This window comes from Kosakonia oryzendophytica (assembly GCF_027886705.1).
Lineage (GTDB): Bacteria > Pseudomonadota > Gammaproteobacteria > Enterobacterales > Enterobacteriaceae > Kosakonia > Kosakonia oryzendophytica.
The window spans coordinates 1550197-1780882 of sequence record NZ_CP115659.1 but is presented as its reverse complement, the minus strand read 5'-3'; the positions used below and the strand labels follow the sequence as shown (position 1 = coordinate 1780882).

200 protein-coding genes, 1 tRNA gene, 3 pseudogenes and 1 riboswitch (2 of these 205 running past the window's edge) are annotated in these 230686 nt (G+C 54.5%); of the genes and pseudogenes, 73 read left to right on the top strand and 131 right to left on the bottom strand.

Annotation, left to right across the window (positions count from 1 at the left end):
- The 8 genes from wcaE to O9K67_RS08530 form a co-directional block, all read right to left on the bottom strand.
- Nucleotides 1-171 carry the beginning of a colanic acid biosynthesis glycosyltransferase WcaE gene (wcaE, locus tag O9K67_RS08565; protein WP_061494066.1) on the bottom strand. 576 nt of this gene lie to the left of the window's left edge, so the window shows 171 of its 747 coding nt (coding positions 1-171); its start codon is at nucleotides 169-171; its stop codon lies beyond the left edge, outside the window.
- Nucleotides 172-184: 13 nt separating this feature from the next.
- Nucleotides 185-1405: a colanic acid polymerase WcaD gene (gene wcaD / locus O9K67_RS08560; protein WP_061494065.1), complete on the bottom strand. Its 1221-nt coding sequence runs from the start codon at nucleotides 1403-1405 to the stop codon at nucleotides 185-187.
- Nucleotides 1380-2597, bottom strand: a complete 1218-nt coding sequence (wcaC, locus tag O9K67_RS08555; protein WP_061494064.1) for a colanic acid biosynthesis glycosyltransferase WcaC — start codon at nucleotides 2595-2597, stop codon at nucleotides 1380-1382. Before wcaC ends, wcaD begins: the two co-directional genes overlap by 26 nt.
- A complete protein-coding gene (gene wcaB, locus O9K67_RS08550) occupies nucleotides 2594-3085 on the bottom strand; it encodes a colanic acid biosynthesis acetyltransferase WcaB (RefSeq protein ID WP_061494063.1) in 492 nt (163 codons plus the stop codon). Before wcaB ends, wcaC begins: the two co-directional genes overlap by 4 nt.
- Complete coding sequence (gene wcaA, locus O9K67_RS08545) at nucleotides 3085-3930, bottom strand: colanic acid biosynthesis glycosyltransferase WcaA (protein WP_061494062.1); 846 nt, start codon at nucleotides 3928-3930, stop codon at nucleotides 3085-3087. The genes wcaB and wcaA overlap by 1 nt, the downstream gene beginning before the upstream one ends.
- A gap of 108 nt (nucleotides 3931-4038) precedes the next feature.
- The gene (gene wzc / locus O9K67_RS08540; RefSeq protein ID WP_061494061.1) at nucleotides 4039-6207 is read right to left on the bottom strand and encodes a tyrosine-protein kinase Wzc; all 2169 of its coding nucleotides are present in this window, start codon (nucleotides 6205-6207) and stop codon (nucleotides 4039-4041) included.
- Between the two features lie 2 nt (nucleotides 6208-6209).
- Nucleotides 6210-6653, bottom strand: coding sequence for a low molecular weight protein-tyrosine-phosphatase Wzb (gene wzb, locus O9K67_RS08535; protein WP_061494060.1), 444 nt, complete (start codon nucleotides 6651-6653; stop codon nucleotides 6210-6212).
- Between the two features lie 6 nt (nucleotides 6654-6659).
- Nucleotides 6660-7799, bottom strand: coding sequence for a polysaccharide export protein (locus O9K67_RS08530; protein ID WP_061494059.1), 1140 nt, complete (start codon nucleotides 7797-7799; stop codon nucleotides 6660-6662).
- 692 nt (nucleotides 7800-8491) lie between these two features.
- Between O9K67_RS08530 and O9K67_RS08525 the strand changes: the two genes are divergently transcribed.
- Nucleotides 8492-10075 carry a TerC family protein gene (locus O9K67_RS08525; protein WP_061494058.1) on the top strand — a complete coding sequence of 528 codons (1584 nt, stop codon included), beginning with the start codon at nucleotides 8492-8494 and terminating at the stop codon, nucleotides 10073-10075.
- Nucleotides 10076-10099: 24 nt separating this feature from the next.
- Here O9K67_RS08525 and O9K67_RS08520 read toward each other — a convergent pair whose 3' ends face one another.
- Entirely contained in the window at nucleotides 10100-10855 is a 756-nt protein-coding gene (locus O9K67_RS08520; protein WP_061494057.1) for a DeoR/GlpR family DNA-binding transcription regulator, read from the bottom strand.
- 83 nt (nucleotides 10856-10938) lie between these two features.
- Between O9K67_RS08520 and O9K67_RS08515 the strand changes: the two genes are divergently transcribed.
- Nucleotides 10939-11523 carry an NUDIX domain-containing protein gene (locus O9K67_RS08515; protein ID WP_061494056.1) on the top strand — a complete coding sequence of 195 codons (585 nt, stop codon included), beginning with the start codon at nucleotides 10939-10941 and terminating at the stop codon, nucleotides 11521-11523.
- Between the two features lie 66 nt (nucleotides 11524-11589).
- Here the strand turns inward: O9K67_RS08515 and asmA are convergent, their stop codons facing one another.
- The 3 genes from asmA to udk form a co-directional block, all read right to left on the bottom strand.
- Nucleotides 11590-13443, bottom strand: coding sequence for an outer membrane assembly protein AsmA (asmA, locus tag O9K67_RS08510; protein WP_061494055.1), 1854 nt, complete (start codon nucleotides 13441-13443; stop codon nucleotides 11590-11592).
- Nucleotides 13444-13468: 25 nt separating this feature from the next.
- Entirely contained in the window at nucleotides 13469-14050 is a 582-nt protein-coding gene (gene dcd, locus O9K67_RS08505) for a dCTP deaminase (protein ID WP_061494054.1), read from the bottom strand.
- Between the two features lie 85 nt (nucleotides 14051-14135).
- On the bottom strand, nucleotides 14136-14777 hold the full coding sequence (gene udk / locus O9K67_RS08500; protein ID WP_061494053.1) for a uridine kinase: 642 nt from the start codon (nucleotides 14775-14777) through the stop codon (nucleotides 14136-14138).
- Nucleotides 14778-15132: 355 nt separating this feature from the next.
- Between udk and O9K67_RS08495 the strand changes: the two genes are divergently transcribed.
- Nucleotides 15133-18462 (top strand): diguanylate cyclase, encoded by a 3330-nt coding sequence (locus O9K67_RS08495; protein WP_061494052.1) that lies wholly within the window; start codon nucleotides 15133-15135, stop codon nucleotides 18460-18462.
- Between the two features lie 69 nt (nucleotides 18463-18531).
- Here O9K67_RS08495 and alkA read toward each other — a convergent pair whose 3' ends face one another.
- The gene (gene alkA, locus O9K67_RS08490; RefSeq protein ID WP_061494051.1) at nucleotides 18532-19380 is read right to left on the bottom strand and encodes a DNA-3-methyladenine glycosylase 2; all 849 of its coding nucleotides are present in this window, start codon (nucleotides 19378-19380) and stop codon (nucleotides 18532-18534) included.
- A 134-nt stretch (nucleotides 19381-19514) separates the two neighbouring features.
- Between alkA and yegD the strand changes: the two genes are divergently transcribed.
- The 10 genes from yegD (at nucleotide 19515) to yegS (ending at nucleotide 35818) form a co-directional block, all read left to right on the top strand.
- On the top strand, nucleotides 19515-20867 hold the full coding sequence (gene yegD, locus O9K67_RS08485; protein WP_061494050.1) for a molecular chaperone: 1353 nt from the start codon (nucleotides 19515-19517) through the stop codon (nucleotides 20865-20867).
- Between the two features lie 181 nt (nucleotides 20868-21048).
- Nucleotides 21049-22296 carry an MdtA/MuxA family multidrug efflux RND transporter periplasmic adaptor subunit gene (locus O9K67_RS08480; RefSeq protein WP_061494049.1) on the top strand — a complete coding sequence of 416 codons (1248 nt, stop codon included), beginning with the start codon at nucleotides 21049-21051 and terminating at the stop codon, nucleotides 22294-22296.
- Nucleotides 22296-25418 carry an MdtB/MuxB family multidrug efflux RND transporter permease subunit gene (locus O9K67_RS08475; RefSeq protein ID WP_061494048.1) on the top strand — a complete coding sequence of 1041 codons (3123 nt, stop codon included), beginning with the start codon at nucleotides 22296-22298 and terminating at the stop codon, nucleotides 25416-25418. Before O9K67_RS08480 ends, O9K67_RS08475 begins: the two co-directional genes overlap by 1 nt.
- Nucleotides 25419-28496, top strand: coding sequence for a multidrug efflux RND transporter permease subunit MdtC (mdtC, locus tag O9K67_RS08470; protein WP_061494047.1), 3078 nt, complete (start codon nucleotides 25419-25421; stop codon nucleotides 28494-28496). It abuts the gene before it with no gap.
- The gene (gene mdtD, locus O9K67_RS08465; protein ID WP_061494046.1) at nucleotides 28493-29908 is read left to right on the top strand and encodes an MFS transporter; all 1416 of its coding nucleotides are present in this window, start codon (nucleotides 28493-28495) and stop codon (nucleotides 29906-29908) included. The genes mdtC and mdtD overlap by 4 nt, the downstream gene beginning before the upstream one ends.
- Nucleotides 29905-31413: an envelope stress sensor histidine kinase BaeS gene (baeS, locus tag O9K67_RS08460; RefSeq protein WP_061494045.1), complete on the top strand. Its 1509-nt coding sequence runs from the start codon at nucleotides 29905-29907 to the stop codon at nucleotides 31411-31413. The genes mdtD and baeS overlap by 4 nt, the downstream gene beginning before the upstream one ends.
- Nucleotides 31410-32132 (top strand): envelope stress response regulator BaeR, encoded by a 723-nt coding sequence (gene baeR / locus O9K67_RS08455; protein WP_061494044.1) that lies wholly within the window; start codon nucleotides 31410-31412, stop codon nucleotides 32130-32132. The genes baeS and baeR overlap by 4 nt, the downstream gene beginning before the upstream one ends.
- 301 nt (nucleotides 32133-32433) lie before the next feature.
- Complete coding sequence (locus O9K67_RS08450) at nucleotides 32434-33174, top strand: hypothetical protein (protein ID WP_061494043.1); 741 nt, start codon at nucleotides 32434-32436, stop codon at nucleotides 33172-33174.
- A 118-nt stretch (nucleotides 33175-33292) separates the two neighbouring features.
- A complete protein-coding gene (trhP, locus tag O9K67_RS08445; protein ID WP_061494042.1) occupies nucleotides 33293-34651 on the top strand; it encodes a prephenate-dependent tRNA uridine(34) hydroxylase TrhP in 1359 nt (452 codons plus the stop codon).
- Between the two features lie 267 nt (nucleotides 34652-34918).
- Nucleotides 34919-35818 carry a lipid kinase YegS gene (gene yegS, locus O9K67_RS08440; RefSeq protein WP_061494041.1) on the top strand — a complete coding sequence of 300 codons (900 nt, stop codon included), beginning with the start codon at nucleotides 34919-34921 and terminating at the stop codon, nucleotides 35816-35818.
- 52 nt (nucleotides 35819-35870) lie between these two features.
- On the opposite strand, the gene O9K67_RS08435 is transcribed toward yegS, so the two are convergent.
- The 4 genes from O9K67_RS08435 to thiM all read right to left on the bottom strand — a co-directional run bounded on the left by O9K67_RS08435 (nucleotide 35871) and on the right by thiM (nucleotide 40050).
- Nucleotides 35871-37025: a mandelate racemase family protein gene (locus O9K67_RS08435; protein WP_061494040.1), complete on the bottom strand. Its 1155-nt coding sequence runs from the start codon at nucleotides 37023-37025 to the stop codon at nucleotides 35871-35873.
- A 235-nt stretch (nucleotides 37026-37260) separates the two neighbouring features.
- Nucleotides 37261-38313 (bottom strand): class I fructose-bisphosphate aldolase, encoded by a 1053-nt coding sequence (gene fbaB / locus O9K67_RS08430; RefSeq protein WP_061494039.1) that lies wholly within the window; start codon nucleotides 38311-38313, stop codon nucleotides 37261-37263.
- A 151-nt stretch (nucleotides 38314-38464) separates the two neighbouring features.
- Entirely contained in the window at nucleotides 38465-39265 is an 801-nt protein-coding gene (gene thiD, locus O9K67_RS08425; RefSeq protein WP_061494038.1) for a bifunctional hydroxymethylpyrimidine kinase/phosphomethylpyrimidine kinase, read from the bottom strand.
- A complete protein-coding gene (gene thiM, locus O9K67_RS08420; RefSeq protein WP_061494037.1) occupies nucleotides 39262-40050 on the bottom strand; it encodes a hydroxyethylthiazole kinase in 789 nt (262 codons plus the stop codon). Before thiM ends, thiD begins: the two co-directional genes overlap by 4 nt.
- Before the next feature lie 34 nt (nucleotides 40051-40084).
- A riboswitch (TPP riboswitch) is annotated at nucleotides 40085-40181 on the bottom strand.
- A 338-nt stretch (nucleotides 40182-40519) separates the two neighbouring features.
- On the opposite strand from thiM, the gene O9K67_RS08415 reads away from it, so the two are divergent.
- The 3 genes from O9K67_RS08415 (at nucleotide 40520) to O9K67_RS08405 (ending at nucleotide 42504) form a co-directional block, all read left to right on the top strand.
- Entirely contained in the window at nucleotides 40520-41533 is a 1014-nt protein-coding gene (locus O9K67_RS08415) for a zinc-binding alcohol dehydrogenase family protein (RefSeq protein ID WP_061494036.1), read from the top strand.
- A 199-nt stretch (nucleotides 41534-41732) separates the two neighbouring features.
- Nucleotides 41733-42062, top strand: a complete 330-nt coding sequence (locus O9K67_RS08410) for an RcnB family protein (RefSeq protein WP_061494035.1) — start codon at nucleotides 41733-41735, stop codon at nucleotides 42060-42062.
- Nucleotides 42063-42075: 13 nt separating this feature from the next.
- Nucleotides 42076-42504, top strand: a complete 429-nt coding sequence (locus O9K67_RS08405) for a GNAT family N-acetyltransferase (RefSeq protein WP_061494034.1) — start codon at nucleotides 42076-42078, stop codon at nucleotides 42502-42504.
- Nucleotides 42505-42584: 80 nt separating this feature from the next.
- Here O9K67_RS08405 and apbC read toward each other — a convergent pair whose 3' ends face one another.
- Nucleotides 42585-43694 (bottom strand): iron-sulfur cluster carrier protein ApbC, encoded by a 1110-nt coding sequence (gene apbC, locus O9K67_RS08400; RefSeq protein ID WP_061494033.1) that lies wholly within the window; start codon nucleotides 43692-43694, stop codon nucleotides 42585-42587.
- Nucleotides 43695-43858: 164 nt separating this feature from the next.
- Between apbC and metG the strand changes: the two genes are divergently transcribed.
- Both metG and O9K67_RS08390 read left to right on the top strand, forming a co-directional pair.
- Nucleotides 43859-45889 (top strand): methionine--tRNA ligase, encoded by a 2031-nt coding sequence (metG, locus tag O9K67_RS08395; protein ID WP_061499854.1) that lies wholly within the window; start codon nucleotides 43859-43861, stop codon nucleotides 45887-45889.
- A gap of 70 nt (nucleotides 45890-45959) precedes the next feature.
- A complete protein-coding gene (locus O9K67_RS08390; protein ID WP_061494032.1) occupies nucleotides 45960-46415 on the top strand; it encodes a YehR family lipoprotein in 456 nt (151 codons plus the stop codon).
- Between the two features lie 92 nt (nucleotides 46416-46507).
- Here the strand turns inward: O9K67_RS08390 and O9K67_RS08385 are convergent, their stop codons facing one another.
- From O9K67_RS08385 to O9K67_RS08375, 3 genes are read right to left on the bottom strand one after another with little or no spacing between them, the layout of a single operon-like run.
- Complete coding sequence (locus O9K67_RS08385) at nucleotides 46508-46978, bottom strand: YehS family protein (protein WP_061494031.1); 471 nt, start codon at nucleotides 46976-46978, stop codon at nucleotides 46508-46510.
- A 53-nt stretch (nucleotides 46979-47031) separates the two neighbouring features.
- Nucleotides 47032-47751 carry a two-component system response regulator BtsR gene (gene btsR / locus O9K67_RS08380; protein ID WP_061494030.1) on the bottom strand — a complete coding sequence of 240 codons (720 nt, stop codon included), beginning with the start codon at nucleotides 47749-47751 and terminating at the stop codon, nucleotides 47032-47034.
- A complete protein-coding gene (locus O9K67_RS08375; protein ID WP_061494029.1) occupies nucleotides 47745-49433 on the bottom strand; it encodes a sensor histidine kinase in 1689 nt (562 codons plus the stop codon). Before O9K67_RS08375 ends, btsR begins: the two co-directional genes overlap by 7 nt.
- 210 nt (nucleotides 49434-49643) lie before the next feature.
- Here O9K67_RS08375 and mlrA point away from each other — a divergent pair, with 210 nt between their 5' ends.
- Both mlrA and O9K67_RS08365 read left to right on the top strand, forming a co-directional pair.
- Entirely contained in the window at nucleotides 49644-50366 is a 723-nt protein-coding gene (mlrA, locus tag O9K67_RS08370) for an HTH-type transcriptional regulator MlrA (protein ID WP_061494028.1), read from the top strand.
- Between the two features lie 58 nt (nucleotides 50367-50424).
- Complete coding sequence (locus O9K67_RS08365; protein ID WP_071889924.1) at nucleotides 50425-50538, top strand: protein YohO; 114 nt, start codon at nucleotides 50425-50427, stop codon at nucleotides 50536-50538.
- Here the strand turns inward: O9K67_RS08365 and O9K67_RS08360 are convergent.
- From O9K67_RS08360 to bglX, 5 genes are all read right to left on the bottom strand, one after another.
- On the bottom strand, nucleotides 50513-51250 hold the full coding sequence (locus O9K67_RS08360; protein ID WP_061494027.1) for an ABC transporter permease: 738 nt from the start codon (nucleotides 51248-51250) through the stop codon (nucleotides 50513-50515). The genes O9K67_RS08365 and O9K67_RS08360 overlap by 26 nt on opposite strands.
- Nucleotides 51234-52181 (bottom strand): ABC transporter ATP-binding protein, encoded by a 948-nt coding sequence (locus O9K67_RS08355; protein ID WP_061494026.1) that lies wholly within the window; start codon nucleotides 52179-52181, stop codon nucleotides 51234-51236. Before O9K67_RS08355 ends, O9K67_RS08360 begins: the two co-directional genes overlap by 17 nt.
- A complete protein-coding gene (locus tag O9K67_RS08350) occupies nucleotides 52178-53329 on the bottom strand; it encodes an ABC transporter permease (RefSeq protein ID WP_061494025.1) in 1152 nt (383 codons plus the stop codon). The genes O9K67_RS08355 and O9K67_RS08350 overlap by 4 nt, the downstream gene beginning before the upstream one ends.
- Nucleotides 53330-53337: 8 nt before the next feature.
- A complete protein-coding gene (osmF, locus tag O9K67_RS08345) occupies nucleotides 53338-54255 on the bottom strand; it encodes a glycine betaine ABC transporter substrate-binding protein OsmF (RefSeq protein ID WP_061494024.1) in 918 nt (305 codons plus the stop codon).
- A 148-nt stretch (nucleotides 54256-54403) separates the two neighbouring features.
- Nucleotides 54404-56701 carry a beta-glucosidase BglX gene (gene bglX / locus O9K67_RS08340; protein WP_061494023.1) on the bottom strand — a complete coding sequence of 766 codons (2298 nt, stop codon included), beginning with the start codon at nucleotides 56699-56701 and terminating at the stop codon, nucleotides 54404-54406.
- A 188-nt stretch (nucleotides 56702-56889) separates the two neighbouring features.
- Between bglX and dld the strand changes: the two genes are divergently transcribed.
- A complete protein-coding gene (gene dld / locus O9K67_RS08335; RefSeq protein ID WP_061494022.1) occupies nucleotides 56890-58617 on the top strand; it encodes a D-lactate dehydrogenase in 1728 nt (575 codons plus the stop codon).
- Nucleotides 58618-58723: 106 nt separating this feature from the next.
- Nucleotides 58724-59278: a GNAT family N-acetyltransferase gene (locus O9K67_RS08330; protein WP_061494021.1), complete on the top strand. Its 555-nt coding sequence runs from the start codon at nucleotides 58724-58726 to the stop codon at nucleotides 59276-59278.
- Here the strand turns inward: O9K67_RS08330 and pbpG are convergent, their stop codons facing one another.
- Entirely contained in the window at nucleotides 59279-60226 is a 948-nt protein-coding gene (pbpG, locus tag O9K67_RS08325) for a D-alanyl-D-alanine endopeptidase (RefSeq protein ID WP_061494020.1), read from the bottom strand.
- 182 nt (nucleotides 60227-60408) lie between these two features.
- Entirely contained in the window at nucleotides 60409-60996 is a 588-nt protein-coding gene (locus tag O9K67_RS08320) for a Yip1 family protein (RefSeq protein ID WP_061494019.1), read from the bottom strand.
- 172 nt (nucleotides 60997-61168) lie between these two features.
- Here O9K67_RS08320 and O9K67_RS08315 point away from each other — a divergent pair, with 172 nt between their 5' ends.
- Entirely contained in the window at nucleotides 61169-61756 is a 588-nt protein-coding gene (locus O9K67_RS08315; protein WP_061494018.1) for a DedA family protein, read from the top strand.
- Here O9K67_RS08315 and O9K67_RS08310 read toward each other — a convergent pair.
- Nucleotides 61753-62526, bottom strand: a complete 774-nt coding sequence (locus tag O9K67_RS08310; protein ID WP_061494017.1) for an SDR family oxidoreductase — start codon at nucleotides 62524-62526, stop codon at nucleotides 61753-61755. The genes O9K67_RS08315 and O9K67_RS08310 overlap by 4 nt on opposite strands.
- 107 nt (nucleotides 62527-62633) lie before the next feature.
- Between O9K67_RS08310 and O9K67_RS24815 the strand changes: the two genes are divergently transcribed.
- On the top strand, nucleotides 62634-62720 hold the full coding sequence (locus tag O9K67_RS24815; RefSeq protein ID WP_088238073.1) for a small membrane protein YohP: 87 nt from the start codon (nucleotides 62634-62636) through the stop codon (nucleotides 62718-62720).
- 41 nt (nucleotides 62721-62761) lie between these two features.
- Here the strand turns inward: O9K67_RS24815 and O9K67_RS08305 are convergent, their stop codons facing one another.
- Nucleotides 62762-63715, bottom strand: a complete 954-nt coding sequence (locus O9K67_RS08305; RefSeq protein ID WP_061494016.1) for an MBL fold metallo-hydrolase — start codon at nucleotides 63713-63715, stop codon at nucleotides 62762-62764.
- A gap of 73 nt (nucleotides 63716-63788) precedes the next feature.
- On the opposite strand from O9K67_RS08305, the gene O9K67_RS08300 reads away from it, so the two are divergent.
- Nucleotides 63789-64703: a LysR family transcriptional regulator gene (locus tag O9K67_RS08300; RefSeq protein ID WP_061494015.1), complete on the top strand. Its 915-nt coding sequence runs from the start codon at nucleotides 63789-63791 to the stop codon at nucleotides 64701-64703.
- A 38-nt stretch (nucleotides 64704-64741) separates the two neighbouring features.
- Here the strand turns inward: O9K67_RS08300 and O9K67_RS08295 are convergent, their stop codons facing one another.
- The 6 genes from O9K67_RS08295 to dusC all read right to left on the bottom strand — a co-directional run bounded on the left by O9K67_RS08295 (nucleotide 64742) and on the right by dusC (nucleotide 72572).
- The gene (locus O9K67_RS08295; RefSeq protein ID WP_061494014.1) at nucleotides 64742-66133 is read right to left on the bottom strand and encodes a glycoside hydrolase family 1 protein; all 1392 of its coding nucleotides are present in this window, start codon (nucleotides 66131-66133) and stop codon (nucleotides 64742-64744) included.
- A gap of 15 nt (nucleotides 66134-66148) precedes the next feature.
- Complete coding sequence (gene bglF, locus O9K67_RS08290) at nucleotides 66149-68008, bottom strand: PTS beta-glucoside transporter subunit IIABC (RefSeq protein WP_061494013.1); 1860 nt, start codon at nucleotides 68006-68008, stop codon at nucleotides 66149-66151.
- 144 nt (nucleotides 68009-68152) lie between these two features.
- Nucleotides 68153-68986, bottom strand: a complete 834-nt coding sequence (gene bglG, locus O9K67_RS08285; RefSeq protein ID WP_061494012.1) for a transcriptional antiterminator BglG — start codon at nucleotides 68984-68986, stop codon at nucleotides 68153-68155.
- 158 nt (nucleotides 68987-69144) lie between these two features.
- Nucleotides 69145-70017, bottom strand: coding sequence for a 5'/3'-nucleotidase SurE (surE, locus tag O9K67_RS08280; protein WP_061494011.1), 873 nt, complete (start codon nucleotides 70015-70017; stop codon nucleotides 69145-69147).
- 16 nt (nucleotides 70018-70033) lie between these two features.
- Nucleotides 70034-71356: an OprD family outer membrane porin gene (locus tag O9K67_RS08275; RefSeq protein WP_061494010.1), complete on the bottom strand. Its 1323-nt coding sequence runs from the start codon at nucleotides 71354-71356 to the stop codon at nucleotides 70034-70036.
- A gap of 259 nt (nucleotides 71357-71615) precedes the next feature.
- A complete protein-coding gene (gene dusC / locus O9K67_RS08270; protein WP_061494009.1) occupies nucleotides 71616-72572 on the bottom strand; it encodes a tRNA dihydrouridine(16) synthase DusC in 957 nt (318 codons plus the stop codon).
- Nucleotides 72573-72800: 228 nt separating this feature from the next.
- Here dusC and O9K67_RS08265 point away from each other — a divergent pair, with 228 nt between their 5' ends.
- From O9K67_RS08265 to sanA, 4 genes are all read left to right on the top strand, one after another.
- A complete protein-coding gene (locus O9K67_RS08265; RefSeq protein WP_061494008.1) occupies nucleotides 72801-73199 on the top strand; it encodes a CidA/LrgA family protein in 399 nt (132 codons plus the stop codon).
- Entirely contained in the window at nucleotides 73196-73891 is a 696-nt protein-coding gene (locus tag O9K67_RS08260; RefSeq protein WP_061494007.1) for a CidB/LrgB family autolysis modulator, read from the top strand. The genes O9K67_RS08265 and O9K67_RS08260 overlap by 4 nt, the downstream gene beginning before the upstream one ends.
- A gap of 129 nt (nucleotides 73892-74020) precedes the next feature.
- Nucleotides 74021-74905, top strand: a complete 885-nt coding sequence (gene cdd, locus O9K67_RS08255) for a cytidine deaminase (protein WP_061494006.1) — start codon at nucleotides 74021-74023, stop codon at nucleotides 74903-74905.
- A gap of 125 nt (nucleotides 74906-75030) precedes the next feature.
- Nucleotides 75031-75750: an outer membrane permeability protein SanA gene (sanA, locus tag O9K67_RS08250; RefSeq protein ID WP_061494005.1), complete on the top strand. Its 720-nt coding sequence runs from the start codon at nucleotides 75031-75033 to the stop codon at nucleotides 75748-75750.
- Nucleotides 75751-75757: 7 nt separating this feature from the next.
- On the opposite strand, the gene O9K67_RS08245 is transcribed toward sanA, so the two are convergent.
- The 9 genes and pseudogenes from O9K67_RS08245 to O9K67_RS08205 all read right to left on the bottom strand — a co-directional run bounded on the left by O9K67_RS08245 (nucleotide 75758) and on the right by O9K67_RS08205 (nucleotide 84996).
- Nucleotides 75758-76183: a hypothetical protein gene (locus tag O9K67_RS08245; protein WP_061494004.1), complete on the bottom strand. Its 426-nt coding sequence runs from the start codon at nucleotides 76181-76183 to the stop codon at nucleotides 75758-75760.
- A gap of 211 nt (nucleotides 76184-76394) precedes the next feature.
- Entirely contained in the window at nucleotides 76395-76622 is a 228-nt protein-coding gene (locus tag O9K67_RS08240; RefSeq protein ID WP_061494003.1) for a hypothetical protein, read from the bottom strand.
- Nucleotides 76623-76790: 168 nt separating this feature from the next.
- Nucleotides 76791-77799 (bottom strand): annotated as a pseudogene (gene mglC / locus O9K67_RS08235) (galactose/methyl galactoside ABC transporter permease MglC).
- 15 nt (nucleotides 77800-77814) lie between these two features.
- Entirely contained in the window at nucleotides 77815-79335 is a 1521-nt protein-coding gene (gene mglA, locus O9K67_RS08230; RefSeq protein WP_061494001.1) for a galactose/methyl galactoside ABC transporter ATP-binding protein MglA, read from the bottom strand.
- 86 nt (nucleotides 79336-79421) lie between these two features.
- Complete coding sequence (gene mglB / locus O9K67_RS08225; protein ID WP_061494000.1) at nucleotides 79422-80420, bottom strand: galactose/glucose ABC transporter substrate-binding protein MglB; 999 nt, start codon at nucleotides 80418-80420, stop codon at nucleotides 79422-79424.
- 293 nt (nucleotides 80421-80713) lie between these two features.
- Complete coding sequence (gene galS, locus O9K67_RS08220; RefSeq protein WP_061493999.1) at nucleotides 80714-81739, bottom strand: HTH-type transcriptional regulator GalS; 1026 nt, start codon at nucleotides 81737-81739, stop codon at nucleotides 80714-80716.
- A 155-nt stretch (nucleotides 81740-81894) separates the two neighbouring features.
- Nucleotides 81895-83055 (bottom strand): DUF418 domain-containing protein YeiB, encoded by a 1161-nt coding sequence (yeiB, locus tag O9K67_RS08215; RefSeq protein WP_061493998.1) that lies wholly within the window; start codon nucleotides 83053-83055, stop codon nucleotides 81895-81897.
- Nucleotides 83056-83074: 19 nt separating this feature from the next.
- A complete protein-coding gene (gene folE / locus O9K67_RS08210) occupies nucleotides 83075-83743 on the bottom strand; it encodes a GTP cyclohydrolase I FolE (protein WP_061493997.1) in 669 nt (222 codons plus the stop codon).
- Between the two features lie 104 nt (nucleotides 83744-83847).
- Entirely contained in the window at nucleotides 83848-84996 is a 1149-nt protein-coding gene (locus O9K67_RS08205) for a YbfB/YjiJ family MFS transporter (RefSeq protein ID WP_061493996.1), read from the bottom strand.
- Nucleotides 84997-85142: 146 nt separating this feature from the next.
- Between O9K67_RS08205 and fghA the strand changes: the two genes are divergently transcribed.
- Nucleotides 85143-85979 carry an S-formylglutathione hydrolase gene (gene fghA / locus O9K67_RS08200; protein WP_061493995.1) on the top strand — a complete coding sequence of 279 codons (837 nt, stop codon included), beginning with the start codon at nucleotides 85143-85145 and terminating at the stop codon, nucleotides 85977-85979.
- A gap of 38 nt (nucleotides 85980-86017) precedes the next feature.
- Here the strand turns inward: fghA and cirA are convergent, their stop codons facing one another.
- From cirA to yieE, 7 genes are all read right to left on the bottom strand, one after another.
- Nucleotides 86018-88000 (bottom strand): catecholate siderophore receptor CirA, encoded by a 1983-nt coding sequence (gene cirA, locus O9K67_RS08195; protein ID WP_061493994.1) that lies wholly within the window; start codon nucleotides 87998-88000, stop codon nucleotides 86018-86020.
- A 270-nt stretch (nucleotides 88001-88270) separates the two neighbouring features.
- Nucleotides 88271-89740, bottom strand: coding sequence for an amino acid permease (locus tag O9K67_RS08190; protein ID WP_061493993.1), 1470 nt, complete (start codon nucleotides 89738-89740; stop codon nucleotides 88271-88273).
- A gap of 181 nt (nucleotides 89741-89921) precedes the next feature.
- Nucleotides 89922-90659 carry an amino acid ABC transporter ATP-binding protein gene (locus O9K67_RS08185; protein ID WP_061493992.1) on the bottom strand — a complete coding sequence of 246 codons (738 nt, stop codon included), beginning with the start codon at nucleotides 90657-90659 and terminating at the stop codon, nucleotides 89922-89924.
- Nucleotides 90640-91296: an amino acid ABC transporter permease gene (locus tag O9K67_RS08180; RefSeq protein WP_061493991.1), complete on the bottom strand. Its 657-nt coding sequence runs from the start codon at nucleotides 91294-91296 to the stop codon at nucleotides 90640-90642. The genes O9K67_RS08185 and O9K67_RS08180 overlap by 20 nt, the downstream gene beginning before the upstream one ends.
- A complete protein-coding gene (locus tag O9K67_RS08175) occupies nucleotides 91296-91961 on the bottom strand; it encodes an amino acid ABC transporter permease (protein WP_061493990.1) in 666 nt (221 codons plus the stop codon). The genes O9K67_RS08180 and O9K67_RS08175 overlap by 1 nt, the downstream gene beginning before the upstream one ends.
- 4 nt (nucleotides 91962-91965) lie before the next feature.
- Nucleotides 91966-92751, bottom strand: coding sequence for a transporter substrate-binding domain-containing protein (locus tag O9K67_RS08170; RefSeq protein WP_061499851.1), 786 nt, complete (start codon nucleotides 92749-92751; stop codon nucleotides 91966-91968).
- A gap of 176 nt (nucleotides 92752-92927) precedes the next feature.
- On the bottom strand, nucleotides 92928-93794 hold the full coding sequence (gene yieE, locus O9K67_RS08165; RefSeq protein ID WP_061493989.1) for a DNA-binding transcriptional regulator YeiE: 867 nt from the start codon (nucleotides 93792-93794) through the stop codon (nucleotides 92928-92930).
- A 103-nt stretch (nucleotides 93795-93897) separates the two neighbouring features.
- On the opposite strand from yieE, the gene O9K67_RS08160 reads away from it, so the two are divergent.
- Nucleotides 93898-94947 (top strand): YeiH family putative sulfate export transporter, encoded by a 1050-nt coding sequence (locus tag O9K67_RS08160; RefSeq protein WP_061493988.1) that lies wholly within the window; start codon nucleotides 93898-93900, stop codon nucleotides 94945-94947.
- A gap of 70 nt (nucleotides 94948-95017) precedes the next feature.
- On the top strand, nucleotides 95018-95875 hold the full coding sequence (nfo, locus tag O9K67_RS08155; protein ID WP_061493987.1) for a deoxyribonuclease IV: 858 nt from the start codon (nucleotides 95018-95020) through the stop codon (nucleotides 95873-95875).
- Nucleotides 95876-95925: 50 nt separating this feature from the next.
- On the opposite strand, the gene fruA is transcribed toward nfo, so the two are convergent.
- From fruA to fruB, 3 genes are read right to left on the bottom strand one after another with little or no spacing between them, the layout of a single operon-like run.
- The gene (gene fruA / locus O9K67_RS08150) at nucleotides 95926-97617 is read right to left on the bottom strand and encodes a PTS fructose transporter subunit IIBC (protein WP_061493986.1); all 1692 of its coding nucleotides are present in this window, start codon (nucleotides 97615-97617) and stop codon (nucleotides 95926-95928) included.
- A 16-nt stretch (nucleotides 97618-97633) separates the two neighbouring features.
- Complete coding sequence (gene fruK / locus O9K67_RS08145; RefSeq protein ID WP_061493985.1) at nucleotides 97634-98572, bottom strand: 1-phosphofructokinase; 939 nt, start codon at nucleotides 98570-98572, stop codon at nucleotides 97634-97636.
- Nucleotides 98573-99703 (bottom strand): fused PTS fructose transporter subunit IIA/HPr protein, encoded by a 1131-nt coding sequence (gene fruB, locus O9K67_RS08140; RefSeq protein ID WP_061493984.1) that lies wholly within the window; start codon nucleotides 99701-99703, stop codon nucleotides 98573-98575.
- A 366-nt stretch (nucleotides 99704-100069) separates the two neighbouring features.
- Here fruB and setB point away from each other — a divergent pair, with 366 nt between their 5' ends.
- Nucleotides 100070-101251 (top strand): sugar efflux transporter SetB, encoded by a 1182-nt coding sequence (setB, locus tag O9K67_RS08135; RefSeq protein WP_061499849.1) that lies wholly within the window; start codon nucleotides 100070-100072, stop codon nucleotides 101249-101251.
- Here the strand turns inward: setB and O9K67_RS08130 are convergent.
- Nucleotides 101248-101502, bottom strand: a complete 255-nt coding sequence (locus tag O9K67_RS08130) for a YkgJ family cysteine cluster protein (protein ID WP_061493983.1) — start codon at nucleotides 101500-101502, stop codon at nucleotides 101248-101250. The genes setB and O9K67_RS08130 overlap by 4 nt on opposite strands.
- A 165-nt stretch (nucleotides 101503-101667) precedes the next feature.
- Here O9K67_RS08130 and yeiP point away from each other — a divergent pair, with 165 nt between their 5' ends.
- The gene (yeiP, locus tag O9K67_RS08125) at nucleotides 101668-102240 is read left to right on the top strand and encodes an elongation factor P-like protein YeiP (RefSeq protein ID WP_061493982.1); all 573 of its coding nucleotides are present in this window, start codon (nucleotides 101668-101670) and stop codon (nucleotides 102238-102240) included.
- Nucleotides 102241-102320: 80 nt separating this feature from the next.
- Here yeiP and uxuA read toward each other — a convergent pair whose 3' ends face one another.
- Complete coding sequence (uxuA, locus tag O9K67_RS08120) at nucleotides 102321-103511, bottom strand: mannonate dehydratase (RefSeq protein WP_061493981.1); 1191 nt, start codon at nucleotides 103509-103511, stop codon at nucleotides 102321-102323.
- Between the two features lie 204 nt (nucleotides 103512-103715).
- Between uxuA and O9K67_RS08115 the strand changes: the two genes are divergently transcribed.
- The 9 genes from O9K67_RS08115 to yejF all read left to right on the top strand — a co-directional run bounded on the left by O9K67_RS08115 (nucleotide 103716) and on the right by yejF (nucleotide 115365).
- Nucleotides 103716-105182, top strand: coding sequence for a mannitol dehydrogenase family protein (locus O9K67_RS08115; RefSeq protein WP_061493980.1), 1467 nt, complete (start codon nucleotides 103716-103718; stop codon nucleotides 105180-105182).
- A gap of 117 nt (nucleotides 105183-105299) precedes the next feature.
- Nucleotides 105300-106277 (top strand): CobW family GTP-binding protein, encoded by a 978-nt coding sequence (locus O9K67_RS08110; protein ID WP_061493979.1) that lies wholly within the window; start codon nucleotides 105300-105302, stop codon nucleotides 106275-106277.
- Between the two features lie 43 nt (nucleotides 106278-106320).
- Complete coding sequence (locus O9K67_RS08105) at nucleotides 106321-107022, top strand: phosphatase PAP2 family protein (RefSeq protein WP_061493978.1); 702 nt, start codon at nucleotides 106321-106323, stop codon at nucleotides 107020-107022.
- Nucleotides 107023-107446: 424 nt separating this feature from the next.
- Entirely contained in the window at nucleotides 107447-108010 is a 564-nt protein-coding gene (gene mepS, locus O9K67_RS08100; protein ID WP_061493977.1) for a bifunctional murein DD-endopeptidase/murein LD-carboxypeptidase, read from the top strand.
- A 165-nt stretch (nucleotides 108011-108175) separates the two neighbouring features.
- Nucleotides 108176-109735, top strand: a complete 1560-nt coding sequence (locus O9K67_RS08095) for a cyclic di-GMP phosphodiesterase (protein WP_061493976.1) — start codon at nucleotides 108176-108178, stop codon at nucleotides 109733-109735.
- Between the two features lie 95 nt (nucleotides 109736-109830).
- On the top strand, nucleotides 109831-111639 hold the full coding sequence (locus tag O9K67_RS08090) for an extracellular solute-binding protein (RefSeq protein WP_061493975.1): 1809 nt from the start codon (nucleotides 109831-109833) through the stop codon (nucleotides 111637-111639).
- Nucleotides 111640-111648: 9 nt separating this feature from the next.
- A complete protein-coding gene (locus O9K67_RS08085; protein WP_061493974.1) occupies nucleotides 111649-112749 on the top strand; it encodes a microcin C ABC transporter permease YejB in 1101 nt (366 codons plus the stop codon).
- Nucleotides 112749-113774, top strand: coding sequence for an ABC transporter permease (locus tag O9K67_RS08080; protein WP_061493973.1), 1026 nt, complete (start codon nucleotides 112749-112751; stop codon nucleotides 113772-113774). Before O9K67_RS08085 ends, O9K67_RS08080 begins: the two co-directional genes overlap by 1 nt.
- Before the next feature lies 1 nt (nucleotide 113775).
- The gene (yejF, locus tag O9K67_RS08075) at nucleotides 113776-115365 is read left to right on the top strand and encodes a microcin C ABC transporter ATP-binding protein YejF (protein WP_061493972.1); all 1590 of its coding nucleotides are present in this window, start codon (nucleotides 113776-113778) and stop codon (nucleotides 115363-115365) included.
- Nucleotides 115366-115368: 3 nt separating this feature from the next.
- Here yejF and O9K67_RS08070 read toward each other — a convergent pair whose 3' ends face one another.
- From O9K67_RS08070 to rsuA, 3 genes are all read right to left on the bottom strand, one after another.
- Nucleotides 115369-115713 (bottom strand): YejG family protein, encoded by a 345-nt coding sequence (locus O9K67_RS08070; protein ID WP_061493971.1) that lies wholly within the window; start codon nucleotides 115711-115713, stop codon nucleotides 115369-115371.
- A 335-nt stretch (nucleotides 115714-116048) separates the two neighbouring features.
- Complete coding sequence (locus tag O9K67_RS08065; protein ID WP_061493970.1) at nucleotides 116049-117242, bottom strand: Bcr/CflA family multidrug efflux MFS transporter; 1194 nt, start codon at nucleotides 117240-117242, stop codon at nucleotides 116049-116051.
- A gap of 15 nt (nucleotides 117243-117257) precedes the next feature.
- The gene (gene rsuA, locus O9K67_RS08060) at nucleotides 117258-117965 is read right to left on the bottom strand and encodes a 16S rRNA pseudouridine(516) synthase RsuA (RefSeq protein WP_061493969.1); all 708 of its coding nucleotides are present in this window, start codon (nucleotides 117963-117965) and stop codon (nucleotides 117258-117260) included.
- A gap of 149 nt (nucleotides 117966-118114) precedes the next feature.
- Between rsuA and O9K67_RS08055 the strand changes: the two genes are divergently transcribed.
- Together O9K67_RS08055 and rplY are read left to right on the top strand one after the other, a co-directional pair.
- Entirely contained in the window at nucleotides 118115-119875 is a 1761-nt protein-coding gene (locus tag O9K67_RS08055) for a DEAD/DEAH box helicase (RefSeq protein WP_061499846.1), read from the top strand.
- A 125-nt stretch (nucleotides 119876-120000) separates the two neighbouring features.
- Nucleotides 120001-120285: a 50S ribosomal protein L25 gene (gene rplY, locus O9K67_RS08050; RefSeq protein ID WP_061493968.1), complete on the top strand. Its 285-nt coding sequence runs from the start codon at nucleotides 120001-120003 to the stop codon at nucleotides 120283-120285.
- Between the two features lie 91 nt (nucleotides 120286-120376).
- Here rplY and yejK read toward each other — a convergent pair whose 3' ends face one another.
- On the bottom strand, nucleotides 120377-121384 hold the full coding sequence (gene yejK / locus O9K67_RS08045; protein ID WP_061493967.1) for a nucleoid-associated protein YejK: 1008 nt from the start codon (nucleotides 121382-121384) through the stop codon (nucleotides 120377-120379).
- Between the two features lie 136 nt (nucleotides 121385-121520).
- Between yejK and O9K67_RS08040 the strand changes: the two genes are divergently transcribed.
- The 3 genes from O9K67_RS08040 (at nucleotide 121521) to O9K67_RS08030 (ending at nucleotide 123680) form a co-directional block, all read left to right on the top strand.
- Nucleotides 121521-121748 (top strand): YejL family protein, encoded by a 228-nt coding sequence (locus O9K67_RS08040; RefSeq protein ID WP_061493966.1) that lies wholly within the window; start codon nucleotides 121521-121523, stop codon nucleotides 121746-121748.
- A gap of 18 nt (nucleotides 121749-121766) precedes the next feature.
- Nucleotides 121767-123527: an LPS biosynthesis-modulating metalloenzyme YejM gene (gene yejM, locus O9K67_RS08035; protein ID WP_061493965.1), complete on the top strand. Its 1761-nt coding sequence runs from the start codon at nucleotides 121767-121769 to the stop codon at nucleotides 123525-123527.
- Nucleotides 123528-123603: 76 nt separating this feature from the next.
- Nucleotides 123604-123680: transfer RNA gene (locus O9K67_RS08030), tRNA-Pro, on the top strand.
- Nucleotides 123681-123887: 207 nt separating this feature from the next.
- Here O9K67_RS08030 and cybB read toward each other — a convergent pair.
- Complete coding sequence (cybB, locus tag O9K67_RS08025) at nucleotides 123888-124424, bottom strand: cytochrome b561 (protein ID WP_061493964.1); 537 nt, start codon at nucleotides 124422-124424, stop codon at nucleotides 123888-123890.
- A 31-nt stretch (nucleotides 124425-124455) separates the two neighbouring features.
- Complete coding sequence (locus O9K67_RS08020; RefSeq protein WP_061493963.1) at nucleotides 124456-125145, bottom strand: VIT1/CCC1 transporter family protein; 690 nt, start codon at nucleotides 125143-125145, stop codon at nucleotides 124456-124458.
- Nucleotides 125146-125316: 171 nt separating this feature from the next.
- Here O9K67_RS08020 and O9K67_RS08015 point away from each other — a divergent pair, with 171 nt between their 5' ends.
- Nucleotides 125317-126228 carry a cation diffusion facilitator family transporter gene (locus O9K67_RS08015; RefSeq protein ID WP_061493962.1) on the top strand — a complete coding sequence of 304 codons (912 nt, stop codon included), beginning with the start codon at nucleotides 125317-125319 and terminating at the stop codon, nucleotides 126226-126228.
- 87 nt (nucleotides 126229-126315) lie between these two features.
- Here O9K67_RS08015 and mqo read toward each other — a convergent pair whose 3' ends face one another.
- Nucleotides 126316-127971: a malate dehydrogenase (quinone) gene (gene mqo, locus O9K67_RS08010; protein ID WP_061493961.1), complete on the bottom strand. Its 1656-nt coding sequence runs from the start codon at nucleotides 127969-127971 to the stop codon at nucleotides 126316-126318.
- A gap of 272 nt (nucleotides 127972-128243) precedes the next feature.
- Between mqo and O9K67_RS08005 the strand changes: the two are divergent.
- Nucleotides 128244-128723: pseudogene (locus tag O9K67_RS08005) on the top strand (SulP family inorganic anion transporter); the annotation flags it as partial.
- Between the two features lie 39 nt (nucleotides 128724-128762).
- Here the strand turns inward: O9K67_RS08005 and mgtE are convergent.
- The 6 genes from mgtE to O9K67_RS07975 form a co-directional block, all read right to left on the bottom strand.
- On the bottom strand, nucleotides 128763-130199 hold the full coding sequence (mgtE, locus tag O9K67_RS08000; RefSeq protein WP_061493959.1) for a magnesium transporter: 1437 nt from the start codon (nucleotides 130197-130199) through the stop codon (nucleotides 128763-128765).
- Between the two features lie 145 nt (nucleotides 130200-130344).
- Nucleotides 130345-131988 (bottom strand): multidrug ABC transporter permease/ATP-binding protein, encoded by a 1644-nt coding sequence (locus O9K67_RS07995; RefSeq protein ID WP_061493958.1) that lies wholly within the window; start codon nucleotides 131986-131988, stop codon nucleotides 130345-130347.
- A gap of 73 nt (nucleotides 131989-132061) precedes the next feature.
- Nucleotides 132062-132712, bottom strand: a complete 651-nt coding sequence (alkB, locus tag O9K67_RS07990) for a DNA oxidative demethylase AlkB (protein ID WP_061493957.1) — start codon at nucleotides 132710-132712, stop codon at nucleotides 132062-132064.
- Complete coding sequence (gene ada, locus O9K67_RS07985; RefSeq protein ID WP_061493956.1) at nucleotides 132712-133773, bottom strand: bifunctional DNA-binding transcriptional regulator/O6-methylguanine-DNA methyltransferase Ada; 1062 nt, start codon at nucleotides 133771-133773, stop codon at nucleotides 132712-132714. The genes alkB and ada overlap by 1 nt, the downstream gene beginning before the upstream one ends.
- 72 nt (nucleotides 133774-133845) lie before the next feature.
- Nucleotides 133846-134883 carry an FAD:protein FMN transferase ApbE gene (gene apbE, locus O9K67_RS07980; RefSeq protein WP_061493955.1) on the bottom strand — a complete coding sequence of 346 codons (1038 nt, stop codon included), beginning with the start codon at nucleotides 134881-134883 and terminating at the stop codon, nucleotides 133846-133848.
- 109 nt (nucleotides 134884-134992) lie between these two features.
- Nucleotides 134993-136132 (bottom strand): porin OmpC, encoded by a 1140-nt coding sequence (locus O9K67_RS07975; protein ID WP_061493954.1) that lies wholly within the window; start codon nucleotides 136130-136132, stop codon nucleotides 134993-134995.
- 844 nt (nucleotides 136133-136976) lie between these two features.
- On the opposite strand from O9K67_RS07975, the gene rcsD reads away from it, so the two are divergent.
- A complete protein-coding gene (gene rcsD / locus O9K67_RS07970) occupies nucleotides 136977-139646 on the top strand; it encodes a phosphotransferase RcsD (RefSeq protein ID WP_082794146.1) in 2670 nt (889 codons plus the stop codon).
- 16 nt (nucleotides 139647-139662) lie between these two features.
- Nucleotides 139663-140313: a response regulator transcription factor RcsB gene (rcsB, locus tag O9K67_RS07965; protein WP_017458563.1), complete on the top strand. Its 651-nt coding sequence runs from the start codon at nucleotides 139663-139665 to the stop codon at nucleotides 140311-140313.
- A 42-nt stretch (nucleotides 140314-140355) separates the two neighbouring features.
- Here the strand turns inward: rcsB and rcsC are convergent, their stop codons facing one another.
- Together rcsC and gyrA are read right to left on the bottom strand one after the other, a co-directional pair.
- Nucleotides 140356-143202 carry a two-component system sensor histidine kinase RcsC gene (gene rcsC, locus O9K67_RS07960; RefSeq protein ID WP_061493952.1) on the bottom strand — a complete coding sequence of 949 codons (2847 nt, stop codon included), beginning with the start codon at nucleotides 143200-143202 and terminating at the stop codon, nucleotides 140356-140358.
- 114 nt (nucleotides 143203-143316) lie between these two features.
- Nucleotides 143317-145953 carry a DNA topoisomerase (ATP-hydrolyzing) subunit A gene (gyrA, locus tag O9K67_RS07955; protein ID WP_061493951.1) on the bottom strand — a complete coding sequence of 879 codons (2637 nt, stop codon included), beginning with the start codon at nucleotides 145951-145953 and terminating at the stop codon, nucleotides 143317-143319.
- Nucleotides 145954-146111: 158 nt separating this feature from the next.
- Between gyrA and ubiG the strand changes: the two genes are divergently transcribed.
- The 4 genes from ubiG (at nucleotide 146112) to yfaE (ending at nucleotide 150909) form a co-directional block, all read left to right on the top strand.
- Nucleotides 146112-146840: a bifunctional 2-polyprenyl-6-hydroxyphenol methylase/3-demethylubiquinol 3-O-methyltransferase UbiG gene (gene ubiG / locus O9K67_RS07950; protein ID WP_061493950.1), complete on the top strand. Its 729-nt coding sequence runs from the start codon at nucleotides 146112-146114 to the stop codon at nucleotides 146838-146840.
- Between the two features lie 342 nt (nucleotides 146841-147182).
- Nucleotides 147183-149468 carry a class 1a ribonucleoside-diphosphate reductase subunit alpha gene (gene nrdA, locus O9K67_RS07945; RefSeq protein WP_061493949.1) on the top strand — a complete coding sequence of 762 codons (2286 nt, stop codon included), beginning with the start codon at nucleotides 147183-147185 and terminating at the stop codon, nucleotides 149466-149468.
- 53 nt (nucleotides 149469-149521) lie between these two features.
- Nucleotides 149522-150652 (top strand): class Ia ribonucleoside-diphosphate reductase subunit beta, encoded by a 1131-nt coding sequence (gene nrdB, locus O9K67_RS07940; RefSeq protein ID WP_061493948.1) that lies wholly within the window; start codon nucleotides 149522-149524, stop codon nucleotides 150650-150652.
- Between the two features lie 2 nt (nucleotides 150653-150654).
- Nucleotides 150655-150909: a class I ribonucleotide reductase maintenance protein YfaE gene (gene yfaE, locus O9K67_RS07935; RefSeq protein ID WP_061499845.1), complete on the top strand. Its 255-nt coding sequence runs from the start codon at nucleotides 150655-150657 to the stop codon at nucleotides 150907-150909.
- A 57-nt stretch (nucleotides 150910-150966) separates the two neighbouring features.
- Here yfaE and glpQ read toward each other — a convergent pair whose 3' ends face one another.
- A complete protein-coding gene (glpQ, locus tag O9K67_RS07930) occupies nucleotides 150967-152034 on the bottom strand; it encodes a glycerophosphodiester phosphodiesterase (RefSeq protein ID WP_061493947.1) in 1068 nt (355 codons plus the stop codon).
- A 71-nt stretch (nucleotides 152035-152105) separates the two neighbouring features.
- A pseudogene (locus tag O9K67_RS07925) lies at nucleotides 152106-152603 on the bottom strand (MFS transporter); the annotation flags it as partial.
- A gap of 275 nt (nucleotides 152604-152878) precedes the next feature.
- Here O9K67_RS07925 and glpA point away from each other — a divergent pair.
- From glpA to glpC, 3 genes are read left to right on the top strand one after another with little or no spacing between them, the layout of a single operon-like run.
- Entirely contained in the window at nucleotides 152879-154501 is a 1623-nt protein-coding gene (gene glpA, locus O9K67_RS07920; protein WP_061493946.1) for an anaerobic glycerol-3-phosphate dehydrogenase subunit A, read from the top strand.
- Nucleotides 154491-155747 (top strand): glycerol-3-phosphate dehydrogenase subunit GlpB, encoded by a 1257-nt coding sequence (glpB, locus tag O9K67_RS07915; RefSeq protein WP_061493945.1) that lies wholly within the window; start codon nucleotides 154491-154493, stop codon nucleotides 155745-155747. Before glpA ends, glpB begins: the two co-directional genes overlap by 11 nt.
- A complete protein-coding gene (glpC, locus tag O9K67_RS07910) occupies nucleotides 155744-156934 on the top strand; it encodes an anaerobic glycerol-3-phosphate dehydrogenase subunit GlpC (RefSeq protein WP_061493944.1) in 1191 nt (396 codons plus the stop codon). Before glpB ends, glpC begins: the two co-directional genes overlap by 4 nt.
- Before the next feature lie 37 nt (nucleotides 156935-156971).
- Here glpC and O9K67_RS07905 read toward each other — a convergent pair whose 3' ends face one another.
- Nucleotides 156972-158171, bottom strand: a complete 1200-nt coding sequence (locus O9K67_RS07905; RefSeq protein ID WP_061493943.1) for a nicotinamide mononucleotide deamidase-related protein YfaY — start codon at nucleotides 158169-158171, stop codon at nucleotides 156972-156974.
- Nucleotides 158172-158264: 93 nt separating this feature from the next.
- A complete protein-coding gene (locus O9K67_RS07900; RefSeq protein ID WP_061499843.1) occupies nucleotides 158265-158807 on the bottom strand; it encodes a YfaZ family outer membrane protein in 543 nt (180 codons plus the stop codon).
- Between the two features lie 173 nt (nucleotides 158808-158980).
- On the opposite strand from O9K67_RS07900, the gene nudI reads away from it, so the two are divergent.
- On the top strand, nucleotides 158981-159406 hold the full coding sequence (gene nudI / locus O9K67_RS07895; protein WP_061493942.1) for a nucleoside triphosphatase NudI: 426 nt from the start codon (nucleotides 158981-158983) through the stop codon (nucleotides 159404-159406).
- 49 nt (nucleotides 159407-159455) lie between these two features.
- On the opposite strand, the gene menE is transcribed toward nudI, so the two are convergent.
- From menE to O9K67_RS07855, 8 genes are all read right to left on the bottom strand, one after another.
- Nucleotides 159456-160823: an o-succinylbenzoate--CoA ligase gene (gene menE / locus O9K67_RS07890; protein ID WP_061493941.1), complete on the bottom strand. Its 1368-nt coding sequence runs from the start codon at nucleotides 160821-160823 to the stop codon at nucleotides 159456-159458.
- Entirely contained in the window at nucleotides 160820-161785 is a 966-nt protein-coding gene (gene menC, locus O9K67_RS07885; protein ID WP_061493940.1) for an o-succinylbenzoate synthase, read from the bottom strand. The genes menE and menC overlap by 4 nt, the downstream gene beginning before the upstream one ends.
- On the bottom strand, nucleotides 161785-162642 hold the full coding sequence (menB, locus tag O9K67_RS07880; RefSeq protein WP_061493939.1) for a 1,4-dihydroxy-2-naphthoyl-CoA synthase: 858 nt from the start codon (nucleotides 162640-162642) through the stop codon (nucleotides 161785-161787). The genes menC and menB overlap by 1 nt, the downstream gene beginning before the upstream one ends.
- Complete coding sequence (menH, locus tag O9K67_RS07875) at nucleotides 162639-163415, bottom strand: 2-succinyl-6-hydroxy-2,4-cyclohexadiene-1-carboxylate synthase (RefSeq protein WP_061493938.1); 777 nt, start codon at nucleotides 163413-163415, stop codon at nucleotides 162639-162641. Before menH ends, menB begins: the two co-directional genes overlap by 4 nt.
- The gene (menD, locus tag O9K67_RS07870; protein ID WP_061493937.1) at nucleotides 163412-165082 is read right to left on the bottom strand and encodes a 2-succinyl-5-enolpyruvyl-6-hydroxy-3-cyclohexene-1-carboxylic-acid synthase; all 1671 of its coding nucleotides are present in this window, start codon (nucleotides 165080-165082) and stop codon (nucleotides 163412-163414) included. Before menD ends, menH begins: the two co-directional genes overlap by 4 nt.
- 86 nt (nucleotides 165083-165168) lie before the next feature.
- Nucleotides 165169-166449, bottom strand: a complete 1281-nt coding sequence (gene menF, locus O9K67_RS07865) for an isochorismate synthase MenF (RefSeq protein WP_061493936.1) — start codon at nucleotides 166447-166449, stop codon at nucleotides 165169-165171.
- Nucleotides 166450-166536: 87 nt separating this feature from the next.
- Entirely contained in the window at nucleotides 166537-166842 is a 306-nt protein-coding gene (gene elaB, locus O9K67_RS07860) for a stress response protein ElaB (protein ID WP_061493935.1), read from the bottom strand.
- A gap of 57 nt (nucleotides 166843-166899) precedes the next feature.
- A complete protein-coding gene (locus O9K67_RS07855) occupies nucleotides 166900-167361 on the bottom strand; it encodes a GNAT family N-acetyltransferase (protein WP_061493934.1) in 462 nt (153 codons plus the stop codon).
- Between the two features lie 72 nt (nucleotides 167362-167433).
- On the opposite strand from O9K67_RS07855, the gene rbn reads away from it, so the two are divergent.
- Both rbn and O9K67_RS07845 read left to right on the top strand, forming a co-directional pair.
- On the top strand, nucleotides 167434-168351 hold the full coding sequence (rbn, locus tag O9K67_RS07850; RefSeq protein WP_061493933.1) for a ribonuclease BN: 918 nt from the start codon (nucleotides 167434-167436) through the stop codon (nucleotides 168349-168351).
- 77 nt (nucleotides 168352-168428) lie between these two features.
- The gene (locus O9K67_RS07845) at nucleotides 168429-169454 is read left to right on the top strand and encodes a chemotaxis protein (RefSeq protein ID WP_061493932.1); all 1026 of its coding nucleotides are present in this window, start codon (nucleotides 168429-168431) and stop codon (nucleotides 169452-169454) included.
- Nucleotides 169455-169529: 75 nt separating this feature from the next.
- On the opposite strand, the gene nuoN is transcribed toward O9K67_RS07845, so the two are convergent.
- The 14 genes from nuoN to lrhA all read right to left on the bottom strand — a co-directional run bounded on the left by nuoN (nucleotide 169530) and on the right by lrhA (nucleotide 186129).
- Nucleotides 169530-170987 (bottom strand): NADH-quinone oxidoreductase subunit NuoN, encoded by a 1458-nt coding sequence (nuoN, locus tag O9K67_RS07840; protein ID WP_061493931.1) that lies wholly within the window; start codon nucleotides 170985-170987, stop codon nucleotides 169530-169532.
- Between the two features lie 6 nt (nucleotides 170988-170993).
- Complete coding sequence (gene nuoM / locus O9K67_RS07835) at nucleotides 170994-172523, bottom strand: NADH-quinone oxidoreductase subunit M (protein WP_061493930.1); 1530 nt, start codon at nucleotides 172521-172523, stop codon at nucleotides 170994-170996.
- Nucleotides 172524-172651: 128 nt separating this feature from the next.
- Nucleotides 172652-174493, bottom strand: a complete 1842-nt coding sequence (gene nuoL, locus O9K67_RS07830) for an NADH-quinone oxidoreductase subunit L (RefSeq protein WP_061493929.1) — start codon at nucleotides 174491-174493, stop codon at nucleotides 172652-172654.
- Complete coding sequence (gene nuoK / locus O9K67_RS07825; RefSeq protein ID WP_002463445.1) at nucleotides 174490-174792, bottom strand: NADH-quinone oxidoreductase subunit NuoK; 303 nt, start codon at nucleotides 174790-174792, stop codon at nucleotides 174490-174492. The genes nuoL and nuoK overlap by 4 nt, the downstream gene beginning before the upstream one ends.
- A complete protein-coding gene (gene nuoJ, locus O9K67_RS07820; RefSeq protein ID WP_061493928.1) occupies nucleotides 174789-175343 on the bottom strand; it encodes an NADH-quinone oxidoreductase subunit J in 555 nt (184 codons plus the stop codon). The genes nuoK and nuoJ overlap by 4 nt, the downstream gene beginning before the upstream one ends.
- A gap of 10 nt (nucleotides 175344-175353) precedes the next feature.
- Nucleotides 175354-175896 (bottom strand): NADH-quinone oxidoreductase subunit NuoI, encoded by a 543-nt coding sequence (gene nuoI / locus O9K67_RS07815; protein ID WP_061493927.1) that lies wholly within the window; start codon nucleotides 175894-175896, stop codon nucleotides 175354-175356.
- Nucleotides 175897-175910: 14 nt separating this feature from the next.
- Nucleotides 175911-176888 (bottom strand): NADH-quinone oxidoreductase subunit NuoH, encoded by a 978-nt coding sequence (gene nuoH, locus O9K67_RS07810; RefSeq protein ID WP_061493926.1) that lies wholly within the window; start codon nucleotides 176886-176888, stop codon nucleotides 175911-175913.
- Nucleotides 176885-179611, bottom strand: coding sequence for an NADH-quinone oxidoreductase subunit NuoG (nuoG, locus tag O9K67_RS07805; protein WP_061493925.1), 2727 nt, complete (start codon nucleotides 179609-179611; stop codon nucleotides 176885-176887). Before nuoG ends, nuoH begins: the two co-directional genes overlap by 4 nt.
- A 91-nt stretch (nucleotides 179612-179702) precedes the next feature.
- Nucleotides 179703-181040: an NADH-quinone oxidoreductase subunit NuoF gene (gene nuoF, locus O9K67_RS07800; RefSeq protein ID WP_061493924.1), complete on the bottom strand. Its 1338-nt coding sequence runs from the start codon at nucleotides 181038-181040 to the stop codon at nucleotides 179703-179705.
- Nucleotides 181037-181537: an NADH-quinone oxidoreductase subunit NuoE gene (nuoE, locus tag O9K67_RS07795; RefSeq protein ID WP_039058775.1), complete on the bottom strand. Its 501-nt coding sequence runs from the start codon at nucleotides 181535-181537 to the stop codon at nucleotides 181037-181039. Before nuoE ends, nuoF begins: the two co-directional genes overlap by 4 nt.
- Before the next feature lie 2 nt (nucleotides 181538-181539).
- A complete protein-coding gene (gene nuoC, locus O9K67_RS07790) occupies nucleotides 181540-183342 on the bottom strand; it encodes an NADH-quinone oxidoreductase subunit C/D (RefSeq protein WP_088238123.1) in 1803 nt (600 codons plus the stop codon).
- A gap of 89 nt (nucleotides 183343-183431) precedes the next feature.
- Nucleotides 183432-184106, bottom strand: coding sequence for an NADH-quinone oxidoreductase subunit NuoB (nuoB, locus tag O9K67_RS07785; protein ID WP_007371088.1), 675 nt, complete (start codon nucleotides 184104-184106; stop codon nucleotides 183432-183434).
- Nucleotides 184107-184121: 15 nt separating this feature from the next.
- Nucleotides 184122-184565 carry an NADH-quinone oxidoreductase subunit NuoA gene (nuoA, locus tag O9K67_RS07780; RefSeq protein WP_061493923.1) on the bottom strand — a complete coding sequence of 148 codons (444 nt, stop codon included), beginning with the start codon at nucleotides 184563-184565 and terminating at the stop codon, nucleotides 184122-184124.
- 625 nt (nucleotides 184566-185190) lie between these two features.
- The gene (lrhA, locus tag O9K67_RS07775) at nucleotides 185191-186129 is read right to left on the bottom strand and encodes a transcriptional regulator LrhA (RefSeq protein ID WP_061493922.1); all 939 of its coding nucleotides are present in this window, start codon (nucleotides 186127-186129) and stop codon (nucleotides 185191-185193) included.
- Between the two features lie 949 nt (nucleotides 186130-187078).
- Between lrhA and alaA the strand changes: the two genes are divergently transcribed.
- Both alaA and yfbR read left to right on the top strand, forming a co-directional pair.
- Nucleotides 187079-188293, top strand: a complete 1215-nt coding sequence (gene alaA / locus O9K67_RS07770; protein ID WP_061493921.1) for an alanine transaminase AlaA — start codon at nucleotides 187079-187081, stop codon at nucleotides 188291-188293.
- Between the two features lie 80 nt (nucleotides 188294-188373).
- Complete coding sequence (yfbR, locus tag O9K67_RS07765) at nucleotides 188374-188973, top strand: 5'-deoxynucleotidase (protein ID WP_061493920.1); 600 nt, start codon at nucleotides 188374-188376, stop codon at nucleotides 188971-188973.
- 32 nt (nucleotides 188974-189005) lie between these two features.
- Here yfbR and O9K67_RS07760 read toward each other — a convergent pair whose 3' ends face one another.
- From O9K67_RS07760 to yfbV, 4 genes are all read right to left on the bottom strand, one after another.
- Nucleotides 189006-190838, bottom strand: coding sequence for an SLC13 family permease (locus tag O9K67_RS07760; protein WP_061493919.1), 1833 nt, complete (start codon nucleotides 190836-190838; stop codon nucleotides 189006-189008).
- Nucleotides 190839-190914: 76 nt separating this feature from the next.
- On the bottom strand, nucleotides 190915-191604 hold the full coding sequence (locus O9K67_RS07755; protein WP_271044665.1) for a sugar phosphatase: 690 nt from the start codon (nucleotides 191602-191604) through the stop codon (nucleotides 190915-190917).
- Nucleotides 191585-192079: a YfbU family protein gene (locus O9K67_RS07750; protein ID WP_061493917.1), complete on the bottom strand. Its 495-nt coding sequence runs from the start codon at nucleotides 192077-192079 to the stop codon at nucleotides 191585-191587. The genes O9K67_RS07755 and O9K67_RS07750 overlap by 20 nt, the downstream gene beginning before the upstream one ends.
- 167 nt (nucleotides 192080-192246) lie before the next feature.
- The gene (gene yfbV / locus O9K67_RS07745) at nucleotides 192247-192702 is read right to left on the bottom strand and encodes a terminus macrodomain insulation protein YfbV (protein ID WP_061493916.1); all 456 of its coding nucleotides are present in this window, start codon (nucleotides 192700-192702) and stop codon (nucleotides 192247-192249) included.
- 335 nt (nucleotides 192703-193037) lie between these two features.
- Here yfbV and ackA point away from each other — a divergent pair, with 335 nt between their 5' ends.
- Both ackA and pta read left to right on the top strand, forming a co-directional pair.
- Complete coding sequence (gene ackA / locus O9K67_RS07740) at nucleotides 193038-194240, top strand: acetate kinase (protein WP_061493915.1); 1203 nt, start codon at nucleotides 193038-193040, stop codon at nucleotides 194238-194240.
- 78 nt (nucleotides 194241-194318) lie between these two features.
- Nucleotides 194319-196457 (top strand): phosphate acetyltransferase, encoded by a 2139-nt coding sequence (gene pta, locus O9K67_RS07735; RefSeq protein WP_061493914.1) that lies wholly within the window; start codon nucleotides 194319-194321, stop codon nucleotides 196455-196457.
- A 47-nt stretch (nucleotides 196458-196504) separates the two neighbouring features.
- Here pta and O9K67_RS07730 read toward each other — a convergent pair whose 3' ends face one another.
- The 5 genes from O9K67_RS07730 to O9K67_RS07710 all read right to left on the bottom strand — a co-directional run bounded on the left by O9K67_RS07730 (nucleotide 196505) and on the right by O9K67_RS07710 (nucleotide 200517).
- The gene (locus O9K67_RS07730; protein ID WP_061493913.1) at nucleotides 196505-197458 is read right to left on the bottom strand and encodes a transketolase family protein; all 954 of its coding nucleotides are present in this window, start codon (nucleotides 197456-197458) and stop codon (nucleotides 196505-196507) included.
- On the bottom strand, nucleotides 197451-198284 hold the full coding sequence (locus O9K67_RS07725; protein WP_061493912.1) for a transketolase: 834 nt from the start codon (nucleotides 198282-198284) through the stop codon (nucleotides 197451-197453). The genes O9K67_RS07730 and O9K67_RS07725 overlap by 8 nt, the downstream gene beginning before the upstream one ends.
- Nucleotides 198281-199672, bottom strand: coding sequence for a PTS ascorbate transporter subunit IIC (locus O9K67_RS07720; protein ID WP_088238126.1), 1392 nt, complete (start codon nucleotides 199670-199672; stop codon nucleotides 198281-198283). Before O9K67_RS07720 ends, O9K67_RS07725 begins: the two co-directional genes overlap by 4 nt.
- Before the next feature lie 48 nt (nucleotides 199673-199720).
- Nucleotides 199721-199993, bottom strand: coding sequence for a PTS sugar transporter subunit IIB (locus O9K67_RS07715; RefSeq protein ID WP_061493910.1), 273 nt, complete (start codon nucleotides 199991-199993; stop codon nucleotides 199721-199723).
- An 80-nt stretch (nucleotides 199994-200073) separates the two neighbouring features.
- Nucleotides 200074-200517 carry a PTS sugar transporter subunit IIA gene (locus O9K67_RS07710; protein ID WP_061493909.1) on the bottom strand — a complete coding sequence of 148 codons (444 nt, stop codon included), beginning with the start codon at nucleotides 200515-200517 and terminating at the stop codon, nucleotides 200074-200076.
- Nucleotides 200518-200753: 236 nt separating this feature from the next.
- Here O9K67_RS07710 and O9K67_RS07705 point away from each other — a divergent pair, with 236 nt between their 5' ends.
- Nucleotides 200754-201773, top strand: coding sequence for a LacI family DNA-binding transcriptional regulator (locus tag O9K67_RS07705; protein ID WP_061493908.1), 1020 nt, complete (start codon nucleotides 200754-200756; stop codon nucleotides 201771-201773).
- Here O9K67_RS07705 and yfcD read toward each other — a convergent pair whose 3' ends face one another.
- Genes yfcD through yfcF form a run of 3 tightly spaced genes read right to left on the bottom strand, consistent with a single transcriptional unit; the run spans nucleotide 201774 to nucleotide 203624 of the window.
- The gene (gene yfcD / locus O9K67_RS07700) at nucleotides 201774-202319 is read right to left on the bottom strand and encodes an NUDIX hydrolase YfcD (protein WP_061493907.1); all 546 of its coding nucleotides are present in this window, start codon (nucleotides 202317-202319) and stop codon (nucleotides 201774-201776) included.
- Between the two features lie 54 nt (nucleotides 202320-202373).
- A complete protein-coding gene (gene yfcE / locus O9K67_RS07695; RefSeq protein WP_061493906.1) occupies nucleotides 202374-202925 on the bottom strand; it encodes a phosphodiesterase in 552 nt (183 codons plus the stop codon).
- Nucleotides 202926-202979: 54 nt separating this feature from the next.
- A complete protein-coding gene (yfcF, locus tag O9K67_RS07690) occupies nucleotides 202980-203624 on the bottom strand; it encodes a glutathione transferase (protein WP_061493905.1) in 645 nt (214 codons plus the stop codon).
- Between the two features lie 135 nt (nucleotides 203625-203759).
- Between yfcF and yfcG the strand changes: the two genes are divergently transcribed.
- The 4 genes from yfcG to O9K67_RS07670 all read left to right on the top strand — a co-directional run bounded on the left by yfcG (nucleotide 203760) and on the right by O9K67_RS07670 (nucleotide 206597).
- A complete protein-coding gene (yfcG, locus tag O9K67_RS07685; protein ID WP_061493904.1) occupies nucleotides 203760-204389 on the top strand; it encodes a GSH-dependent disulfide bond oxidoreductase in 630 nt (209 codons plus the stop codon).
- 114 nt (nucleotides 204390-204503) lie between these two features.
- Nucleotides 204504-205400, top strand: coding sequence for a TIGR01777 family oxidoreductase (locus tag O9K67_RS07680; RefSeq protein ID WP_061493903.1), 897 nt, complete (start codon nucleotides 204504-204506; stop codon nucleotides 205398-205400).
- A gap of 68 nt (nucleotides 205401-205468) precedes the next feature.
- A complete protein-coding gene (locus O9K67_RS07675; protein ID WP_061493902.1) occupies nucleotides 205469-205978 on the top strand; it encodes a GNAT family N-acetyltransferase in 510 nt (169 codons plus the stop codon).
- Nucleotides 205979-206021: 43 nt separating this feature from the next.
- A complete protein-coding gene (locus O9K67_RS07670) occupies nucleotides 206022-206597 on the top strand; it encodes a hypothetical protein (RefSeq protein ID WP_271044650.1) in 576 nt (191 codons plus the stop codon).
- Nucleotides 206598-206603: 6 nt separating this feature from the next.
- On the opposite strand, the gene O9K67_RS07665 is transcribed toward O9K67_RS07670, so the two are convergent.
- The 3 genes from O9K67_RS07665 to dalD form a co-directional block, all read right to left on the bottom strand.
- Nucleotides 206604-207884, bottom strand: a complete 1281-nt coding sequence (locus O9K67_RS07665) for an MFS transporter (protein ID WP_061493900.1) — start codon at nucleotides 207882-207884, stop codon at nucleotides 206604-206606.
- Nucleotides 207885-207947: 63 nt separating this feature from the next.
- Nucleotides 207948-209408 carry a xylulokinase gene (xylB, locus tag O9K67_RS07660; protein ID WP_061493899.1) on the bottom strand — a complete coding sequence of 487 codons (1461 nt, stop codon included), beginning with the start codon at nucleotides 209406-209408 and terminating at the stop codon, nucleotides 207948-207950.
- Nucleotides 209409-209417: 9 nt separating this feature from the next.
- Nucleotides 209418-210815: a D-arabinitol 4-dehydrogenase gene (gene dalD, locus O9K67_RS07655; protein ID WP_061493898.1), complete on the bottom strand. Its 1398-nt coding sequence runs from the start codon at nucleotides 210813-210815 to the stop codon at nucleotides 209418-209420.
- A gap of 200 nt (nucleotides 210816-211015) precedes the next feature.
- Between dalD and O9K67_RS07650 the strand changes: the two genes are divergently transcribed.
- On the top strand, nucleotides 211016-211966 hold the full coding sequence (locus O9K67_RS07650; RefSeq protein ID WP_061493897.1) for a sugar-binding transcriptional regulator: 951 nt from the start codon (nucleotides 211016-211018) through the stop codon (nucleotides 211964-211966).
- 114 nt (nucleotides 211967-212080) lie between these two features.
- Here the strand turns inward: O9K67_RS07650 and hisP are convergent, their stop codons facing one another.
- The 15 genes from hisP to pdxB form a co-directional block, all read right to left on the bottom strand.
- Nucleotides 212081-212854 carry a histidine ABC transporter ATP-binding protein HisP gene (gene hisP / locus O9K67_RS07645; protein ID WP_061493896.1) on the bottom strand — a complete coding sequence of 258 codons (774 nt, stop codon included), beginning with the start codon at nucleotides 212852-212854 and terminating at the stop codon, nucleotides 212081-212083.
- A 7-nt stretch (nucleotides 212855-212861) separates the two neighbouring features.
- A complete protein-coding gene (locus O9K67_RS07640; RefSeq protein ID WP_061493895.1) occupies nucleotides 212862-213578 on the bottom strand; it encodes an ABC transporter permease in 717 nt (238 codons plus the stop codon).
- Nucleotides 213575-214261, bottom strand: a complete 687-nt coding sequence (locus tag O9K67_RS07635; protein WP_061493894.1) for a histidine ABC transporter permease HisQ — start codon at nucleotides 214259-214261, stop codon at nucleotides 213575-213577. The genes O9K67_RS07640 and O9K67_RS07635 overlap by 4 nt, the downstream gene beginning before the upstream one ends.
- An 84-nt stretch (nucleotides 214262-214345) precedes the next feature.
- Nucleotides 214346-215128: a histidine ABC transporter substrate-binding protein HisJ gene (gene hisJ, locus O9K67_RS07630; RefSeq protein ID WP_061493893.1), complete on the bottom strand. Its 783-nt coding sequence runs from the start codon at nucleotides 215126-215128 to the stop codon at nucleotides 214346-214348.
- Between the two features lie 263 nt (nucleotides 215129-215391).
- Nucleotides 215392-216174: a lysine/arginine/ornithine ABC transporter substrate-binding protein ArgT gene (argT, locus tag O9K67_RS07625; protein ID WP_061493892.1), complete on the bottom strand. Its 783-nt coding sequence runs from the start codon at nucleotides 216172-216174 to the stop codon at nucleotides 215392-215394.
- A gap of 273 nt (nucleotides 216175-216447) precedes the next feature.
- Nucleotides 216448-217029 (bottom strand): UbiX family flavin prenyltransferase, encoded by a 582-nt coding sequence (locus O9K67_RS07620; protein ID WP_061493891.1) that lies wholly within the window; start codon nucleotides 217027-217029, stop codon nucleotides 216448-216450.
- Between the two features lie 93 nt (nucleotides 217030-217122).
- Complete coding sequence (gene purF / locus O9K67_RS07615; protein ID WP_061493890.1) at nucleotides 217123-218640, bottom strand: amidophosphoribosyltransferase; 1518 nt, start codon at nucleotides 218638-218640, stop codon at nucleotides 217123-217125.
- A 33-nt stretch (nucleotides 218641-218673) separates the two neighbouring features.
- Complete coding sequence (cvpA, locus tag O9K67_RS07610) at nucleotides 218674-219162, bottom strand: colicin V production protein (protein WP_061493889.1); 489 nt, start codon at nucleotides 219160-219162, stop codon at nucleotides 218674-218676.
- 264 nt (nucleotides 219163-219426) lie between these two features.
- A complete protein-coding gene (gene dedD, locus O9K67_RS07605; protein WP_061493888.1) occupies nucleotides 219427-220143 on the bottom strand; it encodes a cell division protein DedD in 717 nt (238 codons plus the stop codon).
- Entirely contained in the window at nucleotides 220133-221401 is a 1269-nt protein-coding gene (gene folC / locus O9K67_RS07600) for a bifunctional tetrahydrofolate synthase/dihydrofolate synthase (protein ID WP_061499840.1), read from the bottom strand. The genes dedD and folC overlap by 11 nt, the downstream gene beginning before the upstream one ends.
- Nucleotides 221402-221470: 69 nt before the next feature.
- Nucleotides 221471-222385 carry an acetyl-CoA carboxylase, carboxyltransferase subunit beta gene (accD, locus tag O9K67_RS07595; protein ID WP_061493887.1) on the bottom strand — a complete coding sequence of 305 codons (915 nt, stop codon included), beginning with the start codon at nucleotides 222383-222385 and terminating at the stop codon, nucleotides 221471-221473.
- A 103-nt stretch (nucleotides 222386-222488) separates the two neighbouring features.
- The gene (locus O9K67_RS07590) at nucleotides 222489-223148 is read right to left on the bottom strand and encodes a DedA family protein (RefSeq protein ID WP_061493886.1); all 660 of its coding nucleotides are present in this window, start codon (nucleotides 223146-223148) and stop codon (nucleotides 222489-222491) included.
- Nucleotides 223149-223175: 27 nt separating this feature from the next.
- On the bottom strand, nucleotides 223176-223988 hold the full coding sequence (gene truA, locus O9K67_RS07585) for a tRNA pseudouridine(38-40) synthase TruA (RefSeq protein WP_061493885.1): 813 nt from the start codon (nucleotides 223986-223988) through the stop codon (nucleotides 223176-223178).
- Nucleotides 223988-225001 (bottom strand): aspartate-semialdehyde dehydrogenase, encoded by a 1014-nt coding sequence (locus tag O9K67_RS07580; protein WP_061493884.1) that lies wholly within the window; start codon nucleotides 224999-225001, stop codon nucleotides 223988-223990. The genes truA and O9K67_RS07580 overlap by 1 nt, the downstream gene beginning before the upstream one ends.
- A 62-nt stretch (nucleotides 225002-225063) precedes the next feature.
- On the bottom strand, nucleotides 225064-226200 hold the full coding sequence (gene pdxB, locus O9K67_RS07575; protein WP_061493883.1) for a 4-phosphoerythronate dehydrogenase PdxB: 1137 nt from the start codon (nucleotides 226198-226200) through the stop codon (nucleotides 225064-225066).
- A 110-nt stretch (nucleotides 226201-226310) separates the two neighbouring features.
- Between pdxB and flk the strand changes: the two genes are divergently transcribed.
- A complete protein-coding gene (flk, locus tag O9K67_RS07570) occupies nucleotides 226311-227318 on the top strand; it encodes a flagella biosynthesis regulator Flk (protein WP_061493882.1) in 1008 nt (335 codons plus the stop codon).
- Between the two features lie 54 nt (nucleotides 227319-227372).
- On the opposite strand, the gene O9K67_RS07565 is transcribed toward flk, so the two are convergent.
- From O9K67_RS07565 to fabB, 3 genes are all read right to left on the bottom strand, one after another.
- Nucleotides 227373-228803 (bottom strand): 6-phospho-beta-glucosidase, encoded by a 1431-nt coding sequence (locus O9K67_RS07565; RefSeq protein WP_061493881.1) that lies wholly within the window; start codon nucleotides 228801-228803, stop codon nucleotides 227373-227375.
- Between the two features lie 121 nt (nucleotides 228804-228924).
- The gene (locus O9K67_RS07560) at nucleotides 228925-230106 is read right to left on the bottom strand and encodes an MFS transporter (RefSeq protein ID WP_061493880.1); all 1182 of its coding nucleotides are present in this window, start codon (nucleotides 230104-230106) and stop codon (nucleotides 228925-228927) included.
- A 211-nt stretch (nucleotides 230107-230317) separates the two neighbouring features.
- Nucleotides 230318-230686, bottom strand: the end of a protein-coding gene (fabB, locus tag O9K67_RS07555) for a beta-ketoacyl-ACP synthase I (RefSeq protein WP_061493879.1). It continues 846 nt past the right edge of the window; the window shows 369 of its 1215 coding nt (coding positions 847-1215); the start codon falls outside the window, past its right edge — the gene reads right to left on this strand; it ends in the stop codon at nucleotides 230318-230320.

Here is a 230686-nt window from a genome sequence, read left to right as displayed (position 1 = left end):
CTGACCGTTGAGATTTTTCAGAAATTCCGCAGTACCATCCTGCGAGCCGCCATCAACGACAATCCATTCGAACTCGATATCCTGCGCTTTCGCCAGATGGGCCAGAGACTGCCAGGTCTTCACCACACCTTCATGATTGCGAAATGCAACAGTAATAACAGTTAGCAGCATTTGACCCACCTCTTTATGTTTTCACTATATTCAGCGCTTTACGCAGAATAAACGGACAAACAATTAAAAACGCATATTCCGGGCTAAAAATTGACCCCGTAAAAAACAACGATATCGGTGTAAACAGGTAAAGCTGTACACGAAAATTCTGATTATTGCCGAAGGCACTGACCATCATTTTCCCAACTTTAAACAAGTACCACCCGGTTAGTATTACTGCAAACCACGAGAAATAAATGATTAACAGATACAACCCATTGTCTATTGTTTTCCCGACGTCTGCACCGTTAAAGATTCCGAATGATGCGACATATTCATAAAGTGAGCCGAATCTTACTACCCCGTCGATATTGGTCAGCGAATATCCTACCATCACAAGCGGACCGATAATGCGGTAATAAGATGAAGAGCCTTCCGTTCCTAAATCACCGACACGCGTCGCGATATATGGAAATGCAAACACAACCCCGACGATAAAGACTGCCAATGAAATAATTGCCAACGGTAACTTTTTTCGGATCGCTTCTTTGTTCAAATACTGGAAAGCCCATTCCAGCAGGTAAAACAAGATAAATGTCATTACCCCTGAGAACGATCCCGAAAGTACTATCCCTGCCAAAATCATAGCATCGGTCTTCGGAGTTTTGATACCGAACTGTTTGATGCTGAGCCAAATTGAGATTAATGCCAGAGCGAAGAACGCGGGCTCGAAATATAGCGCTGTGGTTCGCTTACCCCCAAATTTGATAAAATTCAGCACGTAACTGTTGCTGTAGATGAGGTATTTCGAAATAACCTCCATCAGACTGCTGCCGCCAGTCAGGATAATCTGCGCCATTTCCATCGCCGCCAGCATCACCACCAGCGCCACCACAGCATAGAAAAAACGTAAAATCTTACGATAGTTATGCGGTGAAACGGTTTTGAAGCGGATACTCCACACCATGCCGATAATGATCACGATGTAGACAAACAGCATTGTTGAGGTCACGTATTTGCTGGCATCCAGCGACTTGCCGAAGACGTAGTTAAAGAGCGTTAGCGCAGCACCAACGCCTAACGCGATCATCAACTTTTTCAGGTTGATGCGCTCAACGTAGAGCAACAGCAGTACCGGCAGGAATGTCACGATGGTCACCGGAAAGCTCTCCCCCAAGGAGACTATCTTGACGTTAACCAGCAGGTAAATCAGCGGGAGCAGAAGGTAACTACAGACCTTGATAGAATGAGACATACTCCTCCAGCATCTGTTGTCCACTGTATGCCTGGCGGCTACGTGCGCGGAAAGTCTCCAGGCTTTCGCCAAATACTGCCTGCGCAATCTCGGCTTTATGGCACTGCACCAACGGCAGTACCTCTTCTTCACTGAATGTCTTACCGCCCGATTTCTGCAACACTTCACGCGCAGCATCGCTGTGGGTGGCAATCACCGGCACGCCGATAGAGAGCGCTTCACACAGAATAAGCGGATAGTTATCCACGCGTGATGTGAACAGCAACGCATCCATCTGGTTGAGTTCACTCATCAGTTTACGTTTATCTGTCAGAAAACCGTGGTTAACCACATTTGGCGCCTCAAACGGCGAAAACTTACCAAACGTGTGCAGTTCCACCCGGGAGTCCAGCGCCATGATGTCGCGCACCAGTTGCTGGTTGGTTTTGCCGTCATACCGCAAATCATGGGCCACAACGGCGATTTTTGGTTTCCCTTGCGTGACGGTAACCGGGGACAATTCAGACAAAATTGCCTCAGTCGCGACATCAATCCCGTTATTGATAATGCGACAACGCCCCGCGCCGTAGAGGCTATTAAACGCATCCGCCACGTGCTGGCTGGGGGAAATAAACTGACACCCCAGTGCCAGCATGTCATTGAAGCGCTGGCGTTTGCCCGACACCAGGTGATGCGCGCGGTCCACTTTGACCGGTGGATAGTTCGACAGTGTCGGGCACTTTTTGCACTGATCTTTCCAGCCTTCGCAACCATCGGTAAAGGCACAGCGCCCGGTAACACTCCAGTGATCGTGCAACGTCCAGACAAAGGTGACGTCCGGCTTGTGCGCTTTCACTTTCTGGCAAAAGGTCACCACCTCTTCCAGATTCAGCCAGTAGCTGTGCATCACATGAAAATGGAGCACCACGGGCTCTTCACTACGGGTAACCGTGCGGTAGAGATTATTCAGGTTGCCGAAAACATCACGATTAAACAGGCGGAACAACGCCAGGTTAGCAATCGACGTCAGACGTGGCGTCTGCTTATAAACCTGCGGATAGTCGTCGTGGCTGACGCTTTTTTTGCCGCCTTTGCCATAACCATAAATAAAGCGTGACTGCATGCCTTTTCGCAGTGCGCGCTGATGCAGATCCAGTGCCACACCGGCCGCGCCGCCTTCAGCGAGACGCACATTAAACTGTAAAATATTCATTTAATTACCTTCACACGCGCCTTCTCACCCACCACCAATGCATTGTCCGGCACACTGTCGAGCACCACGCTACCCGCGCCGATGGTGACATTGTTGCCAATGGTAATGTCGCCGATGATCACCACGTTTGCGCCCAGTTCGACGCCGTTGCCAATCACCGGGCAGGCCAGACTTTCCGCGCCGCGATTACCGATAGTGACACCGTGGCGAATTGTGAAGTCATCCCCGGCGATGGTGTTTTTATTGATCACCACCGCGTAGCCGTGATGAATGGTGAAGCGGCGGCCGATGGTGGCGGCGGCCTGGATCTCGTAACCGAACAGACATTCAGTGACAAAACGGTACAGCAGCAACACCGGGGCGGCCCACAAGTTGTTAATGACATGCTTTTTGCGCCAGACGGAGCAAAAATGGGCGATGCGATAAGCCGCTACCATGCAGCAAGGACGTAAGCTCCAGTGATTAGCGCGAAAGTCTTCCAGTCGCATTATTTCCCCCGCAGCCCGTCAGCCAGGCGCTTGCCATTACGCAGGGAAAACAGCGTTAACAACGTACGCCAGTTCATGCGCTTATTGCGGATCTGGTACAGGGTAAACAGCTGGTACTTTTTACTGGCGCGGTCGAATTTAGCTTTATGCTTGCGATAAAAGTGGAAATAACCGGAAAATTTCTTAGGCGATGAAGTAATCTGCATTTCACCGTGGTTAATGTGCAGGATCTGCGTGGCCTCTTCGATTTTCGCCGGTTCGCCGTACTCTTCCACCATGCGCAGAAAAATATCGTAATCCTGAGCTGCCTTCAGTTGCGTATCAAACAGGCTCTCTTTAAAGCGCCATGCCCAGGTAAACACCTGATTCCCGACAATATTGCGCTTGTAAAACAGCTTGCGGGAAAACGGCGATTTCGGGTAGAGCGGCAGGCTGGTTGGCTGCGCGTACACTTCACCCTGGCAGACATAATCATTGGCGTATAAGAAACCGCGCGTGTTGAGCAGATCTTTATGCGCCAGGAACACAGACAGGCGATTTGGCGTCCACTCGTCGTCGTCGTCAATACCGGTGATGTACTGCCCTTTCGCCTGCAAAATCGCCTGGTTACGCACCGCGCACGCGCCGGAGTTAAACGCGTTACGCGTGTAGCTCACACGCGGGTCTCCCAGTTCTTCCACAAATTGTTGCAGTTGCTCGAAGGTAGAGGAGCAATCATCAACAATGATCATTTCCCAGTACGGGTAATCCTGACGCAGCACCGATTTAATGGCGCGGATCGCCAGCTGCTGCCGGTTCCAGGTTGGCATATAAATGGAAATTAACGGGTTTGCTGTTGTGCTCATGATGCGATCCCTAATACGTTCAACATGCCGCTTGTGCCCCCACTCCCGCCCTCCCCTTCTTATTCAGGAGGAGGGCGGAGCGCATTGAGGGTAGAGGTGAGGGTCTTGTTATTTCGAATCGGATTTGTATTCGTACTCGTAGTAACCGTAATCCTGGTAGCCGGTAGCACGGCGGAAAATCGAGTTCAGGATCACGCCTTTCACTTCAATACCGTTTTGTTCGAAACGGCTCAAACTGGTCTGGATCTCTTTCAACGTGTTCACCGCATAGCGGGCGACCATCAGCGTGGTACCCGCATGGCGGCCTACCACTGCAGCATCCGTCACCGCGAGGATGGGCGGCGTATCGATCAGCACCAGGTCATACTGGCTGCTGGCCCATTTCAGCAGTTGTGAAAAACGCTCGCTCATCAACAGTTCAGATGGGTTCGGTGGGATCTGCCCGCGCGGCACGAGGTCAAAATTGCTGATTGACGTCGGTTTCGCGCAGTTCTCTACCGGACCTTTCCCGGCCAGTACATCAGACAGACCATTAACGTTGTCGGTCCCCAGCAGCTCGTGTGTATACCCTTTACGCATATCGCAGTCGATCAGCAGTACGCGTTTATTGGTTTGGCTTATCACCGCTGCCAGGTTGGCACAGACGAACGTTTTACCGATTGACGGGCTGACCCCGGTCATCATCAGCACGTTGTTTTTCGCCTGCATCATGGCGAAGTGAAGACTGGTCCGCAGACTGCGTATCGCTTCAATGGCCAGATCCGTCGGGTTACCCACCGCCAACAACTGGCTCTGTTTGTAACGCTTACTGCCTTTGACGGTTTTGGCGCTATCACGCGCTTTTTGCCACTCCGACAGCGGAATGCTGGCATACACATTCATGCCATGCTCTTCCAGAATCTGCGGGCTTTCGATACCGCGGTTGAACAGGGAGCGCAGCAGTACCGCGACAATCGACACAATCAGGCCAAGGATGATGCTGCCAAGAATGATCAGCACTTTCTTCGGCTTCAGTACACCCGGTTGCGTAATCGCCGGGTCTACGATGCGCACATCCCCCACGGTGCTCGCCTGGGTGATCCGCAGCTCCTGCTGTTTATTCAGCAGTTGCATGTAGACTTGCTGGCCAGATTCGACATCACGGGTCAGACGCACAATTTCCTGTTGCGTTTGCGGCATTGCAGTAATGCGATCGTTCAGTTTGGCTTTTTCATCTTCCAGTGCGCGACGTTTTTCCAGCAGCGTGCGGTAGGCCGGGTGCACTTTCGTGTACAACTTGGAAATCTCGGCCTCACGGAAGGTCAGTTCGTTTAACTGCGCATCAATATTGACCATCGAATCCAGTACGGATTTCGCTTCCAGTGGCAAATCCACAGAATCTTTCGTCTGACGATAGGTGTTCAGTTTGTCTTCAGCGACGTCCAGATTGTGGCGCACTTCCGGCAGTTGCTTGTCGAGGAAAATCAGACTTTTCGCGGCTTCCTCTGATTTGCGCTCAATATTCTGCTCAAGGTAATTGCGGGTAATGCTGTCCAGAATGGCGCGGATTTGATCGCGATCTTCCCCGGTAAAACTCAGGCTCAGTACGCCCGTGTCCTTACCGGTTTCCGTCACCGTCAGGCTGTTTTGCAGATTGTTGATCATCCCCAGCGTGGAGAATTTGGTCACGGTAAATTCGCTGTCGGTGGAGGCCTGGATTGCGCTCACCATCATGGTGACGCCCTCCTTACTCAATAACTGCCCCACTTCACCGCGCGCCTCAAAACCACTGTCGCTGGTTAACAGGTACTGTTTCGGGCCGAGTACCTTCACCGTCCAGGTATCCTCATTTTTCCCTTTCGGCAAGGTAAAAGAGGTGACTTTTACCGTTTCATTCTGACGTCCCATCAGTCGGTCCCAACCGGCACCAAACAGGGGAAAGGTATTTTTGACCACGGAAATGTCGAGATCGAGATCGTCAACGGTTTTGCCCAGCACCATGCGTGACTGGATCAACTGAATTTCCGCTTCCGACGCAGGCGGTTTGTTCGACAGTGCGCTGTTCAGGTCCTGAACCAGCGAGCTGCCCGTGTTCTGCTCGATTTGCACCAGCGCATCGGCGCTGTAAATGGGCGTCGCAAACAGGCAATACACGACGGCGATAAGCGCAAACACGGCCGTGATGCCCAGTACCCACCAGCGAGCTTCAACGATGGTGCCGAACAAACGGCCAATATCGATTTCGTCATTGCCCACCGCCGGGGCGGCATGGTGCGAATGGTGTGTTTTCTCTGTCATTGTTATCCCTGCTGAGCTTGCAATGCCTGCGCCCAATGGCGGGCAGACTGATCAAGTAAGGTGTAAACGGCTTCAAAGGCCTCACGGCTTTTGCGGAACGGATCGGGAATTTCCCGTTCGTTATCCCAGTGACCGAACAGCATGACTTTTCCACGCATTTCCGGGGCAATCTCGCACAGCGAGGCAATATGGCGTTTTTCCATGACCAGAATCAGGTCGTATTGACGGCACATTTCTCCTGAAACCTGCCGTGCGCGATGCCCCTCCAGAGAAAGTTGATTATCGGCCGCCACACTGACGGCGTTGGCATCAGCGCTACGTCCTACCAGCGCCCCCAGGCCCGCCGACTCCACGGTTAATGCGGGTTGGTATTTTTTCAGCAGCCGCTCTGCCGTTGGGGAACGGCAAATGTTCCCCACGCATACCACCAGAATTTTATTAAACATTGCGCATCACCATTTATGGATGGTGCTGGCCGAATCGGTCATGTAGCGAAGGCCACTGATTGTCGGCAGCAACTGGGAGATAAGACGATTCCAGCGCGCCACCGGAGCTGTTGTGACATACACCACGTCATACGGCTGGAGTCTGAAATTCGTCGCCATCACCAGTGAGGTGGCATCCGACATATCCAGTTGGTAAATGTTGGCAATCTTGCCGCCGCGACCGTTCTCGCCGGTCAGCGGACGGATCACGAACACACCACTGGCGTTGGAGGTCGTCAGATCGATACCTTCGGCCTGGCCCAGCGCTTCGGTCAGCGTCATGCCGCTGAAGTCCATTTTGAGGGTGCTCTGTTTTTTCACTTCACCCATCACGAACACTTTCAGGTCGTCATTACGCGGCACGAAGAGGATATCGCCCGGGTAGAGCAAACGGTTCTGGCTCAAATCACCGTTTTGCATCAGCGCTTGCAGCGAAATACGCTGCTCTTTCCCCTGGTGGGTCAGGATGACGTTACGCCAGTCGGCGTTATCAGTCAGACCACCCGCCGCGTTGATTGCATCAAGCACGGTAAGGGGTACGTTGGTGATCGCCTGTTGGCCGGATTTGCCAACCTGGCCCGAGATATAGGCTTTTTGCGAGCGGAATGCGGCGATATTAACGTCCACCTGCGGGTCAGCAATGTACTGCGCTAAACGGCTGGTAATATCACTACGGATCTCGCTAAGCGTTTTGCCCACCACCTGCACGCGACCCACATAGGGGTAAAACATGGTGCCATCAGGCTGAACCCAGTTACCGGCATCGCTGGAGCTGCGGTACTGACCGGCCGGGGTTGTCAATTCCGGGTGATCCCAAACGGTGACATTCAGGACATCTCCGGGGCCCACACGATACTGGTAGGCAGCAATTTCCTGGTCCAGCGACATATTCGGCTGAGCGACATTCGGACGCGGGCGCAATTGTTCAATCAGACGCGGCGTCAATGGATAAACGTTCACCATGCGGTCTAAATCAAAGTCTGCATCCTGCTGTTTAATCACATCCTTTCCCATCGTAGACATATTGCTACCAGGAAAAATTGTGCAGCCACTCATCAAGCTTATGGACACCAATAATGGCATCAATTTCGTTTTAGATTTCATCATTGATTAATTATCACTTTGGCAGAGTAATTATCCTGTGCGATTTATATAAGCGCTCAAGCTGTACACAGATTCAGAATGCAGTTAATCGCGAAGAAATATAACTGGCATCAGTCCTAAAAAGAGCTTATTCAACCGCATGCGATTACAGAATAATCTGCAAAGGTTGACGGCTGTCGGGCACGCTACCGCCCTTGGCTTTCAGTAACCAAACCACTGATTCAACGCTAACTTATTGCCAGACATCCTTTTTTATCCTCTTCTGACGACGACATGAGACAGGTCAGATAAAATACTGCGGGTGGTGTTTTTAGCACTGATAAACAATGCTGAAAATAACAGCGCTGGTATATTTAATGATGCACGAGGAATTGTTGCAGCTAAGCGAATAGCAGGCAAGGTAGCATCCGGTGATAAACATCTTTTTAAGAATAATATTAAGGGCAAAGTTTTCAGTTTTTAGGATTTTACGTATATTGACAAGCAACCAGCTCCGAACTACCTGTGCGAAATATCTTAATTCTTTTATTTTTCTCTAATGATTAATCACAGTAACAATAAGGAAATAGAATAAAAATATATTCCAATCCGCCGCTAAAATAAGATAAATCGCAGGCTGGCATTGCATTTTGTGCCAGCTTTATCCATGATCGCGCTGTGACAATTGTCATATCACTGAAGGTGTTACGTTAACGATGGAATGGATTGCCGATCCGTCAATATGGGCCGGACTGGTTACGCTGGTCGTAATCGAACTGGTTCTGGGTATTGATAACCTGGTTTTTATTGCAATTCTTGCGGAAAAATTACCCCCGGCGCAGCGCGATCGCGCCCGCGTCACTGGCCTGATACTCGCCATGCTGATGCGCCTGCTGCTGCTGGCCTCTATTTCGTGGCTGGTCACGCTGACCAATCCGCTGTTTACCGTTCGTGGTTTAAGCTTTAGCGCCCGCGACCTGATTATGCTGCTCGGCGGCTTATTCCTGCTGTTTAAAGCTACGGTCGAATTGAACGAACGGCTGGAAGGGAAAGACAGCGACAATCCAACGCAGCGTCGCGGAGCGAAATTCTGGGCTGTCGTAACACAGATAGTGGTGCTGGACGCGGTCTTCTCGCTTGACTCAGTGATCACCGCCGTCGGTATGGTTGATCATCTGGCGGTGATGATGGCGGCGGTGGTGATTGCCATTTCGTTGATGCTGCTTGCCAGTAAATCCCTCACCCGTTTTGTCAACAGTCACCCGACCATTGTCATTCTCTGTTTAAGCTTCCTGCTGATGATAGGTTTTAGCCTGGTGGCGGACGGTTTTGGCTTTCATATTCCCAAAGGGTATCTGTACGCGGCAATTGGCTTCTCGGTAATGATTGAAGCGCTTAACCAACTGGCTATCTTTAACCGTCGTCGTTTCTTGTTTGCTAATCAGACATTGCGTCAACGCACCACCGAAACCGTAATGCGCCTGTTAAGCGGTCGCAAAGAGGATGCGGAACTTGACGCCGACACGGCTTCGATGCTGCGCGACAGCGATGACAGTCAAATTTTTAACCCGCAAGAGCGGCGGATGATTGAGCGGGTGCTGAATCTTAACCAGCGTACCGTCAGCAGCATTATGACCTCGCGCCACGATATTGAGCATATCGATCTGCGTGCGCCGGAGGCGGAGATCCGCGCCCTGCTGGATAAAAACCAGCACACTCGCGTGGTGGTAACCGACAGCGAGGATCAGGATGACCTGCTGGGTGTGGTGCATGTGATTGACCTGTTGCAGCAATCCCTGCGCGGCGAACCGCTGGATCTGAAAGCGCTGATACGCCAGCCCCTGGTGTTCCCGGAGGCGTTGCCGCTATTACAGGCGCTTGAGCAGTTCCGCAATGCGCGTACGCACTTTGCCTTCGTGGTGGATGAGTTTGGCTCAGTCGAAGGCATTGTCACCCTGAGCGATGTAATGGAAACCATCGCCGGTAATCTGCCTAACGAAGTAGAAGAGATCGATGCCCGGCATGATATTCAGAAAAACAGCGACGGAAGCTGGACCGCCAACGGTCATATGCCGCTGGAAGATCTGGTGCAGTATGTTCCCTTGCCCCTCGACGAGAAGCGTGAATACCACACAATTGCCGGCCTGCTGATGGAGTATCTGCAACGTGTGCCGAAGTCCGGTGAAGAGGTTCAGGTCGGCAACTTCCTGCTTAAAACGCTGGAAGTTGAAAGCCACCGCGTACAGAAAGTGCAGCTTATTCCGCTGCAACACGAAGACGATCTCGACTACGAGGTCTGACGCGCCGGGTTTACCCGGCAAACGTCAGGCTTTCACAATGGCAATACCCCGCTGAGCAAATGGCGCCAGACTGCGATCGTCAGTCTGTGCGTCGACCACCAGCGTATTGACCAGCGAAATATCGCCAATCACCCACGGTGATGCGGTGTGCAGTTTTTCCGGTGAGGCCAGTACGATGGTTTCCGCCGCGCGGTCCGCCATGGCCCGCTTGATGCGTGACTCTTCAAAATCGCCGGTACTCAGACCGGCGTCTACATGCACGCCCGTGACGCCCATAAAAAAGAGATCGGCGCGCACTCTGGCAATCCCTTCAAACGCCGCAGCCCCCACAGTCACGATAGAGTGCTTGTACAACTGACCGCCAATCATGATCACCGTAATCAGCGGGTGTTGCGCCAGTCCCACCGCGATACCCGGACTGTGCGTGACGACCGTCAGTTTCAGATCCGGCGGGAAAAAAGCGATCAGCTCCGCGGTTGTCGTGCCGCCGTCAATCATCACCACCTGCCCTGGTGAGACCAGTTGCGCACCTTTTTGTGCAATCCGCCGTTTGGCGTCAGATTGCAGACACTGACGCTCCGCAAAGGTAACGACAGCGGCAGAGGCGGGCAAAGCCCCGCCGTGTACTCGCTGGAGCAGCCCCTCTGCCGCCAGTTCGCGTAAATCACGCCGGATCGTATCTTCCGACACACCAAACGCGTCGCTGAGATTTCGGGACAATACCTGCCCCTCTTCGGCGAGTCGGGTCAGGATCAATTGCTTACGTTGCGAGGTGAGCATGGTGAACTCCATTTGCACGAAATTACTTGATGATGCACGAATATGCACGTTATGCTGACAATTCTACATCCTGAGGAGCGACCATGCCATCTGAACATGCACAAATACGCATTATCTCGTCAACGCCGCTTTCCGAAAACTGGGGGAAACTCACCCAATACACCTTCGACCACCGCCGACGCGACGGCGAATGGCAGCGCCAGTCCCGCGAAGTTTATGACCGTGGCAACGGCGCTGTGATCCTGCTGTATAACCGCGCCAAACGCAGCGTGGTGTTGACGCGGCAATTTCGTTTGCCACTGTTTGTCAGCCAGCATCACGGCTTTTTGCTCGAAGCCGCCGCCGGACTGCTGGATGCACTCGATCCTGAGGAACGGATTAAGCACGAGGCTGAAGAAGAAACCGGCTACCGCATCGAACAGGTCGAAAAAGTATTTGAAGCCTGGATGAGCCCAGGCTCGGTGACGGAGAAACTGCATTTTTTCATCGCAGAGTATGACGACAGTCGACGTATCAACGAAGGCGGCGGACTGATTGACGAAGGGGAAGATATTGAAGTGGTTGAAATGGATTTTGCCACAGCGCTGGCGGGGATCCGCAGCGGCGACATTGCCGATGGCAAAACCATTATGCTGTTGCAGCATCTGGCGCTGGAAGGGATCCTGTAAAACGGACGCGATAGCTACCGGTTGGCGCTGCGTTTATCCGGCCAGAGGCGCTGGCCGGATATGCACCTACATTTTGTCGAGCAGCTTTTTCACATCTTTGCCGTTCTGGTGATCTTTATTACGGTCAGCCCAGTCATTCAGCCGGCGTTTTGCTTCATCCTGCAAATGCTTACGCAGCAACTGATCGACCTGCAAACTGTAGTGAAGCGACTGCCACTGGCCGTAAATGGTGAGTGGGATTGGCGTATTTTTCAGGAAATCGATCAACGCCCCGTCGCCCTGCCAGCCTTGCAGAACACGAACGTTAAAGCGCGTATCCGTCTGCTCTTTAACCAGATCCATTTGCCCTTCGCCGGTTAGCGACAATACCGCCGAACTGCCCTGCATATTGCTGAAGGTCATCTGCCCTTCATCCAGGCTAATGTCGGTCGTGAAATCATCCAGCCGCGTAGCAGTGTCATCGTTTTCCTGCGTCTGCACATCGCTACTGCGCGCCACCGCCTGTTGGATTAACTGCTGGAAGTTCAGACCTTCCATGCGGCTATTTTTCAGATCGATATGCGCCTCGCCCTGCCAGTGACGGCGGAAATTATCCGCATCAATGCGTGGACCAGAAAAATCACCCGCCAGCGTCAGGCTACCGGTCAGCGCGATAGGATAATTAAAGGCTTTGAGGATATTGCCAATTTCCACATCATCCAGCCGCGGCTGGAAAACGGCCCGTGACTGGTCACCACGCACATCCAGCGTCCCCGGCAAGGCGATACGCCCGTTGGCCATCTTCCCTTCCAGAGTCGGAATGGTGAGCAAGCCAAGCTGGTTAGCAAATTGCCCATTGACGTCATTAAACGTCATCCCACGCCAGTGCAGCGTCTTCGCCGTCACGCCGACCTGGGCCACAAAGTCGCGTAAGCCGTTGTACTCCGGCAAATCCTGATTGTTGGCAATCACCGGTCTTGGCAACCGGTTCTGCGCCTGCTGTCCCTGCTGCTGAACATCGTTACTGGTGGCAACGCGGGTTTCCGGGGCCAGTAAATTATCCAGGTTGAGGGTGTCAAAATTCAGCTCGAGCGCCCAGACAGGCTGTGCAGCAAAGGTCACGCTACCATTACCGGTAAACGCGCTGTCGTTAGCGCTCAGGCTAAGGTTGCTCAGCGTCAGGCGACGCTGTGCGCCCTGCCACTGCGCCTGTAATCGCCCCTCTCCGGCGATCCCCTGCGATGGCACATCCCCGCCTTGCAGTTGCCATTTCAGGCTATCAACCACTGCATTCAGATTATGCGGGTAGTCCTGCGCATCAACTTTCGCACTTAAAGAAAGCGTCAGATCCCGCTGGTTGCGGTTAACGCGCCCGGAGAAATCAAGAGCCGCCTTATGCTGCGCATCCTGCTCCATTTGCAGGCGAATATCGCGCACCGTTATCGGATCATCATCTTCATGCTGGAACACCAGCACGCTATCTGCCACCTGTAAACCGGCAATGTCCCATGACCAGCCGCGGTCATCTGCAACATCAGGCAGGGCGTTCTCTTTCGGTGCCACCGGGGCATCTTTTTGCACCGCCGCTTTGCTTTGCGGGGTCAACTGAATGATGGCCCCTTTCAGCATCACCTGTTTGACTTGCAACTGATGCGACAATAATGGCCATAACGCCACATCAAGGCGCATATTGTCGGCTTTCACCACCGCCGTTTGCGCCCCCGGTGCGGTCAAGGTCATCCGCCCGGACAGAATGCTAAGCTGCGGCCAGACATGCCAACGCAGCGGGCCATCAAGCTGTAACTGATAACCGCTACGCGTCTCGACCTGGCGCACCATATACGCACGAAAATCGTTGGGATTTACCAGCAATACCAACGCCGACAGGCCGGCAACCAGCACGACCAGTAAAATCATCAGCGTGGTTAACACTCTTCTCATGGCATCCTCAGTGGGCTTACGTCGCTCAGTCTTTGTCAATGCGGCTGGCAACCGCGCCTTGTTGATCGCGATACTTCGCGTCTTCACGGCGGTTATAGGGGCGATCGGCCGGACCCGACAGCGGCTCAAAGCTCAATGCGCCGATCAGCATGCCAGGACGCAGCGCCAGCGGTAATTTACCGGAGTTGTAAAACTCCAGCACAATGCAACCCGACCAGCCGGGATCGATGCGGTGCGCGGTAACGTGCACCATCAGCCCCAAACGCGCCAGCGACGAGCGGCCATCCAGCCAGCCCACCAAATCCGCAGGCAACGTAACGGACTCATAGGTTACCGCCAGCGCCAGTTCACCGGGATGAAGGTAAAACGCCTCACCGTCAGCGAGCACGATCTCGTCGCTCATCACGCGATCAAGCGCGGCACTGACTTCGTGTTTCGGGCCACTTAAATCAATAAATGCCGCCGTATGCCCACTGAATGTGCGGAATTTGTTGCCAAGGCGGACATCCACCGTAGCGCCATTAATACGCTCTACCGGGGGACGCGGGGTAATAGCGAGGCGGCCTTGATCCAACCAGGCTTCAATATCGCGGTCACAAAGACGCATGGCACATTCTCCTTTTGGTGCGATATACCCCTGAAGATTCCTCAGGGGCCAGCGGTTAATACTGAGTGTTACAGCCTAACATGTATTATTCAAAAAATTGGCTGATTTTGGCTTTCAGGATATCAATGGCGATGCGGTTTTTGCCCCCGCGCGGCACGATGATATCGGCGTACTGCTTGGAGGGTTCAATGAACTGCAGGAACATCGGACGTACGGTTTTTTGATACTGCGCCATCACCGAGTCCATCGAACGCCCACGCTCATTCACGTCGCGCTTAATACGGCGCATCAGGCAGATATCCAGCGGGGTATCAACAAAAATAGAGAAGTTCATTTCGCCACGCAGGCGCGAGTCGGTCAGCAGCAGGATCCCTTCCAGGATGATGACTTTTTTCGGTTCGATAAGGATCGTTTCCGCCGTGCGGGTATGTTCTACATAGCTGTAAACGGGCAACTCAATGGCTTCGCCACGCTTAATAGATTGTAAATGCTGGAATAGCAGACTGTGATCCATCGCGCTGGGATGGTCATAGTTGGTTTTTACGCGCTCTTCCATCGACAAATGGCTTTGATCTTTGTAGTAACTGTCTTCCGGAATAACGCCAATGTGTTCATCACCAACCTGTTCGCGCAGTTCGCGGTATAGCGTACTGGCAATGAGACTTTTACCTGAAGCGGATGCGCCGGCGATGCCGATAATGACGCACTGATGGGACTTATCAGTCATAAATTTAGCGACCTGATTAACCTGGATGTAAAGGAAGGACGACGCCAAAGCGTCAAACGCGGCAATTATAGGGATTTCGTGGTCGCGATACCAGTCGAATACGCGCCGGAGGGATGGTGCTCGCAAAGTGGTTTATTTTTGCTTTACCCGCTGACTATTCGCAAATTTAAACGCTCACAAATGAAGCGCGATGCGCCTTTTTTCTACGGACTAAGTAATTAATAACCCTATGATGTCAAATTATGAGCGCCCGCCATAGGAATTGTAAATTGTTTGTACTAGCATAATCCGAAATTCAAATTTATACGTCCGGACTCCGTTCCCGACGGCACAGGGTTTGCGGACTAAGCGGTAAATGAAGAAACACTACCAGCGCGTTTTGGTTACCACTCCATATCCTGGACTGCGACTCATCAGTTTAGGGCTGCTCTCTTTTATCTTTACCCTTTTCTCGCTGGAGCTGATTCGTTTTGGCACCGCCATCGCGCCACTGTGGTTACCCACCGCTATTATGACCGTGGCGTTTTATCGTCATGCCGGGCGGATGTGGCCTGGTATCGCCCTCGCCTGTACGCTGGGCAATGTCGCTGCGACGCTTTTTCTTTTCTCCACTGATTTTGTCGATCTCCGCTATACCGCCATCAATATTGTGGAAGCGGTGATCGGCGCGATACTGCTGCGTAAACTGCTGCCCTGGTATAACCCATTACAGAATCTCAACGACTGGGTGCGTCTGGCTATTGGCAGCGCGCTGATTCCCCCGCTGATAGGGGGTCTGCTGGCCTGCATCGTGGTGCCGGGCGACAATCTTCTACGTACTTTTCTGGTATGGGTGTTGTCTGAGTCGATTGGCGCGCTGGCGCTGGTGCCGCTGGGCCTGCTGTTTAAAGCGCACTATTTATTGCGCCACCGTAAACCACAACTGCTGTTGGAAACCCTCGGCACCCTGGTGGTGACGCTGGCACTGAGCTGGCTGGCCCTGCATTATCTGCCGTGGCCTTTCACCGCAGTGATCGTCCTGCTGATGTGGAGTGCGGTGCGTCTGCCGCGTGTAGAAGCGTTTACGGTCTTCCTCAGCACCGTAATGATGGTTTCGCTGATCATCGCGCTGAACCCCGTTCTCATTAGGGGCGCAGGGAATGGAGTAGTGATTAACGCGCCCTGGTTGCCGTTCCTGATGATCTTACTGCCCGTGAACGTTATGACCATGGTGATGTATGCGTTCCGTGCTGAACGTAAGCATATTACCGAGAGCGAAGAGCGTTTTCGCAACGCCATGGAGTACGCCACCATCGGTATGGCACTGGTGGGGACTGAAGGACAATGGCTGCAGGCGAACAAAGCGCTGTGCCAATTCCTCGGCTACAGCCAGGATGAATTGCGCTTAATGAACTTTCAGCAGCTCACCTGGCCGGAAGATTTAAATGCCGACCTTGAACAGCTTGGACAACTGGCGCGCGGTGAAATCTCCAGCTACTCCATGGAGAAGCGCTATTACACACGCAATGGCGATTTAGTCTGGGCGCTGCTTGCCGTTTCTGTGGTTCGGCACGCTGACGGTACGCCGCTCTACTATATCGTCCAGATTGAAGACATTAACGATCTCAAACAGACCGAATGGGTCAACAAACGCCTGATGGAGCGTATCACCCTGGCGAATGAGGCGGGGGGAATCGGCATCTGGGAGTGGGAACTGGAGCCGGACATCATCAGTTGGGATAAGCGGATGTTTGAGTTGTATGAAGTCCCTTCGCATATCAAACCCACCTGGCAACTCTGGTACGAACGCATCCTGCCGGAAGATCGTGCAGAAACCGAGCGCGTCATCCGTGATTCCCTGGTCGCACGAATCGCCTTCAAGCTGGAGTTTCGTATCAGCGTAAAAGGCGGCATACGCCATATTCGCACCCTGGCGAACCGCGTTCTGGGTAAAAGCGGTGATGTTGAACGCCTGCTTGGCGTCAATATGGATATGACCGAGGTTAAGCAGCTTAACGACGCGCTGTTTCAGGAGAAAGAGCGCCTGCATATCACGCTCGACTCTATCGGTGAGGCGGTGCTCTGTACCGATGTGGAAATGAACGTCACCTTTATGAACCCGGTGGCAGAGAAAATGAGCGGCTGGTCGCAGGAACAGGCGATGGGGCAGCCGCTGCTGACCGTTCTGCGTATTACCTTTGGCAGCAACGGCCCGGTAATGGAGAATATCCACAGTGGCGATATGTCACGCTCAGATATTGAGCAGGATGTGGTACTGCATTGTCGCACAGGCGGTAACTTCGATATTCATTACAGCATTACGCCGCTCAGCACGCTGGACGGGCAAAATATCGGCTCGGTGCTGGTTATTCAGGACGTGACTGAATCACGTAAGATGCTGCGTCAGCTCAGCTACAGCGCATCACACGACGCCCTCACCCATCTGGCGAACCGGGTCAGTTTCGAAAACCACCTGAAACGTCTGCTGGTGACTGTGCAGGAGTTTCGCCAGCGTCACGCGCTGGTCTTTATCGATCTCGACCGTTTTAAAGCAGTCAACGACAGTGCCGGGCACGCCGCCGGAGACGCGCTGCTGCGTGAGATTTCCTCGCTGATGCTTAGCATGTTGCGTTCCACCGACATTCTTGCCCGCCTTGGCGGTGATGAATTTGGTTTACTGCTTCCGGACGCGAACATTGAGAGCGCACGGTATATTGCCGGGCGCATTGTGGAGTCCATCAACGAGTATCGCTTTGTATGGGAAGGCCGTGAGCACCGTATCGGTGCCAGTTCCGGTATCACCATGATTGACGACACCAATCATCAACTGACCGATGTGATGTCGCAGGCGGATATAGCCCTTTATGCGTCGAAGAATAACGGGCGCGGCATGGTGACGGTATACGAGCCGCAACAAGGGATGCAGCCCCACGAACGCAGCATGATGTCGCTGGATGAACAATGGCGCATGATCAAAGAGAACCATCTGCTGCTGATTGCCCGCGGTGTGGCGTCTCCGCGGGTGCCGGAAGCCTGTAACTTCTGGCTTCTCTCCCTGCGTTTGTGGACCAGCGAGGGCGAAGTCATGGAAGAAAATCCCTTCCGCGCCGGCTTAAATGAGCCTGAGTTGATTCGCGCGCTCGACCGCCGGGTCTTTCACGAATTTTTCCGCAATCATGCGACCGCCGTTGCCGGTAAAGGCCTCGGTATCGCCCTGCCTCTTTCCGTTGCCGGGTTAGGCAGCACCCCGCTGGTGGACGAATTACTCGATCTGCTGGCGCGTGGGCCGATGCCAGGACGCCTGCTGCATCTGGTGATCCATGCCGATGCATTAATGCGTGAAGGCGCAACCATTAGTGATAACCTGAAACGCCTGCGCCATGCAGGCTGCCGGATTATCCTCAGCCATGTGGGTCACGACCTGGACATCTTTAACCACCTTACACCGCATATGGCCGATTACCTGCTGCTGGAGCCGGAACTGGTGACCAATGTCCACGGCAATCTGATGGATGAGATGATGGTGACCATTATCCAGGGGCATGCCCAGCGCCTTGGCCTGAAGAGCATTGCCGGCCCAACCAGCCAGCCACTGATGATGGACACCTTGTCCGGCATCGGTATTGATTTGATGTATGGCGATATTATCTCGCAGGCGCAGCCATTGGATTTGATGCTCAACACCAGTTATTTCGCGATAAATTAATGCACTCGCCGGGGACATCAGGTCAGGCAGTCAGCGCACGGTCTGAGGCAAAACGGCAAGAAAACAGCTTTACTTTTTCAACGGTTCCCACCCCTCGGTATACCAGATATGCAGCAACGCATATGATCGCCAAGGCTGCCAGCGCTCGGCATAACGGCGGGTTTGTGCAGGCGTCATCCCGGCAAAACGTTGCTTGATCAGGTAATCGTCCGGCAGAAAAATGTCCGTTGCCTGCCAGCCGCGCAGGGCAAAATAGCTGGCAGTCCAGCGCCCGATGCCGGGAAACGTTTGCAGCAACTTCACCCCTTGCTCCACATCCTCAGGCGGGGTCAGCGGCAGGAGACCATTGCAGGCAGATTGAGCGAGAAAAATTAACGCCTGCGCGCGTTTCAGCGGCATGCCAAGTGCTTTCAGCGCATGCGGATCGGCGTTTGCCAGTTGCTGCGCCGTCGGGAAACAGATGAAACCCGGCGCATCCGCCAGCGGTTCACCGTAACGTTGTGCGACGTTTGCCGTCAGTTTCGCCGCCATTGCGACGCTCACCAATTGCCCCAGAATCGCGCGTACGCCTTGTTCAAAGGGGTCCATACATCCCGGTAAGCGCAAGCCGGGACGCGCCTCGCCCAGTTCTCCCAGCGCAGCGCCAACGGTCTGTGGATCGCACTGCAAATCGAACAAGCAGGCCAGCCGTTGCAAACAGTGTTCCGCAACCGGCTGCAATCCGTCGCTGAGCGTGACCATTAAGGTCGCTGTCGCGTCATCCGGTTCGGCGGTGATCACGCCGCGATGCCCGGCACAGGCATAGGAGCGCACATAGCGCCCATCGCGAACCTCTTCGACGCCCGCCACCGCACGCGCCCCTAAAAATCCTAACATCCACGCCCAGTCATAAGGCGGCTGCCAGCGCAATTTATACATAGTGACTCCTGACGGTTGACGCTAACAGCATAAACAACTTAGGCAATCTCCGCCTTGCTTTCATATTCCGGTTGTCGCCCGCCGCGCATTCGGCTAAAGTCGCCCCCCTTCTTCACTGGCATGGGGATAAAAACGTGTTTGTAGGTTTTGACTACGGTACCGCGAACTGCTCGGTAGCCGTGATGCGCGATGGCGCACCACAATTATTGACCATGGAAAATAACAGCACGCTGTTGCCGTCCATGTTGTGCGCACCCACGCGCGAAGCCGTCAGCGAATGGCTGTACCGTCATCATCAGGTTCCGGCAACGGGAAGCGAAACCCAGGCGCTGCTGCGCCGGTCAGTCAGCTTTAACCGCGAGGAAGATATTGAGGTTGCCGCCAACAGCGTACAGTTCGGTCTGGCGTCACTACACCAGTACGTGAGCGATCCGGAAGAGGTGTACTTTGTTAAATCACCGAAATCGTTCCTCGGTGCCAGCGGTCTGAAGCCGCAGCAAATTGCCCTGTTCGAAGACCTGGTCTGCGCCATGATGCTGCATATTCGCCAGCAAGCGGAGTCACAGCTACCGCAGGCGATTGATCAGGCGGTGATAGGCCGCCCGATTAACTTCCAGGGCTTGGGGGGAGATGAAGCAAACGCGCAAGCGCAGGGGATCCTCGAACGCGCGGCAAAGCGTGCGGGTTTCCGGGATGTGGTATTTCAGTACGAGCCGGTTGCCGCAGGGCTGGATTTTGAAGCAACGCTGAATACGGAAAAACGCGTGCTGGTGGTGGATATTGGCGGCGGTACCACCGACTGCTCGCTGCTGTTGATGGGACCGCAATGGCGCGAAAAGCAAGAGCGCGCCGCCAGCCTGCTCGGTCACAGTGGTTGCCGCGTCGGCGGTAACGATCTCGACATCGCCCTGGCGTTTAAAAACCTGATGCCATTACTTGGCATGGGCGGGCAAACAGAGAGAGGCATCGCGCTACCGATTCTCCCCTGGTGGAACGCCGTTGCCATCAACGATGTTCCGGCGCAAACCGAGTTCTACAGCGCAGCCAATGGCCGTTTACTTAACGATCTGCTGCGGGATGCCCTCGATACCGACAAAGTCGCCTTATTGCTGAAAGTCTGGCGTCAACGTCTGAGCTATCGTCTGGTACGCAGCGCTGAGGAGAGCAAAATCGCCCTCTCCGAACAGCCGCAAACCCTCGCGCAATTGTCATTTATCCGCGACAACCTGGCAGCGGCAATCAGCCAACAGGGGCTGGAAGCGGCACTCAGCCAACCGTTACAGCGCATTCTGGAGCAGGTGCAGCTGGCGCTGGAGAGCAGTCAGGAGACACCGGAGGTGATTTATCTCACCGGCGGTAGCGCCCGTTCGCCCATTATCAAAAAAGCGCTGGCGGACACCCTGCCGGGTATCCCGATCGCCGGGGGCGACGACTTTGGCTCTGTTACCGCCGGTCTCGCACGCTGGGCGCAAGTCTTGTTCCGTTAATCTTCTGCCGGGTGGCCCGCACCCGGCATTATTTTCTCCGCCATAATCGCCCTATCGCAAATTACCATTCCTGACAAACGTTTCCAGACAGTGTTTCATTTTTCCTCCATTTTTCTGCGGCATACCGTCACTAAACTAGTATTATTCCGGCAACGGCTTTCAGGATGAGATACGCATTACGATGAATGGCAGTGTTACGTTTCGCCGCGCAATTGTCGCGGCCGTGGTCATCGCGGCAATCGGCGCCGCCTGGTATCACTTCAGTCATAAAGACACCTCTTCCACTGCAACCGGGCAAACCGCTTCACGGGGATCGACTACCGGCGGCCCGAGCGGCGGGCGTCACGGTATGCGTGGTGGGGCATTGCCGCCCGTTCAGGCCGCCGTCGCGACGACACAATCCGTGCCGCGTTATCTTACAGGTCTTGGCACCATCACCGCCGTGAACACCGTAACGGTGCGCAGCCGCGTCAGTGGTCAGTTGCTGGCCCTTCACTTTCAGGAAGGTCAGCAGGTGAAAGCGGGCGATCTGCTGGCGGAAATCGACCCGAGTGAATTCAAGGTCGCGCTGGCGCAGGCGCAGGGCCAACTGGCGAAAGATAAAGCCACGCTGGCGAATGCCCGTCGCGATCTCGCCCGTTACCAACAACTGGTGAAAACCAGCCTCGTCTCCCGCCAGGATCTGGATGCGCAGCAAGCGCTGGTTAGCGAGTCCGAAGGAACGGTAAAAGCCGATGAAGCGTCTGTTGCCAGTGCGCAACTTCAGCTCGACTGGAGCCGCATTACCGCGCCCATCTCCGGTCGCGTTGGTTTAAAACAGGTGGATATCGGCAACCAGATCACCAGTAGCGACACCACCGGTATTGTTGTGTTGACGCAAACGCACCCGATAGATCTCGTCTTCACGCTGCCGGAAAGCGATATCGCCACCGTGGTACAGGCGCAAAAAGCCGGACAATCGCTGGCTGTCGAAGCCTGGGATCGCACCAACAAGCAGAAGCTGAGCACCGGCGCGCTACTCAGTCTGGATAACCAGATTGATACCACTACCGGCACCATCAAGCTTAAAGCGCGTTTTAACAATCAGGATGACGCGCTGTTCCCGAATCAATTCGTCAACGCCCGGATGCTGGTCGCCACCGAGCAGAATGCTGTGGTGATCCCTACCGCCGCCCTGCAAATGGGTAATGAAGGTAACTTCGTCTGGGTGCTGAATGACAAAAATCAGGTCAGCAAACACATTGTCACACCGGGTATTCAGGACAGCCAGAAGGTGGTCATTGCCGCCGGGTTATCCGCCGGGGATCGCGTGGTCACTGACGGTATCGACCGCCTGACCGAAGGGGCCAAAGTCGAAGTGGTAGAGGCAAAAAGCGCCCAGGAGATGCCGGCAAAACGTGAACATCCGGCAAAAGGAGCGCAGTCCTGATGCAACTGCTCCCGCCAGGCAGAACAGGCGGCCCTTCCCGCCTGTTTATTATGCGTCCCGTCGCCACCACGCTGCTGATGGTAGCGATCCTGCTTGCCGGTATCATCGGCTATCGCTTTCTGCCGGTTTCCGCCTTACCGGAGGTGGATTACCCCACCATTCAGGTTGTCACCCTCTATCCGGGTGCCAGCCCGGATGTGATGACGTCGGCGGTCACCGCCCCGCTTGAGCGCCAGTTCGGCCAGATGTCCGGCCTGAAACAGATGGCCTCGCAGAGCTCAGGCGGTGCGTCAGTAGTGACGTTGCAATTCCAGTTAACCCTACCGCTGGATGTGGCCGAGCAGGAAGTGCAGGCGGCGATCAATGCCGCCAACAGTCTGCTGCCATCGGACTTACCTAACCCACCGGTGTACAGCAAAGTGAACCCGGCGGATCCGCCAATTATGACGCTGGCGGTCACCTCTTCCGCGATGCCGATGACCCAGGTGGAAGACATGGTGGAAACCCGGGTGGCTCAAAAAATTTCTCAGGTGTCTGGCGTCGGTCTGGTGACGCTGTCAGGCGGTCAGCGCCCGGCTGTACGCGTTAAACTCAATGCACAAGCGGTTGCGGCACTTGGGTTGACCAGCGAAACCATCCGTACCGCTATCAGCAATGCGAACGTCAACTCGGCGAAAGGCAGCCTGGACGGCCCGGCCCGGGCAGTCACGCTTTCCGCCAACGATCAGATGCAGTCGGCGCAAGAGTATCGCCAGTTGATCATTGCCTACCAGAACGGTGCGCCAATCCGCCTGGGTGACATCGCGACCGTTGAACAAGGCGCAGAAAATAGCTGGCTCGGCGCATGGTCCAATAAACAACAGGCGATTGTGATGAACGTCCAGCGTCAGCCGGGTGCCAACATCATTAATACCGCAGATAGCATCCGCACACTGTTGCCACAACTGACCGAAAGCCTGCCGAAATCGGTGACCGTCAAGGTGCTCTCTGACCGCACGACCAACATCCGCGCGTCGGTGAGCGATACGCAGTTTGAACTGATGCTGGCAATTGCGTTGGTGGTGATGATCATCTATCTGTTCCTGCGAAATATTCCCGCCACCATTATTCCCGGTGTCGCCGTTCCGCTGTCGCTGGTCGGCACGTTTGCCGCGATGGTGTTTCTCGATTTCTCCATCAATAACCTGACGCTGATGGCGCTGACCATCGCCACGGGGTTTGTGGTGGACGATGCCATCGTGGTGATTGAGAACATCTCTCGCTATATCGAAAAAGGTGAAAAACCGCTGGCCGCCGCGCTGAAAGGGGCGGGTGAAATCGGCTTTACCATTATCTCCCTCACTTTTTCACTGATTGCGGTGCTGATCCCGTTGCTGTTTATGGGCGATATCGTTGGTCGCCTGTTCCGGGAGTTCGCCGTTACGCTGGCGATAGCAATCCTGATCTCCGCCATCGTCTCTCTGACGCTGACGCCCATGATGTGCGCCCGCATGCTGAGCGCCGAGTCGCTGCGTAAACAGAACCGCTTTTCGCGTGCATCCGAACGTTTTTTTGAGCGCGTGATCGCCGGTTACGGGCGTTTGTTGAACAACGTGCTGAACCACCCGTGGCTGACACTGAGTGTGGCAATCGGTACGTTGCTGCTGTCCGTTATGCTGTGGATAGTAATCCCGAAAGGTTTCTTCCCGGTGCAGGATAACGGCATCATCCAGGGAACCTTACAAGCACCGCAGTCGACCTCCTTTGCCAGCATGGCGGAACGCCAGCGCCAGGTGGCAGATGTTATTTTGCGCGATCCGGCGGTGGAAAGCCTGACCTCGTTTGTTGGCGTCGATGGGACTAACCCTTCATTGAACAGCGCGCGTCTGCAAATCAACCTCAAGCCGCTGGATGAGCGTGACGACCGCGTCCAGCCTGTGATTGAACGGTTGCAACAGGCCGTCGCCCGAGTACCCGGCGTGTCGCTTTACCTGCAACCGATCCAGGATTTGACCATCGACACGCAGGTTAGCCGCACGCAATATCAGTTCACGCTACAGGCAAACTCGCTGGATGCCCTCAGCACCTGGGTACCGCAACTGGTCAGCAAACTGGAGGCGTTGCCGCAGCTATCTGATGTCAGCAGCGACTGGCAGGACAAAGGGTTAGTGGCATATGTGAATGTTGACCGCGACAGCACCAGCCGCCTGGGCATCACCATGTCGGATGTGGACAATGCGCTGTATAACGCGTTTGGTCAGCGTCTTATTTCGACCATTTACACCCAAGCGAATCAGTATCGCGTGGTGCTGGAACACGATACCGCGCAAACCCCCGGTCTGTCGGCACTGGATAACATACGCCTCACCAGTACCGATGGCGGTGTAGTCCCCCTCTTGTCGATTGCAAAAGTCGAGCAGCGCTATGCCCCGCTGAGTATCAACCACCTGGATCAATTCCCCTCCACGACCATCTCCTTTAACGTCGCGGGCGGTTATTCGCTGGGAGATGCGGTGCAGGCGGTGATGGAGAGTGAAAAAACGCTCAACTTCCCTACGTCTATCACCACGCAGTTCCAGGGAAGTACGCTGGCGTTCCAGGCTGCGCTAGGCAGTACTGTCTGGCTGATTGTTGCCGCAGTGGTGGCGATGTATATCGTGCTCGGCGTGCTGTATGAAAGCTTTATTCACCCCATCACCATTCTGTCGACGCTGCCCACGGCAGGCGTGGGCGCATTGCTGGCGCTGCTGATTTCCGGGAGCGAGCTGGATGTGATTGCCATTATCGGCATCATCCTGTTGATCGGTATTGTGAAGAAAAACGCCATCATGATGATCGATTTTGCCCTCGCCGCCGAACGCGAAGAGGGGATGTCGCCGCGTGATGCCATTTTCCAGGCCTGTCTGCTGCGTTTTCGCCCGATTCTGATGACCACACTCGCCGCACTGCTGGGTGCGCTGCCCTTGATGCTGAGCGCGGGTGTGGGCGCAGAGTTGCGCCGCCCGTTAGGCATTGGCATGGTCGGTGGATTGATGGTCAGCCAGGTGCTGACATTGTTCACCACGCCGGTTATCTACCTGCTGTTTGACCGACTGGCATTGTGGACAAAACAGCGTTTCCCCCGGCGTGAGGAGGAAGCGTAAGTGAAGTTTTTCGCCCTCTTCATTTACCGTCCGGTGGCAACGATCCTTATCTCGCTGGCCATCACCCTGTGCGGCATACTTGGCTTCCGGTTGTTGCCGGTCGCCCCGCTGCCGCAGGTGGATTTTCCGGTCATTATGGTCAGCGCATCGCTGCCCGGCGCATCGCCGGAAACCATGGCCTCATCGGTCGCTACCCCGCTGGAACGCTCACTCGGGCGCATTGCCGGGGTGAGCGAAATGACCTCTACCAGTTCGCTGGGCAGTACGCGCATTATTCTGGAGTTTAATTTCGACCGCGATATCAACGGCGCCGCACGCGATGTGCAAGCGGCGATAAATGCAGCGCAAAGTTTGCTGCCAAGCGGTATGCCAAGCCGACCGACCTATCGCAAGGCCAACCCCTCTGCTGCGCCGATTATGATCCTGACGCTGACGTCGGACACCTATTCGCAGGGCGAATTGTACGATTTTGCCTCCACACAGCTGGCGCAAACCATCGCGCAGATTCAGGGGGTCGGTGATGTCGACGTTGGCGGGAGTTCCTTGCCTGCGGTGCGCATCGGGTTGAACCCGCAGGCGCTGTTTAACCAGGGCGTATCGCTGGATTCCGTTCGCACCGCCATCAGCAACGCCAACGTGCGACGACCGCAAGGTGCGGTGGAAGATTCCGCGCAGCGCTGGCAGGTGCAAACCAATGATGCGTTGAAAACCGCCGCCGAATACCGACCATTGATCATTCATTATAAAAACGGCTCAGCCGTGCGTTTAAGCGATGTCGCAACAGTCAAAGACTCGGTGCAGGATGTTCGCAACGCCGGGATGACCAATGCCAAACCGGCAATATTGCTGATGATCCGCAAACTGCCGGAAGCCAATATCATCGACACCGTCGACAGCATTCGCGCCCGTTTACCCGATTTGCAAAAGACCATTCCGGCGGCCATTGATTTACAAATCGCCCAGGATCGATCCCCCACTATCCGCGCTTCGCTGGCGGAAGTAGAGCAGACCTTAGTGATCTCTGTAGCACTGGTGATCCTGGTGGTGTTCCTGTTCCTGCGCTCCGGCAGAGCGACGCTGATCCCGGCGGTGGCCGTGCCGGTTTCGCTGATCGGCACATTTGCCGCCATGTATCTGTGCGGATTTAGCCTCAATAACCTGTCGCTGATGGCGCTGACTATTGCCACCGGTTTTGTGGTGGATGATGCGATTGTGGTGCTGGAGAATATCTCGCGGCACCTTGAAGCGGGAACAAAACCGCTCCAGGCTGCGCTTCAGGGCACCCGGGAGGTGGGCTTTACTGTTCTCTCCATGAGTGTCTCGCTGGTGGCCGTATTCATGCCATTGTTGCTGATGGCCGGTTTACCCGGTCGTCTGTTGCGGGAGTTCGCCGTCACGCTCTCCGTGGCGATCGGCATTTCGCTGGCCATCTCCCTGACATTAACGCCGATGATGTGCGGCTGGCTGCTGAAGAGCCATAAACCCCGCGAGCGTACCCGCGAACGGGGTGTGGGCCGCCTGTTAATTGCGCTGCAACAGCAGTATGCGCGCTCGCTAAAATGGGTGCTTAACCATGCCCGCCTCGTCGGCGTAGTGCTGCTGGCCACCATCGCGCTAAATATCTGGATGTACATCACCATACCCAAAACCTTTTTCCCGGAGCAGGACACCGGCGTGCTGATGGGGGGTATCCAGGCGGACCAGAGCATCTCCTTCCAGGCAATGCGTATTAAGTTGCAGGATTTTATGAAAATCATCCGCGACGACCCGGCCGTGGATAATGTCACCGGCTTTACCGGCGGCTCGCGGGTGAACAGCGGCATGATGTTTATTACGCTGAAACCCCGTGGAGTTCGTCATGAAACCGCCCAGCAGGTGATTGACCGCCTGCGCGGCAAACTGGCAAAAGAACCCGGTGCCAGTCTGTTTCTCGTGGCCGTGCAAGACATTCGCGTTGGCGGTCGGCAGGCGAACGCCAGTTACCAGTACTCGCTGCTGTCAGATGATCTCAGTGCCCTGCGTGAGTGGGAGCCGAAGATCCGTAAAGCCCTTGCCGCCCTGCCGCAACTGGCAGACGTCAACTCCGATCAACAGGATAACGGTGCAGAGATGAACCTGGTTTACGATCGCGCTACCATGTCGCGTCTCGGGATCAGCGTCCAGGAAACCAATAGCCTGCTGAATGACGCATTCGGCCAGCGGCAGATTTCGACTATCTACCAGCCGTTAAACCAGTACAAAGTAGTGATGGAAGTCGATCCACGTTATACCCAGGACATCAGCGCACTGGATAAAATGTATGTGATTAACAGCGAGGGCAAATCGATCCCCCTCTCCTACTTTGCCCACTGGCTTCCGGCCAACGCGCCGCTGTCGGTGAATCATCAGGGGTTGTCAGCCGCGTCGACCATCTCTTTTAACCTGCCGACCGGGTCGTCGTTATCGGAAGCCAGCGATGCGATCAATCGCGCAATGACCCAACTGGGCGTGCCTTCAAGCGTGCGCGGTAGTTTTGCCGGTACCGCGCAAATCTTCCAGCAAACCATGAACTCGCAGGTGATCCTGATTCTGGCAGCGATTGCGACGGTCTATATCGTGCTGGGGATCCTCTACGAAAGCTACGTGCATCCGCTGACCATTCTCTCAACGCTGCCTTCGGCGGGCGTGGGCGCATTGCTGGCGCTGGAGTTGTTTAACGCGCCCTTTAGCCTGATTGCGCTTATCGGCATTATGTTGCTGATCGGGATTGTGAAGAAAAATGCCATTATGATGGTCGACTTCGCCCTTGAAGCGCAGCGTCAGGGTAACGTTAGCGCAGAAGACGCTATCTTCCAGGCCTGTTTGTTGCGTTTTCGCCCCATCATGATGACGACACTGGCGGCGCTGTTTGGCGCGCTGCCGCTGGTTATCTCCGGCGGCGACGGTTCTGAATTGCGTCAGCCTCTTGGTATCACTATCGTGGGCGGTCTGGTGATGAGCCAGTTGCTGACCCTGTACACAACGCCAGTGGTCTACCTGTTCTTCGACCGTCTGCGCATGCGTTTTAGCCGTAAAGAGAGAGAGCCAGTTAGTGAATGAATGAACTACCCAAAAACATCCGCTGGCAACTATGGATCGTCGCCTTTGGCTTTTTTATGCAGTCGCTGGATACCACCATTGTGAACACCGCCCTCCCCTCGATGGCAAAAAGTCTGGGGGAGAGTCCGCTGCATATGCATATGGTGGTGGTGTCCTATGTGCTGACGGTAGCCGTCATGTTGCCGGCCAGTGGCTGGCTGGCGGATCGGGTGGGCGTGCGCAATATCTTTTTTATCGCCATTGTACTGTTTACGACCGGCTCACTGTTTTGCGCACAAGCCTCTACACTGGACCAACTGGTGATGGCCCGCGTGCTGCAAGGGGTTGGCGGCGCGATGATGGTGCCGGTTGGCAGGCTAACGGTGATGAAAATCGTCCCGCGCGATCACTATATGGCGGCGATGACCTTTGTCACGTTGCCGGGGCAGATTGGCCCGCTGGTTGGCCCGGCGCTGGGCGGCATTCTGGTGGAGTATGCCTCCTGGCACTGGATCTTCCTGATTAATCTGCCGGTGGGGATCGTCGGGGCTATCGCCACTCTGAGCCTGATGCCGAACTACACCCTGCAAACCCGCCGCTTTGATATGGTGGGATTTGTGCTGTTAGCCTGCGGCATGGCGACGCTGACGCTGGCGCTCGACGGGCATAAAGGTCTGGGGTTGTCACCGTGGATGTTGGGCCTGCTGGTGGGAGGTGGCGCGGTAGCGCTGATTACCTATCTGCTGCATGCGAAAGGCAACGATGGTGCACTGTTTAACCTGCGGTTGTTCCGCACGCCTTCGTTTTCGCTCGGGTTGTCGGGCAGTTTCGCCGGGCGTGTCGGTAGCGGCATGCTGCCCTTTATGACGCCGGTATTTTTGCAAATCGGCCTCGGTTTTTCGCCTTTTCACGCCGGGTTAATGATGATCCCGATGGTACTGGGCAGCATGGGCATGAAACGCATTGTCGTACAGGTAGTGAACCGGTTCGGTTACCGCCGGGTGCTGGTCTGCTCCACGCTGGGGCTGGCATTGATAAGCTTACTGTTTATGACCACCGCTCTGCTGGGCTGGTACTACATGCTACCGGTGGTGCTGTTCTGCCAGGGGATGATCAATTCCATGCGTTTCTCCTCCATGAATACCCTGACGCTGAAAGATCTGCCGGATGAGCTGGCCAGCAGTGGCAACAGCCTGCTGTCGATGGTAATGCAATTGTCGATGAGTATCGGCGTGACCATTGCCGGGTTGCTGTTGGGCTTATTTGGTTCGCAGCACTTGTCGGCGGACAGTGGCGTGGCACACCACGTTTTCCTTTACACTTACCTCAGTATGGCGGTGGTCATTGCCCTTCCGGCGTTACTCTTTGCCCACGTTCCGGATGATGCCAGCAAGAATGTCGTCATTGCCCGTCGCAAAAGGAGAGAATCATGACAGTCTGGCGGCCGGGTATCACAGCCAAGCTGTTTCTGGCTATTTTAACCACCTGTATTGTGTTGCTCATCACCATGCACTGGGCGGTGCGCATCAGCTTCGAACGCGGCTTTATCGACTATATCAAACGCGGTAACGAGCAGCGTTTGCAGATGCTCAGTGACTCGCTGGCCGAACAATATGCTCAGAATGGCAGTTGGCAGTTTTTGCGTAATAACGATCGGGTCATTTTTCAGATCCTGCGATCGTTCGAAAGAGATAATGAACACGAAGAAGACCGCCCTGGTGGTCCGAGTCGTAACGCTGACAGGCCAGACATGGATCGCGAAATGCCGCCCCCCCCGGACGGTGAGTCGGGACATGAACCGGGCCCCCCGGGTGGACCGCCAGGCATGCCGCCGCACGGCTGGCGCACCAAGTTCTGGGTGGTTGATCAACAATCTCAGGTGCTGGTGGGACCACGTTCACCGGTGCCGGAGGATGGCACTCGTCGGGCCATTGTGGTGAATAACCAACAGGTCGGTTGGGTCATCGCCTCCCCGATTGAACGCCTGACGCGCAATACCGATATTAATTTTGAACGCCAACAACGGCGCACCAGTTGGCTGATTGCCGGGCTTGCCACCTTGCTGGCCGCTATCGCGACTTTCCCGCTGGCCAGAGGCTTGCTGGCGCCGGTCAAACGGCTGGTTGAGGGGACGCATAAGCTGGCTTCCGGGGATTTCACCACCCGGGTCACGCCTGGTAGCCATGACGAATTAGGCCGGCTGGCGCGGGACTTTAACCAGCTCGCCAGTACCCTGGAAAAAAACCAGCAGATGCGTCGCGATTTTATGGCTGACATCTCCCATGAACTGCGGACACCGTTGGCAGTGTTGCGCGGCGAACTGGAAGCGATACAAGACGGCGTGCGCCAATTCACCCCGGAGTCGGTAGCCTCCCTGCAAGCGGAAGTCGGCACGCTCACTAAACTGGTGGACGACCTGCACCAACTTTCCATGTCCGATGAAGGCGCACTGGCGTACCAACGCACGCCGGTGGATGTGATTACGCTGCTGGAGATTGCAGCAGGCGCATTCCGCGAGCGTTTCGCCAACCGCAACCTGACCCTGTCGCTTGAAGCACCGGGGCGCGCCACAGTCTTTGGCGATCCCGATCGCCTGATGCAACTCTTCAATAACCTGCTGGAAAACAGCCTGCGCTATACCGACGGCGGCGGTCGTACACACATTCAGGCTACCATCGACGAGGGCAAACTGGTGATGCGTTTTGCCGACAGCGCCCCTGGAGTGAACGATGAGCAACTTAAGCGCCTGTTTGAGCGCTTCTATCGTACCGAGGGTTCACGCAACCGCGCCAGTGGCGGCTCTGGTCTGGGGCTGGCTATCTGTTTGAATATTGTGGAAGCGCACGGTGGCGCTATCCGTGCCGCGCACTCGCCTTTCGGCGGGGTTAGCATTACAGTTGAACTACCGCTTGAACGCGAAAAATCGAGAGACGTATGACTGAGTTACCCATTGACGAAAACACGCCACGCATTCTGATCGTGGAAGATGAACCCAAGCTTGGGCAGTTGTTGATCGATTACCTGCGGGCCGCAAGTTACGCGCCAGCGCTGGTCAATCACGGCGACCAGGTGCTCCCTTATGTTCGCCAGACGCCACCGGATTTGATCCTGCTCGATTTGATGCTGCCCGGCACAGACGGTCTGACGCTGTGTCGCGAAATTCGCCGTTTCTCCAATGTGCCCATCATTATGGTGACAGCGAAAATCGAAGAGATTGACCGCCTGCTGGGGCTGGAAATTGGCGCGGATGACTATATCTGCAAACCGTACAGCCCGCGTGAAGTGGTGGCCCGGGTGAAGACCATTCTGCGCCGCTGCAAGCCGCAGCGTGAACTGCAAGCAATGGACGACGAAAGCCCGCTGATTGTGGATGAGGGGCGTTTCCAGGCAAGCTGGCACAACAAACTGCTGGATCTGACGCCTGCCGAATTCCGCCTGCTGAAAACCCTCTCCAGCGAACCGGGTAAAGTCTTCTCCCGAGAACAACTGCTTAATCATCTGTATGATGACTACCGCGTGGTGACTGACCGTACTATCGATAGCCATATCAAAAACCTGCGCCGCAAACTGGAAGCGCTGGATGAAGAGCAGTCTTTCATCCGCGCGGTCTATGGTGTGGGGTATCGCTGGGAAGCGGACGCCTGCAAACTGGCGTAACCGCGATTGCGTCGGGCGGCGGAAACCGCCCGGCGTTCGCTTATTTGCGCGCCAGCGCGGTAAGCGCCTCTTTTGCTACGGTTCCCCTTGCGCCCGATTGCCGTTCATCCGTTCTCACGCCACCGCAAACCGGCTGGCCGTGTCGCTTCCCCCGACTTCCCCATCTTTACTGGTAGGGTATTTGACCGCGAACAAACCCCACATCCTCTGTATGATGACAGCCGCGAAAATAGCTGTTTTATCAAGCGTGATAACAACAGGTCAGGCTGCTCATAACGTCGTCAACAAAAGGTAAGGGATGATGAGAAAATATGGTTACGGCGCGCTGGCGCTACTGTTTGCCGCGTTTGGTTGCCAGGCGGAGATCACCGAAGCACAAATAGATGCCGACTGCGCCAAAATTAATGATTACGCCAAACAAGGCAATCAATTCTACCAAGCTAAAAACTACGCCAAAGCGAGGGAGGCGTTCATTCAGCAAACCGCGTGGCTTGAGCAGTGTGAATACGGCGGAAATCAGCCCAATGAAGCACTGATAGCCACTGCTTACAATAACGTGGCGCTGACGTTTATTCGCGAGGGTGAATACCGCAAAGCGCAAGCCTGGCTGCAAATCATGCCGGACGATCAGAAGTCGCAATATAACCTTTCGCGTATTCAGGACAAGCTACTCGCGCTGCCAAAACCGACTTCCGCCGCTGGAGAATATTGGCAATATGCCGGGCGTGGAGAATGGGAAGTACTGACCCTTAAAGCAGAAGGTAATGACCGCTATCAGGCCGACTGGGCGGGTTACTCGTTCGGTCTCATGGGGCTCTATTACGGGCCAAATATCGGTGAATTCTCGGAGAAAGTGACCTTCAAAGAGAATAAAGGCGACATCAACCTGCACGACGATGAAGATATTGCGCACTGCACCATTTCGCTGACGCTGTCGGCAGATAAGCAAACAGTGAATGCAAAAACCGATGCCGATGACTCGATGAATTGTGGTTTTGGTCATAACGTCAGCGCCGACGGTAAATACCTGCGCGTGGATTGACGCGCAGGTTTACTCCCCTCGTCCCCGGCGCTACAATTCCCGCCCTGAAATCAGGGGAACGCCCCCTGCAGCCTCACCCCGGTGAGGCTATCTGACCTGTCATCAGAATGAGACCATCATGTTTAAACCGGAACTCCTTTCCCCGGCGGGAACGCTGAAAAATATGCGTTACGCTTTCGCTTACGGCGCGGATGCCGTTTATGCTGGCCAGCCGCGTTATTCGTTGCGGGTACGCAATAACGAATTCAACCACGAAAACCTGCAAACAGGCATTAACGAAGCCCATGCACTGGGCAAGCAGTTTTACGTGGTGGTGAATATCGCCCCGCACAACGCCAAGCTGAAAACATTCATCCGCGACTTAAAACCGGTGGTGGATATGGGGCCGGATGCGCTGATTATGTCCGATCCGGGGCTTATCATGCTGGTACGAGAACATTTCCCGCAGATGCCGATCCACCTCTCCGTTCAGGCGAACGCCGTGAACTGGGCGACGGTAAAATTCTGGCAGCAGATGGGGCTGACGCGCGTGATCCTCTCCCGCGAACTGTCGCTGGAAGAAATTGAAGAGATCCGCACGCAGGTGCCGGAAATGGAAATCGAAATTTTCGTCCACGGTGCGCTGTGCATGGCCTACTCCGGCCGCTGTCTGCTCTCAGGTTATATCAACAAGCGCGACCCGAACCAGGGCACCTGCACCAATGCCTGCCGTTGGGAATACAACGTGCAGGAAGGCAAAGAAGACGCCATCGGTAATATCGTGCATGTTCACGAGCCGATCCCGGTGCAGAACATTGAACCGACGCTGGGCGTTGGCGCGCCAACTGACAAAGTGTTTATGATTGAGGAAGCGCAACGTCCGGGCGAGTATATGACCGCCTTTGAAGACGAACATGGCACCTACATCATGAACTCCAAAGATCTGCGCGCCATTGCTCATGTGGAGCGCCTGACCAAAATGGGTGTGCACTCGCTGAAAATCGAAGGGCGTACCAAGTCGTTCTACTACTGCGCCCGTACTGCACAGGTCTATCGCAAAGCCATTGACGATGCCGCCGCCGGGAAACCGTTCGACACCTCACTGCTGGAAACGCTGGAAGGCCTGGCGCACCGTGGCTATACCGAAGGTTTTTTACGTCGCCATACCCATGACGACTACCAGAACTACGAATACGGGTACTCCGTCTCCGAGCGCCAGCAGTTTGTCGGCGAATTCACCGGCGAGCGCAAAGGCCATCTCGCCGCAGTTGCGGTGAAAAATAAGTTCTCTGTCGGCGATAGCCTGGAGCTGATGACCCCGCAAGGTAACGTTAACTTCACGCTGGAACAGATGGAAAATGCCAAAGGCGAAGCAATGCCCGTTGCACCTGGCGACGGTTATACCGTCTGGCTACCCGTGCCAGAAGATATGGCGCTGGAATACGCCCTGTTGATGCGCAATTTCGATGGTCAGTCGACGCGAAATCCGCACGCCTGAGCGGTGTCCTGAATAGTTAAGTACGGTTATTTATTGCAGGAGAAGATTCTTAGAATCGGATCACATACCGTTGCGGTTAATATGGGTATCATCCACCTCGCTGAAAAACATAACCCATAAATGCTAGCTGTACCAGGAACCACCTCCTTAGCCTGTGTAATCTCCCTTACGCAGGCTGATTTTTTTTCTCCATTCTTCCGCTTTTTCTCCGCATTGCCGTTTCCTGACATACACTTTGCTGATGTTGTTCAGTCAGGGTGAAAAAGGATGCATGAAATTCCCACAAGCTTATTGATCCTCAACGGTAAAAGCGCTGGTGACGAAACGCTGCGCGAAGCGATAACGCTGCTACGCAATGAAGGTATGGATATTCAGGTGCGGGTGACCTGGGAAAAAGGTGATGCCGGACGCTACGTGAAAGAGGCGCAGCAGCTCGGCGTCTCAACGGTGATCGCGGGTGGTGGCGACGGGACCATTAACGAAGTGGCAACCGCACTGGTGGACTGCGCGGGAGAACATGTTCCGGCGTTGGGCATTTTACCGCTCGGCACCGCCAATGATTTTGCCACCAGCGCCGCCATTCCGGATGCGCTGGACAAAGCGTTACAGTTGGCGATTATCGGCAAAGCCGTGCCGGTGGATATCGCCAGGGTTAACGATAAAACCTGCTTTATCAATATGGCGACCGGTGGCTTTGGCACCCGCATTACCAGCGAAACGCCGGAAAAACTCAAAGCCGCCCTCGGGAGCGTCTCCTATCTGATCCACGGTCTGATGCGTATGGATATGCTGAAAGCGGATCGTTGCGAAATTCGTGGCGACAATTTTCACTGGCAGGGAGATGCGCTGGTCATTGGCATTGGTAATGGCCGTCAGGCGGGGGGCGGGCAGCAGCTTTGCCCGCAGGCGCTGATTAACGATGGGTTATTACAGCTGCGTATTTTTACCGGCGATGAACTCCTGCCCGCGCTGTTCACGACATTAACGCAACCGGATGATAATCCGCATATTATTGACGGAAAATCGGCCTGGTTTGAGGTGAATGCCCCCCATGAACTGACTTTTAATCTGGACGGTGAACCGCTGCGCGGGGAGCATTTCCGCATTGAAGTGCTCCCCGGCGCCTTGCAGTGCCGGTTGCCGCCGGATTGCCCGTTATTGCGCTAGCAGGCATTTTCAGGCCGCAGGGTCAGTACCCTCGGGCATTTATTATTTTTTATCAGTCGTGACTGAGGGTATTGGCTTCGATATACGCAAAATTAATGTCTTCGCCGAGCCCCGGACGCTGCGGCAAATGGACAAAACCCTCTTCGTCCATCGGGTCGATAAGAGAATTGAGATACGCCGCCGGTTGATCGTAATCTAGGAACGGGTGCAGCAAACCGCGTTCATACCAACGGCAATTACGGATCGCGCCTATCACCGCGAGGCTTGCCGCACCATTGCCGTGAACTTCGCAGTCCATGCCGAACGATTCCGCCAGATTTGCCACTTTCAGCGTGGGCGAGATCCCACCGACACCATTGGCCCCGGCGCGCAGGATGTCGCATGCGCCCGCTTTGATCCAATCAGCGCGGCTGTGATGCTTACCGCCCAGGCTTTCCGGTCCGATAATCGGAATCGACAGATTTTCCGCCAGCCAGACATACGACGACATGCTCTCTTCTGCCATCGGCTCTTCGAACCAGGCAAAGTTGAGTTTTTCCAGCTCCTTGCCGATGTACAGCGCGTCGGTACGGCTGTACCAGTGATAACCATCAATCATTAAATCGATATCCGGCCCGACCGCTTCGCGCACCGTGGCGCAGGCTTTCACGTCCATTTTCGGATCAGGCGCGAATTTAACGGGCGGCATCCAGGTGTGCAGTTTGATGGCTTTGTAGCCGCGCGCTACCAGCTTTTCAGCAAATGCCGCGTACGCTTCCGGGGTGGAGAGACCGCCTTCAAGCTCGTCACCGCACATGGTGCTGCCATAGGCCGGCACTTTATCGCGGTAGCCGCCGAGCAGTTTATACACCGGCATATTGAGTTTGCGGCCCATCAAATCCCACAGCGCCTGTTCAACGAACGACAGCGCACGTTCGGTCAATTGATGGGCACTACCGCGCTGCCAGTGCACCAAATCCTGCCAGATGCGTTCGCGGTGAAACGGATCCTGACCCACCATCACTTTGCGGAAAAAGGCATTAAGCACAAAGGGACGCACCACTTCCGGCGGCGCAAACGCATACCCTTTGCTGCCATCGTCTGCGGTAATCGTCAGCATCGCCATTTTCGCCTGGCTTTCCGGCCCCGGATGCGAGTGTCCGGCGCTGTCGGAAACCCGTCGTGTGGGATGCTGAAAAACGGTGACGTTTACAGATTCTATTTTCATTGCATGTCCTTTTTTTTGAAAAGCCGTTTCATAACAGAATATATGCACAAAAATATGTCACATCCTCGGACAATTTCCGCTATGCATTGGCCTTTTTTTGGGCATGCGCATGACACTGCGTGACAGTTTTCACAAAAAGTTTCGCAAACGCGATGAAGAGCGGGAAAGGTGTTTGAATGAATGGAAAGTGAGTTTTACGTTTTTATCCCCTCTCATTGAGAGGGGATAACCGTCATCAGGCAATGGTTACTTTGTCATCCAGGTAGACATCCTGCACGGCGTTAATCAACTTCACGCCGTCCGTCATGCTTTTCTTGAAGGCTTTGCGCCCAAGGATCAGTCCCATACCACCGGCGCGTTTATTAATAACCGCAGTGCGCACGGCATCGCTGAGATCGGTATCGCCTCCCGCTGCGCCACCGGAGTTAATCAGCCCGGCGCGGCCCATATAGCAGTTCGCCAGTTGGTAACGCACCAGGTCAATGGGGTTATCACTGGTCAGCTTGCTGTAGACACGCTCATCGGTGTAACCGAAGTTCACCGCTTTATAGCCGCCATTGTTTTCCGCCATTTTCTGCTTCACGATATCCGCGCCGATGGTCGCGGCAATATGGTTCGCCTGACCGGTTAAGTCCGCGGACACATGGTAATCCACGCCCTCTTTTTTGAACGCGGAGTTGCGCAGGTAAGCCCACAATACGGTGACCATTCCCAACTCATGGGCGCGCTCAAACGCCGCCGAGATCTCTTCAATCTGCCGGCGAGACTCCTGCGAACCAAAATAGATGGTCGCCCCAACCGCCACGGCACCCATGTTGAACGCCTGTTCCACACTGGCGTACAGCGTCTGGTCATATTCCGTGGGATAGCTCAGGGTTTCGTTGTGGTTAAGTTTCACCAGGAAAGGGATACGGTGTGCATAACGACGGGAGACAGAAGCCAGCACGCCGTAGGTGGAGGCGACGCAGTTACAGCCCGCTTCGATCGCCAGCTCAACGATGTTTTTCGGATCGAAATAGAGCGGGTTCGCCGCGAACGAGGCGCCTGCTGAGTGTTCGATCCCCTGGTCTACCGGCAAAATCGACAGATACCCGGTTCCGGCCAGACGCCCATGATTATAAAGCGTCTGCATATTACGCAACACCGCAGGCGGACGGTTGTTGTCCACCATCACGCGATCAACATAATCGTTTCCTGGCAGATAGAGCTGGTCGGCGGGGATGGTCATACAACGGTGTTGCAGAAGGCTGTCGGCGTCTTTGCCAAGTAGCTGCACGATATCAGTCATAGCTATGCTCCCGTAAACTTCGCGCAAGGCGAAATGGATTGTCCTTACCCGACTTTCGCCGGGCAGAGATAATCCTGGCCCTCATACGCGCAATTTTCCACCGACGACGCTTTTTTTCAGCATAATCTGCTGGCACGTTTCGTATGTGCGTTTACCACCACTGATGGAAATGGTGCACCGGCCCGATGCCGTGCCCCACCTCCAGCGAGTCCGCCTGCGCCAGCGCCGCTGTGAGCCAGTTTTTCGCGTCCGCCACGGTCGCGGCCCAGTCGTTATGACGTGGGCGCAGCGCCGCCAGCGCTGCAGAGAGCGTACATCCCGTACCGTGGGTATTCTTCGTTGCCACGCGTGGCGTCGTAAAGCGCTGTGCGCCATCGCGGGTGAAGAGCCAGTCCGGGCTTTCGGCATCATCCAGATGCCCGCCTTTCATCAATACCGCTTCGCAGCCTAAGGCCAGCAACGCTTCCCCCTGTGCACGCATCTCTTTTTCTGTCCGGGCATGCGGGGCATCCAGCAGCGCGGCGGCTTCCGGTAAATTGGGTGTAATAAGTGAAACCTGCGGCAGTAAATGCTGACGCAGCGCCGACACCGCCGATGGCGATAACAACGGGTCACCGCTCTTGGCGAGCATAACGGTGTCCAGCACCACATTGCGCACCCGGTAGCGTTGCAGGCGTTCCGCCACCGCTTCAACGATGTCGGTCTCCGCCAGCATGCCGATTTTGGTGGTATCAATGCGAACATCACTCAACACGGAATCGAGCTGCGCGGCGACAAAATCCGGTTCAATGCGATAGACCGACTGAACCCCGCAAGTGTTTTGCGCTACCAGCGCAGTGATCACCGAGCAGCCATAAGCCCCTAACGCGGAAAAAGTCTTCAGGTCAGCCTGGATCCCGGCACCACCGCTGGGGTCGGTACCGGCAATGGTTAAAGCGTTGATCCGTTTCATTGCAGCCCCTCCCCGTTCAGCGCATACAGCGCATCGAGAAATTCAGCCACAAAACTCCCCGGTCCTGTGCTCTTCGTTACCGCCAGACTGCCCGCTCGCGCCATAAAAGCACAAGCTGCCGCCACATTGACCAGCCGATTGCCTTCCAGTGCACAACTGGCGGCCACCACCGCCGACAAGGCACAGCCGGTGCCGACAACGCGCGTCATCAGCGCATCACCGCCGGTGACCATCAGGGTGCGCTCACCGTCCGTGATGTAATCCACCTCCCCGGTCACGGCCACAATCGCACCGGTTTGCCGTGCAAGCATTTGTGCCGCTGGCAGCGCCGTGCTGGCGGTATCGGTCGTGTCCACGCCGCGCCCACCTGCACTCATTCCGGCCAGTGCAAGGATCTCCGAGGCATTACCGCGAATGGCGGCGGGTTGCAAAGTGAGAAGCTGTTGGCAGAACTGCGTGCGGAACGTCAGCGCACCGACAGCAACGGGGTCCAGTGTCCAGGGCGTGCCCGCCGCTCGCGCGCTGTCAATCGCCGCACGCATCGCATCGGCGCGTTCACGGGTTAACGTCCCGACGTTAATCAATAACGCATCGGCAATGGCGCTGAATTGCTGCGCTTCTTCGGGTTCAATCACCATCGCAGGCGACGCGCCCAGCGCTAACAATACGTTGGCAGTGAAGGTTTGCACAACGTCATTGGTCATGCAGTGTACAAGCGGAGAACGGCGGCGGAATTGCTGTAACGCGTGCGCGGTTTGCGCACGATCAAGCAGGTCAGGTTGCATAAATTCGCTCCTGCCCGGCGTGAAGAAGGGATGCCGGGCAGGCATCTGACTTCCCTACGCTGGCATTATCCAGATCAGGTAATACGGGTATTTCTCAGCCTTCACAAAGAAGGGCACCCCGAGTCAAAAGGACAGTGCGTCCCGGTCAGCAGATTAAGGGAATGGACAGGTGAACACAAGCGGGTTAAATAACCTGCCGCGGGTGAAGCGGCAGCGAAGAGGCCCCGCCAGCGACAACGATACGTGCATCGCCCGCGGCAGGTTGCAGCAGAGAAATCAGTGATGTGGGTCAGGCCAGCAGCGCATCTGCCGGTGCCCTATCCTCATTAGCAGATCGAACACGCTAAGACCGACACCCTGATTTTCTCTTTTGCCGTATAAGTGCTGCTCCGTTTTACGGGTTTTTCATCACTAAGGGGTTGTCTACCCTTATTGGTATCAACAGAAACCCTGTGTTAACGGAGTATGTATGAAAGCTATCGCCATTACCCACGCTGCCCGGCACGGCAGCAACCTGGATTTCCTCACCGACATCGACCTGCCACAACCTGAGGCCCACGGCCACGACCTGCTGATTGAAGTCAAGGCCGTGTCTGTTAACCCGGTAGATACCAAAGTTCGCGCCGGTTTCAACGCCGATACGCCACGTGTACTGGGCTGGGACGCCGTGGGCGTCGTGAAAGCGGTGGGCGAAGCCGTGACCCTTTTTCAGCCAGGAGATGAAGTCTGGTACGCCGGGGCGCTAACCCGTCCGGGCAGTAATAGCGAATATCAATTAGTGGATGAACGTATTGCAGCGCTGAAACCGAAAACACTGGATAACGCATCCGCCGCCGCCCTGCCCTTAACGGCCATTACGGCCTGGGAATTGCTGTTCGATCGTCTGGGCGTGCAGGAAAAGGGTAACGAAGGCGACGTGTTGTTGATTGTTGGCGCGGCAGGCGGTGTCGGATCTATCCTCACACAACTGGCACGTAAGCTGACACGTCTGACGGTGATTGGCACCGCGTCGCGACCTGCCAGCCAGCAGTGGGTGAAGGAGCGCGGCGCGCATTATGTGATTGACCATAGCAAGCCACTGACGGAAGAGCTGGCGCGTATTGGCATCAAACAGGTTAGCCATGTCGCCAGCCTGACAAACACCGAGGATCACTACCAGCAATTGATCAATGCGCTACAACCCCAAGGCAAGCTGGCGCTGATTGACGACCCGCAAAGCCTTGACGCGCTGCCGCTGAAAGTTAAAAGCATTTCACTGCACTGGGAGTTTATGTTTACCCGCTCCATGTTCACCACGGCGGACATCATTGCCCAGCATCAGTTGCTAACCCGCGTGGCAACGTTGATTGATGAGGGCGTGTTAAAAACCACCCTTGGCGAACACTTTGGCGCGATTAACGCCGCAAACCTGCGTAAAGCTCATGCGCTGCTCGAAAGCCAGCGCGCGGTGGGTAAAATCGTGCTGGAAGGCTTTGACAACTGATCTCTTGCCAGGATTATTCTCAAACGTTACAAGCGGATAGCCAAAACCGGTGTCCGCTTTTCCTGCTTTCTCCTGGGTTTGCTTACACTTTTTACCAAAGCGTTATTTTTTCGTTGTTGCTCAGCCGTAAGTTAACAGCAATGATGACCTGCGAATTTATGCAACTACGTGAAATGGATAAGAACAACCTGGAGAGAGTATGCGTAAAACAAAAATGATGCTTCTGGGCGCCCTGTTGGCAACCGCCAGTTCCGCGTTTGCCGCACCGCAAACCACCGCTGCTACAGGGCCGCAATCGTACGAGATTAACGAATTCGTCGCTGACTTCACGAAATTCCACATTGGCGATGTGGTACCGGAAATGTACCGCAGCCAGGAGTACAACATCAAACAGTGGCAGTTGCGTAACCTGCCCGCACCCGATGCCGGCAGCCACTGGACCTATATGGGCGGTAACTATGTGCTCATTACCGACGCTGACGGTAAAATTCTCAAAGCCTATAATGGCGACATCTTCTACCACCGCTAAGTAAGGAACACCTGTGAATATCCGCCGCTGGCAGGAAAGCGATCGGCCATTTTTACGCACCCTCTATTTGCGCGCCCGAAAAAGCAGTTGGACGTGGCTCGACAGCAGTGCGTGGCAGCTGGAAGATTTCGACGCTGTCACCCTCGGTGAAGCCATCTGGGTAGCGGAAGAGGATGGGCACCGGATGGGGTTCGCCTCAGTCTATGAGAACGATAATTTCCTGCACAACCTTTTTGTGGATCCGGACTTTCAGGGGAGAGGCGTGGGTAGCGCATTGCTCAAGCATGCGCAGTCAACGTTTACCCACACCGGGGCGCTGAAGTGTTTGTCGCTTAACGAAGGGGCGCTGAAATTCTATCAGCGCCACGGCTGGCATGTCGAAGCACAGGGCGTCTCGCCGCAAGGGGACTATTTGTTGATGCACTATGTGCTGAAACCGTGATCGTCGGCGGCCAGATTTACCCCCTGACGCCAATCTGTTTCTCCAGGCCTGATGCGCTCAACGCCATCAGGCCTCTATTTTTACACGGCGCGGAAAGCAATATCGCCTGGGATCACTTCACCCTGCCAGTAAAGCTGCGCGGCAACGCGCCCGGCAAGCTGGCGGTACAGCGCGGTAAACTCGCTGTCCGGGCGGCTGACCACGGTGGGCGTGCCTTTATCGAGATCTTCACGTAACGTGATGTGCAGCGGCAACTGACCTAACAGCTGCGTATGGTATTGCTGCGCCAGTTTCTCTGCGCCGCCGGTGCCAAAAATCGGTTCATGGTGACCGCAATGGCTGCAAATATGCACGCTCATGTTTTCCACGATGCCCAGCACTGGCACCTCAACTTTCTCAAACATGACGATGCCTTTTTTGGCATCAATCAGCGCGATATCCTGCGGCGTGGTCACCACCAGCGCGCCCGTCACCGGGATGTTTTGCGCCAGCGTCAGTTGGATGTCACCGGTGCCTGGCGGCATATCCAGCACCAGATAATCCAGATCCGGCCACATCGACTCCTGCAACAGTTGCAGCAGCGCCTTGCTGGCCATCGGGCCACGCCAGACCATGGCGTTATCGTCGGTCACCAGATAACCGATAGAGTTGGTTGCCAACCCGTGCGCCATGATCGGCGCCATATGCGTACCGTCTGGCGAAGTGGGACGCTGATCTTCCGCTCCCAGCATTACCGGAATAGATGGCCCGTAAATATCGGCATCGAGAATACCGACTTTCGCCCCTTCCGCCGACAGCGCCAGCGCCAGGTTAACCGCCGTCGACGACTTCCCTACCCCGCCTTTGCCAGAGCTGACGGCAATGATGTTCTTCACACCGTTAACGCCCGGCTGATTTTTCACGCGTTTTAACGTGGCGATGTTGTAAGAGAGTTTCCAGTCAATGGCTTGCGCACCTGTTATGCGCAGCAGCTCCGCGCTACATTGCGTCTGCAATTCGCCAAATGCACTGCGCCAGACAAACGGCATAACCAGTTCGATATGCAGGGTCTCGTCCAGCCAGGCGACATGGTGCAGCGCTTTCAGCGCGGTGAGATTGTGCTTCAGGGTTGGGTGCTGAAAATTTGCCAGCGTCCCGGCGACCATCGCACGTAAGGCTTCCGGGGATTTGGCCTGGGATTGCGAACTCATCCCGACTCCTTTGTAGTTGTTCTGAAAACGACATTGTAGCCACTCAGTTTACCCTGGGGGTAATAATTATCCATTTATGGATTAATGCCCTTATCGCTTGGCGCGATTGTTCCCCTTTTGGTACTATCGATACCCCTTTTTCTCAAGAAGATGTAATGCCCACTATGACTCAAGTCGCGAAGAAAATTCTGGTAACGTGCGCTTTGCCGTACGCCAACGGCTCCATCCACCTCGGCCATATGCTGGAGCACATCCAGGCTGATGTCTGGGTCCGTTACCAGCGAATGCGCGGCCATCAGGTCAATTTCATCTGCGCCGACGATGCGCACGGTACGCCGATCATGCTGAAAGCACAGCAGCTTGGCATCACGCCGGAGCAGATGATTGCCGAAATGAGTCAGGAGCATCAGACCGATTTCGCTGGCTTCAATATCAGCTACGACAACTATCACTCCACGCACAGCGACGAGAACCGCGAGCTGTCGGAGCTGATTTACACGCGCCTGAAAGAGAACGGCTTTATTAAAAACCGCACCATCTCTCAGCTTTACGATCCGGAAAAAGGCATGTTCCTGCCGGACCGTTTTGTAAAAGGTACCTGCCCGAAATGTAAATCACCGGATCAGTACGGCGATAACTGCGAAGTGTGTGGCGCGACCTACAGCCCGACCGAGCTTATCGAACCGAAATCCGTGGTTTCCGGCGCGACCCCGGTGATGCGTGACTCTGAACACTTCTTCTTTGATCTGCCCTCTTTCAGCGAAATGCTGCAAGCATGGACCCGTAGCGGCGCGCTGCAGGAGCAAGTGGCTAACAAAATGCAGGAGTGGTTCGAATCTGGCCTGCAACAGTGGGATATCTCCCGCGATGCGCCCTACTTCGGTTTCGAAATCCCGAATGCGCCGGGCAAATATTTCTACGTCTGGCTGGACGCGCCGATCGGCTACATGGGGTCGTTCAAAAACCTGTGTGACAAACGCAGCGATCTGAACTTTGATGACTGGTGGAAGAAAGAGTCCGACGCCGAGCTGTATCACTTTATCGGTAAAGACATCGTTTATTTCCACAGCTTGTTCTGGCCTGCGATGCTGGAAGGCAGTGGTTTCCGTAAACCGACCAACCTGTTCGTCCACGGTTATGTGACGGTGAATGGCGCGAAGATGTCCAAATCCCGCGGCACCTTTATCAAAGCCAGCACCTGGCTGAACCACTTCGATGCCGACAGCCTTCGCTACTACTACGCCGCGAAACTCTCTTCGCGCATTGATGATATTGACCTGAACCTGGAAGATTTTATCCAGCGCGTGAATGCCGATATCGTCAACAAAGTGGTGAACCTTGCCTCCCGTAACGCTGGCTTTATCGCCAAGCGTTTTGACGGCGTGCTGGCGGCGGAACTGGCGGATCCACAGTTGTACAAAACCTTTACCGATGCCGCAGCCACCATTGGCGAAGCATGGGAAAGCCGCGAGTTTGGTAAAGCGGTGCGTGAAATTATGGCGCTGGCGGATGTGGCAAACCGTTATGTCGATGAGCAGGCTCCGTGGGTGGTGGCAAAACAGGAAGGTCGCGATGCCGACCTGCAGGCGATCTGCTCAATGGGCATCAACCTGTTCCGCGTGTTGCTGACTTATCTGAAGCCCGTACTGCCATCGCTGGCGGAGCGTGCAGAAGCGTTCCTGAACACCACGCTTACGTGGGATGCTATTGACCAGCCGTTGCTGAGTCACAAAGTCAACGCCTTCAAAGCGCTGTATAACCGCATTGAGATGAAACAGGTGGAAGCACTGGTGGAAGCGTCCAAAGAAGAAGTGAAAGCGGCCGCCGCACCGGCGACTGGCGAACTGGCGGACAACCCGATTCAGGAGACCATCAGTTTTGATGATTTCGCCAAAGTCGATCTGCGCGTGGCGCTGATTGAGAACGCCGAATTCGTTGAAGGTTCCGATAAGCTGTTGCGCCTGACGCTGGATCTGGACGGTGAAAAACGCAACGTCTTCTCCGGTATTCGCTCTGCGTACCCGGATCCGTCGGCGCTGATTGGTCGCCTGACAGTGATGGTCGCCAACCTCGCACCGCGTAAAATGCGCTTCGGCATCTCTGAAGGGATGGTGATGGCGGCAGGCCCTGGCGGGAAAGATATCTTCCTGTTAAGCCCTGACAGCGGCGCAAAAGCAGGCCAGCAGGTCAAATAAATCAAAAAGGCGCTGATATCAGCGCCTTTTTTCTATACTGAACAGACTCAACGAGACACAGGGGAATATCGTGAAATTCAGTCAACTTATTGCCGCACTCTTTTCTGTCGCGTTACTGCTCGGCCTGAGCGGCTGCGAGGAAAAAGAGCAGAGTAAATCCTTTCAGTGGTCCGGGCAGGGTACAGAAATGACGCTGACCTATTACTATAAAGATGACAAAGTGCTGCGCCAGACGGCAAACAATAAATTTGACTACGCCGCCGTCGGTGTGAAAAGCAAAGAAGAGGCAAAAAGCATCCTCGGTCCTGTCAGCCAGAAATACCAGAACATAAAAGGCATCACGGAAAAGGTGGATTATCAGGACACCTACGCGCTGGAAACACTGAATGTGGATTACAGCACGGTGAATTTTGCCGATTTGAGCGCCCTGCAGGGTGCGGAATTCACCGGCGAGGTGAAAGACGGCATCAGCATGAAAAAATCAGAAGCGTTGTTGAAAGCGCGCGGCTTTAAAGAAGTGAAATAAGCGGCATTGCCCGAAAGCGTCAACGCTTTCGGGGCTGCAACGGGCTCCTGCACAGGCCGGATAAGGCACAGCCGCTATCCGGTCTGTTTGCGTTATTTCTGTGGTTTTTGCCCTTTCACCGCTAAGCCGCGCAGGAAGTAACGCAAAAACTGGTCGCCGCATTCACGGAAATTCTTATGCTCCGGCGAACGCATCATGGCGGTGATTTCTGGCATCGAAACGCGGAATTGCTGGGCGGTGAGGATCGCCAGAATATCGTCCGTCTTTAATGAAAAGGCGATGCGCAGCTTCTTCAGCACAATATTGTTATTCAGCTTACGCTCAGCAACCAGTGGCGGCGCACTCTCATCCTTGCCGCGTTTTTCGTAGATCAGGCCGTTCAGAAAAGCGGACAACACAATATCCGGACACGGCTGATAACCGGCCTCATCCTCTTTGCGCAGCCAGGGGGCTAACTGTTCGACGGTGACGGGCGTGTCCGCCAGCGCCAGGATCCGCACCAGTGCAGCATTGTCCACTTGCAGGGTGTAACGCAGGCTGCGCAGGATATCGTTATTAAGCATCTTGTTTCCCGGAAATGATGAACCAGCGCGCAGTTTAGGCATCGTGCAGGAATTTACAACCCCAGCGCCTCTTTTAAATTTTTCAGATAGCGGCGACTTACCGGCACCGTCAGGCCATCGCGCAGCAATAACTCCGCCTGCCCGTTATCTTCAAGACGAATTTCTTTCAGGTGCGCCAGATTCACCAGATACTGACGATGACAGCGGATCAGCGGCGTACGGCTCTCCAGCGTTCGCAAGGTCAGCTCGGTAAACCCCTCTTTGCCTTCATGACTGGTCACATACACCCCGCTCATCCGGCTACTGACAAACGCCACCTCTTCCATCTGCAACAGCCAGATTCGGCTATGCCCGGTGCAGGGAATAAACTTCAGCGCGTCCTGATTTTCCGGCAATACGGAAACATCCTGCTCATTACGCTCCTGGCGCAGACGGGTGAGCGTTTTCTCCAGCCGGCGTGCTTCAATGGGTTTAAGCAGATAATCAAACGCGTGCTCTTCAAAGGCCTGCACTGCGTATTCATCAAAGGCGGTCAGAAACACCACATAAGGCCGGTTTTCCGGATCCAGCATACCGACCATTTCCAGCCCACTGATGCGCGGCATTTGAATATCCAGAAACAGGACATCCGGGCGCAGCTTGTGCACCGCGCCAATGGCTTCAACCGCATTGCTGCACTCACCCACAATCTCAATATCGCTCTCTTCCTGAAGCAGAATACGCAGGTTTTCCCGGGCCAGCGGTTCATCATCAACAATCAGCACTTTTAACATGCGTGTTCCTCCAGCGGGAGTCGTAAGGTAATGCGGGTAAAGATGTCCGGCTCACAGGCGATAGTTATCCCGCACTCGTTACCGTAACGGGCGCGTAAGCGCTTATCCACCAGGCTCATGCCCAACCCACTGGCGTCACCTTTCGGCTGATACAACCCCGCGTTATCTTCAATCGCCAGCAGCAGATGTTGCCCGTCAAGACTGGCGTTGATGGAAATTTCGCCGACGCCAAGCAGTTGTGAAGTGCCGTGTTTAATGGCGTTTTCCACGATCGGCTGTAGGGTAAAGGCGGGCAGATGCAGATGTGCAAGCGTTTCGGGCACATGTAACTGCACCTGTAAACGCGACTGAAAACGCGCTTTTTCAATTTGCAGATACGCATTCACGTGCTCGATTTCGTCCGCCAGCGTGACAATCTCCGATGGCCGTTTCAGATTTTTACGAAAGAAAGTCGACAGATACTGCACCAACAACCCGGCCTGATCGCTATCCCGGCGGATCACCGCTTTCAGCGTATTCAGCGCGTTAAACAAGAAATGCGGGTTAACCTGCGCGTGCAACAGTTTGATTTCTGACTGGGTAAGCAGCGCTTTCTGACGTTCATACTGCCCGGCCAGGATCTGCGCCGACAACAACTGGGCAATCCCTTCCCCCAGGGTGCGGTTGATAGAGCTGAAGAGGCGATTCTTCGCCTCATACAATTTAATGGTACCCACCACGCGCTGGTTCTCACCGCGTAAGGGGATCACCAGCGTAGAGCCTAATTTGCAATGGGGATGCAGCGAGCAGCGGTACGGCACTTCGTTGCCGTCGGCATAAACCACCTCCCCGGTCTCAATAGCGCGTTGCGTCCACACCGAGGAGATTGGCCGCCCGGGCAGATGGTGATCGTCACCGATGCCGGTAAACGCCAACAATTTTTCGCGATCGGTGATCGCCACTGCACCGATTTCCAGCTCTTTATACAGCACCTGCGCCACTTTCATGCTGTTCACTTCATTAAAGCCCTGGCGCAAAAAACCTTCTGTTGAGGCGGCGACTTTCAACGCAGTGGCGGAAAATGCCGAGGTGTATTTTTCAAACATGGCGCGCTTATCCAACAGGATGCGCATAAACAGCGCGGCGCCCACGGTATTGGTCACCATCATCGGTGCGGCGATGCTCTGCACCAGGTGCAGCGCGCTGTCGAACGGCCGGGCTATCAACAGAATAATCAGCATCTGTATCAGCTCCGCCACGCAGGTCACCGCGCCTGCGGTAAACGGGCTAAACACCAGATCGGTGCGCCCGCGCTTGATCAGAATGCTGTGCATCAGGCCACCGAGCAGCCCTTCGACAAAGGTGGAGATCATACAGCTGAGCGCCGTCATGCCGCCCATCGAGTAGCGATGCAAACCGCCGGTTAACCCCACCAACCCACCAACCAGCGGGCCGCCAAGCAGCCCGCCCATTACTGCGCCAATTGCGCGGGTATTGGCAATAGAGTCTTCAATGTGCAGACCAAAATAGGTGCCGAGAATGCAAAAAATGGAGAAGGTGACATAGCACAACAGCTTGTGCGGCAGACGTACCGTGACCTGCATCAGCGGAATAAACAGACGCGTTTTGCTCATCAGCCAGGCGATGACTAAAAACACGCACATTTGCTGGAGCAGTAACAACACCAGATTAAACTCGTACATACCCGCCAAACCACATCAACTGAAAGCGCGTAACATACAGGGAGTCGCTTCGCGTTTCTTTGAAGCTTTCCAAAAAAATGCCAAATCGTGCTCGCTATCACAAAGTTATCTTAGGAATTGAATACATAACGCAAATTTTCACCCCCAAGCCCGTCCACGAGAAACAACAGCTACAGTTAGCATGGGGAGAGTGCAGGCAAAGGTGAAACCATGGCGCTTTACACGATCGGCGAAGTGGCAGTGTTGTGTGATATTAACCCCGTGACGCTGCGCGCCTGGCAGCGACGATACGGATTATTAAAGCCCCAGCGCACGGATGGCGGGCACCGCCTGTTTACCGATGCGGATATTGACCGCATCCGGGAAATCCAGCGCTGGATAGACAGCGGTGTGCAGGTCAGTAAAGTACGCGCGCTGCTCTACAACGAAACGGAAGAGGCACATAACGGCTGGCGCGCCCAGCAGGAAACCGTGCTGCACTATTTGCAGGAGGGCAACCTCAACAGGCTGCATGTGTGGATCAAAGAGTGCACCCGCGACTACCCCGCCCGAACGCTGAACACCTCGCTCTTCGCTCCGTTACGCCGCCGTTTGCAAAGCGCCCAACCGGCATTGCTGGGTCTGCTGGATGGCGTCCTCATCAACCATATCTCTGTTTGTCTGGCATCGGCGCGGAAAAAGAATGAGAAAGGCGCGCTGGTGATCGGCTGGAATGTGCAGGACACCACACAGCTGTGGCTGGAGGGCTGGATGGCAAGCCAGCAGGGCTGGCGGGTGGATGTGTTGCCCCATTCACTGCCGCAGGTACGCCCGGAGATGTTCGAGGGTCAGACCTTGTTAGTCTGGTGCGGTGAAACGCCGACAGCTACGCAGCAACAACAACTACGGGCATGGCGCGACGACGGCCATCCGGTCCACCTTCTCGGTATTTAATGTTTTATCAACAACCCGGCTCCCTTTATACTACGCGTCTTAACAAAAGGAGCGAAAAATGAAGCCTGGTAAAATTATCGTCATCACCCTTTTTCTGCTGATGGCGATCGGTGGAATCAGCGGCGTGATGCTGGCGGGTTATTCGTTTATTGTACGTGGCGGTGCCGGTTAAGCAGGCGCGCCAGCCGCTCAAACCCTCTGTCGACAATGATCGCCGCCAGCGCGACCAGCACCGCTCCTTGCACAACATACGCCGTATTAAACCCGCTTAAGCCGATGATGATCGGCGTACCGAGGGTGCTGGCCCCCACCGTTGAGGCAATAGTCGCGGTGCCGATATTAATGATGACCGATGTTCTTACTCCGGCGATGATCACCGGCGCCGCGAGCGGCAACTCCACCTTCAACAAACGCTGCGTGCCGCTCATTCCCATGCCCTGCGCCACGCTTTGCACACCGTCGGGAACAGCCGCAATGCCTGCCAGCGTACCCTGCAAAATCGGCAGCACGCCATACAGCACCAGCGCAATGATCGCCGGTTCTTTGCCAAATCCCATGACCGGGACCGCAATGGCCAGCACCGCCACGGGTGGAAAGGTTTGCCCCACCGCCGCGATGGTCTCCGCCAGTGGGCGAAACTCACGCCCGGCCGGACGTGTCACCGCGACAGCCACCCCGACGCCAATCACGATGGCAATCGCGCTCGAAACGGCCACCAGCGAGAAATGTGCGGCGGTAAGTGCCAGGAAACTCTCCTGTAAATAGACCGGGCGCGGCAACTGCGGGAACAACGCGCCAAATACCCCGGCGCTTTGCGGCAACCAGAGCAGCAGCGCAACAAACAACGCCACCAACCATAACAACGGATCACGCAGGTATGTCACCGGAGGCCTCCACACGCAGCAGATCGCGAAAATGCAGCGTACCGCAGGGTTGCCCCTGCGCATCGCAGACAGGTAACACATCGCACTGGCGAGCAACAAAGGCCGACAACGCTTCGCGCAGTGACATATCATCACGCAGCGGCTCGCCGTCTACTGGCTGCTCGTGTCGCAGATAGCCACGCACCTGGCGAAGTGACAACAGGCGAACACCCAGCTCGCTGCGGCCAAAAAACTCACGCACAAAATCGTTACGCGGCGCGGTCAGCATGTCCAGCGGCGTCCCCTGCTGCACCACTTCGCCGCTATCCATTAACACCAGATGATCGGCAAGTTGCAGCGCCTCATCAATATCATGCGTCACCAACACAATGGTGCGCCCAAGCAGACGGTGAATGCGCACCATCTCCTGTTGTAAGGCCGCGCGCGTCACCGGATCTAACGCACCAAACGGCTCGTCCATTAATAATACTTCCGGATCCGCCGCCAGCGCTCTGGCCACACCGACCCGCTGCTGTTGCCCGCCGGAAAGCTGATGCGGGAAACGTTCGCGCAGCGACGACTCCAGCCCCAGCAGTGCCATCAACTCATCCACACGGGCATTGCTTTTGCTCCGCGACCACTTTTGCAAATGCAGCACGGTGGCAATGTTTTGCGCTACGGTCCAGTGCGGAAACAGGCCAATCGATTGAATGGCGTACCCCATACGGCGGCGAAGCGCAAGAACCGGCTGTTGGCGGATATCCTCCCCGGCAAACAGAATGGTTCCTTCGTCGTGCTCCACCAGCCGGTTAATCATCTTCAGCGTGGTGGACTTGCCGGAACCCGAGGTGCCAATCAGCACGGAAAACGCACCGGTTTTAAAGTGTAAATTAAGGTTGTTCACCGCCCGCTGCCCGGCGAAAATTTTACTGACGTTGTTAAACTCAATCATGGCTGTTTCACCTTCAGCAGCGCTAACCCTAATCCGAACAACGCATCCACGACAACCGCCAGCGCAATCACCGGAATAACCCCCAATAGCACCAGATCCAGCGCACTGCTTAGCAGCCCCTGGAAAACCAGCGCGCCAAACCCACCTGCACCAATCAATGCGGCGATCACTGCCATTCCCACGGTCTGCACCGAGACCACCCGCATACTACGCAGCAACAGGGGCAACGCCAGCGGCACACGCACATGCCAGAAGCGCTGGCGGGCGCTCATGCCCATCGCACTGGCGCTTTCCAGCACCTCCTGCGGCACCTGGTTCAGCCCCGCCACTACACCGCGCACCATCGGCAACAATGCATAGAGAATAAGTGCAATCAGCGCGGGGGTCAGACCCGTTCCGGCAATACCGAAACGCGACAACCACGGGAAATGCAGTACCAGCCCGGCGAGCGGCGCAATCAGCAGACCAAACAGCGCGACCGAGGGAACCGTCTGGATCACATTGAGGATGGCGAACACCGGCCCCTGGCGCAGCGGATGGCGGTAGCACCACAAACCGATGGCAAAGCCGATCGCCAGCGCAGGCAACAGCGTACCCAGCAACAACGTCAGGTGTTGTGCCAGTGCATCGTTGAACACATCCTGGCGGTTTGCGTATTCGCGCAGCAGTGAGAGATTATCCAGCTCGCCGCTGAGCAGCAGAAAAAGCGGCAGCGCCCAAATCTGGGCGTGCAGCAGCCAGCGCCAGACCGGATGCGCGGCAAAACGTCGAATGGCGTCGCTACAGATCAGCAACGCCAGCGCCAGCCACAGCCACCACCCGCTGCCGGGCGAGGTACGGGCCAGCGCACTGCCGCTTTGCGCAAGATCCGTCGCCGCACGGCCTGCGCTCCAGACCAGCAGCCAGACCAACGCTTCCGCCAGCATCAACGTCGCCACCTGCGCGCCACGCCCCGGCACAAAACTGAGTACCAGCATCAGACACGGCAGCAGCAACCACAGCGCCGAAAAAAGCTGCCACAGCGCCCGACTCTCACCGGAGACCAGACGGTTGGGCGCATAGTTAATAAACGGCAACCCTGTCGCCGCCAGCGCCAGTATCACCAATAACAACAGCACGCGGTTATGGCAGCGTAATGACCCTTCCATCACGCGGCTTATTTCACCAGGCCTTTTTCTTTCAGATAATCCGCTGCCACTTTCTTCGCATCCAGCCCTTCAACGGCAATGCTGGCGTTCAGTTTTTGCAGGGTTTTCTCATCCAGGCTGGCAAAAACAGGCTTCAGCCACGCATCCAGTTGCGGATAAGCTTTCAGTACGGCTTCGCGCACGACCGGGGTGGGCGCATAGATGGGCTGCACGCCTTTCGGGTCGCTCAGCGTTTGCAGCCCCAGCGCAGCAACCGGGCCGTCGGTGCCGTAAGCCATTGCCGCATTCACCCCGGATGTTTGCTGCGCTGCCGCTTTAATCGTCACCGCCGTATCGCCGCCCGCCAGCGACAACAATTGATCCTGCTTGAGGGTGAAGTTGTAGGCTTTTTCAAATGCCGGCAGCGCATCGGTACGTTCAATAAATTCCGCCGATGCCGCCAGTTTGAATACGCCGCCCGCTTTCAGATAGCGGCTGAGATCCTCAAGAGACTTAAGTTGATTTTTCTGCGCCACATCCTGGCGCACCGCAATGGTCCAGGTGTTATTGGCAGGCGCTGGCGTCAGCCATACCAGCTTGTTCTGCTCAGCATCGAGCTTTTTCACTTTCTCGTAGCCCTGCTGCGCATTTTTCCAGGCGGCATCATTCTCATCTTTAAAGAAAAACGCGCCATTACCGGTGTACTCCGGGTAGATATCCAGCTCACCCGAGGTGATCGCCCCGCGGACTACGGGTGTAGTACCAAGCTGGACTTTATTGACTGTTTTTACGCCATGACTTTCCAGTACCTGCAAAATAATATTGCCCAGCAGCGCGCCTTCGGTATCGATTTTAGAACCGACTTTAATGGGTTCCGCCGCCTGCAAAGGTAAGCTCACACTGGCTATCAGCGCCAGTGAGCAGGCAATCTTCTTCGTGATTGTCATTGTCTTTTCCTCAGTTTTACTGCCTTTTTCAGCAGGTTGAGAAAAAAGCGTAGCTGAAAAATGGCGGCTTTGTCGCGTTAACCATTTAAACGATAAAGGAATAAGGTATAGCGAAGAAAATCGGGCCGGTTTCCCGGCCCGAAAAGGATTAGCGGAGTTCGAATTCGCCCTGTTTAACGCGGGCGGAGTCGACGCCGATAAAGACATTGAATTTGCCAGGTTCCGCGTCGTATTTCATGCGCTGATTCCAGAACTTCAGCGCATCAACATCAATCGGGAAGCTGACGGTTTTGGTTTCACCCGGCTTCAGGTTCACCTTGTCAAAACCACGCAGTTGTTTCACCGGGCGGCTCATGGAGGCCGTCACATCCTGCACATACATCTGCAGCACGGTTTGACCTTCACGCTTACCGGTGTTCGTCACCTGCACACTGGCCGTTACTTTGCCTGTGCGTGTCAGGATCGGTGCGGACATTTTCACATCGGAAACGCTAAACGTGGTGTAACTCAGACCATAACCAAACGGATACAGCGGGCCGTTAGCTTCGTCGAAGTAACGGGAGGTGTATTTGTTCGGCTTATCGGCATCGTACGGACGACCGGTATTAAGGTGGCTGTAATAGACCGGGATCTGCCCGACCGAGCGCGGGAAGGACATGGGTAACTTACCGGACGGGTTGTAATCGCCAAACAGCACATCGGCAATCGCGTTACCGCCTTCCGTACCGGCAAACCAGGTTTCGAGGATTGCATCCGCTTGCTGATCTTCTTTGACCAGTGCCAGCGGGCGACCATTCATCAGCACCAGCACCAGTGGTTTACCGGTGGCTTTCAGCGCGGCGATCAAATCTTTCTGGCTCTGTGGAATGGTGATATTGGTGCGACTTGAGGCTTCATGCGCCATCCCCTGCGCTTCACCCACAACAGCCACCACGACATCCGATTTCTGCGCCGCAGCCACGGCTTCATCGATCATCGCTTTCGGCGAACGGGGGTCAACCACCACCGCCGGCTCATACAGGTTAAGGAAGTTAACGATGTCTTTGTCGTTGGTAACGTTCGCGCCTTTAGCGTAAATCACGTTGCCTTTACCAGCCAGCGCATTACGGATGCCGGTAAGCACGGTAACGGACTGATCGGCCACGCCTGCTGCAGACCAGCTTCCCATCGAGTCACGCTTGCTGTCCGCCAGCGGCCCAATCACCGCCACGGTACCGGATTTTTTCAGCGGCAGCGTGTCGAGGCGGTTTTTCAACAGCACCAGACTTTCCCGCGTCACTTCACGCGCTTCTTTGCGATGTAAACGGCTCTCGGCATTGGTGTCTTGCGGATCGCTCTCTTTCGGTCCCAGGTGGCTGTAGGGATCGTTAAACAACCCCATATCGTATTTCACATTCAGTACATGGCGAGTCGCATCATCCAGTTCCGCCATGGTCACTTTGCCGGATTTCACCAGCCCGGGCAGATACTTGCTGTAGTACTCATCGCTCATGCTCATATTGATGCCGGACTTCAGCGCCACGCGCACGGCGTCTTCCGGATCGGCAGCAGTGCCGTGTTTAATCAGCTCTTTGATTGCGCCATGGTCGGAAATGGTGATGCCCTTAAAGCCCCACTCGTCACGCAGCAGATCTTTCAGCAACCAGGCATCCGAAGAAGCAGGCGTGCCGTTGAGCGAGTTGAGCGCCACCATTACCCCACCACTCCCGGCATCCAGCGCCGCTTTATAGGGAGGCATATAGTCGTTGAACAGACGCTGTGGGCTCATGTCCACCGTGTTGTACTCTTTGCCGCCTTCCACCGCGCCATACGCCGCGAAGTGCTTCACGCTGGTCATCACCGAGTAGCGGTCTGCCGGGCTTTTGCCCTGCATCGCTTCGACCATCGTGCGCCCCATGGTTTCCGTCAGATACGTATCTTCACCGAACCCTTCGGAGACACGTCCCCAGCGCGGATCGCGGGAAACATCCACCATCGGTGCCCAGGTCATGTTCAGGCCGTCATCAGCGGCTTCATAGGCCGACACCCGGCCAACGGTTTTTACCGCCTCAAGGTTAAAACTGGAGGCCAGTCCGAGGCTAATCGGGAACACGGTACGTTGACCATGAACCACATCGTAGGCGAAAAAGAGCGGAATTTTCAGACGGCTAAGCTGCATCGCCTGATCCTGCATGGCGCGGATATCCTGCCGGGTAACGGTGTTAAAAATGGCACCCACCTGGCTCACTTTGATCATGTCGCGAATCGCCTCTTTTGGGTTATCCGGACCGACACTGATCAGGCGTAGCTGGCCAATTTTTTCATCAACAGTCATTTTTTTGAGCAAGTCGGTGACAAATGCATCCCTTGCTTCCGGCGTCAGCGGATGGTTGCCGAACATCTCATCCGCCAGTGCGGGTTGCAGCGCAAGGCTCACGGCGACACCTACAGAACATAGCCATTTCATGTCGTTTTACTCTCTAGTATTTTCACCCAAAACCGCGGAGCGGGCCGCGAAAGCACGCAGTGTGACATAATCCTGGCGCATCTTGCAGAGTTGGACGCTGATTTTTATGCAAATTCATTCCCCCCTTCGCTTTCCAGGACTACTATCAATGGGTCTGAAAAGTCATGTTTAGCCACAAGGAGGGGAACATGTCACACGAAAATAATGCCTTTATACACGAACTTAAACGGCTGGTTGGCGCATCTCACCTGCTTACCGAACCGGCAAAAACCGCCCGTTACCGCAAAGGTTTCCGTTCGGGTCAGGGCGACGCACTGGCGGTGGTTTTTCCCGGTACGCTAGTAGAACTGTGGCGAGTGCTACAAGCCTGCGTTCGCGCCGATAAAATTATCCTGATGCAAGCGGCGAACACCGGTCTTACCGAAGGGTCAACCCCTAACGGCAACGACTATGACCGCGATATTGTCATTATCAGCACCCTGCGTCTGGATAAGTTACATCTGCTGGACGGCGGTCAGCAGGTGCTGGCGTACCCCGGCACTACCCTTTATTCGCTGGAAAAAGCGCTGAAACCACTGGGCCGTGAACCGCACTCGGTGATTGGTTCATCCTGTATCGGCGCGTCGGTGATCGGTGGGATCTGTAATAACTCCGGCGGTTCCCTGGTGCAACGTGGACCGGCCTATACCGAAATGTCGCTCTTCGCGCGTATTGATGAGCAGGGCAAATTACAACTGGTGAACCATTTGGGGATTGAGTTGGGTCAGTCACCTGAAGCGATCCTCAGCAAACTCGATGACGATCGTATTACCGATGCCGATGTGCACCACGACCAGCGCCACGGACACGATCATGATTACGTCACCCGCGTGCGCGATATCGAAGCGGCTTCCCCGGCGCGTTATAACGCCGACCCCGACCGGCTGTTTGAATCCTCAGGTTGCGCAGGGAAACTGGCGGTGTTCGCCGTTCGCCTGGACACCTTCCCGGCGGAAGCCAACCAGCAGGTGTTCTATATCGGCACCAACCAGACCGCAGTACTCACGGAGATCCGCCGCCATATCCTGGCGAACTTTACTCACCTGCCCATCGCCGGGGAGTATATGCATCGGGATATCTACGACATTGCCGAACAGTACGGCAAAGACACCTTCCTGATGATCGACAAGCTCGGCACCGATAAAATGCCGTTCTTCTTCACCATGAAGGGGCGTACGGATGCGTTACTGGAAAAATCTCCGATCTTTAAGCCGCATTTTGTCGACCGTTCACTGCAAAAAATCACCCGCTTATTCCCTTCACACCTGCCGCCGCGTATGAAAGAGTGGCGTAATAAATATGAACACCACCTGCTGTTAAAGATGTCCGGTGACGGTATTGCCGAAGCGCAAAGCTGGTTAAACGACTACTTCGCGACCGCCGAGGGGGCATTCTTTGTCTGTACGCCAGAGGAAGGCAGCAAAGCGTTTTTACACCGTTTTGCCGCTGCGGGTGCCGCGATCCGTTATCAGGCGGTGCATGCCGATGAGGTAGAGGATATTCTGCCGCTGGATATCGCCCTCCGACGTAATGATACCGAATGGTTTGAGCATCTTCCGCCCGAAATCGACAGCCAACTGGTGCATAAGCTCTACTACGGACACTTTTTGTGCCACGTTTTCCACCAGGATTACATCGTCAAAAAAGGGGTGGATGCACACGCGCTTAAAGAAAAAATGCTGGCACTGCTGCGCGAACGCGGAGCGCAATATCCTGCTGAACATAACGTCGGCCATTTGTATGAAGCCACAGAAACACTAAAACGCTTCTATCAAGATAACGACCCGACAAACAGCATGAACCCCGGCATCGGGAAAACCAGCAAGCGTAAATTCTGGCAGGAAAGCGAAGCGGCTGACACTGTACAGAAACACTGATGAAATAACCGTACCGCGCACTGTATTGTGTGCTCCGTTCGTACTAGAGTAGCGAAAGCCATAGAAACGTTTCTATGGCTCTCTGCTTTGAAGGAGCACACCTGTCATGTCTGCTGTTGATGTCTTATCCGGTCCTGCAATAGAGATACGCGACGCCTGTCCTGACGACGTACACGCTATTGCGTCCCTCTATGCCTGGCACGTTCTGCATGGCCGCGCCTCCTTCGAAGAAGTCCCGCCGACCATTGACGATATGCGTAACCGCATGAACAACGTCGCCAGCGATGGCCTGCCGTGGCTGGTCGCCCTCTACCATGGCATTGTGGTCGGCTACAGTTACGCCCATTTTTACCGTCCGCGCGAGGCGTATCGCTACACGCTGGAAGAGTCCATTTATGTCGATGCCAGTATGATTGGTCGCGGCATTGGTAGTACGCTGATGGGCGCGCTCATCGACCGTTGCGAAGCCGGGCCGTGGCGGCAGATGATTGCTGTAATCGGTGATGGCAACAACAATACGGGTTCGTTGCGCCTGCATAAAAAGTACGGGTTTGAACTGGCCGGGCAACTGCGCAGCGTCGGCTATAAAAAAGGGGACTGGCGGGATACGTTGATTATGCAGCGCCCACTCAACGACGGTGACTGGACGCTGCCGGAATAATTAATCGTTTTGCGCGGTCTGCGCGTCATCGTCGGCCGGGTTTTGCGCCATTTGCGCCGCTTTCTGACGCTTATAGCTTAATGCAGAAGCCGGTACCGGCTGGGCTTTCCCGGTTTCAATCCAGGTCCGCAGACGGCTGGCATCAGCAAAGTGCGTGAACTTACCAAATGCATCCATCACCACCAGCGCCACCGATTTGTTATTGATGACGGTACGCATCACCAGACAATGTCCTGCCGCATTGGTAAAGCCGGTTTTTGTCAGTTGAATATTCCAGTTATCGCGGTAGACCAGATGGTTGGTATTGCGGAACGGTAACGTGTACGCCGGGTTCGCAAAGGTCGCCATCTCTTCACGCGTGGTGCTCAGTTGCCCCAGCAGCGGATATTGTTTGGTCGCGATCAGCAGTTTGGTCAAATCCCTCGCGGTAGAGACGTTGTGGATTGACAACCCGGTCGGCTCAACAAAATGCGTATTGCTCATGCCGAGCGCTTTCGCTTTGGCGTTCATCGCGGCAATAAAGGCGTTATAGCCACCCGGATAGTGGTGCGCCAGGCTTGCTGCTGCACGGTTTTCCGATGACATCAGCGCCAGTAGCAGCATATTTTTACGGCTGATTTCGCTGTTCAGACGCACGCGGGAGTAAATCCCTTTCATTTCCGGCGTCTGACTGATGTCCACCGTGAGTTTCTCATCAAGCGGCAGTCGCGCATCCAGCACCACCATCGCCGTCATCAGTTTGGTGATAGAGGCAATAGGACGCACCAGATCGGGATGACTGGAATAGATAACTTGATTGGTTTGCAGATCGACAATCATCGCGCTACCTGAAGCAATCTCAGGTTGTGCGGCAACCGTCGGGGTAGTCGTTTTCGCAACAGCAAATGGCGCCACAGGCGCAGCCAATAATAAGGCCAGGCTTAATAAGGAGACTCGAAATTTCTGCATGATGAGACTTCTGAAGATTATTCACGCACGTTATTACGCACACCGCGTCTGTTAGCAGGAGCAATAGCAGAGCTGGCTTTGGCATAATAGCCGCCATGCAGGGTTGTCGCCAGAGGATAATCATTGCGAGAGATTGCGTTGCCGGCTTTTACACCAGCAACGCAAGATTCGGAGAACAGGTATCAGAACAATCGGTAGCCATAACCCCAAAGGATCACGGTTAACGCCAGCAAAACTTCCAGCACCAGTACGCCGATTGCCAACGTTGAACTGGAAAAACTCAGCCCCTCTTCCTTGTTAATACTCAGGAATGTTGGGATACCGATATAGAGCAGATAACCGGTGTAGAACAGCGCCACCGTTCCCACCAACACACACAGCCATACCAGCGGGTAAAGCGCCACAATGCCGCTCAGAAACAGCGGCGTCGCGACATAACCGGCAAAGACCATACAGCGCCCCAGTGATGGCCGTTGCGGGTAGCCGCGCGCCATCCACCAGATCACGCGCCCCATCACCGCTACGCCCGCCAACATCAGGGCATAGAACAGCACCGCCAGAGAGAAACCGGTCACCCATGACAACGTCACGACACTGTTCTCGCCGAAATTCCAGCCGATTTGCGTGGTGCCAATAAAGGCGCAAATCACCGGAATAGCAGCCATGATTAATACATGGTGAGTGTAATGATGCGAAATGGTTTCGTTTTCACCTCTGATAACCTGCATTTCACGATCGGGATGGGAAAGAAGTCCCCAGACATGGTTCATAACGCCCCCTTGCTGAATGCCCGGACATCGACACTTCCAGTATAATTCACTATTTCGCTTATTTTATGTACAACTCAAAAAATGCTGCCGCGGCAAAGTACGCTCTTCTTCCGGCGCGAGTGCGATATCAGGTGTATGCTTACAGGCGTTTTACCGGGAGGACGTAAACACAATGGATATCAATAATCTGATTAGCCAGTATGGCTACGCCGCGTTGGTGATTGGCAGCATTGCCGAAGGCGAAACCATTACCCTGCTGGGCGGGGTAGCCGCGCATCAAGGGTTACTGCGTTTCCCACTGGTGGTGCTGTCTGTTGCGCTGGGGGGGATGATTGGCGACCAGTTGCTCTATTTGCTGGGCAGGCGTTATGGCATGAAGATCCTGCGGCGTTTTTCCCGCCACCGCGCGAAGATCCATCAGGCGCAAACACTCATTCGCCGCCACCCTTACCTGTTTGTGATTGGCTCGCGATTTATGTACGGCTTTCGCATTATCGGCCCGTTATTGATTGGCACCAGCCATCTGCGGCCGAAAATTTTCCTGCCGCTGAACATCATTGGCGCTATCGTTTGGGCGCTCATCTTCACTACGCTGGGATATATTGGCGGCGAAGTGATTGGTCCGTGGCTGCACCAGTTCGACCAGCATGTGAAACGCTGGATTTGGCTGGTTATCGCGGTGGTGCTGGTTGTGTGCCTGCGTGGCTGGCTCCGGCATCGTCGGAAAAAACGCCAGAGCCGCTCCGCAGAGAAGGACTAGCCGGTTTTCGGTTTAAACTGCGGGTTCGCCAGCATAAAGCCACCATCAATAATCATCGATTGACCGGTGGTGTAGCTGGCATCATCAGAACAGAGCCAGGCAACCATGCTGGCAATCTCCCGGGTTCTTCCCGGTCGCGCCAGCGGAATGTCGGGCATTGAACCCGGTGTGGCATCTTCATCGCGCATGTTGTTCATCGGCGTGGCTATCGCGCCGGGTGCAACGGCATTGACCAGGATGTTATGCTCAATCAACTCCAGCGCCATGGATTTGGTTAACCCTCCCAGCGCATGTTTGGCCGCAGTATAGGCGCTGGCTTCCGGTAATGGCGTGTGCTCGTGTACCGAGGTAATGTTCACAATGCGCCCGCCCTGCCCCTGTTTAACCATCTGCCGGGCGGCGATTTGTGAGCAAAGAAACGCGCCATCGACATCCACGGTAAAAATGGTGCGCCACTCTTCAAATTTCACGTCAAGAAACGGCGCTTTGCTCATGGCTCCGGCGTTATTCACCAGCGCGTCGATACGCCCGAAGCGGGCAATCAGCGAATCAATCGCCTGCGCTCCTTGCGGTAACTGACTGAGATCCAGCTGAATGGTCTCCGCACGTCGCCCCCGTTTTTCAACGTGCCGGGCCGTCTCTTTTGCGCCTTGTTCATCGGAATGCCAGGTGATACCGATATCAAACCCCTGCTCCGCCAGCATCAGCGCACATTGCTTGCCGATACCGGAATCTGCTGCAGTAACAATTGCGACTTTCGTTGCTGTCATGTTTCACCCTCCGGTTAACGTATGAACAGCTAAGTATAGAAAAAAGGCAGGATGCTGAGAGATTGCCTAAGCTTTGCACTACCTGAACAGCCGGAAGGACGAGGAAAATGTTAAAGATTTTACTTTGGGTGATCCTGATTATCTTCTTGATTGGTTTGTTGGTAGTGACGGGCGTGTTTAAGATGATTTTTTGAGTGCGAACCGGGTGCGCTCATGCACACCCGGTCATTGCAGGTTATTTGCCCTGCGCACTGTAATTGATCGGCACCCAGCGGTATCCCTCTTCGGCTTTCATCACCTTACCAAGGCCGGGGAAGGCAATGTGCGCTGCAGCTATCCAGTCACCTTCGCGGGCGGCCTGAGCCAGCACGTTCTCCCGCGTCGCCACCGCCTGCTGACGATTGACGTCAAAATGGATCGCCACCTCAGGCTGAGGTAACTGCACCGGGTGTGCGTGAATAATATCGCCCCACAGCAGCAGTGTTTTACCCGCGTGGCTGACACGGTAGATCACGCTGCCGGGCGTATGACCCGCGGCGGGAATAGCATCAATGCCAGGCATAATCTGTACCGGGGCGTGGAAGGGACTGAGCTTACCGGCATCAATCACCGGACGCAGCGAACGCTCAGACTCGGCAAAAGTGTGGCGCTGCCCCTCTTCCACATCGCGTTGATGTGCGGGGTTGAGCCAGAAATCCACATCGCGCTGATCCACACGCACGGTGGCATTCGGGAAGACGGGTTTGCCCTCACGCTGTACACCCCCGGAGTGATCTGCATGGATATGGGTCAGCAGCACCGTATCGATAGCCTGTGGATCGATACCTGCTGCCCGCAGATTCTCCGGCAGGTGACCGCCCGCGTCGCCAAATAATGGCCCGGCGCCAGCATCCACCAGGATCAGTTGCTTACCGGTGTTGATCACAAATGCGTTGATGGAGGTTTCTGCGTTTACCGGCAGGTTTGCCTGCGCCATCCGCGCTTTCAGTTTTTCCGGCGTAATAGGGGTGAGCAATTTATCAAACGGCACAGCTACGGTGCCGTCAGAAACGGCGGTGATTTGCCAGTCGCCCAACGCCATGCGGTAATAGCCCGGTGCCTGCGCCTGCTGCGTCGACAGCGGTGTCGCGAGCGCGTTGAGACTTGCCCCAGAGACCAGCAGCGCCAGTAATAATGGATAATATTTCATTGTCTGCTCCGATAGTTTCAGTTGCGCCAGTATCCCGCCGCCGCTACTATCATTCCAATTGATTGGAGCAATAATGACTATCAAAGAGAATGATTTTCGCAAGATCGATCTTAACCTGTTGATCGCCTTTGCGGTGCTGTTTCGCGAACAGAGTGTCTCTGCGGCGGCGGACAAACTGCACCTCGGTCAGCCCGCGGTCAGCGGTGTACTGTCACGCCTGCGCACCCTGTTCGACGATCCTCTGTTTATCCGCAGTGGCCATCGCATGCAGCCCACCGCCCGCGCGGAAGAGTTGCATACCGGGTTGTTGCCCCTGCTGGAGCAATTACAGAGCACGCTGTTTCAGCAAGCAGCGTTCGATCCCCGTACTGTCACTGTGTCGCTGACGCTGGGTATGGCTGATTGGGTTGAGATGTGGCTTATGCCGAAGCTGATACCGGCGTTACAGCAGGCCGCACCAGGTATGCGCCTGAGTGTAATTGCCAGCGATCCGTTTAGCGATGCTACGCGGCTGGAAGGCGGGGAAATGGATATGGCAATAAGCGTCGCCACGGCCGGACCACGCTGGCTGGAACGGGAAGTTCTGACAACCATGTCGTTTGTCACACTCTGGCATCCCCAGCAGTTAACGTTAACCACGCCGCTGGATATCGACAGCTTTGCTGCACAGCCCCATCTGATGGTCAGCTACCGGGAAGCCACCGGCAGCCATTTTGATGCGCTGCTGGCTAAAACCGGCCACCAGCGTCGTATCCATTACACGACGCCACATTTCGCTGCACTGCCGGGATTGCTGGCGACGATGCCTGCGCTGGCTACGGTGCCCTCGGGCCTTGCCGCAGAATGGCAACGTACGCACGGTCTGATGGCGAGTCCGGTACCGCTGGAAGCGGAACCGATAGACGTGGCGCTGCTGTGGCACCAGCGCCACAGCAGCGATCCGGCAGTGATGTGGCTGAAAACCTTTATCACTGACTTGTTGATGTAACAACCGTGCCCGGCGTATCAACACCGGGCATGTTCCGCTTACTTCAGGCTTTCCCCATTGCTGGTGATCACATCGCGGTACCAGTAAAAGCTTTTCTTGCGACTGCGTGCCAGCGTACCGTTACCGCTATCATCACGATCGACATAGATAAAACCGTAGCGTTTGGAGATTTCAGCTTTCGACGCGCTCACCAGGTCGATCGGCCCCCAACTGGTGTAACCCATTACCTCAACGCCGTCCTCAATCGCCTCGCGTACTTGTACAAGGTGATCGTTCAGATAATCGATACGGTAGTCGTCGTTAATACTGCCATCTGCTTCAACCTTATCTTTCGCGCCAAGCCCGTTTTCTACAATAAACAGTGGCTTCTGCCAACGATCCCACAGCATATTCAGCAGCGTGCGCAAACCGAGGGGATCGATCTGCCAGCCCCATTCAGAACTTGCCAGATGCGGGTTCTGCACCATGCTGAGAATGTTGCCGCGCGCTTTCTGATTCAGCTCTTCATCCGTCGTGACACATCCGGTCATGTAGTAGCTGAAGGAGATAAAATCGACGGTCGATTTTAGCGCGTCGCGGTCAGCATCCGTGATCTCAATGCTGATGCCATTGTCGCGGAAGTAACGCAGCATATAGCCCGGATACGCGCCACGGCACTGAACATCGCCAAAGAACTCCCAACTACGGTTCTGCTGCAGCGTTTCGAAGATGTCTTCCGGCTTGCAGGTCAGCGGGTACATCAGTCCCCCCAACAGCATATTGCCGATTTTCCCGTCAGGGATTATGTCGTGGCAGGCTTTTACCGCCAGCGCACTGGCGACCAGTTGATGATGAATTGCCTGGAAGACGTCTGCTTTGCTGCTGTTTTCGGGTAACCCCACACCGGTCATCGGTGCATGCAACGACATATTGATCTCGTTAAAGGTCAGCCATAGCTTGACCTTGTGCTGATAACGGGTGAACACTGTACGCGCATAGTGTTCAAAGAAGGCAATGGTTCTACGATTGCCCCAGCCGCCATACTGTTTCACCAGCCCCCACGGCATTTCGTAATGTGAGAGTGTGACCAGCGGTGTAATACCATGTTTCGCTAATTCATCAAACAGCTTGTCATAAAAGGCCAACCCGGCTTCGTTAGGTGTGCTTTCATCGCCGTTGGGAAAAATACGCGTCCAGGCAATCGACACTCGCAGGCAGCTAAACCCCATCTCTGCAAAAAGCGTGATATCTTCTGGATAGCGATGATAGAAGTCGATAGCGACATCTTTCAGGGCGCTTTCGCCCGGCACACGTTCAACCACATCGCCGAATACCCCTTTCGGCTGCGCGTCGGAGGTGGAAAGCCCCTTCCCGTCTTCCAGATACGCGCCTTCGACCTGATTTGCGGCAATCGCGCCGCCCCATAAAAATGTTTTCGGAAACGATTTCATTGCTGGCTCCTTTGATTAACGGGCGACCGCCAGCAGCGGCATCCCGGCTTGAACTGAGGTTGACGCGACGGTGCTGATGCTCCCGAAGCTGTCGCTGTTACTGATAATAATCGGCGTGGCAAGATCGAACCCGGCGGCAATTATCGCAGCGCGGTCGAACTCCAGCAGCAGGTCGCCCGGCTGCACGTTGTCCCCCACCCGGACATGGGCAGTGAAGAGTTTTCCATCCAGCTTGACCGTGTCGATGCCGACATGAATCAATATTTCAATGCCGCTGTCGCTGAGCAGACCAATGGCATGTTTAGTTTCAAACAGTGAGGCGACTTGTCCGGCAAACGGTGCAATCACTCGCCCCTCCTGCGGAATGATGGCCACGCCCTGGCCTAACAGACCGCTGGCGAAGGTGCTGTCTGGCACCTGGTCCAACGCCAGCACGGTGCCGCTCATCGGCGCAAGCAGTGCGTTATCATCAGTGGCGGCGACCATTTGCGGCTGATCACGTTCGGTGGACACCTTCGGTAACCCGGCAATAAATGTCAGAACGCAAGACAACACCAGTGCGATAACGCTGCCGAGGATTCCGCCCCACAACGTCGCATCTACGCCGCCTGGCGGAATCATCTGCGCAAAGGTGAAGATATTCCCGAAACCGAAGGAGTAGACATGCGTGCCGCTAAAGCCGACGATCGCGCCGCCCAATGCCCCGGCCACACAGCCGAAAATAAAGGGTCGGCGCAGCGGTAATGTCAGACCGTAAACGGCCGGTTCAGTGATGCCGAAGATACCTGCCGCAATTGAGGAGCCCGCCAGCGCTTTTTGCCGACCGTCGCGGGTGCGCAGGAAGATACCCATCGTTGCGCCCACCTGCCCAAATACCGCAGGTAACAGGATGGGCAACATCGTATCCTGCCCCAGGACCGCAATGTTATTGATCATCAGCGGCACCAGCCCCCAGTGCAGACCGAAAATCACGCAAACCTGCCACAACGCACCCAGTGCTGCGCCAGCCGCCCACGGTGCCCATGTGTAGATGGTTTGATAACCGAAAGCCAGCATCTGGCTCAGCCAGGTCGCCACCGGGCCGATGATCAGAAACGTCAGCGGTACGGTGATGGCAATACACAGCAGCGGTGCAATAAAGTTTTTGACGGCGGAGTGTAAAAAGCGATTCCCCTGTTTCTCCAGCCAGCAACTTACCCAGGCAGCAAGAATAATCGGGATCACGGAGCCGCTGTAATTCAGAAACGTCACGGGGATACCGAGAAAGCTTTCACTGACCGCATCAGCCCCCTGACTGGCGTTAAAGGCGCTGAGCATCAGCGGATGCGTTAATGCGCCACCAATCACCAGAGTGGTAAAAGGATTACCGCCGAATTTTTTACCCGCGGTGTAGCCCAACACTAATGGCAGGAAGAAAAAGAGTGCATCACTGGCGGCGAACCAGATTTTGTACGTTCCGCTTTCGGCGGTGAGCCAACCGCATACTATCGCCAGCGACAATAATCCCTTGAGGATCCCCGACGCAGCCAGAATGCCAATAAACGGCGTAAAAATGCCGGAGACGATGTCGATCAATCGCCCGAACAGGTTGTCTTTCTCGTCAGAGGTCGCAGCGGGCGTGTCGTCTGTTATCCCGGCTTCGTTGCGCACCGCCTGCCAGACATCGTGGACATGGTTGCCGATGACCACCTGAAACTGCCCACCGCTTTCGACGACCATGATCACGCCAGGGTTGGCTTTCAATCCTTCGGCATCGGCTTTTTTCATCTCTTTTAATTTAAAGCGCAACCGCGTAGCGCAGTGCACCAGACTGTTGATGTTTTCCTTGCCACCAACGTGGCTCAGAATCTCTTTCGCCAGCGCTTGATATTCCATGCTGTGTTCCTTGCTTCATGCCCGAGGGCGGTGACTGAGTAAAAAAAAACCTGAGACCGGCACCTCACGGTACCGAACTCAGGTTTTGCCTGCGTTGTATCACGCAGTAACAATCCAGGTAATGCCAGAACGCGAGGCGTAGCCCTAGCGCCGATCTTTTCTCACTCGCTCAATATGGATGGCGAGAAACATAATTTCCTCTGTGGTCAACTCACGCTGATAGGTGCTGACCAGATGACGAGCCACCTTTTCCGCACACTGCCATGCCAGGTTGTAGTTCTCTTTGACCGCCTGGTGCAGGGAGAGATCGTCATCTTCCACAACCGTGCGGCTCAGCATACGCTGAGAGAAAAACTTCAGATGTGTCACAAATCGGTGATAGCTAAGGGATTCCTCATCGTATTCCTGCTTTAACTGATACTTCACGATATGCAGAATCTCCTGCATCACTTTGGTGATATGCATCACTTCCGGCATTTCGCTGTTCAGTTGCGCGGTCACCAGATGCAGGGCAATAAAACCCGCCTCATCTTCGTCTAACTCCACCCCAAGGCGTTTGGCGAGGATTGCCCGTGCTTCCTGGCCCAACTGAAACTCTTTTGGGTAAAGACGCTTAATCTCCCACAGCAGCACATTGCGGATCACCGCCCCTTTTTTCTGCCGCTCAATGGCAAAGAAACAGTGATCGGTCAGGGTGATGTAAAGGCTCTCCTGCAACTTGCCAAGCCGCTCGCGCGCCAGTTCAATAATGCGATCGCAAGCGGTCATCACCTCCAGTGGGATCTGACTCAGCAGTTCACCAAGGCGACGCACCAACTCATCGCTTTGCAGTGCAAACACCTTTTCGATACAGCGTTCGTCCAGAGGATCGCCGGGACGTTTCTGAAAGGCGATTCCTCTGCCCATCACCACCTGCTCGCGTTGGTGCTCGTCCAGCACCACCACGACGTTGTTGTTTAATACTTTGGCGATCTTCATCACGACCCCAGAAACAAAAAAACCTGATCTCCGACAGAAGCCAGATAATCAGGTTTAGCCTGCTTTCGCAGTAACAATCCACCTGAGCACTCTACCAGCTTCCCCACGGCGAACAACGAGACAGAAAACAAACTGTGATCGTCGTCTCAGCCAGGCGCTTAACGAAAAAGCGCTTTGTATTGTGATTCATACTGAGGTGCATCCCACTCACCATCCAATAGTGTCCAGGTGATATAACCCTTATTCAACCAGCCGGTATCGGTGTCTGCTTCTGTCGGCATCAGCACTTTCTCGCTCATAACCTGCTGTGCGCGGCCATCATCGAGTAACTTGTAATAGTGCTGTGGCGCAGGGAAACGTTCGTTGCCAATGTACTTCTCTCCCTTGATGGCGCTTTTCACCAGTGGCGGGTAGTTAATACTGAGTCCTGACCCTACAGGCAGTACAGGCTGCCCCGGTTGCCACTTGCTGTGCAGCCTGTCCACCAGTGAAACCAGATAGTCAACAGATTCTGGCCAATATTGATGTGTGCTGGGCCAGCCTGCTTTCATCTCTTCAGCTGTGAACAGATAGCCGATGCTGGCGGCAATGGCCGGAAAGCCATAACGTACCGCACGGGCCGCTGCGCCGACGGTACCGGAATTGAGTTGCGCCACCCCGGTGTTCGGACCGTCGTTAACGCCGGAAATTACCAGGTCTGGCGGTGTATCCCGGAGTACGCCAAGCAGGCCGAAATCCAGTGAATCTGCGGGTGTGCCAGGGAAGCAATAGCGTTTTTCCGCCACCTTCTTCACGTCAAAAATTTTGTTGGGCTTAAAGGTAATTGCCGAACCAATTCCGCTCTGATTAGTAGTGGGCGCCACCATCCATACGTCGTACCCTTTGGCGGCGAGCTTCTCCTGCAAAGAAGTGGTGCCTGGCGATTCGCATCCGTCGTCGTTAACCAACAGAATGCGCATCGCCTGTTCGGCAGCCTGCGTATGCGCCGCAGTGAGCGAAGTGAGTAGTAATGCCAGCACTGGTTTATTCATTTTAATTTTCCTTTTATTAATGCAGACCAAATTTGTATTCCATTGTCACGCTGCCACCGATCCCTTTCGAACGGTGAAATGTCCGCTTGTCGTCCGTCAGCCATGGTTTGCCATTCACCAACTTCCAGCTATAACTCGGGCCAAATCCGGCAAACAATGAGAAACCCTCGATACTTTTTGGCGTCCATGAAACATATCCGCCGTATTCCCACTGCGTTAATGACGTTGCTTGATATCGTGCTCCATAGCCATAATTGCCATAGACCCCAAAGGTAAATTCTGGCGACAGACGATATTTCCCGTATAAATACAACATCTGTTCGCCATCGTTGACATAATCATTCCCTTCCCCATCTGCCGGACTATTAAATGCACCGCGAGTATTTTTCCCCATATGCCAGTAAAAATTCCCCAGACCATTTTCAAGATGGGCGTTTGTTTTTGACCAGGCTATTCCGGATTCAATCTGCTGATATTGATAACCCAGTAGTGCAAAAAAATGTTGAGCGTCATGTGTAAAACCGCGAGCGCCCTCCCATTCATCCAGCCCGCGATTGTAATACCAGGCACTGCGTAATAAGATATTTTCTTTTTTACCGAGCGGCACGGTAAATTGCGTCTCCAGCCCCTGACGCAACAGATAATGATGGCTTTCACCGGCAACCCAGGTCACCCGGGAATATTTCGTTGGGCTCCAGCTCATTTCTCCGGTGACGATATAATCGATAGGTTTATTACTCTTCAGCGTATAAAAGCCTCGCTTTTCCGGTTCATCGCGTTCGGAAAAACGCGTGACCCAGGCACCGCGAGCCGACAGAGTCCCCCAGCCTGTTTCCGCGCGGATACCCTGCCAGGTACTCGGGGCTGCGCGACTACGAGTGACGTTGAGCACGCCGAACTTATACAACTGTTGCCAACCGGCGAACAGCCTGGCGTAGGCATCGCCCTCTTCCCATTTCACCTTTGCATAGAGTTGGCCTATCTTGTTGAACCCTTCCGCATGGCCGTTTTTATCGCGCAGCAGGTCTCTGCCGGCGAAGTCATCGTTAGCGTACAGCTTCGCCACGCTGTACCAGGATGCATCAACGCCGACGGTTTCCTGGTACCAGCCGCTTTGGTAATCCAGCAACGCACCTTGCGCCCAGGCATTTTGTTCGCCGATACCGGCCTGCTCTTGCTGGTCGTTGGTGCTTAACATCCAGACATTTTTCAACGTCACCGTAAACTGACTATCTTCAAGAAATCCCTGGGTGGCGACAGGAAAGGCATTAGCGGAAATTGCTGCGCAACTCCAGCCGGAAATAAAAACCAGAGGTAATGTTAATTTAAATAGCGTCATACTGTTCATTCCATTTTATATTCAGACCACAGGAACGCCGTCGAATTACTTTCAACACCCGTGACTGATCAGTATTTATTTAAACAGTTCACATAAACGTTTCTATTAATCAGACCATTAAAAAGACAAAAACCCAAACCCATAATTCGCCAGACTATGAATTATGATGGTTTAGGTTTTGCCTGTATAACAGTAACAATCCTGATGTGCTGCGCGGATATAAATAACACGCTGCACACCAATCTACCAGAGGCTTATTTTACAAATCAGCAGAAACGTGATTTAGCTCGCGAGAAATTTCTTCTGCAATTTCAGCAGATGTTTTACAGGTTCGAATAATAGAAAATAGATGTCCTGCTTCTATATATTCTTTACGCAAATAACCCAGCCACTGTTTAATACGTGCGACATGATATAAGCCCGTATCGCCCTGTTTTTCCAGCTGGACATATTTCGCCAATAAAGCAACGACCTGCGGCCATGGCATGCGAGGTTCGTTGTACTTAATCACCCGGCTGAGGTTCGGTACATTCAGTGCACCGCGCCCAATCATCACCGCATCGCACCCGGTGACTGCCATGCAATCCTGCGCGCTTTGCCAGTCCCAGATTTCACCATTGGCCACCACGGGAATAGACAATCGCTGGCGGATGTCACTGATTGCCTGCCAGTTAATGCGCTCTGCTTTATAACCATCTTCTTTGGTGCGGCCATGCACCACCAGTTCTGTCGCACCGGCCTGTTGCACCGCATCGGCAATCTCAAACTGGCGCGCGGGGCTGTCCCACCCCAGACGCACTTTTACCGTGACCGGCAGATGAGCAGGAACGGCCTCGCGCATTGCTTTCGCGCCGCGATAGATCAGCTCGGGATCTTTCAACAGCGTCGCGCCACCACCGCTGCCATTAACCAGCTTCGACGGACAGCCGCAGTTCAGATCCACGCCCCATGACCCGAGTTCAACCGCCCGAGCGGCGTTCTCCGCCAGCCACTGCGGGTATTGCCCCAGTAGCTGTACACGCACCAACGTACCGGAAGGCGTGCGGCTTTGTCGGTGCAGTTCAGGGCAGATTTTATAAAATGATTTTACCGGCAGCAGTTGATCCACCACCCGCAAAAACTCGGTGATGCAATGATCGTAATCGTTAACCCCGGTAAGCAGCTCGCGCACCAGCGAATCGAGCACACCTTCCATTGGCGCCAGTAATACACGCATAAATCACCCCAAAAAATGAGGCGCCATAGTAGCGCCTCTGTCACGGCGTGGAAAGTGCCTTTATCGGGCGGAAAAACTACACTTGCCGGTAGCCCGCGGGGAAAATCTTGTGGGAATGCATAACGTTCCAGAATGGAATGTTTGGTATGCTCACAATTCATGATGTGATCAGTAGCACGTTTTTAGCTTTAATTGTATGATGAATGCGTTTCAGCAAGGGCTTTCACCATGAGTAAATCATTGAATATTATTTGGCAATATCTGCGTGCTTTTGTACTTATCTACGCCTGCCTGTACGCAGGGATCTATATCGCGTCACTTCTGCCCATCACGATTCCCGGCAGCATTATCGGTATGCTGATCATGTTCGTACTGCTGGCGCTACAAATCCTGCCCGCGAAGTGGGTCAATCCGGGCTGCTATCTCTTGATCCGTTATATGGCGCTGCTGTTTGTGCCTATCGGGGTTGGCGTGATGCAGTATTACGACCTGCTACGCGCGCAATTTGGTCCCATTATTGTTTCCTGCGCAGTCAGTACGGTGATTGTATTTCTGGTGGTGAGCTGGAGCACTCATCTGGCGCATGGTGAACGTAAAATCGCCGGGCAAGAAGGTGATAAAGAATGATGACGTATATTTGGTGGTCGTTGCCACTGACGCTGGCGGTCTTTTTTGCCGCCCGAAAACTTGCCGCGCGTTTCAAAATGCCGCTGCTGAACCCGCTGCTTGTCGCCATGGTGGTGATCATTCCCATCCTGCTGCTAACCGGTATCCCTTACGATCACTACTTTCAGGGCAGCAAAATCCTCAACGATCTGCTGCAACCTGCGGTGGTCGCACTGGCCTTCCCGCTTTATGAGCAGTTGCACCAGATCCGTGCGCGCTGGAAATCGATTATCACCATCTGCTTTTGCGGTAGCCTGGTGGCAATGATTTCCGGTACCGCCATCGCCCTGCTGATGGGGGCAACGCCGGAAATCGCCGCATCGGTGTTGCCAAAATCCGTCACGACACCGATTGCGATGGCCGTGGGGGGCAGCATCGGTGGCATTCCCGCCATCAGCGCCGTCTGCGTGATTTTCGTTGGCGTGCTGGGAGCGGTCTTCGGTCATACTTTTCTCAATCTTATGCGCATACATACCAAATCCGCCCGCGGGCTGGCGATGGGTACGGCTTCGCATGCGCTGGGCACCGCGCGCTGCGCCGAAGTGGATTATCAGGAAGGGGCATTCAGTTCACTGGCATTAGTGATCTGTGGGATTATTACTTCGCTGGTGGCTCCGTTTCTGTTTCCATTGATCATGGCTGTATTGCGATAAACTTTGCGATTGGTCGCGCAATTTTAATTTCAGTTTCATAAGTTGCACATGCAATGTGATAAAAATCACACATAATCACCCTGTTGCCCCGTAAACTACGGTTCCAATACACGATTATGAGGCAACGCCATGCATTCACGTTTTCACACTGCGTTTTCCGGGCTTGCGGGAGATTTGCAAACCGCGCTGGCGCCTCTGCTGGCGGATGAGCACTTCCCCGCTATGCTGAGCGCGGCGCAGGTGGCGACTTTGCGTAGCGCCACCGGCATGGATGAAGATACACTGGCCTTTGCGCTGTTACCGCTTGCAGCGGCCTGCGCCCGCACCGATTTGTCGCATTTCAATGTTGGCGCTATTGCCCGTGGCGTCAGTGGCATCTGGTACTTTGGCGCCAATATGGAGTTCCGCGGTGCAACGATGCAACAAACTGTACACGCCGAGCAGAGCGCCATCAGCCATGCCTGGCTGCGCGGCGAAAAAGCCCTCTCTTCCGTCACCGTGAACTACACCCCTTGCGGGCATTGCCGCCAGTTTATGAATGAACTGAACAGCGGGCTGACCCTGCGCATTAACCTGCCGGGACGCGCCCCCCATACGCTGGGCGATTACCTGCCGGACGCTTTTGGCCCAAAAGACTTGGAGATCAAAACGTTATTGATGGACGAGCAGAACCATGGTTTTGCTGTGAGCGGAGAACCGTTAGCACAAGCAGCGATCAGCGCAGCGAACCGCAGCCACTCCCCTTACACGCATTCTCCTTCCGGGGTTGCGCTCGAATGTCGTGATGGGCGTATTTTCTGCGGCAGTTATGCGGAAAATGCCGCTTTCAACCCGACACTGCCACCGTTGCAGGGCGCACTAAACTTGCTCAATCTGAGTGGTTTTGATTACGCAGATATTCAACACGCGCTGCTGGCTGAACGCGCTGATGCGCCACTCACACAGTGGGATGCAACCGTCGCCACGCTGCGTGCATTGGGCTGCCAGCACACCGACCGCGTACTGCTTGCATAATGTCTGTCACTGCGGGTTCACGCCCGCAGTGATGAAAAAGCCCGCAATTGAACCTCTGTTTCTTGCGCTTGCCGGACGGGTAAAGTAGCCTGAGTTAAATTTCAAACCTGTACCGAGTCTCCTGCATGTTAAAGCGTTTGCTATACAGCCTGTTAGTCCTGATCGGCTTACTGCTGTTAACGGCGCTGGGTCTTGATCGCTGGATGAGCTGGAAAACCTCGCCCTATATCTATGACGATTTGCAGGATCTGCCCTGGCGGCAGGTGGGCGTTGTGCTTGGCACCGCGAAATACTACCGCACGGGTGTTATCAATCAATATTACCGTTACCGTATTCAGGGCGCGCTGAACGCCTATAACAGCGGTAAGGTCAACTACCTGTTGCTCAGCGGCGATAACGCGATGCAAAGCTATAATGAGCCGATGACCATGCGTAAGGATTTGATTGCCGCAGGTGTCGATCCCTCCGACATCGTGCTCGACTATGCTGGTTTTCGCACCCTCGATTCGATTGTCCGTACGCGTAAGGTCTTTGATACCAACGATTTCATCATTATCACCCAGCGTTTCCACTGTGAGCGTGCGTTGTTTATCGCCCAGCATATGGGGATCCAGGCGCAGTGTTACGCCGTGCCATCGCCAAAAGATATGTGGAGCGTTCGGGTGCGGGAATTCGGTGCGCGGCTCGGCACCATCGCGGATCTCTATATGTTCAAGCGCGAGCCACGATTTTTAGGCCCGCTGGTCCCCATTCCATCCTTGCAGGAAGTGCCTGATAATGCGCAAGGTTACCCGGCCGTCACCGCCGGGCAACTGTTTGAGATGCAAAAGAAAGGGAAAAACTGATCCGGCGTCAGTACGCCGACACATTGCGGTTGGCGCTCTTCACGGGTCTGATAAGGGTAAAATCCCGCGCCCTAAACGCACGGTGATCGATAACCTCCTCCTCGTTCCTGTCAAGCGTCCATAAACCGCTCAGCGCATTAAAGGAGAATATCGTCTCCCCCTCCGGCGTATCGACAAGGTCCTCGCCGGTTTTTAAATACCCCGCCGAGCAGTGAATACGGGCTGGCGCTGCGTTCTTCATTTTGAATTCGATTTTGCGAAAACCGGTAGGCACCGTGCAAAAACAGTAAAACGGCAGGGAGGTGACCTTGATATCGCCGGGAGTGGCAACCACTTCGCCATCGCGCAGTAATTCAATGCCCTTAAGGCAGAAATTCACATGGTTGGTTTTTTCGTGCGGAAGGTGATCAACTTTAAAATACACAACATTCATAGGCGCCCCTCTGAGCTGCAGATACTAATTTCAGAGATTTACCTTTCAAGCGTAAGTACCGACGGAGCGGAAGGCATTCAGAATTGACTTAATTGTTAAATCCGCCGGCTAATTGCGCACGCTCCGGGACGAAATTTGCAAGCGTATAAAAAACTATCGCGCAGAGGACAAAAGCGTTTCAAAGCGGCTGCGCGAAGTCTCTTAAAGGGTGTCAGGCGACTTTGTCTTCACAGCGGTGCAAACTGCGCTCCAGGTCATAGATCAGGCTTTTGACCATTTCCGGTGTCAGGCTAAAAAATTGCGAATCAAAAGTTGTCGCGCCAGGTCCATAAGGCGACGTACTGTAGCCAAATTTGACTACCACACCATTTAAATCTTCCACCGGCCCAACCTGCCAGCCGATCACGGGAAATGCAGGAAACGCGAATTCTTTGTCCATCAGAATTACCTCATTAATGCTGTGCCTTATTTGAGCGTAGCATCGAAGCGGAAAATTTAACAAATTTGTTTGGACAAAGTTTTTTTCGCCTCCTCCCCGTTCATACCGTATTAATGGCAGGCATAAAAAAAGCCCGCTGAAACAGCGGGCTTGTTGAATATGACACGCTTATTTCTTACGCGCGTATTTCAGTGAGTCCAGCGCCACCGCAAAGATGATGATGCCGCCTTTGATGATGTACTGCCAGTACGGGTTAATACCAATATAGGTCAGACCGTAGTTGATAACGGTGAAGATAATAACACCGGTCACCACGCCCAGTACGGTACCCACACCGCCGCTGAAGGAAACGCCGCCCACCACACAGGCTGCGATAGCATCCAGCTCATACATAAAGCCGAGGTTGTTGGTCGCAGAACCGATACGGCCCGCTTCCAGCATACCGCCAAAGGCATAGAACACCCCGGACAGCGCATAAATCATCAGCAGGTTCAGCGCCACGTTCACGCCGGACACTTTCGCTGCTTCCGGGTTACCACCGATAGCGAAAATGTTTTTGCCAAAGCGGGTTTTATTCCACAGGATCCAGACAAAGACGACGGCAATTAACGCATAGAAGGTGATATACGACAGTCGGAAACCACCCAGCGCAATGAAACCCTGTGTAAAGGAGGAGAAACCACTGTCGAAGCCAGAAATCGGCGATGCACCTACAAAGTCGTAGTACAGGGAGTTGATACCGTAAACGATGATCATCGTACCCAGCGTGGTGATAAACGGTGTTACGTTCAGGTAAGCAATAACGATACCGTTCACCAGCCCGATAATCGCGCCAATGGCGCAAACAATCAGGATCACCACCGGAATCGGCATGGTGGCCATGTCCGGGAAGACTTTATTGGCGTTTTCCATGGATTGCAGCAGCGTTGCGGCAACCACCGCTGCCAGGCCCACCTGGCGCCCGGCGGAAAGGTCAGTGCCCTGTGTAACAATCAGCCCCGCCACGCCCAGCGCGATAATAATACGCACAGAAGATTGGGTCAGAATGTTACTTAAGTTCAGCAGACTTAAGAATGTGGGATCCTGGAAAATAATAATGGCCAGTAACACTAAAAGAACAACATAAATGCCGCCGTCTTTCAGATAAGTGAGAAAAGTTTTTATTTAACGCACTCATGAGGAGCCCCTGATCTTAAAGGTGCAAAGACGCAAGACGGAGAATTTCGTTTTGCGTTGTGGTTTTAGTGTCAACAATTCCGGAAACGAGGCCATTGCTCATTACCAGAATACGGTCAGTGATGCCTAACAGCTCAGGCATTTCAGAGGAAATAATAATGATCCCCTTATTCTTTTTCGCCAGTTCGGCAATCAACTGATAAATTTCAAATTTCGCACCAACGTCAATACCACGCGTTGGTTCATCGAGCATTAAGATTTCTGGCTGAGTTAATAACCAGCGACCGATAATGACTTTTTGCTGGTTACCACCAGACAGTGAACCAATTTGCGTACGGTGTCCTGGCGTTTTCACGCGCATTGAATCGATAACCCATTGGGTATCACTCTTCATGCGGCTATTATCCAGCAAACCGACTTTGTTCTTGTAATTCTGAATATTGGAAATCAGCGAGTTAAAACCGATATCGAGATAAGCATAAATACCGGTAGAACGACGCTCTTCGGTTACCAGAGCAAAGCCATTATTAATCGCTTCATTCGCATTATGATTATTAATTAGCTTGCCATGCAGTTTAATGGTACCGGCGGATTTCTCACGGATACCAAACAGCGTCTCGACGATATCAGTACGTTTTGCGCCAACCAGACCGGCGATACCGAGAATTTCGCCTTTGCGCAGATCAAAGGAGACATCGCGAATAGACGGCTGACGCAACGAGGTCAGGTTACGCACTTCAAGGATCGTTTCGCCTGGCTCGTTATGCTTGTCCGGGAAGCGCTGGTTCAGCGAACGTCCCACCATCATGGCGATGATCTTATCCATATCCAGCCCTTCCAGCGGCTGAGTGGCAATCCACTGGCCGTCGCGCAGGATGGTTATTTCATCGCACAGTTGGAAGATCTCTTCCATTTTATGAGAGATATAAACAATACCGCAGCCGCGATCTTTCAGCTTACGGATAATTTTAAACAGATGATTGACTTCTTTTTCCGTCAATGACGACGTTGGTTCATCCATAATAACGATTTTGGCGTCATAGGAGAACGCTTTCGCAATTTCAATCATCTGCATTTGCGAAACAGATAATGTGCCCACGCGTGCCCGCGGGTCGATATCGATATCCAGCTCATCAAAGATAGCTTTCGTATCGCGGTACATTTTATCCTGATCGACAAACACGCCTTTAGTGGGATAACGCCCCAACCACATGTTATCCATCACGGAACGTTGCAGCACCAGGTTAAGTTCCTGGTGAACCATTGAGATACCATTTTCCAGTGCTTCTTTAGCCGAATGGAAATCGATCTCTTTCCCCTGAAAAAGGATGCTGCCGGAATCTTTTTGATAGATCCCAAAAAGACATTTTAATAACGTTGATTTACCCGCGCCGTTCTCACCCATTAATGCATGAATAGAATGAGGACGAACTTTTAAATTGACATTATCGAGTGCCTTTACGCCTGGAAAAGACTTGTTGATATTGCTCATTTCCAACAAGAATTCACCTGACGACTGAGTATTATTGCTGACCATAATTGTACCTTGTTGGCCTGGCATATCATGTTGTTATAAAAGGGCGTATTGATTAATACGCCCTGTGAAAACAGACTAGCTAAATATTATTTACCAGTAATCTGATCAAGGTTGTCTTTATCTACACCCACGTAAGGAATACGAACAACTTTGTTGTCGATCTTCCAGTTGGTGCCATCTGCGGCACCTTTACCTTCGGCGAGGTTTTTCGCCAGGTCGAAGCTGGCTTTCGCCTGGTTATTGGCATCGTTCAGTACGGTACCCGCCATTGCGCCGGATTTAACCAGTGCCAGGGCTTCAGGCAGCGCATCCACGCCAAATACCGGAATTGAGCTCTTGTTGTGCGCTTTCAGCGCTTCAACAGCACCCATCGCCATGGCATCGTTGTTGGCAATGACCACTTCAATTTTGTTTGCGTTCGGGCCGGAGAGCCAGGCATCCATTTTGTCTTTCGCCTGTGCGGTATCCCACATTGCGGTATCCAACGCCAGTTGCTGCGTTTTGATGCCTTTATCGTTCAGCTCTTTGATAACGTAAGTGGTACGTGCTTCAGCATCCGGATGGCCCGGTTCGCCTTTCAGCAGTACGAACTGGATCTGACCGTCTTTGTTCAGGTCCCAGCCCGGATTTGCCGCCCAGTGTTTGGCGATCAGGTCGCCCTGGATAACACCGGATTCTTTAGAGTCGGTACCGACGTAGTACGCTTTGTCATAGCTATCCAGCGCTTTACGGGAAGGTTCTTTGTTGAAGAATACCACCGGCACGTTCTGGCCGCGGGCTTTCTCAATAACGGTGCCTGCAGCAGCCGGGTCAACCAGGTTGATGGCCAGCGCTTTCACGCCTTTCGCCAGCAGAACGTCAATCTGATCATTCTGTTTGGATTGGTCATTCTGGGAGTCGTTCATCAGCAGCTGAACATTTGGCGCTTCTTTGGCATCTTTCTCAATCGCCTTACGCACAACGGACATAAAGTTGTCGTCATACTTATAGATGGTCACACCAATGCGGGTATCCGCTGCGTGTGCGGCTGCGCCGAAAAGCATGCTTGCCATTACAGCAGACAGAGTCAACACCTTCTTATTCATGGTATCTCCGGTTTTTTATATGCAGGGTAGTTCTTGTGAAAAATGCTCGGTGGGAAGTATGTTATTGAAACGTTACTTTCGACCGAAGTTCACTCTAAAAAATCCATTCGTCCGTGTACGGTAACGCTCCACAAATTCGCTTTCTTCGATGTGTCATGGCGGCTATGCACTGCTAAAGTGAATAATCACCGTTACATCGTGTTTCAGCTTCTAAGACGCTGACATCATAGTCAGCGCCTTGTTAAGATACTGTGAATTTACTCACAGATTGAAAACGGTTACATCACCGAACATTATAAGTTAGTGATCGAAGCCACAGTTTGTCGACCAGTCACCGAATGGCGGCGCACCAGCGTGGGCATAAAACAATGAGATTCCTGCGGATCCAGCTTTCCTGCGGCACCCAGCAGCGCCAGCTCGGTCGCCAGACGCGCCATCGACGCCACCGGATAGCGCACGGTGGTAAGCTGCGGATCGGTGTAGCGCGCAATCGGGATATCATCGAAACCAATCAACGACAAATGCTGTGGCACAGCAATGCCGTTATCTTTTAGCGCAGTCAGCGCACCAGCGGCCATGCTGTCGTTGTAGGCAAACACCGCCGTGAGCTGCAAATTGCGCCCCAGCAGCTCAACCATGGCCGCTTCCCCGCCCTGCATGTCCGGTGAGCCTGTGCCAACCCAGCTATCCGGTGCAGCTATTCCCTGCTCTTCCAGGGCGCGGAACCAGCCTTCGCGGCGCAAATCGTTATCTTCAATATGGTGGCTGGACGCCAGATAGCCGATGCGCTGATGACCATGGTTAAGCAACATACGCGTTGCCATCATCGCGCCGCTGATGTTATCCAGACAGACGCAGCGATGGGCGTAACCCGGCACCAAACGGTTAATCAACACCATGCCCGGCACCTGCTCCATAAAGCCAGTCAGCTCTTCGTCACTTAACGCTTTCGAGTGAACAATCAATGCATTACAACGCTGGCGGATCAGAACCTCAATGGAGTGGCGTTCTTTTTCCGCCTCGTGATAACTGTTACCAATCAGCACATACTTTTGATGTTGCTGGGCAACGGTATCCACCGCCTTCACCAGTGCGCCGAAGAAGGCATCGGACACATCCATCACCACCACACCAATGGTATCGCTGACCTGCGTGGCCAGCGCCTGAGCGTTGGCATTCGGGCGATAGCCAAGCTGAGCGACCGCCTTCATCACCGTTTCACGCGTATCCTGACTTACCAGCGCACTGTTATTCAGCACGCGGGAGACCGTCGCGACAGAGACGCCCGCCTGACGGGCAACGTCACGAATGGTGATCATTTTTACTCACCTTTGCTGGATTGCGGCAGTTCACAGTCACCCCCTGGGTTTAGTAAGGAGGCTATTCTGTCAGTCGGCGGGAGATTGCTGCGTGAGTGACATCACATGAATGGAAACGGTTACATCCGTTTTGTTAACGATTGTGATCCAGATCGTTATCTGGATGTTCGCGCCAATGCTGTTCCCGCAGCACGTGCGGTACATTGCCGCCACAACCACTCCATCGGGCCCTGACGAAAACGCTTAAGCCACAAGAGAGAAAACAGGATATTGGCAGCCCATACCGGCGGAACAAAGGCCAGCAACTGGAGACGGTCGAACTTCATAAATAAACCGAAGTGATTAAACAAGGTAATACAGATCAACGTTTGCAAGAGGTAGTTGCTTAACGCCATGCGGCCAACGCAGGCGATCGCATTGGCCCATTTGCTGGCGCCAATCTGCGGCCAGAAGCCATACGCCAGAGCGGCATAGCCTATAGCCTGAAACGGTGCGCTCAGTTCGCGCGGTGCCTGCAAAAAAAAGGCACACCAGCGATACGACCAGCCAAGCTGCCACTGCGCGACAATCGCAGGCAGGTTGATCAGCATACCCAGCGTAATCAGCAGCGCGCCAACGCGCCGGTAATGCCGCAGGCTGAATTGCCCTTTCAACCAACCGCTGCGCATCAGCGCTGCTCCCAGCAGCATCAATCCCGCCAGTTGCCAGCCATACTGCGCGCCGAGTGCCAGCAACGCATTCGATAACATATCCGCCCGGTTGCTGATCGCTTCTATCATGCTACCGCTGGTTTTCCACCAGGCTTCATATTGCAGGTTCGCCGCATCCGGTAACCAGGAACGGTTTGGCTGACTGCCGGAAATCCCCCCCAGCAACAGCAGCACCACAATGCCCATCAGATAGAGCACAACGCCGGTATTGAACATCGTCTTCACGCTTTGCGCATCACGCACCATGCGCCAGGCTATCAACCCCACCAGCCCGTAAGCCAGAAGAATATCGCCATCCCAGAAAAAGAGGCCGTGAATAAAGCCCAGCAATACCAGCAAAGTCAGTCGTGACTGGATCCAGCGTTTACCGCGCGGCAACAACATTTGCAAACCCGCGCCAAATAAGAGGGCAAACAGCGACAGGAATTTTACTTGTGCAAAGAGATCGAGAAAGGCCCAGGTCCAAGCGTCACGTTGCGTGATCTCGCCATACCAGGCAGGGTTGGTATAGGCCGCCTTTGGTAACCCGAAGGCGGTGATGTTCAGAAGCAGGATCCCAAGAATGGCGATGCCACGAACAAAATCCAGCGTGACATTGCGTTCCATGTCTCCGGCTCCCCGATAATCAGTTATGGTGGCGTACAGCGCGCAGGAACTCCTGGCGGGTATTCTGGCTCGATTTGAACAAACCGCCCAGAGAGGTAGTGGTGGTGGCGCTGGTGGCATCACGAATGCCGCGCGCTTTCACACAATAATGCACTGCATCAATGGATACCGCCACATTATTGGTGCCCAGCAGCGTTTGCAGTGCCGTGAGGATCTGTTGCGTTAAGCGTTCCTGCACCTGAGGACGCTGAGCGAAGAACTGCACAATGCGGTTAATTTTTGATAGACCAATCACCGACTCCTTCGGGATATATGCAACGGTCGCTTTCCCGTCGATGGTGACGAAGTGGTGCTCACAGGTGCTGGTCAGCGTAATATCGCGTACCGTGACCATCTCATCCACTTTCATTTTGTTTTCAATCACGGTGATCTTCGGGAAGTTGGCATAATCGAGGCCGGAGAAGATCTCATCAACATACATTTTGGCAATGCGATGCGGCGTTTCCATCAGGCTGTCATCATTCAGATCGAGGTTAAGCAGTTGCATAATCTCGGTCATGTGCCCGGCAATCAGGCGCTTGCGGGTTTCGTTGTCCGTTTCACGGACCGGCGGACGCAGCGGTGTTTCCAGGCCGCGGGCGACTAAAGCCTCATGGACGAGAGCCGCTTCTTTACTGAGTGATGACATTTTTTATTCTCCTGCAGGTGTGGCGTGCTTCGCCTTTAGCGCAGGCGAAGTGAACAATCATTGTGCGTGAGGTCGCGCACATAATCCAGTCCTGACGCCGATAATTATTGAAATTCCGCCGGCTTTCTGGGTGTCGGTTTCCACACCAGAATCCCCCCTATCAGCAAGGCGAATGCCGCCACCCCAAGTGCCGGTTCAAGACGTTGCGTCAGCCAGGTCGAGAGCGCCGACGTCATCGGCCCCACCAGTTGTCCCAGCGCATAGCCGGTGGTCAGCAACCCGGCCATATAACGGGTGTGATCGGGGGCAAGCTCCCGACCGTACAACAGCGACAACTGTACTGCACAGAGAAAACCACCGCCAACCAGCAGCGCGCCAGTGACCAGACCGCTCATCCCTGGTAGCAGCCATGCCGCCAGCACACCCACGCCCTGTAACCACAGCACTATCGCCAGACGTTGATAGCTGTGGCCCACATGGCGCAGCAAGATGCTTAACACAATCCCCACCACCGACGCCGCGCCAAATACCGGCCAGACAAACTGGGCGAATAAACTGCCAGGGAAACGCAGCGCCGCCATTTGCGAAAGAAATGTCGCGGGCAGGATATAACCAAATCCGGCGAGACTATAGCTCCATACCAGCCGTATAAGATCCGGCGTCAGGTGCAACGGTTGCGCTTTTACGCCAGGCCGATGCCACTCTCCCGGTCGCGGCAGATAACGCGCGATAAATGCCACCAGTAACAGCGCGAGTACGCCATAGACCTGCCATGCGGATGCCGCGGTCAGTCCTTTGGCCTGGATCGCCACCGCCAACAGACCGCTCAAAGCGATACCCGCGCCCGGCCCGGCAAACACTGCGGCACTCAAGCCCGGCCGCCCGGCATGTGCCAGACGTTCGTTGCTCCAGGCGGCGATCAGCACCATCGCCCAGCCGCTCATTGCGCCGATCACCAGCCGTAATGCGCCGTGCAGCAGTGCGTTATCGGCAATGGATGACAAGAATGTCAGCGCCACCGCACCGCCAATGCCAGCATACAGGCGCAACTCAATATGCTGCCTGGCACGCATCGCATCCCATGCACCCAACAGATAACCGAGATAGTTGATAGCAGCGACCAGTCCGGCACTGGTCAATGTGAGCTGACCATCGCGGATCATTAACGGTACCTGCGGCGTAAAGGCAAAACGCCCGATTCCCATTGCCACCACCAGCACAATAAACCCGCAAAGCGCAACTTTGCGTGCCATGAGCACCCCATTTGTTAAAGTAAAGTTATGTTTATGATGCAATATGTGGCATTTATGCGGAAGTGAAAGTTACTCACAGGGCAATGAATAATCTGTATTATTAAGAATGTCACCCATCTCCCCCCGAAATGACTGAGGAGCCCTGCATGGAATTGCTCGAAGAGCACCGCTGTTTTGAAGGCTGGCAACAGCGCTGGCGCCACGACTCCGCCGTACTCAACTGTACGATGACCTTTAGCATTTTTTTACCGCCACAGCGTACAGCAACGGCGCCACCCGTCCTGTATTGGCTCTCCGGCCTGACCTGCAATGATGAGAATTTCACCACCAAAGCAGGGGCACAACGCGTAGCGGCCGAGCTGGGCATTGTGCTGGTGATGCCGGATACCAGTCCGCGCGGCGACGCGGTGGCCGATGCCGACAGCTACGATTTAGGCAAAGGCGCCGGGTTCTACCTCAACGCCACGCAGCAGCCCTGGGCTGCCCATTACCGGATGTATGACTATCTGCGAGATGAGCTGCCGGCGCTGATCGCTGCGGAATTTAAGGTCAGTTCACGTTGTGCGATCAGCGGTCACTCTATGGGCGGCCACGGCGCGCTGATCATGGCGTTGAAAAACCCGGGTCGTTACACCAGTGTCTCTGCTTTTGCGCCTATCGTTAACCCGTTGCAGGTTCCCTGGGGGCAAAAAGCATTTACGGCTTATCTTGGGGAAGATAGCGAACAGTGGCGAGCCTGGGACAGTTGCGTCCTGATGCTGGAAAGTGGCGAAGCGGATGCTATCCCAACGCTGATTGATCAGGGCGATAACGATCAATTCCTCGCCGATCAACTGCAACCGGCGCGGCTGGCGGAAGCGGCACGGCAAAAATCCTGGCCGCTGACGTTACGTATTCAGTCCGGCTACGATCATAGCTATTACTTTATTGCGTCGTTTATTGAAGATCATCTGCGCTTCCATGCGCAGTATCTGCTGAAGTGATCTCAGCCCCGGCGGTTTCCCACCGCCGGGTTTGCCCGTCAGAAGCGGTAATCCACGGCCATAAAGTAGCGGCGACCTTCTTCGTTGAAGCTGTAGTCGTCGCGATTCAGGTCTTTATCCCCCAGGTTCAGCACACCGGCGCGCAGTTTCACGTTCTTGCTCGCCTGCCAGGCGCCGCCCGCGTTCCAGATAACATAACCGCCAGGCGTCATGCCCTGCGATACGGTACGTTTTTCACCGCTATAGTTTGCGGAGAGATAGAACGACCAGTCCTGCGTCGCTTGCCAGTCCAGCGTACCATTGGCGGTGTGGTACGGCAGATCCTGCAACGGCTTGTTGCCGCCGCCGCTGAGATCGCGACCATCGTTATAGGTGTAGTTCAGCGTCACTTTCCATGCATCGCTCAACGGCACTTTCAGTTCGGTTTCCAGCCCCTGGATCCGCGCTTTATTGACGTTGTAGTAACGGAACACCGGCACCCGTTTGCCGTTAGCATTACGCTCAAAGCCAACGAAGTTGGCGTAACCCGGCGCTTCAGTCAGGCTGGCGGTGCGACTGATATTGATCATATCCTCAATGTTATTCTGGAAGGCGGTCACGCTGCCCTGAACGCCTTCCAGCCATCCCTCTTCGCCGCTGTAGTAAAGACCCAGTTCAAAACTTTCGCTGGTTTCCGGTTTCAGTTCCGGGCTACCCACCACGCGACAACTGCCGCGACAAGAGTTGGTCGCCCAGTCCGGGCTGAGCTGCAACAGTGATGGCGCTTTAAACGCCGTCGCCCAGCCGCCTTTGACCGTGACAGTATCGGTGGCGTTGTACACCAGGTAGGCGCGTGGGCTCCAGTGATCGCCATAGGTGTCATGATCGTCCATGCGCACGCCGGTGGTGAGCGCCAGCGGTTCGACAATACGCCACTCATCTTCCACAAACAGCGCGTACTGGTTAGCTGAGGTTTTGCTACTGCTTCCCCCCGTCAGGTTGACTGGATCCTGTAATTTGTCGTGTCGCCATTCGCCGCCGACGGTGACCAGCTGATTGATGGCACCAAGCGGCAGCACATACTTGCCATCGAGGGTGGTGTTTTGTGAACGAATCTGGCCGCTGTTACCGGGGTTTTTATTGTCGATCGTCTCACCGTAGAATTTCAGCTCACTGTTGCCGACGCCCCAGCGGCCGTTATGCGCCAATGAGTAGTTCTGCCTGTCGAGGCGATTTTTATTCAGCGAGTCGGAATTCCGGTCCTGGCGATCGTAGCCATAACCGGCGGTAACATCGTGATCCGCCGTCGGCGTCCAGGCGAACTCAACGTTGCTGTCACGGCTGGTAAATCCCTCCATCCGCGGCGTAAGGCCACTGGCATCGGTCTGCGAAGGTTGCTGCTGATCTTTCTCGCGCTTCGCCACGCTACCGTATGCTTTCACGCCCAGGACACCCTCAATCAGCGGGCCGCTGGTGTAGAACTGACCATTCCAGCTATCGCCACGATTCCGGTGCTCCTGGACGGTGCTGTCAGCGGTCACACTGCCGGTCCAGCTCTGGCCGATTTTTTTAGTGATGATATTCACCACGCCGCCAAGAGCATCAGAACCATACAGAGAAGACATCGGCCCGCGTACCACTTCAATACGCTCGATGGCTTCCACCGGGATCCAGTTGAGGTCGAAATCGTTGTGGCGAAATACCGCATTGCGGGAGTTGACACGTTTGCCATCAATCAGGATCAAGGTGTAGCTGCTGTCGAGACCGCGCAAACTGACGCCTTTACGGTTATCCCCTTCGTTAGTGAGCTGTACGCCGGGCACCTCTTTCAGTACATCTTTCAGGTTTTGCACCGGCTTACGCTGGAGGTCTTGTTGCGTAATAACGCTGATACTGGCGGGGGCATCTTTCAGGTTCTGTTCGCTGGCTGACGCGGTCACTACCAGCGTTTCATCACGCTCTACGGCAGCCATCGTTGGCAGCGCCAGGGAGAGTGCGGACGCACAGAGGCCTCCCCGGACGATGGGATTCAAGGTAAACATTCCGTAACTCCATGAGGTAACTACAAAAAATTGCGAAAATACTGCTCACATGCAATAAACCACGCCCCATTACATTGACGGGGCGGCGGTGTGTCAGGGGGTATTCTGGCGCTGCAAAAACAGACTGATACCTTGTTATTCAGTGGGTTACATTAATGTAAACGATAACCATTATCAATTTCAGAAGTTCAAAGTTATGTAAATTGTTACAACTCAGGCGAGTCAGGCAGGCAAAAAAAAGCCCTCCGAACAGAGGGCTAAAGAGTGAATTTACTTGGTAAAGCGTTCCGGGAACTCCATTTCGCTGTAACGCACGAAACGGGTGCCTTTAGAGAATTTGTAACCGAACCAGATAACCAGGAACAGCGGAATGCCGATATAGGTCGCAGTGACCGCTCCCCAGTCAATGGTATCAGCAAGAAACGCCTGATAATTCTGCCCCAGGGTGATGATCAGACACAACACGAAGGCGAAGATCGGCCCGATAGGAAAGAAACCAGAGCGGTATGGCAGATTATCCAGTGAATGGCCCTGCGCAACGTAACCACGGCGGAAACGGTAGTGGCTGATGGCTATCCCCAGCCAGGCGATAAAGCCGGTCATCCCGGAGGTATTGAGCAACCACAGGTACACCGTCTGATTTCCAAACATGGAGGTCAGGAAGCACAACGCAGCAATCACCGTGGTGGCATACAGCGCATTACGCGGCACACCGCCTTTCGATAATTTGGCGAAGATGCGCGGCGCTTTGCCGTCACAGGCCAGGGTGTAAAGCATACGCGTGGAAGCATACATGCCGGAGTTGCCCGCCGACAGCACCGCCGTCAGGATCACCGCATTCATCACCGCCGCCGCTGAGAGCAGGCCCGCATGCTCGAACACCAGGGTGAACGGGCTTACGCTGATATCTTTCACATCATTGCGCAGCAGACTCGGGTCGGTATAAGGAATAATCAGACTGATAATCAGGATCGCAAAGACATAAAACAGCAGGATACGCCAGAACACCTGCCGCACCGCACGCGGAATGTTCTTTTCCGGATCTTCCGATTCACCCGCCGCGATGCCAATCAGTTCCGTCCCCTGGAAGGAGAAGCCGACAATCATCGCCACGCCAATCATCGCCGATAAACCGCCAGCAAACGGCGCATCGCCGATGGCCCAGTTACTCCAGCCTGCCGGTTTTTCCCCCTGGAAAATACCGACAATCATCATCACACCAACAATGATAAAGATAATCACCGTCGCCACTTTAATCAGCGAGAACCAGTACTCCGCTTCGCCAAACCCTTTTACGGAGATGTAGTTCAGCAGGAAAATCACGGCCAGGAACAACGCGCTCCAGATCCAGCCCGGTGTATCCGGGAACCACCAGGTCATCACCAATTGCGATGCAACCAGGTCAACGGCGATGGTTACCGCCCAGTTGTACCAGTAGTTCCAGCCCAGTGCGAAGCCAAAGCCCTCTTCCACATACTTCTGACCATAGGTCGAGAATGAGCCGGACACCGGCATAAACGCGGCAAGTTCGCCAAGGCTGGTCATCAGGAAGTAGACCATCAGACCAATAAGAATATAAGAGAACAGCGCGCCCCCCGGGCCCGCTGAAGAAATGGTCGCTCCTGATGCGACAAACAACCCGGTACCGATTGAACCGCCAATCGCGATCATCGTCAGGTGACGCGCCTTCAGTTCACGACGCAGCGTGGGCGCTTGTGTGGTTTTTGTTTCGGAAACCATAAGAAAAAGCTATCCATCCAAAAAATGAGGCGCGATTGTAGCAAACGAAACGCAGCCCTTCTGGCATAAAACGTCTGTTATTAGAGACCTTCATGATAGGCAGCGAATTATAAGTAAAGCAGTGAATGGGCAATGTTGCGAGGATGTAAATAAGCTCCCGCAGGGCTGCGGGAGCGGTGGATCAATTCAGACCACGAACCGAGGCGATAAACTGTTGCAGTTCTGGCGTGCGTGGCTGCGTGAAAAAGGACTTACTCTCCCCCTGCTCCCAGACTTTACCCTGATGCATAAACACCACACGGTCGCCCACTTCACGGGCGAAATTCATTTCATGCGTGACGAGGATCAGCGTCATCCCTTCAGCGGCAAGCTGCTCAAGCACACGCAGCACCTCGCCGACCAGTTCCGGATCCAGCGCAGAGGTAATTTCATCACACAGCAAGACTTTCGGTTTCATCGCCAATGCACGGGCAATCGCCACACGTTGCTGTTGCCCACCGGAGAGGTTCGCCGGGTAGTAATCAATACGTTCGCCCAGCCCCACTTTTTCCAGCATTTCAGTGGCCAGCTTACGGCACGCATCGGCAGGCAATTTCAATACCCGGCGGGGTGCCAGCATCACATTCTCCAGCGCGGTCATATGCGGAAACAAGTTGAAGTTTTGAAAAACCATGCCCACAGAACGGCTGATTTCCCGCGCCTGAGACTCCCTATCGGTGACAGTCATACCGCCGAGCTTAATGCTGCCATCCTGGTAACCTTCCAGCCCATTCATACAGCGTAATAATGTACTTTTGCCAGAGCCGCTACGGCCAATAATCGACACCACTTCGCCCATTTCGATATCCAGGCTTACGCCTTTTAATACGTGGTTGTCGCCATAATATTTCTGAACATCATTAATGGTGATGAGCGGCATGGAATTTTTTCTCCAGATAACGGCTGTAACGCGACAGCGGATAACACAGCAGGAAGTAGCCCAGTGCGACCAGGCCAAAGACTTTAAACGGGGCAAAGGTCACGTTATTCAGCATCGTCCCGGCTTTGGTTAACTCAACAAAACCGATGATCGATGCCAGCGCCGTGCCCTTGATCACCTGCACAGAAAAGCCCACCGTGGGCGCAATAGCAATGCGTATCGCCTGCGGTGCGACCACGCGAAATAACGTCTGCCCGAAGCTTAATCCCAGGCAGCGACAGGCTTCCCACTGCCCTTTCGGTAGGGCGTTGATACTGCCGTACCAGATATCAAGCAGAAACGCGCTGGTAAATAACGTGAGCGCCAGCGTAGCGGCGGTCCATGCGCTTACATCGATACCGAACAGCGCCAGGCCGAAAAAAGCGAGGAACAGTTGCATCAGCAACGGCGTGCCCTGAAACAGCGCGGCATAACCGCTGATCAGGCGTTTTGGCCAGCGCCAGCGGCTAATGCGCAGTACCAGCAGTGGCAGCGTGACCAGCGTGCCGCACAGAAAAGCAATCAGCGACAGCAGCACCGTCCAGCGCGCCGCCAGCAGCAGATTGCGCAGAATATCCCAGTCAGTAAAGGTACTCATCAGCCCTCGCTCCCTAACCATTTACGGCCAATCGCCAGCAACACCTGGCGCATCAGCAGCGAAAGCGCCAGATACAGCAATGTGGTGACGAAATAGACTTCAAAACTTAAAAACGTGCGCGACTGGATCAGGTTGGCCATAAAGGTCAGCTCTTCATAAGAGACTTGTGAGACCACCGACGAACCGAGCATCACGATAATGCACTGACTGACCAGTGCAGGATAAATGCGCTTCAGGGAGGGCGGCAGGATCACCCGCAAAAAGGTCTGGGATTTGGTCAGTCCCAACACACGCGCCGCTTCCCACTGCCCTTTCGGCGTGACCTGGATCCCGGCGCGAATAATCTCCGTGCTATACGCGCCGAGGTTGACCAGCATGGCGATCAGTGCCGCTTCTCCGGCGGTCAGTTTCATTCCAAGACTGGGCAAGCCAAACACAATAAAAAACAGTTGCACCACAAACGGCGTATTGCGGATCAACTCCACATATGCCCCCCATAATGCGCTTAGCAGACCGGGTTTTCCGCTGCGCAGGGCGGCACCGACAATCCCCAGCGACACACCGCCGACCGTCGCCAGTGCGGTGAGCGTCAGGGTAGTCCACAATCCGGCCAGCAGCTCTGGCCAGAAGGGCCAGAGCGCAGCGAAATCAAGCGAAGTCGTCATGCGTTTATGCGCCGAAGTTGGCCGGTAACGGTGCCTGCATCCATTTCTGCGACAGGGTGTTCAGTGAGCCATCTTTTAGCGCCTGATCCACCAGCTTATCGACTTCAGCTTTCAGTGCCGGTTCGTTTTTCATCAGCCCGATATAGCACGGTGAGTCTTTCAGCATAAACTGGCTGACCGGGGCTTTTTGCGGGTTTTGACGCGCAATAGCGGCAACGACCACGTTCCCGGTGGCAAGATACTGGACCTGCCCGGACATGTACGCCGACAGCGTGGTGTTATTGTCTTCGTAACGTTTCACGTCCGCGTCTTTCGGCGCGATATCGGTCAACACCATATCTTCAACCGCGCCGCGGGTAACGCCGATGGATTTGCCGCTCAATGCTTTCGCATCAGGTAATGTTGCCTCCTTTGGACCAAAAACCCCAAGGAAGAACGGCGCGTACGCCCGGCTGAAGTCGATCACTTTTTCACGTTCGGCATTTTTCCCAAGGCTTGAGATAACCAGATCAACTTTGTTCGTTTGCAGGTAGGGAACACGGTTGGCGCTGGTGACCGGCACCAGTTGCAACTTCACTTTCATGCCTTTCGCCAGGTACTCCGCCATATCAATGTCGTAACCCTGTGGTTTCAGATCCGTGCCCACCGAGCCAAAGGGCGGAAAATCCTGGGGTACGGCAACGCGCAGCACACCGCGCTTCTGAATATCCTGTAACTGATCCGCCAGTGCCTGCCCGGCGCATGTCATCATTAATGCCGCACCGGCTGCCGCCATCATCCACTTCTTCATCATCAACACCTCATCGCCCATGAAACAAAAGATTCTTTGATTCACTTTTTGCAACTAATGTGCCAATGCGATATATCGCGTTCAGTGCACGTAATCCGTAGGATTCCAGGATGAATCGATAGTTTCATTGCTGCGCCCGCTCCCTAAAAAAGTGCAGACGCATGATGATGGTGCAATCAGAGGGCGCAGTAGCGAATAAAACGGTTCAGCGCACTGGAAAGGTGTTTTTGCCGGTGATGAATGCGCCACAAGGTGCGCACCAGGCGAGGTAGCGGGATCGGGACTTCAACCAGCGTGCCACTCTCAAGCTGTTCAGCAATAACCCGGCGGGAGAGACAACTGATACCCAGACCGTGGCGAACCGCGTGCTTAATGGCTTCGGAATTGCCCAGCTCCATGCCGAGATGAAACTGCGGCAAATGCGACAGCAGCAAATAGTCGACAATTTCGCGGGTGCCGGAGCCGCGTTCACGCAGGATCCACGGCGCTGCGGCCAGTCGCTCCAGCGTGACTTCCCTCTGCAACAGCGGCGCAGAAGGGGCGGCGAACACCACCAGTTCATCCTCAAGCCAGGGCTCAGCAATGATTTCTGCAGTGTGGCACGGCCCTTCAATCAGGCCAATGTCCACACGAAAATCCGCCACGGCATTGATCACATCCTGACTGTTGCCCACGCTCAGCTCCAGCGGTAACTCCGGAAAATCGCGGCGGTAGCGGGCAATCACTTCCGGCAGAATGTAATTGCCTATGGTGCTACTGGCAAACACCCGCAGCGCACCATTGTCTTCACGAAAGAGTTGCTCTATTTCCGTTGCCTGCTCCAGCGCCGCCAGTGCTTTAGGATAGAGCAGCCGACCATGCTCATTGACCACCAGCCGTTTACCGACGCGATCGAATAACTGCACACCCAGTTGGCCTTCCAGGTCGGTGAGAGCTGCGCTTACCGCCGACTGAGAGAGCGCCAGCCGCTGTGAAGCCTGGGTGGTGGAGCCGCTTTTCAGCACTTCAGCAAAGACTTCAAGCTGACGCAAAGTAATATGCATAGAGAGGTCACTTACCACTTATAAAGATTGATTATAAATATATAATCAATTTTACCTTTAAACCAGCCCGCCGTACCCTTTTCTCCATTGAAAGGAGAAGGTTATGACAGAAATCACATTACACACTGCTCGCCATCCTGCATGGCGTTTCGCCCCCGGGCTGCTACTCAGTATGCTTATCACCGGTGCGGCTCTCTGGCTCGGTAACTTTCCGTCTATTGCCGGCATCGGTTTCAGTGCACTGACGCTGGCAATCCTGATCGGTATGGTCGTGGGCAATACGGTTTACCCGCACCTGCATCGTTCATGCGATAGCGGAGTGTTGTTCGCCAAACAGCATCTACTGCGGCTGGGTATTATTCTTTATGGCTTCCGTTTGACCTTTTCGCAAATCGCAGAAGTGGGCGTCAGCGGGATCGTCATCGATGTGCTGACGCTGTCCGGCACCTTCTTGCTGGCCTGCGTACTGGGGCAACGTCTCTTCGGGCTGGATAAAAAAACCAGTTGGCTTATTGGCGCGGGCAGCAGTATCTGTGGCGCAGCAGCTGTGCTTGCCACAGAGCCAGTGGTGAAGGCTGAGTCCAGCAAAGTGACGGTTGCCGTCGCCACGGTGGTGATATTCGGGACGCTGGCGATCTTTATCTATCCTGCGCTTTATCCCCTGCTGACGCACTGGTTCAGCCCGGAAACCTACGGGATCTGGATGGGTTCCACGGTGCACGAAGTCGCGCAGGTCGTTGCCGCCGGGCATGCTATCAGCCCGGAAACGGAAAATGCGGCGGTGATTGCAAAAATGCTGCGGGTAATGATGCTGGCCCCCTTTTTATTGCTGCTGGCAGCCCGCGTTAAACAACTCAGCCCGGATACTGACGACGCGAAAAGTAAACTCACGATCCCGTGGTTTGCGCTGGGCTTTATTGCTGTGGCCTGCTTCAACTCATTTCACCTGCTACCTTCAGCGTTGATCCAGGCGCTGAATACACTGGATACCTTACTGTTGGCGATGGCGATGGCGGCACTGGGTCTGACTACCCATATCAGTGCACTGAAAAACGCCGGAGCGAAACCACTGGCATTGGGACTGGTGCTGTTTATCTGGTTGATCGTTGGCGGCGGTGCGATAAACCTGGTGGTTCACCATCTGATGGCATAAACCACTACATCCCTTTCCTGCAGACCCGCTATGATGGTTTCTTTCCCCTGGCGGGTTTTAAGGAGTTGTTATGAAATACATTGGTGCGCATGTGAGCGCCTCAGGTGGAGTGGCGAACGCCGCCATCCGCGCCGCCGAAATCGATGCGACCGCGTTTGCGCTCTTTACCAAGAATCAGCGTCAGTGGCGCGCTGCGCCGCTGAGTACAGAAACCATAGATGAGTTCAAAGCCGCCTGCGAAAAATACCATTTCCAACCCGGGCAGATCCTGCCGCACGACAGCTACCTGATAAACCTTGGGCACCCGGTCGCCGATGCGCTGGAAAAATCCCGCGACGCGTTTATTGACGAGCTGACGCGCTGCCAGCAACTGGGGCTGACGCTGCTTAACTTCCACCCCGGCAGTCACCTAATGCAGATTCCGGAAGAGGCCTGTCTGGCGCGGATTGCCGAGTCGCTCAATATCGCGCTGGCGCAAACCGAAGGTGTCACCGCTGTGATCGAAAACACCGCAGGCCAGGGCAGCAATCTGGGCTTCCGCTTTGAACATCTGGCGGCCATTATTGATGGTGTGGAAGACAAGTCCCGCGTTGGCGTCTGCATTGATACCTGCCATGCTTTTGCCGCCGGGTATGATTTACGCACCGCGAAAGCCACCGCCGAGACGTTTGCTGAATTCGACCGCGTGGTGGGTTTCAACTATCTGCGTGGAATGCATCTGAATGATGCGAAAAGCACCTTCGGCAGCCGTGTCGACCGCCACCACTCGCTCGGCGAGGGCAACATCGGCCACGATGCGTTTCGCTGGATTATGCAAGACAGCCGTTTTGATGGCATTCCCCTGATTCTGGAGACCATTAATCCTGATATCTGGGCAGAAGAGATCGCCTGGCTGAAAGCGCAACAAACCGCCGACGCCGCAGCATAAAAAAGGGCCGCAAACGCGGCCCTTCTGATATCCCTGGTACTGACACTGTATTACGCAGCTTTTGCAACCACAGCTTCTGTTTCCGGACGTTTCAGGAAGGCATACACCAGACCGGCCAGCAACGTACCTGCAACGATAGAGAGCAGGTAGCCCACCACCGGGGTAATTGCTCCCGGGATCAGCAGGACAAACAGACCACCGTGCGGTGCCATCAGTTTCGCGCCAATCGCCATGGAGATAGCGCCTGTCAGCGCGCCACCGGCGATACAGCACGGGATAACACGCATCGGGTCACGGGCAGCAAACGGAATCGCACCTTCAGAGATAAAGCACAGACCGAGAACCAGGGCGGCTTTACCACCTTCACGCTGGCCTTTATCGAACTTGTTGCGTGCAACCAGTGTCGCCAGACCCATTGCCAGCGGCGGCACCATACCGGCAGCCATAATCGCCGCCATCGGTGCGTAAGTCTGGGTACTCAGCAGGCCCACACCAAATGCGTACGCCGCTTTGTTCACCGGGCCACCCATATCGGTACACATCATGCCACCGAGGATTGCGCCCAGCAGAACCGCGTTAGCCGTGCCCATGGTTTGCAGCCATGAGGTCAAACCCGCAAGGATTTTCGCAACCGGCGTACCAATCAGGTAGATCATCGCCAGGCCGACAATCAGGCTGGAGAACAACGGAATGATCAGAATCGGTTTCAGCGCTTCCATACTTGGCGGCAGCTTGACGTTTTTGCTGATCGCTTTCGCAAGGTAACCTGCAAGGAAGCCGGCAATAATACCGCCGATAAAGCCGGAACCAGTGCTGACGGCCAGCATGCCGCCGATAAGACCCGGCGTCAGACCCGGACGGTCAGCAATGGAGAAGGCGATGTAACCCGCCAGCACCGGCACCATCAGTGCGAATGCAGAACCCCCACCGATCTTCATCAGCGCGGCCGCCAGCGTACCTTCTTCTTTAAACGCCGTGATACCAAAGGCAAACGAGAGAGCAATCAACAAACCACCCGCTACGACCATCGGCAGCATGTAGGAGACGCCCGTCAGCAGATGGCGATATGCGCCAGCGCTCTCTTGCTTAGTTTCTGTTGCTTCCGACTGTGCTTTGCCGGACGGTTGGTACGTTTTGGCTTCCGCTACGGCTTTATCCAGTTCCTGGGCTGTTTTCTTCAGCGCCAGGCCGGTAGTGGTGCGGTACATCGGTTTGCCAGCGAATTTCGCCAGGTCCACTTCGATATCCGCCGCCACCATCACCAGATCGGCTTGCGCCACTTCTTCCGGCGTGATGGCATTGCCCGCGCCTACGGAACCACGGGTTTCCACTTTCACCCACCAGCCGCGTTTTTTCGCTTCGGTTTCGATCGCTTCCGCCGCCATAAAGGTGTGCGCTACCCCTGTCGGACAGGCAGTAACAGCAACAATGCGTTTTGGACCACTGGTCGCCGCCACAGTAGCGGCCACCGGTGCTGTGTAGGGCTTCGCGTGATTTTTCGCTTCGCTCAGGAACAGCTCAGGGTGCGCCACTGCGCGATTAATATCGCCCAGCCAGACTTTTTTCCCACTCAGTGCACTGTCATTCGGCACCTGGCTGCCCAAAACGATAGCCAGTTCCGCTTCGCCAGGGTTATCGATGAATTGCAGATTTGCACTCTGTGCAGCCGCGCCCAGCAAGGTCTTCGCCATATAAGCGCGGGCCTGCCCGAGTTCGGAATCTATTATCAGCAGCGTTTTCATTATGCCTCTCCTGCTGTTAGTTGAAGGGTTTTAAGTCAACTCGCGCCATCATCGCGGCTAACTGGGTACGATCGGTAATACCTACGTTACTCTGACTGACCGCCAGTGCAGCAACAGCAGTGGCCAAGCGTAACGTATGTTCACTGGATTCACGCATCAGCAGACCATAAATCAGACCACCGACCATTGAATCCCCTGCGCCAACGGTGCTTACCACTTCCATTGACGGCGGTTTGGCGATCCATTCGCCCGAAGCGTTAACCCACAACGCCCCTTCTGCTCCCAGAGAGATCACCACATGGGCGATACCCTGTTCGCGAAGCCCATGAGCGGCTTCAATGACATCCTTCAATTCCGGCAACTTACGACCCGCCCAGATTTCCAGTTCACGGCGGTTCGGTTTCACCAGCCACGGCGCGGCTTTCAAACCGGCCACCAGCGCTTCGCGGCTGCTGTCAAAAATAATGCATGGACACTGGCTACGCAGGCGCGTCATCCAGTCGGTAAAGGCTTCCGGGCTAACGCCTGAGGGCAGACTGCCGCTCACGCAAACCATATCGAACTGACCCAGCCAGGTCAGCGAGTCGGCAACAAAACGCTCCCAGTCGGTCGGTGTCACTTCAAAACCTGAGAAATTCAGATCGGTGACTTCACCATCTTTTTCCGTCAGCTTGACGTTGATGCGGGTACGCCCCTGCACCACCTGGAAACGGTTAGCAATGCCCAGCTCGCTGAACAACTGCTGGAATCCGTCCTGGTTATCTTTGCCAAGGAAACCGCCAACGGTCACGTCGATGCCAAGGTCTTTTAACACTTTCGCAACGTTGATGCCTTTACCCGCGGCGTGCAGGCCCGTCGTACGAACCAGGTTCACTTCACCGCGTTCAATTTCAGGGGTATACCCCACCAGATCATAGGCCGGATTAAGCGTAATGGTGGCAACACGTCTGCTCATTTATGCGCCCTCTCCCAAACCTGCGGCAATCGCTTCGCCGATTGCTTTCAGCGCTTGTTCAGCATCATCACCTTGTGCTGTGAAACGCAGGCGGTGACCTTTCTTCACGCCCAGCGCAACCACTTTCATCAGGCTGCGGCCATTGGCCGGTTTTCCGGTACCGTCCAGGTTTGCAACGGTGATTTCACTGTTAAATTGTTTGATGGTGTTCACCAGCATCGTGCCCGGGCGGGCATGCAGACCGTGCTCATTGCGGACAACAAACTCTGCACTCAGCAGATCGTCGGCCATCGCATCGTCGCTGGTCAGCAGCGCCAGCAGCGTTGCGGTATCGGCATTCAACAGATGTTCAGCTTTGTTGCTCAGCAGCAGATCGCTCAGGCGCTTCAGCACCGTGACCGGCTGTTCGTCCACCATCGCAACGCTGACCAGCAGCGCAGCCTGCTCGCCATTCACGTCAAACGGCGTGGCAGCGCGGCTTACGGCAACAGCGCTCAGCAGGTTGCCTTCAGCACTGTCGTTCAGCCAGATGCCCTGACCAAGGTTCAGCGGTTGTTCATTGATAGCGCGGGTAACATACGTTGCATCAACCGCACCGACTTCTTTCAGACGTGCAGCGTTCAGCGCTTGCAGGGTCACCAGATCGCTGGCAACTACATCGAGGGTCAGTGTTTCACTATCCAGCTTCAGTGACGCGCCCTGTTTTTCACCCATCAGCAGCGCACGCAGCTCTTCCGCTGTGGTTGCGGATTGCAGCTCTGCAGCCACGGAGTCATCACTCAGCACATGAGTCAGCTGACGCAGCAGGCCAAGGTGTTCATCAGAACTGGCGGCAATACCAATAGCAACATACGCGACCTGTCCTTCGCTCCACAGGATGCCCTGCGGGAACTGGAACACTTTTACACCGGTTTTCAGCACCTGATCACGGGTATCCGTGGTGCCGTGTGGGATCGCGATGCCGTTGCCTAAATAGGTGGAGGTTTGCTGCTCGCGCGCCAGCATGCCGTTGACGTAGCCGTCAGCAACGTTGCCTGCTTCTACCAGCGCAGCCGCGATCTGGCGGATGGCCTCTTCTTTATTGCCGGCCTGCTGACCGGGATGGATGTCCTGAACGGATAACTGGAACATGTGACCCTCTCCTGCTGAAATTGAATCGTTTCAGCTAACATGAGAAATGATGCGTCACCGCCCTGGTTCAGACATTACACGATGACGCTGAAACGTTTCAATGAGTCTTCACCTTTTTACTTCAGCAATCAAGAAATCTCTGAATTTTCGTTGCGAAATTTAGAGGTACAGCACATTTCATCATTAGCTGATGCAAATTTGCTGAAGTTATTTTTACCTTCAGCAAGCAAACGTCAGCAGCGGTCAGCTTTAATAACGCGGGGTAAAATAGCCGTCTGCATTTTCACGGCGATCGCACCGCAGGATCTGTGTTTTTCTCCCGCCGCGGCGTACACTCCGCGTCTGCCAATTGGATCTCAGAGTAAAATGCAAAACTCCCCCGCCACCACCCGACCCGGCGCGTTTGATTTCACGTCGACAGCGTTTTTGATTGTCGCCTTCCTGACCGGTATTGCCGGTGCTTTGCAAACGCCAACACTCAGCCTGTTTTTAACCAATGAAGTGCATGTCCGTCCGGCTATGGTGGGGTTCTTTTTCACCGGCAGCGCGGTGATTGGCATTCTGGTCAGTCAGTTTCTTGCCGGGCGCTCCGACCGCAAAGGCGATCGCAAGACACTGATCGTTTTCTGCTGCCTGCTCGGCGTGCTGGCCTGCGGATTGTTCGCCTGGAATCGCAATTACTTTATCCTGCTGTTTGTGGGCGTCTTTCTGAGCAGCTTTGGTTCCACGGCTAACCCGCAGATGTTCGCCCTGGCGCGGGAACATGCGGATAACACCGGGCGGGAAGCGGTAATGTTCAGCTCCATTTTGCGCGCGCAGGTATCGCTGGCGTGGGTGATTGGCCCACCGCTGGCTTACGCACTGGCCATGGGATTTGGTTTTACGGTGATGTACTTATGCGCCGCCGTCGCATTCATGGCCTGTGCGGCGATGGTGAGGCTGTTCCTGCCCAGTATGCGCAAAGTTCCTCAGCCAACGTCAACGGTGCTGGAAGCGCCGCGGACGCATCGTCGCGACGCGCTACTGCTGTTTGTGATTTGTACCCTGATGTGGGGCACCAATAGCCTTTACATCATCAATATGCCGTTGTTTATCATTGATGAATTGCATCTCCCGGAGAAGCTGGCTGGGGTAATGATGGGCACTGCAGCCGGACTGGAAATCCCCACCATGCTGATTGCCGGTTATTACGCTAAACGCTATGGCAAGCGCTTTTTGATGCGCGTCAGTGCAGTAGCGGGCACCTGTTTCTATCTCGGGATGTTGACGGTGCATACCCCGGCTATCCTGCTAGCCTTACAGTTGCTGAACGCCATCTATATTGGCATTCTCGCCGGGATTGGCATGCTCTATTTCCAGGATTTAATGCCCGGTCAGGCCGGTTCTGCGACGACCCTTTACACCAATACCACGCGCGTGGGCTGGATCATCGCCGGTTCACTGGCGGGCGTGGTGGCCGAAATCTGGAGTTATCATGCTGTGTTCTGGATTGCGCTGGCGATGGCCCTGTTGACACAGGCAGGTCTGACGCGAATCAAAGACGTTTAAGGCGCGGTCTGGCGTTCCAGATCGAGTAGATAAATCATGGCATCAGCACGGCTCTGCCCGCACATCTCACGGCCAGGTTGCAGGCCAGCGCACACTTTCGGGCGCAGCGGCGAGCCAAAGATTTTACAGCGCTGTTGCGCGTCGAGTTGCACGCATGGGGTGTTGGCCGGTTTGCCGTTGGGCATGCCGGGGATCGGGCTACTGATGGACGGGGCAGTACAGCAAGCTCCGCAGTCCGGACGGCATTCCATATGGCTCTCTTTCATTTATTACGCGTCGGAGTGGCGCGAACAGGCGCACGCTACCATCTTTTACTGATGGAATGCAAAACTCGCCAATTCCACTTGCCTGAAAAGGCCCTCGCGAGTACTTTGTCGCGATATTTTCGTGATTTTCATTTTTACAGGACCCTTGCAATGCCAAGAGCGAACGAAATTAAAAAAGGTATGGTGCTGAATTACAATGGCAAGCTGCTGATTGTAAAAGATATTGATATTCAGTCACCCAGCGCCCGCGGCGCAGCAACGCTGTACAAAATGCGCTTCTCTGATGTCCGTACCGGGCTGAAAGTCGAAGAGCGTTTTAAAGGCGACGATATCCTTGATACCGTGACCCTGAACCGTCGTTTCGTCGACTTCTCCTATGTTGACGGCAACGAATACGTGTTTATGGATAAAGAAGACTATACCCCGTATACCTTCAACAAAGATCAGATTGAAGAAGAGCTGCAGTTTATTCCGGAAGGCGGCATGCCGGATATGCAGGTTCTGCTGTGGGATGGTCAGTTGCTGGCGCTGGAACTGCCGCAAACTGTCGATCTGGAAATCGTTGAAACGGCTCCGGGTATCAAAGGCGCATCCGCCAGCTCCCGTACCAAACCCGCCACGCTGAATACAGGCCTGGTGGTACAGGTTCCGGAATACCTGACCACCGGTGAGAAAATCCGTATCCATATCGAAGAGCGCCGCTACATGGGTCGCGCCGACTGATAAGCGATGCAGTAAAAAAGCCACTTCAATGAAGTGGCTTTTTCTTTTGTCTGCTGGCGGCACTTACCCACCCGTGACGCTTACAGCAAATCGCGGAACAGGGTTTTCTTCAGTGCCAGTTCAACACCGCGCACTTCCGCCATTCCTTTCAGACGACCAATTGCCGAGTAACCCGGATTCGTTTTCTTACGCAGGTCGTCCAGCATTTGGTGACCGTGGTCCGGACGGAACGGAATAGGACGCAGATCGCCCGCTTTCTTGCGACGCTGTTCTTCGCTCAGGATCGCCGCAACGACCGACACCATATCCACATCGCCCTGCAAATGTGCCGCTTCATGGAAGGTTTTCGGGTTCTCTTCACGGCAGGTCGAACGCAGATGCGTAAAGTGAATGCGATCGCCAAATGTCTCGATCATCTGCACCAGGTCGTTATCCGCACGCACGCCGTAAGAGCCTGTGCACATGGTAAAGCCGTTATTGATGCTGTTAACCGCGTCTTTCAGCCACTGCATATCTTCAATCGTGGAAACAATGCGTGGCAGGCCGAGGATCGGACGCGGCGGATCGTCCGGGTGCACCGCCATGCGGACACCCACTTCCTGGGCGACCGGTACGATAGCGCGCAGGAAATAAGCCATATTTTCGCGCAGTTGCGCTTTATCTATACCGTCGTATTCCGCCAGACGTGCGTGGAACTGCTCCAGCGTGTAGCCCTCTTCCGCCCCCGGCAAACCCGCGATAATGTTACGCGTCAGTTTTTCCACTTCCGCTTCGCTCATCGCGTTAAAGTAGGCCAGCGCCTGGCGCTGCTCTTCGTCGCTGTAATCCGCTTCTGCACCTTTACGCTTCAGGATATGCATTTCAAACGCGGCAAACGCAATCTGGTCAAAACGTAACGCTTTAGAGCCATCCGGCAGTTGATATTCCAGATCGGTCCGCGTCCAGTCGAGGATCGGCATAAAGTTGTAGCACACGGTATCAATACCGCAGGCCGCCAGGTTACGAATGCTCTGCTGATAGTTAGCAATCCAGGTGTCGTACTGCCCGGTATGGGTTTTAATATCTTCATGCACCGGGATACTTTCCACGACCGACCAGACCAGCCCTTTCTCCGCCAGCAGCGCCTGACGCGCTTTAATCTCCTCCACCGGCCAGACCTGGCCGTTAGGGATATGGTGCAGCGCAGTGACTACGCCTGTCGCGCCCGCCTGACGCACGTCATCAAGAGATACCGGATCGTTCGGTCCATACCAACGCCAGGTTTGTTCCATCGCTTTACCCTCTAAAGTTGTTATACCAATGCACGTAACTTGATGACGACTACCATACATGTTTACGCTAAAGGATCAAACCCTCCCGCAGCAATGATTGATCCAGCTCACATTCCCCGGATAATTACGGCATACCAATTCTTTTTGCTGTCATATAACTTTACACTACCTGTTGTTAATTATTGGTTAATCAGGTGTGTATAGATGAAAACAATTGCCTCGATAACGCTTCCCGCCGCTGTTCAGCGGCCTCAGTATGATCGCACGAAGCTGCGTTCGCGTATTGTGCACTTCGGTTTTGGCGCGTTTCACCGCGCGCATCAGGCGCTGTTAACCAACCGGGTGCTGAATGCGCGAGGCGGAGATTGGGGCATCTGTGAAATCAGCTTGTTTAGCGGTGATGCGTTGATGACACAGCTGCGCGCGCAGGATCACCTGTATACGGTGCTGGAAAAAGGCGCTGACGGTAACCAGCCGATCATTGTTGGCGCGGTGAGCGAATGCCTGAATGCAAAACTCGATTCGCTGGCGGCAATTATTGAGAAGTTTTGTGAACCGCAGGTCGCCATTGTGTCACTGACGATCACCGAAAAAGGCTATTGCATCGACCCTGCCAGCGGCAAGCTGGATTTACACCAGCCGCGCATTGAACATGATCTGCAATACCCCGACGAACCACACTCTGCACCGGGCATTCTGGTTGAGGCCCTGTACCGTCGCCGCCTGCGTGGGCTCGGGCCGTTTACCGTCCTCTCTTGCGACAATATTCCGGATAATGGTCACGTGGTGAAAAATGCCGTGCTGGGGATGGCGCAGGCCCGTTCGCCAGAACTGGCGCAGTGGATTGCCGAACACGTGAGTTTCCCCGCAACTATGGTTGACCGAATTGTACCGGCGGCAACCGAGGAATCGCTGGCGGAAATCAGTGCAATACTGGGCGTTGAGGATCCCTGCGCGATCGGTTGTGAACCCTTTATTCAGTGGGTTATTGAAGATAACTTCGTGGCCGGGCGACCGGAGTGGGAAGCGGCGGGTGCGCAGTTAGTCCAGGATGTACGCCCCTGGGAACAGATGAAATTACGCATGCTTAATGGCACTCATTCATTCCTGGCGTATCTTGGCTATCTTGCCGGTTTCGCCCATATTAACGAGTGCATGCAGGACAGCGCATTTCGCAGCGCTGCGCGCCGGTTGATGCTTGAGGAGCAGGCGCCGACGCTGCAAATATCCGGGGTTGATCTTACCGCTTACGCCGATAGCCTGATTGCGCGTTTCGCCAACCCGGCATTGCAACACCGCACCTGGCAAATCGCCATGGATGGAAGCCAGAAGTTACCGCAACGAATGCTGGACGGCATTCGCGTACATTTACAACGGGAACATCACTGGCCGCTGTTGGCACTGGGCGTTGCAGGCTGGATGCGTTATGTCAGCGGCGTTGATGATGCCGGTAAAGCAATTGATGTTCGCGACCCACTGGTGGATAAAATTCGCGCTATCGTCGACACCAGCAGTGAAGCGGAACGCGTCACCGCCTTGCTCACGCTGCAAGAAATCTTTGGCGCTGACCTGCCGCAAAACCCGGTATTTGTGGATGCCATTACCGACGCATGGCGCAACATTGCCGCCCACGGTGCGCATGGCGCGGTGAAATTCTTGCTCAATACTTAACATTTACTGCTATTACTGCGGGCGATGCGTGCTTTACATCGCCCGTGCTCTTCTCTTTTTCTTTTTTTTTCGCCAGGATCCCTGCCATACGCAATTTTGTTGATCCAGGGAGTTTCCGTGACAAAAACTAACCTCATTACCGGCTTCCTTGGAAGTGGCAAAACCACTTCGATATTGCATTTACTGGCCAACAAAGACCCGCAGGAAAAATGGGCAGTGCTGGTGAATGAATTTGGCGAAGTCGGTATTGATGGCGCTTTGATGGCAGACAGCGGAGCGCTGCTTAAAGAGATCCCCGGCGGCTGCATGTGCTGCGTCAATGGTCTGCCGATGCAGGTCGGGCTGAATACTCTCCTGCGCCAGGGCAAACCCGATCGTTTGCTGATTGAACCTACCGGACTAGGTCACCCGAAACAGATACTCGACATGCTTAATGCTCCGGTTTACGAGCCGTGGATCGACCTTCGTGCGACGTTGTGTCTGCTCGATCCGCGCCAGTTACTGGATGATAAAGCGGTCAACAATGAAAACTTCCGCGATCAGCTGGCTGCAGCTGACATTATTGTCGCGAATAAGCAGGATCGCGCCACGCCACAAAGCCAACGCGCGCTGGAAAGCTGGTGGCAAACGTTCGGCGGCGACCGTTTACAGGTCACCGCTACGCAGGGCGCCATCGACGGTGCATTGCTCGATCTGCCACGCCGTAACTTGCGTGAACTGCCAGCCAGTGCTGCGCATGACCATTCTCATGCGGCAAACAAGGGATTGGCTGCCTTGAACTTACCGGCACATCAGCGCTGGCGTCGCAACCTGAATAGCGGCCAGGGCCACTATGCCTGCGGCTGGATTTTCGATGGTGATACCGTGTTCGATACCGTTGGTTTGCTGGAATGGGCGCGGCTTGCACCTGTCGAACGCGTTAAAGGCGTGCTGCGCATTCCCGAAGGGCTGTTGCGGGTAAACCGCCAGGGCCAGGATTTGCATATCGAAACCCAACAGGCTGCGCCGCCGGATAGTCGAATCGAGCTGATTACCGCCACTGAAGCTGACTGGAACACGCTTCAGTCTACTCTGTTGAAGCTTCGTTTAAGTTAACAACACTAACGTTGCGCCTGTGTTAATTAAAAATGCTGTGAAGATGAAAACTCGTTACTCCTTGATTGTACTGCTCAACGTCGCCGGTCTGGCGCTCTTTTTTTCCTGGTATTTGCCCGCGAATCATGGTTTCTGGTTCCCGCTGGACTCAACCATTTTCCATTTTTTCAACCGCGGCCTGGCTGAAAATCGCGCCTATTTATGGTTCGTTGCGCTGACCAATAACCGCGCCTTTGATGCCTGCTCACTGCTCGCAATGGGAAGCCTGATGCTGACCTTCTGGCTGCGGGAAGATCGTAACGGCCGTCGTCGGGTCGTGATGATTGGCCTGACCATGTTGCTGATTGCAGTGGTATTAAACCAGCTGGCGCAGTTGCTGATGCCCGTGCAACGGGAAAGCCCGTCGCTCTTCTTTACGGATATTACCCGAGTCAGCGATCTGCTGGACTTCCCAACCAAAGATGCCTCTAAAGACAGTTTTCCGGGCGATCACGGCATGATGTTGCTTATTTTTTCCGCCATTATGTTGCGTTATTTCGGCCAGAAAGCCTTTGGCGTTGCCCTGATTATTGTTGTGGTTTTTGCTTTTCCGCGCGTAATGATCGGCGCTCACTGGTTTACGGATATTGTGGTGGGTTCGCTGTCAGCGGTGCTGATTGGGTTGCCATGGTGTCTAATGACACCCCTTAGCGATAAAATTATTCAATGCTTTGATCGTTATTTGCCCGGAAATAACAAAATTTAAACAAATAACAAACATTGTTTTGCGTCATTCATTAGGGATCGTTTTCGATCTCTAATGCAAATTCCCGGCTCTTTCCTAATTTTGTCATTTTTACGTCACCGCAATCTGCCTATAAAAGAGCAATTTGTACGCTATTTAAACCAAATTGACGGTTTTGTGACCAATCCTGAATATTCACTTTCTGTATCATAATTTCTTATAAAAAAACGCGGAAAAGCGCTCGCAATGCCGGGAGGGTTAGGGTAATCTCGGGTTCGTCTTGTCGCAAAGAGTGCTTTTATTCTCATTGTGCGTAAATTTGTGCGTTCTTCCACAGATCTGACTATGAGTAATTGTCTCGTTGCTTACAGATAATTAATCTCGCTGCGTTGGCATTTTTTATAACGATATTTATCGTTAAGGACTTCAAGGGAAAATAATCAATATGGTCAAATCTCAGCCGATTGTGAGATATATCTTGCGGGCGATCCCCGCGATAGCGGTAGCGGTACTGCTGTCAGCTTGCTCAACCAATACCGCAAAGAACGTGCATTCTGAGACGCTTGCTGTGGGTGAAGATGCTTCTTCACTGCAAACCTCTCAGGATGAATTTGAAAATATGGTTCGTAATCTGGATGTCAAATCCCGAATTATGGATCAATATGCTGACTGGAAAGGCGTACGCTACCGTCTGGGCGGCGACACCAAAAAAGGTATTGATTGTTCTGGTTTCGTGCAGCGCACGTTCCGTGAACAGTTTGGTTTAGAACTGCCGCGTTCCACCTGGGAACAGCAGGAAACTGGTAAGTCCATTTCGCGCACCAGTTTGCGTACGGGCGACCTGGTTCTGTTCAGAGCAGGTTCTACCGGTCGACATGTCGGCATTTATATTGGTAATAACCAATTTGTTCATGCTTCCACCAGCAACGGTGTGATGATTTCCAGCATGGACGAGCCTTACTGGAAGAAGCGCTACAATGAAGCGCGACGGATCCTGACCCGCAGCTAATCACTTAACGCCGGTTTTCCCTTGGCTGGCGTTAAGCATAAAAAAGCACTGCCCCGGCAGTGTTTTTTTATGTCTGCTATCCTCGTAACGTTTTTCGGGCTATAGTCCAGAAAAGTAAACCGCCAACCGCCCCCCTACTGAATGCGTATAAATGGGTCCAACAGTATGTTCACCCGCTATTTTTTCCACCTGAACCGAAAAATTGTGCTGATCAGTATTCTTACCGGTCTGCTTACAGCGTTTGCGGTCGGCGGGTTCCAGTTCTGGCTTGAGCAAGAGAAGCGTATCACCCGCTACGATGCCTTACTGGACGGCGTTTCGAGTTGGTTTTCAGCGTATCTCGGTGAAATCCGCGCCACGGCGGAGGCATTACAACCCCTCACGCTGAGCGACTGCCACGATGTTGTTAGTGAGCTCACTTCCCGCGCCGCATTTTCGATGAACGTGCGCGCCTTTCTGTTGGTTAAAGGGCAAAACGCCATCTGCTCCTCGGCAACCGGTGTCATGAATGTCCCCATGAAAGATCTGGTGCCCGACATTGACCTGAATAAAGCGACTGATATGGTGATTTTGCCCGGAACCCCGATGATGCCGGACAAACCGGCAATGGCCTTGTGGTTCCGCAGCCCGCTACTCGATGACCGCGGCGTATTTGCCTCGCTGAACATCAACCTGACGCCCTACATGATGTACAGTTCAGAACAGCCAGATCTGACCGGGATCGCGATAGGTATCAATGATCGTGCCATCTCAACCTTCACCACCGGACTGATTGATTTAGCCAATTTTAACCAACGTCCTTTTCGCACAGTGCAGGTGAATGGTTCTCCACTGACGCTATATCTCTACGCGGAAAGATGGCGTCAGGAAGATCTTCAGTTTGCTGCCCTGCTCGGTGCAACGGTGGGTATGTTGATTGCTTTGCTAAGCGCTTACATGCTGTATACGCGCCTGCGACCGGGTAAGGAGATCCTGACCGCCATCAAGCGGGAGCAGTTTTATGTGGTCTACCAGCCCGTGGTGAATGCAAAGAGCCTGAAAGTCAGCGGCGTCGAAGTACTGATGCGCTGGAAACACCCCACCGCTGGCGAGATCCCGCCGGACGCCTTTATTCATTTTGCCGAAGCGCAGCAACTGATTATTCCGCTGACATTGCATTTGTTCCGCCTGATAGCCCGCGATGCGCCGGTGCTGAAAACGTTGCTGCCAGAAGGCTCAAAGCTGGGAATTAATATCGCGCCGGGACATCTGCACGCAGAGAGCTTTGCCGATGATATCCATGCGTTCTCGCGTTCACTCCCGCAGCACCATTTCAGCATCGTGCTGGAGATCACCGAGCGGGATATGCTGCGCTATACCGAAGTGACAAAACTGTTTGAGTGGTTACGCACCGAAGGGTATGAAATCGCGATTGATGATTTCGGCACCGGCCATAGCGCACTGATCTACCTGGAGCGCTTTACCCTGGATTATCTGAAAATCGATCGCGGTTTTGTGAATGCAATTGGCACCGAAACCGTGACCTCGCCGGTACTGGATGCCGTGTTAATGCTGGCGAAACGCCTGAATATGCTCACCGTTGCCGAAGGCGTTGAAACGCCCGAGCAGGCGCGATGGCTGCGCGAACATGGTGTGCACTTTATGCAGGGCTACTATTTCAGCCGCCCGATGACGCTGGAGCAATTTGTTAACTGGCAGGTTCCTTCTTTTGATGCCCTGGTGTAGGCGCGAATTATTTCACATCAGGCCAGGGCTCCCTTATTATTCAACAATAAGAGCTTAGCGCGCCTGCCGCGCAGGCGGGGTCAAAGGAACACACAATGAAGTTTGTCCGCATTTCAGCGTTATTGTTGGCGTTTGTCGGTCTGGCCTGTCAGGCGCAAACCATCAAGGAACGTGATTCTTTCGCCGTGATTGGCGAACCGAAATATGCCATCAACTTTTCCCATTTTGACTATGTCAATCCTGCCGCGCCGAAAGGCGGCAATGTCACGCTGTCGGTACTGGGTACGTTTGACAACTTTAACCGCTTTGCCTTACGCGGCAATGCCGCAGTGCGTACCGAATCCCTCTATGATGCGCTGTTTACCACCTCTGACGACGAGCCGGGAAGTTACTATCCGCTTATCGCGGAGATGGCGCGCTATGCCGATGATTACGCCTGGATGGAGATAAGTATTAACCCGCGTGCGATCTTTCACGACGGTTCTCCCATTCGTGCGAGCGATGTCGCCTTCACCTTCAATAAATTCATGACCGAAGGGGTGCCGCAATTCCGCCTGATCTATAAGGGCACTACCGTCAAAGCCATTTCACCGTTAACGGTACGTATTGAACTGGCGAAACCCGGCAAAGAAGATATGCTCAGCCTGCTGACGCTGCCGGTTATGCCAGAAAAATTCTGGAAAGACCATAAACTGAGCGAGCCACTGAGCCGCCCGCCGCTGGGTAGTGGGCCATATCGCATCAGTAGCTGGCGCATGGGGCAATATATTGCCTATACCCGTGTGCGGAATTACTGGGCTGCGGATCTGCCCGTTAATCGGGGACGCTGGAATTTCGACAATATCCGCTATGACTACTATCTGGACGACAATGTCGCCTTCGAAGCCTTCAAAGCGGGCGCATTTGACCTGCGCAGCGAAGGGGATGCCAAAAACTGGGCCACGCGCTATATCGGCACTAACTTCAGCCGTGGCTACATTGTCAAAGATGAGCAGCCTAATACCTCCGCGCAAGACACACTCTGGCTGGCGTTTAACATTACCCGCCCGGTATTCAACGATCGCCGCGTGCGGGAAGCCATCTCGCTGGCGTTTGATTTTGAATGGATGAACAAGGCGCTGTTTTATGGGGCATACAGCCGGGCGGACAGCTATTTCCAGAACACAGAATACGCTGCGCGCAACTATCCGGATGCTGATGAACTCACGCTGCTGGCCCCGCTCAAAGCACAGGTGCCGCCGGAGGTCTTCACCTCTATCTACACACCGGCAAAGTCGAACGGCGATGGCTATGACCGGGAAAATCTCCTGAAAGCAGATGCGCTGTTAAAACAGGCGGGCTGGGTGCTGAAAAATCAGCAACGCGTGGATGAAAAAACCGGCAAACCTTTTACCTTCGAATTACTGCTACCCTCGGGCGGGAATACCCAATGGGTACTGCCGTTCCAGCATAACCTGTCCCGACTGGGCATCACGATGGAGATCCGCCAGGTCGATAACTCTCAGGCCACCAACCGCATGCGCAGCCGTGACTATGACATGATGCCGCGCCTGTGGCGTGCACAACCCTGGCCAAGCGGCGATCTGCAAATTGCATGGAGCTCAGAGTATATCGACTCTTCTTATAACGCGCCCGGCGTGAAGAACCCGGCGGTAGACAACCTGATCGCGCAGATTAACCGCTGGCAGGGTAATAAAGAGAAGCTGCTACCGCTCGGTCGCGCATTGGACAGGGTGCTGACCTGGAATTATTACATGCTGCCCATGTGGTACATGGCGGCAGATCGCGTCGCCTATTGGGATAAGTTTTCTATGCCCGGCATTCGCCCGGTCTATTCACTGGGGTTTGACACCTGGTGGTATGACGTAAACAAGGCGGCGAAATTGCCCGCCGCCAGACGTTAAGGAGAAGGGATGGGCGCGTATTTCATTCGGCGTTTATTACTGATAATCCCCACCCTTTGGGCGATCATCACCATTAACTTTTTTATCGTGCAAATCGCGCCGGGTGGCCCGGTCGACCAGGCCATTGCCGCTATTGAGTTTGGCGATAAGGGCACGATGCCGGGCAGTAGCGGCGGCGGAATGGGCGCCACGCATGCCCGCACCGGTGTGGGCGACGCGTTAAGCAATGACAGCCACTATCGTGGCGGGCGCGGCCTGGATCCGCAGGTTATTGAAGAGATAAAACAGCGCTACGGTTTCGATAAACCGTTGCATGAGCGCTATTTCAAAATGTTGTGGGATTATCTGCGCTTCGACTTTGGCAATAGCCTGTTCCGCAGCGCATCGGTACTGCAACTGATCAAAGACAGCATGCCGGTGTCAATCACACTGGGGCTGTGGGGAACACTGATTATCTATCTGGTGTCGATTCCCCTTGGTATTCGCAAAGCGGTGTACAACGGTAGCCGCTTTGATATCTGGAGCAGCGCGCTGATCATTGTGGGTTACGCTATCCCGGCGTTTCTGTTCGCCATCCTGCTGATTGTTTTTTTTGCTGGCGGCAGCTACTACGATCTTTTCCCCTTGCGCGGGCTTACCTCAAGCAATTTCGACGCCCTGCCGTGGTACAAACAGGCGCTGGATTATCTCTGGCATATCACCCTGCCCGTGCTGGCAACGGTGATTGGCGGGTTCGCCGCATTGACCATGCTGACCAAAAACTCGTTTCTTGATGAGATCCGTAAACAGTATGTGGTCACCGCCCGCGCCAAAGGCGTGAGCGAACGCAATATCATGCGTAAGCATGTCTTTCGCAACGCGATGTTGTTGGTGATTGCGGGGTTCCCGGCGACCTTTATCAGCATGTTTTTTACCGGTTCGCTGTTGATCGAGGTGATTTTCTCCCTTAACGGTCTTGGCCTGCTGGGCTACGAAGCGACAGTCTCCCGGGATTACCCGGTGATGTTCGGTACGCTCTATATTTTCACTCTGATTGGCCTACTGCTGAATATTCTCAGTGATATCAGTTATACGCTGGTGGATCCGCGTATCGATTTTGAGGGGCGCTGATGATTCAATTAAGCTACGTCAACCAGGCCCGCTGGCTGCGTTTTCGTCACAATCGCCGTGGTTACTGGTCATTGTGGATCTTTCTGGTGATTTTTATCCTCAGCCTCGGCGCAGAACTGGTGGCCAATGACAAGCCACTGCTGGTGCGTTACGAAGGTAAATGGTTTGCGCCAGCGCTCATCAATTACAGCGAGAGCGATTTTGGCGGCCCCTTTGCTACTCCGGCTGATTATCAGGATCCGTGGCTACGTAAACAGCTTGATGAGCACGGCTGGACGTTGTGGGCGCCCGTACGTTTTGGCGCGCGCAGTATTAACTATGCCACCACGGAACCCTTTCCCTCTCCTCCTTCAGCAAAAAACTGGCTCGGGACCGACGCTAACGGCGGCGACGTACTGGCGCGCATTCTCTATGGCACCCGGATCTCCTTGCTGTTCGGCTTAATGCTGACCTTCTGTTCCAGCGTGATCGGCGTACTGGCCGGTGCAATACAGGGTTATTACGGGGGCAAAATTGATCTCTGGGGACAGCGTTTTATTGAAGTGTGGTCCGGTATGCCGACGCTGTTTCTGATTATTCTGCTCTCCAGCGTGATCCAACCCGGTTTCTGGTGGTTGTTAGGCATTACTGTATTGTTTGGCTGGATGGCGCTGGTCAGTGTGGTGCGCGCCGAGTTCCTGCGTACACGTAACTTTGATTATATCCGTGCCGCACAGGCGCTGGGTGTAAGCGATCGCGGTATTATACTGCGCCATATGCTCCCCAACGCCATGGTCGCCACCTTAACCCTGTTGCCGTTTATTTTGTGTAGCTCGGTCGCCACCCTGACCTCACTCGATTTTCTGGGCTTCGGTTTGCCATTGGGCTCTCCGTCGCTGGGTGAACTTCTGCTTCAGGGGAAAAATAACTTACAGGCGCCCTGGCTCGGTATCGCCGCTTTTATTTCCACCGCCCTGCTGCTTTCACTGCTGATTTTTATTGGTGAAGCAGTGCGCGACGCATTCGATCCTAATAAGGCGGTGTAAGATGACGTCTCCCCTGCTGACTGTTAATTCCCTGACCGTTGCTTTTCGCCAGCAGAATACACTGCGGACAGTAGTGAACGATTTATCGCTGCGCATCGACGCGGGCGAAACGCTGGCGCTGGTCGGCGAATCCGGCTCCGGTAAAAGCGTCAGTGCATTATCGATCCTGCGTTTGCTGCCTTCTCCTCCTGTGGAATACCCTGCCGGCGATATTCTGTTCCATGGCGAATCGTTGCTGCATGCCAGTGAAAGCACACTGCGTGGCGTACGCGGCAATAAAATCGCCATGATTTTCCAGGAGCCGATGGTTTCCCTCAATCCGCTGCATACGCTGGAAAAACAGCTTTATGAAGTGCTGTCGCTACATCGCGGTATGCGCCGGGAAGCCGCGCGCGCTGAAATTCTTGATTGCCTTGAGCGCGTCGGGATCCGCAATGCGCGTGCACGGCTGGGCGATTTTCCCCACCAGCTTTCCGGTGGTGAACGCCAGCGCGTAATGATCGCCATGGCCGTGTTAACACGCCCGGAACTGTTGATTGCCGATGAACCCACCACAGCGCTGGATGTGAGCGTACAGGCACAGATCCTGGCGCTGCTGCGTGAACTGCGCGATGAGCTGAATATGGGTTTGCTGTTTATTACTCACGACCTCAGTATCGTGCGCAAGCTGGCGGATAACGTTGCGGTGATGCAAAACGGGAAATGTGTCGAACACAATAGTGCCCGGGCGTTGTTTAACGCACCGGCGCACCCGTATACGCAAAAACTGATTAATAGCGAACCCGGTGGGGAGCCTGTTACCCTGCCTCAGGATGTGCAGCCGTTGCTGCAGGTGGAAAACCTTGCCGTGAGCTTCCCGGTGCGTAAAGGGATCCTGCGTCGCGTGGTCAACCACAATCCGGTGGTGAAGAATATCAGCTTTACCTTGCGTCCCGGCGAAACGTTGGGACTGGTTGGCGAGTCAGGTTCGGGCAAAAGCACCACTGGCCTTGCCTTGCTGCGCCTGGTCGCCTCACAGGGTGCAATCCTGTTTGACGGTAAACCGCTACACCAGTGGAACCGCAAGCAGATGCTACCGGTACGGCACCGGATACAAGTGGTGTTTCAGGATCCCAACTCCGCACTCAACCCGCGGTTGAATGTACAGCAAATTATCGAAGAGGGTTTGCGCGTTCATCAGCCCGAGCTGACGCGTAGCGCCCGTGAGCAACGGGTGATTGAGGTAATGCAGGAAGTGGGGCTGGATCCGGAAACCCGGCGTCGTTTTCCCGGCGAGTTCTCGGGAGGTCAGCGCCAGCGCATTGCCATTGCCCGCGCCCTGATCCTCAAACCAGAACTGATCATTCTGGATGAACCCACATCATCGCTGGATCGTACCGTGCAGGCGCAAATCCTCACACTGCTGAAATCACTACAGGAGACGCACCGGCTGGCGTATATCTTTATCAGTCACGATCTGCACGTGGTGCGCGCATTATGTCACCAGGTCATTGTGCTAAAACAAGGGGAAGTGATTGAACAGGGAGAGTGTCGGCGTGTCTTTAGCGAGCCTCAGCAGGCCTATACACGCCAGCTTCTCGCATTAAGCTAACGTTCAGAAAGGGTTCTGCCCGGAGAAAGGTTCCGCGATGGCAACGCCGAAATTTTTCAGGCGACAGGTCGCGGCAAACTCATCCTGGCGATTAACGAACAGGCACGGTTCCCCTTCGCATTCCAGTACCGAGCAATCCACTTCGATATCGCTCAATGCCTGGCTGAGTTTGTGCATTACCGGCCAGGCATTGTCACCATCCGGACTCAGCAGTTTCAATGCGACAAGACTGTCATCCGCAGACTGACCGTTTTGCGGAATCGGTTCAACTTTTGCGCCTGCAAAACCCTCCAGCCAGCGATAGCACTGGGGGAGGCGGTGGATGATGGAGAGCTGGAATGTATTCACTTTCTTTCCCCGAAGCACTTTTACTTCACAAATATTTCACATTTATATTAACACACTATTGACAAATCGTCCTGTCAACCTCGCAGAAAAGGTTCAATCCTGCGCAGTGTGAGGGCTGACCGCTCATTTATCAGGGTTTTAATGGCTAAGCGGCGGGCCGGGTTTCGGGCTATATGTACCCGTTTCTGCGATCTAACTCAACCTTTTTCACTACAATAGTGTGACTTTTTACATAAATGGATTTTACATAAAATAAACAAACATGTCTGAAGGTATGTCAATCTGAGTTGATATGCATCAAACAAGGGAGCATTTTTGCTCCCTGTGGGGAGGGGTTATGCCGGTTTTTTACCGCGACTGGCGTAGAGATAGAAGAGAATGGAACTGGTCGCGCAAAACGTGATGGACCAGATCATCGGCCACGCAGAGTTAAAGGTCGCCATCGACAGCAGTGCGCCCACAACCGCGCCAATGCCAAAACGAAAGGTCCCGGCCAGGGAAGACGCCGTACCCGCCATATGTGGAAACTCATCAAGAATGACAGCCATGGCGTTAGAGGCGACCAACGCTACGCACCCCACAAATACCGCCACACCCAGCACCAGCGACCAGAACCCGATATCCAGTAGCGCCGTCACGACCATCCACAGCGCCATAGCAAACTGCACCCACAGCCCACTGCGAAACATGTTTAGTGCCCCAACGCGGCGGACAATACGGCCATTAATAATGGTCGTCATAAACAGAAAGACAATATTCAGCGCGAAGTAGTAACCGAAATTCTGCGGCGAAACGTGGTTGAGCTGTATATAGACGAACGGCCCGGCGCTCAGAAACGAGAACATTCCGGCAAAGCTGAAACCGCTTGCCAGCATATAGCTCAGCACACGTTTATGGCGAAACAGCGAAGCGAAATTACCGATCGTCGTGCGCAAATGGAACTTTTGCCGCTTTTCTACCGGTAGCGTTTCGCGAATAAAAAAGGCAATCATCGCCGAAGCCAGCAAGGCGGCAATGGCGAGGATCCAGAAAATCACATGCCAGCCGAACCAAATCAACACCGCGCCCCCCACCATAGGTGCCAGTAACGGAGCGATGGTGGTGACCAGCATGACAAATGACATCATGCGGGAGAACTCCTCCCGCGGATAGATATCGCGCATCAGAGCATTAATCACCACGCTTGCCGCAGCGGCGGCAAGACCGTGGAAAAAACGCATGGTGATTAACTGGTCAATACTTTGCGCCAACGCACAGGCCACTGCCGCTGCCGCAAAAATCAGTGTTCCGCCGAGAATAACCGGCTTACGGCCGATGCTGTCAGCCATCGGCCCATAGAGCAACTGACCTACCGCAAACCCCAGAATATAGGTGCTCAACGTCATTTGCGCACTGCCGGCCGGTACGCCGAACTGCTCAGCAATCACAGGCAGCGCAGGCAGGTACATATCGATGGACAGTGGCATTAACATCGCCAGCAGGCCGAGAATAAACACAATGCGTAACGAAGAGTGTGGCCTTGAGGTCACGTCAGTCTCCTGATATTAGCGTGAGGGCATGCCTACACTGGCAATTTCGTCTTCCGTCAGTGGACGGTACTCGCCTGGCTCCAGATCCGCATCCAACGCAATCGCGCCAATACGCTCGCGATGCAGCCCCACGACATGATTGCCCACGGCGGCAAACATGCGTTTAACCTGATGGTAGCGGCCTTCGCTGATGGTCAGACGAACCTGGGTCGGCGTCACCACTTCCAGTACCGCGGGTTTGGTGAGTTCTTTTTCATTATGCAACTGTACGCCGCGGGCAAATTGTTCCGCCGTGTCGTCACTCACCGGTGATTCAAGGGTAACCAGGTAGGTTTTTTCACAATGGTGACGTGGCGAAGTGATGCGGTGCGACCATTGACCGTCATCGGTCATCAACACCAGACCGGTGGTGTCAATATCCAGACGTCCTGCGGCATGAAGCTTATGAGCGACCGGCTCATCGAGAAAATAGAGGATCGTCGGATGATCCGGGTCATCCGTTGAGCAGACGTAGCCTTCCGGTTTGTGGAGCATAAAGTAACGCGGGCCAGTTTGCTGAACGAGGGTGTTGCCATCGTACTCAACATCGTGCTCGGGTTGCAGTTTAAACGCGGCATCTCTCACAATCTCGCCATCGACGGTAACACGATGAGCACGGATTTCACGCCCGGCAATGGCGCGGCTGACGCCAAGTTGCTGAGCGATAAACTTATCAAGTCGCATGAAGTTTTTTAGCCTGTATGGTGCTGGATGCGGGCATTACGCCCAAAAAAGACGTTATAAACGTGAGTAGTATAGCGGCCATCATACACCGCTCAAGGGAAAGATTCATGGCATACTATGCGCCGTCTATCTGCAACCTTATCGAGACAATGACTTTTACGCTGCGCCCTTACCAACGCGAAGCGGTGGACGCCACCCTCGCCCATTTTCGTCAACATGCAGAACCTGCGGTTATTGTACTGCCGACCGGTGCCGGGAAAAGCCTGGTGATAGCCGAACTGGCACGTCTGGCACGCGGTCGCGTGCTGGTGCTGGCGCATGTCAAAGAGCTGGTAGCACAAAACCACGCCAAGTATGTTGCGCTTGGGCTGGAAGCGGATATCTTCGCTGCCGGGTTAAAGCGTAAACAGAGCAACGGCAAAGTGGTGTTTGGCAGCGTGCAATCCGTGGCACGTAACCTGTCGCAGTTTCAGGGCGAGTTTTCACTGTTGGTGGTAGATGAGTGCCACCGTATCAGTGATGATGACGACAGCCAGTATCAGCAAATCCTGGCGCATCTGCGTGAGGTCAACCCCCACTTACGTCTGCTCGGTTTGACGGCAACCCCCTTCCGTCTCGGCAAAGGCTGGATTTACCGTTTTCATTATCATGGGATGGTGCGCGGTGACGAAAAGGCGTTGTTCCGCGACTGCATTTATGAGCTTCCGCTGCGCTATATGATTAAACATGGCTATCTTACCCCGCCGGAGCGGCTGGATATGCCTGTGGTGCAGTATGATTTCAGCCGCCTGCAGGCACAGAGCAACGGTCTGTTCAGTGAAGCTGATCTGAACCGCGAGCTGAAAAAACAGCAACGCATTACACCGCATATTGTCAGCCAAATCGTTGAGTTTGCGCAGACGCGCAAAGGGGTGATGATCTTTGCCGCCACCGTTGAACATGCCAAAGAGATTACCGGCCTGCTGCCCGCCGATGACGCCGCGCTTATCACCGGTGATACAGCTGGCCCGGAACGCGATGCGTTGATCGCGGCATTTAAACAACAACAGTTTCGTTATCTGGTGAACGTGTCCGTGTTGACCACCGGCTTTGATGCGCCGCATGTCGACCTGATTGCTATTTTACGTCCGACGGAGTCTGTCAGCCTGTATCAGCAAATCGTCGGACGTGGTCTGCGGCTGGCGCCCGGAAAAACCGACTGCCTGATCCTGGATTACGCGGGCAACCCTCACGATCTCTACGCACCGGAAATTGGTGCACCAAAAGGCAAAAGTGACAATGTTCCGGTGCAGGTGTTCTGCCCCGGTTGCGGTTTTGCCAACACCTTCTGGGGGAAAACCACTGCCGATGGCACGCTGATCGAACATTTTGGCCGCCGTTGCCAGGGCTGGCTGGAAGATGATGAAGGCCATCGGGAGCAGTGTGATTATCGCTTTCGCTTTAAAAACTGCCCGCAATGCAATGCGGAAAATGACATTGCCGCCCGCCGCTGCCGAAGTTGCGACTGCGTGCTGGTTGACCCCGACGATATGCTGAAAGCGGCGCTGAAGCTCAAAGATGCGCTGGTACTGCGCTGTAGTGGTATGACATTACAACAAGGGGCGGATGCGAAAGGCGAATGGTTGAAAATCACCTACTACGACGAAGACGGCGCGGATGTCAGTGAGCGCTTCCGTCTGCAAACCGCCGCTCAGCGCACCGCTTTCGAACAACTGTTCATTCGCCCGCATACCCGCACGCCTGGCGTGCCCCTGCGCTGGATTGTCGCCACGGATATCATCGCGCAACAGGCACGGCTACGACACCCTGATTTTGTGGTAGCGCGCCTCAAGGGGCAGTTCTGGCAAGTGCGGGAAAAAGTCTTCGATTATGAAGGTCGCTTTCGTCGGGCGCATGAATTACGCGGATAAACGCGCTTTTGATTGATGTATCGGGTATTCGGGGATAGAATACCGCCCGCTTTTGCATCCGCGAAAGCCGATCATCTGCCTGTTGCTGGGTCGCCTGTAACAGGATCTATTTAAGAGAGATTTAAATGTTTACTATTAACGCAGACGTACGTAAAGAGCAGGGTAAGGGTGCGAGCCGCCGCCTGCGCGCAGCTAACAAGTTCCCGGCTATCGTTTACGGTGGAACTGAAGCTCCGATCGCTATCGAACTGGATCATGACAAACTGTGGAACCTGCAAGCGAAAGCTGAGTTCTATAGCGAAGTTGTGACCATCGTTGTTGATGGCAAAGAAGTAAAAGTGAAAGTTCAGGCTGTACAGCGTCACGCTTACAAACCGAAACTGACTCACATCGACTTCGTTCGCGCTTAATCGCCGACAAAGTTGAAGAAACCCCGCCACGGCGGGGTTTTTTTATATCTGTGCCTCACAGAAACCCGCCCTTCCGGGCAGGATTCACGGGCTATTTTCCGCCGTTAAAACGCCGCTGCAACTGGTCGCGCAGATTTGGCGGCGTTCCTTTGATGGTCAGCGTATCGGTCGCTGGATCCCAGAAAATACGCTCGCCGAGCAGCAATGCATCGAAATTGATGGTGAGACCACCGCCGCTACCCGCGTACTTGGTAAGCTGACGCAACGTGCTGCGATCCGCCGGGAAACTCTCTTCCAGCTCATAGCCCTGACCGGCGGTAAACTCTTCGAAGCTCACTTCGCTCACGCCAGCCAGCTCTTTTGAAAGCGAGGCCAGTTCAATCTCCTCACCCGCCTGCAACTGTTCGTTGCAATAGGTATAGACCTGCTGGCGCACGGTCTGACGCTCTGATTTATCCAATTCCGCCTGCGCAGTAAAGTCATCCACCGCCTGCAACAAGCCGCGGTTTTGCGCTTTGGCATTCAACCCTTCGCTGGCGCCAAGAAAATCCATAAAGAAATCGGCAACTTTGCGCCCTACCCGCCCTTTCAGGAAGGTTAAGTAACGGGTTGACTCCGGGTTCGTTTCCCACTCGGTTAAATCGATACGGGCCACAATATCCGCATGATTAATATCCAGATAGTGCGTAGAGCTAATATCCAGATTCTCGTTAACACGCATACTGCTTAAGTTGTTCAGCACCGCCACCAGCAGGTATTCCACCGCCAGGTAACGGTAGTGGCAAAACAGGACAATACCGCCATCAGCAAACGGATATTTCGCCAGTTCATCACGTAAGCGCCCGGTCGCCGCACGGCTGAAGGCGAGAAATTCTTCTTCGCCCTGGCGTTGCAAACGGAGTGCCTGCGCCAGCTCACTCTCTTCGTTAAACAGGCCGTAAGCTTTATTTTTTGCGCTATACACCCGGTGCAGTTCTTCGACCATCTCTTCAACAGGCGCGGTAGGTTCCAGCAAAGAATCGCGCAGCACCAGCTCGAGGGTTTGCTCATCGCGTTTGATAAGCTGATGCAGGGCAATCTGGTTGATGTCCAGACTCATGATAAACTCTCCTTTTAGACCGCGGTATTCAACCACCACCAACGCGACTGTGCAACAGCAGATAAAAAAGCAGAAAAAAAGCTGTTGCTACGGTAATATGTTGCCCTTTCATGAACACACAAATTGATGTCGATTTATGCCACAAATCTCCCGTTACAGCGATGAACACGTTGAACAACTGCTCAGTGAGCTTGCCAGCGTGCTGGAAAAACACAAAACGCCGACCGATCTGTCACTGATGGTCCTGGGCAATATGGTGACAAACCTGATCAATACCAGCGTCGCCCCTGCGCAGCGCCAGGCTATCGCAAAGTCGTTCGCTCAGGCGTTACAATCGTCAATTGGCGACGACAAAGCGCATTAAGGGAAATATCGACAGTTTATGGTGACGAATCGTCAGCGCTACTTTGAAAAAGTCTCCCAGATGGTTAGCTGGGGACACTGGTTTGCTTTGTTCAACATTCTGTTGTCCATTGTACTGGGTAGCCGCTATCTGTTCGTCGCCGACTGGCCCACCACGCTCTCCGGTCGCCTCTATTCGTACCTGAGCATTGCCGGTCATTTCAGCTTTCTGGTGTTCGCCGCCTACTTGCTGATCCTCTTTCCGCTGACATTTATTGTGATGTCGCAGCGGCTTATGCGGGTGCTGTCTGCGATCCTCGCGACAGCGGGTATGACGCTATTGCTTATCGATAGCGAAGTTTTTACCCGTTTCCACCTGCACCTTAACCCCGTCGTCTGGGAACTGGTGATTAACCCGGATCAAAATGAGATGGCGCGGGACTGGCAGCTGATGTTTATTAGCGTGCCAGTGATCCTGCTCATTGAGATGCTATTTGCGACCTGGAGCTGGCAAAAACTGCGCAGCCTTACCCGGCGTCGCCATTATGCCAAACCCGTCGCTGCTTTCTTCTTCGTCGCCTTTATCGCCACCCATGTGATGTACATCTGGGCAGACGCTAATTTTTATCGCCCTATCACCATGCAGCGTGCCAACCTGCCACTCTCTTATCCTATGACCGCGCGTCGTTTTCTGGAAAAACACGGGCTGCTGGATGCGCAGGATTATCAACGTCGCCTGGTGGAACAGGGGAATCCGGAAGCGGTTTCTGTTCAATATCCATTGAGCGATCTGCGCTATCAGGATATGGGCGCAGGACACAACGTCTTGCTGATTACCGTCGATGGCCTCAACTATTCGCGGTATGAGAAACAGATGCCGCAACTGGCCAGTTTCGCGCAGCAGAATGTGGCATTTACGCAGCATATGAGTTCAGGCAATACCGCAGACAGTGGCTATTTCGGCCTGTTCTACGGCATCTCGGCAAGTTATATGGATGGTGTGCTGTCGGCGCGTATTCCGGCCGCGCTGATTACCGCTTTCAACCAGCAAGGTTATCAGTTGGGTCTGTTCTCGTCTGATGGCTTTAGCAGCCCGCTCTATCGTCAGGCGCTGTTGTCTGATTTCTCCCTACCGGCAGCAAAACCGCAAAGTGATGAGCAAACCGCCGATCAGTGGATTAACTGGCTGGGGCACTACGCGCAGGATGATAACCGCTGGTTCTCCTGGGTATCGCTGAATGGCACCGCCGCGCTGGACAGCAATCAGCAGGGCTTTGCCCGTAAATACAGCCGCGCCGCATCAGACGTCGATACGCAAATTGCCCGCGTGCTGGATGCGCTGCGTGAATCCGGCAAGCTGGATGACACCGTGGTGATTATCACTGCCGGTCACGGTATACCAGAAAGCAAAGATGACGCTAATTTCGACTGGTCGCGCAGCAGACTGCATGTTCCGCTGGTTGTGCACTGGCCGGGAACGCCTGCTCAACGCATCAGCAAGCTGACGGATCATAAAGATATTATGACCACGCTGATGCAGCGCCTGCTGCATGTCAGCACGCCTGCAAACGAGTACTCACAGGGACAAGATCTGTTTAACGCCACGAGACGTCATAATTGGGTCACGGCGGCGAATGGCGATACGTTGGCGATTACCACGCCAGAGATAACGCTGGTGCTCGGTCAGAACGGGAATTACCGCACCTGGAATGCACAAGGCGAGAAAATCCGCGAACAGAAACCACAACTCAGTTTACTGCTGCAGGTTCTGACGGATGAAAAACGTTTTATCGCTAACTGATTGATTAATTATGAATCACTCAGCCTGCCCTTCACTTGCATTCAGCGATGAAAAGGGTACTATTAGCGCCACATGTCGGCACGTAGCGCAGCCTGGTAGCGCACTGTCATGGGGTGTCAGGGGTCGGAGGTTCAAATCCTCTCGTGCCGACCAAAATTCCCCAGAAAAACCAGCCCCCTGGGGCTGGTTTTTTTTATGCGTGCGATTTGGAAAAGGTAAAACAAAGGTAAAATGAAGGAACGCTGTCAGATGGCGGCCTGCTTTGCGAAACACCTGCCCGCGGTGCTCCTGTATCGCACTCACCCACGGACGTCATGCGAAAAACACGCCTGCCCGTGGAAAAAACCGTCATCACACCGATTAATTGGCACGCTTTCCGGGAAGCATTCTGAGCAGCGTGTTATCGCGTAATACATAGTGGTGCAGTAATGCCGCAGCAGCATGCAACCCAATAATAAAGTATCCCGCATTAGCCAGCGCCTCATGTACTTCCTTCAGGCTATGCTGTAATAAACTATTTTTAACAGCAGATACCGGCATGGTTATAAAAAAGAAGGCCCATTCTTTCTGGCCAAAAAAGAGTGATGCCACACCGAGTAACGGCAGAGCAATAAAAATTACATATAATAGTATGTGGACAAAAGAGGCGCTCCGCTTCTGCCATAACGGCAGTGGCGGAACCACTGGTGGCTCAGTATTTATTACTCTCAATACCAGTCTGATTAGCATCAGGATAAATACTGTAACTCCACATGTGTAATGTGTTATTCCCATCCAATAGCGGCCGACAGAATCTTTGGGGAAAATCCCCTTAAATTCCATAGCCGCGTACGTTACGATAATAAGCAATAAAACCAGCCAGTGCATGAACATCTGACTTCCTGCGTATTTTTTCATTTTTAATCATTCCTGTGAAATAAATAGAACGCTATGCCAGCGCATGGCCGACAAGCGAACCAGCTCCCATCGAAAGCGCCATCGCCAGTGCGCTCCAGAATGTCGTTCTGATGATTGCCATTGCCGCAGGTGCCTTCCCTGCAATGGACGAGATGTATCCCAGCACCGCCAGAGAAAACAACGTGGAGAGAATCACAAACGGCAGAACAAACCCTGCGGGTGTTAACCAGGCCACCATGACAGGTAATACAGCCCCGGCAGAAAAACTGACAGCGGAAAAAAGCGCCGCCTGAAGCGGGCGTGCACTATTCGTGCCCGTTAGCCCCAGCTCTTCTCTGGCATGGGCATCCAGCGCATCGTGCGCCATTAACTGCTCTGCAACCTGATGAGCAAGTGACGGCTCCAGACCCCGTTTCACGTACAGCGACATAAGCTCCTGTACTTCGCCTTCATAATTCACAGCGAGCTCTTCTTTTTCCTGTGCCAACGCGGCGTTTTCCGTATCCGCCTGCGAGGAGACAGAAACATATTCGCCGGTTGCCATCGACATGGCCCCTGCGACTAATCCGGCGACGCCAGCCAGTAGCACGCCAGAGGAGGATGTCTGCGCCGAAGCAACACCCAACACAAGGCTGGCGGTTGAGACAATGCCGTCGTTTGCTCCGAGCACAGCGGCTCTGAGCCATCCTACCCTTCCAATACTGTGGAGTTCCCGGTGCATAGTAGTGTTTTCCTGTTTATCAATATCCCCATTTCATTCAGTATTATTGATATATGAAAAATTATCTGGCCCGACAGAGTAAGCAATTTATTTTTTTATGCTTAACGCTACATTAAGATTATACAAATATAATCCGCGCATTGAGCTTTTCCTCATAAATGGAATATTAATATGCGAAATGATAATGGGTATCATAACCGATCAATAATGGCGCAAAGGAGTACCGTCGTCAGTGTCGTGGTTAATTTAATACTTTCATGTATTCAGATTATTACCGGCTTATTTTCAGCTTCTCAGGGGCTTGTTGCTGAGGGTATTCATTCGTTTTCTGATTTGATTGCCGATGTTGTTGTGTTGTTTGCCAATAAAAAAAGCCGTAAGCCTTCAGACAATGACCATCATTACGGGCACTGGCGGTATGAAAATGGCGCGTCGATGATACTTGCGATCATGTTGATAGCCGTTGGAGTGGGAATGCTATGGTCTGCTATCGGAAAATTACAGCATCCGGAAACGCTTAGCGACATTCATATCGTGGCCCTTTGGGTCGCTCTTGCTACGCTGGTCGCGAAGGAAATCCTCTTCCGTTACATGCTCAGCGTGGCAACACGCATCCAGTCCACCCTGCTTATTGCCAATGCCTGGCATGCCCGCTCAGATGCAGCATCATCCGTTGTGGTCGCGATCGGCATTACCGGAACACTGGCCGGATATGCCTGGTTTGATCCCGTTGCGGCCTTCGTGGTTGGCGTGCTGATAGCCCGGATGGGATATGCATTCGCCAAAGACGCCTTGCAAGACCTGATGGATCGTTCTGTTGACGCAGAAAAAGAGCATGAAATAAAAACGATCCTTCTCTCCACACCCGGTGTTGCGGGTCTCCATGATATGAAAACCCGTAAAGCGGGCGATCTCATCCTGGTCGATGTGCATCTGGAGGTTCCGGAACATCTCTCTGTCAGAGATGGGCATGACATTGCTGTTGCGGCACGCGAAAGGGTCATGACTAAAAAGGAGGTTCTTAATGTCATGGTGCATATCGATCCGTTTGCGATAAAAACGGATGAAGCCTTTACGGGATGAATGGCGCGAGAATGGCCGCGGAGCATCACAGAGGTAATAAAAAAGCCGTAACAGGGTCGTTACGGCTTAGTGCGTCCGGAATGGTAATTACAGCGCGATATCCGCCACGGTTTCGCTGTCGCTCTGCGGATGCAGAGCCGGTTTTTGCACCGGCGGGGTAACATCGGCAATCAGCGATTCGTCACATTTCAGCCCCAGAATCTCGCTGGTGTAACGCAGCTCAGCGTCAGCAGCGTCAATATTACCGTTCAGTTCAGTGCCGAATGAAGGGATGATCTCTTTCAGTTTTGCCTGCCAGCTTGCGGAAGCAAACCGTTCCGTGAACACTTTCTCCATCAGCTCCAGCATAATCGGCGCAGCGGTCGATGCCCCCGGCGATGCCCCTAACAGCGCGGCGATAGTACCTTCTTTATCACTGACCACTTCAGTGCCCAGTCGCAACACCCCGCCCTTACCGGGTTCACGCTTGATGATCTGCACACGCTGACCAGCCTGCCATAAACGCCAGTCTTCTTTCATCGCCAACGGGTAGTATTCGCGCAGCGCATCAAAACGATCGTCTTCATTTTGCAGCACCTGACCGACCAGATATTTAACCAGACTAAAGTTGGTCATGCCGACAGTCAGCATTGGCAGTACGTTGGAGGTATTGGTGGAGCGAAGCAGATCCCATAATGATCCGTTTTTCAGGAAACGCGTCGAGAAGGTGGCAAACGGCCCAAACAGCAGCACACGCTTACCGTCAATAATACGCGTATCAATATGCGGCACTGACATCGGCGGCGCGCCCACGGTAGCCTGACCGTAGACTTTTGCCAGATGGTGATTCACCACGTCCGGGTTTTCGGAAACAAGAAACTGGCCGCCCACCGGGAAACCGGCATAATCCGCCGCTTCCGGAATGCCAGATTCTTGCAGCAGCTTAAGCGCCGCACCACCCGCGCCAATAAAGATAAACTTCGCCCGGATTACCTGCTCACCGCCGCCTTTCAGCGAATGGAGTGTCACGCTCCAGCTATTATCCGCATTGCGCTTGAGACCACGCACTTCCGTACCCAGTTGCAGTGAGAAGTTCTCTTTTTTCTGCAATGCGCCAATCATCTGGCGGGTCAGCTCACCAAAGTTCACATCGGTGCCAATTTCCGTCCGGGTGGCCGCAATTTTCTGCTTCGCGTCGCGCCCTTCCATCACCAGCGGTGCCCACTGTCTGATCTGCTCAGCATCTTCGGAATAGCGCATGCCGCGGAACAGGGAACTCTGCTGCAGCGCTTTATAGCGTGCGCGCAGGAAGTTGACATTGTCATCGCCCCACACAAGGCTCATGTGCGGCACGGTATTAATAAAGGAGCGGGGGTTGTTGAGCACACCGGTTTTCACCTGATGCGCCCAAAACTGGCGAGAAATACGAAAGGCTTCGTTGATTTCAATCGCTTTTTTGATACTGATGGTGCCATCCGCACTTTGCGGCGTGTAGTTCAGTTCCATTAATGCGGCATGCCCGGTTCCGGCGTTGTTCCAGCCATTCGAACTCTCTTCCGCCAGGGCATCCAGCCGCTCTACCATGGTGATCGACCAGTCGGGCTCCAGCTCTTGCAGCCAGGTTCCCAGCGTGGCGCTCATGATCCCACCACCAATTAAAAGCACATCTGTTTCCTGCTCTTTCGATGCGGAACCTTTTGCTGCTTTCGAGACAGCATTTAGCCCGACAGCCATCGAAAACAGCCTGGCAGTCATTTTTTTCATGTTGTCATTGCCTTACTTTTAGTGCTGTTTTATTCGCATTTATTGAGGGTAAAGTCGTTAGCGCTTCTAACGTAGCACTTACACAATGAGATTTAAATAATGTTTAATCATTAAATTTCCATTGTATAAATGTTACTAATAAGTTGATTTTTTGCATTAGATTTAACGCATTTCGCTGGTCATAAACGGCCAGAGTCTGCTATAGTTTTGCGTTTTTCCACCTGCCCGAACGCCTTTTCCTGCGCGAAGAAGCCTCTCACCTACACAATCTTATGACCCAAAAAGCAAGCCATTTTGCACTGCTGAGAAACGATGATCTTCGCTCGCGGCAGTTGTTCACCCGCGCAGTAGAGAGCACTGAGTCCTGAAGCGATCTCGTTTTCGGTGAGAGCCTGGGGTTGCCCCGAAAGTGAGTCTGATTGCCTCTGTTGTACGGTGCCTTTCCATGTCGTTATTCGGTGGACGGCTGGCAATGATAATGGCAGCGGCAGGACCAGTCGCATTAGTTATCGGACCGAGGTTTCATCAAAACGGTGTGGAATACATTTTGCCTGCACTATTGCTGGCGGGAGTCATTCAAATCATTTTGGGGCTGACCGGCATGACGTGCCTGATGCGTTTTATTCCGCACGCGGTGATGACCGGTTTTGTTAACGCGCCGGGCAGCCTGATTTTTGTTTTTCTGGCGCAGAGCTGCGCTGATTGTGGCGCTGTTTGTCCTGATCTTACTGATCGTGTTGTGGTTGCCGCGCTGGCGGTCACGCCCGCGAGGTGGCGGAAGAAACCGCAAGCTACAGCAGAAACAGTGTTGCCAGCCCGAGAAAAATAAAGAAACCACCGGTATCGGTAATCGCGGTGATCATCACGCTGGAGCCGACCGCCGGGTCGCGCCCCAGCCGGGTCATGATCATCGGGATTAATACTCCCATTAGCGCGGCCATCAGCAGGTTCAGCACCATCGCCAGCGTCATGACACCACCGAGTGCGGCATCGTCATACAACCACCAGGTCACCCCTCCCATGATCCCGCCCCACACCAGGCCGTTAATCAGCGCTACCCCCATCTCGCGCAGAATCAAAAAGGTAATGTTACCCGGCTGAATGTTCTGTAGCGCCAGCGCCCGGACAATCATGGTAATGGTCTGATTACCGGTGTTACCGCCGATCCCGGCAACGATAGGCATCAGCGACGCCAGCGCCACCAGTTGCGAAATCGTATGTTCAAAACCGTCAATAACCCTGGAGGCGATAAACGCCGTGCACAAATTGGTCGCCAGCCACACCCAGCGCGTTCTTACGGCTTTGGTCACTGGCGCAAACACATCTTCTTCCGTGCTCAGGCCGCCCATCTGACGCATATCATTGTCGGTTTCTTCGTATACCACATTGACGATCTCATCAATCGTCAGACGCCCCATCAGCATGCCATTACTGTCTACCACCGCCGCACTGACCAGATTGTCACGTTCAAAGGTACGAGCAACCTTCTCCGCGTCATCCTCTGGCGAAAACATCACCGGCTCGGCATCCATCACGTCGCTTACCCGCTTGCCTGCGGCATTAAGCAAAATGGTTTGCAGCCCGAGTTCTCCCACCAGGCGGTTATCACGCCCGATAACAAACAACTTATCGGTGTTTTCCGGCATCCTGCCAAGCCTGCGCAAATAGCGCTGTACCGCCGCCAGCGTCACCTCTGAACGAACGGTGATAACTTCGAACTCCATGAGCGCGCCAACACAATTTTTAGCGTAACGCATCACCTGGCGGACACGGGCGCGTTCTGCCGGCGGCAGCGTGGCCATTAACCGCCCGATGAGATTCCGCGGTAGGTGCTGCACCAGCCAGATCCTATCGTCGATATCCACGGTTTCCAGGATGGCGAGCAGTGCGCGATCGCTCATTTCATCAATCAGGTCATCCCAGACATTTTCCGAGGCTTCAAGCAACACTTTCCCGCGTTTGCCATCCTCCACCAGCCGCCACAATGCATGGCGTTCATCCACGGGTAACGCTTCAAGCGTGTCAGCCAAATCTGGCGGTGGCAAATGGGACACCAGCGCACGGACTTCCGCCAGGTCCTGATCGAGCCTTTCCCCATCCAACTGCTCGACGAGAGTGATCTCGCCCAGTAGCGTCGCGGTAAGCGTTTTATGGGTCGTCAGTAGCCAAATCAGGCGCGCACGCTCCTCTTCGCGCAGTTTGACACTGTTTTTCTTCATCACCGACATTGGACTGTCCCTGAATGGTAAAAAGCTCCGACAAACCGAAGCAGAACAGCGTTAAGCATAGCGGGTGAGTTTGTAAAAAATAATAAACGGCGGGAGTGCCCGGGCAAAAAAACAGCGCGCCCCTGCAATGCAGGGGCGCGGATAATCAGGCGGTACGGGCGACCGCGTCTCGGGAGGCCTTTTCGCGTTCTTCACCGACCAGTTCGCTCAACTGGCCGTCGCGCATCTCCAGCAGGCGGTCGGCGTGAATAAAGTAGTGATCATCATGGCTGATCGCAAAAATGGTTTTCCCCCTTTGCTGCATCAACGGCAATAGCACCTGGTAGAAGTCGCGACGGAAATGGGGATCCTGATCCGCAGCCCACTCATCAAGCAGCAAAATGTCGCGCTCTTCCGCCAGTGCCAGCAGCAGCGCGACGCGCTTTTTCTGCCCTTTCGACAGTTTTAAATTCAGGATCTTACCGTTGTTCAGCTCCAGCTTATGCGCCATTTTTAACTGTTCCAGCCATGTGTCCACCAGTGCCGGATCCGCCTGTTTCCCCTCCGGCCCCAGCAAATCGTCAAACAGCCAGACGTCGGTAAACACCGCGGAGAAGAGCTTGCGATAATCTTCCGGTTTGTCGTGCGCCATGGGTTTGCCATCCAGCAGGATCTCACCGGATGCCGGCTGATATAGCCCGGTCAGCAGCATTGCCAGCGTCGATTTGCCGCTCCCGTTACCGCCGATCAAAAACACCAGCTCGCCGCGATTAAGGATCATATTGACCGGACCAATCGCAAAGTCATTATCCTGATATTTAAAGGTGACATTGCGCAGCTCCAGCGTTTGCCAGCCAGCAAACGACTGCGGACGGGGGAACGCGGGTTGGTACTGTGCCAGCGCAAACTTTTTCAGTTTATTAAAGGCGACCTGAGCGCTTAACAGCGTCGGCAATGCGCCCACGGCGGAGAGCAACGGCGTGCGCAGAAACAGCAGAGTAAGCGAATAGGTCGCCGCTACGTTAGTGTCGGCCCAGCCAAGACTGTTTGCCATCCAGAAGACAAGCCCAATGGCACCGAGCATCATGATATTCGACCAGTTCACCGCGCTCAGGTGAAAGGTGTCGGCGCGAATAATATGATGGCGGTATTGGCGCGCATCCGGCAGATATATCTGTTCAAAAATATGTTCCGCACGCTCGCGGTTCAGATTCAGCTCTTTACGTCCTTCCAGTACGGTCTGGAAATCGTTATAGAGCTTATCTTCCGTCTCACGCAGCATCGCCATATGTTTGTAAACGCGGGAGACCAGAACAAAACCGCCCCAGATGGTCAGCGCCATCCACAGCGCGGTAACCACCAGCATCTTACCGGAGAGCATGGCGAGATAGATGCATGAGCCAAGGGTCAGGATGATCCCCTGCACCAGTTCTGGCAGGCGCACGAATGCAATGGTGATATTACGGACATCACTGGTTAGCCCTGCCAGCAATGCTGCGCTGCCCAACTGCTCGATCCGCTCTACCGGCGTGTCGAGAATGCGTTTGATAAATTCGCTGCGCAGGCGGTAAACGAAGTGATGACCGAGGGTGGTCAGCGCAAGTTGCGAACCTAGCGTGACCGCCATCAGCAACAGCAGCAAACCGAGAAATTCCGGAAGCACCGTCAATGAAATATCCACGGTTTCTATTAATCGCTGGTTAATAAAGGCAATCAGTCCGATGCCTAAGGCGGCGCTTACCAGGGTGAGCGCCAGTACGGCCACAAACGGCCAGCGATACTGCCGCCAGACAAGAAGAAGGAGTTGCATAAAACGACCCGGTCAACAAAAACAGCCAGCAGTGTAAACGGCTGGCAATTTACATCAAGAATAATTCTTATTTTTATTTGCTGTTACTGGCATGACGAAAAGTGAGATTGTAACGGCATTCACCGGTGATCGGGTGGTAACCCGCTTTCAGCGGCGCAATACCATGATAATAGAGCCGCGACTCGCCCCCCCAGACCACAATATCCCCATGCTCCAGCATCAGTCGCTGTAGCGGATCGTTGCGTTTGAGCCCACCGAATTGGAATATTGCCGGTAATCCCAGAGACACCGAAACGATAGGCGCGCGCAGATCCGGTTCATCCTTATCCTGATGCAGTGAGAGCTTCGCGCCAGGTGCATAACGGTTGATCAAACAGGCATCCGGTCTGAAGTCAGGGTATCCTGCAGCAGTGCTGGCCTTCTGACACAGCGCCAGGAACGCCTCTGGGATGGCCGGCCACGGACGTTGGGTTTGCGGATCGACGGGAGCATAGAGGTAACCGTGCTGGTCGGTCGTCCAGCCAAGCGTGCCGCAATTGGTCATTGCCACGGACATGGTATACCCGCCGGGCGTCACCATATGGCGCAGCGGCGACTGGCTAATAACCTGTCCAATCCCGCGCATCAACGCCTCAGTGTCTGGCAGGGCAAAACGTCTCAGCACAACGGCGCCGGGCGCAAGCGACTCCTGCCAGGGTTCTTCATCCGCAAACAAATCAAGCATCAGGTCTCCTCTTTATTCTCTTCCCGCTGCAGCAATTGCGCTTTGCGCGCCGCCCCCCAGCGATAACCGGAGAGTGCACCATCGCCCCGCACCACGCGGTGACAGGGAATAATAATCGCCAGTTTGTTTGCCGCACAGGCACTGGCAACGGCCCTCACAGCACGAGGTTTGCCTATCTTTTGCGCCAGTGTCTGGTAACTCACGGTCTCCCCCACCGGGATCTCACGCAACGCCTGCCATACCTGCAGTTGAAAAGCCGTTCCGCGTAAATCCAGCGGTAAGCTGAAAGGAGAATCCGTATTGTCGATGCGCTGGATCACCTGCGCCACGCGTCGGGTAAAAGATTCATCCCCCTGCGCCCGATGCGCATGCGGAAAGATAGCACTCAGTTCAGCAATCAATTGCTCATCGCTGTCTGCCAGCAAAATGGCACAAATACCCCGCGCGCTCTCTGCCACCAGGCAGCGTCCCAGCGAACAGTCGCTCAACGTAAACCAGACCGCTGTATCGTCCCCTCCCGCGCGGAACTGACGCGCCGTCATGCCCAGCGAGGCGTCCGCGTGGCGGTAATAAGTACTGCTGTCCGGGAAACCTGCTGCCAGCACTGCGTCGGTCACCGTGTCACTCTGTGCAAGCGTCGCGCGTAAGCGACGGGCGCGAAATGCCTGTTGCCAGGCTTTTGGCGTCATCCCGGTGGCGGATTTAAATAGACGATGAAAATGGTAGGGACTCATCGCCGCCTGCTCGGCAAGCCGCGCCAGTGTGACAGGCGCATCCTGTTCTAACAGACGGCAGGCAGCGGCGATTTTATCCAGCCGCTGTTGCTGCGGATGGAGGGTATCCGGCCGGCAGCGTTTGCACGGGCGAAAACCGGCAGCCACGGCACTTTGCGCGTCCGGGTAAAAACGCACATTCTGGCGCAGCGCATGGCGCGCCGTGCAGGAGGGGCGGCAAAAAATACCGGTGGTCAGTACGGCAAAAACGAACTGACCATCAGCCTGTGGGCTGCGCGCCAGCACCGCCTGCCAGCGCTGTTCATCAGTTAAAATGGCGTTATTCATGTCAGGCTCCTTCTATAAGCTTAGCCTCACTGTGCCCGTTAGCGCGCCTTCTGACACCCGCAATCTTGCGGTTTAATTTTTTTCGCTGATTAGAAAAGCGGAGAACTGTGGCGACATCCAGGTGGTGAAGCCCTCTCCCTGTTTGATTATCATAAATACCGCCAATCCTTCGCGTTTCACCACCTCTTTTGCCTGCTCCGTACCGAGCACCATCAACCCGGTGTCCCAGGCATCCGCTTCCAGCGCCGTTGGTGCGATCACCGTAACGGAGACCAGCGCATGCTGAATCGGCTGCCCGCTGCGCGGGTCAATAATGTGCGAGATGCGTTTGCCATCAAGTTCGTAGTAATTACGATAGCTGCCGGAGGTGCTGATACCATGCCCGTTGATGTCCACGATCGCCTGGGCGGCATTTTCGCGATCGGTAGGTTTCTGAATCGCCACTCGCCAGGGTTGCCCCTGGGCATTCATGCCACGACTGGCGAGCGCACCGCCAACGGACACCAGATAGCGGGCGATCCCTTCCTGCTCCATCAGTTGCGCCAGATGATCCGCCGCATAGCCCTCGCCCACTGTTGATAAATCGACAAACAGATCCGGCAGATCTTTTTGCAGGAACTGTTCACCTGCACGGTTAATGACCGTTAAATGGGCCAGCCCTGTGCGCGCTTTTGCCGCGTCAATCTGCGCGTGTTCCGGCGTTTTGACCGGCTGTTTGTCTGGCCCGAACCCCCACAAATTCACCAGAGGCCCCACTGTAATATCCATCGCGCCGTCGGTTTTTTCGCCAACGCGTAACGCTGTAGTGACGATATCCGCCATAGCGGCGCTGACGGGCCAGGGCGCGGTGCTGGCGGAATGGTTAAAACGCATCAACGCAGAGTCGTTCTTCCAGGTGGACAGTAAGTGGTCATCACCGTCCAGCTGAGCCTGAATTTTTTGCTGCAACGCCTGCGCCTGTTGTGCATTGATATCCACCACACTGACGCGCCACGAGGTACCCATCGTTTTACCTTCGAGCACCGTCGGCGTTGCCAGTTCGCCTCTGTCGCACCCCGCCAGTAATAAAAGCGCCGCTATCAAGCCGGCACGAAGAAAAGTTATCGCCATGTTTTATGACCTCCTTGCTGGCGGCAAGCGTACACCAAATCGTTCCATGTAAGAGATATCGACAATAAAAAAGGGGCCTTTCGGCCCCTGAGCAGTATTGGTTGCTGACTTAGAACTGGTATACCAGACCCACGCCAACGATGTTGTCGGTACCGATACCGGCAGCACGAGTGAACTCATTTTCATCCAGCAGGTTGATTTTGTAATCAACATAGGTGGACATGTTTTTGTTGAAGTAGTAGGTCGCGCCAACGTCGATGTATTTCAGGATATCCTGATCACCGAAGTTAACCGTACCGGTGTTGTTGGTGATGTCTTTACCTTTGGACTGCAGGTAAGCGATGGACGGACGCAGACCGAAGTCGAACTGGTACTGTGCAACCACTTCGAAGTTCTGCGCTTTGTTAGCAAAACCGTAAGCAGTAGACGGGCTGGAGCCGTTAGAGGTACCAAAACGGGTTGCGTTGTAGGTCTGAGTGTACTGCGCCGCCAGGTAGATATTGTTGGCGTCGTATTTCAGACCACCGCTGTACACTTCAGCACGATCGCCTTCACCGTACAGTGCAGCGTTGAGTGCGTTCTGGTCAGCAGTACGACGTGAAGAAGACATCGCACCACCCACGCTGAAGCCTGCACCCAGATCGTAGGTCAGGGATGCGCCGTAGCCGTCGCCATTCTGTTGCAATGTGCTACGACCGCTGTTGTTTTCACCGCTTACGCTGCCGTTTTTGCCCTGATACTGCAGTGCAAAGTTCAGGCCGTTAACCAGACCGAAGAAGTCGGTGTTACGGTAAGTTGCAACGCCGTTAGCACGAGATTGCAGGAAGTTATCAGCACCGTAGGTGTCACCGCCGAATTCCGGCAGTACGTCGGTCCAGGAAGTTACGTCGTAGATCACGCCATAGTTACGACCATAGTCGATAGAACCGGCATCAGCCACGCGGATACCGGCGAATGCCAGACGGGTCCACGCCTGATTGCTGGAGGATTCAGTATCGTTCGCCTGAACGTTGTATTCCCATTGACCGTAGCCAGTAACCTGGTCGTTTACCTGAGTTTCGCCTTTAAAGCCGAAACGCACGTATGTCTTGTCACCATCATTGCCTTTGTCGTCGGAGAAATAGTGCAGGCCGTCGACTTTACCGTACAGATCTAATTTGTTGCCATCTTTGTTATAAACTTCAGCCGCATTTGCTGCGCCTGCTACCAGCAGAGCTGGTACCAGGAGGGATAGTACTTTAACTTTCATTTTATTAACCCTCTGTTATATGCATTTTTATTGCCACTGCTTACTGATTAACCCTCTAATCAGTTGGCAAATTCATTCTCTCTAAAAAAGAAGAATAATCCAACAAGAATATGATACGAAAACTTTGAAGATGTTTCATTTTCAGCAATAGGTGTTTCAAAATGTAAATATGAGGGAACTTTTTTTAGCACAAATAGCTAAAAAATAGCGCACAAATAATCAAAAAATATTAAAAATACAAACAAATACAATCAGTTATACAAAAACAATGTTATAGCACTGAATGCAAAACCCTCATCTTCGATCGCAACTAATATAATCAACGCTATCATCATTAACTTTATTTATTACCGTCATTCGAATCTGAATGTCTGTTTACCCCTCTTATGACCGGATGCTTCGCATTCGGTTTTTTTTTACCTTTCTTTACTCACCTTGAATATCAATATACATATAATCACTATTTGTAATGACTATTAATTAATCAATAACCATGCCAGATTTTTCCTATTGCGCTGGCAGGATGATTAATTTCTTGTTATTTCGTGCGATCTTTCTGAGACGTAACGGTAAATAGTTGTACGGTTTTTACGCCTTTGTACATTTTTACCGCTGCGCTTACGGAAGAGCCTGTTTCAATAACGATCCAGGCATTCACTGAAAAGAGAGTCTGGAAATTCATTGATTAACCGATATACTGCCTGCTGTGCACTGCTCTGCAACACGACATCTATTAGTACGCCGCGCAGACAACAGGCGGTTCTTACGGCATGGCAGCAACATTGTCTCAGCGAACAACCGCTGAATGTCCCGGCAGTGTTGTCATAACGGGTTACACACACGAATGAGTCAATCTGACACAATGATCCCTGGCAAATTTTCCCTGATACCGGGCAACATTACCCGTTTCTTTCTTTTGCTGATAATTGTCCTGCTGGTGACGTTAGGCGTGATGATCCAAAGTGCGGTCAACGCCTGGTTAAAGGATAAAAGCTATCAAATCGTCGATGTGACGCATGCGATTCATAAGCGTATAGATACCTGGCGCTACGCAACCTGGCAAATCTACGACAATATCGCCGCGGCACCCGCTTCCAGTCCCAGCGATGGTCTGCAAGAAACCCGGTTAAAACAAGATGTCTACTACCTGGAAAAACCCCGGCGCAAAACCGAAGCACTGATCTTCGGCTCGCATGACAGCTCCACCCTGGAAATGACCCAGCGTATCTCCACCTATCTGGATACGCTTTGGGGCGCTGAAACGGTGCCCTGGTCGATGTATTACCTCAATGGCCAGGATAACAGCATGATCCTGGTCTCCACGCTACCGCTGAAAGACCTCTCCTCCGGCTTTAAAGACAATACTATCAGCAATATTGTCGACTCTCGTCGGGCGGAAATGTTGCAGCAGGCCAATGCACTGGATGAGCGCGAGAGCTTCTCTCCTTTGCGCCGTCTGGCCTGGCAAAATGGGCACTACTTTACGCTGCGCACCACGTTTAACCAGCCAGGGCATCTGGCGACCGTTGTCGCATTTGATCTACCGATTAACGATCTGATCCCGCCGGGGATGACGCTGGACAGCTTTCGCCTTGATCCCGATACCGCGCAAACAAACACGCGTACACAGGATAAAGATGCCGCCGACAGTGCCTCGGTCAATTTTAACAGCGCTAAAATTGAGATCTCCTCTTCGCTTAACGGTACTGGGTTGCGGCTGATTTGGCAGGTGCCGTTTGGCACACTTCTGCTTGATACCCTGCAAAATATCTTGTTGCCATTACTGATGAATATCGGTCTGCTTGCACTTGCGCTGTTTGGCTTCACCACCTTCCGCCATCAATCGGGGCGCAAAAACGACACGCTGGCACCTGCCGGTACGAGTAATGAGCTGCGCGTGATGCGTGCCTTTAATGAAGAGATCGTTTCATTGCTGCCGCTTGGTCTGCTGGTCCATGATCTGGAAGCGAACCGCACGGTGTTGAGTAATAAGATTGCGGACCATCTATTACCGCACCTGAATCTACAAAACATCACCGCCATGGCGGACCAGCATCAAGGCGTGATTCAGGCGACGATAAATAATGAGTTGTACGAGATCCGTCAGTTCCGCAGCCAGGTTGCCTCGCGCACTCAGATCTTTATTATTCGCGACCAGGACAGAGAAGTACTGGTCAATAAAAAGCTGAAACAAGCGCAGCGTCTGTATGAAAAAAACCAGCAGGGCCGCGCCATCTTTATGAACAACCTCGCCGATGCGCTGAAACTGCCGGTGAAAACGTTGGCCAGCGAAGCCGCCACATTACAAACCCAGGAAGGCAATACGTTGGCGGATCACGCCGACAGGCTGGTGCAACTGGTTGATGAGATCCAACTGGCAAACATGCTGGAAAGCGATAGCTGGAAAGGCTCGTCCACCCAGTTTTCCATCCAGGATCTGATCGATGAAGTAGTGCCGGAGGTGCTGCCGGCTATCAAGCGCAAAGGCCTGCAGTTGCTGATTAACAACCATCTTCCGGCGAACGAAGAACGCCACGGTGACCGTGATGCGCTACGTCGGATATTGCTGCTGCTGATCCAATATGCAGTAACAACCACACAGATGGGCAAAATCACCCTGGAAGTGAGTATGGACGAGTCAGCGGGCGATCGTCTGACTTTCCGTATTCTCGACACCGGCGTTGGAGTGAGCAACAGTGAGATCGATAATCTGCACTTCCCGTTCCTGAATCCCACCCAGGGCGACCAGTACGGGAAAGCCAACGCCCTCACCTTCTGGCTATGCGATCAACTGGCAAGAAAGCTGGGTGGGCATTTGAATATCAAGGCACGGGAAGATCTGGGTACCCGCTATTCACTGCATGTGAAAATGGCTGCCCGTCCGCAGCAGGAAGAAAGCGAAGAAAAATTGCTCGATGACGTCGTGGCGATGATTGATATTACCTCGATTGAAATTCGCAATATTGTCGTTCGTCAGTTAGAAAACTGGGGGGCAAGCTGTATTTCCCCGGATGAACGACTTTCAAGTCAAGAATATGATCTCTTTTTGACAGATAATCCGTCTAATCTTACTGCCTCGGGCTTGCTTTTAAGCGATGATGAGGTCGGCGTGCGGAAAATTGGCCCTGGCCAGCTGCGCGTCAACTTTAATATGAGCAATGCAATGCAGGGAGCAATATTGCAGCTTATTGAGGAGCAACTGGCGCAGGAAGATGTACCGGAGTCGCCTTTGGGGGGTGACGAAAACGCCGAACTCCACGCCAGCGGCTATTACGCCCTGTTTGTTGACACAGTACCCGATGATGTTAAGAGGTTGTATACTGAGTCGGCGTTGAGCGATTTCGCTGCGCTGGCGCAGACGGCACACCGCTTGAAAGGCGTGTTTGCCATGCTTAATCTGGTACCTGGTAAGCAGTTGTGCGAAACGCTGGAGCAATTAATTCGTGAATCCGATGCTCCAGGTATAGAAAATTACATCAGCGACATTGACGCTTACGTCAAGAGCTTGCTGTAGCAAGGTAGCCTAATACATGAACAATATGAACGTAATTATTGCCGATGACCATCCGATTGTACTGTTCGGTATTCGTAAGTCACTCGAACAAATCGAATGGGTCAATGTAGTCGGTGAATTTGAAGACTCTACAGCACTCATCAACAACCTGCCGAAACTTGAGGCAAACGTATTGATCACCGATCTGTCAATGCCGGGTGACAAGTACGGTGATGGCATCACGCTGATCAAATACATTAAGCGTCATTTCCCGACGTTGTCGATTATTGTGCTGACCATGAATAACAACCCGGCGATCCTTAGCGCGGTACTGGATCTGGACATTGAAGGCATCGTGCTGAAACAGGGCGCACCAACCGATCTGCCGAAAGCGCTCGCAGCGCTGCAAAAAGGGAAAAAATTCACCCCGGAGAGCGTTTCCCGCCTGCTGGAAAAAATCAGCGCCGGGGGTTATGGCGACAAACGTCTGTCACCAAAAGAGAGCGAAGTACTGCGTCTGTTTGCAGAAGGTTTCCTGGTAACGGAAATCGCCAAAAAACTGAACCGCAGTATCAAGACCATCAGTAGCCAGAAAAAATCCGCAATGATGAAACTGGGCGTGGACAACGATATTGCGCTGCTGAACTACCTCTCCTCCGTCACGCTGACGCAAACGGAAAAAGAGTAATTCCCGAAACCCCGGCAGAAGCCGGGGTTCTTTTTATCCGCTTTACCGACGGTTGTTTCTGACTCGCGCGGCATACACAGCCAGTGTTTGTCTGATCACATCCAGCGTGACCGGTTTCGACAGACAGCTATCCATCCCCGACTCCAGACAACGCTGCTTCTCTTCCGCCAGCGCATTGGCCGTTACACCAATCACTGGCAGCGTCAGGCCAAGCTGCCGGATACGTTGCGTCAGACGGTAACCATCCATATTCGGCATGTTGACATCGCTCAGAACGATGTCGATATGGTTTTTACTCAGAACATTCAGCGCATCGATGCCATCGTTCGCGGTTTTACACTGATACCCCAGCGAACCCAGTTGATCGGCCAGCAAACGCCGGTTGATAGGATGATCGTCCACCACCAGAATCATCATATCGTCATTGCGCGCGGCTTCAATAACCGCTTCCGGCAAGGCGTCATTGGCCTGAGGTTCAACAACCTGCACGCGGTAAATACGTCCCAACAGCGCCAGCAGATCGTGCGGCGATGCCACGCTGTGCAACCATTCGCCCGGGGCACGCTCCAGCGGAATGCCAATGTGACGACGGCAGAAAATGACCACTGCGCGACCGGTCCATGGCGAGGAAAGCTCATCGTCAGTGATCAGCGTATCCATGTTGCCCAGCGTCCGCCCGTCATACTGTTTCACCTTGATCCCTTGCCACTTAAGCAAGGTTTCCAGATACCCGGACAGTGACGCATTACGCACTGCCAGCCAGCAGCAGGTATCAGCCAGTCCATCCACTTCCACTGGCGCAGGAGCCACGCTGCCATACAGCGGAATACGAATAGTAAACTGGCTACCCATGCCAGGTTCGGTATCCACCGAAATATCGCCATCCATCATGCTGATCAGCTTTTCGCAAATCGCCAGCCCCAGCCCGGTCCCCTGAAAGTTACGCTGCACACCCGTCCCGACCTGGAAGAAGGGATCGAATAACCGCACCACTTCTTTGCCAGGAATGCCGACGCCGGTATCACGTACACGAATGCTGAGGTAATCCTCATCGCGCTGGACATGCAAAATAATGCAGCCAATATCGGTGAATTTGATGGCATTGCTCAACAGGTTAGAGATCACCTGTTGCAAACGCATCGGATCGCCATTGAGCGTTGCGGGAACATCAGGTTCGATAAAGCAGTACAGCCCGAGCTGTTTACGCACGACCAGTGGCAAATAGTTCGCGGTGATATGACTCATCACTTCACGAGGAGAAAACTCGCGCGGTTCAATCTTCAGTTGCTCGGATTCAATTTTTGAGAAATCGAGAATATCGCTGATGATTTTCAACAGCAGACTGGAGGAGTTATTCATTGCCGTCACCAGCCTGTCGACCCCTTTCGGCAACTCTTTCGTTTGCAGCAGGTCAAGGTTGCCAATAATGCCGTACAGCGGTGTGCGCAGTTCATGGCTGACCGTCGCAAGGAACATCGATTTCGACTGGCTTGCCTGTTCTGCCGCCTGCGCCATCTCCTGCAGCGATTCTTCCATTTTTACGCGCGCAGAGACGTCCACCAGCACGCAAATCGCCACGTTTTCATTGCGATAACGCGAGTGGACGAAGCTAATTTGCAGGTTGGTGTTATTACTGGTCAACACATCAACGAAGTTGACCTGCTGACCGCAAATGATCTGTGTCAGCCGCTGCCGATCTTCATGCGTCAGCATATTCAGATAGTTATGCGCCAGCTCGTTACTCAGGATATTGGTCCCATCCTGAGTACGCAGAATACAGATGCCGACCGGTGCCGAGGCAACAATCTTACGGTTGAACTGCTCATGCTCTTCCAGTCGTTGCGCATCATTTTCCGCCGGAATAAAAATACGCCGTTCATACATTCGCGCCAGGGTAAACAGCGCCACGCCTACCAGCACGTTGAGCAATACGGCGTTGAGGATCAGCATACGAATCCGCTCCAGCACCATATCAACCGGCACGGAGTAGACCACGCTTAACGACGAGGGCGGCAAGCTCTTTTTCAGGATCAGTTCGCGAAAACCGGAGGTATAACCAAACCAGGAGCGCTCCTGCATCCAGCGCGGCTCAGCCGAAATCCCGTTATCCTGCCCGGTGAGCGAAATCAGCGAGTGCCCGCTTTCATCCAGAATCGTGACCCCCATTGGCAAACTGCCTGGGGTAAAGAAGTTTTCCATGCGGATGGATTGCTCAGTGCCCAACAGCGCCTGCAGACGATTCCCCAGATAGACGGGCGTCAGCGCATAAAAGTAGCCAATACCCGGACGCGGCCCCTGGCTCATCCAGTAGACATTGTTGCTGCGTTCGTCCTGCGGCGCATTACGGTATTTCACAATGCGTTCATGCAGGCTTTTCAGCGTATCATCCCGCTCGACGGGCAGATCCCGCAGACCAAAGTCAGCCATACAGAGATTATCGCTACCGATCAAAAATACGCGGTTGAGATCGTAAGCCGCAGAGAAATTGTCGCGCCAGTAGCGCATAAACCAGGCCAGCGACTCCAGCGAGCCGCGCCAGGAATTGCCCATCGACGAACAGTCGGAATCCGGGAACAGCGGCGAGAATGTCGGCACATCGGTTTTATCATCGCGGTTACGCGAAGTGAGAATACCGTTTTCCGCCGTCAGACGATTTTCAGCAATATACTTCAGCTCTTTCATCACATCCGAGGTACGCTGGATATAGCGCTGCGCCTGATCGGAGCTTAAGTTAAACTCCTGGCGGATTTCGGACTCTTTATCATGCAGAGCGTTAACAATGTAGAAGACGGAGAAAAAGGCAATCAACAGCCAAAGCAATAGCGCCAGCGCCCTGAACAAATAGCGGGAGACTTTCAGGGTACTGCGAAAAGAGACAAGGTATTTCAACCTGGAAAAACTCCGCCACAAGGAAGATAAAAAAGGGTGTGGTTAAGGTAGCGGTAAAACGCGAAGCCCGCAACGGCCATGAAAAAGGGCCGGAAACCGGCCCTTTGAAACGCATTATTCGGCGTCGTCGTCTGCGACATCATCATCAGTGTCAGCTTCCGGCGCGATATCATCGTCCCCTTCCGCTATGCTACCGTCGATGGAGTCCAGCTCTTCGTCGTCCACCGGCTCAGCCACACGTTGCAGCCCCACAACGTTTTCATCTTCCGCGGTGCGGATCAGAATAACGCCCTGGGTATTACGGCCCACCACGCTGATTTCAGACACGCGCGTACGCACCAGCGTACCGGCATCAGTAATCATCATGATCTGGTCACTGTCATCAACCTGCACCGCGCCCACCACAGCGCCATTGCGCTCGGTGACCTTGATGGAAATCACGCCCTGCGTACCACGAGACTTAGTCGGGTATTCGGTTTCTGCCGTACGTTTACCGTAACCGTTCTGCGTCACCGTCAGAATTGCGCCTTCGCCGCGCGGAACAATCAGCGAAACGACGCTGTCGTTTTCTGCCAGCTTAATGCCGCGTACGCCGGTCGCCGTACGACCCATTGCACGAACGGCACTATCTTTAAAGCGCACCACTTTACCGGCAGCAGAGAACAGCATCACTTCGTCATTGCCCGAAGTCAGATCCACACCAATCAGCTCGTCGCCTTCGTTCAGGTTCACGGCGATGATGCCAGCAGAACGCGGACGGCTGAATTCAGTCAGTGCCGTTTTCTTCACGGTACCGCTGGCGGTTGCCATAAAGACGTTAACGCCCTCTTCGTACTCGCGTACCGGCAGAATCGCCGTAATACGTTCATTCGGTTCCAGCGGCAGCAGGTTAACGATCGGACGACCACGTGCCCCACGGCTCGCTTCCGGCAGTTGGTAAACCTTCATCCAGTACAGACGACCACGGCTGGAGAAGCAGAGGATCGTATCGTGGGTGTTGGCCACCAGCAGGCGGTCAATAAAGTCTTCTTCTTTAATACGCGCAGCGGATTTCCCTTTACCACCACGACGCTGAGCTTCGTAATCGGTCAGCGGCTGATATTTCACATAGCCCTGATGCGACAGCGTGACAACAACGTCTTCCTGGTTGATCAGGTCTTCGATATTAATATCGGCGGTATTAGCGGTAATTTCCGTGCGACGCGCATCGCCAAACTGTTCACGAACCAGCTCAAGCTCTTCGCGGATCACTTCCATCAGGCGCTCTGCGCTACCGAGAATGTGCAGCAGTTCAGCGATCTGCTCCAGCAGCTCTTTGTACTCTTCGAGCAGTTTTTCATGCTCAAGGCCGGTAAGTTTCTGCAAGCGCAGATCCAGAATTGCCTGGGCCTGTTGTTCGGTCAGATAGTATTTCCCGTCGCGGATCCCGAACTCCGGTTCCAGCCACTCCGGACGCGCAGCGTCATCACCCGCGCGCTCCAACATAGCGGCAACATTGCCCAGATCCCACGGCTGTGCGATCAGGCCTGCTTTCGCTTCTGCCGGCGTCGGCGCACGACGGATCAGTTCAATGATCGGGTCGATATTCGCCAGCGCAACCGCCAGCGCTTCAAGGATATGCGCACGATCGCGCGCTTTACGCAGTTCAAAAATCGTACGGCGCGTCACCACTTCACGGCGGTGCCGAACAAACGCCGCCAGGATCTCTTTCAGCGTCATGATCTTCGGTTGACCGTGGTGCAGTGCAACCATGTTGATACCGAAAGAGACCTGCAGTTGCGTCTGGGAGTAGAGGTTATTCAGCACCACTTCACCCACCGCATCGCGCTTCACTTCAATCACGATGCGCATGCCGTCTTTATCAGACTCGTCACGCAGCGCGCTAATGCCTTCCACGCGTTTGTCTTTTACCAGCTCGGCGATCTTCTCGATCAGACGCGCTTTGTTCACCTGATACGGAATTTCGTGAACGATGATCGTTTCACGACCGCTTTTCGCATCGGTTTCCACTTCTGCGCGGGCGCGAATATAGATTTTGCCGCGACCGGTGCGGTAAGCCTCTTCAATGCCGCGACGGCCATTAATAATGGCGGCGGTTGGGAAGTCCGGCCCCGGAATATGCTCCATCAGCCCTTCAACGCTGATATCTTCGTTGTCGATATAGGCCAGACAGCCGTTGATCACTTCCGTCAGGTTGTGTGGCGGAATGTTGGTCGCCATACCGACTGCAATACCCGAAGAACCGTTAACCAGCAGGTTCGGGATCTTGGTAGGCATTACATCAGGAATTTTTTCGGTACCGTCGTAGTTATCGACGTAATCTACCGTCTCTTTTTCCAGATCGGCCATCAATTCATGGGCGATCTTCGCCAGGCGGATTTCCGTATAACGCATCGCCGCCGCAGAGTCACCATCGATAGAACCGAAGTTACCCTGACCATCAACCAGCATGTAACGCAGCGAGAATGGCTGCGCCATACGGACAATGGTGTCATACACCGCGGAATCACCATGAGGATGGTATTTACCGATTACGTCACCAACGACACGGGCAGATTTTTTGTAGGCTTTATTCCAGTCATTGCCCAATACGTTCATGGCGTAAAGTACGCGACGGTGAACCGGTTTTAAGCCATCTCGGACGTCAGGAAGCGCACGGCCAACAATGACCGACATCGCATAATCCAGATAGGAGCTTTTCAGCTCTTCCTCGATGTTAACCGGTGTAATTTCTCTCGCAAGGTCGCTCATCTAACCGCTATCCCTCTACTGTATCCCGGATTCAAAGGTCGCAAATTATAACACAACCGCTTTGAGACAGGTAAATCTATAACACCCGCGCAAAGGTTTATTCATCCCGTTGGCCTGATATACTCGGCAGTCTACTTTTGAGAGGAGTAATTGCCCCCATGAATGCCGAAAAATCGTCGGTCGCTCAGAACGTTGATCATGCTGAAATCGCCAAATTTGAAGCGGTAGCCTCGCGCTGGTGGGATAAAGAGGGTGAGTTTAAACCCCTGCACCGCATTAACCCGCTGCGCCTGAACTATATCGCCGGGCATGCGGATGGCCTGTTTGGGAAAAACGTGCTGGATGTAGGCTGCGGTGGCGGTATTCTGGCGGAGAGCATGGCGCGCGAAGGCGCCAACGTCACCGGCCTGGATATGGGGTTTGAACCGTTGCAGGTCGCGCGCTTACATGCGCTGGAATCAGGTATTCAGGTGAACTACGTGCAGGAAACCGTCGAAGAACATGCGGCAAAACACGCCGGACATTACGACGTCGTTACCTGTATGGAGATGCTGGAGCACGTGCCGGACCCGCAATCCGTCGTGAAAGCTTGTGCGCAGTTAGTAAAACCCGGCGGCCATGTGTTCTTTTCTACCATTAACCGCAACGGTAAAGCCTGGCTGATGGCGGTGGTCGGTGCGGAATATGTGCTGCGAATGGTGCCGAAAGGCACACACGATGTGAAAAAATTCATCAAACCTGCCGAGCTGCTCACCTGGGTTGATGGCACCGTGTTAAAAGAGCGTCACATCACCGGGTTACACTATAATCCGTTGCTGGATAAATTTACCTTAGGGCCAGGCGTTGATGTTAATTACATGTTACATACAACAGCAAAAAACGACTAAGGTCATCAGTTAAAGTTATAAAGATTGCGCAGTGTCAAACTGCGCAGTTGCTATTCCCGATGAAGAAATCAGCACTTGATCAAAAATTCATTTTTTTTTGAGAAATATTGACATCCCCGCCAGGCCTTACGGCACGAGGACTTAGCGATTATTACGCTTTCGCAACCTCAATTTAACCTCAAAATCAACTCTTGTACTGAAAAGAATCCTTACTAGAATACTCACCATATAGCGTTTTTCTTATCGCAAACCCCCTATATCTAGTATTTATCCACAGAGTTAGTCACAGCGTCTGATTGTGGATAAAGGGGGGATACTTTTATTTCACGGACAGGTAATCACATGAATCAGAGTCTGCTGGTGACAAAGCGTGACGGTGGCACAGAGCGCATCAATCTCGACAAAATTCATCGGGTGCTGGATTGGGCGGCTGAAGGGCTGCATAACGTCTCCATCTCGCAGGTCGAGCTGCGTTCGCACATTCAGTTCTATGATGGGATTAAAACGTCTGACATTCACGAAACCATTATTAAAGCTGCCGCGGACCTGATCTCCCGCGACGCGCCGGATTACCAATATCTGGCAGCGCGCCTGGCGATTTTCCACCTGCGTAAAAAAGCCTACGGTCAGTTCGAACCGCCGGCTCTGTTTGATCACGTCACAAAAATGGTCGAACTGGGCAAATACGATCATCATCTGCTGGAAGACTACACGGAAGAAGAGTTCAAGCAGATGGATGGGTTTATCGATCACTGGCGTGATATGAACTTCTCCTATGCTGCGGTAAAACAGCTTGAAGGCAAGTATCTGGTGCAGAACCGCGTGACCGGCGAGATCTACGAGAGCGCGCAGTTCCTCTATATTCTGGTTGCGGCGTGCCTGTTCTCGAACTACCCGCGTGAAACCCGTCTGGACTATGTGAAACGCTTCTATGACGCGGTGTCCACGTTTAAAATTTCGCTGCCGACGCCGATCATGTCCGGCGTGCGTACCCCGACCCGCCAGTTCAGCTCTTGCGTACTGATCGAGTGCGGCGACAGCCTGGATTCCATTAACGCCACTTCCAGCGCGATTGTGAAATACGTTTCCCAGCGTGCCGGCATCGGTATCAACGCCGGTCGCATCCGTGCGCTGGGTAGCCCGATCCGTGGCGGCGAAGCTTTCCACACCGGTTGTATTCCGTTCTACAAGCACTTCCAGACTGCGGTGAAATCCTGCTCTCAGGGCGGCGTGCGTGGCGGTGCAGCTACACTGTTCTACCCCATGTGGCACCTGGAAGTCGAAAGCCTGCTGGTGCTGAAAAACAACCGCGGCGTCGAAGGCAACCGCGTGCGTCATATGGACTACGGCGTGCAGATCAACAAATTGATGTACACCCGCCTGCTGAAAGGGGAAGAGATTACCCTGTTCAGCCCGTCCGACGTCCCGGGCTTGTACGATGCATTCTTTGCCGATCAGGACGAATTTGAACGTCTGTACACGAAATACGAAAAAGACGACAGCATCCGCAAACAACGCGTGAAAGCCGTTGATCTCTTCTCGCTGATGATGCAGGAACGCGCCTCTACCGGCCGTATCTACATTCAGAACGTGGACCACTGCAATACGCATAGCCCGTTCGATCCGATGGTGGCACCGGTCCGTCAGTCGAACCTGTGCCTGGAAATCGCGCTGCCGACCAAGCCGCTGGACGACGTCAACGACGAGAGCGGTGAAATCGCGCTCTGTACGCTTTCCGCGTTTAACCTCGGGGCGATTAAAAACCTCGATGAGCTGGAAGAGCTGGCGACACTGGCTGTCCGTGCACTGGATGCCCTGCTTGATTATCAGGATTACCCGATCCCCGCAGCAAAACGCGGTGCGATGGGCCGTCGTACGCTGGGCATTGGCGTCATTAACTTTGCTTACTGGCTGGCGAAAAACGGTAAACGTTACTCCGACGGCAGCGCCAACAACCTGACGCACCAGACCTTTGAAGCCATTCAGTACTGGTTGCTGAAAGCGTCGAACGAGCTGGCGAAAGAGCAAGGCGCATGCCCGTGGTTTAACGAAACGACTTACTCGCAGGGTATTCTGCCGATCGATACCTACAAGAAAGATCTCGACGGTATTACCAACGAGCCGCTGCATTACGATTGGGAAGCGCTTCGTGAATCAATCAAAACGCACGGCCTGCGTAACTCCACGCTCTCCGCGCTGATGCCGTCAGAAACGTCGTCGCAGATCTCCAACGCCACCAACGGCATTGAGCCGCCGCGTGGTCATGTGAGCATCAAAGCGTCGAAAGACGGGATCCTGCGTCAGGTTGTGCCGGACTACGAAAAACTGAGCACGGCCTATGAGCTGCTGTGGGAAATGCCGAACAATGACGGCTACCTGCAACTGGTTGGCATCATGCAGAAATTTATCGACCAGTCGATTTCAGCAAACACCAACTACGATCCGTCTCGTTTCCCGTCGGGTAAAGTGCCGATGCAGCAATTGCTGAAAGACCTGCTCACCGCCTACAAATTTGGTGTGAAGACGCTGTATTATCAGAACACCCGCGATGGTGCAGAAGATGCCCAGGATGACCTGGCGCCTTCCATCCAGGATGATGGCTGCGAAAGCGGCGCATGTAAGATCTAACGAAGGGGCGGGGAAACCCGCCCTTTTCTTTCGCAAGACAGGACTCACATTCAATGGTATACACCACTTTTTCACAGACGAAAAACGATCAGCTGCAGGAGCCGATGTTCTTTGGCCAGCCGGTTAACGTGGCGCGCTACGATCAGCAAAAATATGACATCTTCGAAAAGCTGATTGAAAAGCAACTTTCCTTCTTCTGGCGTCCGGAAGAAGTGGACGTTTCCCGCGATCGCATCGACTTCCAGGCGCTGCCGGAACATGAAAAACATATCTTCCTCAGTAATCTGAAATACCAGACATTGCTGGACTCCATTCAGGGCCGCAGTCCGAACGTCGCACTGCTGCCGCTGATTTCCATTCCGGAACTGGAAACCTGGGTAGAAACCTGGGCGTTCTCAGAAACGATACACTCGCGCTCTTACACCCACATCATCCGCAATATCGTTAACGATCCGGCGGTGGTGTTTGACGATATCGTCACTAACGAGCAGATCCTCAAGCGCGCGGAAGGCATTTCGCACTTTTATGATGATCTGATTGAGATGACCAGCTACTGGCACTTGCTGGGCGAAGGCACGCACACCGTAAACGGTAAAACCGTCACCGTGAACCTGCGCGAGTTGAAAAAGAAACTTTATCTGTGCCTGATGAGCGTCAACGCGCTGGAGGCGATTCGCTTCTATGTCAGCTTCGCCTGCTCCTTCGCCTTTGCCGAACGCGAACTGATGGAAGGCAATGCAAAAATCATCCGGCTGATCGCCCGTGATGAAGCACTGCACCTGACCGGTACCCAGCATATGCTGAACTTGCTGCGTTCCGGCGCAGACGATCCGGAAATGGCGGAGATTGCGCAAGAGTGCAAACAAGAGTGCTATGACCTGTTCGTGCAGGCGGCATTACAGGAAAAAGAGTGGGCGGAATATCTGTTCCAGGGCGGCTCGATGATCGGCCTGAACAAAGACATTCTCTGCCAGTACGTCGAGTACATCACCAACATCCGTATGCAGGCGGTGGGCCTCGATTTACCGTTCCAGACCCGCTCCAACCCGATTCCGTGGATCAACACCTGGCTGGTGTCCGATAACGTGCAGGTTGCGCCGCAGGAAGTGGAAGTCAGCTCCTACCTCGTTGGTCAGATCGACGCTGAAGTCGATACTGACGATTTGAGCAACTTCCAGCTCTGATGATGAGCCGCATAACGCTGCGCCTTTCCGGCACACAAGTGCTGTGCCGGGATGAACACCCCTCTTTGCTGGTGGCGCTGGAATCACAGCAGGTTGAAGTGGAGTACCAGTGCCGCGAAGGCTACTGCGGCTCCTGCCGCTGTCGGTTGGTGGCAGGCCAGGTGGACTGGATTGCTGAACCGCTGGCCTTTATCAACGACGGGGAAATTTTGCCCTGCTGCTGCCGGGCAAAAGGCGATATCGAAATCGAGATGTAAACCAGATCAGCGCAAAATCCGCGTTATAAAAAAAGGCCTTTTCAGGCCTTTTTTTGTTTAGGGTTGTCGATGAAGAAACTGCACGGCTTTATCGGGGAAATCGGTAAATACGCCGTCAACGCCCGCCTGGCGATACAACACCTCATACAGCTGGTCCACATTGCTGGCATAATCCGGCAGTTTATCTGCACGAACAGTGAACGGATGCACTTGCAAATGGCTGGCATGCGCCTCTTTCACCATCGCCGTCAGCGTAACGTGCCCTGGCGTTGAGCCCTTTGCCACCAGCATATGATAGTCAGGACCAATCCCGTCGGCGTACTGCGCAATCTGTTTCATCGCACCGGGTGTAAACATCCAGTCGTAGCTGTAGTTCACCCATTGACCGTCTGACTGCTTCTCCTGCGTCTCTTTCCAGTCGGTATACGCAATCAACTGCACCAGATTGAGATCCATCCCCCTCTTCGGCTCCAGTTCATGCTTAATACGCTTCAGTTCATTGGCATCAAAGCATTGCAGATACACCTTGTCCTGCTTGCTGGTGTAGCCGTACTTTTTCAGCACGTCCAGCGTCTTCGCGGCAATGTCTTTCCCTTCCTGGTGGTGGAACCATGGCGCTTTGATTTCCGGGTAGATGCCAATGTTTTTACCGGTGGAGTGATTCAACCCCTGTACAAACTCAATCTCCTCTTCAAAGGTATGAATACGGAAATCGGATTTGCCCATCGGGAAGCGCCCCGGGAAAACCTGCACTTTTTTTCCCTTCTCCAGCTCAAAGCCTTCAGTAAATTTCAGCGAGCGGATCTCATCCAACGTAAAGTCGATGGCGTAAAAACGGCCATCTTTACGGGCGCGATCCGGGAAGCGCTCCGCCACATCCGTGACGCGATCGAGATAATGATCGTGCAGGACAACCAGATGGTCATCTTTGGTCATCACCAGATCCTGCTCCAGATAATCCGCGCCCTGCGCATAGGCCATCGCTTTCGCCGGCAGGGTGTGTTCCGGTAAATAGCCGCTGGCGCCGCGATGGGCAATAACGATTTGCTCTGCCGCCAACGCCTGGCAGGATGCAAATCCCGCCAGCAACAAACCGGTGGTCATACGGGTGAAGGTGCTTTTCATCATGGCTCCTTTCTTACTGGCGACGCGCAAGCACGTCAGCATGGTGGCGTTTCTCGCCGATCATCACAATAATCATGCGCGCAGTTCCATACCGAAACGATACCGCCACGCTCTTTCTGCGACCACCAGTGCACCATGGTGCGTCCGCACGGCGGCCACCCCATGCCCTGGAACCAACCACACAGGAACAACAGCACGAACATGATGGCGATGCTGGAGGTTGCCCAGGGCACAAACCCCATAAACAGCATCACCGCCGCCGCCAGAATCAACCCGGCAGGAAGAAAAACACGCGGGTTCGAACGGTCAGACACCGAGCCCATAATGAATTTTGAAAAACCATAGGCGATTGAAATGCCCGACAACGCAAAGCCTAAATCTCCACGCGAAAACCCCTGCTCAACCAGATACGGCATCGCCAGCGCAAAGTTTTTACGCACCAGGTAATAGGCGGCGTAACCAAAGAAAATCCCCAGAAATATCTACCAGCGTAAACGACGGTAGGTCGGGTCGATCTGCTCTGCGGGCAGACGCGACTGATGGGTGGCAGGTTTAAAAATGCTCAACATAACGGCCTCCGTGGCGCGGTGAACTCATGATGCCTGTCATCAATGAGTGAAAACGAACATAACCTCAGTTAGTCGCGGCGAATTGTATTGAAAGTTTTAATCAGAGAGGGTGAGTTGTCGCACATAATGTTACAGAAATATGACAGGCATCTCCATTCACGCATAAAAGCGCACTGCACTTTCGTTTTTTGCTCGAATATGCGCGATATCAAACAAACCACAGCAAGAGTATGGCTAAATGGTCGTTAAAGAACGTCGAACAGAAGGACGCGAACATGCGCAACTCCAGTGACTACGATGTGATCATTATTGGCGGCGGCGCGACGGGCGCCGGCATCGCCCGCGATTGCGCCCTGCGCGGCCTGCGCGCAGTGCTGCTCGAGCGCCACGATATCGCCACCGGCGCGACCGGGCGCAACCATGGTTTGCTGCACAGCGGCGCACGCTATGCGGTGACCGACAATGAATCGGCGCGGGAGTGTATCGCCGAAAACCAGATCCTGAAACGCATTGCCCGCCACTGCATTGAACCCACCGATGGCCTGTTTATTACCCTGCCGGAAGATGATTTGGTGTATCAGGGTCAGTTTATCGACGCCTGCCTGCAGGCCGGTATTCCGGCGCAGGCTATTTCTCCGCAGGAAGCCCGGCGTATGGAACCCAGCGTTAACCCGACGCTGACTGGCGCGGTACGGGTGCCTGACGGTACGGTCGATCCGTTCCGCCTGACAGCGAGCAATATGCTGGATGCACGCGAACACGGCGCGAAGATCCTGACTGGACATGAGGTATGCGGACTTATCCGCAACGGTGAAACCGTCAGCGGCGTGCGCATCCGCCATGCCACCAGCGGTGAAACTCTGGAGCTTCATGCGTCTGTTGTGGTCAACGCCGCCGGGATCTGGGGACAGCGCATAGCAGAATATGCTGATCTGCGCATTCGCATGTTTCCGGCCAAAGGTGCGCTGTTAATCCTCGACCACCGCATCAACCAGCACGTTATCAACCGCTGCCGGAAACCTGCCGATGCCGATATTCTGGTGCCGGGCGATACCATCTCGCTGATAGGCACCACCTCAACGCATATTGATTACAACGATATCGACAATACCCGCGTCACGCCGCAAGAGGTGGATATTCTGCTGCGCGAAGGGGAAAAACTCGCCCCCGTGATGGCACAAACACGCATTTTGCGCGCCTATGCCGGTGTACGTCCGCTGGTGGCCAGTGATGATGACCCCAGCGGGCGTAACGTCAGCCGGGGAATTGTACTGCTCGATCACGCACAGCGTGACGGGCTGGAAGGGTTTATCACCATTACCGGCGGCAAACTGATGACCTACCGCCTGATGGCGGAGTGGGCGACCGATGCAGTATGCCGCAAGCTCAATCACAGCGCTGTCTGCACCACCGCCAGCGCACCGCTGCCTGGCTCTAAAGAGCCCACAGAGCAGGCACTGCGAAAAATTATCTCGCTGCCCACACCGTTACGCGGTTCAGCGGTATATCGCCATGGCGACCGCACCCCCGCCTGGCTTGGCAGCGACAGGCATAACCGCAGTCTGGTCTGCGAATGTGAAGCCGTGACCGCCGGCGAAGTGCAATATGCGGTAGAAAATCTGAATGTCCATTCGCTCCTCGATTTGCGCCGCCGTACCCGTGTGGGAATGGGTACCTGCCAGGGCGAGCTGTGCGCCTGTCGCGCCGCGGGGTTGCTTAACCGCCTGCATGTCACCACCGAGAGCGAGTCCCTGACGCAACTGGCGGATTTCCTCAATGAGCGCTGGAAAGGCGTGAAACCCGTCGCCTGGGGCGATGCGCTGAGGGAAAGCGAGTTTACACGTTGGGTTTATCAGGGATTGTGCGGGCTGGAAAAGGAGACGGATGATGAGATTTGATACGGTTATTATCGGCGGCGGACTTGCTGGCCTGTTATGCGGTATTCGCCTGAGTGAAAACGGGCAGCGCTGTGCCATTGTCAGCCGCGGACAGAGCGCGCTGGGTTTCTCCTCCGGCTCTCTGGATCTGCTCTCCCATTTGCCAGATGGCCAGCCTGTTCGTGACCTGAACAGCGCCATCGCCCTGCTGGCGCAGCACCATCCCGCCCATCCCTATGCCCTGCTGGGCGCAGAACGCGTGCGCCACTATGCGCAGCAAACCCAAACGCTGCTGGCCGACTGCGGGCTGGCGTTACAGGGTGATGTCGATACGCCGCACCTGCGGGTTACCCCATTAGGTTCGTTTCGCCGGGCCTGGCTGAGCCCGGCGGAAGTGCCGCTAAAACCCGACGTCAGCCAGCGCACCGGCGTGATTGGCATCAGTGGTTTCCCGGACTTTCAGCCGCAGCTTGCCGCTGCCTCATTGCGTAAACGCGGCATCGACGCGCATGCAGAAGAAATAGAGTTGCCGGTGCTCGACACACTGCGTGATAACCCCAGTGAATTTCGTGCGGTGAACATTGCCCGCCACCTGGATGCACCGGAACACTTTGCCGCCCTCTATGACGCACTGCACCCGCTGAGTCAACAGTACGACGTGTTATACCTGCCCGCCTGTTTTGGTCTGACGGACAGCAGCGTATTTACGCAGCTTAACCAACAACTGGCGTGCCCGCTGCACTTACTGCCGACGCTGCCGCCATCGGTACCGGGCATGCGCATGCAATTTTTGCTGCAACAACGGTTTATCCACAGTGGCGGAAGCTGGATGCCCGGCGACGAAGTGCTCCACGCCGATATCCAGAATGACCGTGTTACGCAGTTGTGGACCCGCAAACATGAAGATATCCCGTTACGCGCACGCCATGTGGTGCTCGCCAGCGGCAGCTTTTTCAGTAATGGCTTGATCGCCGATCGTGACCGCGTGCGGGAAGCGGTGTTTGACCTGGATGTCCTGCAATGCGACAAACGCAGCGACTGGTATCGGGACGATATTTTCGAGACTCAACCGTGGCAACAATTTGGCGTACAAACCGACGCACAACTCCACGCCTTGCGTCAGGGAAAAGCCATCAACAATCTGTATGTTGTCGGTTCGGTGTTAGGCGGATTTGACGCCATCGCCCAGGGGTGTGGCGGGGGCGTTTGCGCCGTCACTGCACTGCATGCCGCACAGCAGATAGCCGCACAGGGAGGCGAACAATGAGCACCACCCAGTTTGAAAGCTGTATCAAATGCACGGTCTGCACCACCGTCTGCCCGGTCAGCCGGGTCAACCCTGCCTACCCCGGGCCGAAACAGGCAGGCCCGGATGGTGAACGGCTGCGTCTGAAAGATGCCGCACTGTATGACGAAGCGCTGAAGTATTGCACCAACTGCAAACGCTGTGAGACAGCCTGCCCGTCCGGTGTAAAAATTGGTGATATCATTCAGCGCGCCCGCGCGCAACATGCACCGAAACAGCTCTCAATCCGTAACGCGATCCTGAGCCACACCGACCTGATGGGGACACTTTCCACGCCCATGGCGCCGTTGGTCAACACAGCAACGTCGCTCAAACCGGTACGCCAGTTGCTGGATAAAGCGCTGAAAATTGATCACCACCGGACGCTGCCGAAGTACTCACACGGCACTTTCCGCCGCTGGTATCGCAGCGTTGTCGACAAGCAGCGCGCCTTTCCGCAACAGGTGGCGTTTTTCCACGGCTGCTACGTCAACTACAACCACCCGCAACTGGGTAAAGATTTGCTGCGGGTGCTGAACAATATGGGCATCGGCGTACAACTGCTGGAACGGGAAAAATGCTGCGGCGTCCCGCTGATCGCGAACGGCTTTTTCGACAAGGCCAAAAAACAGGCGCAATTTAACGTTACGTCACTGGAGCAGGCAATTGGCACACAAGGTTTACCGGTGATTGCCACATCGTCTACCTGCGCGTTTACGCTGCGTGATGAGTATCCACATCTGCTGGATATCGACAACAGCCATCTGCGCGCGCATATCGATTTAGCGACCCGGTGGATCTGGCGCATGCTGGATGAGGGGCGATCCCTGAGTCTGAAAACCACCCCGCTGAAAGTGGTGTATCACACGCCGTGCCATATGGAAAAAATGGGCTGGACGCACTACACATTGGATCTGTTACGCCGCATTCCGGGACTGGAGCTGACGGTACTGGATTCCCGCTGCTGCGGTATTGCCGGTACGTACGGGTTTAAAAGCGAAAACTACCCCACCTCTCAGGCCATTGGTGCGCCGCTGTTTGAACAAATCGAAGCCAGCGGCGCAGACCTGGTGGTGACGGATTGTGAAACCTGCAAATGGCAGATTGAGATGTCCACCAGCAAACGCTGTGAACATCCCATTACCCTGCTGGCGCAGGCCTTAATCTGATGTACCGAGGATACCGGGCTTGTGCCCGGTATCCTGTTTACTCGACATACAGCGACTCGACGACATTGATCCAGCCGTGATCGCTGGCGATGTCTTTGCCCTCAAGCCAGCGGCGCAGGATGTTCAGCGCCATCATGGCGCACACTTCCTGGCGAACCTCCAGACCGTGACGGTTGGTGTTGAACTTCACGCGCAACGCGCGCGTACCGTCCGGTGTCGCCAATGCAAAATTCAGGTGATCGTCTTCAAGCCCGGTGACGGTCAACGCCAGTCCGGCAAGATGGCGGTTGCGCAGCTCCGTCGTCCAGCGTGCGCTTTGTGCCAGCTCTTCCGCCTGTGAGGGCAACACTTCGCTGACCAGCAGCGGAGCCCCCGCGCGGGAAAGTTGTAACGCCACCAGCCCGCTGGTGAACTGTTCGCTCAGGGTCAGGCTCAACTGGCGCTCGCGCAGGCGCGCAGCAAGTACCGCCGGCAAACCGACTGTCCCTTCAAAAATAAGGCTCTCGCCCGCCACGCGTTTAACGTCCGGCCACACCGCTTCCATTGCCGCACGGTGCTCCGCCGGGCCGGTCAGTTTCAGCTCGATGATCGGCATGGATGAGCGATACCCCATTACAACGCCCGGTGGCAGTTCGAGGTGCGCCAGGCTTTGTGCCAGATCGCTTTCCGAACGACCGAAGGTGGTCAAACGCAGGCATACCGGCGGCTCCGGCAGTGTAAACCGTGTGCGCAGGCGCGGCAGGATTTCGCGTTCAACCATAACTTTAAATTCAGAGGGCACGCCCGGGGTAAAGAACATCAGGCAACGGTTCAGTTGGATGGCAAAGCCGCAGGCAGTACCCACAGGGTTATCCACCAGCTCCGCGCTGGCCGGAATTTCTGCCTGTTTACGGTTGCTCGGCGCCATAACGCGGCCGCGCTCGTTAAAAAAGCGCTCCATGTGCGTCAGCCACGCGTCATGCAGCACTAATGATTCGCCCTTTGCGGTCGCCGCCGCCAGTGCGCTCAGATCATCACTGGTTGGCCCCAACCCGCCATTGACGATCAGCACATCCGCATGCTCACTACGTTCGCGCAGAATGGCGACCAAATCTTCGAGGTTATCACCCACCGTGTTACGGCGCGCTAACGGCAATCCCTGATTAAAGAAAAAATCCGCCAGCCACGCGGCATTGGTGTCCACAATCTGCCCGTGTAGTACTTCATCGCCGGTAGACAGCATCTCTACGTTTAACATCATTAACTCCTGTAATAGAGGTTGAAACACTATAGCGCATGCGTAGAGCGAAAGAGGAAAGAAACGGGCGCGGACGAACGCCGCGCCGGGAGATTAGAAGCTCGCGCTCACACCCACATAAGGACCATCGGCAACGGCGTTATCACGACGCCCTTCTTTGCCGGTCATGTCGATGTAACGATAACCCGCTTCCACGGTCAGCGGACGCATAATGGTGTAGCGCGCGCCTGCGTTGGCTTCCTGGTACTCTTTAACGCCGCTGGAGAGCGAATCCGGTGAGTAGTAATACTCGCCAAAGATGCTGAAGCTGCTGGCAATTTGCCATTGCAGACCACCGCCCACCGCGATAGCGTAGCCTTCGCTACCTGCGTTCGGGTTCAGGTAAACGCCTTTGCCGCCCACGGTGCCGAGGAACGGACCCAGCGGAATGTTGTACCCCAGCCCCAGACCGGCAATGTCGCCATCGTCTTCGCTGTGCGCCCAGTTACCACTGACTGCAATACCACTTGTTTCAGTACCAAAACCAAAGCCCAGATTGGTGTAATCCTTACCAATCTGACCGCTCAGGCTAACAGCCTGCGCGCCGGCCGATACCAGCAACAGGCTGGCTAAACCTAATAAAGCAACGTTTTTCATTTCTGATTTTTTCCGCACATAACGGGCCAATGCCCAAAAGCTCCTGATTGTACGCCTATTTTTATGCCAGAAGAATGAATAAAAAAAGCCTGAACTATAGCCAGCGTCAATTTTTCTTCGCTCTCTGATGCTATAACAATCAACACGGAATCAATGACTCTTAAGGAAAAGCCATGCGACAACGGACAATCGTCTGCCCTCTTATTCAGAACGACGGTGCTTACCTGTTATGCAAAATGGCCAATGACCGGGGCGTTTTTCCTGGCCAGTGGGCCTTATCTGGCGGCGGTGTTGAACCGGGAGAGCGGATAGAAGAGGCGCTGCGCCGTGAGATTCGCGAAGAGCTGGGCGATAAACTGCAACTGAGCCAGATAACACCGTGGACATTTCGCGACGATGTGCGGCTAAAAACCTACCCCGATGGCAGCACAGAACAAATCTATATGATTTACCTGATCTTTGATTGCGTGAGCGCTAACCGTGAAATTGAAATTAATGAAGAGTTTCAGGCTTACACCTGGGTCGCACCGGCGGATCTGCATCGCTATGACCTGAATGAGGCAACCCGCTTGACGCTGAAGATGAAAGGGTTACTTTAATCCTGTGCCAGATGGCAGGCCGCAACCTGCAAGTCTGCCTTGGCCTTATTCAGCCCTTCAACCTGGCATTGACCCACTGCTGTAATGCCCGTCGGGAGATTTTAATCCCGCCATTTTTAAGCGCTTCTGGCAACGCCAGCCAGTGAACCGGCTGCTGGAACCGGGCCAGTTTATCCGCTACCCAGCCAGCAAACTTGCTGATATCGGTGTCGTCGTCACACTCCACGACCGCAACCGGGCGCTGACCGAACTCGGCATCCTCCACTGGCACCACCAGCACCTGCCGCACCCCGGCGTGGGTGGCAATCACCCGCTCCACATCTTCCGGTTGAATGCCTTCACCGCCGCTGAAAAAGAGGTTATCGAGCCGACCCAGAATGGTCAGACGACCCGCTTTCAGCGCACCGCGATCGCGAGTCGCAAACCAGCCTTCGTGATTAGCGAGCGGCAACAGCTCCCCGTTGCACCAGTAACCTGCCGCCATACTCTCAGCCCGCAACCACACTTCATCATCAACAATTTTCACTTGCCGCCCCGGCAAGGCCTCGCCCACATCCGGTGCGCCGTCGGCCTCTTTCGCGCAGACAGTAGAGGCAAATTCAGTCAGGCCGTAGCCGCACCAGCTACGGATCCCCCGTTCGCGCGCCTGCTGCGTCAGCGCAACCGGAATGGCGGCACCGCCGAGCAGAACGGCTTTCAGCGCCACTGGCGTGTTGTCATTCAATAAACGCCACAGCTGTGTCGGAACCAGTGAGGCATGCGTGCAACCGACCAGTGCCTGCGCCAGCGGCAATTTGTCGCGCACGGTAATACGCGCCCCGGCCAACAACCAGCGCCACAAAATGCCCTGCCCGGACACATGAAACAGCGGCAACGAGAGTAGCCAGTCATCTTCAGGTGCAAAGGGGATCAGCGAGAGTACGCCTTCAGCACTGGCAAGATGCGCGGCGCAGGTATGTACCGCCGCTTTCGGTAAACCTGTCGAACCGGATGTCAGCGTCATCGACGCCAGCCGCTGCGGCTGCCATGCTACAGCGTACTCCCCCTCCGCCGTATGCTGAACCAGCGCGGTCAGCTCGCTCACCGCCTCCTGTCCATCCACATCCAGGATAAACCGCAGCGTTAACTGCGGTAACAGCGTGGCCAGCAATGGCGCGGGAAGCTGAGGGTTGACCGGCAACACCCGCGCGCCACACTGCAATAACGCCAGCCAGGCCAGTAAGGTATGCGGGTGATTGCGGGCGCGCAGCATCACGCCGTCGCCCTCTTTCACCCCCTGACGGGCAAAACCGCTGGCCAGCGCATCCACACGAGCGCACAACGCGCGCCAGGTCAGGGTTTGCTGGTTAAGCCGGATTGCCACCTGCTCACCGCGCGTACTGCGCCAGTGCCGCCAGGGCCAATCAATAAACATCATAATAACGGTTCCAGTACATCCATCTGCAAACAGGGCAAATCACTGTCCGGCCAGCGGCGCAGCAGCTGCGCTTTCATCAAATGCAGCGTATACAGCCCCGGAAGGGTCCCTGGCGTGAGCCAGGCGGCGATACGCGCCAGTTGCGTCAGACCAAGACTCGATTCGATCGAAGAACTGATCACCACCGTCAACCCGAGCGCTTTCGCCGCAGCCACCTGCTGCTGTACTTTCTGCAAACTGCCGGTGAGCGTCGGCTTGATCACCACAGCCCCGACACCTTCCTGCGCTTCAAAACGAAAATCCTCATCACGCAGGCTTTCATCCCAGGCAATGGTGATCCCCGTCTCGCGGGCAAAGGCCAGTGAATCCTCACGGGTTTTACACGGTTCTTCAAGAAATGCGATACGCGAGCGGTAGTCCGGATTCACATATTTCGCGAACTGCTGCGCTTTCAATGGCGTCCAGGCACGGTTGGCATCCAGCCGCAAATGCAAATCGTCAATCGACTCCAGCAGCAGGTTAACAACCATACCGTCACGTACCGCCTCATATAATCCGACCTTCACTTTCGCCACTTTCTCGCCGGGCAACGCAGCGAGTGTGGCAAACAGATCGTCCGGATCGCCTGCGCACAGCATCGCCGCGCGGTAATCCGCTGCTTGCGGCAGGGTGTTTTGCAGCTCCGCCAGTGCGCAACTGAGGCCAAAGGCCGCCGAAGGCAGTTCCGGCAACGGCAATAACTGCCCCTCAGACCAGGCGCGGGCCCAGGCGACAACAGCCTGCTGCGCCTCATCCAGCGTTTCCTGACTAAAGCCCGGCAGAGGGGAGATCTCCCCCCATCCTTCACATCCTGCGTCCTGCAAATGGACAAACAGGCCGTCGCGGGTTTTTAGCCGCCGATCCCGCAACACCACGCCCGCGTCGAGGGGGAGCTGCCAGCGGTAAACCTGCGCCTGGCGCATTATGGATTCCGTTTGAATTTACTGAAGTCAGGCTGGCGTTTCTGGTTAAACGCGTTGCGACCTTCCTGCCCTTCTTCAGTCATATAGAACAGCATGGTGGCGTTACCGGCCAACTCCTGCAGCCCGGCCTGGCCATCGCAGTCCGCATTCAGAGCCGCTTTCAGGCAGCGCAGCGCCATCGGGCTGTTTTGCAGCATTTCACGGCACCAGCGAACGGTCTCTTTTTCCAGTTCGGCAACCGGCACAACGGTGTTAACGAGCCCCATATCCAGCGCCTGCTGCGCATCGTATTGACGGCACAGGAACCAGATTTCGCGGGCCTTTTTCTGCCCGACGATGCGCGCCATATAAGACGCGCCCCAGCCGCCATCAAACGATCCGACTTTCGGGCCAGTCTGGCCAAAGATAGCGTTTTCCGCGGCAATGGTCAGATCGCACATCATATGCAGTACATGACCACCGCCAATGGAATAACCCGCAACCATGGCAACAACCGGTTTCGGACAGGTACGGATCTGGCGCTGGAAGTCGAGCACGTTGAGATGGTGTACACCGGAGTCATCCTGATAGCCGCCGTAATCACCGCGCACTTTTTGATCGCCGCCCGCGCAGAAGGCTTTCTCGCCTTCCCCGGTGAGAATGATCACCCCGATGTTGTCGTCGTAACGGGCATCAGACAGCGCCTGGATCATCTCTTTCACCGTCAGCGGGCGGAATGCGTTACGCACCTGCGGGCGGTTAATGGTGATTTTGGCGATGCCGTCAGCAGACTTGTGGTAACGAATATCCGTGTAGCCTTCGGAACAGTCGCGCCATTTAACCGGCGCGTAGAGCATGCTTTCTTCTGGGTAGATCATAGTGTGTCCTTTATCTCAAAACGCAGAATTCGCGCCAGGACAGCGGCAACACCCACGGGATTCTCCCGGTGCGCGTTGTGCCCGGCGGCAGGAATGGCGTGACAGTGGCGGGTGACTTGCGTCGCCAGCGCGCAAAATTTACTGTCGAATTCACCGTATAAATAATGAACTGAAAAAGGTAACGCGTGCAGCGCAGCCCGCAAATCAGGCTGGCAAGCCAGCGATGTCGCCTCCAGCATAGCGGCAAGCGATGCACCGTTGTTCTGACGCCGTAACGCGACTAACGCCGCGCGCTGCGAGGTATCCAGCGACGCAAAAACCGGCTGGCGGTACCAGGCGTCAAATACCTCATCCAGTGGCTGTTGGCGAAAACGCGCGGCCCAATGCGCATCGGAGAGCTGGCGTTCTGTACGGGCAGCATCATCGGTCAGGCCAGGATGCCCCCCCTCGACCACCACCCCCTGTAGCCCGGTCGGGTACTGGCACGCGTGGTACATCGCCACGCGCGCACCCAGCGAATACCCCACCAGCCAGTAGTGAGGTATGTTGTAACGCGTCAGTGTCGCCCGCAAGCAGGCATCCATCTCCACAAATGAGGTCACGGCGATCTCCGCCGAGCCTCCATGACCGGGTAAATCAAGGTACAGACGGGGAAAATCTGTCAGTGTCTCGCCGACGGTCTGCCATTCACGGTGATCGCCGGAAAAACCGTGCAAAAACACCAGCCATGGCTGCTGCTGCCGACCGGTTACCGTCTGCCCGTGTAAAATCACAGGTGGCTCACCTGCGCCAGCAAGTTTTGCAAGGTCTGCGCACCGTCGGTCTCTTTCACCACCAGCTCAATCAGTGTCGCCCCGGCCTTGCTCCACGCGCCAGCAAAAGCCTGATCCAGTGCATCCCAGTTTTCCGGGCGATGATAATTCAGGCCAAACATGGCAGCAGCATGCGCAAAATCAACATGTTGCGGCATCAGATAGAATTGCTCTCGCTCCGCCGGAGGCGTAGGCAGCAACGAAAAAATTTGCCCGCCGTTATTGTTCACTACCACCAGCACAAAGGGGGCGGAAACCTGCCGCAGTAACGCCAGAGCGTTAAGATCATAGAGCGCGGAAAGATCACCAACGATCGCCAGCGTCGGTCGGGCACTGGCACGCTGCACACCTGCCGCTGTGGAGAGCAAACCATCAATGCCGCTCGCGCCACGGTTGCTGTAGACCGGATAACCTGCCGGAAGCTGCCCCAGCGCATCCACCAGCCGCACGACCAGACTGTTGCCGAGGAAAACCTGCCCCTGTTCCGGCAAATACGCCGTAATACGGTGCGCAAACTGGGCTTCGCCAAACGTGTCCCGCTGCGCGCTCACCCGCTCCCACGCTTGCGAGGAAAGCTGTTCAACCGCGCTGTACCAGGGCGCGCGCGGCTCCGCCGGGTGTTGTTCCAGCCACCCGGCCACATCCGATACCAACCGGCGGCCACGATGATGAGCAGGATCAAGCCGCCCAGGCAGCGAGTCAATCAACCAGTACTCTTGCGGCTCGCACACCGCCTGCCATTGCAGAAGACGTTTACCGGTCAGGCTGCTGCCAAATTGCAGGATAATCTGTGCCTGGTTCAGTTCGGTGACTGCCCGGGCGTTGCCGAGCCATAAGTCGGCGCAGGGCAATGGCTGCCCGGTTTGCGACAGCGCATCGCCAATCAGCGGCCAGCCAAGTGTTTTCGCCCAGTGTGCAAGTTGCTGACCTTCAGCGGCGCTCATACGCCCGGCGATGATCACGCCGCGCTTTTGCCGCCAGAAAAACCAGTCGCGCTGCTTTTCGCACTGCAACCGCGCAGGGGCTTGCAACCAGGGTTTGTCATCCTGCCACCACGCCCCGAGCGCCTGCAGCCACGGCAGATCGTTCTCATCCATGTCGCCATACAGCGGCTCAGCAAAAGGGCAGTTGATATGCACTGCACCACCGTGCAATGACCCCAGCAGATTATCAATAGCAGAAACCAACCAGCGCGCCGGAATATCCTGAGACGGACGCGGCAACGCCAGCGATTCCGTAGGATGCGAGGCAAACATGCCCGGCTGGCGGATAGCCTGATTCGCGCCGCAATCAATCAGCTCAGGGGGACGGTCAGCCGTGAGCAAAATCAGTTTTTCCCCGGTCAGCCCGGCTTCAATCAACGCAGGATAGAGATTTGCCACCGCCGTGCCGGATGTAACAATGACGGCCACTGGTTGCTTACTGGCTTTCGCCAGCCCTAACGCCAGGTGACCCAAACCACGCTCATCAAAATGGGTGTGATGGATAAAGGCGCGGTTTTCCGCAGCGGCCAGCGTTAAGGGGGTGGAGCGGGAGCCAGGGGCGATGCACACATGCCTGACGCCGTGACGAGTGAGGGCTTCGAGGATCACCGTCGCCCAGCGTCGGTTAAAGGAGCTTATAGACATGAGTTTGTCCGGTATCAATATTGCGACTTAGTATAAATAATCGAAAACCGCGTGTTTTTGATATGCGTCGGTTATGTGTGCGTAAGTCATAATAACGAGCGCAAACCTGCCGCTTTATTTTCGATTTCCTGCCACTCTTGCTCCGCATCAGAACCCGGCACAATGCCAGCCCCGGCATAAAGACGGACAGTGTTACCGTTGATTTTCGCCGAACGCAGCGCCACGCAAAATTCACTCTGCGCACGGGATAAATAGCCTGCGGAGCCGGCATACCATTCGCGCTCGAACGGCTCATGCTGTTGAATAAACGCCCAGGCTTCGCGACGCGGCAGCCCGGCGACAGCCGCCGTGGGTTGCAGCAACTGTAAGCACAGCGCATCATCCGGCGTTTGCAAATCGGTCCAGATACAGCGGCGTAAATGCTGCACCTTACGCAGCCGGATCACCTGCGGCGGTAATACCTCCAACGCGCCGGTTTCCCGTTGCAGGCGCTGGCAGATATCCTCCACGACCAGCATGTTTTCCCGCTGGTTTTTATCATCACTCATCAGCCAGTCGGCAAGACGCTGCGCCTGCTGGTCATCTTCATGACTGGCGACGGTGCCCGCCAGCGCTTCGGTGCGCAACGCCGTACCGCGCCGCCGCCACAACCGCTCAGGCGAGGAGCCTAAAAAAGCCTGTTGCGCATCGAAGGCAAACAAAAAGTGAAAGCAGTGATGGTTGAGGCGGCGACTGGCGGCCATCAGCGAGGCGGCATGCACAGCGTTGGAGAACGCGTAATCCGTTGCTCTGGCAAGGACCACTTTATCCAGCTCCGCTTTGTCAAGCGCACGAAGCGCCTGCGCCATCAGCGTCTCCCAGCCTTCGCGATCCGGAACATGTCGCTGTTCAACGCACACCTGTTGCGCACTCGCCAACGGTTTAAACGCCGTCAGCGTTTGCAGAAAATCCGCCGCGTGCACAGCATCATCATGCAAGGAGTGCTCGCTCAACAGATAGAGGCGTAATATCGCCTGCCCGCCTTCCCGTCGCCATTCCAGGCGCGGCAAAAACAGTGCGCCCTGCTGCAGATTAAACGCGTTCAGCCCCCATGCGCGAACATCGTCAGGGCATTGCTGTAAAAACTGCTGTGCAAGGGGTAATGAAGCAAAGTGGCGCAGCGCGCCAAGCGCGGCGGCTTCATCTTCGCCGCTACGCTGCTGCCAATAAAACTGGGGATAGACGGACTGGCTGGCAAGCCAGGCAAGGGGATCGAACGCGTCATTTAACGGGAAAGGGGCATCAAAAAAGCAAAAACCGGGCGAATGGGGTAAATCGTCAGCCAGGCGGTTATGCAGATGCTCCAGCGCAGAGGAAATGGAATACACGCGAACCCCTCCCTGTTAAAAACCACATAGTATACAAGGTACTTAGGGTAAGAGAAGTACCTCTTTCCAGGGAGGGGACGTGAGGTGTTAGCGGCGAGCTAACAGCAGCCCCAGCACCAGGCCGACAGCTGCACCTACACCAACGCCCTGCCACGGTTTTTCGTGCACGTAGTCGTCGGCGCGATAGACCGCTTTTTTGGCGCGGTAGTAGTAGGTGTCCGACGCGCTACTGACGCGGTTTTTCACCTCATTCAGCGCCTGTTCGGCACGGGCTTTAAGCTCGATATACTTCTGGTCAGCAGGGTCACCCGAGGAGCGGAGTACTTCTTCCAGCGTTTCGCTCAGCAGGGTCAGGTCGTCATCGATACGTGAATCATAAGAATGATATGACATCTCTTTTCTCCATGTTATGCACCTGTTTGCCCGCTAACTATAGACAATAGCCGCCGGTTACGCCTGACCTACCTCCCGCACCATGCCGATGTGCAAAATACCATCTTCGTCATACACGTCGGTCACCGGCTGAAAACCAAAATGGCCATAGAAAGATTGCAGATGCGCCTGTGCACCCAGGTATAACGCGTGCTGCGGCCAGTTTTGCATACAGGAAAGTATCGCCCTTTCCATTAACTGGTAGCCCAGTTTTTCGCCGCGAACCTGCGCACTGACAATCACCCGTCCGATAACCACCGGCGACAGATCATCGTCACTTTTCAGAATCCTCGCATACGCCACCAGTTGGTCACCTTTCCAGCCGAGGATATGGCGGTTCTCTCCTACCAGATCGTCCCCGTCGATATCCAGGTAGGGACACATCTGCTCAACAACAAACACTTCGCAGCGCAGTTTCAGCAGCGCATAGAGTTCTGCAACGGTTAATGCCGAATGGTGAAGGTCCTGCCAGCGGATCATATTCTGCTCCTTATTTATCATCACCTCGTTATACTAAATTTTTTTACATTCCGGCAAAGGACACGGCGTATTGTGGAATTGATTTTTTTAGGCACCTCGGCGGGCGTCCCCACGCGGGGGCGTAATGTCACCTCGCTGCTACTGAACTTGCAGCATCCCACGCGTGCGGGCCTGTGGATGTTCGACTGTGGTGAAGGCACGCAGCACCAGATGCTGCGCACCGCTTTTCATCCTGGCAAACTGGATAAGATTTTTATCAGCCATTTGCATGGTGACCATCTGTTTGGCCTGCCAGGGCTACTGTGTAGCCGCTCGATGGCGGGTAATGTCCAACCGTTACAGATCTATGGGCCAAAAGGGATCCGAGAGTTTGTCGAGACCGCGCTGCGTCTGAGCGGTTCGTGGACAGACTACCCGTTAACCATCGAAGAGATCAGGCCAGGTCTGGTAGTGGATGACGGGCTTCGCAGCGTAACGGCTTACCCGCTTGCGCACCCGGTGGAGTGTTATGGCTTCCGCGTTGAAGAGCACGATAAACCCGGTGCATTAAATGCACAGGCACTTGCCGAACAAGGCATTATGCCCGGTCCGCTGTTCCAGCGACTGAAAGCTGGCGAAACGATCACGCTGGAAGATGGGCGTAGTATTAATGGCGCCGATTATCTGGCACCGGCAACCAGAGGCAAAAAACTGGCGATATTCGGTGATACGTCGCCCTGCGAGGCGTCACTGGCGCTGGCACAAGGGGTGGATCTTATCGTGCATGAAGCAACACTTGAGAGCGCGATGGAAGAGAAAGCCAATAGCCGGGGTCACAGCTCAACGCGCCAGGCTGCGCAACTTGCTGCAGATGCAGGTGCGGGTCGTCTGGTGATTACCCATCTCAGTTCACGCTATGATGAGCGTGGCAGTCTGGCATTACTGGCAGAATGCCGAACAATATTTGCGCAAACGGTACTTGCAGAAGATTTTCTGGTTGTTCGTCTATGATGTGATATTGAGCACTCTATTTTTCCCTTAAGGTGCCGATAACAGTTTACACGCAGGCATTACTTATTGAGGGCATGATGGATAACTTCCAGAAAGACATCGATGACAGGGCGAATCTTACTCTGTCGAACCGGTTTGAACTGTTGCTGTTTCGCCTTGGCACATCGTTAGATGCCGCTAAATCCGAGCTGTTTGGCATTAACGTTTTTAAATTGCGCGAAATCGTTCCGATGCCCACCTTTACCCGTCCTGCGGGAATGAAGCCGCCATTGCTTGGTATGGTCAATATCCGCGATCAGGTGATCCCGGTGATTGACCTCGCCGCAGTGGCCGGGTGTAAGCCAGCAACAGGTCTCAATATTCTGCTGATCACCGAATATGCCCGTAGCGTGCAGGCATTTGCGGTGGAATCCGTAGAGAATATCATTCGCCTGGACTGGAAACAGGTTCACACCGCAGAGAAAGCGATCAATGGTCGCTATATCACCAGTATTGCCTGCCTGGATGAAGATAAGGACACCAACAACCTTGCAATGGTGCTGGATGTTGAGCAGATCCTGTATGACATTGTGCCTGCGGATCATGACGTACACGGCGATCACGTGCCGGATAAAAAATTCAACCTTAAACCGGGTTCGGTGGCTATCGTGGCAGAAGACTCCAAAGTGGCGCGCGCCATGCTGGAAAAAGGTCTCAACGCGATGCAAATTCCGAATGCTATGCATATCACCGGTAAAGATGCCTGGGAGAAAATCCAGGTCATGGCACAGCAAGCGGAATCAGAAGGCGTGCCGGTAAGTGACAAAATTTCGATGGTATTGACCGACCTCGAAATGCCGGAGATGGATGGCTTCACCTTAACGCGTCTGATTAAAACCGACCCGCGTCTGAAGAACATTCCGGTGGTGATCCACTCATCACTCTCCGGCAGCGCCAACGAAGATCACGTCCGCAAAGTTCAGGCGGATGGCTACGTCGCGAAGTTCGAAATTAACGAACTTTCCGCTGTGATTCAGGAAGTGCTCGACCGCGCGGCAAATAATATTCGCGGCCCGTTGATTAGCCACCATCAGATTGCCTCAACACCGTTGCTGGCGAAGTAACCTTCCCGACATCGTTATTGACCCCCATAAAAAAACCGCCGATATCGGCGGTTTTTCTTTTCATCTTCCGGCGTATTACATCATTGGCATCGCCAGCTGTACGATGCTGATCAGCGGCTGCGGATAGATCCCCAGCAGCAGCACCAACAGGGCAGAGATCAGTACCACAATACCGCCCGCGCTGTATGCCCAGTCAGACGGCGCATCACGGTTCAATTGCTGCGGCGCACTCAGATAGAGGCTCACCGCCACGCGCAGGTAGTAGTACAAACCAATCGCAGAACCCAGAACGACCGCACCCGTCAGCCACCACAGATGCGCCTGAACGCCCATCGCCAGGATGTAGAACTTACCGATAAAGCCTAAGGTCATCGGAATACCGGCCAGCGACAACATCATCACGGTCATTACCGCAGAGAGGATCGGACGGTGCCAGAACAGGCCGCGATAGGAATAGAGCGACTCCGCATCCGGGCCGCGATAAGGGCTGGACATCAGGCTCACTACACCGAACGCGCCAAGGCTGCTGAACAGATAACCCGCCAGATAAACACCCACGGTCTCCATCGACATCTGACCGCTTTGCAGTGCAATCAGCGCCACCAGCAAATAACCCAGGTGGGAGATGGAAGAGTAACCGAGCAGACGTTTAATATTGGTCTGGCTCAGCGCCATCAGGTTACCGAAGATAATAGAGGCGAAGGCGATAATGCCCAACACCACACGCACGGCTTCACTGTTACCAACCGGCGCGTAGAGGAACAGACGCATCACCACACCAAAAATGGCGATCTTACTGGCGGTGGCCAGAAAAGTGGAAACCGGAGCAGGCGCGCCCTGGTAAACATCAGGCGTCCACAGGTGGAACGGCACCAGCGACAGTTTAAAGCCAAGGCCAACAATCATCAGCCCCAACCCCGTCAACAGCAGCGGTTCATGCAGCACGTTCTGACCCAACGCTTTACCGATGGCGACAAACGCCAGGTTGCCAGTCTGCGCGTACACCAGTGCAATACCAAACAGCAGGAATGAAGAGGCCGCTGCGGAAAGAATGGTGTATTTGATACTGGCTTCCAGTGAGCGTTTCTGACGGAAGGCGTAGCCAACCAGACCAAATAACGGCAGCGAAATCAGTTCAATACCGAGGAACAGCGACGCCATATGGTTAGCGTTCGCCAGCAAAATGCCGCCCAGCGCGGCAATCAGCACCAGCAGATAGAACTCTTCTTTGTTGTCGGTGTAACCTTCCAGCCACGGATAGGCGAAAGTACACGTGGCGAGGCTCGCCAGCAGCACCAGCCCGGTGTACAGCATGGCATAGCCGTCAACGCGCATCAGCGGGGTAACATCCATCGCCCCTGCCTGACCGACAAACCACAGGGAGAGCAGCGCGACGTTGAGACCAATGACCGACAGCGTGGCATTGAGGAAATGGTTGCGTCGCCACGCAATGGAGAGCATCACAACCACCACCGTCAATCCGACGATCAGCAGCGGCAGCAGCGCAATCAGGTGTTGTGGAGTTATTGTCATGGCGATTTACGGCCTTGTAGTAGTAACGGAATTAACAAACCACTGCTGGATATTGCCCATCGCGGAATGCGAGGTATCCAGAATCGGCTGCGGATAGAAGCCGAGCAGTACCAGAAGCACGACCAGAATCAGGATCATAAACAGTTCGCGCAGTGACAACCCCGGCAGCTCAGCGCTGGCCAGTTCGCTCTTCGCTTTACCGAAGTAGGCGCGGTGCAGCATCGCCAGCGAATAAACTGACGCAAAGACCAGACCGAAGGTGGAAATCACGGTGATCACCGGCACGACCTGATAGCTGCCGAAGAGGATCATAAACTCACCGACGAAGTTCCCCGTTCCCGGCATACCAAGCGTTGCCACGGCAAAGAACATCGACAGCGCCGGCAACCATTTAATCTTGCCCCACAATCCACCCATCATCCGCATATCGCGGGTATGCAGGCGTTCGTACAACTGGCCGCAAAGAATAAACAGACCGGCCGCAGAGAGACCATGCGCAATCATCTGGATAACCGCGCCCTGGTACGCCAGCTGGTTACCGGTGTAAATCGCAATCAGCACGAAACCCATGTGCGACACAGATGTGTAGGCAATCAGACGTTTGATATCGGTCTGGGTGAAGGCCATCCACGCACCGTAGAAAATGCCGATAACACCCAGCCACATGGCGATGGGCGCAAACTCTGCCGACGCGTTCGGGAACAGCGGCAGCGAGAAGCGCAGCAGACCGTAGGCCGCCGTTTTCAGCAGGATCCCCGCGAGGTCCACGGAACCGGCGGTCGGCGCTTGTGAGTGCGCGTCCGGCAACCAGCCATGCAGCGGTACCACCGGCATTTTCACTGCAAAGGCAATGAAGAAGCCGAGCATTAACAGGTATTCGACGTTGTCAGACATCGGCGTTTTCAGCAGATCCTGATAATCGAAAGTCCATACGCCCGTCGCGTTGTAGTGCACCAGCACCAGCGCCAGGATGGCAATCAACATCACCAGACCACTGGCCTGGGTATAGATGAAGAATTTAGTCGCGGCGGTAATACGCGTCTTCCCGTCGGAGGCTTTGTGGCCCCACAGTGCGATCAGGAAGTACATCGGCACCAGCATCATTTCCCAGAAGAAGAAGAACAGGAACATGTCGATGGCAAGGAACACGCCGATAACGCCGCCCAGGATCCACATCAGGTTAAGATGGAAGAAGCCCTGGTATTTTTCGATTTCACGCCAGGAGCAAAGCACCGCCAGCACACCGAGGAAACCCGTCAGGGTCACCATCAGCAACGACAGGCCATCCAGACCGAGATGGATACTGATGCCAAAGCGCGGGATCCAGTCCAGTTTGAACGATTCCTGCCATTGCGGGAACTGGGTGGCCTGCGTCAGAGAGTAGCCGCCCTGCAACCAAAGATGCAGAGAGAGTGCCAGCGTCAGTCCCATGGTAATCAGCGCGATCCAGCGCGGCACCTTCACGCCGAAGCGTTCGGTCTGCCAGCAGAGGAAGCCGCCGATAAAGGGGATGAGTATTAGCCAGGGTAATAACATGGCGGTGTATGTCCCTTATATTAATTCCTGTTCAGGCTATCGTGCTCGCCAGCCTGATTAGCAGGAATACTTACCTAAAATATGTTTTCATCGGAGGCGGAGTTCCCCGCCTCACAACTCACACAAACTCAACGCAATACCATCAACAGCGCCAGCACCACAACGGCACCAATGCTCATCGACGCCACATACCAGCGCAGGTATCCGTTCTCGCTAAACAGCAGACCTTTGCCTGCAAAGCGGGACAGGATAGCCGGGATGTTCATCAGTGCATTCAGCGGATCGCTCTTCAGCAGCCACGCAATACCGAGGTACGGTTTGACGAATACGCGATCGTACAGCCAGTCGAAGCCCCAGGCATTGAACCACCAGGTACCGAAGAAGCGCCCTGCCGCACTGTTGGCAACCGAAGTCACCAGCGTACGTTTACCCAGCCACAGCCAGGCGGCCAGCAGGATACCGATGATCGCTACCGCACCAGACGCGACTTCCAGCATCACCACACTGCTGTGCGCAAGCTCGGTGGTATCCGGCAGTACGCCTTTCAGCGGCGGCACAATCATTGCGCCAATAAAGGTGGAGAGCACCAGCAACACGATCAGCGGCAGATGATGGGTGATGCCCTTCCCTGCATGCGCGTGAATTTGTTCTTTCCCGTGGAAAACGATGAAAATCAGGCGGAAGGTATACAGCGATGTCATAAACGCACCGACCAGGCCCGCGATCATCAGATTGATATGACCGTTAGCCACTGCACCTGCCAGGATCTCATCTTTACTGAAGAAACCGGCGGTCAGCATCGGCAGCGCAGACAGCGCGGCGCCCCCCACCAGGAAGCAGACATACACCAGCGGAATCGACTTACGCAGACCGCCCATTTTGAAGATGTTCTGTTCGTGATGGCAGGCGAGGATCACCGAACCGGACGACAGGAACAGCAGCGCTTTAAAGAACGCATGCGTCATCAGGTGGAAAATCGCCGCATCCCATGCCTGCACGCCCAGCGCCAGGAACATGTAACCAATCTGGCTCATCGTCGAGTACGCGAGTACGCGTTTGATATCCGTTTGCACCAGCGCGGCGAAACCGGCCATCAGCAACGTCACCGCACCGACAATACCCACCAAATGCAGCACTTCCGGCGTCAGCAGGAACAGACCATGAGTACGGGCAATCAGATAGACGCCTGCGGTCACCATGGTGGCGGCGTGGATCAACGCTGAAACCGGAGTCGGACCGGCCATTGCATCTGCAAGCCAGGTTTGCAACGGAAGTTGCGCGGATTTACCTACCGCACCGCCCAGTAACATCAGCGTTGCCCACATCAGCATGGTGTTGCCATTCGCAAAGTGCTGCGGTGCCAGTTCCACCATTTCGCGGAAGTTCAGCGTGCCCAGTTCGTTGTAGAGAATGAACAACGCAAACGCGAGGAACACATCACCAACACGGGTCACGACAAACGCTTTCATTGCCGCTGCGCCATTCTTTGGATCGGTGTAATAGAAACCGATCAGCAGGTAAGAGCACAGCCCCACGCCTTCCCAGCCGAGATACATCAGCAACAGGTTATCGCCCAGCACCAGCACCACCATGCTCGCAATGAACAGGTTGGTGTAAGCGAAGAAGCGGGAGTAGCCCTCTTCACCGCGCATATACCAGGAAGCGAACATGTGGATCAGGAAACCCACACCGGTCACGACTGACAGCATGGTTAACGACAGCCCGTCCAGCACCAGGTTGAAACCGATATTGAAATCGCCAACCGCCATCCAAGTCCACAGTGGTTTAGCGAAAGGCTGCTGACCATTGTTGAAAAAATCAACGCCGACAATCGCCGTGACCAGTGCCGCCAGACCAATCGACCCCACCCCCACGGTAGCGGAGAGGTTTTCTGACCAGCGCCCACGGGAAAAGGCCAGCAATACAAAGCCAATTAAAGGAAAAATAATGGTTAAGGCGAGCATGTTCATCCACGCATCTCACTTACTGAATCGATATTCAGATTCTGGCGGCGACGATGGAGTTGCAGCAGCAACGCCAGGCCAATGCTCGCTTCCGCAGCCGCGAGGCTGATCGCGAGGATATACATTACCTGACCGTCGGTCTGGCCCCAGTAGCTGCCCGCGACCACAAAGGCCAGCGCGGCGGCGTTAATCATGATTTCCAACCCAATCAGCATAAACAGCAGATTGCGGCGGATAACCAGACCGGTTAACCCCAAAACAAACAAAATCGCAGCGAGGATCAGTCCATGTTGCAAGGGGATCATGCGCGCTCCTCCGTTTTTCTTTTTGCGCGGTCATCAGCGCGATTGCTCAGCACTTCGCCCATACGATCTTCACGCCCTACGTGGAAGGCGACAACCAGACCAGCCAGCAGCAGCATTGACGCCAGCTCGACCGCCAGTACGTAAGGACCAAACAGTGTGATGCCGACCTCTTTCGCATTGATCGGCGTACCCTCGATGCCCTGATCGTTCACGCCAAGGATGGCATAAATCATGACCACCAGCAGTACGGCGGAGAGCAGTGCCGGACCTACCCAGATTTGCGGAGAGAGCCAGTTGCGCTCCTGCTCGACAACGGTATTGCCCAGGTTGAGCATCATCACCACGAACACAAACAGCACCATGATGGCCCCGGCGTAAACGATGATCTCCAGCGCACCGGCGAAGTACGCGCCGAGTGAGAAGAAAACCCCGGCAATCGCCAACAGGGACACAATCAGGTACAGCAACGCATGCACCGGGTTGGTATGCGTAATCACGCGAACCGTCGTCAGGATGGCGACCAGGCCACAGATATAAAAAGCGAACTCCATTGCCCTCTCCTTACGGTAACAGGCTCTTGACGTCGATAGGTTTGGCTTCGTTTTCCGCTTCACCTTTATCTTTGCCGTCGATTGCCATACCTGCCATCCGGTAGAAGTTATATTCCGGGTATTTACCCGGACCGGAGATCAGCAGATCCTCTTTTTCGTACACCAGATCCTGACGCTTAAACTCGCCCATTTCGAAATCCGGCGTGAGCTGAATAGCTGTTGTCGGGCACGCTTCTTCACACAGGCCGCAGAAGATGCAGCGGGAGAAGTTGATACGGAAAAACTCCGGATACCAGCGCCCATCCTGCATCTCCGCTTTTTGCAACGAAATACAGCCTACCGGACAGGCTACCGCGCACAGGTTACAGGCAACGCAGCGCTCAGAACCGTCCGGATCGCGCGTCAGCACAATACGGCCACGATAGCGCGGCGGCAGGTAAACAGGCTCTTCCGGATACATCCGGGTTTCGCGTTTCGCAAACGCGTGCAGGCCAATCATCCAGATACTACGGACCTGGGTGCCGAAGCCCACGATTAATTCTTTTAACGTCATGGTCTTTTCACCCCTTATTGCGCTTGCCAGAGAATGACGGCCGCCGTTCCCAGCAAGTTAATCAGCGTCAGCGGCAGGCAGATTTTCCAGCCGAACGACATCACCTGGTCATAACGCGGACGCGGTAACGCAGCGCGGATCAAAATAAACATCATCATAAAGAACGCGGTTTTGAGCGCGAACCAGATGAATGGCGGTAAGAACGGCCCGTGCCAGCCACCGAAGAAGAGCGTGACCATCAAGGCGGAAATGGTGACGATACCGATATATTCACCAACGAAGAACAGACCGAATTTCATACCGGAATATTCGATGTGGTAACCATCCGCCAGTTCCTGCTCTGCTTCCGGCTGGTCAAACGGATGGCGGTGACACACCGCCACACCCGCGATTGCAAACGTCACAAAACCGAAGAACTGCGGGATAACGTTCCACAAACCTGTCTGGCTGTTGACGATATCGGTCATATTGAATGAACCGGCCTGAGCGACAACCCCCATCAGGGAAAGCCCGAGGAACACTTCGTAGCTCAGCGTCTGCGCAGATGCGCGCATCGCTCCCAGCAAAGAGTATTTGTTGTTGCTCGACCAGCCGGCAAACAGCACCGCGTAGACGGCCAGGCCTGCCATCATCAGGAAAAAGAGGATCCCGATGTTCAGGTCGGCCACCACCCAGGTGGGGCTGACCGGCACAATGGCAAACGCTAACAGCAGCGAGGTAAACGCAATCATTGGCGCAAGCGTGAAGATCACGCGATCCGAGAATTGCGGGATCCAGTCCTCTTTAAAGAACATCTTAATCATGTCCGCCACCAGCTGGAGTGAGCCCCCCCAGCCGACGCGGTTCGGTCCGTAACGATTCTGGAACAGACCCAGCAGACGACGTTCGCCAAAGCTCATAAATGCGCCGCAGGTGACCACCACCAGCAGGATCACCACCGCCTTCAGGATGCTTAACAGAATGTCGATAACATCCGGTGTTAACCAGCTCATGCTTGCGCCTCCTGCAGATTTTCAAGACGTGCTCCGGCCAGAACCGGCGCAATGCCCGGCATGCCCATCGGCAAACCGACCTGCCCTGCCGCCAGACCTTCAGAAACCTGCAACGGCAGGCTGATAGTCTGCCCTTCGTAGGTAAAGGAGATATGCGCACCCGCGTTAACACCAAGCTTCGCCGCATCGACCGGGTTAAGCTTGATGTACGGTTGCGGCATACGGCTCTGGAACACCGGCGAGCGCTGCGACAATTCGTCACTGCCGAACAGATGATAGTACGGAGCGATACGCCATTTGCCGTCCTGCGCTTCAAACGCGCCTGGTACGGATGTGAAGTAATCCAGCCCGGTTTCAGAGGCTTCAATCAGGCGTACGCCCGGATCGCCATGGCGCAGATGTCCCCCCACTTCATCCTGGAACTTGTTCCAGGCCTGCGGTGAGTTCCAGCCCGGCGCCCACGCGAACGGAATTTGCGAACGCGGTGCAGACGGCTGGTTGTTCCCTTCCATGGAGAAGGCGAACATGGTGTCTTTATCCTGCGGCTGACGCGGCTCATGCACACTGATATTGGCGCGCATAGCAGTACGTCCGCTGTAGCGATGCGGTTCACGCGCCAGTTTCTGCCCACGAATGCGGAAGCTGGCATCCGGCGCGGCGTCTTTAATACCGGCCAGTTGCGGCAAGGCTTCTACCACTGCGTCGATCACATGATCAAGCTGTGTCCAGTCCACCTCGCGGTTTTGTACGGTGCTGTGCAGTGAGTGCAGCCAGCGCCAGCTCTCCAGCATCAGGGTTTTGCTGTCGTAATAGCTCGGGTCATACACCTGGAAGAAGCGCTGCGCGCGGCCTTCGTTATTGATGACCGTACCGTCGCTTTCCGCAAAACTTGCGGCAGAGAGCACGAGGTGCGCCTTGTCCATGATCACCGTGCGCTGGTGATCAATCACCAGTACCAGTGGTGCTTTCGCCAGTGCGGCGTCAACGCGGGCTGCGCTGGCATGACGGTGCAGATCGTTTTCCAGCACCACAACCGCGTCTGCACTGCCGCTTTCCAGCTCAGCCAGGGCATCATCGAGGCTACCGCCGCCGATCAGGCCAAGACCCATACTGTTCACCGAGCGGGCAATCATCGTCACGCCGACATCGGAACCACGGCCTTTCAGCGCTTTGGCGACGTTTGCCGCCGCGTGGATCACGTCGGCGCTGCCGGCGTTCGTACCGGAAATAATCAGCGGTTTTTTCGCCCCGGCCAGCGCCTGAACGATAACATCCACTTTGCTCTTCAGGTCGTTGCTCAGGCCGTCGACCGCCGGAGCGGAATCATCCAGCGCGTGAGCGATAGCGAAGCCTAACCGCGCCTGATCTTCCACCGGAGCGCAGTAGGTCCACGCGGCGATATCATCCAGGCGAGTGCTGTCGATGTTAGTGACGAACAGCGGATGTTTGGCACGCTGACCAATGTTCATGATTGCGGCAATCTGCCAGTCGGCGACTTTTTGCGCCGCCGCCATTTCACGGGCTTTGCCTTTCACTGCCTGACGGACAGCCAGAGCGACACGTGCGCCCGTCTGCGTGATGTCTTCTCCCAGGATCAGCACCGCGTCATAGGATTCGATTTCGCGCAACGCCGGGGTATGGATACCGCCTTCGCGCAGCACTTTCAGCGCCAGCTCCAGACGTTGTTGCTCGCCTTTTGCAATGCCGGTATAGAAGTTTTCCGCACCGACCAGTTCACGCAGCGCAAAGTTGCTCTCCACGCTGGCGCGCGGCGAGCCAATACCGATCACTTTCTTCGACTGACGTAGAATATCCGCTGCGCCCTGCATCGCCTGCTCGGCGTTAAGGGTGATCAGATCGTCGCCACGACGCTGAACCGGCTGACGCGGACGGTCTTTCAGGTTGACGTAGCCGTAGCCGAAACGACCGCGGTCGCACAGGAAATAGTGGTTAACCGTACCGTTATAACGGTTTTCGATGCGACGCAGCTCGCCATAACGTTCGCCCGGACTGGTGTTGCAGCCCAGCGAGCACTGCTGGCAGATGCTCGGTGCGAACTGCATATCCCATTTACGGTTATAACGTTCGGAGTGGGTTTTGTCTGTGAATACGCCAGTCGGGCAGATTTCCACCAGGTTGCCGGAGAATTCACTTTCCAGCACGCCGTCTTCCGGACGCCCAAAGTAGACGTTATCGTGCGCGCCATAGACGCCAAGATCCGTGCCGTCTGCATAGTCTTTGTAGTAACGCACACAGCGATAGCAGGCGATGCAGCGGTTCATTTCGTGAGAGATGAACGGCCCCAGATCCTGATTGCGGTGAGTACGCTTGGTAAAGCGATAGCGACGGAAGCTGTGACCGGTCATCACGGTCATATCCTGCAGGTGGCAGTTGCCCCCCTCTTCGCAAACCGGGCAATCGTGCGGGTGGTTGGTCATCAACCACTCCACGACGCTTTCGCGGAATTGCTTCGCTTCATCATCGTCGATCGAAATGAAAGTACCGTCGGATGCCGGTGTCATACAGGACATCACCAGGCGGCCACGCGTGTCTTCCGCGTTTTGATATTGCTTCACCGCACACTGGCGGCACGCACCCACGCTCCCCAGCGCCGGATGCCAGCAAAAATAAGGAATATCAAGGCCCAAGGAGAGACATGCCTCAAGCAGGTTGTCCGCCCCATTTACCTCGTATTCTTTGCCGTCTACATGAATAGTAGCCATTAGCATGCTTCCAGTTGTCTCAGTCCGCGACTGAGAGTTAATCAAAATTCTGTTCGCGTCCCCTCACCGGTTCAGGATGAGGGGAGAACCATTACCAGCGCGCTTTCAGCAAGTTTGGCTGGATACCGCCAATCGCATGGGTATTGCTGAATTGCTGTTTGATGCCCGCTTCAAACTCTTCGCGGAAATATTTAATCGCGCTCTGTAACGGTTCCACCGCACCTGGCGCATGCGCGCAGAAGGTTTTACCCGGCCCGAGTTGTCGACACAGTTGCTCAAGTGTCTCGATATCTCCGGGCTGGCCTTCACCACGCTCCAGCGCTCGCAGGATTTTTACGCTCCACGGCAGGCCGTCGCGGCATGGCGTACACCAACCGCACGACTCGCGTGCGAAGAACTCTTCCAGGTTACGCACCAGCGAAACCATGTTGATTTCATGGTCAACGGCCATCGCCAGCGATGTGCCCAGACGGCTTCCCGCTTTACCGATGCTTTCGAACTCCATCGGCAGGTCAAGGTGCGCTTCGGTCAGGAAGTCAGTACCCGCACCGCCCGGCTGCCAGGCTTTAAACTTCAGGCCATCGCGCATGCCGCCCGCGTAATCCTCAAGAATTTCACGGGCCGTGGTGCCGAACGGCAGTTCCCACAGACCGGGGTTTTTCACGCGGCCAGAGAAGCCCATCAGCTTGGTGCCAGTATCTTTACTGGTCGAAATATTCTGATACCACTCAACACCGTTTGCCAGGATAGCCGGAACGTTGCACAGGGTTTCGACGTTGTTAACACAGGTCGGTTTCCCCCACACGCCGGAACTTGCCGGGAAAGGCGGTTTAGAACGCGGGTTAGCACGGCGACCTTCCAGCGAGTTAATCAGCGCGGTCTCTTCACCACAGATATAACGCCCGGCCCCGGTATGCACGAACAGCTCAAAATCAAAACCGGTGCCGAGGATATTTTTACCCAGCAGTCCGGCTTCAGTCGCTTCTGCAATGGCGCGGCGCAGGTGAACCGCTGCTTCAATATACTCACCACGCAGGAAGATATAGCCACGGTACGCTTTCAGCGCGAATGCCGAGATGAGCATACCTTCCACCAACAGGTGTGGCAGTTGCTCCATCAACAGGCGGTCTTTATAGGTGCCCGGCTCCATTTCATCCGCATTACACAGCAGGTAGCGGATATTCATCGATTCATCTTTCGGCATCAGACTCCACTTCAACCCCGTGGAGAAGCCCGCGCCGCCGCGGCCTTTCAGACCGGAGTCTTTTACCGCATTGACAATTTCGTCCGGCGCCATACCTGTTAACGCTTTACGCGCACCGGCATAGCCATTTTTGCTCTGATACTCGTCCAGCCACACCGGCTGTTTGTCATCACGCAGACGCCAGGTCAGCGGATGGGTTTCGGGAGTACGGATAACTGTTTTCATTTATACCGCTCCAGTAAATCAGGGATCCCTTCCGGTGTAAGATGACTGTGAGTATCCTCATCAATCATCATATTCGGGCCTTTGTCGCAGTTACCCAGGCAGCAGGTGGGAAGCAGCGTAAAGCGACCGTCGAAGGTAGTCTGGCCTGGCTTGATCTTCAGGTGGCTTTCAATCGCCGACTGAATGCCCTGATACCCGGTGATATGGCACACTACGCTGTCGCAATAGCGAATAACGTGGCGACCTACCGGCTGGCGGAAGATCTGGCTATAGAATGTCGCCACGCCTTCAACGTCGCTCGCCGGGATACCCAGAACATCGGCAATGGCGTAAATCGCGCCATCCGGCACCCAGCCACGCTGCTTCTGAACGATTTTCAGCGCTTCAATGGACGCCGCACGCGGGTCTTCGTAGTGGTGCTTTTCGTGCTCAATTGCCTCACGCTCTGCCGCACTCAGCTCAAAAGCCTCGGTTTGTGGTTGTTGATTCTCGTGCATAATTAGCGGTCCACATCTGACATAACAAAATCGATACTACCCAGATAAACGATAAGGTCGGAGACCAGGCTGCCGCGGATCGCCGACGGGATTTGCTGCAGGTGCGCAAAGCTCGGTGTACGAACGCGAGTACGGTAGCTCATGGTGCTGCCATCGCTGGTCAGGTAGTAACTGTTAATACCCTTGGTTGCCTCGATCATCTGGAAGGATTCGTTTGCCGGCATCACCGGTCCCCACGAGACCTGCAGGAAGTGAGTAATCAGGGTTTCGATATGTTGCAGCGTGCGCTCTTTCGGCGGCGGCGTCGTCAGCGGATGATCCGCTTTGAACGGGCCTTCCGGCATGTTGTTCAGGCACTGCTCAAGGATACGCAGGCTCTGGCGCAGCTCTTCAACTTTCAGCATCACGCGGGTGTAACAGTCGCTGACGCCGCCGCCCACCGGCACTTCAAAGTCAAAGTTCTCGTAACCGGAGTACGGACGTGCTTTACGCACGTCAAAGTCAATACCGGTCGCACGCAGGCCAGCACCGGTGGTGCCCCACTCCAGCGCCTCTTTTGCGCCGTAAGCGGCAACGCCCTGCGAGCGGCCTTTCAGAATGGTGTTACGCAGCGCCGCCTTCTCATAGGAAGCCAGACGTTTTGGCATCCAGTCGAGGAACTCGCGCAGCAGTCGATCCCAACCGCGCGGCAGATCGTGCGCTACACCGCCGATGCGGAACCAGGCCGGGTGCATACGGAAACCGGTAATGGCTTCCACCAGATCGTAGATTTTTTGACGATCGGTAAAGGCGAAGAACACCGGCGTCATCGCGCCTACGTCCTGAATAAAGGTTGAGATATAGAGCAAGTGGCTGTTGATGCGGAACAACTCAGAAAGCATCACACGGATGACGTTAACGCGATCCGGCACCGTAATGCCCGCCAGTTTTTCCACCGCCAGCACGTAAGGCATTTCGTTAACGCAGCCGCCGAGGTACTCGATACGGTCGGTATAAGGAATGTAGCTGTGCCAGGACTGGCGCTCACCCATTTTTTCCGCACCGCGATGGTGGTAACCGATGTCCGGTACGCAATCGACGATCTCTTCGCCATCCAGTTGCAGAATAATGCGGAATGCACCGTGCGCGGAGGGGTGGTTCGGGCCGAGGTTGAGGAACATAAAGTCCTCATTGTCGGTGCCGCGCTTCATACCCCAGTCTTCCGGTTTAAAGGTCAGCGACTCCATTTCCAGATCCTGCTTGGCTTTCGTCAGCTCAAACGGATCGAATTCGGTGGCGCGCGCCGGGTAATCTTTACGCAATGGGTGACCCGTCCAGGTCTGCGGCATCATAATGCGCGTCAAATGCGGATGACCGTTAAAGGTGATACCAAACATCTCCCAGGTTTCACGCTCGTACCAGTTGGCGTTCGGGAAGATTTTGGTCATCGTCGGCACGTTCAGATCGTTTTCAGCCAGTGCCACCTTCAACATGATGTCGCGGTTGCGATCGATAGAGATCAGGTGATAGAAAACGGAAAAATCCGCGGCGGGCAAACCAGCGCGGTGGGTGCGCAGACGTTCGTCCATGCCGTGCAGGTCGAACAGCATGACGTAAGGCTTCGGCAGTTTCTTTAAAAAATCGAAAACTTCCAGTAATTGCTCACGCTTAACCCAGACTACGGGTACCCCGGTGCGGGTCGCCTGAACGGTAAAGGCATCCGGCCCAAAACGGTTGCGCAATTCGCCAATGACCGGATCATCCAAATGATCCCGGGTCTGCCATGCGGCTTCTTGCGCAGTTAAATCGGTCATATTGTTCACCATTGCAAAGGGTCCGTGGTGACTGTCAGGTATGGCTTCGCGTTATTGGATTATTGAAATGCGAAGTTTCTTCCATTACCCGCAGGCGCAAATTAAATCTCGTCCGGCGTACGCAGATTGGTAACGGCAATGCGTTCGCCACGCTTACGGTCGCGTTCAGACTGCATATTGGCGCGGTAAACGCCCTGATCGCCGACCACCCATGAGAGCGGGCGACGTTCTTTGCCAATCGATTCCTGCAACAGCATCAGCGCCTGCATATAGGCTTCAGGACGCGGCGGGCAGCCTGGGATGTAAACATCCACCGGGATAAATTTGTCGACGCCCTGCACAACAGAATAGATGTCGTACATACCACCGGAGTTCGCGCAGGCTCCCATGGAGATAACCCACTTCGGCTCGAGCATCTGGTCGTAAAGACGCTGGATAACCGGCGCCATCTTGGTAAAACAGGTACCCGCCACCACCATCAGGTCGGCCTGACGAGGAGAGGCGCGCAGTACTTCTGCACCAAAACGCGCAACGTCGTGTACCGCAGTAAACGACGTCACCATCTCTACATAGCAACATGAAAGGCCAAAGTTATAAGGCCAAATTGAGTTTTTACGGCCCCAGTTCACCATATCGTGCAGGGCATTTTCGAGCTTGCCCATATACACACTACGGTTGATCTCTTGTTCCAGGGGGTCGGTTACGATCTCCTGTTTTTGCAGGGGGTAACGGTCGTTCTCACCGTTAGGATCTATGCGGGTGAGCGTATAATCCATCTTATTGCCTCGCGGTTAGCGTTGACGATCAGTGTAGCTGTTAGTCTCTGGGTTCATGAGCTCGCGGCGCGAACGCGCGGGCGTCCAGTCCAGCGCGCCAATACGCACCAGATAAACGAGACCAGCCAGCAGCACTAAAATGAAAATTGCGGCTTCGACAAAACCGACCCAACCACTCTCGCGAATGGAGGTTGACCATGCGAATAAGTAGAGCGCTTCAACGTCGAAGATGACGAAGAACATGGCCACCAGATAGAACTTGGCAGACAGGCGTAAACGAGCGGAACCGACAGAATCGATACCCGATTCGAAAGGAACGTTTTTGTGCCTCGCGCGCGCGCGACCGCCTAAAAACCGACCGCCAATCAGCATGAAGCAGCACAAGCCAATGGCGACAATAAGAAAGATAGCGAATGCCCAATGATGAGCGATGATTTCAGTGGATGTTGACATACGCATTGCTTAACTCAAAAGGTAGCGTTAAAACCTCTGCTCTTGCTGGCAGATGACGCCACATCGATTCACGGGGAGGAATAAAAAACCACACATTTACTGTGTAAATAGCAAGTACAGCTAAACGATGTGGGTTTTTACTCCTTTCTATAACCTTTTGTCAACTTTAACAAAAGTTTACTCACATTAGTTTACATCGGCAGCAATCCATTAACATTTAATGCCGTTTTCGTGTTCAGCGTCGCGCTTTACCGAAAAAAAAACCGGTGTTGAATCGTGTCCGTTGTGAGTTTTCATAAACATTACTCTCCCATTTTGACAGGATTTTGTCCGGATTCCTCCCCCTCTGCGGGAGTATTTTCTTGATCTGTGACACGCTTTTGTTAATTCATCACTAAAAACAGCAACAATCCGGTGCGATTTTTAACATGAACAGAAGGCATGAAAAACTATAGTTGATAAAGGGATACTTTGCTGTGAAGGGGATTAACGTATTGAAAAAAATAATCATTTATTTGACCAATAATTCAATTGATCATTATTTGTTCAAAAAATGAACCAATGGCATTACTTTTCCCGTCAGAGGTTCATTTTTGCACTTACATTTTGTTACGAGATTTTGGAACGAATGTTATCCAAAGTCCCCTTCAATAATGAGAGAGTCACCTCCCCCTTCGGTGGTACTGCTGCCGTAATGCCACGGATTCTGATAATGCTCCATCGCCTGGAAAATAACCTGCGCCAGCTCATTCTGGCTATGCGGGTTATAGCAAAGCAAGTATTCCGTATCGGGCAGCATCGGCAAACCATCCGTTCGCCCTAACACGCGCAATTCCGGACTCATCATTTCCACCGGTCGCGCGGTTACACCCAGCCCCGCTTTTACCGCCGCTTTAACGGCAGAAAGCGTGGAGGCAACATAAGCCATCCGCCAGGGAATATCGGCATCATTTAATGCGTTGATCACCATATCGCGAAAGGCGCTGGGCTCATCCAGCAATACCAGCGGCACCGCTTCACCTTTTTGCAGCACATATTCAGCCGAACAGTACCAGTGAGTGGGTGAGGTGCGTAGCGTCATGGCATCGAATTGCCCGGAGCGATGGGTCGTCACCACAAGATCAACGTCATGATCCTGCAGTCGATCGCCAGAGAGAGGGTTACGTTTGACACGAACATCAAGCGCCAGTTTCGGGTATACCGAGCTTATACGATTAAGCAAAAACGGCAGAATAGTATCGGCGGATTCATCCGAAGCGCCAATAGTGAGTACCCCCTGAAGATTGCTGAACATCAACGACGTACAGGCTTCATCATTGAACCGTAAAATCTTTCTTGCATAGCCCAGTAACTGAATACCATGCTCGGTCAAGAGCTTATTACGACCATGGCGGGCAAAAAGTTCTTTTCCCACTAACTGCTCCAGCCGCTGCATTTGCTGACTTACGGCAGACTGGGTGCGACAAACTGCAGCAGCCGCCGCAGCAAAGGTGTTAAGATCAGCGACCGCAACGAATGTTCTCAGCAGATCGAGGTCGAGATTCAGTATCGGACGATTTGCATTTATCATAATTTTTCACTTACGGGTTGCTCGCGCGGAGTTACCCGGGTTTATGCTGTGCTCGTAAGATTAAGTAATTCCATTTAAAAAGTGCATCCTGCAAAGTCAAGACCAGTATCACCCTGACTTTAAGTTCTGTGTTAATAGTTCGCTGTCTAAGGCAGGCTGAACTTGATGACTTTATTTTGCATACTCCCATTCCTTTTAGATATATAAACCATGCCAAAATGTGTTAATCCTTTTAAAGAAAAACATTTTCACGCAACATTCGCGGTCATACATAGCACAGGCATCATATACAACCAGCTCATATGACTGATTGGGAGTAAAAACCATGAATAACAATCAACTAAAATTAAGAAATATCCCACAGAAAAAGCAAGGCCTTTTGCTTATGAACCATTTCCGACACCTCTAAGTTTAACCTAAAACCCTTATATTTATAAGCATTATTAAGGATAATCTGAAGATAAAAAATGACATGACACCCAACTTAGTTATATTAATATTAATGATAGTCATAGTTCCTATTCTCAATATTAAATAGCTATTATTTGAAGAACAGTCCAACTATTAATAACGCTTAACATTGCGTTCACAGTGCTCCCCTTCCCCTACCAGAAATGATGAATACCCCGTACCCTCATTCAGATTTTACGCCAAAACTCCGCGGCCATGGCTCCGTCATGCCAAACACATACTAAACAAATGGATTTTAACAACACAAAATAATAGATAAAAGCATGATACCAACACCAACAACCATTCGTCAGTTAAAAAACAGTTTAATTAACAGATGAAAAGTCAAAGAGACAGTTAAAAAGCCGTTAACACAAAATGAGTTAAGACAAAATCTTCTCCTGCTGACCCTTCAAAACGTGCGGACGTGGGAGTACATTGTTCCGTGCTCACTTCCACGGCAGGCAGTGACAAATTCTAGCTAAAAGGTCAAAGGTTCATGTCCTCCATCGAAAAATCCAGCAAATTAGATAACGTCTGTTACGACATCCGTGGCCCGGTTCTGAAAGAAGCAAAGCGCCTGGAAGAAGAAGGCAATAAGGTTCTTAAACTTAACATCGGCAACCCAGCCCCCTTTGGCTTTGAGGCGCCGGATGAAATACTGGTCGATGTGATTCGTAATCTGCCAGGTGCGCAAGGTTACTGTGATTCAAAAGGGCTGTACTCCGCCCGCAAAGCAATCATGCAGCACTATCAGGCGCGCGGGATGCGCGAAGTCACTGTCGAAGACATTTATATAGGCAATGGTGTTTCTGAACTGATTGTGCAGTCCATGCAGGCACTGCTGAACAGTGGCGATGAAATGCTGGTTCCTGCGCCGGACTACCCACTGTGGACCGCCGCCGTATCACTCTCCAGCGGGAAAGCGGTGCACTACTTATGTGATGAATCATCGGGCTGGTTCCCCGATCTCGACGATATCCGCGCGAAAATTACTCCCCGCACACGCGGTATTGTGATCATCAACCCCAATAACCCTACCGGCGCGGTTTACTCAAAAGAGCTGCTGATGGAGATCGTTGAGATTGCGCGTCAGCACAACCTGATCATTTTTGCTGACGAAATCTACGACAAAATCCTCTACGACGACGCCGAACATCACTCGATTGCCGCGCTGGCACCGGATCTGTTTACCATCACGTTTAACGGCCTGTCGAAAACGTATCGGGTTGCGGGTTTCCGTCAGGGCTGGATGGTACTCAGCGGGCCGAAAAAACACGCCAAAGGCTATATTGAAGGGCTGGAGATGCTGGCCTCAATGCGCCTGTGCGCTAACGTACCTGCACAGCACGCCATTCAGACAGCGCTTGGCGGTTACCAGAGCATTAGCGAGTTTATTGTGCCGGGCGGCCGTCTGTACGAGCAGCGTAACCGCGCCTGGGAGTTGATCAACGACATTCCGGGCGTTTCCTGCGTGAAGCCAAACGGCGCGTTGTATATGTTCCCGAAAATTGACGCAAAACGCTTTAATATTCATGACGACCAGAAAATGGTGCTCGACTTCCTGCTGCAAGAAAAAGTGCTGCTGGTACAAGGGTCAGCATTCAACTGGCCGTGGCCGGATCACGTCCGTATTGTGACCCTGCCACGTGAAGACGATCTGGAGATGGCAATCACCCGTTTCGGTCGTTTCCTTTCCGGTTATCATCAGTAAGAGCCGTTGGGGGCAGATTTGCATCTTCCCCCACTCTCTGCGCACAATGACTCAGGTCGCAGTCACAGACAAGGTTAACTATGAGTCAGAGTCATTTCTTCGCGCATCTTTCCCGCCTTAAACTCATCAATCGCTGGCCGCTGATGCGCAACGTACGCACGGAAAACGTGTCAGAGCATAGCCTGCAGGTGGCAATGGTCGCCCATGCGTTGGCGGTGATCAAAAACCGCAAATTCAACGGACAGGTAAATGCCGAGCGTATTGCACTGTTGGCGATGTATCACGATGCCTCGGAAGTGCTGACCGGGGATCTCCCTACGCCAGTGAAGTATTTCAACTCGCAGATTGCGCAGGAATACAAAGCCATTGAGAAAATTGCCCAACAAAAACTGGTTGAAATGATTCCGGAAGAGCTGCGGGACGTATTTACCCCGCTGATCGATGAACGTCACTACAGCGAGGAAGAAAAAGCGCTGGTTAAACAAGCAGATGCCCTGTGTGCGTATCTGAAATGTCTGGAGGAACTTTCCGCAGGCAATAATGAATTCGGGCTGGCAAAAACGCGTCTGGAGAAAACATTGGACGCCCGCCGCAGCCCGGAGATGGATTACTTCATGCAGGTGTTCGTACCCAGTTTTCATCTCTCGCTGGATGAAATCAGCGAAGATTCACCGCTTTAATAAGCCGTCAGCCGGGCGATCCGGCTGACCGTTCAAAATGGGAACAGCACCGGAATCAGCAGCGCGCAGACCACCATGACCAGCAGGGTGAATGGCACACCGATTTTAACAAAATCGCTGAACTGATAATTGCCAGGCCCCAGCACCAGCGTATTCACCGGTGAGGAAACCGGCGTCATAAACGCAGCCGACGCGGCCATCGCCACCATCATGGCAAACGGATAGGGCGAAACCCCCATGGATTTTGCCGCAGCCAGCGCAATAGGCGCCATCAATACCGCCGTCGCGGTATTAGAAATAAACAGGCCGATCAAGGCACACATCATAAACAGACAAATCAGCATCAGATGCGGCCCGTAACCGCCCCCCACATCCATCAGCCCTTTTACCACCAAATCCACACCGCCGGTTTTTTGCAGCGCCAGCGCAAAGGGCATCATCCCGACAATCAAAATAATGCTTGGCCAGTGAATCGCTTTATAAGCGCTTTCAGCATCAATACAGCGGAATTTACCCATCAGCAAACAGGCAACAATCGCTGCAACCGTATTGGGAATTTCGTCTGTCAGCATCAGCGCCACCATTAACACCAGGCAGAAGATCGCATGCGGCGCCTGGCTATGCGCCGGAGACGCAGCGCTCTCTTCGACAGGCAGATTCAGCACCACAAAATCGCGACCGCGCGAACCCAACTGGCTAATCAGTTTCCAGTTGCCTACCACCAGAATGATATCACCCAACTGCAAGGGCTCATCCGTAACGGCTCCTTCCAGCGCTTCGCCATCGCGCTTCAGACCCACAACATTCAAGCCATAGCGAGTACGAAAGCCGATTTCGCGCACCGTTTTACCGGTTAATTCTGAATCCGGAATAAGCGTCACTTCCGCCATGCCAACATCCAGCGCCTGATCGGAGAAGTATTCACCACGCAGGATCATCGGCTCTAAAAGTTGCTCAGCACAGAACTCTCGCAGATCGACCTCTGCGGCGGACATATCAATCAACAGCACATCACGGGCGCGGAATTCAGACACCCCATTCACATTCACGATCACCCGCCGAAAACGCCGCCAGCGCTCAACACCGATAATGTTTGCACCATAGCGCTCACGTAGCCGCAAATCATCAAGACGCTGGCCAATCATCGGCGAGCCGGGACGGATAGCCAGGCGACGCGCACGACCAGTAAGGTGATACTCTTTAATCAGATCGCGGAAAGTGCGGTGCCTCCAGCCATCGCGCAGTACACCTTGCTCTTCGCCTTTCAGCATAAAACGCATCAGCAACATATAAATGATGCCGAGCAGCAGGATGACCAGACCTAACGGCGTGACGCTGAAAAAACCGAATCCCTGCAACCCTTCGCGTAGTAACTCACTGTTCACCACCAGGTTTGGCGGTGTCGCAACCAGCGTCATCATGCCGCTGATTAACCCGGCAAAACTGAGCGGCATCATCAAACGTGAAGGAGAAGTTTGCATGCGCATCGACACGCTGAGCACAACGGGGATAAAAATCGCGACCACGCCGGTGGAGCTCATAAAGGCGCCAAGTCCGGCCGCGGTTAGCATCAGCAGTACCAGCATTTTACTTTCGCTGCTGCCAGCCATTTTGACCAGCCAGGTTCCCATATTGGTTGCCACGCCAGTGCGAACCAGGCCATCGCCGATAATAAACAGTGCGGCGATCAGAATGACGTTAGGATCGCTAAAACCGGAAAAGGCTTCCGATAGCGTCAGCGTGCCGCTCAGAATAAAAGCGACAATCACAAACAGTGCTACCGCGTCCATGCGTACTTTGCCCGTTGCGAAAAGCACAACGGCGATACCCAACAGACACAAAACCCAGATCAGTTCACCGTTCACAACGTATCCTTGTCAGTTGATAGTGAGAAAATAGTGCCATAAAAAAACCCCACAAATGTGGGGTTAAATCATGAGATCAGGCCTTCAGCGTGACATTCACCGTTCCATCCGGCTGTTTTGCTACCACCAACGCATCAAGGCGTGTCAGCACGAAGTCCACTTCATCGAGCCGGGGCGCATCCGGCGGTACATTTACCGCAATGACGTGGCAGCCTGCCGCAAGGCCGGAAAGTACGCCTGCCGCCGCATCCTCAACCACAACACACTCCTCCGCTGGCAACCCCAACAGCTTCGCCCCCAGCAGATAGGCGTCCGGCTCGGGTTTACCACGCTTCACCTGTTCGGCAGTAACGAACACTTTTGGCGTGGGCAGCCCGGTGGCTCCGTGGCGCGCATGGGCAACCGGTACAGAGCCAGACGTCACAATGGCCCAAGGGATACCGGAGGCATCGAGATGGTTCAACAGTTCAATGGCGCCAGGCAGAGGAGTAATACCGTCAGTGTCTGACGCTTCAATCTCTTCCAGGCGGGTAAACTCAGCAGCGATCTCCGCTTCCGAACTGCCTGCCATAAAGTGACGCAATGAGGTAATCGCTTGTTTGCCGTGAATGAAATTCAGCACATCATCGTGTGCGATGCCAAATCTGTCCGCCCAGTTGCACCATGCCCGCTCTACGGCGGGCAGAGAGTTCACCAGCGTGCCGTCCAAATCAAACAGAAATCCTTTGCACTGCACACACACCTCCTTAGGCGTTAATGATCTGATTAATTTCGTTGCTGCTCAGATGGTACTGGCGCGGGCATGAGTGCCAGACGCTCAGCATGCGCTGATATTTATCCCACATGGGAGTTTGCGCGTTGAAGCCGTGGGTACCGGCGTCGAAATGGGTATACCGCCCTTCAACATTGACCATAAAGCGCACATAGCCGAGGTAACGCGCTTCCGTAGCGGCGTCAAAACCGAGGAAAGTGACGCGGCGCTCATCAATGGCGGCGGTGTCTTTCAGGTTAGCCCAGGAGACATGCAGCGCGTGATACATCTCCATAATATCGATAACGATGCGACAGGTTTCTTCTTTCAGCTCACCGAATTCACGGTCCAGCTCGCGCATTTGCAGGCCATATCCGCGCTCAATGATGGTTTGCAAACGGCGATAACGTTCCGCATTGGCCGGATCCATCATGGTCATCATTTTATACTGATTGGATAAGATCAGACGTTGGGCATTGGTCATTTCCATCTTTCGACTCCTGTGGCACATCGGCGCATTAAAAAAGATGTATTGAGTTTACCTGCTGAAAACGATGGCTTTCTTGATTTGCCGGGGGTGTTGCATGGATCAAAATGAAAAATAAAAAAAGAAGACATACCGATAATGCCTTCTTTATATATTGGCCGGCGACGAAATTACAAATCATCCAGAAAGGTTTTATCCAGTTGTTTAAACGCACGCTTAAGCGTGTCAGCTAACGCCTGATAATCGGGTTTACCTTCTACAGGTGCCAGTGCCTGCCCTGCTTCCTGAAGTTTTCCGCGCACTTCATAAAACCAGTGCAGTATAGAGGGCGGCAGCGGCGTGACAGAGCGTTTACCCAGCCACCACAGCCCCTGCATCGGCAGGCTCAGCGCAAACACCGCGGTGGCAACAGCCGGGCCAAGCTGACCACCCAGCGCAAGTTGCCAGCAGAGGGTAAACACCGCCAGCGGCGGCATGAAACGGATGGCGTAACGCGTGGCACGAATAACGCGATTCTCAACAAATACCGGAGCGAGGCGCTTTTCCATTGGCCAGGTCTTCGCATAATGCTGGCCCCGACGGAACAAACTAAAAAAACTGGCGGGGCGATTCTCTGAAGTGGACATGGCGTTACCTCAACTTCACATATAAAAATTAAAAATTTTGTGCAAAACAACAACTACAAATGACAACGTTAAAATTTTTTGTCAATCGCATCAGGTATCAGGTATCCTGTGCCAGCCTTACCAGGGTCATTAGACGAATAACTAAAATTCGTCAAATTTAAGCTCATTATGCCACTGTCTGAAATTTGCGCAAAATAGCTTAAAATTTTTGTATTCTTCCATCATGCCAGAAAGTATTCGCGGCATGATGTTAATCATAAATGTCAGCGTCAACCTGCGCTACGCTGTGCGACTCACTGACGTTTTTTAGCCACGTATCATAAATAGGTACTTCCATGTCGAGTAAGTTAGTACTGGTTCTGAACTGCGGTAGCTCCTCACTGAAATTCGCAATCATCGATGCAGCAAATGGTGACGAGTACCTTTCTGGTTTAGCCGAATGTTTCCATCTTCCTGAAGCACGCATCAAATGGAAAATTGACGGCGGTAAACAAGAAGCGGCTTTAGGTGCAGGTGCCGCTCACAGCGAAGCGCTGAACTTTATCGTTAACACTATTCTGGCACAAAAACCAGAACTGTCTGCACAGCTGACCGCAATTGGTCACCGCATCGTGCATGGTGGCGAAAAATACACCAGCTCCGTGGTTATCGATGAATCTGTTATCCAGGGTATCAAAGATGCAGCCTCTTTTGCACCGCTGCACAACCCGGCACATTTGATCGGTATCGCAGAAGCGCTGAAATCTTTCCCGAAACTGAAAGACAAAAACGTTGCCGTGTTTGACACCGCGTTCCACACCACCATGCCGGAAGAGTCTTACCTGTATGCCCTGCCGTACAAACTGTACAAAGAGCACGGCGTTCGTCGTTACGGCGCACACGGCACCAGCCACTTCTATGTGACTCAGGAAGCGGCAAAAGTCCTGAACAAACCGGTAGAAGAACTGAACATCATCACCTGCCATCTGGGCAACGGTGGTTCTGTTTCTGCTATCCGCAACGGCAAATGCGTGGATACTTCCATGGGCCTGACCCCGCTGGAAGGCCTGGTAATGGGCACCCGTTCTGGCGACATCGACCCGGCTATCGTTTTCCACCTGCATGACACCCTGGGCATGAGCGTTGAAGCTATCAACAAAATGCTGACCAAAGAGTCTGGCCTGCTGGGCCTGACCGAAGTCACCAGCGACTGCCGTTATGTGGAAGATAACTACAAAGATAAAGAAGACGCGAAACGCGCAATGGACGTGTACTGCCACCGTCTGGCGAAATACATCGGCTCTTACACTGCGCTGATGGAAGGTCGTCTGGACGCAGTTGTTTTCACCGGCGGCATCGGTGAAAACGCAGCAATGGTGCGTGAACTGTCTCTCGGCAAACTGGGCGTTCTGGGCTTCGACGTTGACCATGAGCGCAACCTGGCTGCCCGTTTTGGTAAGTCTGGCTTTATCAACAAAGAAGGCACCCGCCCGGCTATCGTTATCCCAACAAACGAAGAGCTGGTCATCGCGCAAGACGCGAGCCGCCTGACTGCCTGATTACACACACCGCCAGCCAATGCTGGCGGTGCTGTTTTGTAACCCGTCAACCATGACGGTAACGAAAGAGGATTAACCGTGTCCCGTATTATTATGCTGATCCCTACCGGTACCAGCGTCGGTCTGACCAGCGTCAGCCTTGGCGTGATCCGTGCTATGGAACGCAAAGGCGTTCGTCTGAGCGTCTTTAAACCGATCGCACAGCCGCGCGCTGGCGGCGACGCTCCAGACCAGACCACCACTATCGTGCGTGCAAATTCTGGCCTGCCGGCGGCTGAACCACTGAAAATGAGCCACGTTGAGTCGCTGCTCTCCAGCAACCAGAAAGACGTGCTGATGGAAGAGATCATCGCGCGCTACCACGAAAGCAGCAAAGATGCTGAAGTGGTGCTGGTTGAAGGCCTGGTGCCGACCCGTAAACACCAGTTCGCTCAGTCGCTGAACTTTGAAATCGCGAAAACACTGAACGCTGAAATCGTGTTCGTCATGTCTCAAGGCACTGACACACAAGAACAGCTGAAAGAGCGTATCGAACTGACTCGCAACAGTTTCGGCGGCGCGAAAAACACCAACATCACTGGCGTTATCGTTAACAAACTGAACGCCCCGGTTGATGAACAGGGTCGTACCCGCCCGGACCTGTCTGAAATCTTCGACGACTCGTCCAAAGCGAAAGTTGTGCGCATCGATCCGGCTAAACTGCAGGAATCCAGCCCGCTGCCATTGCTGGGCGCGGTACCGTGGAGCTTCGATCTGATTGCCACCCGTGCGATCGACATGGCGCGCCACCTGAATGCCACCATCGTTAACGAAGGCGACATCAAGACCCGCCGCGTGAAATCCGTGACCTTCTGTGCGCGTAGCATTCCGCACATGCTGGAGCATTTCCGTCCGGGTTCCCTGCTGGTAACCTCTGCAGATCGTCCGGATGTGCTGGTTGCTGCCTGTCTGGCGGCAATGAACGGTGTGGAAATTGGTGCCCTGCTGCTGACTGGCGGCTACGAAATGGATGCCAGCGTCCGCAAACTGTGTGAACGTGCTTTCGCCACCGGCCTGCCGGTCTTTATGGTGAACACCAACACCTGGCAGACCTCCCTGAGCTTGCAGAGCTTCAACCTGGAAGTCCCGGTTGACGACAACGAGCGTATTGAAAACGTTCAGGAATACGTGGCCAGCTACATCAACGCACAGTGGATCGACTCCCTGACCGCCACGTCCGAGCGCAGCCGCCGTCTCTCTCCGCCAGCCTTCCGTTACCAGCTCACCGAGTTGGCGCGCAAAGCCGGCAAACGCGTTGTGCTGCCGGAAGGTGATGAGCCGCGTACCGTTAAAGCTGCCGCTATCTGTGCGGAACGCGGTATCGCGACCTGTATCCTGCTGGGTAACCCGGACGAAATTAACCGCGTTGCTGCCGCGCAAGGCGTTGAACTGGGTGCGGGCATCGAAATCGTCGATCCGGATGTGGTGCGTGAAAGCTATGTTGCCCGTCTGGTTGAGCTGCGTAAGAGCAAGGGTATGACCGAAGCCGTTGCCCGCGAACAGTTGGAAGACAACGTGGTGCTCGGCACGCTGATGCTTGAGCAGGATGAAGTGGACGGTCTGGTTTCCGGTGCAGTACATACCACCGCGAACACCATTCGTCCGCCGCTGCAGTTGATCAAAACCGCACCGGGCAGTTCACTGGTTTCCTCCGTGTTCTTTATGCTGCTGCCGGAACAGGTATACGTTTACGGTGACTGTGCAATCAACCCGGATCCGACTGCTGAACAGCTGGCGGAAATTGCCATTCAGTCTGCAGATTCTGCTATTGCGTTCGGCATCGAACCGCGCGTGGCCATGCTCTCCTACTCCACCGGCAACTCCGGTGCAGGTAGCGATGTAGAGAAAGTGCGTGAAGCAACCCGTCTGGCGCAGGAAAAACGTCCTGATCTGGTTATCGACGGTCCGCTGCAGTACGACGCCGCCGTCATGGCTGACGTGGCAAAATCCAAAGCACCGAACTCCCCGGTTGCCGGTCGCGCTACCGTGTTCATCTTCCCGGATCTGAACACCGGTAACACCACCTATAAAGCGGTACAGCGTTCTGCCGACCTGATCTCCATCGGGCCGATGCTGCAAGGCATGCGCAAACCGGTTAACGACCTGTCCCGTGGCGCGCTGGTTGACGATATCGTCTACACCATCGCACTGACCGCAATTCAGGCATCTCAGCAGTAACCTTTCTGCTTTGTGATAAAAGGCGACCCGCGGGTCGCCTTTTTTATTTACAGCAGTTCACGCGCGGCCGACACAATGTCGTGCGCCGTCAAACCATACTCTTTTTGCAGGAAATCCTGCGTGCCCACCTGGCCGTAGCGCTCCTTCACGCCGACACGTCTCATAGGAACAGGGCAGGTTTCTACCAGCACTTCCGCTACTGCCGATCCCAGTCCGTTATGGATGCTGTGGTTTTCACAGGTGACGATACGCCCGGTTTTCTCAGCGTAATTCTTCACTAACATGCGATCGATGGGTTTCAGGGTAAACATATCGATCACTGCCGCGCTCACACCTTCCTGCTCCAGTTGCTGCGCCGCGGCCAGCGCTTCCACCACCATGATACCGTTGGCAATCAGCGTAATGTCCTGGCCTTCACGCAGCACATTCCCTTTACCGATGGTAAATTGAGAGCCGGGCTGATACACCGTTGGTGCCTGTTTGCGGATGGTACGCACCCAGTAAAAACCTTCAAGATCCGCAAGCTGGCGGAGAATGTCCTCAAACATCACCGCATCGGTCACCTCCAGCACCACCGAATGCGCCAGCCCGCGCACAATGCCCATATCCTCAAAGGACATATGCGTACCGCCGTTATGACAGGCGGTGATCCCGGCATCAGAAGCAATCACCTTCACGTTATTGCGCTGGTAATCGAGGGACATAAAGAGCTGATCAAAGCAGCGACGACTGGCGAACGCGGTAAAGGTGTGCACAAACGGTTTACGCCCGGTGAGCGCCAGCCCTGCCGCCGTACCAATCACGTTCGCTTCCATGATCCCGCAGTTAATCACCTGCTGTGGGTATTTTTTGTGCACACCATCCATGGCCATCGAGCTCATCAAATCCGCTTCCAGCGCGATCACCTCACTGCCTGACTCAATCTGTGCGCTGATAAAACCTGCATAAACCTTGCGCATTTCAATGCTGTCTTTTCCACCAGCAGGGGCAACCTTAATCATGCGCAGCCTCCAGTTGTTCAATGGTTTCATTCAGCGCCTGTTTCATCTCATCGGTCAGACGCAAATGGTGTGAGTTGCTGAGATGTTCGAGGTACGGCACACCCTGCCCTTTAATGCTGTCCAGAATAACCAGACGCGGACGGGCATCAGCAGGCGGCACCGGTTTCACCACTGCCAGCAACCCGGCAATGTCATCCCCTTTGACGGTGCAGACATCAAAACCAAAGGCGCGGAATTTCCCCTCCAGATCAAATGCGCAGATGATCTCATCCAAATCACCATCCAGCTGCTGCTTGTTCCAGTCGACAAAGACCGTCAGGTTATTGAGCTTATGATGGGCAATAAACTGAAACGCTTCCCAGCACTGTCCCTCATTCAGTTCACCGTCACCCACGATACAAAACACCCGGTTCGGTCTGCCTGCCAGTTTATGCCCCAGAGCCATTCCCCCGGCGATGGAAATACCCTGCCCCAACGAACCGGTCGTGGCGTCCACGCCGCGCGTCTTAAGGCGATCCGGATGGCTTGGCAAGCGCGTACCGTTGATATTCAGCGTCAGCAACTCCTCCTGCGGAAAGTAGCCCTTCAACGCCAGCGTGCTGTACAGCGCCGGGCCAGCATGCCCTTTCGACAACACAAAGTAGTCGCGCTGCGGCCAGTCCGGATCGGCTGGGTCAATACGCATCACCTCGCCATACAGCACCGCCAGCGTCTCCACCACTGACATACTCCCGCCGTAGTGACCAAAACCTAAATGCGTGAGCGATTTCAGGGTTGCCACGCGGATATCGCGTGCAAACTGCTTCACTTCGTTAAACGTACTCATGATTTCGCTCCGGAGTTCTCTTCTGCGCCATTGCCGTGCGCTTTGCCTTTCGACATGACGTTCCAGATAACCAGTGCGACAAACAGCGCCACCACAACACCGGTGATGGCCATTGGCGACAGATAACGCGCCAGGTTGCCCAGCACAATGCCGACAAAACCAAAGTCCGCATCAGAGAACGTGGTGTTGGCAAAGCCCAGTGCACCCAGCACTGGCAGCAACAACACTGGCAGGAAGGTGATCAATAAACCGTTGGCGAACGCGCCGAGCATCGCCCCACGGCGGCCTCCGGTAGCGTTACCAAACACGCCTGCGGTCGCCCCGGTAAAGAAGTGCGGCACCACACCAGGCAGGATCAATACCAGCTTCATCTGCCCGAGCAGGAACAACCCAACCAACCCGCCAAGGAAACTGAAGAGAAAACCGACCAGCACGGCGTTTGGCGCATACGGGTAAACAACCGGGCAATCCAGCGCCGGACGGGCATTCGGCACCAGTTTTTCGGAAAAGCCAGTAAATGCCGGGACAATCTCAGCGAGGATCAGGCGTACACCTTGCAGGATAATGAACACGCCTGCGGCGAAGGTGATGGCCTGGATAATGGCGTAAACCAGGAAGTTCTGTCCGGCGCTCAGCTGACTTTCGACATACTCGCGGCCCGCACAGACTGCGAGGATCATGTAGATGATGATCATCGTCAGCGAGATTGAGATGGAGCTGTCACGCAGGAAGCTGAGGTTTTTTGGCAGGTTCATCTCTTCAGTTGAGCGCGAGCCTTTGCCGCATTTACTGCCGATCCAGCCAGAGAGCACATAGCCCAATGTGCCAAAGTGACCAAAAGCGATATCGTCATTGCCGGTGATGCGCTTCATATAGCGCTGGGCAATGGCCGGGAAAAAGGCCATCACCAGCCCGAGGATCAGCGAACCGGTAAATACCAGACCGATACCCTCGAACCCGGCCACAGTCAGGATCACACCTATCATACAGGCCATGTAAAAGGTGTGGTGCCCGGTGAGGAAAATGTATTTCAGGCGTGTAAAGCGGGCGACGACAATATTCGCCACCATACCAAACGCCATAATTAATGCAGTTGAAGCACCGTATTTCTCCAGGGCAATAGAAACGATAGCCTCGTTATTAGGAATAATTCCCTGAATATTAAATGCATGCTCAAACATGCCGCCCAGTGGATTAAGGGAACCGACTAATACCGTTGCACCACCGCCCAGTACAATAAAGCCCAGAATGGTTTTTACCGTACCTTTAACAACGTCAGAGAAGGATTTCTTCTGCGCCACCAGACCAATCAGGGCAATCAACCCGACCAGTACCGAGGGTACTTTTAATATATCAACAACAAAATTCAGCGTTTCAAGGATAAACATATCCACCTCGCTTAATACACACCGCATCCGCAATGTGTACAGTTGATGTTAACGGTTGGCGAAGAAAGCACTCACTTTCGCTTCCAGTTCGTTGATATCAATGATGTTATTGATAACGATAAGTTGATTTTCCGGTACGCTGGCGCTGGCAGCGATATCTTTCGCCATCACAAAAACATCGGCGGCGCCGGGTGTAGCGGATGACAAATCGGAATGTTCAACGTCAGCCTCAATGTTCAGCTTTTTAAGGACTTTTTTAATATTCATTTCGACCATGAAACTACTGCCAAGTCCGGATCCGCAAATTGCCATTATTTTCATTGTGGTTACCTTTTTTTTGGGTAGAGTACGACCGCATCACCCGTTACCGGGTAATGAGTAAAATCCTGGTAAGAAAAAAATTAGTAGCGTTGAATTATATTTTTAATCTCCTCAAAGCTAGTTGCGCGATGTAAGTGCTCCATATCGTCATCGCTGGAAAATAATTCAGCCAGCGCGGCGATCATTTCGATATGGCTGTGTTTATCCGGTGCTGCCAGCATGACAATGATATCCACCGGATCAAAATCCTCTGCGCCAAATGTCACCCCCTGATGCAATTTTAATAGCGATAAACCTAACCCTTTCGCCCCCTCTTCCGGCCGCGCATGGGGCATTGCCAGCCCTGGCGCCAGCACATAGTACGGCCCGAGTTTATGATGCTGCGCCACAATGGCGGTCACGTAGTCTGGCGTGATAATGCCCGCCGCCAGCAACGGTCTGGCGCAGACCTCCAACGCCTGCGGCCAGTTTTCCACACTGTCGTGCAGTTGAACCGTCTTATCGTTCAGCCATTGGTTTAACACGTCACGCTCCTTCACAGAGAAAAGATGAGCAAACTTTATGCAAGTCATCGCCCCTTAGCTGTGATGATAGTCGCAAAGATAGCGCTACCAAGGTGCAGTTGCGAAAAATGTGATAGCGCTATCAGATCTGAAAACGCTGGCTATTTCTCAGCAAAACTCAGGATTTCCGGCGTATACTGCGTTACGGACGAACGATAAAAAAGTGCCTGAATAGGTTGGGATCAGCAGGAAATAGCATGTCAATTACCCGAAAACGGCGGAGTACCGGAAAAGTGACCCTCGCCGATGTCGCGCAACTTGCCGGCGTCGGTACCATGACCGTCTCGCGGGCAATACGCACCCCCGAACAGGTATCAGATAAACTTCGCGAAAAGATAGAAGCTGCCGTACAAGAGCTGGGTTATATGCCCAATCTGGCGGCCAGTGCGCTGGCGTCGGCGTCGTCCTGGACCATCGCCATGGTGGTGCCAAGCCTCGCGGAATCCGGATGTTCGGAAATGTTCGCCGGGTTACAGCAGGTATTACAACCTGCGGGTTACCAAATCATGTTGGCGGAGTCGCAACATCGGCTTGAGCAGGAAGAGAAACTGCTGGAAACGCTGCTGGCCTCCAACCTGGCAGCGGCGATCCTGCTCAGCGTTGAGCACAGTGATATGGTGCGCCACTGGCTGAAAAATGCCTCGATTCCGGTGATGGAAATCGGCGCCGTGCGTGCCGATCCGATTGATATGAATATCGGTATCGATAACGTGGCGGCCATGTATGAGCTCACGCAGATGCTGATCCAGCGCGGCTACCAGAACATTGGCCTGCTGTGCGCCAATCAGGAACAGTGGATATTCCAGCAACATTTGCAGGGTTGGTACAAAGCGATGCTGCGCCACCATATGTCGCCGAACCGGGTCATTAACGCTGCCGCGGCGCCGGTATTTTCTACCGGTGCCGCGCAATTGCCGGAGTTTTTACTGGCCTGGCCAGAGCTGGATGCGCTGGTCTGCGTGTCGGATGAACTGGCCTGCGGCGCGTTATACGAATGTCAGCGCAGGCGAATTAAGGTGCCGGATGATTTAGCGATTGTCGGTTTTGGCGACAGCGACGTCAGCCGGGTATGTCAGCCACCGCTGACCACCATCTCGGTGCCGCATCGCAAAATTGGTATTGAGGCCGGGCGCGCACTGTTGGCGCGCCTGAATGATGAAAAGTGGGAGAACAAAACGCCCATTGCACCGACGTTTTGCCTGCGGGATAGCTGCTAACTACTCCGCTTCCTGCTCGTTTTCCACGTCGTTGCTGGCATTACGGCTCATCCACAATGCCAGGGCTTTGAGCGAGTCATCGGTGAACTCATCGCAGCGGGCGGTGATCTCTTCCGGTGTCATCCACCAGACTTCACTCACCTCTTCTTCCTGCAGGGCAAACGGCCCGTGGGAAACGCAACTGAACAGCCCGCCCCACACCCGGCAATGTTGATCTTCAAAATAGAATTGACCGTGTTCGGCAAACGGCACGCCAGCAATGCCTAACTCTTCTTCCGCTTCACGGCGTGCGGAGTCCAGCAAGTTCTCCCCCGCCTGCACCACACCACCGGCGGTGGCATCCAGCATACCGGGCATAAAATCTTTGATTTCGGTACGGCGCTGTACCAGAACTTTGCCCATCCCATCATGCACCACAATGTAGGTTGCGCGGTGACGCAGACACTGTGCACGCATTTGCTGCCGACTGGCCTGCGCAATCACCTCATTGTCTTCGTTGACAATATCCACCCACTCCATGCCTGCAAAATGACTCTGTTCCACCATCGGGAAATCTTCTCTTTGTGGCGCTCTGTTGGCGCGTTTCGGTTGAAAGGTAAGTTACGGATTAATCGACACCTGTGCAATAACCCGCTGATCATTAAGTGCGATAACGCTTAGTACATTCTCCTCCAGCATGCCGTAGCTGGGAGCAAATCCCCCCTTCGGGATACTCACCGAACCGGGGTTGAAATGGACAATCGCACCGCGCTTTTCCGCCACCGGAATGTGCGTGTGACCGTACGCCAGCACATCTCCCTCCTCCAACGGCGGCACATCGTCCGGACCAAACAGATGACCGTGGGTCAGAAATACGCGCCGCTCCGGCAACAGCAGTTGCTGCCACGGGGCCGTTATCGGGAAGTGCAACAGCATCTGATCCACTTCACTGTCGCAGTTACCGCGCACGGCGATAATCCGACTCGCTTGCTCGTTGAGCCGCTCCGCTACCTGTGCTGGGGCGTAGCCTTCCGGTAACGCATTGCGCGGACCGTGATTGAGCACATCACCCAGAAGAACCAGCCAGCGGGCCCCACTTTGTGCAAACAACGCCAGTACGCGCTCCGTCGCGGGCAACGACCCGTGAATATCCGATGCAAACATCAGCTTCATCACTGCACCTCTCTGAAAAAAACCGCCTTATGATAGCGGAAGCGGCGTCCTATATCAGCCCGCTCGCTTAGCGGAAAGTGCAGCATAGCGCTGGATAGATGAGCGCTGCCACTGAAACGCGGCATATTCCGCCAGTAACGGGGGAACATCATCGCCGTTCATCACCAGTCGGTTGAGCATCGCCGACAGGTCGGCATCAGCAATACACCATTCACCAAACAGGTTCGGTTTACCGTGCGACAGCAACTCCCCGGCGATGGCATACAGTTTTGCCGCACTCCGCTGCCCGGCGGCGCTTAACGCCCCCTTTTTCTCCCCGGCGAACATAATGGTGGTAGGACGTTCTTCACGTATCGGTAGCAGATCGCTGCGGAGCCAGGCCTGGATTTGTCGCGCGCGGGCGCGGTTTTGCAGAGCGTGAGGGTAAATACGCTCCCATTCAGGCGGTGCAAAACGCTCTTCCAGATATTCCGCAATCGCGGAGGATTCGCTAAGCGTAAACCCCGCCATCTCCAGTAATGGCACACGCTGAGTCAACGGATAACCCGGCCAGTCCGGCGTATGTTGCACGCCAGCATTGATATCAATGGATTTAATGGTGAAGGGCAACCCTTTTTCATGCAGTGCAACCCAGGCTGACATCACATACGGGGAGAAGAAATTTGCATCAGACCACAGAGTCATTGCCGGTTCGCTCATAACATCCTCGTTTAACGGTGAAATTTTTCATCAAAATATAACGTCCTGTGTGAGCTGTCACTTAATGAAAACTCGCACACCAGAGGTAACACCTATACTCAGGAGGTGACGCACATTCCCATAACAGGAGTCTTGATGATAGACCTCTATTTTGCTCCCACGCCGAACGGTCATAAAATCACACTGTTTCTTGAAGAGGCAGGCGTTGAATACCGACTGATCCGCGTGGATATCAGCAAAGGCGAACAATTTCACCCCGACTTTCTGATTATCTCTCCTAACAATAAAATCCCGGCGATTGTCGATCATCACCCTGCTGATGGCGGCTCGCCCGTTAGCGTGTTCGAGTCCGGTGCCATTTTGCTCTATCTGGCGGAAAAAACAGGGCAACTGCTCAGTCGCCATCTGCGCGAACGCACCCTTGCGATACAGTGGCTGTTCTGGCAGGTGGGCGGGTTTGGCCCCATGCTCGGGCAGAACCACCACTTTAATCACTTTGCGCCGCAGCCTGTCCCCTATGCCATTGAGCGCTACCAGGTGGAAACTCAGCGGTTGTATCAGGTGTTGAATAAGCGATTAAAACGCGTCCCGTGGTTGGCGGGCGATGAGTACAGCATTGCCGATATCGCCGCATGGCCGTGGGTCAGATCGCATCAACGCCAGCGCATCGACCTGGAGAATTTCCCGGCGGTGTTCAACTGGTTTGAGCGGATACGCACGCGTCCGGCCACCGAGCGGGCGATGCAGAATGCGCAGCCGGTGTGAAGTAACCTGTTCTCATGACTGCAAAAAATCATTCAGGATGTGCTCAGCGTCGCATGCGAATATTACTGAGTCACTTATGCTGAACGGGACGAAGGATACACCCGGGAGGGGAACATGAAGATACTGATTACCGGCGGTACGGGCCTGATTGGTCGTCATTTAATCCCTCGCCTGCTCGAGTTGGGGCACAGCGTCACGGTGGTCACCCGTAATCCCGCCAAAGCACAGCAACTGCTGGATGCTCGCGTCAGTTTGTGGAAGGGGTTGAGCGAACAGACACACCTTAATGACATCGACGCGGTGATCAATCTGGCGGGTGAACCCATTGCCGACAAGCGCTGGAATGAACAGCAGAAACAACGGCTCTGCAACAGCCGCTGGGAGATCACCCAGCGACTGGTTGACCTGATTCACGCCAGCGATAACCCGCCGCAGGTGCTGATTTCGGGTTCAGCTGCGGGTTATTACGGCGATCTCGGTGAAGTGGTGGTCACTGAAGAAGAACCGCCACATAACGAATTCACCCATAAGTTGTGCGCGCGCTGGGAGCAAATTGCCAGTAGCGCACAGAGCGACCGCACCCGCGTATGCCTGCTGCGAACCGGTGTCGTATTAGCACCAAAAGGCGGCATCCTGGGGAAACTGTTACCGCTGTTTCGCCTCGGCCTGGGGGGTCCTATCGGCAATGGTCGTCAATATATGGCGTGGATCCACATTGACGATATGCTGAACGGCATTCTCTGGCTGCTGGATAACGATCTGCGCGGGCCATTCAATATGGTTTCCCCCTATCCGGTGCGCAACGAGCAGTTTGCCCATACGCTCGGTCACGTATTGCAACGTCCGGCGATCATGCGCGCGCCCGCGTTTGCAGTGCGCCTGATGATGGGTGAGTCCTCCGTGCTCGTGCTCGGCGGGCAGCGCGCCCTGCCCAAACGCCTCGAAGCCGCAGGCTTTGCCTTTCGCTGGTACGATCTCGAAGAAGCGTTGGGGGATGTGGTAACCCCCTAATTTTCGTGGCCCCTCTGATCCTCTTCCGGTGCTAAGCTTAAGCGCTTTGTCACCGGAAGGGCGATTTAATGAGGTTGCAGACCCCCCGCTTTACGCTTACCCCGTTTCAGGAATCCGACTGGCTATTCTTTCTGCGTTTACGCCGGGATGACCGCATTATGCGCTATATGGCCGAAGTCGCCTCCGAAAGGCAGATCCGCACGTTATTTGATAATCGTCTGCTGGATGACAACGCCTTTGTGATCCGCGATGCGCAGCATACCGCTGTCGGCGATATCGGCCTGCGCCCCAGCGTGCATAATCCGCAGGAAGCGGATGTTGGTTATTCCATCTTACCCACAGCACAGGGCCGCGGTGTTGCGTCAGAAGCGCTGCAAGCATTGTGTGAGTTCGCCTTCGATAAACGCAATGTGCAGGCGCTGAATGCCTGGGTACTGGCGGAGAATCAGGGATCTGTACGGGTACTGGAAAAGAGCGGCTTTCAGCGTGTACAGGTGCTGGAAAAAGCCTATTTGCTGAAGGGTGAATATTACGACGACTGGGTGTACCGGCGGGAAAAAGGCACACAGGCGTGTTAACTACCCGGTGTTTTGCCCTCCCCGTTCATCACTGGAAATGACAGTGTTTACCTCGACCAAAACGCGGCTGTTCCTGACCGGAGGCGTCGCCCTGCTGTGGTTATTCTGGTTGATGTTTGCCAGTCGACTCAGCCATAGAGCTTACCTGCAAGCCGATGCGCCAGATACCGGGGCCATGATGACGATAGCCGCGCTGGTGGGCCTGCTCGTTGCCTGGCGTCTCGCACAAAAAGGGTGGCGGTGGAAGTCGCTGCTGCTGGCATTCTCAGGGGTATTCCTGTTTATCGCCTTAACCCTGTGGAATGCGCCGGAAGCCTGGGTGCGCGCCACCGCCAGCGAACGCGTGCAAAGCGAAGTGATGTTCAGCATCGGGCATCCCGGCCCGCCGGTGACGCGCAGTCAACACTGCGAAGCCGGTCTGCGTTTTTATGATGCATGGTTAAAACGCCCGGTAGAACTCTGCACCCGTGACGATATCGTTCCCCCCGGCGCGCGCACGGTACAACTGGAAAAACGCGTCACTGCCAGGGGCGCAGTATTTACCCACTATCGCTTTATTTCCGCCGCAGGCCACCCACAAGGGTGGTGGCCCGTTTCACCGCCGACACAGGCCCGCTAATCCCCCTCAGGCGCGTTGCTGCGCCTCCTCTTTACGGGCTTCCGCCTGCTGGCGTACGCGTTTTGGTTGCGGCACATTAATAATCAAGGTCAGCACCCCGGCAAAGATGTACAGCCCGGTGTAAGCCCACACCACCCCCACGATGTCAAAAAACGGCAACAGTGCGGAGGCAATCGCTGGCGCAACAAAATTACTCATCCCTGCGGAGAGGTTATAAATCGACACGGCCGCCCCTTTGTGATGCGGTTCCAGCGTCGGGAAAACTGCCGTCATGGGCACAAAGGCCGCGACGAAAACCCCTAACATCACTGCCGGGATCAGCGCCACGAGGAAATTATGCCCGGCATATACCGGCAGGTAATAAAACGTCAGGCTGGATACCGCCATCCCCAGACAACCAAACCAGCGGACCTGGCGGATCCAGCCGATATACTCGCCGGTGATCCCCCAAAAGATATTGGTAAAGATGGTCACGAAGAAGAACACTGCCCAGATTTGCAGCCACTCGGAGATGGTAAAGCCCAGTCTGTCGACAAACAGCAGCGGCATCACAATCGCAAAACCAAACAGCGACAGCGTGTTGATAATACGGATCAGGCAGGCGTAGAAAATGTCGCGGTTGGTGAACAAAATGGTCGCCGCACGGGAGAGTTCGGTCATCTTGTCGCGCAGCGGTAAATTGACCCGCGAGCGATCCACCGGCACGTGACGCAGGCTGAAAAAGGCCAGCAACCCGCCGCTTGCGACCCAGGCAATGGCAAACCACAGCGTCCCGGTCTCCCCAAACACAGGAATAGTCAGGCTCGGCAGATAACTGCCCACCACACCAATACCGATGGAGTACATCGCCCAGAACCACCCCGTGGCCGCCGCGAGATGCTGACGGGGCAACACCTGCACCAGCATCAACATAAACGAGTAGATGAACAGGGGATACGCCAGCCCGCGAATGCCATAAAACAGCAACATTAACGGGTAGTTACGCAGCCCGAGCCCCAGTGACATAAACAGCGCATGCATCACTATCCATAACACAAAGCCGATGGTCATCGCTTTTTGCGGGGTGATCAGTTCCGCCACCACGCCAGATGCCCATGCCGCCAGCGCTGCCGCCAGCCCGTACATAGTAAACACCACTGCCGACTGCGCGGGCGTGAAGCCCATGTCGGTAATGTGCTTTGACAGGAAAGCCATTTCAAAGCCATCGCCAGCCATAAAAATCGCGATAGCCACGAATCCCCAGATCAGATGTTTCGGTAAGCCAAACCAATATTCTTTCGATTGCATAACCATCTTCCTATCGTGAGGGAGATGCCCCGACGAGGGTACAGAGGCCGGGGCGACAAGGGATTACGGCAGCAGCGTGCGTGCCGCCTGTTGTTGTTGGTAAAGCAGCCGGAACAGCGCCAGCCGTTGTGACAGCCACGCACCACGTTCAGCCTGCGGCGTATAACGCGCCACCACGGGCGGTTTCAGGCAGACATCTGCCTCTTTGCCCCCCTCTGCCAGCCAGGCCAGCCGCGCGGCACCCAGCGCGCCCGATGAACTGGCCGGATGGGTGACCATCGGGATCGCCAGCACATCAGCAATCAGTTGCGCCCAAACGGTGCTACGCGCACCTCCGCCGGTCAGGCTGCACTGGGAAATTTGCGCATTCCCCAGCACCTGTAATCCATCCGCCAGGCCAAAGGTCACACCTTCGATCACCGCATACCCCAGCAATGCACGGCTGGTTTCATGGCGCAGATTAAAGAAACTGCCAGTAGCCTGCGGATCGTTATGCGGCGTCCGTTCCCCACTGAGGTAAGGCAAAAACAGCGGCGCACGTCGCAACGCGTCATCGGTCAGTTGTGCGATCTCTTCCATTAACTGACTTTCCGTGACCGACAGCAGGTTACACACCCAGCGCAGACAGCTTGCGGCACTGAGCATCACGCTCATCTGATGCCAGCGACCGGGCAGTGCGTGGCAAAAGGCATGTACACCGGAAGCGGGATCGGCCTGCAATGTATCGTTAACCACGAAAATCACCCCGGATGTCCCCAGGGAAATAAAAGCATCGCCCGGTGCAACCGCCCCCACGCCCACTGCAGAGGTGGCGTTATCGCCACCGCCGCCCGCAACGACTACGGAGGAACTGAGCCCCCATTCCGTTGCCAGCGACGCGCGCAATCGGCCACTCACAGCACAGCCTTCCACCAGCGCAGGCATCTGTTCACGGCGTAAATCGGTCATCGCCAGCAGTTCATCAGACCAGTCGCGCTTCGCCACATCCAGCCATAGCGTTCCGGCCGCATCCGACGGATCGCTAACAAACTCGCCGGTCAACCGCCAGCGCAGGTAGTCTTTCGGCAACAACACCTTCGCCACCCGGTTAAAGATGTCCGGTTCGTGGCGTGCGACCCACACCAGCTTCGGCGCGGTGAAACCGGGCATGATCATATTGCCGCTGAGGGCCATCATTTCCGGATGGTGATCGCGCAACCAGTCGCATTCGGCGGCGCTGCGTGTGTCGTTCCACAGAATGCACGGACGCAGCACATTGCTTTCGTTGTCGAGCAGTACCGCGCCATGCATCTGCCCGGACAGGCCAATACTACGAATCGCCGCCCACTGTTGCGGGTACTGCTGGCGCAGTTCGCTGACCACGCGCCCACACGCCTGCCACCAATCCTGCGGATCCTGTTCCGCCCAGTGCGGATGCGGGCGCTGTACCGTGAGCGCCGCATGCGCGGCCCCCACAATTTCACCCTGCGCATCCAGCAGCAGTGCTTTCAATTCCGAGGTGCCAATATCCATTCCCAGGTACATATCGCCCCCTCAGGCTGTTGCCAGTTGCGCCTGCGGCTGCTTGACCCACTGTTCAAGCTCAGCCACCGTGCGGCGCAGCAAGGCAAGAAAATCAGCCGATTGCGCGAGCTCAGCGAACAGGGCTTCATCTTTTGCGAAGGTCGCCAGCGGATCGTCAGAAGCAAACAGTGCCTTTATCGCCTCCGGTCGCATGACGCCGTCCTGATAGGTATACGGCAACGTGCCGTCCGCCCAGCGACGCAGGAACAGGAAGAACAGTCCCGGCAACACGGCGGTTGCAGACGGCGTTGCACCGCGCTGGTAGCACTGAACCAAAGTAGGTGTCACCATCCCCGGGATCTTCGATAAACCATCAGCAGCGACACGCTGGTTGGTATCTTTGATATACGGGTTACCAAAGCGGGCAAGCACCACATCCCGGTATTTAGCAAGATCGAGCGGGCTGGGCGTTAATGAAGGGATCACGTCGCGGGAGACATACTCCCAGGCCATCTGACGAATCGCGCTCTGCCGGGTGCTTTCATCGATGTAGCTCAGGCCAATTAACGTTCCGGCCCATGCAATGCAGCTATGGGTCGCGTTCAGAATGCGAATCTTCGCCTCTTCCCACGGCAGCACAGACTCCACCAGCTCGACGCCAACGTTTTCCAGCGCCGGGCGGCCGTTAATAAAGTCATCTTCAATCACCCACTGGATAAAAGATTCCCCCATCACCGGCACTGCATCGTGAATGCCCGTCGCCGCCAGCACGCGTTCGGCCACATCCGGCGTGGGTCGCGGCGTAATGCGGTCAACCATGGTGTTCGGTGAGGTGGTGTAATGTTTCACCCAGTCATACAACGCCCGTTCGCCTTTGGCTTTAAGGAAAGAGAGAAAACCGTGGCGGAAGCGTTCACCGTTATGGCGCAGATTGTCGCAATTGAGCAACGTTACCGGGCCGCCATTGTTAGCAATACGCTGGGTAAGAATGCGGGTCAGCGCACCGTACAGGGTGCGAATGCCGCCGTTGAGATCGGCCTTGATATCCGCCTGCTGCATATCCAGTTCATGTTCCGGCGTCAGGTAGTAGCCGCTTTCAGTCACGGTGAAGGCAATAACCCGGGTTTGCGCATCCGCCCCTTGTGCCACCAGTGCACTGATTTCACTGTCCCACGCCAACACTTTACGGATTGACGTGATGGTTTCGTACTGGCGTTCCCCATCCGGAGAAACGGTCTCCAGCACATACTCCCCTTTCTGCGCAGCGAGTGCGCCAAGCAGCGCATTGGCATCATCACGAATATTCCCCAGCGCGATACTCCAGCTGTCGTCACCTTGCTGCATCAGGCTGTGCAGGTACCACGCCTGATGCGCCCGATGAAACGAGCCTGCGCCAATATGCATCCATACCGCTTTGTTACCGGACATAATTATCACCCCACAATGAGCATTTGACATATTCACGGGCATATGCCCGTTTGTGAGGAGTATGTTAGTAGCCGTAAGCGAAATCTTTCTGCGAGGCAACTCACGAAATTAGCATTTGCCCTAGCAGTGGACTTTTGCCCACTCACACCATCAGGCTATTCAGCGGTACACTGTTGGCAGGTAATTTCAGGAATGCGTTGATGAACAAAGAAGAGAAAAAACAGGAACTCGCCGCACGCGCCGCCTGGATGTATTACGTGGCAGGCTTAACACAGCAAGACATCGCCACGGCGCTGGGATTATCCCGCCAGGTGGCACAACGGCTGATTTCCGGCGCGCGGGAAATGGGCATGGTCACGGTGAATATCAGCCATCCGGTGACCCGTTGCATGGAACTGGCGGCGAATTTACAGGAAAAATATGCGCTCTCACTGTGCCGCGTGGTGCCTTCCGCCGGGCTTGAGAATGAAGCCATCCAGCAGATGCTGGCGGTAGAAGGCGCAGACGTAATGGCGAAATTCATTGCCAACGATTCCCCGCAGGTGTTCGGCATTGGTTCCGGGAAGACGTTGCGTGCAATTATTGACGCATTGCCCTGGCTGGAACGTCCGCAGCATCAGTGCGTGTCGATGATCGGTGCCATCGCGCGTGATGATTCGGGTACCCGTTACGATGTGCCGCTGAAAATGGCGGAGAAAATGCAGGGAAAATATTTCTTCATTCCGGCACCGCTGTATGCCGACAGCCCGGAAGACAAAACCATGTGGTGCCAGCACCAGCTTTACCAGCGCGTGGCGGAGCGGGCGCTGAATGCGGATATCACGTTTCTGGGGATTGGCGAAGTGGGTCTCGGCTGCCCGCTCAATGCCGAAGGTTTTATCACCGATGAACAGGTCAAAGCACTGGAACAACAGCATGTTGCTGGCGAGATGCTGGGCCATTTCTTTAACCATCAGGGAGTGCGTCTGGAAGGAGAACTGGACACGCGACTGACCAGCGTGCCGCTGTGCAGCCAAACGCCACGTAACGTTTATGGCTTTGCCGGGGGCGCGAAAAAATACGCTGCGATCCGCGCCGCATTAACCGGACAGTGGGTGAATGGCCTGGTCACGGATGAAGACACGGCGGTGAAATTGCTGGCGGAAAAGTAGCGACTTGCCCGAGCGCAGAGCCTTTACCGGGCCTGAAAAAAAGAAAAGCGCCATTCGGCATTTCACCGGATGGCGCAACATTTAGCAGGCCAACCGCCCCCGTAATACGGTGACTTATTTCAATGAGCCTTTGAGGAACTGCTGCAAACGCGGGCTTTTCGGGTTGGTAAACACCTCTTCCGGCGCGCCTTCCTCTTCAATTTTGCCCTGATGCAGGAAGATAACGTGGGTGGAAACATGGCGCGCGAACCCCATTTCGTGGGTCACCACCACCATCGTTTTCCCCTCTTCCGCCAGCTGTTGCATAATGCGTAGCACTTCGCCCACCAGCTCCGGATCCAGCGCTGAAGTCGGTTCGTCAAACAGCAGGACTTCCGGCTCCATAGCCAGTGCACGGGCAATGGATACACGCTGCTGCTGGCCGCCGGAGAGATGCACCGGGTATTTTTGCTGCTGCATTTCGTCGATGCCGACCTTCGCCAAGTACTTCACCGCACGTTCGCGGGCTTCCTGCTTGCTTAAGCCCAGCACCTGGATCGGCGCTTCCATCACGTTCTCCAGCACCGTCATATGGCTCCACAAGTTAAAATGCTGGAACACCATGGTCAGCCGGGTACGTAACAAGCGCAGTTGGTGCTTATCGGCCACTTTCAGTTGACCGTCTTTGTCGCGCACCAGGTTGATATTCTGCCCGTTCACGACGATCGAGCCTTCGCTCGGTTTTTCGAGGAAGTTAATACAGCGTAAAAACGTACTCTTGCCGGAGCCGGAAGAGCCAATGATGCTGATCACATCACCCGCATTGGCCTGCAACGACACGCCTTTCAGCACTTCATGCTCACCGTAGCGCTTGTGTAAATCGATAACGTTTAATTTATTCTCAGACATCGTGTTCTCAGTGCGTCGAAGAAGGCTTCATATGCTGCAACCAGCGCTTTTCCGCTTTGCGGAATAAGCTAATCAGCACATAAGAGATAATCAGATACAGCACCGCCGCCAGACCAAACGCCGTAAAAGGCTGGTAGGTGGCAGAGTTAATATCCCGGGCGATTTTCAGCAGATCCGGCACGGTGGCGGTAAACGCCAGCGCCGTTGAGTGCAGCATTAAAATCACCTCATTACTGTAGGCGGGCAGCGCAATACGCAGCGCCGACGGCAGAATAATGCTGCGGTACATTTTGAACGACGAGAAACCATAGGCCCGCGCCGCTTCAATTTCACCGTGCGGCACCGAACGGATCGCCCCGGCGAAAATCTCGGTGGTATAGGCGCAAGTGTTTAGCGTCAGCGCCAGTACTGTACAGTTGAGACCGCTGCGGAAAAACGCGTTCAGCAGTTCGGTGCCTTTCACCACTTCCAGCGTATACATTCCGGAATAGAACACCAGCAACTGGACATAGAGCGGCGTCCCGCGAAAAACGTAGGTAAATAACCAGATAGGGAAACGGATAAATTTGTTGTTGGAGACGCGCCCGATAGCGAGAAACACCGCCATTACGCCCCCCATCGTCACCGATGAAATCAGCAACCACAGGGTGATGGCCACGCCAGTCAGGCGGTAACCATCGCTCCACAACAAGGATTGCCAGTACTCCTGAATAATCTCGATCACAGGTCAGCCCTCTTCACACCCACGGAGTAGCGACGTTCGAGAAGAAGCAGCACACCATTGGAAACCGTTGTAAAAGCAAGGTAAATCACACCGCAGACAATGGCGAAATAAAACGGCTCCCAGGTGCTTTTCCCGGCGAGCTGGGTGGCTTTCACCACATCCTCCAGTCCCAGCAGAGAGACCAGCGCCGTGGCTTTGAGGATCACCTGCCAGTTGTTGCCAATGCCCGGCAGCGCATAACGCATCATCGCCGGAAACAGAATACGGCGAAACGTCTGTCGCCCGGTAAAACCAAAGGCGGTAGCCGCTTCAATGTGCCCTTTCGGCACCGCCATATAAGCGCCGCGAAAGGTTTCGGTGAAGTAAGCGCCATAGATAAAACCGAGGGTGATAATCCCCGCTACCATCGGGTCAATATCCAGTTGCTCCAGACCCATGGCATCAGTGATACCGTTAAGGGCGATTTGCAGACCATAAAAGATCAGCAACATCAGCACCAGATCCGGCACGCCGCGGATAAGCGTCGTGTAACCTTCAAAGATTAATGCCAGCGCCCGGTTTTTCGAAAGCTTCGCTCCCGCCCCCGCCAGGCCAATCAGTACCGCCAGCACCACGGAACTGAGAGCCAGTTCCAGTGTGACCAGCGCACCGTGTAATATGACTTGTGAAAACCCGTACAGCATGCAGCCAGTCCTGTCGTGTGTGGTGTTTGCCGTGTCTCTTCCCCTCCCGTAGCGGGAGGGGCCGCACGTTAAGCACAGGTGGGATTAGCCACCGTAAACGTCAAAATCAAAATACTTTTTCGCGAGTTTTTCGTAAGTGCCGTCGGCGCGCATTTCAGCAAACGCTTTGTTCAGCGCTTCGCGCAGCTCGTTATCCTCTTTGCGCAGCCCCATACCGGTGCCGACGCCAAACAGCTTCTCGTCTTTAATGGACGGGCCGCCGAATTTATATGCTTTGCCCTGCGGCGTTTTCAGGAAACCTTCGCTGGCCGCGACTTCATCCTGGAATGCGGCATCGATACGGCCTGCAGTCAGGTCAGAGTAGATATTGTCCTGCCCCTGATAGGAGACAATTTCCACCCCTTTCGGTGCCCAGTTCACGTTGCCGTAGGTCTCCTGCGTGGTGCCTTGCAGTACACCAACGCGCTTACCTTTCAGCTTATCCAGCTCGGGCTGAACATCAGAATCTTTTGCGACGACCAGTCGGGAATCCGCCGCGTAAAGTTTGTCGGTAAAGGCGATTTCTTGCTGACGCTTTTCCGTAATGGAAAGCGACGACATAATGACGTCGATTTTTTTCGCTTTCAGAGACGGGATCAGCGCGTCCAGCGGGTTTTCGATAAACGTACACTGCGTTTTAATGCGTTTGCACAGTTCCTTCGCCAGATCGATATCAAAACCCACTAATTCACCCTGCGCATTTTTCGATTCAAACGGCGCATAAGTGGGATCGGTACCGATACGTAATTTTTGCGGGATAGCGGCGAATACGGTTGAAACGCTGGAAACAGCGAGCACCAGAGAAAGAGATAACACCAGTTTTTTCATCATTATCCTCAACAGACTGTCTTTCCTAAGGGAATTAGCTGAACAATACGGTGCCGTTATCGTGCCATCATATGCCCCGGCATGGCAAAAGATTCTGCCCGCACGGTGGCTTTTTTTGCATCCTGAATGCGTAATTATGCATCCATGCACTATTATGGCGCGCGTCATGCACCACAATAGAACATCAACCGTATTTCTGCACCACGCCACGTAATGCGCGTGGTGCATTTTCCCTCAGACCCGGGAGCCCGGGCCATGCAGCCTTACTCGCCGTAGACGTTAAAGTCGAAGTATTTTTTGGCAAGTTTGTCGTAGGTGCCGTCTTTACGCAGTTCGGCAAATGCTTTATCGAACGCGGCTTTCAGCTCGGTATCATCTTTACGCAGACCAATACCGGTACCGTCGCCAAAGTATTTTTTGTCTTTCACTGACGGGCCAGCAAAGGCGAACCCTTTACCGGCGGGCTGTTTCAGGAAGCCTTCGCTGGCAGCGACTTCATCCTGGAACGCAGCATCAAGACGCCCCGCAGCCAGGTCAGAGTAGATCAGATCCTGGTTCTGATACGCCACCACATCGATGCCTTTGGTCCGCCAGTTGTCGTTGGCATAACCTTCCTGCGTTGACCCTTGCAGCACGCCAACGTGCTTGCCTTTCAGCGAATCCAGTGTCGGTTGGATAGGCGAACCTTTTGCCGCAATCAGGCGGGAATCCGCCGCGTAGAGTTTGTCAGAGAAGGCGATCTCCTGCTGACGTTTTTCCGTAATAGAGAGAGAAGAGATAATCGCGTCGATTTTCTTCGCTTTCAGCGACGGGATCAGCGCGTCAAAGTCGCTCCCGACCCACGTGCATTTCACATGAATGCGTTTGCACATCTCGTTACCCAAATCGATATCGAAACCCACAAACTCCCCTTTCGCATCTTTGGATGAGAACGGCGCGTAAGTCGCATCAGTGCCGATGCGCACCGTCTGGGGAAGCGCTGCATAAACGCTGGCGGTCGCAGACAGACCCAGCATTAAAGACAGAGCGAGAACCGTCTTCTTCATACATTACCCTCAAGTGTTCTGTTTTTATTTTGTATTGCGTTGTGTTGTGTGTTGCTGCCAGTTACCTTGCATGTCTTATGCCAGTTTCCCGCAGTGCATTCATAACCGCGTTAAATTTGTTAATAAAACGTTGCAAATTCACCTTAGTGATGAAAGATAGCAGGTCTGCCGAACGAACCGGAGCGTTAAGCGGGGAAAAGAGGGATTAAATGTTGAGGATATGATCGCGCTTGCAGAATTGCCCCAAAAAAGCGCACGCCCTGTAGCAACGCACTATTTTGCAGCATCCCCCCCTTGCCAGCGGGTAAAAAGATCCTCCGGCAGGTCGATAGCAAACTGATCCAGCACGCGGTTGACCGTTTGATCAATGACATCATCAAGGGTATGTGGGCGGTGATAAAACGCCGGAACCGGCGGCATGATCACCGCACCCAACTCAGCGGCCTGGGTCATTAAACGCAAGTGACCGAGATGCAGCGGAGTTTCCCGTACGCAAAGCACCAGCGGCCTGCGCTCTTTCAGCACCACATCCGCCGCGCGTGTGAGCAGACTGTCGGTATAGCTGTGCACAATGCCGGAGAGGGTTTTAATGGAACACGGCAGAATAACCATGCCTGCGGTTTTAAATGAGCCGGACGAGATACTGGCGGCGATATCGCGCGCGTCGTGCACCACATTCGCCAGCGACTGCACATCGCGCAGAGAAAAATCCGTTTCAAGAGAGAGGGTCTGACGGGCAGCCTGGCTCATGACCAGGTGGGTTTCAACTTCCGCCACATCACGCAGCACCTGTAACAGACGCACGCCGTAGATCGCGCCGCTGGCGCCGGAGATCCCCACAATTAGTCGTTTCATGATTGTCGCCCCTCTTTTGTGCGAGAACTTTGCCTGATTATAGAGGGCGTTGCAACAGGTTGCGCCCCTCACTGGCGGAGGGGCGCGACAGGATCAACCTTCGTTATGCATCTCTAAGCTTTCCACTTCGTTCTGGCGCTGCACAGCTTTGGCATCGTCGTTACGCAGGGAATCGAGATAGTCGAGATACTGCTGATTAACGTCTTTGGTCACGTAGACACCGTTAAATACCGAGCACTCGAACTGCTGGATATCCGGATTTTCCGCACGTACTGCATCAATCAGGTCGTTGAGATCCTGGAAGATCAGGCCGTCGGCGCCAATAATCTGGCGGATTTCATCGACTTCGCGACCGTGCGCGATAAGCTCATTCGCAGTAGGCATATCAATGCCGTACACATTCGGGAAGCGAATTTCCGGTGCAGCGGAAGCGAGATAAACTTTCTTCGCTCCGGCTTCACGCGCCATCTCGATAATCTGCTCAGAAGTGGTGCCGCGTACGATGGAGTCATCCACCAGCAGGACATTCTTATCACGGAATTCGGCGCGGTTGGCGTTCAGCTTGCGGCGCACGGATTTACGACGCAGTTGCTGACCCGGCATGATAAAGGTACGACCAACGTAACGGTTTTTCACAAAACCCTGGCGATACGGTTTACCGAGGATACGCGCGATTTCCAGCGCGATATCGCAGGAGGTTTCCGGAATCGGGATCACCACGTCGATGTCCAGGTCTTCCCATTCGCGGGCAATCTTCTCACCCAGCTTGGTGCCCATGTTGACGCGGGCGCTATAGACAGAGATTTTGTCGATAAAGGAGTCCGGGCGCGCAAAGTAGACGTATTCAAACAGGCACGGATTGCTGACCGGGTTATCCGCACACTGGCGGGTAAACAACTGACCTTTTTCGGTGATGTACACCGCTTCGCCCGGTGCGATATCGCGCAGGAATTCAAAGCCCAGCGTATCCAGTGCCACGCTTTCAGAGGCCACCATAAATTCCGTACGCCCATCACCGACATCACGTTTGCCAAGCACCAGCGGACGAATACCGTTCGGGTCGCGGAAGGCAACCATACCGTGGCCGATAATCATCGCCACGCAGGCGTATGCGCCGCGGATTTGGCGGTTAGTGGCGGCAACGGCGGCAAAAATATTGTCTGCTTCCAGCGGATAGTGGCGGAAATTATCCAGTTCGCTGGCAAAAATATTGAGCAGAATTTCAGAGTCAGATGTGGTGTTAATGTGGCGGCGCTTTTCTTCAAACAGCTTTTTACGCAACTCGTGTGCGTTGGTCAGATTGCCGTTATGCGCAAGCGTAATACCATACGGGGAGTTGACGTAAAAAGGCTGAGCTTCCGAGGCGCTGGAGCTGCCTGCGGTGGGATAGCGCACGTGGCCAATGCCCATGTTGCCCTGAAGACGCTGCATATGGCGGGCTTCAAAAACATCATTTACCAGACCGTTCGCTTTACGCAGACGGAAACAGTTGTTCGCATCAATAGTGATGATACCCGCTGCATCCTGCCCACGGTGCTGTAGCACCGTTAACGCGTCATAAATCGACTGGTTGACCGGCATAACACCGGCGATACCGACAATACCGCACATACGTCTTTTCCTCGTTAAGCCACATCTCAGGGGTTATGCCCTGGGCAAGAAACTCGACGAGCCTTGCAGATAGTCAAAGAACCATCTGATGATGAAGCTGAATTGCGGGATAAGCTGCGACTTTTGCCAGTCTTCGCTTTTCGACAGGCCTGTAAATGTATCAAGAAAGAACAGAATGGCGGCGACGATCAGCACGCCACGCAGCGCGCCAAAACAGATCCCCAACACCCTGTCTGTACCCGACAGGCCGGTTTTCTCCACCAGCGCCCCTAACACGTAGTTAACGATGGCGCCAACAATCAGCGTTGCGATAAACAGCACGGCGATGGCAATCCCATTGCGCACCAGTTCATCTTCAAAGCCCGTGAACCAGACAGACAGGTAAGTGTAGTAATGACTGGCAACAAAGAAAGCACAACCCCATGTCACCAGCGATAACGCTTCACGAACAAAGCCGCGGATCAGGCTTACCAGACAAGAAAAACCAATCACCGCAATGATGGCGTAATCAATCCAGACCATATGTGTCCCACGATTTTACGCCCTGTCGTCCAGTTCGGGGCGAATTCTAACAGAAAAAGAAAACGTTTGCGTAGGGATTTCCTTCCCGCGCGTAAATAAAAATGGCGCTGAAAAAATATTCAACGCCACGTTTCCGGTCGCCTGTATTTGGGCGTTATTCAGGCTTTTTCCTCCTCACTCAGGCCCTCTTCCGGAAGAGTGAGGAAGGCGTCATGCGACGCACTCTACACATTGACTGAGGGCCGGGTTAAGGAGGCGTAACACTTAGTTCGGCGTATACCCCATCACCACGCCGCTTAACCCTGACAACTGATTAAGTTCGCTAAGGGAGCCTTTCAGCTTATCCCTCGACGCGTCCGGCCCGACCAGAATACGGGTGATTTTACCCTGAACCGGCGTGGTCGGCGATGTGTAAACGCGGTACCCTGCGCCACGCAATTTGCCAACGATTTCATTGACCTTATCGGCATTTTTCAACGCGCCAAGCTGCACCACATACGCCTTGCCGGTCGGTGTTGGCTTCTCATCTTGCGCTTTCGGCGGCTCGGCGGGCTCTTCGTTCGCCATCGCCAGCTGTTCGCTGGTCTTATCACGCACGGCCTGAGGTTGCGTTTGCTGTGGTGCCTGCGGTTTTGGCTGCGGTTTCTCAACCGGTTTAGGTTTTGTCACCGGCGGTGTGGTCACTTCCGGATTGGCATTGCCGCTGGCGGCAAGTCTTGAAGCATCGAGGGACGGCGCAGCCGCATCACCAGCCTGCACCTCTTCCGCTGCCCCTTCCGGCGGCTGGGCCGGCAGCGCCTGCGTTGCAGCCGGCATCATATCGGGTTCGTCGCGATCGCCAGGTTTCGGCACCAATGGGATCGCCGCGAATTCATCCTGGTAATGCTTTTTCTGCCCGTCGAGCAACCCGGGAAGAATGATCACCCCGAGCGCGACAAGCACAATAGTGCCCATTAAACGGTTCTGAAACTTACTTGCCACCGGTTCTCCCCGCGTCCATCGCTTCCATCACATGCGCTACGGTGTGGAACGATCCACACACCAGCACAGTATCACAGGCGTCGGCTTCCGCCATTGCCGCCTGCCAGGCCTGCGCCACATCCGGCCATGCGCGGCCAGAGGTCAAATGCGCCAGCAGTTGCTCCGCTGTAGCGCCACGCGGCCCTTCCAGAGGGGCACAATACCAGCTATCGACCACCGGCTCCAGACAGGCAAGCGTCCCGGCGATGTCTTTATCATGCAACATGCCAATAACCGCCAGCACGCGTCCTTTTTTCGGCAACGCTGCCAGACGCCCGGCGAGGTAACCCGCTGCATGAGGATTATGCGCGACATCGAGAATAAGACGCGGCGACTCGCTCACAATATGGAAACGTCCAGGTAGAATCGCTTTCGCGACCCCGTCGCGTATCGCCTGTTCGCTGACCGCCAGTTGGCTGGCCCGCAGTGCCGCCAGTGCAGTCGCCGCATTGGGTTGCGGTACCTGCGGCAGCGGCAGATGGTTCAGGTCGCCTTGCGCATCGCTAAAGTCCCAGCCGTCTGCATTCACGGTATAGCGCCATTCCACACCGCGACGCATTAATAACGCGCCCTTTTCCTGCGCAACGTCAGCAATGGTGTGCGGCATATCCGGCTCACCAACCACGGCGGGTTTACCGCTGCGGAAAACACCGGCTTTTTCCCGACCGATGCTTTCGCGATCCGGTCCCAGCCAGTCAGTGTGATCGAGTGCAATACTGGTTACCACGGCAACGTCGGCATCTACCATATTCGTGGCATCAAGACGGCCGCCAAGCCCCACTTCGAGGATCACCACATCCAGCGCAGCCTGCTTAAATAACCACAGCGCGGAGAGTGTACCGAATTCAAAATAGCTTAATGAGATGTCGCCACGCACGGCTTCGATTTCTGCAAAGGACGCAGTGTGTGCAGATTCGGCAAGTTCTTCCCCCTGCACGCGCACACGCTCTGTGTAACGCACCAGATGCGGGGAGCTGTAAACACCCACCCGATAGCCCGCCGCCAACAGAATAGACTCCAGCGTGCGGCAGGTGGTGCCTTTGCCATTGGTGCCAGCAACCGTAAAGACAAACGGCGCGGGGCGCAGCACATCCAGACGCGCCCCGACCTGGCTTACGCGATCAAGACCCAGATCGATGGTTTTACTGTGCAGATTTTCCAGATAAGAAAGCCACGCGGCCAGGGGCGACGTGGCTTGCGGAATGCGTTTAGTTTCCATGATGCCCGTTGATATGTACGGTTTGAAAAACAAAAGGGCAGTGCCTGGTGGCCCTGCCCTTCGGTATTATCAGGCGTCGCCTTCCTGAACTGGCGCCGATGGGATCACCGTGCCAACATGCGTATCGTCCGGATCCGGCGAGGGCAGATTCATCAGCTTCGCCAGAATGCGCGCCAGTTTCAGGCGCAGTTCCGGGCGGCGGATAATCATATCGATAGCGCCTTTTTCGATCAGGAACTCACTGCGCTGGAATCCCGGCGGCAGTTTTTCACGCACGGTCTGTTCAATGACGCGCGGACCGGCAAACCCGATCAGCGCTTTCGGCTCAGCGATGTTCAGATCGCCCAGCATCGCGAAGCTCGCGGAAACGCCACCCATGGTCGGATCGGTCAGTACCGAAATATACGGCAGACCGCGCTCCTGCATTTTTGCCAGTGCGGCGGAGGTTTTCGCCATCTGCATCAGCGACATTAACGCTTCCTGCATACGTGCACCGCCGGAAGCGGAGAAGCAGATCAGCGGGCAGTTATCTTCCAGCGCCTGCTCAACTGCACGCACGAAACGCGCGCCAACGACAGAGCCCATCGAACCGCCCATAAAAGCAAACTCAAACGCCGCCGCAACAACCGGCATGCCATGCAGCGTGCCTTTCATGACCACCAGCGCATCTTTCTCGCCGGTCTCTTTCTGGGCTGTCGCCAGACGGTCTTTGTATTTTTTGGAATCACGGAACTTCAGCACGTCTTTCGGCTCAAGTTCGCTACCCAGTTCCACCAGTGAACCTTCATCCAGCAGGCTATGCAGGCGATTACGCGCTGTCATACGCATGTGGTGGTCACATTTCGGGCAGACCTCAAGGTTACGCTCCAGCTCGGCACGGTACAGCACCTGGCCGCAGCTATCGCATTTTGTCCACACACCTTCAGGGATGCTTGCCTTACGGGTGGGGGTAATGTTGCTCTTAATTCTTTCAATCCAGCTCATTGATAACCTTTATACATGAACCTGGTAGCCCATAAATGGTGCACATTAAAACATAACGGTTCGCAACTTGGGATAAAAAAGTGGTCGAACCGCCGTTGACTTCTTATTTTGCCTGTCGCGCCGCGGCGCGGCGGTGGCGAATAATCTCAAACACACCGGGAAGTATAGACACCACGATGATTCCCACAATCAGCAGCTTAAGATTCTCCTGGATTGCCGGAATGGTGCCAAAGAAATACCCGGCGTAGGTAAACAGGAGTACCCACAACAGCGCGCCTACAACGTTATAGGCGGCGAAATGGCGATAAGACATATGCCCCATACCGGCGACAAAAGGCGCGAAAGTACGCACTATCGGCACAAAACGCGCCAGAATAATCGTTTTGCCGCCGTGTTTCTCATAAAACTGATGGGTTTTATCAAGATAGCTGCGACGGAACACCTTCGAATTCGGGTTGCTGAATAATCGCTCACCGAATAGCCGCCCGATGGTGTAGTTCACCGCATCACCGGCAATCGCCGCAATCAGCATGAGTAACACCATGGTGTGAACATTCAGATCATTGGTTTCCAGCGATGCCAGCGCACCGGCGACGAACAGCAGAGAATCCCCCGGCAGAAACGGCGTGACCACCAGCCCGGTTTCGCAAAACAGGATCACGAACAGGATCGCGTACACCCACACGCCATATTGCGCCACCAGTTCCGCCAGATGAACGTCAATGTGCAGGATGAAATCAATCAGAAAGCGTATTAAGTCCATATGTACTTATGCCTTTTTCAATTGCGACTAGTCCGCCAGGAACAGCGGGCCCATTGGCGCAGAGGGAAGGTCAAAACGCTGTGGGTAATCCACCGACACCAGATACAGTCCTTCCGCTTTCGCCGTTGCTGCTGCCAGCGTTCTGTCCTTTACCGCCAGCAACTCTGCTATCCAGCTCTCCGGCTGGTTGTTGGCACCTACTTCCATCAGGCTGCCGACAATATTCCTGACCATATGATGTACAAAGGCATTGGCTTTGATATCGACCACCACATAAGGGCCGTGACGACTGACATTAATGTGCATCAGATTGCGCCACGGTGTGCGCGACTGGCACTGCACCGCGCGAAACGAGGTAAAGTCATTTTCACCGATAAGACACTGTGCGGCGCGATGCATCCGCTCTGCGTCCAGCGGGTGGTAGTAATGTGTTACGCCCATGCCTAATACCGCAGGACGCAAGCGATGATTATAAATGACGTAACGGTAACGGCGAGCCGTTGCGCTGAAACGGGCATGAAAATCATCGGGGACATCTTTCATCCAACGTACTGCGATGTCACCAGGTAAATTCGCATTTACACCCAGCGTCCAGGCTGCCGCTTTGCGCAGCGCGGTGGTTTCAAAATGCACCACCTGACCGGTTGCGTGCACCCCTGCGTCCGTACGCCCGGCACAAAACACGGTGATCGGTTCATTCGCAACTTGCGAGAGCGCTTTTTCCAGCTTCTCCTGCACGCTACGCACTTCCTGCTGACGCTGCCAGCCGTAATATTTGCTGCCGTCGTACTCAATGCCAAGAGCGATTTTGTAGATCGGCGCTTTCAGCTCGTCCTGCATCAGTACAGATACTCCTGCACCAGTTTTTCAGCGATTTTCACCGCCATCAGCGCGCCGCCGAAGCGAACATTATCCGCCACGGACCAGAACTGGATCTGCTCCGGCATGCCGTAATCATTACGCACGCAGCCCACGGAGAGGTGTGCCTGGCCGGACGCATCGCCCACCTGCGTCGGGAAATCGTTCTCTTCCGACAATGCAATATCTTCAAAACGACCGAACGCATCGCGCGCTTCTTCTGCCGCCAGCGGACGCATGGCTTCAAAGTTCACCATCTGCGCATGACCGTAGAACACCGGCGACTGCACGCAACTGGCAGAGATCATTAACCCATCGTCCTGCAAAATTTTACGTGTCTGATCGATAATCACGCGCTCTTCACGCACGCTGCCTTCGCGGTCAGCCAACAACGGCAACATATTGAACGCCAACTGGCGACCAAAGTAGTCATCTTCATCAATCGGGATACCGTTCAATAGCTTGGCGCTCTGCCCTGCCAGCGCATCGACGGCCTTTTTGCCATTACGTGAAACGGACAGCATACTGGTCACCGCAATACGTGACAGCCCACCTTCGTCAATCAGCGGTTTCAGCGCCGCCAGCAATTGACTGGTCAGGCTGTCCGGGACGGCAATAATGTTACGATTGCGGTAATCCGCCAGCACAAACGGGTTGATATCCGGCATCACCAGCGGCACATCCGGCTCCAGCGCGAACAAGCCGCTGGAGTCGATAACCAGACACCCCGCATTCGTCGCGTCCTCAATACAGGTTGCAGACGCCTGTGCGCCAGCCACGAAGAACGCCAGTTGCGCTTGCGTCCAGTCAAACTCAGCCGCGTCTTCCACACGCACGGTTTTGCCTGCAAAACGCAGGGTTTCGCCGACGCTTTCGCGTGTTGCCAGCGCATACAGTTCGCCTACCGGGAACTGGCGCTCCGCCAGCGTTTCGAGCAAGGCTTCTCCGACAGCGCCCGTCGCGCCGAGAACGGCAATATTCCAGCCTTCAGACATGGTGAATTACTCCAGAAAAAAGCGTCCTTGCCGGAGTGTCGGCAAGGAGCATTAAGAAGACATTAACGAACCGGGGTATGAACGGCGTTGAAGCCCAGTTTGAGCAACAACGCAGCAGCGTCAGCGTCATCGCACTGAACATACAATGATGACCATTCGCGACGCTCAAGATAATGTTTACGCAGTTTATCGAACTCACCCGGTGTGCCCGCTACTTTTCGCAGCAATGCATCGTCGCGGCGCACATCATACACCAAATGAACCAGCCTTTTCAGCGTTGACTGATCAAGCCCACCATGCAGCGTAATGCGGCCAAATTCCGGGGCCGGCAGCAGCGTATCCAGCGCCACCTGTTGGCGTTTACCAATAAATTCACTATAGGCTTCAAAGACCTGCGTTGTCCCACGTGCTTTGCCTTCAAGCGTATAACCGGCGATATGCGCCGTACCGATGTCCACGCGATCCAGCAGCGCCACGTTCAGATCCGGCTCCGGCTCCCATACGTCAAGCACCACACTCAACGCCTGACCGGCTTGTAGCCGCTGCAACAGCGCGGCATTATCCACCACCGGTCCGCGACAGGCATTAATCAGAATAGTGCCAGGCTTGAGGCGGGCAATCAGCGCCTCATCCGCCAGGTGCAGCGTTTTATACGGGCCATCTTTAAACAGTGGCGTATGGAAAGTCAGGACATCCGCCTCACGCACTAACTCGTCAAGGCTACGGAAATCGCCCGCATCACCGCGATCGGCGCGCGGCGGATCGCACAGCAATGTGCGGATCCCTAAGGCTTCCAGCCGCGCCTGCAAGCGCCCGCCAACGTTACCCACGCCGACAATACCCACCGTACGATCGGTAAGCGCAAAACCGTCACGTTCCGCCAGCATCAGCAGTGAAGAGAACACATATTCCACCACTGCAATTGCATTACAGCCGGGCGCGGCGGAAAAAGCGATCCCCGCCTGTTCCAGCCAGGCATCATCCACATGATCGGTACCTGCGGTTGCCGTACCGACAAATTTGATCCCCGTTCCCTGCAATAACGCAGCATTGACTTTCGTTACCGATCGCACCATTAAGGCATCGGCATCCGCCAGTTCCGCCACCGGGATCGGGCGACCTGGAACAGCTTTAACCTCACCCAAACGACTGAAGAGATCGCGGGCGTAAGGCATATTTTCATCAACAAGGATTTTCACTAGAGTACCTGTTTGAGAACGGGAGTTGAGCGCGCAAGTGTGCCATAATCTGGCGGCCAGGCATACCCGCAATGCCGACAACGCCATGCGAGAGTAAGAGGATTTTCATGATGCAACCCATTCAGGGTGCCCCCGGGCGCCCTCCCGGGCAGGAGCCGCTACAAACCGGCAGTGTTCCCGGTGAACTACCTTTATCCAGTGTGCAACGCACGGTGCTGGAACGCCTGGTTATTCGCCTGATCGCGTTGACGCAGCAACAGAGCGCAGAAGTCTGGGCTGGCGTGAAACACGATTTAGGGCTGAAGAACGATGCGCCGCTGCTTTCCCGCCACTTTCCGGCTGCAGAGCAGAATCTGAATCAGCGGGTGGAAACCGCCACGCAAAACCATACCACCCGGCAGATAATCTCACAGTTGACCGAACTCCTGGGCCAGGGGAATAACCGCCAGGCAGTGAGTGATTTTATTCGCCAGCAGTTCGGGCAGACGGCGCTGAGCCAGTTGACGCCGCAACAACTGAAAACCGTACTGACGATGCTGCAAAACAACCAGATTGTTATTCCGCAACCGCAGCAGCGCCCGGCCACCGAGCGCCCATTACTGCCTGCGGAGCACAATTCCCTTAACCAGGCGGTGACGAAACTGGCGGCAGCGACAGGCGAATCCGGCAAGCTTATCTGGCAGTCGATGCTGGAACTGTCCGGGGTGAAAACAGGTGAGCTGATCCCGGCAAAGCACTTCGCCCCGCTGATGACGTGGCTACAGGCGCGCCAGACACTGAGCACCCATCCCGCGCCGACGCTGCACACGGTGCAAACTGCGCTGAAACAGCCGCTGGATCCCATCGAGATGCGCACGATGACGGAATATGCGCAGCAAAACTGGCAAGCGACGCCGCAAACGGTACTGACCACGGCACAGGTGCAGGATATTCTCAATCAGGTGTTTTTACGCCGCACCGAGCGTTCGCCGGAAGCGTTGGAGATCCGCAATATTCAGCCGATCTACAGCCCGTTTGTCGCACCAATTATTGAGACGGTTAAATCGATTTCCACCAGACCGGGTTTGTTCTTTATCGCGCTGCTGGTCGTTGTGTTCCTGTTCTGGCTGGTGAGCTAAAAAAAGCCCGACGGCGTTCATGCCTGTCGGGCCTGTAGTCTTATCCGGCTTAACTTAAATATTCTCGCCGTTTTGTTTGATCACATCCTGATACCACCAGAACGATTTTTTGCGGCTGCGCGCCAGCGTCCCGTTACCGTCATTGTCTTTATCGACGTAAATCATACCGTACCGTTTTTTCATCTCGCCGGTACCTGCCGAGACCAGATCGATACAGCCCCACGGCGTATACCCCATTAAATCGACGCCATCCTCAACCACCGCTTTTTTCATTTCACTGATATGGTTGCGCATATAGTCAATACGGTACTGGTCATTGACGATACCGTCGCTTTCCGGTTGATCAATGGCACCGAACCCGTTTTCCACAATAAACAGCGGGAGCTGGTAAAGGTCGTAGAAATAATTGAGCGAATAACGTAAGCCAACCGGATCAATTTGCCAGCCCCAGTCCGACGCTTTGACATAGGGGTTTTTCACCAGGCTTTTGGTTTCGTCATAGTCCAACTGTGGATTGTCTTCCATCGCTTTGGTGACGAAGGACATGTAATAACTAAAGCCGATATAGTCGACGCAACCACGTGTCAGGATCTGCAGGTCATCGTCGGTAATATCGAGTTTAAATGCCCGGCGGGCGAAATAATTGAGCAGATGCTGCGGGTAATAGCCACGCACATGCACATCGGTAAACCAGTAACGGCGGTGCATGGCCACCACCGACATCATCATATCGTTGGGATCGCAGGTTAACGGGTAAATCGGACACATGGCGATCATGCAGCCAATTTTAAAATCCGGATTGATTTTATGCCCGGCTTCTACCGCCAGCGCACTGGCGACCAGCTCGTAATGCGCGGCCTGATACATGATGACTTCACGATCTTCACCGGGTTGGTATTTCACCCCGGAGTTGGTAAATGGCGCAAAATCTTCGTGGTAGTTGGCCTGATTATTGATTTCGTTGAACGTCATCCAGTATTTCACCTTGCCGCGATAGCGGGTGAAAACGGTGCTGGCGAAGCGCACAAAGAAATCGATCATCTTACGGTTACGCCAGCCACCATATTCGGTGACAAGGTGATAAGGCATTTCGAAGTGAGAAAGGGTGATGACCGGTTCGATGTTGTATTTCAGGCACTCATCAAAGAGATCATCGTAAAATTGCAGCCCCGCTTCATTTGGCTCCTGTTCGTCCCCTTTCGGGAAAATACGCGTCCAGGCAATCGAGGTGCGAAAGCATTTAAATCCCATCTCGGCGAACAGCTTAATATCGTCTTTATAGCGATGGTAAAAGTCGATGGCATCATGGTTGGGGTAGTTTTTACCAGGCAGCACGCCATCAGTAATTTCACGCGGTACGCCGTGCGCACCGGCGGTCATAACATCGGCAACGCTGACACCTTTGCCGCCCTCTTGCCAGCCGCCTTCAAGCTGATGTGCCGCTACCGCACCACCCCATAAAAAATCCGCTTTAAACCCGGGCATATCACTCTCCTTTCGCTAATGATGCTGAAAGAATAAACAAGCCAGCGGTGACATAACATCACCGCTGTCTCGTTTTGTGAAACCGGTTGCAAAGAGAGTCATCCGCGCTGTCGGTACGCGATTATTTATGTGAACGAAAAGCGATTAACGTCACCACAATACCCATAACTGCAGAGATCGCGCCGGCCAGGAACACAGAGGAATACCCCAAAGACGTCGCAATCAGACCGGTTAACGGGCCGGTCAAGGCATACGAGATATCCTGAAAGGCAGCATACCCACCAAGCGCCGTCCCCCGTACCTGTGGCGGTACGCGTTTCACCACTTCGACGCCCAGCGCCGGGAAGATCAACGAACAACCGCAACCGGTTAATGCTGCGCCCAACAGCGCCATCCACGCGCCGTGCGCTTGCCACAGCAGCACCAGGCCAAGGGTTTCAATCACCAACGAGACAATGGCGACGCGCACCCCGCCGAAACGGTCCGGCATCCAGCCGAACAGGATGCGCATCAGCACAAATGCGCCGCCAAAAGCCGTCAGGGTAAAACCGGCCATTGGCCAGCCCTGGCTGGCGAAATAGAGCGAGACAAACGTACCAATCACCGCAAAACCCACGCCCTGCAAGGCGAGCCCGAGGCCCGGCTGCCAGATAAGCCCTACGACGCTCCATAACGACGGGCGGCCCCCTGTATGCGCAGGAACGCTGCGCACGCTGCCGTTAAACGCCCACGCGACAAGCGGTAACAGCATGGTGGTTGCCGCCAGAACAGCAAAACCAAAATGGCTGTGGATCATCAGCCCCAGCGGCGCCCCGGCGGCCAGTGCGCCGTAAATCGCCATGCCATTCCACGACATCACTTTGCCGGAACGTGCAGGCCCCACCAGCCCCATGCCCCACGTCAACGTGCCGGTCAGCAACTGGCTTTCGCCGAACCCCAGGATCAGACGCCCGATAACCAGCAACGCGAATTTCACCATCGGCTCCACCGGCAATAGCGCGGCCAGCAACCAGGCCACTCCCGCCAGCCCACAGGCAAACATCCCCTGCAATGCTGAACGCTTAGCGCCAAACTGGTCCGCCAGGCGACCGGCATAACCGCGCGTTAGCACCGTGGCAAGAAACTGAATGCCCACGGCGATGCCAACCAGGGTGTTGCCATAACCCAGTTCATTGTGCACAAACAATGGGATCACCGGTAACGGCAGCCCGACGGTCATATACGTCAGAAAAACCGCAAAAGCGATGCGAAACAGCGAGACATTCGCTGAAGAGGAACGAACAGATTGTGTTTCTACAGACATGCATTACTCCATAACGCAGAGTAAGGCGGGATTGGGAAGTGCCCACGCCCCCTCTACCTGAGTGCCAGGATTAAGGTGCGTTGGATAACGTTAAACGCTTACGCATTATCGTATTGATAATGTTGCGGTGTGGAGTTTGCCTGCCACAGTGACAGGTTGTCAACGCATAAAAAAAGGGAGCCGCAGGCTCCCTTTATCTGTTTGCTTATGGTTACTTCAGTTTGCGCATAACGAGCGTGGCGTTTGTGCCGCCGAAACCGAAGCTGTTGGACATTACCGTCGTCAGTGCGGCATCAGTCGGTTTGGTCACAATGTTCAGGCCGGCCGCTTGCTCATCCAGCTCTTCTACGTTGATGCTCGGCGCGATAAAGCCGTGTTCCAGCATCAGCAGCGAGTAGATGGCTTCCTGTACACCGGCAGCGCCCAGAGAGTGACCGGTCATCGCTTTGGTCGCGGAGATTGCCGGGCTGTTATCACCGAACACTTCGCGGATAGCACCCAGTTCTTTCACGTCGCCAACCGGCGTCGAGGTACCGTGGGAGTTCAGGTAATCAATCGGCGTATCCACACCGTGCATTGC

Coding starts and splice junctions, on each gene's coding strand:
- O9K67_RS07650 (WP_061493897.1), top strand. CDS start 211,016: ATGAACAAAGAAGAGAAAAAACAGGAACTCGCCGCACGCGCCGCCTGG.
- nuoA (WP_061493923.1), bottom strand. CDS start 184,565: ATGCGTATGTCAACATCCACTGAAATCATCGCTCATCATTGGGCATTC.
- menB (WP_061493939.1), bottom strand. CDS start 162,642: ATGATCTACCCAGAAGAAAGCATGCTCTACGCGCCGGTTAAATGGCGC.
- folE (WP_061493997.1), bottom strand. CDS start 83,743: ATGTCATCACTCAGTAAAGAAGCGGCTCTCGTCCATGAGGCTTTAGTC.
- yejM (WP_061493965.1), top strand. CDS start 121,767: ATGGTGACGAATCGTCAGCGCTACTTTGAAAAAGTCTCCCAGATGGTT.
- yegS (WP_061494041.1), top strand. CDS start 34,919: ATGCATGAAATTCCCACAAGCTTATTGATCCTCAACGGTAAAAGCGCT.
- O9K67_RS08480 (WP_061494049.1), top strand. CDS start 21,049: ATGAATGGCAGTGTTACGTTTCGCCGCGCAATTGTCGCGGCCGTGGTC.
- flk (WP_061493882.1), top strand. CDS start 226,311: ATGCAACCCATTCAGGGTGCCCCCGGGCGCCCTCCCGGGCAGGAGCCG.
- xylB (WP_061493899.1), bottom strand. CDS start 209,408: ATGTACCTGGGAATGGATATTGGCACCTCGGAATTGAAAGCACTGCTG.
- nuoK (WP_002463445.1), bottom strand. CDS start 174,792: ATGATCCCCTTGCAACATGGACTGATCCTCGCTGCGATTTTGTTTGTT.
- metG (WP_061499854.1), top strand. CDS start 43,859: ATGACTCAAGTCGCGAAGAAAATTCTGGTAACGTGCGCTTTGCCGTAC.
- argT (WP_061493892.1), bottom strand. CDS start 216,174: ATGAAGAAGACGGTTCTCGCTCTGTCTTTAATGCTGGGTCTGTCTGCG.
- wzb (WP_061494060.1), bottom strand. CDS start 6,653: ATGTTTAATAAAATTCTGGTGGTATGCGTGGGGAACATTTGCCGTTCC.
- O9K67_RS07580 (WP_061493884.1), bottom strand. CDS start 225,001: ATGTCTGAAGGCTGGAATATTGCCGTTCTCGGCGCGACGGGCGCTGTC.
- O9K67_RS08275 (WP_061494010.1), bottom strand. CDS start 71,356: ATGACGCTATTTAAATTAACATTACCTCTGGTTTTTATTTCCGGCTGG.
- rsuA (WP_061493969.1), bottom strand. CDS start 117,965: ATGCGACTTGATAAGTTTATCGCTCAGCAACTTGGCGTCAGCCGCGCC.
- O9K67_RS07560 (WP_061493880.1), bottom strand. CDS start 230,106: ATGTCTGTAGAAACACAATCTGTTCGTTCCTCTTCAGCGAATGTCTCG.
- ackA (WP_061493915.1), top strand. CDS start 193,038: ATGTCGAGTAAGTTAGTACTGGTTCTGAACTGCGGTAGCTCCTCACTG.
- cirA (WP_061493994.1), bottom strand. CDS start 88,000: ATGTTTACCTTGAATCCCATCGTCCGGGGAGGCCTCTGTGCGTCCGCA.
- O9K67_RS07705 (WP_061493908.1), top strand. CDS start 200,754: ATGTCAATTACCCGAAAACGGCGGAGTACCGGAAAAGTGACCCTCGCC.
- alaA (WP_061493921.1), top strand. CDS start 187,079: ATGTCCTCCATCGAAAAATCCAGCAAATTAGATAACGTCTGTTACGAC.
- yejK (WP_061493967.1), bottom strand. CDS start 121,384: ATGAGTCTGGACATCAACCAGATTGCCCTGCATCAGCTTATCAAACGC.
- ada (WP_061493956.1), bottom strand. CDS start 133,773: ATGAATAACGCCATTTTAACTGATGAACAGCGCTGGCAGGCGGTGCTG.
- yeiP (WP_061493982.1), top strand. CDS start 101,668: ATGCCAAGAGCGAACGAAATTAAAAAAGGTATGGTGCTGAATTACAAT.
- O9K67_RS07675 (WP_061493902.1), top strand. CDS start 205,469: ATGAGGTTGCAGACCCCCCGCTTTACGCTTACCCCGTTTCAGGAATCC.
- dld (WP_061494022.1), top strand. CDS start 56,890: ATGTCACACGAAAATAATGCCTTTATACACGAACTTAAACGGCTGGTT.
- nrdB (WP_061493948.1), top strand. CDS start 149,522: ATGGTATACACCACTTTTTCACAGACGAAAAACGATCAGCTGCAGGAG.
- dusC (WP_061494009.1), bottom strand. CDS start 72,572: ATGCGTGTATTACTGGCGCCAATGGAAGGTGTGCTCGATTCGCTGGTG.
- glpC (WP_061493944.1), top strand. CDS start 155,744: ATGAGCACCACCCAGTTTGAAAGCTGTATCAAATGCACGGTCTGCACC.
- glpA (WP_061493946.1), top strand. CDS start 152,879: ATGCGCAACTCCAGTGACTACGATGTGATCATTATTGGCGGCGGCGCG.
- O9K67_RS08245 (WP_061494004.1), bottom strand. CDS start 76,183: ATGAATGTTGTGTATTTTAAAGTTGATCACCTTCCGCACGAAAAAACC.
- O9K67_RS07725 (WP_061493912.1), bottom strand. CDS start 198,284: ATGAGTACGTTTAACGAAGTGAAGCAGTTTGCACGCGATATCCGCGTG.
- mlrA (WP_061494028.1), top strand. CDS start 49,644: ATGGCGCTTTACACGATCGGCGAAGTGGCAGTGTTGTGTGATATTAAC.
- bglG (WP_061494012.1), bottom strand. CDS start 68,986: ATGAAGATCGCCAAAGTATTAAACAACAACGTCGTGGTGGTGCTGGAC.
- udk (WP_061494053.1), bottom strand. CDS start 14,777: ATGACTGATAAGTCCCATCAGTGCGTCATTATCGGCATCGCCGGCGCA.
- O9K67_RS07995 (WP_061493958.1), bottom strand. CDS start 131,988: ATGCAACTCCTTCTTCTTGTCTGGCGGCAGTATCGCTGGCCGTTTGTG.
- sanA (WP_061494005.1), top strand. CDS start 75,031: ATGTTAAAGCGTTTGCTATACAGCCTGTTAGTCCTGATCGGCTTACTG.
- O9K67_RS07750 (WP_061493917.1), bottom strand. CDS start 192,079: ATGGAAATGACCAATGCCCAACGTCTGATCTTATCCAATCAGTATAAA.
- nuoB (WP_007371088.1), bottom strand. CDS start 184,106: ATGGATTATACGCTCACCCGCATAGATCCTAACGGTGAGAACGACCGT.
- O9K67_RS08315 (WP_061494018.1), top strand. CDS start 61,169: ATGGATATCAATAATCTGATTAGCCAGTATGGCTACGCCGCGTTGGTG.
- O9K67_RS08260 (WP_061494007.1), top strand. CDS start 73,196: ATGATGACGTATATTTGGTGGTCGTTGCCACTGACGCTGGCGGTCTTT.
- ubiG (WP_061493950.1), top strand. CDS start 146,112: ATGAATGCCGAAAAATCGTCGGTCGCTCAGAACGTTGATCATGCTGAA.
- O9K67_RS07680 (WP_061493903.1), top strand. CDS start 204,504: ATGAAGATACTGATTACCGGCGGTACGGGCCTGATTGGTCGTCATTTA.
- thiM (WP_061494037.1), bottom strand. CDS start 40,050: ATGCAACCTGACCTGCTTGATCGTGCGCAAACCGCGCACGCGTTACAG.
- yfcF (WP_061493905.1), bottom strand. CDS start 203,624: ATGAGCGAACCGGCAATGACTCTGTGGTCTGATGCAAATTTCTTCTCC.
- O9K67_RS08020 (WP_061493963.1), bottom strand. CDS start 125,145: ATGCACCGGGAACTCCACAGTATTGGAAGGGTAGGATGGCTCAGAGCC.
- menD (WP_061493937.1), bottom strand. CDS start 165,082: ATGTCTATAAGCTCCTTTAACCGACGCTGGGCGACGGTGATCCTCGAA.
- fbaB (WP_061494039.1), bottom strand. CDS start 38,313: ATGACTGATATCGTGCAGCTACTTGGCAAAGACGCCGACAGCCTTCTG.
- O9K67_RS08240 (WP_061494003.1), bottom strand. CDS start 76,622: ATGGACAAAGAATTCGCGTTTCCTGCATTTCCCGTGATCGGCTGGCAG.
- mglB (WP_061494000.1), bottom strand. CDS start 80,420: ATGAATAAGAAGGTGTTGACTCTGTCTGCTGTAATGGCAAGCATGCTT.
- O9K67_RS08450 (WP_061494043.1), top strand. CDS start 32,434: ATGAGAAAATATGGTTACGGCGCGCTGGCGCTACTGTTTGCCGCGTTT.
- yfaE (WP_061499845.1), top strand. CDS start 150,655: ATGAGCCGCATAACGCTGCGCCTTTCCGGCACACAAGTGCTGTGCCGG.
- nuoH (WP_061493926.1), bottom strand. CDS start 176,888: ATGAGCTGGTTAACACCGGATGTTATCGACATTCTGTTAAGCATCCTG.
- rcsD (WP_082794146.1), top strand. CDS start 136,977: ATGAGTCAATCTGACACAATGATCCCTGGCAAATTTTCCCTGATACCG.
- lrhA (WP_061493922.1), bottom strand. CDS start 186,129: ATGATAAATGCAAATCGTCCGATACTGAATCTCGACCTCGATCTGCTG.
- asmA (WP_061494055.1), bottom strand. CDS start 13,443: ATGAGAAGAGTGTTAACCACGCTGATGATTTTACTGGTCGTGCTGGTT.
- O9K67_RS08055 (WP_061499846.1), top strand. CDS start 118,115: ATGACTTTTACGCTGCGCCCTTACCAACGCGAAGCGGTGGACGCCACC.
- wcaA (WP_061494062.1), bottom strand. CDS start 3,930: ATGAGCACAACAGCAAACCCGTTAATTTCCATTTATATGCCAACCTGG.
- menE (WP_061493941.1), bottom strand. CDS start 160,823: ATGATGTTTATTGATTGGCCCTGGCGGCACTGGCGCAGTACGCGCGGT.
- O9K67_RS08085 (WP_061493974.1), top strand. CDS start 111,649: ATGGGCGCGTATTTCATTCGGCGTTTATTACTGATAATCCCCACCCTT.
- O9K67_RS08170 (WP_061499851.1), bottom strand. CDS start 92,751: ATGAAGAAGTGGATGATGGCGGCAGCCGGTGCGGCATTAATGATGACA.
- yfbV (WP_061493916.1), bottom strand. CDS start 192,702: ATGTCCACTTCAGAGAATCGCCCCGCCAGTTTTTTTAGTTTGTTCCGT.
- O9K67_RS08320 (WP_061494019.1), bottom strand. CDS start 60,996: ATGAACCATGTCTGGGGACTTCTTTCCCATCCCGATCGTGAAATGCAG.
- surE (WP_061494011.1), bottom strand. CDS start 70,017: ATGAATAAACCAGTGCTGGCATTACTACTCACTTCGCTCACTGCGGCG.
- dalD (WP_061493898.1), bottom strand. CDS start 210,815: ATGTCCGGTAACAAAGCGGTATGGATGCATATTGGCGCAGGCTCGTTT.
- alkA (WP_061494051.1), bottom strand. CDS start 19,380: ATGTATAAATTGCGCTGGCAGCCGCCTTATGACTGGGCGTGGATGTTA.
- trhP (WP_061494042.1), top strand. CDS start 33,293: ATGTTTAAACCGGAACTCCTTTCCCCGGCGGGAACGCTGAAAAATATG.
- O9K67_RS07715 (WP_061493910.1), bottom strand. CDS start 199,993: ATGAAAATAATGGCAATTTGCGGATCCGGACTTGGCAGTAGTTTCATG.
- nuoG (WP_061493925.1), bottom strand. CDS start 179,611: ATGGCTACTATTCATGTAGACGGCAAAGAATACGAGGTAAATGGGGCG.
- fghA (WP_061493995.1), top strand. CDS start 85,143: ATGGAATTGCTCGAAGAGCACCGCTGTTTTGAAGGCTGGCAACAGCGC.
- uxuA (WP_061493981.1), bottom strand. CDS start 103,511: ATGGAACAAACCTGGCGTTGGTATGGACCGAACGATCCGGTATCTCTT.
- O9K67_RS07730 (WP_061493913.1), bottom strand. CDS start 197,458: ATGATTAAGGTTGCCCCTGCTGGTGGAAAAGACAGCATTGAAATGCGC.
- accD (WP_061493887.1), bottom strand. CDS start 222,385: ATGAGCTGGATTGAAAGAATTAAGAGCAACATTACCCCCACCCGTAAG.
- btsR (WP_061494030.1), bottom strand. CDS start 47,751: ATGTTAAAAGTGCTGATTGTTGATGATGAACCGCTGGCCCGGGAAAAC.
- cybB (WP_061493964.1), bottom strand. CDS start 124,424: ATGAAAAAATACGCAGGAAGTCAGATGTTCATGCACTGGCTGGTTTTA.
- purF (WP_061493890.1), bottom strand. CDS start 218,640: ATGTGCGGTATTGTCGGTATCGCCGGTGTTATGCCGGTCAACCAGTCG.
- mdtD (WP_061494046.1), top strand. CDS start 28,493: ATGAATGAACTACCCAAAAACATCCGCTGGCAACTATGGATCGTCGCC.
- O9K67_RS08525 (WP_061494058.1), top strand. CDS start 8,492: ATGGAATGGATTGCCGATCCGTCAATATGGGCCGGACTGGTTACGCTG.
- fruK (WP_061493985.1), bottom strand. CDS start 98,572: ATGAGCAGACGTGTTGCCACCATTACGCTTAATCCGGCCTATGATCTG.
- O9K67_RS08310 (WP_061494017.1), bottom strand. CDS start 62,526: ATGACAGCAACGAAAGTCGCAATTGTTACTGCAGCAGATTCCGGTATC.
- mepS (WP_061493977.1), top strand. CDS start 107,447: ATGGTCAAATCTCAGCCGATTGTGAGATATATCTTGCGGGCGATCCCC.
- O9K67_RS08295 (WP_061494014.1), bottom strand. CDS start 66,133: ATGAAATCGTTTCCGAAAACATTTTTATGGGGCGGCGCGATTGCCGCA.
- O9K67_RS08090 (WP_061493975.1), top strand. CDS start 109,831: ATGAAGTTTGTCCGCATTTCAGCGTTATTGTTGGCGTTTGTCGGTCTG.
- baeS (WP_061494045.1), top strand. CDS start 29,905: ATGACAGTCTGGCGGCCGGGTATCACAGCCAAGCTGTTTCTGGCTATT.
- glpB (WP_061493945.1), top strand. CDS start 154,491: ATGAGATTTGATACGGTTATTATCGGCGGCGGACTTGCTGGCCTGTTA.
- yieE (WP_061493989.1), bottom strand. CDS start 93,794: ATGCATATTACTTTGCGTCAGCTTGAAGTCTTTGCTGAAGTGCTGAAA.
- O9K67_RS08415 (WP_061494036.1), top strand. CDS start 40,520: ATGAAAGCTATCGCCATTACCCACGCTGCCCGGCACGGCAGCAACCTG.
- fruA (WP_061493986.1), bottom strand. CDS start 97,617: ATGAAAACGCTGCTGATAATAGATTCCGAACTCGGGCAGGCCCGCGCT.
- O9K67_RS08530 (WP_061494059.1), bottom strand. CDS start 7,799: ATGATGAAATCTAAAACGAAATTGATGCCATTATTGGTGTCCATAAGC.
- nuoL (WP_061493929.1), bottom strand. CDS start 174,493: ATGAACATGCTCGCCTTAACCATTATTTTTCCTTTAATTGGCTTTGTA.
- wzc (WP_061494061.1), bottom strand. CDS start 6,207: ATGACAGAGAAAACACACCATTCGCACCATGCCGCCCCGGCGGTGGGC.
- yeiB (WP_061493998.1), bottom strand. CDS start 83,055: ATGGAACGCAATGTCACGCTGGATTTTGTTCGTGGCATCGCCATTCTT.
- nfo (WP_061493987.1), top strand. CDS start 95,018: ATGAAATACATTGGTGCGCATGTGAGCGCCTCAGGTGGAGTGGCGAAC.
- wcaB (WP_061494063.1), bottom strand. CDS start 3,085: ATGCGACTGGAAGACTTTCGCGCTAATCACTGGAGCTTACGTCCTTGC.
- O9K67_RS08115 (WP_061493980.1), top strand. CDS start 103,716: ATGAAAACAATTGCCTCGATAACGCTTCCCGCCGCTGTTCAGCGGCCT.
- O9K67_RS08410 (WP_061494035.1), top strand. CDS start 41,733: ATGCGTAAAACAAAAATGATGCTTCTGGGCGCCCTGTTGGCAACCGCC.
- mqo (WP_061493961.1), bottom strand. CDS start 127,971: ATGAAAAAAATGACTGCCAGGCTGTTTTCGATGGCTGTCGGGCTAAAT.
- baeR (WP_061494044.1), top strand. CDS start 31,410: ATGACTGAGTTACCCATTGACGAAAACACGCCACGCATTCTGATCGTG.
- O9K67_RS08190 (WP_061493993.1), bottom strand. CDS start 89,740: ATGGTTTCCGAAACAAAAACCACACAAGCGCCCACGCTGCGTCGTGAA.
- O9K67_RS07905 (WP_061493943.1), bottom strand. CDS start 158,171: ATGTTAAACGTAGAGATGCTGTCTACCGGCGATGAAGTACTACACGGG.
- O9K67_RS07635 (WP_061493894.1), bottom strand. CDS start 214,261: ATGCTGTACGGGTTTTCACAAGTCATATTACACGGTGCGCTGGTCACA.
- O9K67_RS07855 (WP_061493934.1), bottom strand. CDS start 167,361: ATGATCCGCTGGCAGGACCTTCACCATTCGGCATTAACCGTTGCAGAA.
- wcaD (WP_061494065.1), bottom strand. CDS start 1,405: ATGTCTCATTCTATCAAGGTCTGTAGTTACCTTCTGCTCCCGCTGATT.
- nuoJ (WP_061493928.1), bottom strand. CDS start 175,343: ATGGAGTTCGCTTTTTATATCTGTGGCCTGGTCGCCATCCTGACGACG.
- rcsB (WP_017458563.1), top strand. CDS start 139,663: ATGAACAATATGAACGTAATTATTGCCGATGACCATCCGATTGTACTG.
- O9K67_RS24815 (WP_088238073.1), top strand. CDS start 62,634: ATGTTAAAGATTTTACTTTGGGTGATCCTGATTATCTTCTTGATTGGT.
- O9K67_RS08180 (WP_061493991.1), bottom strand. CDS start 91,296: ATGAGTACCTTTACTGACTGGGATATTCTGCGCAATCTGCTGCTGGCG.
- O9K67_RS08475 (WP_061494048.1), top strand. CDS start 22,296: ATGCAACTGCTCCCGCCAGGCAGAACAGGCGGCCCTTCCCGCCTGTTT.
- dcd (WP_061494054.1), bottom strand. CDS start 14,050: ATGCGTCTTTGTGACCGCGATATTGAAGCCTGGTTGGATCAAGGCCGC.
- O9K67_RS07565 (WP_061493881.1), bottom strand. CDS start 228,803: ATGCCCGGGTTTAAAGCGGATTTTTTATGGGGTGGTGCGGTAGCGGCA.
- O9K67_RS08300 (WP_061494015.1), top strand. CDS start 63,789: ATGACTATCAAAGAGAATGATTTTCGCAAGATCGATCTTAACCTGTTG.
- O9K67_RS08355 (WP_061494026.1), bottom strand. CDS start 52,181: ATGATTGAGTTTAACAACGTCAGTAAAATTTTCGCCGGGCAGCGGGCG.
- galS (WP_061493999.1), bottom strand. CDS start 81,739: ATGATCACCATTCGTGACGTTGCCCGTCAGGCGGGCGTCTCTGTCGCG.
- gyrA (WP_061493951.1), bottom strand. CDS start 145,953: ATGAGCGACCTTGCGAGAGAAATTACACCGGTTAACATCGAGGAAGAG.
- mglA (WP_061494001.1), bottom strand. CDS start 79,335: ATGGTCAGCAATAATACTCAGTCGTCAGGTGAATTCTTGTTGGAAATG.
- hisJ (WP_061493893.1), bottom strand. CDS start 215,128: ATGAAAAAACTGGTGTTATCTCTTTCTCTGGTGCTCGCTGTTTCCAGC.
- yfcE (WP_061493906.1), bottom strand. CDS start 202,925: ATGAAGCTGATGTTTGCATCGGATATTCACGGGTCGTTGCCCGCGACG.
- O9K67_RS08515 (WP_061494056.1), top strand. CDS start 10,939: ATGCCATCTGAACATGCACAAATACGCATTATCTCGTCAACGCCGCTT.
- osmF (WP_061494024.1), bottom strand. CDS start 54,255: ATGACAATCACGAAGAAGATTGCCTGCTCACTGGCGCTGATAGCCAGT.
- O9K67_RS07590 (WP_061493886.1), bottom strand. CDS start 223,148: ATGGACTTAATACGCTTTCTGATTGATTTCATCCTGCACATTGACGTT.
- bglF (WP_061494013.1), bottom strand. CDS start 68,008: ATGGAATATCAAGCGCTGGCGAAAGAGATTCTGAGCCACGTTGGTGGC.
- O9K67_RS08185 (WP_061493992.1), bottom strand. CDS start 90,659: ATGCCGCTCATCACCATTAATGATGTTCAGAAATATTATGGCGACAAC.
- O9K67_RS08385 (WP_061494031.1), bottom strand. CDS start 46,978: ATGCTTAATAACGATATCCTGCGCAGCCTGCGTTACACCCTGCAAGTG.
- fruB (WP_061493984.1), bottom strand. CDS start 99,703: ATGTTCCAGTTATCCGTTCAGGACATCCATCCCGGTCAGCAGGCCGGC.
- cvpA (WP_061493889.1), bottom strand. CDS start 219,162: ATGGTCTGGATTGATTACGCCATCATTGCGGTGATTGGTTTTTCTTGT.
- O9K67_RS08160 (WP_061493988.1), top strand. CDS start 93,898: ATGACAGAAATCACATTACACACTGCTCGCCATCCTGCATGGCGTTTC.
- nuoC (WP_088238123.1), bottom strand. CDS start 183,342: ATGGTGAACAATATGACCGATTTAACTGCGCAAGAAGCCGCATGGCAG.
- O9K67_RS07845 (WP_061493932.1), top strand. CDS start 168,429: ATGGATAACTTCCAGAAAGACATCGATGACAGGGCGAATCTTACTCTG.
- apbE (WP_061493955.1), bottom strand. CDS start 134,883: ATGGCGATAACTTTTCTTCGTGCCGGCTTGATAGCGGCGCTTTTATTA.
- apbC (WP_061494033.1), bottom strand. CDS start 43,694: ATGAGTTCGCAATCCCAGGCCAAATCCCCGGAAGCCTTACGTGCGATG.
- O9K67_RS07900 (WP_061499843.1), bottom strand. CDS start 158,807: ATGAAAAACGTTGCTTTATTAGGTTTAGCCAGCCTGTTGCTGGTATCG.
- O9K67_RS08095 (WP_061493976.1), top strand. CDS start 108,176: ATGTTCACCCGCTATTTTTTCCACCTGAACCGAAAAATTGTGCTGATC.
- rplY (WP_061493968.1), top strand. CDS start 120,001: ATGTTTACTATTAACGCAGACGTACGTAAAGAGCAGGGTAAGGGTGCG.
- setB (WP_061499849.1), top strand. CDS start 100,070: ATGCAAAACTCCCCCGCCACCACCCGACCCGGCGCGTTTGATTTCACG.
- thiD (WP_061494038.1), bottom strand. CDS start 39,265: ATGAAACGGATCAACGCTTTAACCATTGCCGGTACCGACCCCAGCGGT.
- bglX (WP_061494023.1), bottom strand. CDS start 56,701: ATGAAATGGCTATGTTCTGTAGGTGTCGCCGTGAGCCTTGCGCTGCAA.
- O9K67_RS08305 (WP_061494016.1), bottom strand. CDS start 63,715: ATGAAATATTATCCATTATTACTGGCGCTGCTGGTCTCTGGGGCAAGT.
- O9K67_RS08040 (WP_061493966.1), top strand. CDS start 121,521: ATGCCACAAATCTCCCGTTACAGCGATGAACACGTTGAACAACTGCTC.
- O9K67_RS07665 (WP_061493900.1), bottom strand. CDS start 207,884: ATGCAATCGAAAGAATATTGGTTTGGCTTACCGAAACATCTGATCTGG.
- glpQ (WP_061493947.1), bottom strand. CDS start 152,034: ATGAAAAGCACCTTCACCCGTATGACCACCGGTTTGTTGCTGGCGGGA.
- O9K67_RS08495 (WP_061494052.1), top strand. CDS start 15,133: ATGAAGAAACACTACCAGCGCGTTTTGGTTACCACTCCATATCCTGGA.
- nuoN (WP_061493931.1), bottom strand. CDS start 170,987: ATGACAATAACTCCACAACACCTGATTGCGCTGCTGCCGCTGCTGATC.
- O9K67_RS08175 (WP_061493990.1), bottom strand. CDS start 91,961: ATGACGACTTCGCTTGATTTCGCTGCGCTCTGGCCCTTCTGGCCAGAG.
- nuoM (WP_061493930.1), bottom strand. CDS start 172,523: ATGTTATTACCCTGGCTAATACTCATCCCCTTTATCGGCGGCTTCCTC.
- elaB (WP_061493935.1), bottom strand. CDS start 166,842: ATGTCATATCATTCTTATGATTCACGTATCGATGACGACCTGACCCTG.
- O9K67_RS08375 (WP_061494029.1), bottom strand. CDS start 49,433: ATGTACGAGTTTAATCTGGTGTTGTTACTGCTCCAGCAAATGTGCGTG.
- nrdA (WP_061493949.1), top strand. CDS start 147,183: ATGAATCAGAGTCTGCTGGTGACAAAGCGTGACGGTGGCACAGAGCGC.
- O9K67_RS07720 (WP_088238126.1), bottom strand. CDS start 199,672: ATGTTTATCCTTGAAACGCTGAATTTTGTTGTTGATATATTAAAAGTA.
- yfcD (WP_061493907.1), bottom strand. CDS start 202,319: ATGGTGGAACAGAGTCATTTTGCAGGCATGGAGTGGGTGGATATTGTC.
- folC (WP_061499840.1), bottom strand. CDS start 221,401: ATGGAAACTAAACGCATTCCGCAAGCCACGTCGCCCCTGGCCGCGTGG.
- O9K67_RS08520 (WP_061494057.1), bottom strand. CDS start 10,855: ATGCTCACCTCGCAACGTAAGCAATTGATCCTGACCCGACTCGCCGAA.
- O9K67_RS08265 (WP_061494008.1), top strand. CDS start 72,801: ATGAGTAAATCATTGAATATTATTTGGCAATATCTGCGTGCTTTTGTA.
- yfbR (WP_061493920.1), top strand. CDS start 188,374: ATGAGTCAGAGTCATTTCTTCGCGCATCTTTCCCGCCTTAAACTCATC.
- O9K67_RS08015 (WP_061493962.1), top strand. CDS start 125,317: ATGCGAAATGATAATGGGTATCATAACCGATCAATAATGGCGCAAAGG.
- cdd (WP_061494006.1), top strand. CDS start 74,021: ATGCATTCACGTTTTCACACTGCGTTTTCCGGGCTTGCGGGAGATTTG.
- truA (WP_061493885.1), bottom strand. CDS start 223,988: ATGCAGGACGAGCTGAAAGCGCCGATCTACAAAATCGCTCTTGGCATT.
- O9K67_RS08350 (WP_061494025.1), bottom strand. CDS start 53,329: ATGGAAGGGTCATTACGCTGCCATAACCGCGTGCTGTTGTTATTGGTG.
- O9K67_RS08205 (WP_061493996.1), bottom strand. CDS start 84,996: ATGGCACGCAAAGTTGCGCTTTGCGGGTTTATTGTGCTGGTGGTGGCA.
- pbpG (WP_061494020.1), bottom strand. CDS start 60,226: ATGCAGAAATTTCGAGTCTCCTTATTAAGCCTGGCCTTATTATTGGCT.
- O9K67_RS08330 (WP_061494021.1), top strand. CDS start 58,724: ATGTCTGCTGTTGATGTCTTATCCGGTCCTGCAATAGAGATACGCGAC.
- yfcG (WP_061493904.1), top strand. CDS start 203,760: ATGATAGACCTCTATTTTGCTCCCACGCCGAACGGTCATAAAATCACA.
- menC (WP_061493940.1), bottom strand. CDS start 161,785: ATGCGCCAGGCGCAGGTTTACCGCTGGCAGCTCCCCCTCGACGCGGGC.
- O9K67_RS07975 (WP_061493954.1), bottom strand. CDS start 136,132: ATGAAAGTTAAAGTACTATCCCTCCTGGTACCAGCTCTGCTGGTAGCA.
- nudI (WP_061493942.1), top strand. CDS start 158,981: ATGCGACAACGGACAATCGTCTGCCCTCTTATTCAGAACGACGGTGCT.
- O9K67_RS08130 (WP_061493983.1), bottom strand. CDS start 101,502: ATGGAATGCCGTCCGGACTGCGGAGCTTGCTGTACTGCCCCGTCCATC.
- O9K67_RS08105 (WP_061493978.1), top strand. CDS start 106,321: ATGAAAACTCGTTACTCCTTGATTGTACTGCTCAACGTCGCCGGTCTG.
- O9K67_RS08080 (WP_061493973.1), top strand. CDS start 112,749: ATGATTCAATTAAGCTACGTCAACCAGGCCCGCTGGCTGCGTTTTCGT.
- mgtE (WP_061493959.1), bottom strand. CDS start 130,199: ATGTCGGTGATGAAGAAAAACAGTGTCAAACTGCGCGAAGAGGAGCGT.
- alkB (WP_061493957.1), bottom strand. CDS start 132,712: ATGCTTGATTTGTTTGCGGATGAAGAACCCTGGCAGGAGTCGCTTGCG.
- hisP (WP_061493896.1), bottom strand. CDS start 212,854: ATGTCTGAGAATAAATTAAACGTTATCGATTTACACAAGCGCTACGGT.
- nuoE (WP_039058775.1), bottom strand. CDS start 181,537: ATGCACGAGAATCAACAACCACAAACCGAGGCTTTTGAGCTGAGTGCG.
- nuoF (WP_061493924.1), bottom strand. CDS start 181,040: ATGAAAACAGTTATCCGTACTCCCGAAACCCATCCGCTGACCTGGCGT.
- nuoI (WP_061493927.1), bottom strand. CDS start 175,896: ATGACGTTAAAAGAATTAATCGTGGGCTTCGGCACCCAGGTCCGTAGT.
- O9K67_RS07620 (WP_061493891.1), bottom strand. CDS start 217,029: ATGAAACGACTAATTGTGGGGATCTCCGGCGCCAGCGGCGCGATCTAC.
- yejF (WP_061493972.1), top strand. CDS start 113,776: ATGACGTCTCCCCTGCTGACTGTTAATTCCCTGACCGTTGCTTTTCGC.
- O9K67_RS08435 (WP_061494040.1), bottom strand. CDS start 37,025: ATGAAAATAGAATCTGTAAACGTCACCGTTTTTCAGCATCCCACACGA.
- O9K67_RS08365 (WP_071889924.1), top strand. CDS start 50,425: ATGAAGCCTGGTAAAATTATCGTCATCACCCTTTTTCTGCTGATGGCG.
- wcaC (WP_061494064.1), bottom strand. CDS start 2,597: ATGAATATTTTACAGTTTAATGTGCGTCTCGCTGAAGGCGGCGCGGCC.